This window comes from Dolichospermum heterosporum TAC447 (assembly GCF_024584745.1).
Taxonomy (GTDB): Bacteria; Cyanobacteriota; Cyanobacteriia; order Cyanobacteriales; family Nostocaceae; genus Dolichospermum; species Dolichospermum heterosporum.
This window is the reverse complement of record NZ_CP099464.1, coordinates 2,222,672-2,453,357: the sequence shown is the minus strand read 5'-3', so window position 1 is coordinate 2,453,357 and position 230,686 is coordinate 2,222,672. Positions and strand designations below refer to the sequence as shown.

Here is a 230,686-nt window from a genome sequence, read left to right as displayed (position 1 = left end):
AGTAAATTTTCAGAATCAGGATGTCCAGGATTAAAGGATGAACAGGATGAAACCAGAGATTTTATTACCAATTACCTATTACCTATTACCAATTACCAGCCTCAACGAGATAACTAGCAACTTGAGTTAATAAAGACACAGATTTGCTGTGTCCCTAAAATATTGTTAAATTCCCACCATAGGTAATTTACCTTGTAATTTTTGTAAATTAGCTTGAACACAATTAGTGCAACTACAACCAGTTTGTTCGATTACAGAGTGTGTGATGCTATTTATTTGCGGTGTAACTATATCAAGATTGGCTTGAGTAGATGTCACCACAATCATTTGCACAGCAGGTATAGGTTTGAAATTGGCAGCGTGTGCTGGGTTAACTACTAATAGCAGAGATGCGAAAAACATAGGAAAAGCCAGTAAAATCAGTTTGACTATTTTCATAATTCACACATAAACCATAAACGTCATTAGTCAATTATCAGAGGATTTTCCTACCAGTCAATACTTCTCGCACTTCCAGCATGGCTGAATAGGTGGGGAGAATGTGTAAGGTTTCATTTGCGGGTGTATGCTCTAGAGCAGTAGCGATCGCTTGCTGCAAATTTGGCTCTACAATCAGATTGATGTCACTGTCCAGAGATTCCTGACTATAACGTAGACGTAAAGCCATATCATACACGCGATCGCCACTCACAATCAACGTTCCACCCCGTGCTACCAACTTTTCTGTATCCACATCCCAAATCCATGATACATCAGTACCATCAGGAGTCCTATCATTCAAAACCAATAAAGTAGTTTTATCGGTACTTTGAGTGACGACACGAATAGTTTCATTTGTTCCTACAGGGTTTTTTGATAAAAGAATCCGCACCCGTTTACCGTCAATCACTAAATCTTCCGCACGACCAAAAGCAGCTTGAAAATTATTAATTCCATCCCTAATATTCACCTCATCAACTCCTAATGCTTGCGCTGCTGTAGCTGCTGCCAAAGTATTATATTTGTTATATAAACCCACGAGAATTTGTGGCCATTCCTGACTTAATAAAGCAGGTTTACTTTTAGTAAAACCACAACTAGGACAAGTAAAATCTCCCAAATGGGACAAATAAACCCCTTGATAATCTAAAGCATGACCACATCTAGGACAATAAATAGAATCAACCGCATGAGGAATAGCTTCTAAATAATTCTCAGGCTCATTTAAACCAAAAAATAACACCTTTTGCGGTAACTGTTGACCCAAATAGGATAAAGTCGGATCATCAGCATTGGGAATAACTACCGTTGTTGGTGGTAAAGTAGCAATCACCTGAGTCCACCGCTTACTAATACTATCCACTTCCCCATATCTATCCAACTGGTCACGGAACAGATTCAAACAGAGAATAATTCGCGGTTGTAATGGTTTTAAAACCTTGGGAACTATATTTTCATCAACCTCCAAAATTGCATAATCTACATTCAGATTTCCCAGCAGACTAGCATTGTCTATCAAAGCCGTCGCTAACCCATTTTCGAGATTTGCACCAGTAGAATTATGGGCAACACAGAAACCATTCCGTTCTAAAATAGTGCATAACAGTAATGCCGTAGTAGTTTTCCCATTCGTCCCTGCAATGAGAATTACCCCATTTTTAACCTGCTGACTCAATAACTCCAAAATCCGAGGTTCTATCCGTCGCGCAATCGAACCGGGTAAAACACTAGCAGCACCAAGACGCAATGACCGCACCAAAAACGTCACACTTTTAGCCATTGATACCGCAAAACCCAAGCGGAGTCTATCTATAACCTTTATTTTCTTACCCACAGTCATGATTTATAAATAACCTATAATTGCCAAAAGAATTTTAACCCTTAATCCCAATTTTATGTGAAGTTGCACAGAATCATGAAATCCTTGAAGAAGGAGTCAGGAGGAAGAATTAGAAGAAGAAAAGAATAGTCTTTAATCCAAGTGATAGGTTTTTGCTAATTTCCACCCTTATTCCTTGCACCTGATTCACCTTTTTCAACCCTCAACCTCTTGATATATCTAGGTTTTATCTTTATATGGCTTACGCCACGCTATCAGCAAGCCCTAATTAGAAAAGATATCATCAATTGGAGTGTAGCCTCTCAATACCTTGTCAATTTTTTGTAGGTCGGGTTAAGCGACAGCGCAACCCGACGCATTTGTTGGGTTATGGCTATGGCTCCTACGTCGCCACGCAAGCTATCGCCACACTATGGCTAACGCCTCCCGTTAGGGATACGTGAACGTACCTCAATCCAACCTACAAATCAAGACTTTTTTCGATTTGGACAAGGTATTGCTAACAAATAATTTTTTCTCTAAAAACACCATGTAAAGGTTATCATGAACTACCCCATCTTACTTCGTTGAAGATGGGGTTTCTACATCTCCATCAGTAAGTTGAGATTTTTGACGTTTCACAGGACCTAGTTGCTTCATACTTCCAGCATTCTTGCGTTTGCTAGTGTTTGAAGTAGAGCTAGAATCATCTACGTCTAAGAGGCTAGTTCCTAACCCCTGTAGATTATTTGAGTGCCAAAATAGCATGACTTCTGCGGCGGCGATATCGCGTTGTTGGGTGTACCCGCAGTTATGGCAAACATGAGTTCTTTCGGCTAAGGTTTTTTTCTCTTGATGTCCACATTTTGGGCAGGTTTGAAATGGTTTCACTTTGCGAGTAGGTACTTCTACAAACAAGCCACCAATATCTGATAATTTCGCTTTTAGAGCGGACTTTATCATCCCCATTCCTACATCAAGAATTGATTTATTCAACCCAGCTTTTTGCTTTTTACGGTTACCTTTTTTGGCTTTGGCACTCATGTTTTTGACTTCTAATTTTTCAGTAACTACCGTGCTATTACCGCTGATTATTCGTGTAGTTTCCTGGTGAACAAAGTTTTGTCTTTGGTTAGCAACTTTTCTCGAAAGTTTACTAACTAATTTCTGAACTTTTTTCCACCTTCTAGAAGCCTTGACTTTTTTCTTGAAATTGGGAGCGCGTTTTCTGCGTTTAGCTTTTCCTAATTGTTTATTTTTTTGTTCTGCGTTTCTGAAAAACCGAGGTGCAGGGACTAAACCATTTTCTTCACCGTTTGTCCAAGCAATTGCATCGTTGCAACCTAAGTCAATTGCAATAATCCCATTATCAGTTTTGCGGCTATTTTTTAACAAAGTATCATCAATTTCTAAGACGATGGAAGCGTACCATTTTCCATTACGGTTAACGATATCTAAAGCCTTGGGATGTCCCCAAAGCCTAGCTTTACCCCGCATTTGAATCTGACCAATTTTTGCTAATTCTAAATAACCGTTGTCTCCTGTACTGTGGACTTTCCAGCCCGTAAAAGATGGGTAAGTCCAACCAGAGTAATGACGAATTGACTTGAATTTAGGATACAATGCTAGTCCCTTGAAAAATCTTTGAAAAGCAAAATCAACCCGCTTTAAGGTAGCTTGTAACGCTTGGGAATTAATTACTTTATATTCTATCCATACTTCCTTGAAGTCCGGTAAACAATTCTGCTGCTCGAAGTAAGAAACAGATTTACCAAACTTCTTGTATGAAGTAATGCGGTTGGATACAGCAGCATTGTACAAATCTTTATGAAGTTTGCGGTGGTAGTGCAACATTTCATTGACTTGCTTATTAGGATATAGTCTGAAAGTCGCTCTACGTAACGCCATTGATAATTACCTCTCATTCACTTTCTTAACTTATGCTATACTAGCATTGTAAATTCGCCGACAACCTAATATTTTGTCAAAAACTCAACTGTCCTCAAAATTCTTTTACTGCAAGTAAAAACATTTTTTGAACGTTTTGTTTTTGACTTGCTTACATCCCCACCCTATGAGTACATTGAGGGTGGGGAATTACGCAAAATAGTTAAAAAATAGTGCGTGCGTGTGATTATTATCCAAACCAGTTAACATCAATTCAGCACAAACTCACAAAAAATAGTAGCAAAGACAAGGTTTCTGTTAATGAATAGCATAAAGTGGCTTTTTTCACAAACTCAAATAATTACTAATTGGAAACGGTTAGTGTCGAAATGCTTATTGCTGCTTGTTTGCCTATTCATAATTAGTATGCAGCCAGCATTAGCAGGTATTAAAGATGACCGATATGATGGCAATATTTTTGTAATTTATGCTGGTAATGGTTCTCTCGTTCCCTCCAAAGAAACTCTAGCACAGGCATTAGCAGAACATAAACCAGCCATAGTAACATTCTACATTGATGATAGTAGCGATTGCAAAAAATATGCGCCGGTTGTTTCCGAGATGCAAGCATTCTATGGTCGCGCCACAGAAATCATTCCTGTCAGCGTTGATACTCTTTTAACTAAGAATACCTATCAACCCACAGAAGCGGGATATTACTATGGAGGAAGTGTTCCTCAAGTTGTAGTTTTTGACCAGTCAGGTAAGGTGATCTTGAACAAAAAAGGTCAAGTACCTTTTGAGGAAATAGACGACAAATTGAGAGAAATATTTGATTTATTACCCCGCACTGAGTCAGTCGAGTTAAAACGACGTTCACCTAAAGAATTCAGCAGTCAGTTAGAAGACCAATAGAAAGCATAAGTCATACATCATACCTCGTTCCCAGTCTCTGACTGGGAATGCCATCACAGAGGCTCTGCCTCTATTATTATGGAAGGCAGAGCCTTCTGAATTCATTCCCATACGGAGTATGGGAACGAGAAATACGGAGTATGGGAACGAGAAAAGGAGAAATACATTATTTCACTGAGAAAATTGCCGTTTTAAAGCTGTAAAAACTGGACAAGGGGCTGATGTTTGTAAATTCTCCGGTTTATTCCAAGTAAAAGGTGCTTTTTGAGCCGCAGACATCCATAAGAGTCTTTTGGCTCTAGTCATGGCAACATAAAGTAAACGATATTCTTCAGCAATTTTCAGGTATTTTGATTCTTCCCAGGCTGGGTTAATATCCGGTATGGGTTTTTTGTGAAGTCCGGCACGAATTTGGGCGCGGGCAACTTCTGATAAAGTAAAATCACCTAAAAATTGTCCTTGGGGGGGAATCCAAAATCGTCCAGGAATTAAATTTTCATGGAGAAAAGGCAAAAATACATAATCCCAGTCTAGCCCTTTGGCTTTGTGCATGGTGATAATTGTTAATTGTCCGGCTTTGGTATATTGTGCTTCTACATTTTCTGGTTCTACAGATTCAAATCTTTCGGAATTGACAATTTCACTTAAAGTTGAGATCATTGCCCCCATAGAACTATTACCAAAAATTTGCAGATTTACCCGTTCTGCAAGTTTGTCAGCAGTGGCTAATTCGGCTTGATCATATTTTAAGGTTAAGGCGAAAAAAGAAATTATTTGATAAAATGGTAATTCTAAATAAGCCCTGAGTAAACTCCGACAAAGATGAGCCGCTTTTTGGACTGTTTCTGTTTGGGGTGTGGCTAAAGGACCCGGATATAGAAATTCTTCAGGTAAACTAGCTAAAGTGTTAATATCTTGGGTAGGAATTAATTGTCGTTCTACAAGGACTTCTAAGGTAGCTTTGAGATAATCGGGAGAATGGGGGCGATCGCAAAACTGCAATAATGATAGAATTTCTTGAGGAACATGAGAACGGCGTTCCTTTTCTCCCACATCATAAAGTTTAATTTTATGTTCTTCACATATTGGTTCTAAAGCCGCAGCTAACCATCGTCCTTGGCGATTTTCTCTCACTAATATCGCTGCACAAGCTTGGGGATTTTCCCTAAATAACTCAATTACTCTTTGGGAAAGTAATTCAACTGTATGATGAATATCTCTAGGGGTATGAAGTTCTAAACCCTGTCCCACAGGTTGAGGATTGCCATTTTCTTGCTTAACTGGGTGAATTTTTTGATTTCTAAATGGTGCTTGTCTATGTTGAGTTTTGGCAAAATCTTGATTATTGACCCATTCTAAAGCAAAGTTAGCTGCATCAATAATTATTTGTGTACTGCGCCCAGCTTGATCCATTTGGGCTAGTCTATCTTGAATTTGACAATCTTCGCAAAATTCCCGAAAATAAATCGGGTCAGCAGGTGTAAATGTAGAATTAATGGCTTGATTAGGATCACCAACTCTGATTAAATTCAAAGCTGATTTATCTAATTTATCTGCATATTCTTGACTAGCGAGTATTTCTAATAAATCTGTTTGTAATGGACTAGAATCTTGAGCTTCGTCTTCAAAAACAGCAAAAACTTTATTTTGTTCAATGCGGCAGGTGCTAGGATTTCGCAAAACTTTTAAAGCCCCTAAAATCATATCATCGTAATCAATAAAGTCTTGTAACTGCATGATTTTTTGATATTGTTCATATAATCCAGCGGCTATTCTTAAAATGTCATATTTATTATGAGTTTGTTCACTCCACTTTAATAAATCTGCTGGCGATATTCCCGAACTTTTGGCTTCATGAATCACCGTATAAGCTAAATCTGGTAATATTTCCGTTCGCAGCACCGATTGACGACGGAGTTTTTCGGTTTCTTCTCCATCAAATTGCTTTCCTGCAAGTAAGCGTAGATAAATTTCTGGATAATTAGCAATCCATTGTTCTACTGCTGTGCGAATGAATTTATGACTTTGATTTGGTGTGATTAAAGTCGAATTTTCTAATTGTAAACCCGATAAATGAGGATGACGACTAGCAATAATTAAAGCTAAACCATGCAAAGTATAAACTGCAAATCCTGTTTGTGGTAAAGATAATTTCTTTAAGTTTTCCCGAATTTTAAGTTTAATATTAGCAGTGGCAGAACGGGTAAAAGTAACAACAATTAACTGTTTATAATCCTGATTGCCTGTGTTTAAATAATCCTCATATTGACGAGCAATGGCGATCGCTGCGGCTGCCGCCATCCCCGTAGATTTGCCCGCCCCAGGCACAGCAGACACAGCCAATGGTCCCCATCTCCAATCCGCCATTTGCGTTTGTCCTGGGCGCAGTTGGGCGCGAATGGTGGCGATATTCTCTTTTAACTTAATCAGTGGTGATTGGTCATTAGTCATTAGTTTTTATACAAGCTGTGTAATTTGATTTAAGTTAATATCCTCAATTAGAGGAGTAGGTTCATTACATCATACGGAGCGCTGGGCGATCGCTTTCCCTCCTATTATTGCTAAACTAAAATAAACCTCACACCAGCAGGAGGACATAATGACTTTTACAACTGATGTCCAGGAAGATCAAGACTTACGCCCTTATCCAGAAACCTCTCTTCCAGACCACACTCAACTCCCAGAGTCGGACGGTACATTTGTGTTAGCGAAGCGTACCGTAGGTCAAAATTGGCAAGAACATCCTCAAAGCATCTTACTGACTGACTCCATTACACCCATCCTCAAGAAATTAAATCCTGATGGTCAATATTGTATTGGACAGGATTTAGGTATTTATTGGCGTATTACTGAACCACCAGAAAAAGGTGCAGAAGCGCCAGACTGGTTCTATGTTCCCAATGTACCACCTTCTTTAAATGGTAAAACCCGACGCTCCTATGTCCTTTGGCAAGAATATATTTCGCCGTTAATTGCGTTAGAATTTGTTTCTGGGAATGGTAGTGAAGAAAGAGATAAAACGCCTTGGAAGGGTAAATTATGGATTTATGAACAGGTGATTAAACCTGCTTTTTATGGCATTTATGAAGTGAATAAAGCCAGTATAGAAGTTTATGAATTAATTGGTGGAAAATATCAGTTATTGTCAGCAAATGAAAGGGGACATTATTCAATTACAACTATGGGTGTGGAGTTAGGTTTATGGCAAGGAGAATATCAGAATGCAGAATTACCCTGGTTGCGGTGGTGGGATTTGCAAGGTAATTTGTTGTTAACCGGTGAAGAAAGAGCCGAACAGGAAACACAAAGAGCAAATCGGTTGACTGCACAATTACGGGCTTTGGGAATTGAACCGGAAGCGTAATATTAAATTAAATGTAATGGTGACGGTTTTGGATTTAATGGAAGTAAAAACAAATAGCCCGACTGAGAATGAATTCCCAGTCTAATAGCAAAATTCATCTAAAGATGACTAAATTTGATATTAGGCGTTAAAACTAATTCTCTCATTAATCTTCTGTTAAACTTGCTTGTAATTCAACAATAATACTCTCCATAGATTGAGGTTTTAATTCTCCTCTGTGAAAGGCTGAAATCGCTTTTTTTGCATCTTCAGCAATTTCTTCCCGACGAGATTCAATCATTTGATTTTTAATAATTTCTAATAACATTTCTCTTTGTTCAAAAGGAAGTTGATTAACAGTTAAAATTGCCTGTTCTAATGTCACCATAATCTAGGTTCTCTTGATTTAATGGACTTTATTTAAATAGATTATAACTTATGGAGTAATTCAAACGCAGATAAACGCAGATAAACGCAGATGGTTTTTGGGCTATTTAAGGAAGCTAGGGATCATTTATCTAACGTAACCGTTCACAGGGGGTGAGAATTTATTAAAAAACCTGAAAGCTTTGTCTGTTGGGTTTTTCAGGCAACTTGACATATTAACGAATGGTTCTTAAATTGGCTGGAAAACGATTGCACATTAGTCAGGGAACTGTAGTCAACTCACGCCCCATTCATCCCCCGCTCCTAAGAGTGAGCGGGGGGCTTCTGTCGGGAAAGCTAACTACATTATTCGTCAATCTGCCAAGCATCCTTGGTATATTCTTCATCAAGGACTTTCTTGGGACGGACTAAGACAATCATTTTTCCTAACAGGGGAATTGCTGGTGCGGTTTCAAACCATTGAAAGTCAATACTATCGCCGTTTTCAAACACAAAGTAATTGGAAATATCCCATTCTCTTTGAGCGCGATCTATGACGATCATGATCGGTTCAACTTTGTTTTGATGGGGGTTGGGGAAAATATCGCTATTACCAATGACAACTACAGGATCTTCTGCATTTAGTAGCACTTTCCAGCCCGGTAAGGCTACCCAAGCTTGTTCTCCGGCAAATTTAACAATCCGAAATGGTTGAATTTCGGTAATAAATGGTACAGCTTTTAATTCCTGTGATGTTAATGGTAACTCGCCTACAACTGGTAAAATCCGGGGTAAATCTTCATCAATTTCTAGACGATAAAATGGTAAAATCGGCGGCGCTACTTTAGCCGTAACGCTAAAATCCATTAACAGTTGTTCTAGTTGTTTTCTGGCTGTTTCGGAATGAGCAAAGCGTAAGCCCTTGGCAATTAAGCGCGATCGCTCGGATAAGTCAGATTTTTGTTTAGCATATTTCCAGGATTGATAGGCGATCGCATCTCCTGGATGTTTACTAAAACCTTCAGGTAAACTAGAAAACCAAGAATAGTCTTTCACTGCTTTGGCTATATCCCTGACTACATCAGCATCAAGTTTGTATTGATAGGTCAAATCCGCAGTCGTGGCTCGGTCTTCTTGGGTTAATCCACGCAATTCATATAAGACATCACTACTCTTGGTGCTATAATATGCCAATGTTGCCGATGATGAGCCACATTTTTCCATAGAATTATAAACCTGAGAGCCAACAATTACCTGATTTTGTTGAATTGGTTCAAATCCAGTGGCTTCAAAGATGTCTTGGGGATTGTAACCATTTTTTTGCAGGTAGGCGATCGCCTGTCCCCATTCTACCCAAGTCCCCTGTTTTTGTCTCAGCTTAACTAATAATTCTGTGGCTGTTTCTTGGTCAGGATTTGGCAAATTGGGCTGTATTTCGGTCATAATTAAAGGATGCGTCTTAAAAAGTTAATACTGTCTGATGAGCGTGAAGAAATGTAAAGCTAGAAAACTATCTTCTTCTCTTATGTGTATTTTGACTTATTACTCATGAAAATAGTCAGAAAAAATAAGTGAGATATATAGTTGTAAAATTAGTGTATCAAAGAAATTTGCATCTCATTTGAGTTTTCAGCGCTATTCTTAACATCATACAGATAGAAAATATAACAAAATAGCAGCTAACACGGATATATTTATGGATAAACCCAATTTTGAATCTAACCAAGTTCGCCGTCAACGCCTAACCCCTGAAAGTGCCAAAAAACTTAATGTTCCCTATTCCCTCAACAAATGAGTAACGAAGTCCGCGCTATATTTAATCGTATTGCTCCTGTTTATGACCAACTTAACGATCAGTTAAGCTTGGGACAACACCGCATTTGGAAAGAAATGACAGTCAAATGGAGCGCAGCTAAACCTGGTGATACTGGCTTAGATTTGTGTTGTGGTAGTGGGGATTTAACCTTTCGGTTAGCACGTCATGTAGGGAAAATAGGCAAAGTTTATGGAGTAGACTTTTCCGCTAACTTACTAAATACTGCTCAAGAACGCTGCAAAAATTACTATCCCCAACCTCCTATTAATTGGATAGAAGCAGATGTATTAAATTTACCTTTTGATGATAATTATTTTGACACAGCCACGATGGGGTATGGATTAAGAAATGTTAAAGATATTCCCGGTAGTCTCAAAGAAACACACCGTGTTCTCAAACCAGGTGCGAAAGCCGCAATTTTAGACTTTCATCGTCCCGACAATCAACAGTACCGCGCTGTGCAACAGTGGTACTTGGATAATCTGGTAGTTCCCATAGCTACTAATCTAGGCTTAAAAGACGAATATGCTTATATTAGCCCTAGTTTAGACCGATTTCCCACTGGGAAAGAGCAAATAGAGTTAGCTCTTGAAGCCGGTTTTATGAATGCCACACATTACCCCATTGCTAACGGTATGATGGGAGTATTAGTAGTAAGAAATTAAAAATTAAGGTTCTACTGCTCCCCTTATGGAGAAGAATATTAATTTGATTTTTGTAGCTTGGGTTGAACGAAGTGTATCCCTTACGGGAGCCGAAGGCATAACCCAACATTGGCGGTAAGATAAGTAATTGGACAAAAATATTTACAGTCATTGCGAGCGAAGGGAAGCAATCACAACCCTTGCGATTGATTCATTTCACTTCGTTCCATATGGCTAACGCTACGCTAACGCAATGACATTGTGTAATTAATTCTGTCTCGCTACTTAGTAAGAGTTGTTGGGTTTCCTTGCGTCAACCCAACCTACAATAAATGTCGTTTTACGTAAAGGGAGCGGTAGAACCAAAATTAATAATTCAATAAAACTTCCATCCTTACCCATTACCCATTACCTAATCCAAAAGCCTGTGGATTTGTCTAGAATTCTATTATATATATCTCCCCCTATTCTGGGTGGATTAATTGGCTATTATACCAACGACATAGCCATAAAAATGTTATTTCGTCCCTATAAAGCCGTTTATATTTTTGGACGAAAAGTACCGTTTACTCCTGGTTTAATTCCTAGTAATCAGGAACGGTTAGGACAGAATATTGCTAATGCGATTATGAAATCGCTACTGACTCCAGAAGAAATGCAAAATCTGGCGCGGAAACTCCTACAACCTGAACGATTACAAGGTGGAATTCTCTGGTTATTACGTCTGGTAGTTGATCAAGTTAAAGGTGATAAAAACCCTCGTAGCACTAAAATTTTAGCTGGTATTTTACGGGATTTATTAGGTGAATCTTTACCGCGTCTCTTGAAGGTTTTGGCGAGAAAAGAAACATTTTTAGAAACCCAAGTTAACCAAATATTTGACAAAGTATTACTAGAATTTCAACTCAGTGATGAACAATCTATCCGGTTAGCTGATTGGTTGCTAGAGGTGGTTTTACCTTCAGATAGATTACGACAAGTTATTATTGATTTTTTAACAGATCGGACAATTCAAACTATTGATGAAAGCTTTCGAGAAAAAACCAGTGGTACTTATTGGGTAGTGGCAAATTTGTTTGGGTTGAAAAATACTTTAACTCGATTACGGACATTTTGCTTAGATGAGAAAGAAGCAACTAACAAGCGATTGCAAGAATTAATCAAAGATTTAAGAATGCGCGATCGCATTAAAGAATTATTACAAAATTTATCTTTGCAAAATCTCCCAGTTGGTACAGTGCGTCAACTGCGAAAAACTATTAGAGATAATGTCCGTCAATATCTACAAAATAGTGGTAGTGATTTACTGAAGGAATTAACAGAATCGGCTGACTGGGAAAGGATTTCTATTGTATTACTAAATCGCTTAAGTAGTTCAAGCGTTGTTAACACCTCCTTAGAATTTGTTGCACGGGATTTAGCATCAATTTTAGAAAAGTATCTGGAAAAAGATTTAGAAGTTATTGTATCTCAAGCAATTCCTATTTTATCTATAGATCAGGTAATTGTAGAACGAGTCAAAGGTACATCACCTGCTGAGTTAGAAGATGCAATTGAGGGAATTGTCAGAAATGAATTACAAGCAATTGTCACTTTGGGTGGTGTTTTAGGTTTTGTTGTTGGTTTGTTACAAGTAGGATTTTTATTTTTGAGCCAATCTATGTAATGGGTAATGGGTAATGGGTAATGGGTAATTAATCGCTTCAGAAGTATCTGGCAATCTAAGTAGGTGAACAGAAAAATTTAAAGGTATGTGAAGAAAAGTAAAATCACTCAAAACTCTCTTCCTGTTCCCTTGCCCCAACGACAACTTTTAACGCCCACCTACTTAGTTAAATACCTTCATAATTTGAGATTAAACTAGTATTTAACAATTGTCTTTGTGGAAATTACGGAAATTAAAAAATTTAACTTTTGTAAGAGTTAAAAAAATATCAGCAAATCCTGAATTTCTTGCTGGTCAATAGTTTATTCCGTGTTTTCTATTTTGAGGGGGTAACTATAGCTACATTATTTTATTTATAATAAATCAAGCAAAAATGGTATAATACGTCAATACTATTGCCAATTTTCTAAAATATGTCTGAAACCCAATAAAATCGTGACGATATCAATAGGGTTTCAGGGCTTCGGCAATAGTATTGCTACGTACTTTATGCTTCTCACAGAGGCATAAACACGGCCTTTTTTTAGTCAACCCAATATTTGATATGCAGTTAGAAGAAATTTTATCGGAACTAGAAAACAATACTGGAGTATTTCCTCGTCTAGCTGTGGAGAGAGCTATTGAAGAACAGGAAGCTATTACTCCTTTGTTGTTAGCAACTTTGGAAGAATGCAAAAATAATCTAGAGGAACTATTTGAAGAAGAAGCATATATTTTACATATTTATGCTCTATATTTATTAGCACAATTTAGAGAAGCTAAAGCTTATCCTCTAATTATTGACTTTTTTTCAATTCCGGGTGATATCGCAGTAGATTTTTCTGGAGATGTAGTCACTGAAGATTTAGCAAGAATTCTGGCTTGTGTTTGTCATGGAAATATTGAGCCAATTAAGCAACTAATAGAAAATCAAGAAGCTAATGAATATGTGAGAGATGCGGCTCTACAATCATTAGTTGTTCTCGTTGTGCAAGGAGTTCTTCCTAGAGAGCAGGTTATTCAATATTATGATGAACTTTTTTCAACTAAATTTGCCAATGAACCTGATGATTCGTTTGTTTGGACTCATTTAGTAATTAATAGTACGGATATTTGTCCTATTGAATTAAAGGAACATATTGACAAACTTTATGAACAGGATGTAATTGATAGGTGGTTTATAAGTCAAGAGAATGTACATGATGCTATTGAGATGGGTGTAGAAGCTGCCTTAGCTAAACTGCAAAAGAATCAACGTTATTCTTGGATTGATGATACTGTATCAGAAGTGGAATGTTGGGCTTGTTTTCGGTCTAATACAGATAATAAAAGGGATATTTCTCCCATGTTATTAGAAAACTTTAAGTCATCAAATAAAAGGGATGTTTCTCCCATTGGTTTGGAAAGAATTGATGGTTTCTCAAGAACAAATATAGATAAAGCTAAAGCTGATAAAAAGAAAAAAATGCAGAAAGAATCTCGACGGAAAAATCGTTCTAAGAAAAAATAATTTCCCAAAGGAGTATTTGGGAGATTTAAAATACAAGAACCCCACCCCCAACCCCCTCCTCGCAAGCGAGGAGGGGGCTATAATGTATCCTTATATCTTTAATAGTATGAGCCTGTTTTCCGGTGGTTAATAGCAGTCATAACATCCGGCTTGAGTAATTTACCGTTGTCAACAGTTGCATAAATTACCCAATGATCACCACATTCTAGGCGCTGTTGTACCAAACATTCTAGATATGCACAAGCTTCTGTTAAAATGGTACAACCATTATCGGCTTCCGCTGTGGGGAAGTTAGCAAATCTATCTTCTCCAGGTTTAAAACTTTTGCGGAAATGTTTCATGTATTCCACATGAACACCTTCAGGAAGGATATTCAAGACAAATTTACCACCAGGATATAATAGTGATTCGACTGCCCGCTCTTTGGCGATCGCTACAGTAATTCCCGGTGGATTAAAAGTAGCTTGAGATACCCAAGCACCCATCATCCCTGTCGAAAATTCTCCCTGCTTGGCGGCAATGACACAGACAGAACCAATAATCCGGCCGACAGCTTGTTCTGTGGGGGTTGCAGATTGTTGAGGAACACGCACTTTCTTAGCTTTTCGCAAACTTTGAGCAAAGTCTGTACCGACTTCTTCGCAATATTTGAGAGTGACTTCATCTGGTTTAAATTTGACTTTCAAGGTATCAAAACCGAAACGATAGCCAGCGTCTCGGAGTTTGCATTCTACCAAGTCTAAAGCTTCACCACTCCAACCGTAAGAACCAAATACCCCCGCCGGTTTGGTATTATCACCGCTAGAGAGGACAATTCCTAATGCGGTATGAATGGGAGTAGGTGCGTGTCCACCAATGGTAGGAGTACCAATGATAAAACCATCTGCTTGTTCCAAGCTGGTACGGATTTCGTCAGCGGTTGCAAATTCACAGTTGACAGATTTAACGGCAACGCCACCTTTGGTTAATCCTAATGCCATTGCTTGTGCTAAGGTGGCAGTGTTGCCATAAGCGGAAGCGTAGAGAAGTGCTACGGATATTTCTCGATCTTTTTGAGCGCGACTCCACTCACCGTAGGATTTGGTTAGTTCAATTAAACTGGTGCGTACCAAGGGTCCATGACCGACAGCATACATTCTCACCTGCAAATCGGAGATTTTCTCCAAAGCTGATTCCACATGAGTTGCATGGGGAGCCATGAGGCAGTTAAAGTAATAACGTTGGTCTTCTTTGAAAGTTTCCCAATGATCATCAAATACTTCTTCACCACAGATGTGAGCGCCAAATAGCTTATCTGTAAAAAGAATTTGGGTTTGTTGGTCGTAAGTACAAAGTGCTTCAGGCCAGCGGGGACTAGGAGTAGGTAAGAATTTCAAGACATGACCTTTACCTAAATCTAGGGTTTCTTTCCCCCGCATGACGAGAACTTTGATATCTTGGTCGGTGAAAGCAGCACGTAAATTATTAGCGGCGGGAAGGGAACAAACAAAGGTAATTTGGGGTGCGATCGCTAAAATTGCTTTTAAAGTAGGAATACGATTGGGGTTAAAATGTCCCAAAATTACATAATCCAACTTTTGCACATTAATATTTTTCTGTAATGCTTCCAGATAAATTTCTGTAAATCCTTCGGCGGGAGCGTCTGTTAATGCAGTTTTATCGGCTTCTATTAAATAGCTATTAGAAGTAGTTCCCCGTTCTAGAGCATATTCAATTTCAAACCGCAACCGCGACTTACTGCGCGATCGCATTACTTTTGTGTTGGTAGCAATTGGTAGTATTTGTACGTCCCTTGGTCTAGAATCGCTCATGGATACTTGTTGGGTCGAAAAAACTTGAGAAACCCAATTTTTAGCTGATTCAACAGCGTTAGAAAATGAATCTGGAAGTGTCATAGTTATTATGAAAGATGGTTAGTTAATAATTAGGTAATGGGTAATAGGGAACAGGGAACAGGGAACAGGGAACAGGTAGAGAAGAGGGTAATCACCAATTACCAATTACCTATTACCCATTACCTATTAATAGTAATTTCCGACTTTGCGATGACGAACTGCGGTAATTCCATCGGGTTTAGAAACTTTGCCATCTTCAACTGTGCAGTATAAAATCCAGTGATCACTACATTCCATGTTGCTGATTACTTCACATTCCATGTATGCGAGTGCGTCGGTAAGAATGGGTGAACCATTTTTAGCAGTTTGGATTTTTACGTCTGCAAATCTATCAGCACCGGGATTTAAACGTTTGAGAAAATGCTTTTTCAGATCTTGATAGTTGCCTTCTTCCAGAACATTGAGAACAAAGCGATCGCCTACTTGCATTAAGTCATCGAGAGCGCGATCTTTGGCTACAGCAATGGTAAAACCTAAAGGCTGTAAACTGGCTTGTGTTACCCAAGAAGCGATCATTGCGCCGCTAATATCGCCTTTTTTGGCAGTGACAATATACAAACCATTGCTAATTCTTCCCAACGCTTTTTCCATGTTCACGTCGAGAGATTTGATTTGTTTAATATTGCGTTCTCGCACTAACAATTGTCCCAAAGCATTGCCTGCTTCTATAAATTGTTTATAGGTGGAATCTGTGGGGGTTTCTTTAATCCGAATGGCTGGAAAAGCTTCCTTAATACCTAAATCAATAAATTTGCGTCTGAGAGTATCAATCGGTTCATCATCGCCACCATAGGACTCAAATAAACCCACAACTTGCTTATTTTTAGCAACGGCTAATAAAGAACTAATTGCGGCTTGTGCTTTAATTGCACTAGTAGAAGGCATCCCTACAATTAAACCAGATGCTCTGCCGGCTAATTCTTGAATTTCTTGGCTTTCTGCGGTGTTGAGATCCAATACTTCCACACCAACACCAGCTTTTTGCAAACCATCACCAATTGAGTGTGCCAAGCGATCGCTATGTCCATAACCAGAAACATAAAACAAACCGACAGTAGTTTCTGTTTTTGCTTGTTTTTGACTCCAATTATGATAATATTCTCTGAGAATATCCAGGTTATGATGTAGTAATGGTCCGTGTCCATTGGCAATAATTTTGATTTCACCAAGTTCACCCATTCTCTTCATTGCATTCAGCAAAGAACGAGCATTTGGACCCATTAAGCAATCATAATAAAAGCGAAAATCAGCTTCAATAGCTTCTAAATCTTCGTCGAAAGTGCGATCATCACAGTAGTGCATTCCAAAGGCATCACAAGTGTAGAGAACTTGAGTTTTGCGATCAAAGCTAAAAATAGTATCTGGCCAGTGTAAATTTGGCGCACTGACAAATTCCATTTCGTGATCTTTACCAATTTTTACGCGATCGCCACTTTTAACAATTCGCTTAGAAAAAGGTTCATGTACCAAACCTTCTAAAAATTGCAAAGCCACTTTAGAAGCTAAAACAGTGGCTCTAGGTGCTAACTGTAAAATATCTTCTACTAAGCCACTATGATCAGGTTCAGTATGGCTAACAATTATATAATCAATCGTTTTAGGATTAACTAAACCCTTAAGAGTCTCTAAATAAAGTTCACGAAACTTCTGGTGAGAAGTATCAATTAAAACTGTTTGTTCACCTCTAATTAAATATGAATTATAGGTTGTACCATTTTGTAAACCAAATTCAATATCAAAACGATCCCGATCCCAGTCTAGAGAACGAATCGCAGTGGTATTAGGGGCAATTTCTACAGTTTGTATAGTTAATCGGTTCTGAACGTTCTCTGATATCACTACCATGATTTCACAATAGAAAATAAACAATCATTTCTTCTGCCCCCATTCTCGCTATTATTCTTATTTAAAGCTGTAATGAAAAATATATTTCGGAAAATTAAAGTTGTAGGTACAGATACAGTTTTTACTTTAATTTAGATTAAATTGGACTATGAAATCACAAAATACAGCAGTAATCAATACCCTATTTTTCGTAAGTATTATTTATACTTATGTCCTATTGGTAGAGTATCAATACTGTTCGGTTAAGACTAAAAAACAAAAATACGTAGGTTGAGGAACAAAACCTAACATTTTCAATAATTTGTTGGTTTTATACAATATGTTATTTACGTGGAAATTTTCGTTAACCGAACAGTATTGGGTAGAGTATCCTGGCTGTAACCGTACTCATCATAAAACTAAGTTTACTTTTAAATCTTCATAATTTATGTTTAAACTTTACGATTACTTGATATTTATTTTGTAGCTTTATTTTAAAATAAGAGAGAGACATTATTTATGTCGCTAAAAAGGTATTTTGTACGAAGAGTACATCAGTAAAATTTATTGACATACTATGATTACAACAGCGGTATATTTAAAAATTGGCTCAAAGGAAGCCGTTACAGTAATCAGGGAAGTATTTATTAATTCCAAATATAAAAAAGTATTTGCTCTGATTTTTGAACAAGTACATATAGCGGATTACCAAATTTAGTTACAAATCAATCAGCATCTTTTGTATAGCCATCTACAACATTTAAATAACCTCTATTTAAGAGGCATTTTGAGAACCTTATAGCTTAGGTGAAAAATCTCCAAAACCCTCTTTTTTATTGTCATTTAGTTCCTTAATCATTCATATTTTGTGACTTTTGTGTAAGTCCTAAAATTGTTGTGGGTTTTGCAAATACTTGAAAAACTTTATATTGTATTTCTTCTTGATAATTAATTTGCAATCCCAAAATGCAAATAGAGAAGAAATGCCCGTACAAAAATAGCATAGGAGATTAGTTGAATGACTAAAATTATCGGAGAATCCACTAAAAAGAGACTTCATCTTCCTTATTTAGACGGATTGAGGGGATTAGCGTCTTTATATATTGTCCTCGTACATATTGAACCATCAATTGAAGGACAATTGCCTATAATGTGGTCATTATTTGGAGAAACCATGAAATATGGTGCATTTAGTGTTGTCATTTTCATTGTTCTTTCTGGTTATGTTTTGATGCTGCCAGTAGCGCGTTCTGAAAATGGTCAGTTATCAGGAAGTTTCATGAATTATATTAAGAAGCGATCGCGGCGAATTTTACCACCCTACTATATAATACTGTTAATCTGTTTACTATTAACAGCAATTATCTTGGGTTTAGAAAAATTTACGGATTTTCAATGGAATGCAGAAGCAGGACTAGGAGCATTTTCTCCCAGATTTTCTTTGCTGGATGTCTTGCTTAAACTACTCCTAGTTCATAATCTTGACAGTAACTCATATCTAACTATTAACCCACCCATGTGGACTGTCGCCACAGAATGGCAAATATACTTTTTATTTCCGTTATTATTGTTACCTATATGGCGAAGATTGGGATTATTTGGGATTGTCATTATTACCTTTTTAATTGGTTTAACTCCTCTATATTTGTTGAATGGATTATTTGAATCAGCCAATCCTTGGTTCTTATGTATATTTTGTTTAGGAATGGCAGCAGCAGATATTGGATTTTCCCAAAAACCCAAGTTAGTAGCTATCAGAAATTCCTTACCTTGGGGTTGGTTGGCTATTATCTTTACCTGTCTTGCTGTCATCACTGAATGGCGACGGCTAGGACTGCATATATGGATTAATCAAACTTTCGCCGGTTTAGCATTTGCTTGCCTATTTATTTCCTTAACCAAGTCAATAATAGAGGACAAAAAACCATCTTTAATCCTACGGATCTTACAACATCCTTTAGCGATCGCCCTGGGAACATTTTCCTATAGTCTCTATCTTACTCATGGACCAGTTTTAGTTTTTGTGCGTTACTTCCTGTTTTACCTACCAATCTCACCAGATATGTTTGCAGCAGGATGTTATTTACTAGGAACGGTAATGTCACTCATTATCGCTTACTGGTTTTACTTATTCTTTGAGCGGCCATTTATGTCTAATTTTTTGAAAAAGCGAAAAATCAAAGATGCCGTGATCTCATAAAAGTCTTAGACATAAAGACCCCATGAAAAATCTAGCAGCGGTCAGTAGTAAAACCCTTTTTGTGCATCTAAAATATCTAAGAGACTTCCAAATAAAAAAATGTCCCAAAACTGATGCAGAAATTCTCTCTCTGTGTACTCTGTGCCTCTGTGGTTCGTTTCTTAGGATAATTTATTTCTTGGAAGTCTCTAATCCAGAAGATTTTGGCTTTAAGGCTGACTTATTTCATATTAATACTTATAAATAAAACATCCTCCAGCCGAATAATTAATCATCACCAATTAGCAAACCAGTCCACTTTAACGGTAAACTCATATATTGCAGATCCCCGACTTCTCAAAGAAGTCGGGGATCTAAATCCAAAATGTTTACCCTCATGACTGGAGAATTAAGACTTTGGGCATAGAACTACGCAGTTTCGTATTTCTAGACAATCTGCAACCTCAACACGCCGCATACATGGGAACAGTAGCCCAGGGTTTCTTACCATTACCGGGGGATACATCCCTATGGATTGAAATTTCCCCTGGTATCGAAATCAACAAGATTACCGACGTAGCCCTGAAATCCGCTTCCGTTCGTCCTGGAGTGCAAGTAGTAGAACGGCTATATGGACTATTAGAAGTGCATTCTGGCTCTCAAGGGGAAACACGAGCCGCTGGAGATGCGATTTTGGCATTTTTAGGCGTAAAAAAAGAGGAATGTCTCAAACCTCGTGTAGTTTCTAGCCAAATTATCCGCAATATTGACGCTTACCAAACCCAACTTATTAACCGTACCCGTCGAGGACAACTGCTACTAGCAGGACAAACCCTCTATGTATTGGAAGTTGAACCAGCCGCTTATGCAGCACTAGCAGCTAATGAAGCAGAAAAAGCAGCGCAAATTAATATCCTCGAAGTTCAAGCTGTCGGTAGTTTTGGCAGACTTTATTTAGGTGGCTCAGAACAGGATATTTTAGCAGGAGCAGCGGGCGCTTTAGCCGCAATTGAAAACTCACCTGGAAGGGAAAATCCCCAAGGTAAGCGTAACGAATAAGGAACAAGATTGACGCAACTAACATATTAGTAGGGTGCGTCAGATGTTAAAAATCTGTTTATTCTTACCCCATAATCGAGTCTGACGCACCCTACAAGAAATAGTGTGAAACTTGCATAAGTCCTAAAGGAGCAAAAAATGGCAAATCAACAACATCTCAATGTATTACGTTCAGGAGCAGTTACTTGGATAGAATGGAGAAACAAAAATCCCCAAGTTGAAATTGATCTTAGCGGTGCAAATTTACTAGGAGAAAACCTCCGAGGAGCAAATCTCCAAGGGGTAAATTTGAATAAAGTCAATTTAGCTCATGCTTTATTAGTACGAACTAATTTTAGTCATGCTAATCTCAGTAATGCTATTTTTTATCAAGCCAAGTTAATAGAAGCTAACTTGAGTCAAGCTAATTTGAGTATTGCTAATTTGAGTGGGGCAATTTTAAGCCAGGCTAATTTAAGTTTTGGCAACTTTATTGGTGCTGATTTCAGTGGTGCAAATCTGGAAAATACTATGATTACAGATGCTAATTTAATTGGTACAGATTTCCAAAATGCTAATCTAAAAAATGCTGATTTAGCCGCAGCCCAACTTATTCGCAGTAATTTAAGTTTTGCAACTTTGATGGCAGTTAATTTAATTACTGCTAACTTGAGTGAAGCAAATTTATATGAAGCAGAATTAATGACTGCTCAACTTTATCAAGCCAACCTACATAAAGCTAATTTAACAAAAGCTCATTTAGGAAACGCATTTTTATCTAAAGCAAATTTGAGTGAAGCAAATTTAACAGAAGCTGATTTAAGTTGGGCAAATTTAAAAGGTGCAAACTTAGCAGGAGCAAATTTAAAAGGTGCAAATCTTAGAGGTGCAAATTTTCAGGGAGCAAATTTGAAAGGGACAATTTTAGAAAATAAGTTAGAATTATTAACACCAAAGAAATGCAATTAACGGTAACGAGGTAATATGTTAAAATAAAATCAACTGTAACACACCAGATTGATAATATGAATGCTCATAAAATCGAAACTGCTTTAACTGAAGATGGAACTTTGGTATTAAAAGGTTTGCCTTTCCATGCTGGTGATGTTGTGGAAGTGATTATTTTACAACCTCAAACCCCACAACATCAAATTAAATCTCTAGAAACACAAAATACCAATCTTTATCCTTTACGTGGCAAAGTGATCCGTTATGATGATCCTACCGAACCTGTAGCTTTAGACGAAGATTAGTAATTTTATCAAGAAAAATAAATCAATGCACATTCAAAAAGTTATTATCAAAAACTTCCGCTGCTTCGAGCATTTGGAAGTTAATTTAGATCCCGATATCAATATTTTTGTTGGCAATAATGGATCAGGTAAAAGTGCGTTATTAGATGGTATTGCTGCGGCAATGTATCCGTATGTAGTTCAAATTCAACAAATTGTAGGCAAAAAATATCGAGAAGCTTCACCTGTTTTTCAAAGAGATTTGCCAGTCCAAAAAAAGGATAATGAACGAAGAAATCAGGCAGAGTTCACTGTATCAACTACAGGTTTTCCAGATTGGACAATTGTTTATAAAAAACCACCTGCTGACAATGACAACGAAAGGATAAATGTAAGTGTCTCATCTTCGTCTATTTCACAAGAAGGAACAAAGCAGCTTTATTCTGCAATGCGCTCTAGAATAGATGAATTGTCTGTCCTAGCTTATTATCAAGGCAATCGCCATTTAAACGATATTGCCTATGTTAAAAATATTTCACACCAATCTCTTAATAGGTTTAATTCACTAAATCATGCCCTTGACGCAACAAGTAGTTTCACTGATATGGCTAATTGGTTTTTTGTGCGTGAGTTTCAAGAATTGAGAGAGGCAAAAGAGAAGGGAAATATTAATCTTGAACTTCCTGATTTAAAGCGAGTACGAAATGCTATTTCTAGTATTATTGCACCAAATACTCATGTTTATTTCTCACAGATTGTATCTGCAAAACTGATGGTTGAGTGGACAATGGAAACAGGAGAGAAAAGAGAACTTTTATTAAGTCAATTAAGTGCAGGTTATCGTAATATGTTAGCCTTGGTAATGGACTTTGCGCGACGGTTAGCACAAGCAAATCCAGATATGGAAAACCCGTTAGCAGCAGAAGCAATTTTGATGATTGATGAGTTAGATTTGCATTTACATCCAACTTGGCAACAAAAGATTATTCCTGATTTAAAAAAGGTATTTCCCAACACTCAAATTATCGCCACTACTCACAGTCCTGAAGTTGTGACAACAGTTAAACAAAATCAGGTGAAGATATTAGAAGATTATCAAATCAAGGAATGTCCATCACCTACCAGGGGGATGAAAAGTTCAGATATTGTCAGATATGTTTTAGGGTTGAGTGATTTAAGACCAGATACAGAAGAATCAAGAACACTGACACGCCTTTTTGAAGCAATTGATAATGGTCAATTAGAGGAAGCAAAACGCCTTAAAAAAGAATTACAAGATTGGGAATCTTATGATCCAGATATGACTAGAGCAGATATGCAAATCCGCCGCTTAGAACGGAGGAATGCGGTATGAAAAAAGTGCTGAAATCCCCAGAACCAGAGGAACTTAAAAACTATAGGGAGCAATATTCTTCTCAATTTAGGCGATGGACAGGAAGGAAAAGTAAGAACGGAAAAAAAAAGGAAAAAGGATTAACAAGTGACAGTAAAACTTTTAATGCAATTCGTGATACTTTATTTGCTGATCAAAAAGGACTTTGTGCTTATTGTGAAATGTCTCTTCATAAAAATAATCGCTCTGTAGAACACTTTATTCCTCGTAACCAATCAACAAAAGAAAATAATTATGATCTAGATTGGCAAAATATGCTTGCTATCTGTCTTCCTCCAGGTGGACTAAAAGATGATGATTTGGAAAATCCACAACTGCTGAAAGATTTCCCCTGTTGCGGTAAAAAGAAAGATGGTAAAATCCCTGATAGCAGATTATTAAACCCTCTCAATTTACCAACATCACGTCTATTTAAATTCAGTAGTAAAGATGGTGAAATTAGACCTGATGAAATCACTTGTTTAAAAGCTGGTATTCCTATAGAAAATGTTGAATTTACTATTGATACACTGGAACTTAATGTTCAAAGATTAAAAGATCAACGATTAGCTGTAATTGACGAAATAGAAAAAGAACTTGATGATGAGACAATTGATATAAATGATTTAGAAGAGAAAATTGCAGCCGAATATTTTGGTAATGGTACAGACAATTGGCCTCGGTTTTTCACAACTCTTCGCTGGGTTTTAGGTGCAGGTGCAGAACGACATCTGATTAATATTTCTTATTCAGAACAATAAATAAGATCCCCGACTTCTTAGAGAAGTCGGGGATCTGACTCCTGCGACGAGATGTCAAAAATATGTTAATTGAGCAACATTTGATTAAACAAAATAAAATCTGCCCTTTCATCTATCTAAAGAAATAGATTTTAGTTTGTAATTAATCTAAAATTAACTTATTGATAAAAAGGTGCTTTTTTTTTGAACAAAGTTACAATTTTGGAAAAAAGTCTGATAGATTATAGCCATAGTGTGGCGTATCCCTGCGAACTGCTTGCAGCAGCGCTTCGCGATCGCCGGGTGCATCAGCCATAACTCAATATTATCAGGGATTTTGTTGGGTTGAGCGACAGCGAAACCCAACCTACATTTCCTTGACCGACAAGTATTGTGTCTCATCTGCGAGAATCTTATCAACTCGATTCCCTATTATTAATTCAGTTAGTGCATATTATGGATATCTTATTTGTTCACGGTGAAGAAAGTCAAAACATCATCGGATGTTATGGAAATACAGAAGGAATTGCGGCTGTGGTTGTCACAGTATTTCCAGACAATAGTAAGTATGAAATTATTGATTCCGTTTTCCGTCGTCGTCTGGGATTGAAGCCAACTGCTAATGATTTAATAGAACTGGCTAACACCCATAAAGTTAAATATATTATCGGCAATAAACTCATGGAAAACGTTTACAGTGGGGGAACATTAGAAAAAAATTATGAGTTTCCTATTGAAATTCAATGGGAAACCAATGAAATTAATGTTGAGAAATTACTGTTTCTCACCGAATGTTATCTCAATGAAGGTAGGTTAAATTTAGCTGCTGATGTCGAAAACGTTATAGAAAAAGAATTACGGTCTTTCGACCTGCAAAAATGCCGGGATCATGGTCAAGCCAGCCACAGGATATTTGCATTCTTTCATGCGATCTCTGCTGCGCGTTCATTCATCCCCTCCTGGGCAAAAGCTTAAAAAAACCTAAAGGTTAACTGCACAAAATAATCAAACTTCAAAAAGCTTATATTTTCTTTCTCCACACTTTTTCAGAGTCTCGCTATATTAGCAAGTAATAGGAAAAGTTGAAAAGGAGTTGAGAAAAGATGGAAACTAAGCCCATGAACCCATCTCTAGGACTCGCGGACATTCCCCCCGGTTATTTGAACATTATGGGTTATGTTGACCAATCAGAAGTTAATGGACCCGGTTGTCGGGCTGTTGTCTGGGTACAAGGTTGTAACCGTGAGTGTTCTGGTTGCTTTAATCCCGACTCCTGGGCATTTGAGATTAATGATTTGGTTGCTATTGATACCCTCGCTGAAAGTATTCTCAAAAATCCCCAGAATACGGGTGTAACTTTTTCCGGTGGTGAACCATTTTGGCAAGCACCTGCACTAACAATTTTAGCCAAAAAGTTAAAAGCAGCGGGTTTAAATGTCATGTCTTTTACTGGCTTCACTCTTCAACAATTACAATCTGATTCCGCACCTCCCGGTGCAAAAGAATTATTGGCAGAATTAGATATTTTGATTGATGGTCCTTTTGTCAAATCCCTAGCAATTAATTCTCCTGATTCTCCCGTTTCTTCTAGTAATCAAAAAGTCAATATCTTTAATCCAGAATTCGCCGATAAAATTACTTGGGCTAGTGATCAAATTGAAGTCCACATTCTCAAAGATGGTAATCGTATTGTTACAGGCTATCAAGGTTTATTAGAATTAAGTTAATTTTAGGGAGGCTGAAAAAATCAAGGTACGTTCGTTTTTCAGTCTCTCCAATTTGGAACTGCTAAAATTCTTCATACAACCAACCGTAACGGTTATAAATCAAGCGCAATATCCGGCTTCCACAATGGTTTATACAGGCTTTGACTTATACCAACTTTGATACCATTGCTGCATTTGCTTAATTTCTGCCATTTGAGTTTTAATGATAGACCTAGCTAAATTACGGATTTCTGGTTTGGCAGTTTTTTTAACAATCATCTGTGACATTTTGACAGCCATACGATGATGAGGAATCATTTGACGAATAAATTCTTTATCAAAATCTGGTGCATTTTTTAATGTTTCTAAATCCATATTCATGCAGTGCATTTTACCATTCATCGGCATTTCCATCGTCTCTGGTGGATTCATCTGTTGACACATATTCCCAGAACCTGCCATCATTCCTTGATCAGTCATAGTCATTATAGGTACTTCTTTACCGTACCATTTCTTATACCAGGTTCTCATCTGTTCAATTTCGCGGGTTTGGTCTTTTTTAATAGCAACTGCTAGGTTCTTAATTTCTGGATGTTGTCCGCGAGTTGATGCGATATCAGCCATTTCTACTGCTTGCTGATGGTGCGGAATCATCATTTCGATGAAATGCTGATCTGTTGGCATCATCATTCCTTTTTTTGGGGGATTAGCTTGTTTAGATGAATGATGAGAATTGTGTTCAGAATTGGGACTCTGTGCTTGTGTGTTACTGACGATTAATAATCCACTCATAGCACTACTGCTTACTAACCCAATCAAACCATAAATCAAATTTTTGCTGTTCATAACTTGTTTTTCCTTGAAAATATGAAGATTTAATAGTAAAAGTCATTAAACCTAACTGTTGCAAATATTTGGAACCAGTTATGTGTTTAACTATGATTCTAGCTTTTCATGGGAATATGAAATCCAGATGAAATGTTTTGTGATATTAATCTTTATTAACAAAATAACTGTCTATCAACTTTCAACGTTTAAAAATTATCATTTTATTACCCACAACTGGACTACGGGCAATTATTTTCCCTTGAAAATCAACAACTTCTAAATGGATAAAATTAAGTTCTTGGGAACGTTGTAATATATCCGCTGCTAGTTTATCCTGTTGAGATTTTTCCAGGTTATACCAAATATCACTAATTTTCACAGTTAAATCACTAGTACGGAAGTTAGCTTGAAGAGGTTTTATGAGTTGAGAAATAATATTTTTATCCTGCGTATTTTTAACAGCAATGGTAATATCCGAAAACTGATTTTCAATTGCTGCTAGTAAAGCTTGTTCAGGTGTTAATTCGATAACTGGAGTTGGGGTAGTTTCAGTTTCTATAACCGGAGTTGGTATGACTTCCGGTTCAACAACTGGGGTGGGGGTTGGTATGACTTCAGGTTCTATAACTGGGGTGGGAGTTGGTTCTGGTTCTATAACTGATTTTGGTGGGATAACCGCTTCTACCGGGGGAACAGTTGCGACTTCCACAGATTTAGGAATAAACATAAATGTAGTTATTCCTATTGTCACCACAAAAATTACTGCAAAAATCCCTGTCAGCAGCGTATCTGATACATTGTTAGATATATTTGATGGTAAAAATAAGCGGAATGTCCTTAAAAATCCATCCCAACGCCATAAAAAATTAGTTTTTTTCTGAGTATCAGCGGGTGTTTCTGTCTCCAGTTTAACTACTGTAGTTTCTAAAACACCAATCGTCCCCCGCAAAACTTGGATAATTGCCGTTTTCCAAATTGGTTGATTTTTTTGATAGAGTGTAGGTGCGGGTTCACTTCTTGGTTTTCTACGTTTTTCTCCTGACATGGAACTTTTACCCAAATTAGCGAATCAAAAATATCAATACCTTGTCCAAATTGGAAAAAGCATTGATTTGTAGGTTGGGTTGAGGTACGAAACCCAACAAATGCGTCGGGTTGCGCGATCGCTTAACCCAACAAAGGAGAAAATGGACAAGGTATTGAAATATAGCAATACCTTGTCCAAATCGAAAAAAGTCTTGATTTGTAGGTTGGGTTGAGGTACGAAACCCAACAAATGCGTCGGGTTGCGCGATCGCTTAACCCAACCTACGAAAAATGGACAAGGTATTGAAATATAGAAAGCATATTTTGACTATAATCATCTATTGTGCCATTTAATGAATTATGAATATTAACCGCCGTCAATTTTTGTTTTTAGGTGGAATTAGCACCATAGCATCTGGATTTTTGAGTGGGAAATTGTCAAATTCAAATTCTCTCATACAATCAGCAACAGCAGCTAAACCAGTCAAAAAAGATTTATTATTGCGCTTTGTATCCGTTGCTGATACAGGAACTGGGACTAAGGGACAATATGCTGTAGCAAATGCTATGAATTTTTATCATCAGCAAAATCCTTATAATTTGGTAGTTTTAGCTGGTGATAACATCTACAATAATGGGGAAATTGAGAAAATAAAGGAAGTTTTTGAACGCCCTTATCAACCTTTACTAAAAAATGGTGTCAAGTTTCATGCTTGTTTAGGCAATCATGATATTCGCACGGATAATGGTGTTCCCCAAGTTAAATATCCTGGTTTTAATATGCAGGGACGTTATTACACATTTAGTCAAAATAAAGTTCAGTTTTTTGCCTTAGATACTAATGGTAATGCTGATTGGAAAAATCAATTAATTTGGCTAGATAAAGAATTAAGCCTGAGTAAAGCACCTTGGAAAGTTGTCTTTGGTCATCATCCGATTTATTCGTCTGGTCATTATGGAAATAATACAAGTTTTATTAAAACCTTTACTCCCCTATTTAAAAAATACAATGTTCAACTTTATATCAATGGTCATGAACATAATTATGAACGAACTCGCGCTATTAATGGAACTACCTATTTAATCTGTGGTGCTGGTGCTGGTAATCGTCCAGTTGGTCGTTCTCAATGGACAGAATATTCAACCAGTGATTTGAGTTTTGCTGCCTATGATGTGTATGCAGATAGAATGGAAGTGAGTGCTATTGGTACTAATAATCGCGTTTTTGATCAGGGTGTAATTAAATTAAATAGTGTTTAATGAAAGGAGTCAGGAGTCAGAAGGAAGTAGAAAGTAGAATAATCAATATCAAAGGGCTGCCCCCTGCCCCCTGCCCCCTGCCTCTGACCTGTTCCCTATTATTTAGTAATGGTTGAGGTTGATTCCTGCTTCTTTTGCCATTGCGTCTAAACCTTTAAATTCTAAGGTTTTAATAGCCTTGGTGGAAAGTTTCAATTTTACCCAACGGTTACCAGCAGCCCACCAAACCCGCTTGGTTTGCAGATTAACGTGCTGTAGACGCTTGGTGTGACGGTTGGAGTGGGAAACGGAACAAGCGTTATTGGCTTTTTTACCAGTTAGTTCACAACGACGGGACATAATAAATATCTCCTAGAGTTCTATTTTAAGACAACCTTCCCATTATATCCCAACAAGTTCGGGAAAAAGAATAATTATCTAGTGTCTATGGAATTATGGCAAGTATTACCGACCTTTTGAGAAAATCTTAATCTTTACCATTCGTCACTAATGTTACTATGGTGTATATACAAAATGTATCTACAGGTCTAATGGAATTTGAATGGGACGAACATAAAAATCAACAAAATCAGAAAAAACATGGACTTAGCTTTGAGGAAGCACAAGAAATTTTTCAGGGAATCATTTTTACGTCAATTGATGAACGATTTGACTATGATGAAGAAATTAGAGAAATTACTATTGGTGCAATACAAGGAATTATTGTTGTCACCGTAGCCCATACCGAAAGAAACGGCAAAATTCGTCTGATTTCAGCCCGAAAAGCCACCCCTAAAGAAAGGAGACAATACTATGAATATCTCGCCGAAACGTCTTGAAGAAATCCAAAATATCCCAGATTCTGCTATTGATACTTCTGATATTCCCGAATTAGACGATCATTTTTGGGAAACAGCTAAAATGGTGAAACCAATCACTAAAAAAGCTATTTCCATTCGCTTAGATAGTGACGTTTTGGAATGGTTTAAGCACCAGGGAAAAGGCTATCAATCAATGATTAATACTGTGCTTCGTTCTTATATTAACCATCAAGAAAATCTCTAAAAAAATCAAGTGTTATAACCGACTTCTGCGAGAAGTCGGTTATCTGGCTGTTTATTTGCTGGCTTGTTCTGTTAGCTTGGTGAGTACGTCATTGGAACGTTCGACAAAGGATTTCATCCCATCTGCATCAAAGCCTTTTTGCGATATCAGTGCTAAGTCATAAACGTGCTGACACATCATTGTTACTAATTGACTAGATTGTGACTCCCCATCACCCTGAATAATACTACCTTGACTGAGATTAACCAAGTTTTGAATTAACGGGTGAGCAGTATTTACTAGTAAAATATGTTCTTCGGGGAATTCGACGGTTTGCTGCTGCATCATAGCACTCATTTCTCGCATCCGGCGGAGAAATTCGGGTAATAATACCATTGCCGGTGGTGTTCCTTGAGGGTCGTCTGATTTCAAGGACTCGGTGCGGATGTTGAGTTTTGGCTTGTTGAGGGCTTTCTCAAATAGTTCTTTAATGACTTCTCCTTTGGTTTTGTTGGTGGTGGGGTCAACAATTTCGCCAGTTTTGTCATCGAGGAGGGTATTATCGAGGTCAGAGTCTACCCGTGTAAATTTGACATCTCGATATTCTTGTTCTAGGAAGTTGATGAAGTGGGTATCAATGAAGGAGTCCATATAGAGGACTTCTAAACCTTGATTTTTGTGGAGTTCAATATAAGTGGCTTGACTGGCTGCATCTGTGCTGTAGAATACCTTATTTTCGTGACGTTCTTTGTTCCGTTCTAAGTATTCTTTCAGGGTGGTGTAGGGGATGCTGGTCGCGGTTGCTGGGGTAACATCTTGCCACGCATCACCATCGGTAGATTGGACTTCAACGGATGGGGTGTCGGCTACAGGGGCTTCTAATTTGGCTGTGCTGCGGAAGATGATAATGTCTTCAACTTGTTTTTTGAATTTCTCATCGTTGAGAACGCCAAATTTCACGAATGTTCCTAAGTCTTTCCAGGCTGTTACGTATTGTTCGCGGTCATCACGGTATAACTCTTTGAGTCTATCACCAACTTTTTTGGCTATATAATCGCCAATTCTTCTAATAGTGCGATCGCCTTGCAATGCACTCCGTGATACATTTAAAGGTATATCAGTGCTATCAATCACGCCCCGCATGGGCATTAGAAACTGGGGAATAATTTCCTCACAGTTATCACTGACAAACACCTGATTGCAGAATAACTTAATTTGTCCCTTGGTTACATCCACATCAGGACGCATTTTCGGGAAATACAAAATCCCGTTAATCACAAAGGGATAATCTGTATTCAAATGCACCCACAGCAAAGGTTCTTCTTGGAAAGGATACAAATAGCGGTAAAACTCTAAATAATCTTCCTTGGTGAGATTAGTGGGAGATTCCCGCCATGCAGCTTGTTGTTTATTTAAAACTTCCCCATCCATTTTAATGGGAACTGACATGAAATCGCAGTAAGTCTTGACAAGATTCCTAATTCGTGCTGGTTCGAGAAACTCCTCTTCTTCCCCTTCCAAGGTGAGAATAATTGTAGTTCCACGAGTGGTGCGAGGAGATTCATCTAAAACAAATTTAGGTGAACCATCACAAGTCCAACGCACAGCTTGTGCGCCTTCTTGATAGGAAAGAGTATCAATCTCTACTTGCTTCGCTACCATGAAGGAAGAATAGAAACCTAAACCGAAATGACCGATAATTGGTTGATCTGCTTTACCTTCATACTTGTGAATAAATTCTTCAGCACTAGAGAAAGCAACTTGGTTAATATATTTTTTGACTTCCTCTGCGGTCATTCCAATGCCATTATCAGTAATGGAGAGGATTTTGTTGTCTTTATCAATGCTAATGGTAATTTCTGGTTCGCCAATTTCGCCATTGTATTCCCCAGCGCGGGATACCATGTTTAACTTTTGGATAGCGTCTACTGCGTTGGATACCAGTTCCCGCAAGAAGATTTGATGATCTGAGTAGAGAGACTTCTTGATAATCGGGAAAATATTATCGGTATGAATACTGATATTGCCTTGTTCTAACATAGTTATCCGTCGGTTTTACTTGCAGATATATTTTATGAAAATCAATTTTCCGTGATTTTATCGCTTTTGGGGTCAGGAATACCTCTTCATTATGATTCGGATTACACTACCATCATGCTAGACTGGGGACTGAAGACTAAAGACAGTGGTAAAGCCCAACTGCGTAATATAGTGAATTTTAGCATTAATGTGAGGGTATTAGCAGTATTATCCGATTTGTGGAATAAGAATTATCTATTACACACTCCTATTGATTTTAGATAGATAAAATTGATATAACTGACATAACATAAAAACTGTCAACATATAAGGAGCATAAACAATGGCAACTGATCGGATTGAGGCGTTTCAAAAAGCATTTCGTAATCTGCAATTGCAACCTTTGGTAACAACAGAAGAAACCGCAGATTTTCGAGTTCCTTATGGTGATGATTTCATTGCAGAATTAGAACAGAGAGTTTTGGATGGTAATGATTATACCAATCAACTAATTTTTGCAGGACATCGCGGTTGTGGTAAGTCTACATTGTTGGCAGAATTTGCCAGAGAATTTGACGATAATTATCTGACAATCTTCTTTTCTATATCTGATTTAATTGAAGCTACAGCCATCAATCACATTAATATTCTTTTTGCTATTGCTGTCCAAATTATGGATAAAGCGGAGGAGCAAAAAATTGAGATTGATGCTAACAAAAAACAAAGATTTTTTAATTGGTTTCAAGAACGCACAGAAATTGAAGAAAGTAAAATTGGGGCTGAATTAGAAGTAGGTTTTGATTTTTGGAGTTTTCTGAAAAGCAAGTTAAAGGCTGAAGCAAGTATCCGCGAAGTTATAGAAACTAAATTTAAACGTGATTTTCGAGATTTAATAGATACTCTCAATCTGATTGCTACAGAAGTTTCTTTAGCTTGTAAAAAAGAGATTGTGGTAATTATTGATGATTTAGATAAACTAGATTTAGCAGCTATTGAAAGTATATTTCTCAAAAATATTAAAGCACTATTACAACCTAATTTCTTTGTTATTTATACAATTCCTATTGCCACAATTCGTGATGGTGTTTTAAAAAGACATATCGAAGATGAAACGAGTAATCCGATTTTTGTAATGCCTGTTTTAAAAGTTTATCCTAAAGGTGAAAGTCATAAAAATGAAGCTCAACCTGTAACTGCAACAATAGCTAAATTACAGGAGATTTTGCGGAAACGAATTGACAGCACTTTATTAGCAGATGATATTTTGCTGGAGATTGCTTTATCTAGTGGTGGTGTAATTCGGGAATTGGTTCGCATTGCTCAGAAATGTTGTAGTTTAGTATTAGTAGAGTTAAGAAAAAAAGCCAGAAAGCTAGAACCGATTGATGATGTGCAAATTGATGCGACAATTTTGCAGCAAGCACTTGATATTTTGCGAAATGATATGACAATTACTTTGAGCAAAACTGACCGAGAGATTTTACAACAAACATATACGAATTATCGCCCTGATGATCCTAAACAGCAAGAATTTCTTGATTTGCTCCACAATGTTTATGTGATTGAATATAGAAATGCTGAGAGTTGGTATGATCTTCATCCTCTTGTAATTCAACAGTTAAAGTTAGAAGAATTAATTTAATGAACACCTTAACCAATGAATCCATTATCAACGCAAATGAACAGACTTATATGAGTTTGTTAGTTTCAATTGAAGCTGGCATTGGGATGTTACAGATTTTCATTGCTGTGTGTGATGCAGATCGTCAGCGTGAAAATATTATAGCTAATTATGAAAAGGAATTAGCATATACTGACAATATTTATCGAGTTTATCTTGATAGTCAAGAACCTAGTTTAAAGCAAGCCATCACACAACAAGTTACATTAAAAGAAAATGCCATAGCCACAGTATTAGGTGCAGAAAAATTAGGATCATTCAATCAAGATGAATTGTTGAAAAAGTTTTTTGGTTATTTGCAATGGACGCGAGAAGCATTGCGAGAACTAAAAATGCCGATTATTTTATGGATACCATCACGCATTTATGCTCAAATTGCCAAGCAAGCACCTGATTTCTGGAGTTGGCGTAATGGTGTATTTCATTTTCAGCCTGAACCGTCTTTAGTTACAGGTGAGTTATTAATCAATCGCAATTCTGAGGTAATTCTAGATAATCAAGCAAGTTCGATTTTTTCACCAGAACAATTAGAAGCATCTTTAGTAGAAGCGGTTAACCAATGGGGAGTAAATAGTAGTAAACTAGAAACTCTCTATAGCCAGTTAGGTAATTTATATTCTAAACGAGTGCAATCAGGAAAATCAGCAGATAGAGAAAGGGAATTAGCACTAGCAGAAAAATATTTTAATAGAGCAATAGTTTTGCAAACTCAATTTCAACAACAAGATGCTCTTGCTTCCAGTCTAAATGATTTGGCAGGATTGTATGAATCTCAAGGACGTTACAATGATGCTGAACCTCTTTATTTACAATCTTTAGATATCTGGAAACGCCAATTAGGTGATGATCATCCCTCTGTAGCTACCAGTCTGAATAATTTGGCATTATTGTACAGGTCACAAGGACGTTACAATGATGCTGAACCTCTTTATTTGCAATCTTTAGATATCTGGAAACGCCAATTAGGTGATGATCATCCCTCTGTAGCTACCAGTCTGAATAATTTGGCAGGATTGTATGAATCTCAAGGACGTTACAATGATGCTGAACCTCTTTATTTGCAATCTTTAGATATTTGGAAACGCCAATTAGGTGATGATCATCCCGATGTTGCTTCCAGTCTAAATAATTTGGCATTATTGTACAGGTCACAAGGACGTTACAATGATGCTGAACCTCTTTGTCTACAATCTTTAGAGATATGGAAACGCCAATTAGGTGACGATCATCCCAATGTAGCTACCAGTCTAAATAATTTGGCAGCACTATATATATCTCAAGGACGTTACAACGATGCTGAACCTCTTTGTTTACAATCTTTAGAGATATGGAAACGCCAATTAGGTGATGATCATCCCAATGTAGCTACCAGTCTGAATGATTTGGCATTATTGTACAGGTTGCAAGGACGTTACAACGATGCTGAACCTCTTTGTTTACAATCTTTAGAGATATGGAAACGCCAATTAGGTGATGATCATCCCTATGTAGCTACCAGTCTAAATAATTTGGCAGCACTATATATATCTCAAGGACGTTACAACGATGCTGAACCTCTTTGTTTACAATCTTTAGAGATATGGAAACGCCAATTAGGTGATGATCATCCCAATGTAGCTACCAGTCTGAATGATTTGGCAGTATTGTATGAATCTCAAGGTAAATATTCAGAAGCTGAAAATTTAGCTCAACAAGCATTGGCAATATATCAAACCAGATTAGGTAATGAACATCCTGATACACAAAACGTAGCAGTTGGTGTAAAGTTATTTTATGTAATGGGACTTTTACATTGTAATAAAAAAACTTTGATTGATATTCTCCAAAAACTTGCACAACAAGCAAACTTTCCCGCATTTAATACAGAAACAGCGTTAACCTTACTAGAAAGAATAGAAAATAATCCTGAACTATTGTCATCTATTCGAGAATCTTTGCAACAGCAAACAGACGCATCTGATGACAATACATAAAAACAGGTTTACGATACAATCATAAAATTGTCTGAATCAGGATATCCAGGATTATAGGATTTACAGGATGATAAGTGTCAAAATACTTGATAAATTATTAAAATCCTGAAGAAGATCATGCTTGAGTTAAATAAATATAGTGCAATTTGTGGGAAACCCTCACAAAACTAATTTTGATTCGCGTAATTCATCATCATAGCAGTATGCACCTAAATGAAATATATCTTAAGCCCCCTCCTCGCTTGCGGGGAGGGGGTTGGGGGTGGGGTTCTTATATCTCACTCAACCGAGAACCACTATAACTTATCAAAAACCATTGAGAATAACTACAAAAACCATAAATAGAAAACTACTTAGATAGAAAATGACGCAATAATCAAAGTAAAATCCCTAAATGATCCATAACAATTACTCTTATACATATCATTCTATAAATCCTATAATCCTGGACATCCTGATTCAGACAATTATTCCCAAAGCATCAGATAACAATCCAGAAAAATACTCTCATCATCCATTCATAACCCATCACCAAAAAAAGATAATAAAGCTATTGACTTCTCATTTTAAATATGTTATCATGAACTTGATAAGGAAGAACTGCCTCACAAATAGACAACTTAACTCTCCGCGCCTCTGCGTCTCTGCGTGAGAAAAAATCATAGTGATGCAGCCCAAGCAGTAGGTTTCAAGAAAAAATCAGAATGGAACCGTCCCACCAAAAAGAAAACCGAGTAGATAGACAAGGATATTCTGATGATCTTAGAATGAGCGATCGCATTTATATTTTTTCTAAAATCAAAAAGTAATGATATGGGAAAGTAGGATCAACATATTCTTCCTTCACTATCAAACCAGCTTTAGCGACAGATTCCAAAAACCGCTTTTTGGGATATCCTTTCAATCCCAATTCCCAATAGTGTTGATCACAAAGTGGTGTTGTACTCCAAAATAGGGGAATTTTCCAGAGTAAATGTCTGGCTTTAAGCAAAAAGGAAGTTTTGATTTGTAATGACAGATATTGAGTAGTATTGGGAATAGAAATCACTAAATATTTCTTAGTAACTGCGGCGAGTTTTTGCAATGCTAATTCTGATTTCTCGTAGGGAAAATGTTCTAATACTTGAAACAGAACAATTGCATCAAACTTGTCTTGTGGTAGTGTAAAATCCGCTGTCAAATCCAAGATTATATCTGGCTTGAGATTGGGGTCAATATCCGCCGTAGTGACGTTATAGTTATTTTGTTTGAGTATTTCTGTAAACAAAGAATTAAAAATACCAATTTCTAGAACATTTTTAACTTGACTACCCAAGGAAAACAATAACCGCGACTGATGATGATAACTAATAAATCTTTCCTTGGAAAGATATTGCGAACCTGTAATTCCTAATGAAGAAATAAGTTCCATAGAAAGCCCCCTATTTATTAATGCAAATTCATTTAAAGTTTTTTACTAAAACTTAACCCAGTTTCAGCCTTATCAATGATGATAGTATCACCAGAAACAAAAGTATTTTCCAGTAACTTCGTAGCCAGAGGATTTTCTACCTCGCGCTGAATTGAACGTTTTAATGGACGTGCGCCGTAAACTGGGTCATAACCAGCCTCCACAAGATGATCACAAGCGGCTTGGGATATTTCAAAAGAGATTTTTTGTTCTTTGAGCAGATTTTCCACCCGTTTGAGTTGAATACGGATAATATGCCCCATTTCTGCACGATTAAGGGCGTGGAATAGAATCAGATCATCTATGCGGTTGAGAAATTCGGGGCGGAAGTGACTTCGCAAACCTTCCATCACCTTATTTCGCATCAAATCATACTTGGAATCATCCCCAGCTACATCCAAAATATGTTCACTACCGATGTTGCTAGTCATGACTATGACAGTATTGCGAAAATCTACAGCCCGTCCTTGGGAATCCGTAACTCTACCATCATCTAAAACTTGTAGCAATATATTAAAGACATCGGGATGGGCTTTTTCCACCTCATCTAACAGCACCACCGAGTAAGGATGTCTGCGAATCGCTTCCGAAAGTTGTCCCCCTTCTTCATAACCAACGTATCCGGGAGGCGCACCCACAAGGCGGGAAACTGAGTGTTTTTCCATGTACTCGGACATATCTAAACGCACCAAAGCATCATCCGAATCAAAGAGAAACTGAGCTAAGGCGCGGGCGAGTTCGGTTTTACCCACGCCAGTTGGTCCCATAAACAAAAATGAACCAATAGGTCGCCCAGGGTCTTTCATTCCCGCACGGGCGCGACGAATCGCCGCAGAGACGGCGGAAACGGCTTCTTCTTGACCGATTACCCGTTCGTGTAAATGACTCTCTAATTTCAGTAATTTTTGTCTTTCTGATTCTAAAAGCCGATTTACGGGAATTCCTGTCCATTTTGCCACAATTTCGGCAATATCAGCTTCCGTCACTTGTTCGCGCAACAGAGTTGAACTTTGGGTTTGCATTTCTAAAAGTTTCGCTTCTTTAATTTCTCGTTCTCTTTGCACTCCCTCTAATTTACCATACTTGAGTTGAGCAGCTTTATTTAAATCATAGTCTCGCTCTGCTTGCTCAATTTGCACCCGCATTGCATCTTCTTCTTTTTTTAGCCCGCTAATAGCTTCTAATAACTGCTTTTCACCTTGCCATTGTTCGTTAAATATTTGCTGTTTGACTGTTAAAGTAGCAATTTCTTGTTGAATCCGTTCTAATCGTTCTCTTGTTGGGGAAATACTCTGTTCTTCTCCAGATAATGACAGCTTTTCCATTTCTAGCTGCATTAAACGCCGGTCAATGGTTTCTAATTCCGCAGGTTTGGATGTAATCTCCATTTTTAATTTCGCCGCGGCTTCATCAACTAAGTCTATCGCTTTGTCTGGTAAAAAGCGGTCAGCAATATATCGCGCTGATAAGGTTGCCGCAGCGACTAAAGCGGAATCGGAAATTTTAACATTATGATGCACTTCATAACGTTCTTTCAAACCTCGCAAAATCGAAATTGTATTTTCTACTGTTGGTTGATCTACATATACCTGTTGAAATCTTCTTTCTAATGCTGCATCTTTTTCAATAAATTTGCGATATTCATCTAAGGTAGTTGCCCCAATGCAACGCAATTCACCCCGCGCCAACATTGGCTTAAGTAAGTTTCCGGCATCCATTGAACCTTGTTGATTAGAACCAGCCCCGACAACGGTATGCAGTTCATCAATAAATAAAACTACTTGTCCATTTGATTCCGTAACTTCACGGAGGACATTTTTTAAGCGGTCTTCAAATTCACCTCTATATTTTGCTCCAGCAATCAAACTACCGATATCCAAAGAGATTAATTGGCGGTTCTTCAAAGATTCAGGAACGTCACCATTCACCATTCTTTGGGCTAATGCTTCAGCGATCGCAGTTTTGCCAACTCCCGGCTCACCAATTAACACAGGGTTATTTTTGCTACGTCGAGACAATACCTGAATTACGCGGCGAATTTCATCATCTCTACCAATCACAGGATCTAATTTTCCCGCTTTTGCTTGTTCTGTCAAATCTCGTCCAAATCTTTTTAAAGCTTCATCAGGTGCTTCTGCTTCTACCTTTGGTGATGCTTTAATTTTGGGAGTAGCGCGAACAGATTTAACCCCAAGTTCTACTTGAGCAATATCTATATTTAAGCTTTTAAATAACCGTCTACCAACACGTTCATCATTACCAAACGCTAAAATTATATGCCCTTCTGAGATTTCCTCCTCTCTCATTTTGGCTCTAATTTCATCGGCTTTATCTAAAAGTAAATCTAAATTCCGCCCCAGGTAAAGTTGATCACTTTTACCAACCTTGGGTTGACGTTGGGTAAAAGCCTCTAGTTGTTGTTTGAATCGCACAGAATCAACTTCTGCACGGGTGAGAATGGCTGTAGCTAGGCTTGTGGGTTCTTCTAAAAGGGCGAGAATTAAATGTTCAACTTCTAATTGTTGTTGTTTATAAGCACGAACCACGTCTTGGGATTTTGTTACCGCTTCCCAGGCTGTATCAGTAAATTTATCAGGATCTGTAGGCTGCATTTGTAAAATTTTAGATTTTAGACTTGTAATTTAAGTTTAGGGGGGGAATTGGGTAATGGGTAAAGAAGTTCTCTTCTTACCCTCTACCCTAAATCATTCTGGAGTTTTTAACTGAATCAATTCAACCTTATAACCATCTGGGTCTTCCACAAAAGCAATTACGGTTGAACCATGTTTCATTGGGCCTGGTTCTCGGACTACCTTACCACCCAGTTTCCCAATAGTCTCACAGGTAGCGTAAATATCATGCACACCCAAAGCGATATGACCATAGGCACTACCTAAATCATACTTTTCTACGCCCCAGTTGTGGGTGAGTTCTAAAACGGAATGATCACTTTCTTCTCCATAACCGACAAAAGCCAGGGTAAATTCTCCCGCTGGATAATCTTTACGTCGGAGTAACTTCATTCCCAATACATCACAGTAAAATGTTAAGGACTCTTCTAAATTACCGACGCGAAGCATTGTGTGTAGTAATCGCATATTTAACCTTTATTCAATTCTTATATTTTATATCTGATAGGGAATTTTCATCTCAAAACCCTTATTCCTCTGTGTCCTCTGCGCCTCCGTGGTTCGTTAATCAGGATAATTTATTTCTTGGAAGTCCCTTACTTAAAAAACAGCTTAGGAACGCAAATTTAATAACCTGCAATTCTGACTTAACCTGAAATGGTGCGTTACGCTGTCGCTAACACACCCTACTTTTGCACTTTATTTAATTCATATTTCTTACCTCTCTACAGACAAGTAAAAAGGTACTTTAAATCTTTAAAAAGGCGTAATAGAGAGTGATTTAACTTTTTTAGTTCCTCTTGGTGGTGAAAAGGTGAAAGACTGGGGAGTGACATTAGGATTTGCGATTCTATTGAGGATTTTTTCAGTTAACATGATATCTAATCCTTCACTTTTACCAACTAACTGTACTTGTTTGAGGTTAGCATTGTCTGGTTGCACAAAAGCACTAAATGTAAATCCCTCTTTAGCATCTTTGTAATGATAGACATAGAAAGAATCAGTATCTACAGTAGCTTGATTTCCTTTAATTACTCCATCAATAGCCAAAACAAGATAAGACAAAACATTTTTATCTGATAAACTACTATTAGCAATCTGTTTTCTTTCCTTAGCAGGAATATTTAAAAATGCTGAGGATGATATACTCATAAAAATTCCATCCCCTGATTTATCGAACTTTTGATAAGTAGTGACAGCATATTGCTTTAAATCAGGTCTGTGAATCCAAACCTGTTTACCGTCAGAAACTATTACAGTCAAAGGTTTGATTTCACCTGTAGTTCCTACAGTAGCGATTTCTGAGCGAAACTTTTGATCTGACTGGACAATGGTTTTGGTTTTGAGGTTGATATCAGCATTCACACCTTGACCACCTACTTTGAATTTTAGCTCTGATTCGGTGAGATAGCGATCGCTCTGCAAAAAGCCAGTAATAGCCTTAACCAGCAAGACTAAATCTATTTTTTCTGTAGTCTCATTGGTGGTTTTGACACTCCCCGGTCTAAAGACGCGGGGATTCTTAATCGAATAATTGTCAAGACAACTGCTCGAATAATATCCGCTTTTCAGGTATTACCTTAGATGTACGGTTCTTGCCCTGATCCTGTTTGCCATTACTGGCAGAATCATCTCTGACAAGCGTAACTTTCCGAGAGTCCCCCGGTAGGTTTTTAGTGTCTTTGCTGACAAATTTTAAATTAGCTCTTCGTAAAATTGTCCGAGAAGCCTGAGTATCAGCATGGTCAATATGACCACAATGTTCACAAATGAACTTTTCGCCATCTCTATTAGCTTTACTAATATGATGACAAGCCGAACATTCTTGAGAAGTAAATTTAGGATGAACGGATAATACTGGCTTACCAGACTTCAATGCCAGCCAAGCAATCTTAGAAAATAATTCGCCCCAACTGGCATCAGAAATAGAGCGATTTAATCCACGTTTTGCAGATTGACCATTAGCCATAAATCGTCCTTGCTGCCTTTTGGGTTTGCAGCGGGACTTCATAGCCTTAACATTTAGATGCTCTTGGACAATTGCCTCAGCGGTGTTAACAACTTTATTAGCTGCTTTCCATTGATGATCATTTCGCTTATCTGCAATTTTTTTATGTAGCTTGGCAACTATTTTCCCAGCTTTTTTGCGATTGTTAGAACCCTTGACTTTACGATTAACTCGGCGCTGTCTAATTCTTAATTGACGGCGAATTTTCTTATTAGTTGCCAGATGAGGATTTTCAATAAACGAACCATCAGACAAAGAAATTAATTTATTAATTCCTACATCAATACCTACTGCCGACTTAACGGTTTCAATTCCTGTAACTTCAGGTAAAGATTCAGGCAAGTTGAGCAATACACTCATGTACCAGCCATCAGCTTCTTGAATTACTGTTACCGTTCTAATGTCAGCATCTACTGGAATAGTACGACTATCAAAATAGCGCATAGTCCCCAGTCCAGGAAAGTAGGCATGGGAATAGCATCTTGGCTGATTAGATTCACGATTAACGGTTAATTTTACTTGTCCTGGCTTGAATTGAAAAGTTTTAAAGTTAGCTGCTTTACGAAACGCAGGGAAACCCCTTTTGTGTTGAAAAAATCCGTGATAAGCAATATCTAATTTAGCTAAATTGCCTTGTAAAACATCTGAATTAATTCGGCTATACCATTCAGACTCAGAACGTAATTCAGTTGTTCTTTTACTTTGAATATCAGTCGCGTTACCCCAGATTAAACCATGCTTTTTGCTATTTTTTGTTAACTCAGCATACATGATGCCATGTTTAACAATAGGGCAGGTCAAAGGGCAATAAGAACCATATTCAATTCGACTATCTAAGTCTGAGAATGCACCATAATAGTACATCACGGACTCATCTGATTTCTGGTTATTAGTCTCAAAACCGCGCTGACGTTCTGCCAAACAATAATTTCTGTGTTTCCGCAAAGTAACAAGCCACTCAGACATTAAGGCTTGTTGCCCAATATTCGGTTTTAGCTTGAATCTCCAGCGTATTTGCACAGGTTTATTTTGTTGATGTAATTGATGATATAACTATGTTAATCTCCAATTAAAAGGAAGTCAATAGCTAAAATCTATGAAAAAAAGTTCTTATGAATATCGGCATTATAATCACGCTGTCGGGTTGAGCGTGATTCATCTAGTCTGGATACCTAAACGCCGAAAGAAGGTACTTGTTGGGAAAATCAGAGATAGGATTTTTGAGATATTTTCGGCATTAGCTATTGAAAAAGACTGGAATATTCGTGCGTTAGAAGTTGCGCCAGGTCATATTCATTTATTTGTAGAGATTCATCCAACCGATGCAATATTTCAGGTAGTTAAAGCATTTAAAGGACGCTCATCTAATTATCTAAGAAAAGAGTTTCCAGAATTAAAAAAGCTACCGTCACTTTGGACTAGTAGCTATTTCTTTTCAACTGCGGGGAGTGTTGCCGCCGACACAATAGAAAGATATATTAATGACCCGCATCATAGTTGAGAATATTGGCAGCGGTTAAAACCGCACGGGTAGGCTTTCCCCCGCGCTCTAAAGAGACGCGGCTCCCAGCCTTCCCGCAATCCCCTTGTGGATATAGTCAGTTTCATGAGTAATTTGTGATTAAAAGTTAATCATAAACTAGTATTTTATCCCACATTCCGCACCCCAACTGTCACAGGAGTGGAATTACATAGGCAAGAAATAAAATTGAGAATAAAAAATAACATATTATCGAGAAAATACATTGGCAAAAAAGAAAAACACCAAAAATGGCATCAAAACCCATTGTCAATAAGGAGCAACAAGAATGAACACCACCCAGAGGGAGAAAAAGATAAATAAATGAAGATATTCAAGATACAGATTATAAGTTAGACTAATAAATTGAAGTAAAAAACGAAATTATAGACATAGTAAAATAGAGCAATAAATCAAACAGATTAGCTCCTAAATCTGATATTAATTAAATTAATGGAGAGAAGAATTAAGTGGCTAATTGATAGTAATGAAAACAATCATCTGGTAAAAGATTCAGAATAAAATCCCTATCTTGAGTCCAATTAGAGACGTGTTGTTCGTTGTTATATTCAACTAAATGAATACACTGAAAGCATTGAAAAATCCAGCGTAAAGTAGGACGGTCAGTTGCTTTACCTAATTGATTTTTAATTGTTGATTTAGAATCTTTCAGAGCATTTCTAATTTGACGTTGAGCCAAAGTATAAACCAGTAGACATAAACCCATAATCATTCCCAGAGACTCTATTCTCTCAGGACTTTTGAGAAAAATACTGTCTGCAAAAAATAATGGGTCTTTAAGAAAACCGAACCCCCGCTCACAAGACTGTTGAGCTTTATATTCACTCAGCATGGAATCATTGCTAAGTTCATTTGAATCTAAAACATTCGTAGCAATAATAAAACGTCCTGCACTCAGCAATTCTGTATTAATTTTACTTTCATTTTCGGAAACTGTAGCTGATATTTGGTAAGATATTTCTTCTGAAGAATCTTTTGTCTTAAATTTGATTTGAGTAACCAAAATTTCGTTAATTTGATGATATTTGAATTGTTTTGATAATTTTGATAATGCCTTGATAGCATCAGCCTCACAAGCAAATCTCTCTTGTGATAACTTTTTCAAATCTTTCACAGCTTTTGATTCTGCTTTGGTAATTTTTTGTCTGAGCTTACGCAGGTCTGATTCTCTTCTTTCTTGACTTTGCACTACTAACCATCTTTGTTCTATCCCTGCATAATTTTCGGTTTTTGATGCTAATTTATATCCTGGTATTGTACTATCAATAAATTCTGATTCTGGTAATGTTGATATTAATGATTTTGCTGCTTTTATGCTTAATGGTACTCGACATAACCAACGTAATTCTGACATCATTTTCAGGTTTGATTCTGTATATAAAGCAGCGTCAGCAACGATGAGACTATTAACTTCTAATTGTTTTTGATATTCTACTGCTATTTGACCAAAGCATGATGAATCTGTTTGGTTTCCTGATGCTAGTTTTAAAAATATTGGTATGTCTCCATCTCCTGAACATTTCATTTCTATGATGAATTGTTTTAAATCTGGTCTATGGTCACGGGAATAACCGTAGGTGATGGTTATCTCTTTTGGTGATTTTACTGCTAATTCTTCTAATTCTTGGTTATTTCCTACTTTTTGATTCTCAAATATTACTTCTGGTAAACTTGTATTATATTGCCCATGCACGTGTATTGATGATGAGTCTAAATGCGACGTTGACAGTGATACTCCAAATTTTTGTGCTGCTTTTAAGGCTATGATAAAAAATAGTGTATCCAATCCTTTGATAAATAGTTTATCCATAACTCTCCCCAGTTTATCGTCGTTGAGATATTCTGGTTTTACTCCTGCTCCTATTAGATGTTCACAGGCGATTGTTTCAAAATATTGGGGAAACATATATAAGGGTTTCGATACAAATCCTAACCCGTTTATTATCATGGCTTTTACTACTTGACCTGCACTTACTTTCTCGTCTTTTTCAACTCCTATTAATTCATTTATTATTTCTACTATTCCGATTGAATCTATCATCCCTGCTACTATCCCTAGATGATCTATGTTTTGAATTTCTATTTCTTGGGGTTTTAATTTCACAACAGATTCCTCTACTTGTTCTATTGTGATTCTCTCATTTCTTGCTTTTGTGAACAATTAATTTTTTAATCATATCGAATTTTCTCTTTCTTTCAGTCCCGTTACGAAGTTCCACTTTCTCACTCCATGCCCAGCTTAATGCTACTTACTATCATTAAGCCTCTTACCCTTCGAATGATTTTTAGTTATTATGTACTACTCGCTAGGCTTTTTTGATATGTGACAGTTCAGGGTGCGGAATGTGGGTTTTATACAATTTGCCAATCTTATACCCCACATTCCGCAGGTGTTTTTTGAATTTTCGGAATTATCCATAACCCAATGATAACAAGGCTTTCAGACAATGACACGCAATTCTATATTAGAGCGATGGCTACGCCGCGCCGAAGGCATCGCCGATATATTTAAAGCTCGAATCAAGTTTATTGAGAATAATGTCAATAAATTAGTTGGTTTGAGATTAAATTCATTGAATACCGACCTAGATAGCAAAAAGCATGAACTGGTCATTATGATTGGGTTTTAGCTGTTTTATGAAATTCTTTTTTTGACAAAATAACCTGCTGGGAAAAATATTTTGAGTATATTTACTCATGCTGAATGTGGGTTATACCACATTTTGCCCTAACTCCCCTACTCAACATAAAACAAAGACGCAGAAAAAACTCTCTGCGCCTTGTGCGTCTCCGCGTGAAAATATTACCTTAAACCATCTCAGCAGTTTGCTGCGCTTGAGGCTGGAACATAAACAGAGAATAAACCACATCACGGCGGATATTCACCATCATATCCAAGAACAACTCATAACCCTCACTCTTATACTCAATCAGTGGGTCCTTTTGCCCATAACCACGCAAGCCAACCGACTCACGCAAAGCATCCATTTGTTGCAGATGCTCCCGCCATAAAGTATCTATGCGTTGGAGAATAAAGAACCGTTCCGCTTGACGCATTAAACCTGGTTGAATTTGGTCAATTTGTGATTCCTTCATATCATAGGCAATTCGCGCCTGTTCATGGAGGAAAGCCTTAATTTCCACCACCACCATATCCTCCAACTGACTAGACTGCATATCAGCCAACAGGTAAACAAACTCCTTCACCTTATCCACCAACTTATCCAATTCCCATTCTTCCGAAGGTAAATCAGGGTTGATGTAATAATCAACAATGTCATCCATCGTTTTTTCCGCGTATTTAACCACCTGTTCCTTCAAGTCTTGACCTTCCAATACCCGGCGACGTTCCGCATAGATCGCCCGACGTTGATTATTCATCACCTCATCATACTCAAACACCTGTTTACGGATGTCGTAGTAATAGGTTTCGACCTTTTTCTGTGCGCCCTCTAAGCTGCGGGTTAACATTCCCGACTCAATCGGCATATCTTCTTCCACTTGGAAAGCATTCATCAAGCCGGCAACGCGATCGCCCCCAAAGATTCGTAATAGGTTATCCTCTAAACTGAGGAAAAATCTGGTAGTTCCTGGGTCGCCTTGTCTTCCCGCCCGTCCGCGTAATTGATTATCAATCCGTCGTGATTCGTGTCGTTCCGTTCCAATAACGTGCAAACCGCCACGTTCCACCACTTGATCATGTTCGCGGCTGGTAAACTCTTCATACTCATGCTTAACCTGTTGGTAAGCTTCCCGCAACTTCTGAATTACCACATCATCTGTCGGGGCTTTTTCCGCCGCCACAGCCACCTTATCTTCTGCTTCCAACTCCGGTAAACTCCGTTCACCGTAAGCCTTAACAGCCACCTCTACAGCCGCTTTTAAAAGCTGTTCTGTTTCCTTGGTTAATTGAGTGGGAAAAATTTCTGGAGAAGCCCGCCAAGTTTTCACCTTTTTACCAGGAACAAAGCCTTGTCCACCACCGCTACCACCCATAGGTAGTCCCGAAGCCCTTTGTACGCCAAATTCATCATCTTCAGGGCTGACAATGCGGGGCATAAAGTATTCCCGTAGTTTCAACCGCGCCATATACTCGGAATTACCACCCAGGATAATATCTGTACCCCGTCCTGCCATGTTGGTAGCGATAGTTACAGCCCCACTGCGTCCAGCTTGGGCAATAATTTCCGCTTCCCGTTCCACATTTTCTGGTCTAGCGTTAAGCAACTCATGGGGAATATCCATTTCCTTGAGGAGTCGGCTGAGAAGTTCGGATTTTTCGACACTGGTTGTCCCCACTAACACAGGTCTACCATTTTCGTGCATTTCGGCACATTCTTTAGCGATCGCTCTCCACTTCCCTGGTTCAGTCTTAAACACCATATCAGACAAGTCTTCCCGTCTTCTAATCCGGTTAGTGGGAATAATCGTGACTTCCCGTTTGTAAATCTTTTCAAATTCCACCTCTTCCGTTTTCGCCGTTCCCGTCATTCCCCCCAATTTGGGATACAGCAAAAATAAGTTTTGATAGGTAATAGTCGCCAAAGTTTGGGTTTCTGGCTGAATTTCTACGTGTTCCTTCGCTTCAATTGCCTGATGCAACCCATCACTCCACCGTCTGCCCGGTAATACCCGACCCGTAAACTCATCCACAATCACCACTTCATCATTGCGGACAATATAATTTACATCCTTGAGAAACAATTCCTTGGCTTTAATCGCATTAAACATAAAATGCGCCCAAGGGTCTTCCGGGTCAAATAAATCTGTCACACCCAACTGATTTTCCGATTCAGCAAAACCCTCATCTGTCAAGAGAACGTTACGATCCTTTTCATTAACTTCGTAATGCTCATCTTTTTTGAGACTAAAAGCAATTTCCGCCGCTTGCAGGTATTTTTCTGTCGGTCTTTCCACCTGACCAGAAATAATTAATGGAGTTCGCGCCTCATCAACTAAAATCGAGTCTACCTCGTCAATCACACAGAAATTAAACGGACGTTGCACCACCTCAGCCATAGATGTAGCCATATTATCCCGGAGATAATCAAAGCCAATCTCGCTATTGGTGACATAGGTAATATCACACGCATAATTTTTTTGGCGCTCGCTGGGGGTCATAGTGGACTGAATTAGCCCCACACTTAACCCCAAAAACCTGTGTACCTGACCCATCCATTCCGCGTCCCGACGCGCCAGGTAATCATTCACAGTAATTACGTGGACACCCTTACCAGTCAGGGCATTTAAATAACTTGGTAAGGTAGCTACCAAAGTTTTCCCCTCACCGGTTTTCATTTCGGCAATTTGTCCAGTATGCAGAATTATCCCACCCTGCAACTGTACATCAAAGTGACGTAATCCTAAGACACGCCGCCCCGATTCCCGAACCACAGCAAAGGCTTCCGGTAAAATATCATCTAGAGTTTCGCCTTTAGCCAACCGTTGTTTAAACTCGACGGTTTTAGCTTTTAACTGTTCATCAGACAGCGGCTTAATATCTTCCTCTAAGAGGTTAATTTCTGTAATGTAAGGTTGGTATTTTTTAAGTTTACGAGCGTTGGGATCGCCCAACAAAAGTTTTAGCATGGCAGTTTATAGAATTAAATCAAGAGGAATGGAGATTAAAGCTTTGGTTATTCGATTATAGACACTTAATCTAACCCAGCCCTTTTGCTTAGGGATGGGTGTAAAATGAGAATTTACTCAAAAACCAAATGAAAGCAAACCTGTCGCCTTTATACAATCATAGATTTCAATTAATATCTTAATATTTAAACTGCTTCATTAGTCAGTTGTCATTAGTCATTAGTCAGTTGTCATTAAATTATTTCTCCCTGCCCCCTAACTCTACTCCCATTCTGCACTGAGGCTGCGGAAATTATACTTATCAGCCCCAATAGTTTGGGTAATTTAACACCAGGATGCAAAGCCTTAAAATAACGAGAGTCATTGAGACGATAGGGTGTTGCTTCCTCTTGTAGTTGGACACGGGAAAAGGTGTAAAGATATTTTGATACCAAAAGATGTGAAAACTTATCTAAGGGCTTAATTTGTGCGCCATAGTCCTGGATTTTTCCAGGTTTGACTAGGAGATACAGCAGGTGGTAATGCGATGTGACAAGATGAGCAGTTTTCTAAATACAGTTCTTGTCCTGGTTGATATTGTGCTGGTATGACATCAACAGTCACAATTGAGTCCACCGGGGTTGCACTGTGGGCGCTAGTGACAAATCCCAATATCCAGCCTATAGCCACACTCCAAGCAAAAATCACCAGCATCACCATAAGTAGTTGGCGTTTTAGTCGGCGGTGGGATTTACTTTTAACTAAATTTGGCATAAAGTTCTCAATTTACTTTTGCGTTGAGAAATGGTTTTTATATGAAAAATCTGATAAAAACTTTTAATCAAACCTCTGGACATCCAAGAATATAGCAATCTCCAGAATTGTACTCCTTCTTCTTTCTTCTTTCTCCTGTAATTATGCACAACTATTCATAGACTTTCTAGATAGCTTAAAAGGTCTGCCATTTCTTGGATACTGGGCTGGAATTTGGGCATGGGGGGAGTTTCCCCGCTAGTTACTTGATGAATTAGTCCATAGCGGGATTTATATTTGGAGATTTCATGTAAACTTGGACCAACTAGTCCGGTTGCGTCTAAACCATGACAACCAGCACAGTTGATTTGAAAAATAGCTTTCCCCTGGACTGGGTTGCCTTGACGGGATAGAACACTTTTAACATAAGGATCGGAGGCTTTGACGATCTCAATCCCAAACAGGATCAATGGGAGGGCTATCAGTATCGCTACGATGAAGATAACGATCTGTTGAATGAGGGTTTCAGGTTTGATTAGCTGGTTATCCAAAAGGTTTGCTTTGACAATGTGCAAGTTTTCATTTCCTACACATAGCTTAAAATTTCTTGATTGTGTTCGCAAGTACAAATGATAGTTTTTATCTAGTATTCATATTTAAAGCTACTATGGAACGCGGGATTAATGCAAAATTTGGTAAAATGAAAAACAGGAATCAAATCTTTCAATAATTGCAACAAGGAGCTTTACAGTGGTTGAACCCCTACTATCAGGTATTGTGCTTGGTTTAGTTTTTGTGACTTTAAGCGGTTTATTTTACGCTGCCTATAGACAATATAAGCGTCCTACAGAATTGGGCGGCTGATATTGATTGATGAGTCAGGGAAGAGGCAGGGAGGAGGCAGGGGGGAAATCATTACCAATTACCCATTACCAATTCCCTGTTCCTGATAAAATGTTAAAGCTGTTTTACCATAGCTTTTTTGCCGACAGATTTCCCAGTTGGGGATAGTTAGTGGTGTCCAATCTTGGTGACGATGTTCGACTGCTATTTCTCCCTGGGAATCTAAAAGCTGATATTGAGCGATCGCTTGTAATACTGATTCATATAATCCACTAGTATAAGGTGGGTCAAAATATATTCTGTCAAATTTTTGACCTGATAATTTTTTTAACTGTTGAGTAATATTTCCCCGTAATAGCTGAAATTTCTGTTCTGGTTTGGCTACCTGTTGCCAATTTTCTTGGATGATGGCACAAGCTTGACTTGATTGTTCAATGCCAATCACGACGCTGGCTTCTCTGCACAAAGCCTCCGCACCCATAGAACCACTACCGGCGCACAAATCTAACCAGCGACAACCACTGATTCTCCCCTGCCAAATATTAAACAATGCTTCCCGGACTCGCGCACTGGTAGGTCTGGTATGTTCACCTGGTAAAGTTTTAAGCAGACGATTCCCGTAGATTCTTAGACTCATTATTCAATTTTAGATTTTGGATTTTGGATTTTAGATTGACCCTAGAGAGAAATAGGACCATACCATCAAGATCATCCGATTTTGGATTTTGAGTAAATAAACACCTGAAAATATTGCAAACTTTTGTTAAGCAAAAACTTTTTCACGGACTTGAGCCACAAAATTAGAGAGGATTTGCAATCCCACATTTGATGATTTTTCAGGATGGAATTGGACAGCCATGAGATTTTCATGAGCGATCGCTGCTGTAAAACTTTGATCACCATGAGTCACAGTCGCCGCCTGCACTTGGGGATTTGTCGGTTCAACATAGTAAGAATGGACAAAATAAACCCAAGGATCTATAGGTAAATGCTCCCATAAAAGGTTTTTTGGCTGGTTGAGTTGGAGTTGATTCCAACCCATGTGGGGAATCGTCATCCCCGGTTCAGAACGAAACCGGCGGACTTTTCCTGGCACAATTCCTAATCCTGGTAAAGTTCCTTCGGCGCTGGATTCAAACAAAATTTGTAATCCTAAACAAATACCCAGGAACGGTTTACCAGAGGCGATCGCATCTTTAATCGGTTGTTCCAAACCACGCGATCGTAAATGTTGTACCGCCGGATCAAATGCTCCCACCCCTGGCAAAACTATAGCATCTGCTTTTGCCAACTCTTGAGAACAATAAGTAACCAGAGGAGTCGCCCCAGCTTTTTCTAATCCTTTGCAAACAGAGTGCAAATTTCCCATATCGTAATCAACAACTGCAATCACTGCCATTTAGCTGCTCCTTGTAAATTTATGAGGGAGGGCTTTTAATTATTCTAATTCTAATTATTATTTATAATGCAAAAAAAAATACTATTAACTTCTTTTGACATTTGGTTAAGCCAACAAGAGTCAAATTCATCCGATGACTTGTTACTCGCACTAGCCAAAATGGCTTCACTCCCCCATGATTTAAATTTTTTGCCCCATTTACCTGTAGACGTGCAACTGGCAGGTTCTCGCGTCATTGCCAAAATCAATGAACTCCAACCAGACTACATTATTTGTTGTGGCATGGCGGAAACTCGTTGCCAATTAAGCGTAGAAGTCTTTGCCCGTGGTACAGGCATCTTGCCTGTAAAATCTCCAAATTCTCTCGACATCTTGCCTCAAGAGTCTATAAATTCCCCTGAAAATATTTTCCAAACCAGCGTTGATCTCGAAAAATTATTAGTCGGAACAGCAGCAGTTGAGATTAGCTACGACTGTGGTAAGTTTGTCTGCGAGGGACTTTATTATAAAGTATTGGACTATTTACACCAGTTCCAACTGTCAATTAAGTGTATTTTTGTTCATGTCCCAATTTTAAACCCAGAAAATTCGCCAGAGATAATTGCCGATTTCGTTTTGATCATTAACAACTTGGCACTTCTTTAGAGAGATTAACGTCTGTTTAAACAAATTTACTCAGTATTATGTTGCCATTATTACTTGCTTTCACCCTTGCTCAAGCTGTTCCTGCCGCGCCACCACCAGAAGAAATATTACAAATACAGTCAGTACGTCCTTTACCGGGAAAATTGGATTTATTACCAGTATTTAACAGCAATAGTCCAGAACTGGTATCAGAAGAAGGAATTTTACTTTCTACCTTTCCAGAAACGGGAAAAAAAGTCCCATCAGCCCATTTAGATTTTCCCTTGCGCGGACAGTTTGATATTTTTGCCCATCATATTGCCAAAGCTGACCCACCGGAAAATTTACGTTCTTTGTATTTGGGCATCATCTTACATAACCCTGGTTCTCAACCAGTGACAGTAAATATATTGCAAGGTGCGAGTTATTTAAGTCAACCAGATGCCCCGTTTAAGGAAATAGCATCTTTAATTCCCAATGACTTAGGCACAGTTTTTTCTGGTCCTGGGAGTCGGGTTATGTCTGATATTTTGAGAGGGAAAAGACAAGATATTTTTCCTCCCCAAATTGTTATTCCCCCAGGGGAAAGCCAGATGTTATTAAATTTACCAATTCCCGTCCAAGGATTAACACCCCCTTTAAATGGTCGATCCACATATCTGCGACTGCGAAGTAATGGTAATGTTTATGCTGCTAGTTTAGCGATGTTTGCCCGCATAAATACTGATGGTAGTGAACGTGCGCCGAATTTATCAGAATGGCAAAATTTATTAGATAATGGTGAATTATCCACACCCAGAGATAAAGTCCCCACACCCATCACAGGAAACAACAAACCGACAATTTACGGGCGTGTAGCCGGAGTATCCAAGGGTTCTCGATGGTTAGCAGACATAGTAGATGCCCCAAAAAGCAAGTATTTAACCATTCCCCAACCTGGTGCAGCCTTTTCCTACGGTTTGAGTACCTTACATGGAGGAACATTAGGCACAAATCAAATTCAAACCGCACCCATGTTAGTCCGCTATCCTGACACCGCTTATTACGCTCATGGTAATTATGGGATTCAATATAGTCTCAAGTTACCTTTATACAACAATACTCAAAATCCACAAAATGTGAGTGTTGCGATTCAAACTCCACTCAAAGAAAATCAATTAAGTAAACCTGGACTCCGCTTTTTTAAGTTACCCACTCGTCAAATCTTTTTCCGAGGAACTGTACGCTTACGTTATCAAGATCAGGGAAAATGGCAAAATAAATTTGTACATTTAGTTCAGAAGCGCGGTGAATTAGGAGAACCATTAGTCTCATTAGATATAAAACCAGGAAATACATCTTTAGTTCAAGTTGACTTTCTGTATCCACCAGATGCTTCACCACCACAGGTTTTAACAGTATTAACCCAAGCCAAGTAGTTTAACATAACCAAGTCATATCCCCGACTTCTTTAAAAAGTCGGGGATATTTGTCTTTGGGGATCTTTTTGTTCATAGTGGCATCATCCGACAAGAGATTTTTTGATCAATTAGATATTAAGTAATTGGACAAAAATATTTACAGTCATTGCGAGCGAAGGGAAGCAATCGCCAGGGTTGTGATTGCTTCATTTCACTTCGTTCCATATGGCTAACGCCACGCTGCGCCAATGCAATGACATTGTGTAATTAATTCTGTCTCACCACTTAAGTAGGTGGGCGGAGGAAAATCAAAATATATTTCGTTTTTTGAAATGGCTAAAACTCAACGACAATAACCCATCGAGGTGAATTTACATATCGTTACACATTTTGGTTATTTCACGTCCACCAGGGGATCGCGGGAAGGCTGGGAGCCGCGTCTCTTTAGAGCGCGGGGGAAAGCCTACCCGTGCGGTTTTAACCGCTTCCAATATTCTCGATCATGATGCGGGTCATTAAATCTTTTCAACATTTTATTTCTCTCTAACTAATCTTTTTAAGGCTGACGAAAGACTCATTCCCCAACCTTGGGCGATATCCTCAAGTTTCTTTCTTTCAGTTTCATCTAGGTACACCGCTAGAGGTTTTTTCTTCATATACAATATTGGGTTGACATTACTGTAATACTGCCATATAATAGTTATATCGTCAATCACATCAACAAAATAAACCTGTGCAAATACGCTGGAGATTCAAGCTACAACCGAATATTGGGCAACAAGCCTTAATGTCTGAGTGGCTTGTTACTTTACGGAAACACAGAAATTATTGTTTGGCAGAACGTCAGCGCGGATTTGAAACTAATAACCAGAAATCAGACGAGTCAGTAATTTACCAATATGGTGCATTTTCAGACTTAGATACTCGTATTGAATATGGCTCTTATTGCCCTTTGACCTGCCCCGTCGTTAAGCATGGTGTAATGTCCTCTGGGTTAACAAAAAATAGTAAGAAGCATGGTTTAACCTGGGGTAGTGCGACTGATATTCAAGGCAAGAGAACAACTGAACTACGTTCTGAGTCTGAATGGTATAGCCGAATTAATTCAGATGTTTTACAAGGCAATTTAGCTAAATTAGATATTGCTTATAACGGATTTTTTCAACACAAAAGGGGTTTCCCTGCGTTTCGTAAAGCAGCCAACTTTAAAACATTTCAATTCAAGCCAGGACAAGTAAAATTAACTGTTAATCGTGAATCTAATCAGCCCCGATGCTATTCCCATGCCTACTTTCCTGGACTGGGGACTATGCGCTATTTTGATAGTCGTACTATTCCAATAGATGCTGATATTAGAACGGTGACAGTGATTAAAGAAGCTGACGGCTGGTACATGAGTGTATTACTCGAGTTACCTGAATCCCTACCTGAAGTTACAGAAATTGAAACCGTCAAATCAGCAGTAGGTATTGATGTAGGAATTAATAAATTAATTTCTTTGTCGGATGGTTCGTTTATTGAAAATCCTCAATTTGCAACTAATAAAAAAGTCCGCCGTCAATTAAGAATCAGACAGCGCCGAGTTAACCGCAAAATCAAGGGTTCTAATAATCGCAAAAAAGCCGGGAAAATAGTTGCCAAGCTACATAAAAAAATTGCAGATAAGCGAAATGATCATCAATGGAAAGCAGCTAATAAAGTTGTTAACACCGCTGAGGCAATTGTCCAAGAGCATCTAAATGTTAAGGCTATGAAGTCCCGTTGCCAACCCAAAAAGCAGCAAGGACGATTTATGGCTAATGGTCAGGCTGCAAAACGTGGATTAAATCGCTCTATTTCTGATGCCAGTTGGGGCGAATTATTTTCTAAGATTGCTTGGCTGGCATTGAAGTCTGGTAAGCCAGTATTATCCGTTAATCCTAAATTTACTTCTCAAGAATGTTCGGCTTGTCATCATATTAGTAAAGCTAATAGAGATGGCGAAAAGTTCATTTGTGAACATTGTGGTCATATTGACCATGCTGATACTCAGGCTTCTCGGACAATTTTACGAAGAGCTAATTTGAAATTCGTCAGCAACAGACGTAAAAAGCCGACGCACCAATCGTTAGTGCCTACTCCTGGACTGGGAGAAAGTAACGCCCTTTTATGCAACGATGCCGCCAGAAATGGCAAACGGCATCAGGCGGGGAACCGTACATCTAAGGTAATACCTGAAAAGCGGATATTATTCGAGCAGTTGTGTTTGCAATTATTCGATTAAGAATCCCCGTGTCTTTAGACCGGGGAGTGTCAACTACTTATTACTCCAGGTGTTTGTCATACATTATGGCTCTTGTTACTTTTCGGACATCCTCCCAAGAGGCACTAAAACTACTACAACTACTGAAACTAATAAGTAAAGATTTTATCAAAAATATCATACAAAAAGCCGTAATTATGACAATATCTTTTTGATGAAATTTCGGTTATCGTCATTTGAGCATCCCCGTGTCGCTTCTTGCTTTTTAGGTTTAGAGATTTCCAATTAAAAAAATATCCCAAAATTTCTTGTTGATAGCGTAGTGTGGCGTTAGCCATAGTATGTCCATCGGACAAAATTGGATACCGTTCGCGGAGCGTCCTGGAGGAAACTGGCGCTGCTGCAAGCGGTTCATCTTTTTTGTGGAGTTATCTTAAATCCAGTGTTCAATCTCATACTTCAATTTGGTAACGCTAAAATTCTTTATCGAGAAAATAAACATGAATAAAGACAGGATAGAACTAGCTAAAGAGACTTTAACAACGCATAAAGAAAATATGCGAAAAACGTTAGAACGTCGCTTACAATTAGCCAAAGCACAGAATGACGAAAACTTATCACGTCAGTTAGAAGGGGAAATGAGAGAATATAGCGAAAATCCTGAACCTTCTGGCATTAAAATTGATTCTCTTGGGTTTCTACGCATCTTTAAGACTATTCTTGCTCCAAAGAGGGGAAAATAGTAAATAAGCCATCGCTGCTGCCAATTGCATCATTATCCCTTTGGTCAGCGCGATCATGAATTGTAAAGTTCAGGATATTTTCATAGCAATTGCCAAAAATTACTAATTTAACAAAGTTAAGGATAATTGTCTCAAGTTAATTTTTTTTCACATAAGGCTACAACCAAGTTGTACAGTGATTGCGAAAATTGTTATTGAAGAACTTTGCTTAACTTTGTTAAATTCGCACATACTATCGAGAATTTGAGCAATAATGAGGCTCTTCAGATTAAACTTCAGTGTCTAATCTGATATAAATCTAAAATTCTTTGTTAGGGTAACGAAAATGAGTATAAAAAGAATGGAATTGGCTAAACAAACTGCAAGAAAGCATCAAGAAAATATCCAAAAAATCCTAGAACATCGCTTGCAAGTAGCGAGAACGCAGGATAACGAAAACCTATTGCATCAGTTAGAAGGGGAAATGAGAAAATATAGCGAATACCCTGAACCTTCTGGCATTAAAATTGATTCTCTTGGGTTTCTACGCATCTTTAAGACTATTCTTGCTCCAAACAGGGCAAAGTAGTAAATAAGCTGTCGGGGCTGCTATACTCAAAACGGCTAGAAGCTGGACTTTTTTATCATACAAAGAACAATTTCAAAGCCTCTCCCCGTTGCGGGGAGAGGCTAGGGGTGGGGTTTTATGGCAACCCATAGGTGGCAACCCATAGGTATCAACTTAAGCTCAAATCCCTACTACATCTCGTTCCTAGTCTCTGACTAGGAATGCAGTTGATGAGGCTCTGCCTCTAATAACTCAAGTTGCTAGTTATCTCGTTGAGGCTGGTAATGGGTAATAGGTAATTGGTAATAGGTAATTGGTAATAGGTAATTGGACAAAAATATTTACAGTCATTGCGAGCGAAGGGAAGCAATCATAACCCTTGCGATTGCTTCATTTCACTTCGTTCCCTATGGCTATGGATGCCAGCAAATACTAATCAGTCCCAACAAGGAATTAGGAGCGGTTCTTGAGTTCTTATGTGGGGAGTCAAATAAACTTGCTAATTGTGGGACTTATTATGCCAGACAATTGTTTTTTAAGACGGGTAAAATTCCTGGTAAGTTTGACTTGCATCGTGAGTTAGCAAGTAATTCACATTTTGGGGCAATGTATTCTCAAGCTGCACAGCAATGTTTAACAACTGTGGCGGAATCGTTCAAGTCTTATATTGGACTTTTGAAAGGGATTAAAAATGGTACAGTCACTCAAAAACCTAAGCTACCTGGATACCGAAAACCTGGATTAAATCTCGTAACTTTTCCTGGACAAGCTATTAAACTAAAGGGCGGTAAGCTAAGATTTCCGATGGGTAGTAAGGTGAAAGTTTGGTTTGGGCTTGACGCTTTTTATGTTCCCATGCCTTCTAATTTAGAGCATAAGGACATCAAAGAATACCGCATACTGCCAAGGAATAATGAATTTTATTTGGAGTTAATTTATAAAATAACTTCTCACAAGCCCGACGTAAATATTGAGAATGTTTTATCAATTGATCACGGGTTGAACAACTGGCTAACCTGTATCAGTAACGTTGGTACGTCATTTCTGATTGACGGACGCAAGTTAAAATCAGTGAATCAATGGTACAACAAACGAGTTTCGGTTCTCAAAGAAAATCAATCCTTTTGGTTTTTGGTCTAAGCAATTAGCGTCAATAGCTGAAAAGCGGAATCGTCGGATGAGGGACGCTACTAATAAAGCAGCTAGAATCGTAATCAACCATTGCATTGATCATAAAATTGGGACTGTCGTTTTTGGCTGGAACGTCGGACAAAAAGATTCTATAAATTTAGGTTCTAAAACTAATCAAAAATTTGTCCAAGTTCCTACCGCAAGATTAAAAAACCGCATTGCTCAACTGTGTGAACAATACGGCATTAAGTTCGTTGAAACTGAAGAATCTTATACCTCAAAAACATCGTTCCTAGACAATGATTTTCTACCTAAATTCGGTGCAAAACCTGAAGGGTGGAAAGAGTCAGGAAGAAGAGTTAGCCGGGGTTTGTACCATTCTCAAGATGGTACAAAAATCAATGCAGATTGCAACGGTGCAGCTAATATTTTCAGAAAAGTAGCGGTAAAGCTAGGATTAAATTCTAGTGGAATCAGTAGAGGCGCATTGATATCGCCGTTAAGATTATTTATTTGGTCTTAAGAATCCCCGTCCATTTATGGCGGGGAGTGTCAAATTAATATCATTGAAGGCAGAGCCTTCTAGAATTCATTCCCAGTCAGAGACTGGGAATGAGATGACTTGAGTTGTTTGCGAGATAGATGTTTTCCGTTAAGTTGACACCATTTTACCCATTACTCATTACGTGGCGTTTAAAATCTCATCATCTACAGAAAAATCAACTTCTTTTTTATCTGCACCAGTCGCTAAATAGTCATTTTCTAAAGAGTCTTGCAAACCAGAAATTAAATCATATTTAGGTTGCCAATTTAGTTCTATTTGCGCTTTATTCACCGATGCAAAGAAATGCTGCACCCGCATGGGAAAAGCCTTGCGTTTACCAAAATCAAACTTTTTCGGATCATAATGGACAATTTTAATATCATCAGCAGACTTACCAGCAGCCACAGCACAAGCGCGGGCTAAACCGTCGAAAGTGACAAAGCGATCGCCCGAAATATTATAAATCTGCCCAATTGCCTGATCATTACCAATTATTTGGGTCATCGCTTGAGCTAAATCCCAGACATGACCAAGCTGAGTGATGTGCATACCATTTCCGGGAATACAAATCGGGCGATCGCGCACAACTCTATCAAAAAACCAACTTTCCAAGGGATTATAATTTTGCGGTCCGTAGATATAAGTAGGGCGAATAGAAGTAAAAGGAATTCCTAACTGCTTGAGGTAAGCTTCCGTTTCATGTTTACCCTTGTGACGACTCTTAGGATCAATAGCATCCCCTTCTAAATGGGGCATTTGGTCAGATTTGAGGTAAACACCCGCAGAACTCATATAGACAAAATGTTTGACCCGTCCTTGAAAAATTTCCGCCAGAGGTTGTGTATCCGTTAGTTCCCTACCATTATTGTCAAAAACGACATCAAAACTTTCTGGTGCTAACTTTTCTTGAAGTTGAGTTGAGTTAGTGCGATCGCCGATAATTTGTCCTACCCCCGCAGGTGCAGCATGATTACCACGATTGAACAAAACCACCTCATGTCCAGCCTTCATCAGTAATTCAGTCAAATACACCCCAATAAACCGAGTTCCACCGATAACCAGAATCCGCATAACTTTCTAATTCCTGAATAAAAATCACCCTTATTTGTAGAGGTTATCAGGTTGTAGTATCACTAGAGGAACATCTTTTGGTAGGATTATATCTTCTATTCAATCTAGAGATTTTCTTACTTCTAGATCACAGTGAGGAATATTTAATATAGCGGTATGCAGTTGGATGAGAACATAAACTTGTCATAGAACTTAGGCAGCACAAGACTTTAAACTCTGTCACCTGTCACCTGTCACCTGTCACCTGCTATATCACCTCATTAAAATAGCCTAATTACCTTCCACCCATTCAACTTAACCGTGTCCCTAGAATATGCCTTAGTTCATGAGTGGTTAACCCCTCAAGCCACAGGAGGTTCAGAACTCGTAGTCCAGGAAATATTAAATCACATTGACGCTGATTTATACGCCCTGATAGATTTTGAATCCAGCAATCCAGAAAGTTACCTGTACAAACGTCAAATTGGCACAACGTTTTTACAGAAATTTCCCCAAGCCCGTCAAGGAGTCCAAAAATATTTACCCTTATTACCCTTGGCTATTGAGCAATTGGATTTGCGAGAATATGAAGTTATCTTATCTTCATCTCATGCTGTAGCTAAAGGAGTCTTAACCACCCCTAATCAATTGCATATCTGTTATAGCCATAGCCCCATGCGCTACGCTTGGGATTTAACCTTTGATTATCTCAAGGAAAGCAAACTAGGGCAAGGAGCAGTCGGCTGGATCACCCGCCAAATCCTCCATAATTTGCGGCAATGGGACGTAATTAGTGCCAATCGAGTAGATTACTTCATTGCCAACTCCCAACACACAGCCAGACGGATTTGGCGTTGCTATCGTCGAGAAGCAACCGTCATCTATCCACCAGTCAACCTAGATGAATGTCTCTTTCCCTCGGAAAAAGAGGATTTTTACCTGATAGTTTCTCGATTAGTTGGTTATAAACAAGTTTCCTTAATTATTGAGGCTTTTAATCACCTAAAAAAACCCTTGATCATTATTGGCACAGGTCCGCAAATGAACAAACTACGGGAAATAGCCCAACCACATATTCAAATCTTAGGATGGCAACCCGATCATATCGTCAAAAATTATATGTCTCGTGCCAAAGCCTTTGTTTATGCAGCTTGCGAAGACTTTGGCATTGCCCTAGTTGAAGCCCAAGCTTGTGGAACTCCCGTAATTGCCTATGGTGCAGGTGGTGCATTAGAAACAGTTAGAGATATTCGGACACATCCTGATACAGGAACTGGTATATTATTCAAAACCCAAACAGTAGGAGCTTTAGTAGATGCCGTAGAAAAATTTGTAGATCAGCAACATTTATACAGTTATGAGTATATACAAACACACGCTAATCAATTTTCTCGCCAGGTTTTTGCAGAACGCTATCTCAGTTTTGTGAATGAATGTCGTGAAAAAGGAGTTTACAGACAGTAAACATCAGCCTTTTGTATTTATTTTCTCAGAAGACAGGAAATTTTTCCTCAAAATTACTGCCTTTTAGCTTTAAGATCGGGACTATGTGTGGTGTGGATTATAAAGGAGTATGATGACTGCCCAGAGTTCACTCCTCTCCGGCAAGCGATACCCGCGGAAGGATAACAGTACATCTACGACTGTTTTATCAAAACGTGGTCAAAAAGTTAAACAGCCAAAGGTGAAATCCAGAAGTTTATCTTTTGAGGGTTTATACGGAGAGTTCTTTAAACGACTGTTTGATATAGTTTTTTCATTGTCGGTCTTGATTTTGTTTTCTCCCATTTACATGATATTGGCTTTATTGATAGCCATAAGCTCCAAGGGTCCGATTTTTTATGTTCAAGAACGGGTGGGCAAAAACTACCGCAGCTTTAATTGTATTAAGTTTCGTACTATGGTCAACAATGCCGACGAGATGCTCGTCGAAATGATGGCCACATCACCTAGCTTGCGAGCAGAATTTGAAGACAACTTTAAGCTGAAAACAGACCCAAGAATTACTAAAATTGGCCATTTTTTGCGAATTACTAGCTTAGATGAATTTCCCCAATTTTGGAATGTTCTCAAAGGAGATATGAGTGTAGTTGGTCCAAGACCTTTAGTGGCAGAAGAATTAATCAAATATGGTGATTATATCAATCATGTTTTAACGATTCGTCCTGGAATTACTGGTTTGTGGCAAGTATCTGGACGGAATGATATTCCATATCCTCGCCGGGTGCAAATAGACCTACATTATGTCAATTTTAGGAATTTTTGGCTCGATTTGCGGATTATCCTCAAAACAGTTAATGTTGTCATCATGCCGAAAAATAAAGGAGCTTACTAAGTAAGTACAACAATTCCCTCTTATGGGGCAACATTATGCCCCAAAAACCATTTTTGACAGCAAAGGTATAAAATTCATTTTTTTTATAATATAAGCAATAATTAATACACTAAGAGGGTGTTTGAAAAGTTATGGTTGATGTATCAAATATTTTTTACCCCTCCCTAACCCTCCCCTTTACAAGGGGAGGGTTAGGGATTTTTTTGTTTCCCTTGCCCCAACGACAATTTTTAACGCCCACCTACTTAATTGACATAAACCTATAATTATTTGTTAAATTGTTTTTTAACCAAAATATTTGTTGAACCTGATTTAATAGCGACTAAATATTTGCAGCCTGACTATTGGGCAGTTATATCACTTAAATGCTAATTTATATCAGACTGTTTGTAATCTTCAACTAAAAACAACAAGGCATCACCAAGCATGACACAAAGAAAACGAGCTTTAATTACTGGTATTACTGGTCAAGATGGTTCTTATTTAACCGAACTTTTACTAGAACAAGGTTATGAAGTACACGGAATTATTCGCCGTACTTCCACCTTTAACACAGACAGAATTGATCATATGTATGAAGATCCTCATAACGAGGGCGCAAGGCTATTTCTCCACTATGGTGATTTGACAGACGGAACAACTCTACGGCGGATTTTAGAAGAAGTTAAACCTACAGAAATTTATAACTTAGGCGCTCAATCCCACGTTAGGGTAAGTTTTGACTCACCTGAATATACAGTAGACGCTGTAGGTATGGGGACATTACGGTTATTAGAAGCAATCCGCGACTACCAACATCGGACTGGGATTGAAGTCCGTTTCTATCAAGCTGGTTCTTCGGAAATGTATGGTTTGGTGCAAGCAGTTCCTCAAAGTGAAACCACACCTTTTTATCCCCGCAGTCCCTACGCTTGTGCTAAGGTGTACGCTCACTGGCAAACCATCAATTACCGCGAATCTTACAATTTATTTGCTTGTAACGGTATTCTTTTTAATCATGAATCTCCAAGACGGGGAGAAACATTTGTTACTCGGAAAATTACTAGAGCAGTAGCCCGCATTGTTGCTGGTAAACAAAAAAATATCTACATGGGTAATTTAGACTCCAAGAGAGATTGGGGCTATGCGAAAGATTACGTCAAAGCTATGTGGTTGATGTTGCAGCAAGAGCAACCGGATGATTATGTGGTGGCTACAGGTGAAACCCATTCAGTGAAGGAGTTTCTGGAGTTAGCATTTAGTTATGTTAATCTCGATTGGCAAAAATACGTAGAGTTTGATCAACGCTATTTACGTCCTGCTGAAGTGGATTTACTAATTGGTGATCCCACTAAAGCCCAGCAGAAATTAGGCTGGCAACCATCGGTAACATTTAAAGAACTGGTTGCGTTAATGGTGGAAGCTGATTTACAAGCTGTGGGTTGTACTTCCTCCAATGGGAATGGTGGAAAACAAATTCAAGATATTGCTACTACCCGTCAAGAATTGGGATCTCTGCACTTTTAATTCCGATCAAGGATAATAATATGACAGCCTTAGAATTAGAAAATAAACGAATTCTTGTCACTGGTGGGGCGGGTTTTCTCGGTCGTCAAGTGATAGATCAATTGTATCAGCATGGCGCTAATCGTGAGAAAATTACTGTAACGCGATCGCACGATTGTGATCTACGGGTATGGGAAAATTGTCAACGGGCAGCAGACCAACAGGATATTATCATTCACTTAGCCGCTCATGTGGGGGGGATTGGTTTAAATAGAGAAAAACCCGGTGAGTTATTTTATGATAACTTGATCATGGGGACTCAGTTAATCCATGCAGCTTATCAACAGGGGATAGAAAAGTTTGTCTGTGTAGGAACTATTTGCGCTTATCCTAAATTTACCCCTGTACCATTTAAAGAAGATGACATCTGGAATGGTTATCCAGAAGAAACTAACGCCCCCTATGGAATTGCGAAAAAAGCCCTGTTGGTACAATTGCAATCCTATCGTCACCAGTATGGGTTTAATGGTATTTACCTGTTACCTGTAAACTTGTATGGACCCGAAGACAACTTCAATTCCAGCAGTTCTCATGTAATTCCGGCTTTGATTCGTAAAGTGCAAGAAGCCCAAACTAGGGGAGAAAAGCAACTTCCTGTTTGGGGTGATGGTTCTCCTACCCGTGAGTTTTTGTATTCTACAGACGCAGCACGGGGAATAGTCATGGGAACTCAGTTTTATAATGATGCTGAACCCGTCAATTTAGGAACTGGTTACGAGATATCCATTAAAGACTTAATTACCCTAATTTGCGAATTAATGGAGTATGAGGGTGAACTTGTCTGGGAAACCGACAAACCCAATGGTCAACCCCGACGTTGTTTGGATACGGAAAGAGCAAAACAGGCTTTTGGTTTTACTGCTGAGGTAGAATTTAGAGAAGGCCTGAAAAATACTATTGACTGGTGGCGGAAAACCGCTACATAAGAGTATCTCGTTCCCAGTCTCCGACTGGGAATGCTTCATAGAGTCTCTGACTCTAGTATACATAGAAGGCAGAGTATGGGAACGAGGGAAATCTAAAATCTAAAATCCAAAATTGTCACAACTAACTAAAAAGGAATTGCGACGGGTTTTACTCCAAAAACGTCAGTCTATGACATTATTAGAATGGCGGGGAAAAAGCGATCGCCTTACCACCAACATCCAAAACTCAGTTATATTTAATCAAGCAAATACAATTCTGGCTTTTTTCAGCTTTCGTCAAGAACCTGATATTAGCTCGCTATATACTAACACTAATAAACGTTGGGGTTTTCCCCGTTGTGTTGATAAATCTCTAGTTTGGCATTCTTGGCAACCTGATGACACAATTAATATCGGCGCTTATGGGATTACAGAACCTCACCACGAAGCACCGATAATTGAGATTGAGGAAGTAGATTTAATTATTGTTCCCTGCGTGGGTTGTGATGTCCAAGGATACCGCTTAGGTTATGGTGGGGGATATTACGACCGTTTGTTAAATTCTCCCGGTTGGGAGACGAAAGCGACTATAGGAGTAGTTTTTGATTTTGCTTATTTATCTCAATTACCTGTTGATAGTTGGGATAAGCCTTTAGATAGGGTGATTACAGAAAATGGATATTGAAGATGAATGAACCACAGAGGCACAGAGGTCACAGAGAAATGAGGGTTTGAGAGATATTTTACATAAGTCCTGATTTTATTAAATCGGAAATTTTTGATAAGATAAAAATATCATCTTGTTGGCGGTTTTAATTTACAATTATATTCAATTTATAAATATGCGTATTGAAGAATTACATTTACAAAACTTTCGAGGTTTTCGAGAACTTAAATTAACGCTTCCCTCTGATTTGGCTGTGTTTATTGGAGTCAATGGTTCAGGTAAATCATCTATTTTAGATAGTATTGCTATATTTTTATCTCAATATGTATATCAATTAAGATCAGGGGATAAATTTGATCTAAAAGATGATGATATTAACATCAATTCAAATACAGTTTCAATATCTACTCTTGTTAAAGTTGACTCACAGAATAAGTTGGACTGGAAAATTTGTAAAAAGAGAGATAAAACTCAATTGGAAATATACACGAAAGAAATTGATAATTATGCTAAAGAAACCATTTCAAAATTAACAGATAGTAGTGATGATTTAAGCAATTTTTTGATTGAAAATTCGATCATAGAAACTGATGATAATTATAATCATTGTCCTTTGCCAATTATAGTTTATTATCAAACAAACCGAATATTTATAAAATCTTCAGCCATCAATGAGATAAGTGAAGAAGAGAGAGAAAATACTTACGGAAGTCGGCTTATTGGTTATCAAAAAGCCTTTTCAGGAAATATAAATGATTTTAGAGATTTCCTATATTGGTTTAAAGAAGAAGAAGAATATGAAAATGAAGTTAGATTAACACAAGATACCAACTTTAGAAATCCACGTCTTCAAATCATAAGGAAAGTATTAGAAACATTTTTAGAAAACTTTCCTAATGCGGAATTTTCCGATTTACACATAGTGCGTGCAAATTCTAAAAGAGAAGGTGGTATTCGTCGTTTAAGTAAACCTTCGTTAGTTATTAAAAAAAATGGTGAAAACTTCAAACTAGATCAACTTTCCGACGGGGAAAAAACCTTACTAATGATAGTGGTTGATATCGCAAGACGGTTAGCAATTTTAAATCCTAGTATTAATAATCCTGCCGAACTGCTAGAAAAAGGAACAGGAATAATATTAATTGATGAAATAGATTTACATTTACATCCTCAATGGCAAAGAATTGTCATTCCGAGTTTTAGAAAAACATTTCCCAACTGTCAATTTATTGTTACTACTCATTCTCCTCAAGTTTTGAGTGAAGTCAACCGAGAAAACGTATTTATTTTAGAAGATTCGGAAATTGTAGAATTAACACCCCATACTTTTGGTAGAGACAGTAACTCAATTCTTTCTGAGGTTATGGGTGTGGAAAAAAGACCTGTGAAAATGCAAGAAAGAATAGATAAATGTTTTGAAATGATAGATAATGATAACTTAGAAGAAGCTAAATTAGAACTGCAAAAATTATCTGAATCCTTGGGAAATAATGATCCAGACATGGTTCAAGCTTATACACTTATTGACTTTTTAAACAGGGTAGAATGAAACGCATTATCAAAGGTTCAGAACCTCCATGTCTTTTACAATATCGTCAAATAGATGGTGCAAATTATGACGGATATAGTCCAAAAAAGCCTTTAAAAGAGGCATTATTGACTGAACAAGGTTATATTTGTTGTTATTGTATGCGACGAATATCTGAAGAGAATATGGAAATTGAGCATTGCGAACCACAAAGTAAATATCCAGAATTACAAATAAATTATAAAAATCTCCTTGCTTCTTGTTCAGGTAATCGTGGTAGTAAAAAGGATAATCAGCATTGTAATCCAAGAAAAGGCGATGCAGAAATAACTATTAATCCATGCGATTCTACTAAAAATTGTGAAAATTATATCAAATATAGTTCTACTGGAAAAATTTTTTCTGATGATGAAACTATCAATCATGAACTAAATGAAATTTTAAATCTTAACCTTCAAACTCTCAAGGATAATCGTCAAACCAAATTATTTACTCTAATTAATGCGTTAAATAAAAAATTCCCTAATAAAACTTGGTCAAAAGAAGCTATCAAAAAGAAACTAGAGGAACTTAGTAGCAAAGATGCAGAAGGCAAATATACTGAATATGTCCAATATATTGTTTGGTATTTAAGCAAAAGATTAAATAACCCTTAAACCGTGTAATAAGGTACTCTCACATCATGATCAAATCTGATATCTTCTGTAAAAATTATGTAGAAGTTATCAGGTGGAGTCATGAGTAAAATTAACGGATTTGTAGATCGTCGTAAATTCTTAAAATTCGTAGGTTTAAGTACCTTGAGTATGGGTACTTTGACTGCTTGTAATGAAATCATTACTAACCGTTCAGAAATTACAATTCCTGAAAATAATCCTAATCCTAATCCAGTGAGTGCAGAGGAAGCAAAAAGAAGATTAATAGCAGGAAACAGAAGATTTGTTAATCAAAATCGTCAATATCCCAATCAATCAAAAAGACGGTTGCAATCAGTATCTAAAAAACAATATCCCTATGCAGCAATATTAGGATGTGCAGATTCTCGCGTACCCCCAGAAATAATTTTTGATCAAGGATTAGGAGATTTATTTGTCGTGCGTATAGCTGGTAATATTGCCAGTAATGAAACTATTGGGAGTTTAGAATATGCTACTGCTAATTTAGGAACACAATTAATAGTTGTTTTTGGTCATAAAGGATGTGGTGCAGTATCAGCAGCGATTGACAATCAACCAGATGATGGTAAAATTAACTCTGTAGTTGATGGCATTAAGCCAAGTTTGTCTCAACCTCAAAGAACAAGAAGTAATATTAATGATGATAACAATCCAGTGATTAATAATATTGAATACCAAGCTAGGAAATTGCAGAATAGTTCACAAATTATAGATAGATTAATCCGTGATGACAGATTAAAAATTATCGGTGCTTACTATGATATTAATACTGGTAAAGTTAGATTTTTAACTTGATATTTATTCCTCTTTTTTCTTTATCTGCGTTTATCTGCGTTTATCTGCGTTTACAAGCTACCATGAATCTTCAACTCAAAACAAATCATATAGAAATTATCAAAAATCATGCACAAAAAACCTATCCAGATGAATGTTGTGGGCTAATTTTAGGTTATAAAAGTAGTGAATATAAAATTGTAGTAGAAATCATCCCCACAGAAAACGTCTGGAATACAGAAAAAGGCAATTTTACAGAAGACCAAAAACATAGTACCAGCAGAAGATATGCAATATCGCCCCAAGTCATGTTACACACGCAAAAAGCAGCGAGAAACCGTAGCTTAAACATTATTGGCATCTATCATTCCCATCCCGATTATCCCGCCATCCCCTCAGAATGGGATAGAATATATGCTTGGACAGAATACTCTTATGTGATATTATCCGTACAAAATACTCAAGCTAGTGAACTGCAAAGCTGGACTCTTGACGACAACCACCAGTTTCAAGCCGAGACAATTAAACTGATAAAATTAGCAAATTTAAGTTAACATTAATACTCCGCGCTGATTCATACAACTGCTATGCTAAATCCCAATCTGGATGAAATCCAGTTGACGAAAGACGACTACGAACGCTATTCCCGCCACTTAATTTTGCCAGAAGTGGGCATGGAAGGGCAAAAACGCCTAAAAGCCGCCAGTGTATTGTGTATTGGTACTGGTGGACTAGGTTCACCATTGCTGTTATATCTTGCAGCAGCAGGTATAGGCAGAATTGGTATTGTTGATTTTGATGTGGTGGATACCTCTAACCTGCAACGTCAAGTTATTCACGGGACATCCTGGGTAGGTAAACCCAAAATCGAATCAGCAAAAAACCGGATTCATGAAATTAACCCCCATTGTCAGGTTGATTTGTATGAAACCCGTCTGAGTGCAGAAAACGCTTTAGATATTATCCGTCCTTACGATATCGTTGTTGATGGCACTGATAATTTCCCGACGCGGTATTTAGTCAACGACGCTTGCGTATTGTTAGATAAACCCAACGTCTACGGTTCTATCTTCCGTTTTGAAGGACAAGCAACCGTCTTTAACTATGAGGGTGGTCCTAACTATCGTGACTTGTACCCCGAACCACCACCACCAGGAATGGTTCCTTCTTGTGCAGAAGGTGGAGTGCTGGGGATTTTACCGGGAATGATTGGCATTATCCAAGCTACGGAAACAGTGAAAATTATTCTGGGCAATGGTACTACCTTGAGTGGTAGACTTGTGCTTTATAATGCCTTGGATATGAAATTCCGGGAGTTGAAACTGCGTCCTAACCCCATCCGTCCAGTTATTGACAAGCTAATAGATTACGAACAATTCTGTGGTATTCCCCAAGCCCAAGCTGAAGAAGCGAAACAGCAAATGGAAATTCAAGAAATGACTGTGAAGGAGTTGAAGGCGTTATTAGATGGTGGGGCAAAGGATTTTGTGCTGCTAGACGTGCGTAATCCTCATGAGTATGAAATTGCGAGAATTCCTGGTTCTGTGTTAGTGCCTTTACCAGATATTGAAAATGGTGATGGTGTGGCTAAGGTGAAGGAATTACTCAATGGACACCGTTTAATTGCTCATTGTAAAATGGGTGGACGTTCCGCGAAAGCCTTGGCTATCTTGAAGGAAGCGGGGATTACTGGGACAAATGTTAAAGGGGGAATTAATGCTTGGAGTCAAGAAGTGGATGCTTCTGTTCCTCAGTATTAATCATTTTTTTTCAGGATTGTTGATCATGTTTAGCAAAAACCTATAACCATCTCCAGTCCGATGTTAACAGCAAGATACCCGATATTTTAGATGGTTGGGTATCTTGTGATGATGTATCTAGAAGCATCTATTTTATTTATTGATATAATTTATACAAAAAAATCTTTAAAAAATACCAAAATTGTCCGTTACTTATACTTCTTTTAAAGAGTAAGATGTCTAAAGTTTGCACAAACTTCATGAAAAATTTAGCTTATAACAGTTTCCAGCTAGAAGAGGACATCCCGTAATCATAAAACATGGCTTGAGCAGAATGTGGTACTACCCTTGCTGCTTGATTTAGATACTAAAAGACTTTTCGCTTTCCTGCTATCAATAAACAGGGATTGAGGGTAAATTTACTTTCAAAAACTCAACTTGAGCAGTACCTATGGTCACAGCAACTTGCCGAAACAACAATATATTGCATTATGGATACGCTTTCCACAACTAAGTCTAAGATCCTGATTGTAGATGATGATGCCAGTGTCCGTAACCTGATTCAGCGTTTCTTGAGTCGTAAATATGAGATAGAATCAGCCGCGGACGGTAAAACGGCTCTTGTTGCTTTTGAAAAATTAAATCCGGCTTTAGTAATTCTTGATTGGAATTTACCAGATGCAAATGGATATAAACTGTGTCAAGAGATGCAGAGCCGTAATAATGCTTTGGTAATGATGCTTACTAGTCGCAATGATGAAGCTGATAAGATCAAGGTTTTAGCTGCCGGTGCGGATGATTTTTTAACTAAACCATTTAGTTTGGCTGAGGTGGAAGTTAGGGTGGAAGCACTATTAAGGCGTGTTCGCTATATTCAGCCTAGTGTTTCACAACGTCTCACTTTTAATCAGTTGTCTATTAATTCGGAAGCACGGGAGGTTACACTCAATAATAAGGCTTTGCCTTTGACCGCTTTGGAGTTTAATATTTTACATTTTCTGGCTACCCATCCTAGACAAGCATGGAGTCGTACTCAATTAATTCAAAAGATTTGGGGGTGTGATTATGTAGGCGATGGGCGCGTTGTTGATGTGCATATTGGTCAATTACGCAAGAAAATGGAGGCTGATTCTAGTATGCCGGAGTTTATTAAGACGGTACGGGGTTATGGCTATAAGTTTGATCCACCTGAAAATCCCACAGTTTAAATTTGGCGAAATATGATGGTTGTGATGGCTTAACAATTTGCTCAAATCTGGGCTTGATGAGATGATTTAGGTGATTAATCGGTAGATATTGGGGCTAAAGTCTGTCAGGGAGTCGTATCTACTCAAGCCTCGGATAAAACCTTTAATTTTTTGCTTCTATAGGATATTCTCTAGTTGAGGAAAAACTGCACTGTTAGCTTTAAAAAATATATATGCAAATTACTGTAATGACTTTTAACCTCCGCTATGATAAACCAGATCCTGGGGTGCGTCAGTGGAAAAAGCGTGTAGGGGCGATCGCTTCTTTAATTCAACATTACAAACCGGATTTGCTGGGTACACAGGAGGGTAAATCTCATCAACTGGCGGATTTACAGGCGCTCTTACCTGAATATAACATTATTGGGGGCGATCGCACTGGGACAGGAACGGGTGAACATTGTGCAGTTTTCTACAACCCACAATGTCTGAAACTTCAGGAAACACAGGATTTTTATCTCAGTGATACTCCAGAAATTCCTGGTAGCATTACTTGGGGAACTCGTTTACCACGTATGGCTACTTGGGCTAATTTTGAAGTTGCTAATCCTGGTCTATGTTTAACTATATTAAATACCCATCTAGATCACGAAAATGCCAAATCTAGGGAGTTAAGTGCAGCTTTAATTAGTCAACGGTTGGCAGAATTTCCGTTAAAAAACTACTTACTGCTAACGGGGGATTTTAACGCTAATCCTGATACTCTAGAACGGCAAATTTTTCTATCCCCTTTAGCTAATGGCAAACAATTACAAGATCCTTTAGACACTCTGCCTCTAGAACAACAGAAAACTTTTCATAATTTTACGGGTCAAGCCTGGGATGCTATTGATACTATATATTGCGATCGCTGCGCTGACCAAAGGTATCGCTCTTTCTCAGTAGAACAAGTCATTATTGATCGTCAACAGTGGGAAGGGGTGTGGCCTTCTGACCATTTTCCAGTGATTGTAAAATTAACAATTGAAGTTTTAGCAGATATTGCTGAAAATGCATTGAATCTATGCTTTGACTGATTTTTCAGCAGCATTAATTAGTATTTCATCCATCCAGGAATTGATACTTTTTCCAGCTTTTTTAGCTGCAATAAAAATTTTTCTGTGATGTTCTGGAGTAGTTCTAAAGAGTAATAAAATCCATATTTCTTCTAAACCAATGTCATAACTTTACTATATTCTTCCTGATGACTTTGCAAAGCATCCCAAACATCAACCTTTTGCTGAAGATTTAACCACAATCTCGGTCCATTACCTAAAGCTTTACCCAGACGAATTGCCATATCTACAGTAATTGATTTTTCACCATTAATAATTTCCTGAATGCTTTGATTAGATACTCCTAAAATTTGGGCAAAATCGTGATAATTAATTTCTAAATCATCTAAAATATCTGCAATTACTTCACCTGGATGTATTGGTCTTGCTAATCTAGCATCAGTAATATTTTGCCAATTATTCATAATTAATACTCCTTGATAATTTGGTGAAATTTATTTAACGATGTTCCACTATTTACTACTATATTAACACAACATTAATGGTAATCTTCTAAATTGACATCATAAGCATCACCATCTTCAAATTTAAAAGTTATTCGCCAGTTTCCTGATACCTTAATAGACCAAGTTACTTTTTTATCTCCTTTTAATTCATGTAAATCATAACCGGGTAATCTTATATCATCTACCATTAAAGCTGAGTCTATAACTTCTAATCTAATTCTAATTTTCTTTTCTAGGTTTGCTGGAACTCCTTTATTAAAATTTTCTCTGAATAGATTTTCTAAGGATTTATTTTTAAATGTTTGTATCATTTATCTTTGAATTTTATATCATTGTATGAATTATACAAAATTTCTACTTACAGTTACGAGATCGCACTTCCCCACACCCTCAAACGTGAACTGACAAGTTAGCACTTGCGCTATCGTACCATCCCACACCCCAAACAGCGATATCTTCGGACAGCTATCTCTATTCCTTCGGAACGCTATCACATTAAATATTTGACAAAAATTGACAATATTTGCCATAATTAAATAATCAGAAAAATCAATACTTGTTAGCTATGACTACAGTAAATATTTCTCTTCCCGATTCTATGCGGGACTTTATCAATGAACAAGTTGAAAAAGGTGGTTACAGTACAACTAGCGAATACATTCGATACTTGATTCGTCAAGACTTAGAAAAAGCACGACAATCACAAATAGAAAAATTACTATTAGAAGGATTAGATAGCGGTGAGGCCATTGAGATTACGGATGAATGGTGGGAACAAAAACGTAGCCAACTTCTTGAAAGAATTCGCAAATCATAGCAATGACTAGACGAATTGTAATTAGACCAAAGGCTAGTACCGCAAGGCGGAAGTCAAAAGTCAAAAGTCAAAATGAAGACAGCATAGGCTTTTGGAGGATTTAGAATGGTTGGTTTATTTACGCCGTTTTGTACTAGTGCTGATCTTGATGAACAGTTTGCTTATATCGCAGATAATAATTTTGATGCAGCATTGAGTTTTTTTGATGCTACTAGGCAGACTTTTTCACAAATAGCACAACTACCGGGCATTGGTACGGTTTATAATAATAGGAATCCGCGTCTAGAGGGTTTACGGAAGTGGGCAGTTAAAGGATTTGAAAAGCATCTAATTTTTTATTTGCAAAGGGATGAGTATATTGAAATTGTTCGGTTAATTCATTCTGCACGGGATATTTCACAGATATTAGCAGAAGAAGAATAGTTATATTTATCCAATACGCGATACCTTCGGTAAGCTTCGCTAACGCTCTCCCAACATCCCAAACAGGGAACTGCTTGCAGCAGCGCTAGTTCCCTCCGGGACGCTCCGCGAACGCGATCGCTCTCCCAACATCCCTAAAACAGCGATCTGCTGAAAGCAGCAGCGCTTCGCTATCGCCTCAATTCATCACCAGAATAAAAAATGATAAGATACTAATAAGATTTTAGGCGTTGCTGAATCGAGGTATGAAATTTCCAAATTGAACCTTTAAAAATCTTACCTTTGCGTCTTTGCGCCTTTGCGTGAGACTAAAATTCATACCCTTAATCAGCAACGCCAGATTTTATTCATATTAGAAACTTGTCAACCACCCATCACTTCCCTTCGGGTAAGTGAGGGCTTGTAAAAGCCTAGTTGGACTCAGTTCTTAACCGAACTACGTTAGAGGTAAGAGTTAAAGACCTACCAGGGGATGCGTAGCTAGTTCCCTGCTCTAGAACTTCAAAGTTAAACAGGCTTAAGGGTTAAACCAGTGCTTTTAAGATAGTTACCGACCTCTAACATTGTCAAAGCTAACATTACCCCAGAAATGGGAGGCTCTTCGGAGCAAAATATTATGTCCAAAGTATTTGTTTTAGACACTGAAAAAAGGCCACTAGACTCACAAAAAGGACGGTTACGAATATGGAAAATCAAAGATTTGTTAATTGCTCAACTGTCCCTCTCATTGTTTGTGCTGGCGCACAAAATTACTCAAGGGACGTTTCACAATTAACCCTCCATTCCTCCGATCACCAAACTGAGTACAGTTTTGGTGGGGGTCTCCTGGAGGTTTAGATGAATGTGAGTTTTCCGATACCAAAAGAACTTGAGTCTTATCTTGAGGTTCAGCTTCAATCTGGCAATTATGATACTGTAGCGGACTATTTTTTGATGTTGTTGCAGCAGGATCAACGGCGTAAGGATGCTCAAGCAAAATTAGCTAGTTTGTTGCAAGAAGGTTTGGACTCAGAAGCAGAACCTGTAACTCCTGAATATTGGCAAGATTTGCGCCGATCAATCTTTGGTAAGGCGCAGTAGTGAGTATGGCTTTCCAGGTAATTGTTCGCAATCGTGCTACCCAGGATATTAGACAACAAGCAAATTATATTTTGGTCAATGACAATCGGGAATCAGGGGAGAAGTTTTTGGAGTTTGTTGAGTCTGCTTTTGCTCAATTGGCAATAACCCCCAATATGGGTAAGGTTGTGTTGTCTTTGTCTGATATGGGAACAATTCGTCAGTGGCGGATTAAGAATTTTAAGGACTATTTGATTTTTTATAAAGTCCAAGAGGAACAAGTGGAGGTTCTACGGGTTTTGCATGGAGCGAGAGATTTAGAGGATTTATTGCCATTCTTAGATGAGGAAGTTTAATTTTTTGATTGCACCCTCCCCACATTCTCAAGAAGCGAAATGCTTGCAGCAGTGCTAGTTCCCTCCGGGACGCTCCGCGAACGCTATCGCTCTCCCACATTCCCAAAACAGCTATATCTTCCCTTGACAAAGTATTTTCATATAATTAACATGAAATTATCAAATAATTTATTGAAATTATGATTTTTAGCTTAAGCGATATTTACCCCTTATCAGAGTTTCAGCGAGGAGCAAAGATGTTTCTGGATAAGTTAAAAGAAACTAAATCTCCTATTGTGCTGACTGTGAATGGTAAAGCTGCTGCTGTGGTTCAAGATGCTGAAAGTTATCAAAAAATGATTGATAGACTGGAATTACTGGAATCTGTTGCCAAGATACGTCAAAGTATAAATGAGTTTGAACAAGGTGAGGGTATGCCATTAAATCAAGCATTTGCAGAATTTAAGGAAAAGTATGGCATACCGGATTGAGATTTTACTTAGTGCTATTGCTGATATTGAGAGTATTTTCCTGTGGATAAAAGAGGATTAAAAAATGTATGTCTAATTATCAAGAATTGTTAGAGCAAGCTAAAAATCTGACTCCTGAAGAACAGCTTAAATTAGTTGAAAATTTATCTATCTTAATTCGTCAACAATTGAAAATGACATCAAAACCAAAACGTAATATTTTAGAATTGCGTGGTTTAGGCAAGGAAATTTGGGGAAATATTGACGCTCAGGAATATGTCAATCGGGAGCGTGATTCATGGAATGGTTAAATAAATTACAGGGTAAAATTATAGGTTTAGATACTGCACCGCTAATTTATTTTATAGAAGAAAGTCCTAGTTATTTAGAAGTTACAGATGCTTTTTTTACAGCAATATATAGAGGTGAGTTTAGTGTTGTTACGTCAGTTTTAACTATATCAGAAGTATTAGTTTATCCTTTACGTGCAGGAAATACAATATTGGCTCAACAATATCGTGATATTCTTTTCAATTCTCAAGGTTTAACAACTATTGAAGTTTTACCAGATATTGCTGAAAATGCAGCTAGATTAAGAGCAGATTACAATTTAAGAACACCGGATGCTATTCAAATGTCCACTGCTATTTATGGTGGTGCGTCTTTTTTCTTAACAAATGATATTCGTTTACCTTCTTTACCAGGGTTAACAGTATTGGTTTTAAATCAATTGATAAGTTAAGTGCTTTGAAATACAGCGATTCCTAGGTCGCGCTTCGCTATCGCACCCTCCAAAACCCCAAACAGCGAACTGCTTGCAGCAGCGCTAGTTCCCTCCGGGACGCTCCGCGAACGCTATCGCTCATCCCCACATATCCAAACAGCGAACTGCTTGCAGCAGCGCTTGCGCTATCGCTCTCCCAATATCCCCAAAAAGCGAAATGCTTGCAGCAGCGCTAGTTCTCTCCGGGACGCTCCGCGAACGCTATCGCACTCTCAACACCCCCAAAACTAAAACAGCGATCGCAAGCATCCCCACATCCCAAACAGCGATTGCTTATCTATAGTGTATAGTTAAAGTAATAACATCAGCTAAATTAGCTCATGGTAAAAATTATGTTGCAAGCAATTGAAGGAATTTATAAAGATGGTAAAGTAGAACTTAAAGAATTACCATCTGATATTTCAGAAAGTCTGGTTATTGTCACTTTTTTAAAGTGGGAAAAAAATCACCCAAAAAATAAAATAATGAAGTTTGGTATGTTTTCTGGTAATAACCAGTCAACAGAAGCGGATTTTGAAGTTGCTGAATTTCATGGGGATAGTGAGGACAGTTTAGACTGGTCATAATAAATTATGAAATATGTCCTAGATACTCATGCTTTAATCTGGTTTCTTGAAGGTAATTTAAAGTTAGGTGCAAATGCTAAAGCCATCCTTTGTGATCCTAATTCACAGTTAGTTATTCCTGCGACTACTCTAGCTGAGGCTGTTTGGATTGTAGAAAGAGGTAGAACATCTATTCCTGCTCCTAAAGATGTAATTTTAGCAGTAGAAGCTGATCCTCGTGTGGTAATTTATCCCCTTGATCAAGATGTTATTGAAATGACTATGAGCTTATATTCTATTAATGAAATGCACGATAGACAAATTGCGGCAACTGCATTAGTTTTAGCTAGTAAAGGTGAAGTTGTACGGTTATTGACGTGCGATAAAAATATAACTACGTCGGGTTTAGTTGCTATTGTTTGGTAGTTTGTAAATGAAGTCTATTTTAGCGATCGCACATCCTCTACATCCTCAAAAAGCGAACTGCTTGCAGCAGCGCTTCGCTATCGCATCCCCACATCCCAAAAGCGATTCCTGCGGAGCGCTTCGCTATCGCACTCCCAACATCCTCAAAAAGCGAACTGCTTGCAGCAGCGCTTCGCTATCGCACTCCCACACCCCAACAGTGATCGCACTCCCACACCCCAAAAGCGATTCCTGCGGAGCGCTTCGCTATCGCACCCCCACACCCCCAAACAGCGATTCCTGCGGAGCGCTTCGCTATCGCACTCCCCAAACCTCCAAACAGTGATCGCACCCCACATCCCCAAAAGCGATCGCAATTGCATAGTATTTTTGTACCTATTAAGATTTTACACCAACAATCAAATACAATTTCCGTAGATATGACAGTTTAGGGGGTAATTTTGGGTAATACTAAGAAAGCTCAATAAGTTAAATATAGCTTTGTATGTCTACTGAATTAACTGCTGAAACTTTAATCCCACTTTCTGTCCAAGAACGGAAAGCACTAATTTTGCATCATGCTTCATTAATTGATGTGACTCACATCGCAGATGAAGATTTACACATAGCATATAAATATGGAATAATTATTTCCTCAATAGCACCAGCTTACTTTCAATATCAAATTGCACAAGACAAGCAGAATAGATCTGTTTTAGAATTAGATAGACAATCTCAGTTAATTAGTAGTAAAACTGAAAAATTTGCAGACGATTTTATTGAGTGGTTAAAACTTGACTTTGAAAAGAAAAATTCAATAATTAAGGATCATCCTAACCCATCCAATCTTTTTGAACTCTGTGGAGCTAAATTGCTAGTTACTAGCAACTCAGTGACAAGAAGTCTGAGTACAACAATGGGAAGTCTCTGGGAAAAGATATCTGATATTAGTCCTTATATTATTAACCCAGAATTTGAATTTGGAATTAAAATTACTGGAATTGATATTCTACTCTTTTCGGAAGAAACAGTTAAGTTTGCACAACTAAAAACCCTAAAAGGAACATTGACTGGTTCGCAAGTACCAAGAGCAAAAAAAGAATTAAGCATTCATAAAAACTCTTTGTTTATAGCAGCTTTTGATTTAGGTAAATGGACTTTTTCAAATAGAAGTAACATTCCTCGTATTGCTGGTAAACCATTTTGGAATATGATTTGCATGGATTATGATCTAGTTGAAAATCATATCCGAGATATGTTACAGAAAATTGATCAAGCATTTGCTGAATTAGCCACAAAATAAATAGTTACCAAATCTATAGAGAAAAAAGTGAAAGTTGTTCAGATATCTCTTTACCTTTTGCTTTGTTTCCTTGAATTAAGTTGAAAAGATAACTCCCAAGTTCTTTCGCAAGTAATACCGGAACTGCATTACCAATTTGTTTGTATTTAGAACTGACAGAACCATAAAAAATCCAATCATCGGGAAAAGTTTGAATTCTTGCAGATTCACGGACAGTTAAAGAACGTAATTCTACAGGATGACACATATCTGTAGCTTTTTGGTGTGGACTTGTTGTAATTGTTGGAGAAGGTTTATCCCAAGATAATCTTCTATAAAAACCCACTTTTCCACCTCCCGAATTATAAGCACCTCCCATAGCTTCTTGTTTTAATTCTTCTGGTAAATGCTTCCAGTTTTGTCCAGCTTCCAATAATCTTAAATATTTTAAGCGACTTTCTGGATAAGCCATAAATTCTTGTTCTGTATCAACTAAATCTGTTATAGCATCTTCTAAAGTTCGCCATTTAGGTAAAATTTTACCATCTTTGCAATATTTCGGAATGGGAAATGTAGCAGCTTCACCATCTCTAGAACCAATAAATACTACACGCGATCTATTCTGTGGAACGCCATAATCTGCGGCTTCTAAAAGGTTATAAACGACGTTGTAGCCTATTTCCTTCATTTCTGATAATACTACTTTTAAAGCAGCACCAGCTATTTCATCAACTTCTAAGGGTGGGTAATCTTTTCCTCTTTGGTTAATTGGTCTATGACGAAGTGGAGCAGAAAGCAAACCTTTGACATTTTCCATTAAGAAAAAACGGGGTTGGACTTCTTCAACGATGCGAACAAAGTCCATGAATAAACTACCGCGAGGGTCCATAACTGAACCTCTTTTCCCTGCGGTACTAAATGGCTGACAAGGTGGACCACCAGTTACTAAATCTACTTCTCCTGGTTGTAAAGCACGTCCTAAATTTAAAACCATTCCCCCTTCTTCAAGTAATTCTTGAGAACTGACGTTTTGTATTTCTCTGGGAATAGCACTTTCCTGCAAAAATGGACGATTAAGCGCAATTGTTTTTGTAGCATCACGGTCTTTTTCTACTACACTTACTGTATGAAATCCTGCTTGTTCCATACCCAAATCTAGACCGAAAGCACCTGTAAATAAGGAAATAGAAATAGCTTTACCATCTATCATTCTTGTCGTTCCCCAACAATTACTAAAATCAATAGTTATATAATGAGATGTATAAGGAACTTGCTCATATATGACTAGTTAGATTAAGTGTATCACTTTTTGGAGATAAATAGATTTAATAATTGTAAACATTACCAAATCATCCCCAAATTCAAAACAAAACCCTTTAAAACATCTTCCCCCGAAACCGTAGCAGGAGAATCTAAAACCTCAACCTCCTTACCTGGTCAATTTTCACCTGACAAGATTTACGATTAATTAATATACCCAAACGTACACCATTATCTATATATTCCTTCATCTTTTCCTGTGTAGTTTTCAAACTATCACTAGGAGAAAGTAACTCAATCACAAAATCAGGACATAACGGAGGAAACTTTTCCTTTTCTTCATGAGTTAAATTATTCCATCTTTCCAACTTTATCCAAGCAGCACTAGGAGAACGAATCGCACCATTTGGTAAAATAAAACCGACATCAGAACCAAAAACTACACCTTGTGATTTGTCATCGTTCCAATTTGCTAATTGAGCAGTTAAACCAGAATTAATATTGCCAGTTATACCACCCAATAAAGGCTTTAATATCAGACTACCATCAGCATTACGTTCAATTTTGATTAATTCATTAATTTGACATAATTCAAAAAATTGATCATCAGTTATTTGAATTGATGGAGGTAGATAGAGAGTGATAAAATCCATATTTATTCTACACTAATGTCATAATGTCATAACTTTATTATATTCTTCCTGATGACTTTGCAAAGCATCCCAAACATCAACTTTTTGCTGAAGATTCAACCACAGTCTCGGTCCATTACCTAAAGCTTTACCAAGACGAATAGCAATATCTACAGTAATGGATTTTTCACCATTAATAATTTCTTGAATTGTTTGATGAGATATTCCTAAAACTTCGGCAAAATCGTGATAATTAACTTCTAAATCATCTAAAGTATCTGCAATTACTTCACCTGGATGTATTGGTCTTGCTAATCTCTCATCAGTAATATTTTGCCAATTATTCATAATTAATACTCCTTGAATATTTCAGCCCACAGCATATGCTGACATACATATCTATCATTACTCCCGGTTCGCTCATTTTTTTTGGAGTTCGAGAAATTGCCAAAAAAATAGAAAATCTAGGTTTCGTAATGGTTTTAGCGATTTCCCGAAATTTAGCTTGAACTACCCTCGGTGCTAAAAACTCTATTTTTATGCGAACTGCTTGCAGCAGCGCTTCGCTATCGCCTACGTCATAGTACATTTGAATTACAGGCTAAAACCCCTATTAAATCGTTCAGGTTTTTTCTAACTCAATTTAAAATAGGCGAACCGGGAGTCATTAGACTTCTCCGGTAAAGATTGTAGAGATGTTCCATGGAACGTCTCTACAAGGGGTTCAAACGACGCACATTTAATTTTCGGAGATGTCTATTGTATTGCTTATTCCATAATTACAGTACCAAAAAGCGATTCCTACGGAGCGCTTCGCTATCGCACTTCCCAACATTCCCGAAATAGCGAACTGACAAGTCAGCGCTTGCGCTATCGCACTCCCAACATCCCAAAAGCGATCGCACCCCACATTCCCAAAAGCGAACTGCTTGCAGCAGCGCTTCGCTATCGCTCACAACCCCCTAATTTTAAGTGATCGCAATTTCAACTTACTCCTAAACAGCGATCGCACTCCCACATCCCAAAAGCGATCGCCTTGAGTTATCCCACTATTTTCTCTTAACTGGTATAATCATTCCTATAGTTCACTGTTTAAAGCAACTATGCAAATTAAAGAAATGACGGCGGAACAGTTACAAAACTTAATCCGTAACACAGTAGATGAAATGCTAGATGAATATTTCGGTGATCCTGATGAGGGTAGGGAAATCAAAGAATCATTTAAGCAGAGTTTATTGGAAATCCGGCGTAAACGTCAAGAAGGAAGACCTACTATTCCTCTAGACGAAATTTATAAAAGGTATGGGATAGAAGGTTAAATGAGTTATTCTGTAAGTTTTGAATCAGAGTCTGTCACTGATTTAGATAATTTAGATCAGGTTGTGCGTCTGAGGATTCTGAATAAAATTCAATGGTTAAGTCTCAATTTTGAGCAGATAACTCCTCTATCTCTTACAGGTCAATGGTCAGGTTTTTATAAGTTAAGAGTGGGTGATTATCGAGTTATTTATGAGTTAGATATAGAAGAACAATTAATCATTATCATTAGAATTGGTCATCGTAGGGAAATTTATTAGATCAACATCCCCAAACAGCGAACTGCTTGCAGCAGCGCTAGTTCCCTCCGGGACGCTCCGCGAACGCTATCGCACTCCCAACATCCCCAAACAGCGAACTGCTTGCAGCAGCGCTAGTTCCCTCCGGGACGCTCCGCGAACGCTATCGCACCCCCCACACCCCAAAAGCGAACTGCTTGCAGCAGTGCTTCGCTATCGCATTTCCCACATCCTCAAACAGCGAACTGCTTGCAGCAGCGCTTCGCTATCGCATTCCCACATCCCCAAAAGCGATCGCACTTCCCCTCATTCCCCAACAAGCGATCGCACCCCACACATCACCAAAAGCGATCGCATCCCCACACCCCCAAAAAGCGATCACATCCCCTCATCCCAAAACAGCGATTCCTAGGTCGCGCTTCGCTATCGCACTCCCACATCCCCAAACAGCGATTCCTGCGGAGCGCTTCGCTATCGCACTCCCAACCCCAAAACAGCGAACTGACAAGTCAGCGCTTGCGCTATCGCATTCCCACATCCCCAAAACAGCGATCACATTAGATTAAAGAAAGTTGTGTAATTTCTTCATTGACATTTAATTTACTTTTCGTTACAGACTGAGATGATGTTTTTTGAGTGGTTCTAGGTTTGTTTACTCTAGGTTTTTGAGAAACATATTTATACTTAGAAGGAGAATACAAAATATATCTGACAGGCTTTTCTAATTTTGTAACTTTACCTGATTCTGTTGCTAGTTTAAGCCAATCTTGCAACTGTTTCTTATTAACCGTTTTAAAATGCTCTAAAATATTTTCAAAAGCTAGGGGAGTTTGTAATATTTTTTCTAATTTAGGTAATACCCAATCTTCAAAAATATTATCTTCTTTCTCTTCATCTTCCTTATTTACATTTTTATTTATTTCCGTGTGGCTGGGTAAAATATTTTCATCAATTTCTTTAACAAGATTTACTTCTTGTTGTTTATGTTCTACTATATTTCCATTAGTTTCATCATAAATATTGATTTCTTCTTGTTTATTTTCATAATTTAGCTTTGTATCATCTATAAATGGTAAATCTGAAGTATTTAACTCAAAATTTTCCCTCTTAACTGAATTAATTATATTTTGATTTAATACAATATTTTCAACAGGTTGATTAAAAAGGTAGAAATTAGGAATAGATGGAGTCTTTATAAGTTCTATAAAATTAGCACCTTGTTTTAAATGTTCTCTTAATTCCATTAAAAGACGACCTAAAACATTTGCACCAACTAATTGATTATTTTCAGTTGGTCTTGCACCCCAGAAGTCATCTTTACTAGAGTCTTCTACTATAGATTTATCTCCTGTTTGTAATAATAATTGTCCAAACTTATCCCAATTTTGCACAAGCTTAACTCGTAAACACCAGCGCATGATATTAACTCTTACCTTATCCCAATCTTGTCGAGATTGATCTCGATAAGGTTTACTTTTCATCTTAGCTGTCATGGGACTATTTTGAGCAATAATTAATTTTTGCACTTCAGGAAGATGAGGAAAACGACAAACTTGATATAATGCTTCTGCTGTAAGAATATTGACTCCATTAACTTTTAAATTATAACCTCCAGCCATATTTGACAATCCACCAAAAGCTTCTTTGGTTTTGCGGAAAGTTATACATTCGTTTCTGTTGTAAATTCTTATTTGTGAAGATTGCATGAGTTTACCTCTCAAAACTGGGTAATAGATTAGTTATTAGTAGTACCTGATGATTCATTTCCCTTTCGAGGAAATAAAGGATACCATTTGCTAAAAGGATGACTATGATGATAATTTGTGTCACCCCACCAAAGAACCAAAGGACAGTTATTAGCAATATTTCTGTAGGTAATAAATACTGAACCAAAGCCAAGAGATTCAAAATACTCAAAACCCATAGGTCGCATAGAATCTTTACGTTTCTCTGGTAAAGAAGCTATGTAAGCTCCTTTTCTTAAAAAAGCTGATTCTACAATATTCCTAGCTTCAGGTGTAGAAAATAATGTCTCTTGCTTAGGTACTGTATCAGGACGAAATAATCTTGGATTAACAGATTTTTGGATAGATTTTTCTTTAACTATATCAACAAATTTATTGACTAACTCATCATTCATAAATTCCACTGGCCAGAAAGACTCGTATTTTTCCTTATCCCAAGGTAAATTATTAAATGTCATGTGACTTTTGATTTTTATATGAATATTTTTTTGTGTTGCTTTTGGGATTAGTTTAGTCTCAAGATAACGTCTTGCAGAAGTATGACAACCTAAAAATATTAAATAAACGTAACATGGATTATTCGTATCAGAGATTGAATTATTCAACCAATCTTGCATATCATGCAAAGCTCTATTACCAGAAAATAAACAATCATCTAAATAAATATATAGACGAGATTGTGAAGATGATTGATTAATGCTAATTCCATATTCACGCATGGTTATTTCATTAGCTAATTTCAGTAAATCTTTTTGACTGTCTCCTTTTTTTTGAATATCTAGAAAGTGTCCGTATTGAATAAGTGCTGAAGGATTCTTACCAAAAATTTCCTCAGATGTTAAAATCTCGGTTAGAAAAGATTCAGCCTTAGATTTAGATATATAATATTTACTGAGAAGATGATCCATTTCCGAAAGAATAATTAACTGTTCATCATCATCAAACTGAGATACCCACCTATCAACGTGAGAAGTTGTCATAGGAGGAATTTCACCTAAGCGATAATCACTAATAGTATTAGCTATTGATTCTAGTAAATTTTGCCTATTCATATTTTATGGTTAGATGCTTAAAACTGATTTCGGTAATAATATTTACCACTTTCACCCATTAAAATTGATTAAGGCAGGTATTTTACCTGCCCATGTAATCCTATTCTATACCCTCAATCCGGTTTTCCACCTCCTGATACAACTCTCTCAATCTGTCTAAATTCTCCTCGCTAGTCTCCCAATAACCGCGTCCATTCATTTCCAACAAAGTAGAAACAATCTTGCGGAAAGAATGAGGGTTGAGATTCATCAAACGCTTTTGCATTTCCTCATCTTTGATGAAAGTTTCGTTCGTGTCCTCATAAATCCAATTATCCACAGCGCCAGCAGTCGCACTCCAACCAGTAGTATTTACCAACCGCTTAGAAAGTTCCCGCACACCTTCATAACCGTGAGATAACATCCCCTCATACCATTTGGGATTTAACAACTTCGTCCGCGCATCTAAACGCACAGTTTCCGATAAAGTTCTCACCTGTGCATTCGCTGTAGTTGTATCTGCAATGTAAGAAGATGGTTTCTTCCCATCAGCACGCAGACTTGCAACTAACTTAGTAGGATCAGAGTCAAAATAGTGAGAAACATCTGTTAAACTGATTTCCGAAGAATCGAGATTCTGGAAAGTTGCATCAGCAGTTTTCAAAGTCGTTTCAAAAATCTCCCGCGACTCATCCATAACCCCAGGATTATCAGAATTGAAAGAGAAAGATTTCCGTTTCAAATACATTTCCTGTAACTCAGCTTCACTATCCCAAGTGCTATTCTCCACCGCCAGGTTAATGTTAGAAGAATAAGAACCAGAAGCATTAGAGAAAACGCGAGTTGCAGCTTGACGCAGATTTATGCCCATGTCCTCAGCTTGTTTCAAAGCGTGCTTGCGGACAAAGTTCATTTCCAAAGGTTCATCAGCTTCAGCAGCCATTTTCACACCTTGATCCAGCAAATTCATTTGGTTAATGAACAAGTCACGGAATACACCAGAACAGTTAATGACAACATCAATTCTGGGTCTGCCCAATTCTGACAAAGGTATCAATTCCAACTTGTTCACCCGTCCCAAAGCATCGGCAACCGGACGCACACCAATCATCCACATAATTTGGGCGAGGGATTCACCGTAGGTTTTGATGTTATCTGTACCCCAGAGGACACAGGCGATGGTTTCCGGCCAGTTGCCCTCATTTTCTGATCTGTTCCGTTCCAACAACCTATCAACGACGATTTTTGCAGATTGGACTGCGGCGGAAGTGGGGATAGATTGAGGATCTAAAGCGTGAATATTTTTACCTGTGGGTAATACGTCAGGATTACGGATAGGATCACCACCGGGTCCGGGTAAAATGTATTCACCGGCTAAACCTTGGAGAAGTCCACCCAGTTCGTTATCTGCACAAACTTGTTTTAGACAAAATTCCAAATATTCAAACAGGGGTTTTAACGCAGAGGTGTCAACTTTGGGATAACCTGATTGGTGCAGTGATTCTACCCAAGGTTCTTTTCTGCCCATATTGAAGAAGTTCAACTTGGAAACCGCTATGACTCTACCTTCTGCGTCAATTTGTTCTTGGACTAAAGCTGTGACAGCCGCACGGGTAGCAAGGGTGATATCTTGTAATAGTTGCACATCTGCCAAAATGCCGGCATCGTTGTTTTTGTAGATATCTTCAATGTTGCGTCCCAGACTTCTAGCAATAATTCCGGGTAAACCTAGCAGTTCTTCCTCTTGTCGGTCTAAACTAGCTATATTGACCAAAGTGGCGATCGCTTCTTCGGCACTAGGAGGCTTACCAATCACGTGCAGTCCACAAGGTAACAAGCGCGATTCAATCTCCATCAACCGCCGATAAACGCTACCCACGATGTTATCCCGTTCTTCCGAGGACATATCCTTAGAGTCGGTTTCTGGTAACTCAATATCCTTGTCTAAGTTGACAATGCGGCATTTATCCATGATGGAATTGACAATAGAAACGCCGCGTCCTGTGTCCTTCAAAGTTTGGTAAGAAGCAATTAACTCGCTAAGTTCCTTCAAACCCTTGTATAAACCAGCATTTTCCGCAGGTGGTGTTAGGTAAGAAATAGTTTCTGCATAACTGCGACGTTTGGCAATTGTGGCTTCGCTGGGGTTATTGGCTGCGTAATAATACAGATTCGGAATTGAGCCAATTAGTTGATCTGGGTAACAATCACCAGACATTCCCATTTGCTTACCGGGCATGAATTCCAATGAGCCATGTGTCCCAAAGTGTAACACAGCATCAGCGCCCCAGATCCGTTCTAGATAGGTGTAGTAAGCTGCAAAACCATGATGCGGACTTGCAGAACGGGAGAATAACAACCGCATGGGGTCGCCTTCATAACCAAATGTTGGCTGCACACCAATGAAGACGTTACCAAATTGTTTCCCATAAATCAAGAGATTTTGTCCGTCGCTGTTGAGGTTTCCGGGAGGTGGTCCCCAGTTTTCTTCTAAACGTTGGGAGTAGGGTGTCAGTGCTTCATATTCTGGCACAGACATTTTGTAAGCAACGTTGAGTTCAGGACTGTTGTATTGTGCTTGTGCGTCGTGGATGACTTGTTCTAACAACTCTTGGGGAGTTTCGGGAATGTCCTGCACGTCGTAACCGTTGTTTTTCAGTCCTTTCATGACTTCATGGATAGAACCGAATACATCTAAATATGCGGCTGTACCCACGTTACCTTTGTCGGGAGGGAAGCTGAAAACAGTGATAGCGACTTTTTTGATTAATTTAGGTTTGCGGCGCAGAGTTGCCCATTTTAAGGCGCGTTTGGCGACTATTTCTACCCGGTCTTGGAGGGCGATCGCTTTCCCTGTTGCCCCATCTTTACCTGACAAGATAATAGGCTCAATTGCCCCGTCTAATTCAGGGATAGCAATCTGTAAAGCTACTTGAATGGGATGTAACCCCAAATCGCTATCTAGCCATTCTTCGGTGGTTTGGAAGACCAAAGGCAAAGCCACCATGTAGGGACGATTTAACCGTTTTAAGGCTTCAATAGCTTTCGGATGATCTTGTCTCGCTGGTCCACCCACCAAAGCGAAACCAGTTAAAGAGACTACCGCATCTACTAATTGTAATTTGGTTGTAGGTTCATAGAAGTAAGCTTCTATTGGTTTAGAGAAATCCAAACCACCAGCAAACACAGGCAGAACTTTCGCACCTAATGATTCTAATTCCTGGACAATTGCCACATAATGGGCATCATCACCGGTCACTAGGTGAGTTCTTTGTAAAACCAAACCTACACATGGTGCAAGAGGGTCTTTGAGATTTCGGGAAATATCCCTGCGGACAGAATACCAGTTAAGATATTCTCGCACATCCTCAAACATACTTGGCGCTAAAGGATGCCAAATCCCCATATCGGGATAAACAACTGGTGCTTGGTATTCAGCAGCAGCAAAGCTTTCTTTTTCTGCGCCTTTCAATACGTATTTATCAGCCAGCATCAGTAAAAAGTTTTCCAGGTTTTCCGCTGAACCACCTAGCCAATACTGAAAACTGAGCATGAAGTTTCTCGCGTCTTGTGCTTTTTCCATAGGGAGGAATTTCAGCACTTGGGGAAGAGTCCGCAATAACTTCAACATTCCGTCTTGGAAACCAGCGCCAGATTTTTCTTTGCGCTTTTTCATGAAGTTAGCGATAACGCTCTTGGATTGTCCTAACTGCGCCAAGGAGAAGCTACCCATTTTATTGAGGCGCATAACTTCGGGCATGGAGGGGAAGACAACGGATACATCGAGATTATCACGATGGGGTTCTACTGCGGCAACTACTTTCTGTGCTAAGTCTTCAATAAAAATCAGAGAAGCAATGAATATATTAGCACTGGCTATATCGCGTTGAAATCCTTCAAAGTTTTCAGTTCCCCGCAGTTCTTCAATCAAGTATCCACTGATTTCTATGGCAACGCTGGGATGATTAGCGTTAATTTCCCGTACCGCTTGTGATAATGCACTTTGGTATTGGGATTCTAGCACGACATAGACAACCTTGATTAATTTACGTCCCCGTAAATCATCAGGTGCAATATGTCGAATCGTGGACTTGACTTGGGTAAACATTCAAATAAGCTCCTTTCAAGCGTGTTCTCATGAAGTTCCTCACGGCATAACCGTTTGTAACTTCAATTATTTTCGGCAATAAGAGTTTTTTAGCAGAAAACTCGGATTCTGTGGGGGTTTTGTCCTATATCTGACACAAAATGATATAGAAAACAACATATTTATTCATGAATCTTAACAAAGAATACAGGTTCTCTCACCTGGTTTTAAATTTTGTTTACATACTTGTTTCAGGATCTAGTGCTAGTGGTAGAAAAATAAGTACATACTTCTGTATAATTAAGAGAATATTAAAAATAGTTGTCTTTGTTAGCTTGGTGAGTGCCAAATGAGTGACATCAAGAAAATAGATACCAATGCCTATGTGACAGTACAGGGACAATATGCTGTGGTCAATGAAGGTGCAGGTTACGCAATTATCAACATTCAAACAAAGCAGATAGTTGCTCGTAATATTTCATCTTTCCTTGACTGTGTAAAAACGCTGGAATACATTGTTGGAAAGGGTGAATCCCAAGATCCAATTCAATATTCTACATCTAATGAAAATCAACCTCAGATACAATTAACTAACTTTGGTGTTAAACCAGATGTACAACGACTTATTGAAATCTACGCTCCAGCCACAGTGAGAGTGGAGAAGAAGGTGCATTGGAATCGAAGCCGATACAAGTGCTACGATCTATCTGGTAACTGTCTTGGACGGGTTAAAGGAAAACAAGGAGATCGCTATTGGGAAGACATAAACGGTAATAAACATTACTAAGAGAAACTTTCCTCCCATTTGTCCTGATTTTGTAATTGAGTTACTTTCTCCTAGTGATAGTTTGAAAACTAGACAGGATTTACAGATTAATCAATAATCAAGAAATTGGTTTGTAATCACTTAGGAATGAATTTGTCAGAATCAGGATAACCAGGATTAAAGGATTTACAGGATGTTATTTAATAATTGTTGGTGAAAATTTGGGGATGATTTTGTTTATTCTGATATGGCTAACGCCACACTACGCTATCAGACAATTACAACATTAAACACCAACAAACAAATGAGCAATTATATCCTGGACATCCTCAAATCCTGGACATCCTGATTCAGACAAAAAATCCGCGTTTATCTGCGTTTATCTGCGTTCACCCCTGAATCAAGAAAAATAGGCGATCGTTTAAAATTAGGGTTGTGAGCGATAGCGAAGCGCTCCGTAGGAATCGCTGTTTGGGGATGTTGGGAGAGCTATCGCCCCTGAGTTTAAATAAAATAGAATTATATAACCAAAAAACCGTACTATGACTTCACGACTCGAAAATGCGATCGCTGCTATCCAACAGCTATCATCTACAGAACGTCAACAACTATTGCAAATCTTTACCCAAAGCAATTCATCCTCACAGTCTCAAACCGATCTTAAAAATCTCAGTCATCAGTTTTGGCAAGATACCACACTCAAAGAACTACTCGCCACACAGACCCCTATCACCGTAGATAACCTCAAACATCTTGCTGCTGACTTTTGGCCGGAAGAAGACTCCATCGAAGATTTTCTCATTTTCCTACGACAACAACGCCAAGAAGTGATTTAACCAAACGCCATGAGTTTTTACCTCATTGATACTGATATCGCTTCTTTCATCTTCAAAGGTAGTGATTATGCCGACCCTTACTTACCATATTTAACTAGCTGAACTGTTTCAGTGGGCAATTTTGCGTCAATGGAGCGATCGCTGTTTCACACAACTAGAACAATACCTATCTAACTACTTAATTATTCCAGTTGATCAATCACTTTGTCGAGAATGGGCGTATATTCGTGCCAAGCGACAAAGCGCAGGACGACCAATATCTCCACAAGATGCTTGGATTGCTGCAACAGCTTTACGCTATGACTTACCGCTAGTTACTCACAACATCAAAGACTTTTTGGATATTCCCAATTTACGGCTTATTATCCCTTCATCCCCATTATGAAGGTCATAAATAAGAACGATCGCTTAAAATTAGGGTGGTTGTAAGCGCAAGCGCTGACTTGTCAGTTCGCTGTTTGGGGATGTTGGGAGAGAGATAGCGAAGCGCTGCTGCAAGCAGTTCGTTTAAAATTGGGGTGGTTGTGTGCGTAAGCGTTGCGCGACCTAGGAATCGCTATTTGGGGATGTTGGGGTGCGATAGCGTTCGCGGAGCGTCCCGGAGGGAACTAGCGCTGCTGCAAGCAGTTCGTTTAAAATTAGGGTGGTTGTGAGCGTAAGCGTTGCGCGACCTAGGAATCGCTGTTTGGGGATGTTAGGGTGCGATAGCGAAGCGCGACCTAGGAATCGTTTAAAATTAGGGTTGGGAGCGATCGCTGTTTGGGGTGTTGGGAGTGCGACTTCTAAAATTGGGGTTGGGAGCGATAGCGAAGCGCTGCTGCAAGCAGTTCGCTGTTTTGGGGTGTTGGGGTGCGATAGTTTAAAATTGGTTGTGTGCGATATCTAAATAGCTACTCAATGTGGCCAGATTTAGGAAGATGCTATGATCCAAATCAGATAGCAAAACCTGATGTTTAATATGCCTCTTAGCGAACTTCTACCAACTGTTAGTCAACTAACACATCAAGATAAGCTCAGACTTATACACTTTCTTTTGCTTGCAGTAGCTAAAGAAGAAGGATGTAGCCTAGACACCGCAAGTAATGAGCATCATGAAAATATGCTGATGAATCAACTAACAGTTACTGAGGCAGTTGTATGGTCACCTCAAGTAGATAATGAAGCTGTTCAAGCCTTATCTCAGCTTTTGCTAGAGGCACAGGGAGTATAAAATGCTTGGTGGTCATCGCTTGTTATTTACAGAACGCACTGACAGTTCTGGTCGTTCTAGTATTTTGCCATACTTGCCGCTAATCTTGACTAATGGAAAAAGTTCCATAGAAGTTATGGCTTTATTAGACACTGGCGCTAGTGTTAATGTCTTACCCTACGAAATTGGATTACAGTTAGGAGCAGTCTGGGAAAGTCAAACCGTTCAAATTCCACTTAGTGGAAATCTCGCTCATAGTGACTCACGAGGGCTAGTTTTAACTGGGACAGTAGCCAATTTTGCACCTGTTTTACTTGCCTTTGCGTGGACTCAATCAACAGATGTACCTGTCATTTTAGGTCACATGAACTTTTTTGCAGAATTTAATGTATGTTTTTATCGCCATGAATTGGCTTTTGAGGTTTGTCCGATCCAGAAATAAAGTGTGATAGCGATAGCGTAAGTGCTGACTTGTCAGTTCGCCTAAAATTAGGGGAGTTGTAAGCGATCGCTGTTTGGGGATGTTGGGGTGCGATAGTTTAAAATTGGGGTTGTATGCGATAGCGAAGCGCTGCTGCAAGCAGTTCGCTGTTTGGGGATGTTAGGGTGCGATAGCGAAGCGCGACCTAGGAATCAGGAGACTGTGGTGCAATTCAATGATGTTATTCAGGCATAATAACAGGAATAACCTTATTTTTATATTGACGATAAACCCTAAAATCACTATCTAAAGTGAAAACACTACTTCCTCTAATTAATTCACTCATTCTTACTAAACAAGCATCAGCTAAAGACATAGGAACGGAGTGATATTGTTTCATTAATTGCTTAATTACTGTTACTTCTTCACTTAAATTAAAAGGTATTTTAATTACTTCTGCTTCCAATAAAGATAAAATAGCACTTTCTCCTCCATGAACATTTTGTAATAAAAAACAAGATTCCGCAATAACCGCTTCACAAGTAAATAAAGGGGGACGTAAATTTTTCCATTTTTCTACTGTCCATTTATGAAGATTATCACTTTTATCAATAAAAGCCACTAAAGGCGAAGTATCTATAATAATTTCTGATTTCATTATTTACCAAATCCTTGAAGATACCTTTTATTAGTAGATAAATCACTAATCCCACTTTCTACAGATCCAGCCCATTCCTTAGCTAAATCATAAGCTGAAACCTCTTGATTGTCTTGTGATTTTGTTTTTTTACTGTGCATAAATTCCATAAAATCTAAGATAGTTTGTTGTTGTTCAATAGTTAGATTTCTAAATTTATCTAACAGTGTGTTTTCTTGAATTATAGGTTTATCAGTTGCTTGAGACATAGTTTTTCTGCAAAAATTAAACAGTTTTCATCAACATCATATCAAATTTTTAAACCTTCTACAAATTATTTGTGCGATAGCGAAGCGCTGCTGCAAGCAGTTCGTTTAAAATTAGGGGGTTGTGAGCGATAGCGTTCGCGAGTGCGTCCCGGAGGGAACTAGCGCTGCTGCAAGCAGTTCGCTGATTAGGATGTTGGTTGGGAGTGCGATCGCCTAAAATTAGGGTGGTTGGGGTGCGATCGCCTAAAATGGGTGTAGTTGTGAGCGATAGCGAAGCACAACCTAGTAATCGCGCTTATATATTAACTATTATTTCTTTCAAGGCAAAATCTCAAAACAATCACAATGCTGAGGTCGAAATAATCTAAAATCTCGCTGATCTAAAGTCAATATTCTTTTAATATCAAAACGTTCAGCTATAGCCATAACACTTGCATCTACAAAATCAATCCGACTATCTGCATATTCATCCAAAATTTCCGCAACAAGCACCAAATCTTGATCTGTCAAAGCTACTAAAATAAATCTACTTGCAGATAGTCCTTTTAAGAAAGCTACTAATGTTGCTGAACCTGCATTACGTCCTACTAAATAAGCCACTTCTGCTAATACTGTTTGTGGCAATAAAATTTGTTTTTGTTGTGTGTATACTGGTGTTACACTATTGTGCATTGTATCCAAACGATTCAATAATGCGACAACAAAGCCAGTATCAGCTACTGCTGGGGTTCTTTCCATGTCCAACCTGATTTCTCTGTCACTTCATTTTGGAGAATATCTTCGGAATTAATAGCTAAATCAGGTGTGGCTGCAAATAAGCCAATTAATGGATCAGATACAGCATCATTAACTGTTTCTAGTGATTGGATTTCCAGGTATGATCTGACAGCTTCACTAATAATTGATTCCGGTGATTGACCACGGTTACTAGCCAGATTGATCAGTTTTTCGAGTAAAGTCTGTTCTGGATTCCAGTTAAATGTAGATTTCACAAGATAATTTCTCTCTTATTAACCACAAATAATATTATAACAAATAAGTGCAATTTTATTAACTAATTATTTGCTTAGTGTCTTAATGAAGAAGCGCGACCTAGGAATCGCCGAAAATTAGGGTATTTGTGAGCGATAGCGAAGCGCTGCTGCAAGCAGTTCGTTTAAAATTAGGGGGTTGTGAGCGATAGCGAACGCGAGTGCGTCCCGGAGGGAACTAGCGCTGCTGCAAGCAGTTCGCTGTTTGGGGATGTTGGGGTGCGATATTTCATTATTAGCAAAGCTACAAGAGAAATACTAAAATAAATAAAGTAATTTAGTTGAGAGCATTTATGCAACAAATTAACACATTTGAAGAAGTTCTCAATCTAGTGACTGATCTACCACTTGATCAACAAGAACTACTAATTAGTATCCTACAACGTCGAATAGCTGATATGCGACGAAAAGAATTAGCAAGTTCATCACAGGAAGCACTAGCTGAATTTAGAAATGGTAATCTTAAACCTCAAACCGCAACTGAAGCGATCGCTGAGTTAAGAACTTACTTAAATACTAATGAAACATAATGAGAAAACTGGTTCTTACTTCTCGCTTCAAGCGATCTTTGCGAAAATTAATCAAACATGATCAGAATTTACAAGCACGAATTGAGGAAACATTACAGCAAATGGAAACAGATTTATTTGCTGCTAACCTTGCTACTCATCAGCTAAAAGGTGAGTTTGATGGTTTGCGTGCTTGCTTCTGTGGATATGACTGTCGGATTATTTTCTCTATAGAAAAAGACGATGAAACTGGTGAAGAAATAGTGGTTCTTTTAAATATAGGTTCTCATGATGATGTCTACTAAAAGAGAGCGATCGCTGTTTAGGAATAAGTTGGGAGTGCGATAGCGAAGCGCGACCTAGGAATCGCTTAAAATTGGGGTAGTGGTGAGCGATCGCTATTTAGGCATAAGTTGGGAGTGCGATCGCTGTTTTAAACTGTCCAATCTTCGAGTAATAATCCGGTCACCTTACCAAAATCTTGATGATTGCGAGTTAATAAAACCAATCCACGAAAGATGGCAATTGAAGCAATTCGCGCATCCATCTTGGCCAGTTGAATACGTTGTGATTGTAATTGATTAAGTGCCTGGGCTGCTCCCATGTCAAATGAGACTAAAGGTAATACCTTGAAATCGTTAAGGAGTAGTGTCATCATTTCATACCCTTTGACTACGTCATTAGAATTACGCGCACGATTAATATAAGCATGGCAACCCAACATCTGCTCGTGAAATGTCACTGTTGATACAGCAAAATCTGACAATGGATAGCGATTCATCCGCGTTGAAAGATTGCTGTAATCGTTTCCTGTTTGTCGTTGAAGAATGCTCAGGTGATCTGTATCTAATAAATATTTCATAATTCTTCTGGCGTTTCCAGAATGGATTCATCACCTTGACGAATTACTCTTCCATAAGCAAGCAGTTCTTCAAAAGCTGAGTCATTCTTAAAAGAACCTGTAATTTGTTCTAGCCAATTCATTGGTTGAGGAGCTACAATTTGCTTTTGTAACTGTGCAAGTGCAATTTCTACTGCTGAAAGCCGTTCTTCTATAGATGTATTGATTGTCATTTGAGTTTTCCGTTAATCATTCGTTTCTATCTGAAGCATAATGATTTCAAGAGGATTTGACAACCACTGCTGTTTGGGATGTTGGGGTGCGATAGCGAAGCGCGACCTAGGAATCGTTTAAAATTAAGGGGTTGTGTGCGATAGCGTTCGCGAGTGCGTCCCGGAGGGAACTAGCGCTGCTGCAAGCAGTTCGCTGTTTGGGGATGTTGGGGTGCGATAGTCTAAAATTGGAGTAGTGCGATAGCGAAGCGCTGCTGCAAGCAGTTCGCTGTTTGGGAATGTTGGGAGGGCGATCATTTAGAATTAGGGTAGTTGTGAGCGATAGCGAAGCGCGACCTAGGAATCGCTTAAAATTAGGGTAGTTGTGAGCGATAGCGAAGCGCGACCTAGGAATCGCTGTTTGGAGAATGTTGGGGGGCGATAGCGAAGCGCTGCTGCAAGCAGTTCGTGTAAAATTAGGGTAGTTGTGAGCGATAGCGAAGCGCGACCTAGGAATCGCTGTTTAGGAATAAGTTGGGAGAGCGACCGCCTAAAATTATTGTGGTTGTGAGCGATAGCAAAAATACACTAATTATCTTTTATATGGTTGTATTGTTATTAAACCTGGAATAACAGCATAATGCTTCACATTAAATGTATGTAATGGTAAACCGAAAGCAATTGATGTTTGACCGATTAAAGCATCAATTAACCCAAGATTATGACTGAGATTATAATCTGCAAATGTTTCTAATGCTTGATCACAAGTTTCAGGTGTTGGCCAAATTACTTCAACATTAGCAATAAATTTGCGAATTTCCTGCAATTCCAACTTATTCCTACATCCTTGCATCAATTCCATCGCTACATAACCAGGTAAAGCAATTTCTTCCTCTCCCAAAGAACTTAACCAACTAATAGCAGGTGGATATTTACGAAGAAAGTCAATCATAATATCACTATCTAGGAGAATCATAACCTCTCCTTTGTGACTGTTCACGCAACTGACGAGCGTAAGCAAGGCTATCTGTAATATCGTCGCGTTCTTCCCATAAACCTATCAAGCTCGAATCAAGTAATTCATGAGCAGTTAATACCTTTTTCCTTGTAGGAAGAATGGATAATAAAACAATTACCTCTACCTCTTGTCCTTCTACCACAGGTAAATTTTGAAAAGAGATTTCACCATTTTTCTCTATAGTTTTTTGTAACCTAATTGCTTGCATAATTTTGTCATCCTTACAATAATATAATGCTGCTGTTTAATTAAGTACATTTCTAATTATAGAATATCACAAAAAGAGATCGCTATTTGGGGATGTAGGGAGGGCGATAGCGAACGCGAGTGCGTCCCGGAGGGAACTAGTGCTGCTGCAAGCAGTTCGTTTAAAATTAGGGTGGTTGTGAGCAATAGCGAAGCGCGACCTAGGAATCGCTTAAAATTAGGGTAGTTGTGAGCGATAGCGTTTTGGGGATGTTGGGGTGCGATCGCGTACAGCGCGACCTAGGAATCGCCAATCTTGTAGTGCCAGGATACTACGAAGAACCGTTTGCTATGATTGAGATTAATTCTACAAATATTATAGTAACTATGAAGTGGCGAGTCATACTTGAACCTGATCCAGAAACAAGCGAATGGGCAATTTGGTGTCCAGAACTCCCTGGATGCACCTCTGCCGGTGTTACACAAGAAGAAGCCCTTAATAATATAAGAGAAGCGATCGAGCTTTATTTACAGCCCGATACTATTCAACTTCTTCCTGGAGCAGTAATCCGTGAGGTTATGCTCGGATGACTCGACTCAGGAGAATGAAGGCTGATGATGTTGAACGCATATTACGTAAACATGGCTTTGAACTGATATCTCAGAAAGGTTGCAAGCAGTTCGTTTAAAATTAGGGTGGTTGTGAGGGATAGCGAAGTGATCTAACTAGATCCCCGATTTCTGAACATAACTAATAATTGATTGATATGATCAAAGAAGAAGTCGGGGATCTTAGAGGATGTTTGAAAAGTTTTAAATGTATAAATTGACCCCTCTGGTAAACCTCTCCAGTATTAAATGTTATTCCTTTTCCCTCTCCTTTTAGGAGAGGGTTAGGGAGAGGTGCGGGGAGAGGCTTTAAAAACCCCATTCCAACTAACAAAAGTTTTTCCGCTTCCCTCCCCTACAAGGGGCTACGGTGTACACACATCCTTCCTTACACTAGGTTTTCAGCCATAACAAAGGATGTATTCTCAATCCAGTCCCCCTCCTCGCTTGCGGGGAGGGGCTAGGGGTGGGGTTTTATGGCAACCAACAAACAATTTCTTACTTGTGTGTACACCGTAGCCTACAAGGGGAGGGTCAGGGAGGGGTAGGGAAGGGGGGTAGGGGGGTTAGGTTTTTGGAGATTATGGGTTTTATCTGATACTTTTCAAACAACCTCTTATAACCCAAAGATAATCTTCTTCCTCTGTGTCTGGAGTGGTTCGTTATTTCTTCAAGTAGGAAAATTACAGATAAATCAATAATCAAGAATTGGTTTGTGGTCAGTTATGATTTTTTTGTCTGAATCAGGATAACCAGGATTAAAGGATTTACAGGATGTTATTTAATAATTGTTGGTGAAAATTTGGGGATGATTTTGTTTATTCTGATATGGCTAACGCTACGCTATCAGACAATTACAACATTAACCACCAACAAACAAATGAGCAATTACATCCTGTACATCCTCAAATCCTGGACATCCTGATTCAGACAAAAAATCCGCGTTTATCCCCGTTCATCTGTGTTCACTCCTGAATCAAGGATCAAAAATAGGCGATAGTAAAGAGTAGGTGATCGTTGTTTGGGGATATTGGAGTGCTATCGTTTAAAATTGGGGTAGTTGTGAGCGATAGCGAAGCGCGACCTAGGAATCGCCTGAATAATCTATAACTTGTGGCATAATCATAATGTAAATTTTAGGAATGCAAATTAAAAATTTAGTATAATAATGAATAAGTTGGAATTTACTTGGGATTCACAAAAAGCCGAGAGTAATATTCAAAAACATGGGATTTCTTTTAAAGAAGCAAAATCTGCCTTTATTGATGATAATGCTCGTTTAATTTATGATCCCGATCATTCTCAAGATGAAGATAGATTTATTTTATTAGGAATCAGTGTTTATTATCGCCTTTTAGTTGTTTGTCATTGTTATCGAGAAAATGATACAACAATTCGGATTATTTCAGCAAGAAAAGCAAATAAACTAGAACAAAAACAATATCAGGAGTTCCTATGAGAGAAAATTATGATTTTTCTAAATCTGTTAAAAATCCCTATTCTCAACAGTTAAAAGAACAAATTACAATTGATTTAGAAAAGGATATAATTCAATACTTTGAAGAAATAGCTCAAGAAACAGGTATTTCTTATTTGAATTTAATTAATCTTTATTTGCGTGAATGTATGGAAAATAAACGTAGGTTATCGTTGATAGAAAGCAACAATTAAATCTGTATTTCCATCGGCGATAGCGAAGCGCGACCTAGGAATCGCTGTTTAGGAATAAGTTGGAATTGCGATCATCTAAAATTAGGGTGGTTGTGTGCGATCGCGCAATCGCTATTTGGGGATGTTGGGGTGCGATAGCGTTCACGGAGCGTCCTGGAGGGAACTAGCACTGCTGCAAGCAGTTCGTTTAAAATTCAGGGGGTTGTGTGCGATCGCCCTTGAGTTTAAATAAAATAGAATCATACAACCACAAAACCGCACTATGACTTCACGACTCGAAAATGCGATCGCTGCTATCCAACAGTTATCATCTACAGAACGTCAACAACTATTGCAAATCTTTACCCAAAGCAATTCATCCTCACAGTCTCAAACCGATCTTAAAAATCTCAGTCATCAGTTTTGGCAAGATACCACGCTCAAAGAACTACTCGCCACACAGACCCCTACCACCGTACATAACCTCAAACATCTCGCTGCTGACTTTTGGCCTGAAGAAGACTCCATCGAAGATTTTCTCATTTTCCTACGACAACAACGCCAAGAAGTGATCTAACCAAACACCATGAGTTTTTACCTCATTGATACTGATATCGCTTCTTTCATCTTCAAAGGTAGTGATTATGCCGACCCTTACTTACCATATTTAACTGGTCAACAATTAGCAATGTCATTCATGACCGTAGCTGAACTGTTTCATTGGGCAATTTTGCGTCAATGGGGCGATCGCCGTTTCACACAACTAGAACAATACCTATCTAACTACTTAATTATTCCAGTTGATCAATCACTTTGTCGAGAATGGGCGTATATTCGTGCCAAGCGACAAAGCGCAGGACGACCAATATCTCCACAAGATGCTTGGATTGCTGCAACAGCTTTACGCTATGACTTACCGCTAGTTACTCACAACATCAAAGACTTCTTGGATATTCCCAATTTACGGCTTATTATCCCTTCATCCCCATTATGAAGGTCATAAATAAGAACGATCGCTTAAAATTAGGGTTAATGCGATCGCGCAACCGCTCCGCAGGAATCGCTGTTTGGTAATGAGTATTAAAAAATTAATTTATTGAACAATATAATATAAATAAGAATTAATTAATCGGAAATCTCGTCAAGTGGAGATTTATAGACAAGGAAAGGAGGTTGAGGTTTTGGATTCTCCTGCTACAGTTTCGGGGGAAGATGTTTTAACTAAATGTATAATTACGGAGATTTAATCAAATCATGTATAATCAAATCAGTCTTTGGGATTATTTACCAGATAATAATATGAAAGTAGAAAATCAGGTTAACAAAAAAACAATTATTTCTACTGATGGAGAAGTAATATTATATCTGAATTTTTTTAGCACCAAAGAAAGTAATCAACTTTTTTCAGATTTATATTCCAGTGTTAACTGGAAACAAGAAATAATCCAATTTTTTGGTAAGCAAATGCCTATACCAAGATTGACAGCGTGGCATGGAGATGAAGGAAAATCTTACACTTATTCTGGCATAGAACAACATCCAGAACCTTGGAATCCTACATTAAAATTAATTAAATCTGAAATTGAGAAAATTGCACAAGTTAGTTTTAATAGTGTTCTTATCAATTTATATCGTGATGGTAAAGATAGTGTTTCCTGGCATAGTGATGATGAACCAGAATTAGGGAAAAATCCCATTATTGCTTCTGTTAGTTTTGGTGCAAATCGTCGTTTTTCTTTACGACATAAGCATTTCAAAACTCATAAGATTGATATTGATTTAACCAGTGGTAGCTTGCTATTAATGCAAGGTGAAACTCAGCATTTTTGGCAACACCAAATTGCTAAAACAGTTAAAGAAATTCAACCACGAATCAATTTAACATTTAGAATTATTCACTAATTTAACTCAAGGTGCATCAATTTGATGGAAAAACTATACGAGTATATTTTACGCTGAATAAGTTGTCTGTGAAGGTAGGGAACAGGGAACAGTTTTAGCTATGCACCTATTTTGAGACACCATCAGCCAAAACCTGTAAGAATTGAAAGCACAAAAATAAAATAAAATAAAATCAGTTACTATAAATATAGCTAACTTCATTTTCAATAACTACCATGACGACAAATTCTATTTTTCGCCTATCCCCCATCATTCGCATCACATTATTAACATTATATATAGCTTTAACAGTTCCTTTACCTATTTTGGCTAAAGTTACTTCTGCCTCTGTTTCTCCATCATTGTTAATCGTAGGAATTATCGCCGGTTTTGTGATTTTATATGCTGTACTTTCTGAAAGAGTTATAACAGATGAGGAAAAAATTCAAGTCACTTATCCAGTGTGGATACCACGCTTTTTCCTTCCTGGTTGGTCTTTGCTTTGGTCGGATGTTAAAGATTTGAAACCACGTACTACAGGTCAAGGTGGATTAGTATATTATTTTGTCAGTCATGATGGTAAAGGTTATTTATTACCCATGCGTATAGCTGGTTTATCTCGGTTACTCAAGATTGTTCAAGAAAAAACTAATATTAATACTCACGATGTTAACCCTTTCTCACAACCTTGGATGTATATTATTTTATTTGGTTGTACTTTATTATTGCTTTTAGTGGATATTTGGACTATTACTAATAGTATGACCGCTCTGCCGTAGGTTGGGTTGAAGTATTATCACACACAATGTAACAGGGGTAATTTAATTCTTTTACCATCATTTTTAATCGCTGGTTTCGCCTTAGTTCCTGATTCTAAATAGAAAGAATCGTGTTGTCCTTTTTTCTTGAATCGTGGTTGTTTTGATGTTTTTTTGAACCACCTATGCTTTACGAAAAGCTGTAACCTGTCCGTTATTTGGAATTAATGCGGTTTTGAATGATAAAAGCATTGATTCGACCTTCAATGTTGTGCTATGATATCTAGTATATCAGATATATTAAGATTTGGCAATGCCTCGGATTAAATTTAAACCACAAAATCAAGTAGCCTCCGATAAATCACCCTTGCAATTTAAGGTTTTACCTGGAGTCAGGGAAAAAATTAAAACCGTCCCTGATTGGCAGCAACGGTTGAGGGATTTTGTTGATCAACTTCTTGAAGACTTGGACAAACAGTAATATATGGATAGTTATGGGTAGAAATTATCAAGCTGTTTCTACCCCTTTGGTTTCCACTCTACGAACTCTTCAAAGGTTGCTGCTTTGGTTTTAAATAAGGCTTGAACCATAATTTACCTACCCTATTGAGTTTTCATGGTTCTGCTGTAGTTAAAAGCGTTGCTGGGTAGCAGTTGGTGATAACCGCTCAATATTATACTAGCTAACCACCAACAATTAAGGCAATTCTACAGAATTAGGTTTAGCAATATGCGGTAAACCCCAACCAAGTTTTTCCCTAAGAACACGGAAAAATTCCGGTGACTGGAGACGAATAAATCGGGCGCTATAGGGCGATCGCTCTAAATATACCCGATCCTCACAGCAAATATAACATCCACCATTGCCATCTACCACCATCACCAACCGGGGAATGTTCACAGGATAGATATTAATCGGTTCGCTATCGGGAAACACCAAAGCCCTAGAAGCCAGAGAATGAGGACAAATAGGTACTAACTGCAATACAGGCACACCGGGAGTAATTACTGGACCACCTGCGCTTAAAGAATAAGCCGTTGAACCAGTTGGAGTAGAAACAATAATTCCATCAGCAGCAATATCCACAGGTGAATGTCGTCCCACCGCAATTTCAAAATGGCACATACAAGTTAAAGGTTCTCGATGTAGCACCATTTCATTTAAACAGAGGGCTTCCCACTTCACCGTATCTCCCCGCATAACTTTAACGGTGAGCATAGCTCTATCTTCAACCTGATATGCACCCGCCATTGCCTGTTCTAAGGCTTGGGGCAATTGGTTAAGATAGATTTCCGTCAAAAATCCCATGTGACCAGTATTTACTGTCAGCATGGGGATACCAGAGGGGGCTACCAGGCGTGATGCTGCTAATACAGTTCCATCACCTCCTAACACCACAGCAAATTTCATATCTGAGTCAAAGCCAGGGGGCGTAAGACCTTCAATGGGGGTGTGAAAGACAGGACTATCTGGTTGAGAATAGCCCAATATCCCACCGATACTAGCTGTGATGTAAACATCCCAACCAGCAGCGGTAAGTTTGTCTTTTAGTTCAATAGCGACACTACTCGCTATCGGTTTAACGTCGTTATAGATAATGCCTGCTTTCGGCACACTCAAATATCCAAGTCTAAGGGCTGTTTTTTATGTATCTCATAGTTACACATTTTGGACTAATGAAACCATAAGTCTCATATTTATTGACTATTGGCTTTGGAAGATTCTTTAAAGGGAGCCTTTTTACTTTTGAGCTTTTTGCTTTTAGCTTTCTCGTAATCTAACTGTTTCAGCTTGTTCATAATCCGGCTGAAATATTCTTGTAGATATACTTCCAGTGTGGTGGTTTGCTGTTTGTCTAAACCAAAAATAGTATATACTTCGTCCATATTTTCTGCATTCAGAGCTTTACCACTAGCTAAAACTTCTGTAAAAGCTAGTCTATCAGCAACATTCCATCCCCATTGAAAGCAGCGCAGTAAATTCCGTACAGCCCGTAATAATCCGATGGGCATTCGTGTAACTTTTGCGTCTCTATCAGATAAGCGCTCGCAAAGATTAATAATTTCCTCGGCACTCCAAGCACGAGTTCCCACGACTGGGAAAGCTTGCTTTTCTGTTTCTGGTACTGTCAAAGCCCGCACTGCAAATTTAGCAATATCTTGAGTATCCATGTAGCCAATGGGTGAGGATGTTCCTGTCACCCATACTGGTTGTTTTTCTAAAATAGGTATGCCGTATTGACCAATCAATCCTTGCATAAATCCAGCTAAACGTAAAATTGTGTAGTTTAAACCGGATTCTACCAAGTATGCTTCTGTACATCCCTTAATTTCCATCAGCGGTACATTGGGATATTTATCAGCATCGAGAATTGAAAAGAAGATGAATCTTTCTACACCAGCGGCTTTGGCTGCTTGAATTAATGCTACTTTTCCATCCCAATCTACCTCTTTAATAGTTAGAGAATCTGTAGCGCGGGACGTAGCGGCATCAATAACTGCTGTTACTCCCGTCAATGCTTCCGTCAGGGTTTGCGGATTGCACAAGTTTCCTCGTACCAGTTCTGCACCCCATTCTTTCAAAAAAGCAGCTTTTTTAGGACTCCGAACGAGACAGCGGACTTTGTATCCTTCATCAATTGCGCGACGGGCTACTTGTCTTCCCAGAGTGCCAGTTGCACCAACTATTAATAATGTCATGGGGTTGGTTATATATCTTAATGTTTATGAGAAGAATCTTAACAGAATTAGTTATGTAAATAAAAATTTACATCATTTTAATAAAAAATTAGGAGTCAGGAGTCACCGAGTCAGAAGTCACCGAGTCAGGAGTCACCGAGTCAGGATGAAGAATTAATTTTTCTTCCCCTACTTCCCCTACTTCCCTACTTCTTCCCCTACTTCCCCTACTTCCCCTACTTCCCCTACTTCCCCTACTTCCCCTACTTCCCCTACTTCCCCTACTTCCCCTGTGTCCCCTACTTCCCCTACTTCCCCTGTGTCCCCTACTTCCCCTACTTCCCCTACTTCCCCTACTTCCCCTGTATCCCCTGCTGCTGTTCTACTCTTCTGCGCCTTGAATTTTGAGTAACAAAGCACCGATTGCCCAACCTACGAGGATTAGACCGAAAGATAGCATAGCTGCATTTAATATTTCGCTGCCCATTTGCTGTAATGCTCCTTTGTGGATTGTTGATTTATGTTTCTTGTTTTTCAGACCGCTGAATTTGATTTGAAGGCTCAAATCTTATTTTCAACTTTGAGGATTCAGATAAACTGGGTCTATCAGAATTATTGAGATTAAACCTCTATCAATAATTCTAAACCAATTTAGGGATGATATTCGGGGATAGACGACGATGGGCAGGGATACAAGATCATGATTAATCAAGATAAACGTCCGCGTTTGGTGCTGACAGTGGGAGATCCGGCGGGTATTGGTTCTGAGGTAGTTTTGAAGGCTTTGGCTGATCCTGAAGTTACTCAGAATTGTGATGTGGTGGTGGTGGGGAATAAAATTTTATTAACTCAAGTTTATGAAAATATCAGTAAAAATATTGATAATTCCCTCGCTTTGGTAAATCCTGCTAATTTGTCTGTAGTTGATGTGCCTAGTGCTGGTGAAATTATTATTGGTGTGGGGAATACGGCTAGTGGTGCGGCTAGTTTTGCTTATATGGAATATGCCATATCTCAAACTTTGGCGGGTGAGTTTGATGGAATTGTTACCGGACCTATCGCTAAATCTGCTTGGAAGGCTGCTGGTTACAATTATCCAGGACAAACGGAACTTTTAGCCGCAAGGGCTGGTGTGGAGCGTTTTGGGATGTTGTTTGTGGGGCGATCGCCTTTTACTGGTTGGACTCTTCGCACTTTACTTGCTACCACACATATTCCTTTACGTCAAGTAGCCGAGGCATTAACACCCCAGTTGTTGACACAGAAATTAGATTTGCTAGTGGAGTATTTGGAAAATGATTTGGGGATTAAAAATGGGAGAATTGCGATCGCCGGGTTAAATCCCCACAGCGGTGAAATGGGACAACTAGGAACAGAAGAAATAGATTGGTTAATTCCCTGGCTGGAGTCAGAACGCCAAAAACGCCCCCATTTACAGCTAGAAGGACCCATCCCCCCAGATACAATGTGGGTAAAACCAGGTATGGCTTGGTATGGTAATTCTTCAGTTAAAAATCCCGCTGATGCTTACTTGGCACTTTATCACGACCAAGGATTAATTCCCGTGAAGTTGATGGCTTTTGATCGGGCTGTCAATACTACCATTGGTTTACCGTTTGTGCGGACTTCTCCGGATCATGGTACAGCTTTTGATATTGCAGGCAAAGGCATTGCTGACGCAACAAGTATGAAAGCAGCGATTAATTTGGCGGGAGTGTCAAAGGAAAATAGAAAAGGTGAGCCTATTCAGCCCACCTAACAAAATTAAAAAATATTCCGTGAAGATTAACGTGACATACTCCACACACTCCCTTATGCCTTGCGGCACGCTTGCGCGAATAGGTGAGTGTGGGCTTCTCGGCGACTCTTCTATGAAGACATTAACCGAGCTTTAAAGCCCTATGCCCTAGGGGCAATTCGTCACTTACGCGTATTCATCTCATCACCTCCCTATCGGGTAGGTGAGAGGCTTATACTGTTTAACCTAACAATGCTTTGGCTTTAGCTAAAACATTATCAACAGTGAAGCCAAACTTCTCCAAACAAATACCACCAGGAGCAGAAGCACCAAAAGTATCAATACTTACGGTGTCACCTTCACTACCTGTATATTTGTGCCAGCCGAAGCTACTAGCAGCTTCTACGGATAGACGCTTAGTAACAGCTTTTGGTAGAACAGATTCTTTGTAAGCTGCATCCTGTGTATCGAACAAGGTAGAAGAAGGCATAGAAACTACACGAACCTTCGTACCGACCGCAGTTAATTTTTCTGCTGCACTTACACAGAGGCTGACTTCTGAACCAGTACCAATCAAAATGATATCTGGTGTACCTTGGCAGTCAACAATTGTATATCCACCCTTAGCGACACCTGCAATGGATGTACCTGCCAAGTTAGGAACGTTTTGACGAGTGAACGCCAATAAAGTGGAAGCGTGTGCTTTAGACTTCTCAATTGCGACTTTGTAACCACCTGAGGTTTCATTTCCGTCAGCAGGACGAATTACGGTTAAATCAGGAATGGCACGCAAAGAAGCAAGGGTTTCAATCGGTTGGTGAGTAGGACCATCTTCACCTTGACCAATGGAGTCGTGAGTCATGACCCAAATTGAACCAGCTTCAGAGAGCGCAGCCAAACGAATAGCAGCCCGCATATAATCTGTAAAGATCAGGAAGGTTGCACCGTAAGGAATCAAACCTGAGTTGTGCAACGCCATACCATTACAGATTGCACCCATTGCGTGTTCCCGCACACCAAAGTGGATGTTGCGGTTGGCAAAATGTCCTTTTTGGAAGTCTCCAGCACCTTTGAGTTCGGTGAGGTTGGAGTGGGTTAAGTCAGCAGAACCACCAATTAATTCTGGTAAAACAGCCCCGAGTTTGTTGAGGCAGTTTTCTGAATGTTTGCGGGTGGGTAATGCTTTGTCTTCGGTTGTGTAGGTAGGTAATACTTTGTCCCAACCGTCTGGTAATTTGCCGCTAATGAAACGGTCAAATTCCGCCGCTTCTTGGGGGTATTTAGCTTTGTAACCAGCATAAACTGTGTTCCATTCAGATTCGTAACCGGCACCGCGTTCAACAGCCTTGCGAGCATGATTTAGAGCATCTTCAGGAACTACAAAGGCATCATATTCCCAACCTAAGTTTTTGCGGGTAGCGATGGTTTCTTCAGGACCCAAAGCCGCACCGTGAATACCAGCGGTATCTTGTTTGTTAGGAGAACCATAACCAATGGTGGTTGTCACCTTAATCATGGTGGGTTTATCGGTGACGGCTTTTGCAGCTTCAATCGCTTTGGCAATTCCGGCTAAATCGGTGTTACCGTCTTTAACGTGGAGAACTTGCCAACCGTAGGATTCAAACCGTTTGGAAACGTCTTCAGTGAAAGCTACATCTGTAGAACCATCAATGGAGATGTGGTTGTCGTCATAAAGAGCAATCAGTTTACCTAATCCCCAGTGTCCAGCAATGGAAGCAGCTTCACCGGAAATCCCTTCCATGTTGCAACCATCACCCAGAATTACATAAGTATAATGATCAACTATCTTGGCATCTGGTTTATTGAACTTAGCAGCTAGGTGTGCTTCTGCTACTGCTAAACCCACTGCATTGGCGATTCCTTGACCTAAAGGACCTGTGGTAACTTCTACACCGGCTGTAACAAAATTTTCGGGGTGTCCTGGGGTCTTAGCACCCCATTGACGAAATTGCTTGATGTCGTCTATGGTAACGCTATCGTAGCCGGTTAAGTACAGTAGGGCATACTGCAACATTGAACCATGACCAGCGGATAAAACAAAGCGATCGCGGTTGAACCACTGAGGATTTTTGGGGTTATAGCGCATGAAGCTATCCCAAAGCACAAAAGCCATTGGAGCCGCGCCCATAGGTAGTCCAGGGTGTCCCGATTTAGATTTTTCTATGGCATCTACAGCCAAAAAGCGGATCGAATTAATACAAAGTTCTTGGATGGATTGGGTTGCAACAGCCATAATCTCTTATTGTTAACGACGGGTTAGGACTCTTTTTAGCTTGTTCTGGTTGGGTTCATTATCAAGTGATCCCACTTTTCTCATCATCCCATTCCTAATTGTCAATGGACAAGGGGGATATTGTGAGTTTTTGGTGATGAATAAAGCCAATAATTTGATCTTGCTGTTCCCAAAGCGTGGCATAAGCCATACTAACGGTTCAGCAAAGGATGATCTCTATCATACTTGCCACAGGTTCACTTCTAAAAAGCCAACCAGTAACAAAATTACAGTAGGAGTTCAGGAAGTAGGGGCGCAGGGCCTGCGCCCATTCAGGAGTATGGCTAACGCCACGCTGCGCTATCAGGAGTTCAGAAGGAAGAAATTTCTCCCCAACTCCCCCAACTCCCCCAACTCCCCCAACTCCCCCTACTCCCCCAACTCCCCCTACTCCCCCAACTCCCCCAACTCCCCCAACTCCCCCAACTCCCCCAACTCCCCCAACTCCCCCTGCCCCCTGCCCCTGCCCTAACAGCGATAGGATATTTTTTATTTGCAAATCACTAGAGAGTAAATTTCTTGAATGCCAGGGTAACATTATGACCACCAAAGCCAAAAGAATTAGATAAAGCCACCTCGACTACCTGATCACGGCTAGTATGGGGAACATAATCTAGGTCACATTCAGGATCAAGATTTTCGATATTGATGGTGGGGGGAATTTTGTTATGAGCGATCGCCAAAATTGTCGCTACAGCTTCAATCCCACCAGAACCACCTAACAAATGTCCTGTCATGGATTTAGTCGAACTAATCGCCACCTTATAAGCATACTCCCCCAAAGCTTTCTTAATAGCAGCAGTTTCATTCACATCATTAGCTTGTGTACTAGTTCCATGAGCATTGATATAACTAACCATTTCCGGTGTCAGCGCCCCATCTTTTAAAGCTAATTCAATTGCTCTAGCCGCACCTAAACCACCGGGAACAGGCGAAGTCATGTGATAAGCATCACAGGTCATCCCGTAACCGACAATTTCCCCATAAATCTTTGCACCACGACTAATGGCGTGTTCCAATTCTTCAAGAATTAAAATTCCTGCCCCCTCACCCATAACAAAGCCATCCCGATCCCGATCAAACGGACGACAAGCATGGGCTGGATCATCATTGCGAGTTGATAAAGCGCGAGCAGCCGCAAACCCCGCCACCGACAAAGGTGTAACTGCCGCCTCACAGCCACCGCAAATCATCGCCTGGGCATATCCGCCTTGAATTTGACGAAAAGCATCGCCGATAGAATTAGAACCAGCAGCACAAGCCGTTACAGAACAGGAATTTGGACCTTTTGCACCCGTATGAATTGCCGTTAATCCTGCTGCCATGTTGGCAATCATCATGGGAATCATGAAGGGACTACAACGATCCGGTCCGCGATTCAAGTAAGTGGTTTGTTGGTCTTCTAATACCTTAATTCCACCAATACCCGAACCGATGATCACACCAACTTGTTCTGCATTGAGATCATTAATCACCAAACCCGCATCTGCTACAGCTTGAATAGCTGCCGATACACCCAATTGGGCAAACCGATCCATCCGCTTGGCTTCTTTGCGTTCTAAATAACTCTCTGGATCAAAGTTTTTAACTTCACCCGCAATGCGGCAACTATGTTTAGACGCATCAAAAGCAGTGATATAGTCAATTCCATTGCGTCCGCTTAATAATCCTTCCCAATATTCAGAAGATGTGTTACCAATAGGTGTAACCGCGCCCACACCTGTTACAACAACGCGGTTACGTTTATAGTCTGTCATGATTACATTAAATATGGCGAAAAAGCAGCAGATTGGACAATAAGGAGTGCTGAGTTCCGAGTTAAGTATCCAAAGTCCAAGAGTATACTGTTTGCTCAATATTATGAACTTTTAGTGCTTTTTTTTGAAGTCAAACTTATAGCTTAGACACTCAACACTCATGTACGGGCGGGTTTATCCAGTTAATTAATATACTCTTAAAGTGTCCATTTAAACCCGCCAATACTGAATTAAAATTTGTCTATGCAGATGCAGCAACGTGATTATTTATATAATCTATAACGTGTTGAACAGTGAGAATTTTTTCAGCCGCTTCATCAGGAATTTCGATATCAAATTCTTCTTCCAAAGCCATTACCAATTCAACTGTATCTAGGGAATCAGCCCCTAAATCATCAACAAAACTGGCTTGTAGTGTAACCTTAGCCTCATCTTCTACACTAAGTTGCTCAACGATAATTGCTTTAACCTTTTCAAAAATATCTGCTTGGCTCATAAATAAAAGTCCTTAACAAGTTGCTATGATTTGCTCTAAATGAACAAAGTTTTTTTTGGGCATATACATCTTATCGGAAAGAGTGAACCTGAGTATAGGTTCTATCATTAAAACTGGGGATTAAAGATTAAGGAGATCCTGAAAATCAGAGATAGAGAGTTGAATAACCCAATTAACTCCCAATAAATACCCATCACATCTAAAACATTAAACCTAATATAATTCTATGCTATCTAAAACGCTAAAATACGCTTATTATCCAGGCTGTGTAGCTCAAGGAGCTTGTCGAGAACTGTATATGTCAACCCAATCTCTCACCCAAGCCTTGGGTATTGAACTGGTTGAACTGAAAAAAGCCTCTTGCTGTGGTTCAGGGACATTTAAAGAAGATTCTCAACTCTTAGAAGACACAGTTAACGCCAGAAATATCGCCTTAGCAGAATCATTAAATCTCCCGTTACTCACCCATTGCAGCACTTGCCAGGGTGTAATCGGTCATGTTGATGAACGGTTAAAAGAATGCCAATCAACAAATCCCGACTATCTCCACAAAGTTAATGGTTTATTAGAAAAAGAAGGCTGTTCACCCTATCGGGGGAGTACAGAAGTTAAACATCTTCTTTATGCTTTAGTCGCAGATTATGGTTTAGAAGAAATTACCCAGCGAGTCACCAAAAAATTAAGTGGATTAAAATGTGCAGCTTTCTATGGTTGTTATCTACTCCGCGCTCAAAAATCCATGCCCTATGATGATCCTTTTCAACCCGAAGCAATGGAAAATGTATTTCGGGCTGTAGGGGCTACACCTGTATATTATCGTGGCAGAACTCAATGCTGTGGTTGGCCTTTATCCAGCTACGCGACAACCGAATCTTTCCAAATGGCCGGAAATCATATTCAAGAAGCTTTAGCCAATGGGGCTGATTGTATTGTCACACCATGTCCGCTGTGTCATTTGAATTTAGATTCTCGTCAACCAGAAGTGGAAAAAGTAATTGGTCAAAAATTAGGTTTACCAATCTTACACCTACCCCAATTGATTGCTTTAGCTTTAGGTGTCAGTCCCAAAGAACTTGGTTTAGAACGACATATAGTATCCACAAAACCCATCTTAGAAAAATTAGGATTTTGATGAAATTGTGGGAAGGGAATAATATTTTTCTTCCCATTACCCATTACCCATTACCCATTACCCATTACAGATTTCTGATATTCTTCCTCACTAATTAAATCCTGATTGTTTTCTACCCGATCTAAAAATACTAATCCTTCGAGATGATCATACTCATGTTGAAAAATTCGGGCAATAAAATCAGTTAATTCTTGTTTTTGTAAATTGCCATAACGGTCTGTATATTCAACTTCAATTGTTTGATATCTAGGAACTAAACCCCTAATTCCAGGAACACTTAAACAACCTTCCCAATCTTTAACCACTTCTAAAGAATTGGCAACAATTCGGGGATTGATCACTGCTGTTGGTTGCATTTCTGGCGCATGGGGATATCTAGCATTAGGACGGGAAGCGACGATAAATAAACGGTAGGATGCTGCTATTTGTGGTGCAGCAATTCCCACCCCATTAGCTTGAGCAACTGAGGTAATTAATTCATCAATCAGGGTTTGAATTTCTTGACTTTGAATATTCTCAACCGCAGCAGCTTTTTGTCGTAATATCGGATTACCTAATTTAATGATTGGTGCTAATTCATTCATTTTTACATCTCTATATTTTTCTGTTTCCATCCTGTTCATCCTTTAATTCTGGACATCCTGATATGGCTTGCGCCACGCTTCGCTATCAGACAGTTTTATTTCAATTTAAATAGATCACCGCTTTTTGAAGTGATGGTAATTATACCATTGATAATGTGCGATCGCCCTCCGATTGCGTCGCCTTCTACCTCGCACCGTCATGAATGCCCTATCAGAAAAAATCCCTCCTGGAAATTTTTGCCACCTTAGATGATATTGAAGAAGATTTTCCCAATGTTGATGAAGGATTATTACCCCTAGATGATATTGAACTGTAAAAATGTCTTATTCTTACTTACTCGACACTAATGGAACGACGTGAAATGAAGCAATTCCAAGGGTTGTGATTGCTTCCCTTCGCTCGCAATGACTGTAAATATTTTTGTCCAATTACTTATACTCAACACGGCTTAATTATTTGATTCTGCGGGTAGGGGTAAAGCAAAAGCTTAATGGTGTCAACTTAACGCAAAATCTTCATCCCGCAAGGAACTCAAGTTCCTTGCTAATAGCGAAAGTCATCTAAAAGATGACTAAATACTAGGAAAATTCATTAGTCCGTTTTAACGGACTTGAGCTATGAGACAGGGAATTTATTCCCTGGCGGGTGTGGAAGCCAAACAAATAAGCCATCTGTAACCTAAGTTGACACCAATGAAGCTCTTGCTTTACCCCTACAAATCTAGGTTTTTCGTGATTTTATAAGAGTCCATGTCCTAAAAACCACCGTTTTGAGGATAAAAATTTCGGCATTTCCGCTTCTACCCCTTATAATATGGCGATCGCCATCTGGGCTATTAGCAACGCCAAGTTTTATCAGTTTTGAGAATCTGGGCAGGAAATCCGGGACAACTGACTAAATATCAATTTTCTTTGTTAATTGGTAAAGGTGCAGGTTTAACTAAGAATTCAGAAATTTTGCCATTACGCTCTACTTGCACTTGTAAAGGAATACCAACTTGACTATTTTCTACTATTCTTTGCACCTCATCAACTTTCAAAACGGGTTGATTATTCATACTTTTGATCACATCTCCTGGACGTAATCCAGCAGTGGCTGCGGGTGAGTTAGGAACAATCCTCACTAATAGAATCCCTTGATTTGCAGATAAATTTATTTTCTCTCCAAATCGAGCAATGATTTTTTCCTTAATTTCTGGCGTTAATGTTACCATTTGTATGCCTAAATAGGGATGATCAACTCTACCTTTAGCAATTAGTTCTTCGGCAATTTTTTGGGCGGTATTAATAGGAATAGCAAATCCCAAACCTTGAGCGCCTTGAATAATTGCTGTATTCATCCCAATCACTTCACCACGAGCATTTAGTAATGGTCCACCAGAATTACCAGGATTAATTGCTGCATCAGTTTGCAGATAATCAACACGCTTATCACTAGCGCCAATATCACTACTAGAACGATCTGTGGCACTGATAATTCCAGAGGTAACAGTATTATTTAAACCTAAAGGATTACCAATAGCAATAACTGCTTCTCCTGGTTGTAAAGTATCAGATTTACCTAAAGCTAGACTGGGTAAATTACTGGCATCAATTTGAATTACTGCCACATCTGTTACCGCATCTTCACCTAATACTTTACCTTTAAAAGTTCTGCCGTCTTTGAGGGTAACTGTAACTAAATCAGCACCGTCTACAACATGAGAATTAGTTAAAATTTGCCCAGATGAATTAATGATAAATCCCGAACCGCTACCTCTTTCTACTCGTTCTCTAGGTTGTGTGGGGATTCTATTAAAAAATCCGCGAAAAAAAGGATCGGAGAATTCGTCTGGAGCTTGAGTTGTGACGGTTCTAGTTGAATCAATGCGAACAACTGCATCTCCCACCTTTTGTACTACTTTGACAACAAAGTTAGGATCTCCAGAAGAGGAAAAAATCGCGGGAGGAGCAATTTCTGTGGTGGGTACAGTAGTTTTTTGGGGTTGTGCATTGCTAGGTTCGATTTCTGTGGTGGTTTTCTTGAGATTCGTACAACCTCCCAGCATGAACACGGCTACACCACACACTGCGAGCCATTTTTTACCCTTATTTCCCCAATTTTGCCCTAAAAATCTAGTATTAATATTCTGCGCTGCTAAGTTATGATTATTAATTTTTATCATGTGATTATTGCTCCGTATTCGTTAGTAGGTGCTAGAATATTAGCTACCAGGTTTTTATCAGAATGATTATAGATGACACAGGGGTAATTACAAATTAGGAACGACTAATTACGGATAAAGGTGGTGTGAATGGAAATTCCCATAGATGATTTATGGAATCGTGTATTAGAGCGTCTACAGTTAGAGTTAGCTCCGCCTACCTTTGAAACTTGGATTAAAACAGCTTATGCACAGCAACTAGAAAATAACTGTTTGGTAATATATGCTCCTAATCCTTTTGCTCGCAATTGGCTTCAGAAGTATTACATTAATACTATTGCTAATGTAGTCCACGATATTGTGGGTTATCCAATAGAGATTTATATTACTGTAGTTGAGGATAAGGGAGTTTCTCATGTGGATAAACCGGAAGTGGAGGGGAAATTACCAGCAATAAATCATATTTTGGCAAATGCTCCCATAAATTCGCAAAAGACTTCAGATTTAAATTCTAAATATGTTTTTTCTCGTTTCGTTGTCGGAGCTAATAATCGCATGGCTCATGCGGCTTCTCTAGCTGTGGCAGAATATCCGGGTAGGGAATTTAATCCGTTATTTTTATGTGGTGGCGTGGGTTTGGGGAAAACTCACTTAATGCAAGCTATTGGTAATTATCGCTGGGAAATCTCTCCTCATTCTAAGATATTTTATGTGTCTACGGAGCAGTTTACAAATGATTTGATTACTGCAATTCGTCAAGATAGTATGCAGAGTTTCCGCGAACATTATCGGGCTGCTGATATGCTGCTAGTTGATGATATTCAGTTTTTGGAGGGGAAGGAATATACTCAAGAGGAATTTTTTCATACTTTTAATACTTTACATGAGGCGGGTAAACAAGTTGTAATTGCTTCAGACCGTCCTCCTAATCAAATTCCCAGTTTACAAGAACGGTTGTGTTCACGGTTTTCTATGGGGCTAATTGCTGATGTGCAAATGCCTGATTTAGAGACGAGAATGGCAATTCTGCAAAAAAAAGCTGAGTATGAAAATATTCGTTTACCACGAGAGGTAGTTGAATACATCGCTTCTAATTGTACTTCTAATATCCGTGAGTTGGAGGGGGCGTTAATTCGAGCTTTGGCTTATATTTCTATTTGGGGTTTACCTATGACTGTGGAAAATCTGTCACCGATTTTAGGCACTCCTAGTCAGAAAATAGAAACTACTCCTGAGATAATTTTAAATATAGTTGCAGATGCTTTGAATGTTTCTATTGAGGATTTGAAGGGTAATTCCCGTCGCCGAGAAATAAGTTGGGCTAGGCAAATAGGAATGTATTTAATGCGACAACTTACGAATTTGAGTTTACCCAAGATAGGGGAGGAGTTTGGTGGGAAAGATCATACGACGGTGATGTATAGTTGTGAGAAAATTACCCAGTTAAAGGAGAGTGATCAGAGTTTAATTCAAACTTTACACCAATTGAGCGATCGCATCCAAATGGCTACTACCAAAAATAGAATTAATATCGTTGATGTTTTCCACAACCCAAAAAACTAACTTATCCCATTCAAATCTGCACTATTGAGTCTGAATTTTAAGAAAAATATCATAAATGATGAATTTATATTTAAAATTGCCGCCAAAATCCAATTTTTTGCCGCAAACCTGTGGAAAACTTTAATTTATTACTTATCGGTTTCATGAAGTATGATGATTTTGGGAAAATTTAGGATAGTTTTTCCACAGTTTTTCCACAGGTAACTATCCAGATTATTGGTTTTTTTATATCATGAGTATTGACAAATGGATGAATTTATGAATGCTGCAATTTTCCAGGCTAAACAAGGTAGACAAGAAGGGGTAGAAGATATTGGGAGATAGGAGTCAGGAGGTAGGGGCGCAGGGCCTGCGCCCATTCAGGAGTATGGCTAACGCCACGCTGCGCTATCAGGAGTTCAGGAGGAAGAAGAAATGAATGAAAATTGACACTCTCAGGGAGCCAAGCCACTGAGCTTTACGCTTACCGGATATTCCTGTAAAATTGTCCAAAAACCTATTACCCATTACCCATTTATATTGACCCCACAATTAAAATTGAGAAATTAGTGTCAATTTTCTCCAGTTGCGTTATGATGGCGATCGCAAGCCTAAAAACCTTGTTGGCTGGATATTGCCACGACTGTTCAGCATAAATAGCGATCTAGTAGTGGTAATTACCGTACAAAACCGAATTCCCAAGCAGCTTACTCTTGTTAGTTATGGTATAGTGGAAAAGTTAGAACTAGCTTTACCAAACTATAATTGCTCTACGCGCAGGTAATAATTGCAAGCGGAAGGCTGTTTTGATCAAGAATTTACACACAAAAATCTGAAATACACCGAGTTTATGATTCAGCAAGTAATTCACCCAATGGTGAAATTGCAGCGCAACGTGCAATCACTCGTAGAATCCAATATTATCAAACCCAATGATAGGATTTGGAAGATTGCCTTACTCTATGGCGATGACTGGCAACATTGGAAACAGGAGTTGCTGGACTTTGGATTTAGCACCCAAGATCCAATTGGCGATTTATTAGCGGTAGAAAAGTGGGACGACGATTAAATATCTAAATTAGATTGGCTATATCTAGGATAGATTTGACGTAGATAAGCTGTTGTGCATTTAATTTGTATAAGTGGAACAGGCATCTTGCCTGTTAAACAAGAGTTCAGAATATTAGGATTATACAATTTAGCTGTGTAACAGCTTACACCTACCTCCAGCAATGATAGAACTTTGTCCTTGTTTTATGGTGGGTGCAATTCTTTCGTCACTCGATTTTGGATTGATGATTTTGGACTTCGACTTCGCTCAGTCGAACGATTTTGGATTAACTCCACCCTCAAGTATAGATATGGAAAATTTTGGATTTAGAATTGACGTTAGCGAAGCGTACGCAGCGCAGCGAGTATTTTTACATTAGTAACTGATACCAAATTTTTTAATCTAAAATCTAAAATTCCCCGTCCAAACACACACTCAAGCATTTTTATTAAGGTAGGTAAATTATGGTTCAAACCTTACCTAAAACCCAGTTAGTAACCTTTGAAGAGTTTATTAAATGGAAACCAGAAGGCGGATTTTATGAACTGCATGATGGGGAAATTATTGAGATGAATCCACCATTAGGAAAACACGAAAGCAGAACCGGGTTTTTATCCAGAAAATTGACAGTCGAGTTTGACAGACTTGATCTTCCCTATTTTATTCCCAAACAGGCATTAGTTAAACCACCAACAACGGAATCAGCCTACTGTCCAGATGTTTTGTTGATAAATTCCACAAATCTAGTCAATGAACCGCTTTGGGAAAAAAAAGCAACAGTAACTCAAGGTGATTCTGTGCCATTAATCATCGAAGTGGTGAGTAGCAATTGGCGAGTTGATTACTATAGAAAATATAGTGATTATGAAGAAATGGGAATTAAAGAATATTGGATTGTTGATTATCAACCCTTTGGTGCTGGTAAATTCGTGGGTGAACCAAAACAACCTACCATATCAATTTGTTCTCTAATTGGTGATGAGTATGAAATTAACCATTTTAGAGACAATGAGCCAATAATTTCCCGCACTTTTCCCGAATTGAACCTAACCGCTAACCAGATTTTGCTAACTGCTGATTGATATTAATGCCTGAGCCAACTCCTTTGCAGTATGATAGCGATCGCGTGGTAAAGGTTCTGTCACACAATCAATTACCTGTCTTAATTTATCATTAATTGTTGGTATCCCTTTAACCTCAAAGCGAAAATTACGCCCCCTTTGGCGATAAAATTTTAAAGGATTTTCCCCAGTTAATAAAAAAATTAACGTCGGACCAATAGCATACAAATCAGATTGGGTAAGCGGTTGTCCCCGTTCCTGTTCAGGAGCGCAAAAACCCTCAGCACCGATTCTTGTCCCTGGTTTTGTGCCAATTTCCTTAACAGCACCAAAATCCAATACAACAATACTATTATTACCACTTCGCACCATCAAATTAGCCGGCTTAATATCCCGGTGAATTAATGGTGTATGTTGGTGATGAAGATAATCTAGAATATCACAAGTTTGGATCATCCAAGCGATCGCTTGCTTCGGAGTTACGGGTCCAGTTAAGCGAATCCGTTTGTCTAAATCTTGTCCATGAATTAACTCCATAGCCAAGTATTTTTTACCATCTTCCACAAAGAAATCATAATACTTGGGAACTCCCCCATGATTAAGATGCTTGAGAATACTAGCCTCTCGGATGAATAACTCTTGAGCTTTGGGAATTTTCACCATATCAGCATTCATCTGCTTAATTACCAGTAATTGTGGTAAACCAGTAATTTCACCAACACCATCCCAAGCTAAATAGGTAGTACCCATACCACCCTTTCCCAAAGTCCGTAATACCTGATAATGACGAATAGTTTTTTGCACCAAAATTGGTTGACCACAGTGAACACAAAACACATTTTGAGGATGATTCCCTTCGTGAGTACAACCAGCGCTGGAATATTCTGGAATTATCTTTTGATTAATTTCTCCATTTCCTGAACCTGAAGCTGGGATAAGTAGAGGAGATAATTCCTGAACTTGTACCTTGAGTACAGGACCACCCTGAGCTAATTGCAGCAAAGAATTATCAGCAACGATAGATTTAGTAACCAAAAAGCCATTGAGGAAAGTGCCATTAGTTCCATGACTAATTAACTCCCAATCATCCCCTCCAGCATTAGTAACTAATTTCAGTTCTAAATGATACCGAGAAACTAAATTGTCAGCCAAAACAACGTGATTATCTACCGCCCGACCAATACGAACGACGGTAGAACCCTCAAAGCACCACTGTTTCAGCGGTGTTTTTGTGCTTTTTTCTAATAGGGTCAAAGTAATCACAATACAACCTAAAATTTAAGATCAAAAAACTAATTTTAGAAGCAACTTTGCTAAGATAGTCGGACTTTCACTCGCACTAGTATAGCTGTAATATTGTCATGACCATTGTGTTCATTACCCAATTCAATTAAATTTTGAACCCCTGTGACTAAATTACTAGAAGAACTTAATAAGGGTTGGAGATGGGTTTGCCAATGAGTTTCTAAGCAGTCATTATCTGATAAACCATCTGAAACCAATACCAGAAGCATATCTTCATTGATATCAAATAACATCACATCAGGATGGAGAGCATCTTCGTTGCGTGGACCTAAAGCTTGGGTAAGTTGATAAGCATCTGCACGTCCATAGGCAATACTAGGTTCTATCCCCCTAGCAATTTCTCGTTGACCAACTTCATGGTCTATAGTTATTTGTTCTAGTCCTTGCTTGCGAGTCAGCCAATAAAGACGACTATCTCCCACATGAGCAATTGCCGCTTGATTATCTTGAAGTAGTAGCATGACCAAAGTAGTACCCATGCGACCAATACCAGAACGAGCTTCTTTTTGATTAAGCTCATAAATAGCCTGATTAGCCAGATAAACTGCGTGACGAATAGACTCCTTGCCAGGCAATTCTGTATCTACCCAAGTTTCTTGAAAGTATTGACGGATAGTATTTACCGCTAATTGACTAGCTATTTCACCTCCAGCATGACCACCCATACCATCACAAAGAATATATAAACCTTGTGCTGTAACTTGACTATTTCCTGGTAACTCTATCTTGTGAACTTGACTATCAACACCAAAATAGTCCTCATTATGATTACGTTGACGACCCACATCAGTAGCTGCTGCATATTCCACGCTACTTAGCTGCACGGATAGAACTAGAGTTGGGGCTTCATCACTTTTATTTTTTGTATCATTACCTAGCGCCAAGACAGGTGATGAAGTTGGTTGTTCCTGATGACATTCTTCTGCTATTTCTTGTAAATGCGATAGCAATTGCGCCAGAGTTTGAATATTCCCAGATTCCACATCCTCTAACATCTGCACCACAGAATCCAATGGAGTGTGTTGGGATTCTCTAAACAAAGTTTGCCACATCCGACCCAAACTTTTAAGAGTTAAAGCTTGTTGTCCATTCTCTCGTATTTTCGTCAAATCTAAAACTTCGGGTGGTTGTGGTGTCAGTAACGGTGTCTCTGTATATAGCCTTTGTAATATCAGAGTTTGGTCTTCATCTAAGCGCAAGTTCGACAACTCCAACAAACTTTGGCGACAATTTACAGTTTCTAACAACTCCCAAAGTTGAGTCATTTGATAAAACCAATGTAAAATTTCCAACGGACTTACTGTATCTCGTCGCAAAACATCAAGCAACGTCGGGAAATTGGATCTGTCTTCTAACAAGACTACTTGAAAATGATCTTGCTGCCAAGCATCATGAATATTTGGTATTCCTGGGCGCTTATCTACCTGCAATTTTAGATAAGCTTCCGCCGAACCCGGAATTGTCCTTATATCCATCTTGGTTTCGTGCAAAAGCATTGCCCCAATCAGTGATATTTCGTAAGGTTGACAATCTAGAACTTTGACTTCTATATAATTCGCAAATTCTTGTGGAGATTCTAACAAGCGATAACGTTGCCAAGGATCTAAATAAGCATCTAAAACAAATTTGGATAACAGACCAGAATCTCCGCCATCATCCGCTATATTTTCTATATTTTGGCTTAATTTCGCAGTTTCCGCCACAACAGAAACTACCTTATCCACTGCCTGAGTAATGAGCGCATACCAAACTGTGCTAGATTCTGCACCACATTTATAACAATACTGTGCATCTAAAGCCATATCGGCACTACATTCAGAGCAGATTTTATGAGCTAAGGATATACCACAGCTTTGACAGAACTTATTACTATCACTGTTTTCAAATTTACACTGGGGGCAAATCAGCATAGTCGGACTTCCTTGATTTTCCTTGTAAGGTGCTTTTAGCTACAAATATTCAAACAGTCCACAATTAAATAACTAAAATTAAAATTATGTAACCTAAGAACTAAGTGCTATTGTTGACACTCTTTTTGTATACTGATATTACAGTACCTTAATCTATTTTTCCGGTTAATGATTTAATCTTGCAACTTCTAGGGGAGTCAGTTCTCGCCATTGTCCTGGTGCTAAATCATCTAATTGAATATTACCAATACTTATCCTAATTAACCGCAAAGTCGGAAAACCCACAGCAGCAGTCATGCGACGGACTTGGCGATTTTTACCTTCAGTTAAGGTCATTTCTAGCCAAGCTGTGGGAATACTTTTCCGAAATCGAATGGGGGGAATACGTTGGACTACGGATGGTTCTTCTAACAATAACCTAACTTGAGCAGGACGAGTCCGGTAATCTTGAATTTCTACCCCAGTTTGTAGCTGATGAATTGCATCAATATCAGGAATACGTTCCACCTGCGCCCAATAAGTACGTTGATGATCAAAGCGCGGATGTGCTAGACGATGCTGTAACTGTCCATCATTTGTTAGTAACAGTAACCCCTCACTATCCCAATCTAAACGCCCCACAGCATAAACATCGGGAACATCTATATACTCTTTTAGCGTAATATGTTTGGGACTTTCTTGAGTAAATTGGCTCAAAACCCCATAGGGTTTGTGAAAAATAATATACCGATTATTCATAAAATATAGAAGGAGTCAGGAGGTAGGGGCGCAGGGACTGCGCCCATTCAGGATTCAGGAAAAAGAAGAAAGGATTAATAAACATCAATTATGACAATTAGCAAAATTAGCCGCAGATCCTTTTTATTTCTGGGTGGGGCAACCTTAGCACAAGGATTAACCTTAACATTACCTAGTTATGCTCAACCAGTCCAGGTAAACAAAAGTCAAATTAATGGTATCCCTTTTTATCAAACCATAGTTGATCTCACAGATCCAAAAACCTTGATGACAATGGGTTTAGCCAAAAATGCCAGCTTTGCCAACACCATTCAAAAAACCAGTGGTGATGAAGAATTTAGTAAATTAGTAGCGCGTTATAAGGCTGCTGTAGTTGCTAACGGTACATTCTTCGCCAAAAATCCTCAAAAAACAGTGCTGGGTAACATGGTAGCTGGGGGAAGATTTGTCAAATATAGTCGCTGGGAAAATTTTGGGACTACCTTGGGATTAGGAGTCGGCAATAAACCAGAAATGGTGACAGCCAGAGTAGACGGTAAACCGGAATGGAATAAACATTGGTTTTCCCTAACCTGTGGACCGAGATTATTGCGACAGGGGGAAATATGGATAAATCCCAGTATTGAAGGCTTTAAAGATCCTGTTGTTTTAGGCAATAGCGATCGCACAGCCATTGGTTTTACTCAGGACGGCACAAAACTGATTTTAGCCAATTTTGAAATTAACCTCTCTTTACAGCAGGAAGCAGAGGCAATGAAAGCGATCGGTTGCTATGAAGCCATGAATTTAGATGGTGGAGCATCCAGAGCCTTAGCCAACAAGACTAATATTGTAGTTCCCGCGGGTAGACCTTTAACCAATGTAATCGTCATTTATGATGCCACAAATCCTGCCCCCACAGCCTTAGAACAAGCATGGCTGAAGTTTCAAAAAGGAGAACGTCCCCCCATACCTGCCTCGTAAATAAGGCACGGTTCAGGAATTAGAGGAATAATTACCAATTAGCCAGCCCTTGATTACGGAGTCAGGGGTATAATATTTAATTTTTAATGGGGTTTGACGGCAAATACGACTATAAAGTTACGGTTCACCCCAATTCCTGAAAGTATTAATTCCCATACATTAGTCAATGTGAAAGCACATAAATCCATGAAACCACTAGACATAATTTATAAAATTCACCGTTCCCCTGACGGTTCGGTAAACCACCCTGCATGGAATGGCTACCACTGAGTTTATTTCTATTTCTTGCCCTGGGTAGCCTAGTTTGGGATTGTATTCCCAGCAAAGCCATTAGTTTCTTTTTGGGCAACTGATTGTTATTAGCAGTTAGTTAATGCAATTTTATATTCTCTCTGAGTTCATTTAGTAATTTTATACGGAGCAAACACCCAAAATGGCAAAAGTAGTTGGAATTGATTTAGGAACGACTAACTCCTGTGTGGCAGTAATGGAAGGTGGTAAACCCACCGTTATCGCTAATGCAGAAGGTTTTCGGACAACACCCTCGGTAGTTGCATTTGCCAAAAACGGCGACAATTTAGTTGGTCAAATCGCTAAACGCCAAGCGGTAATGAACCCCGAAAACACTTTTTATTCGGTAAAACGCTTTATTGGTCGTCGCTTCGACGAAATTACCAACGAGGCTACAGAAGTTTCTTACAAAGTTCTCAGCAGTGGCGGTAACGTTAAGGTAGACTCTCCCGGTGCTGGTAAACAATTTGCTCCTGAAGAAATTTCTGCAAAAGTTCTCCGCAAATTGGTTGAAGATGCTAGTAAATACCTGGGTGAAACTGTTACCCAAGCTGTAATTACCGTTCCTGCTTACTTCAACGACTCTCAGCGTCAAGCTACTAAGGACGCGGGAAAAATCGCTGGTATTGACGTTCTCCGCATTATCAACGAACCTACCGCAGCTTCCCTAGCTTATGGCTTTGATAAAAAGAGCAACGAAACTATCCTTGTATTTGACTTGGGTGGTGGTACTTTCGACGTATCCGTTCTAGAAGTAGGCGACGGTGTATTTGAAGTATTATCAACATCCGGTGATACTCACCTGGGTGGTGACGACTTTGATAAAAAAATCGTTGACTTCCTCGCCGAACAGTTCAAAAAAGACGAAGGTATTGACCTCCGTAAGGACAAACAAGCCTTACAACGTTTGACTGAAGCCGCAGAAAAAGCCAAAATTGAACTTTCTAGCGTTACTCAAGCAGAAATTAACCTCCCATTTATCACTGCTACTCAGGACGGTCCAAAGCATTTGGATACAGTTCTTACTCGCGCTAAGTTTGAAGAACTTTGCGCTGATTTAATTGACCGTTGCCGCATTCCTGTGGAAGATGCACTTAAAGGTGCGAAGTTAAATAAGACCAATATTGACGAAGTTGTTCTCGTTGGTGGTTCTACCCGCATTCCCGCAGTTCAAGATGTGGTCAAACGGGTGTTAGGTAAAGATCCTAACCAAAGCGTTAACCCTGATGAAGTTGTAGCTGTTGGTGCTGCTATTCAAGCGGGTGTCTTGGCTGGTGATGTTACGGGTATCTTGTTGTTAGACGTAACACCATTATCTTTGGGTGTAGAAACCTTGGGTGGTGTGATGACTAAAATTATTCCTCGCAATACTACAATTCCTACCAAGAAATCAGAAGTGTTCTCTACTGCTGTAGACGGACAAACTAATGTGGAAATTCACGTTCTCCAAGGTGAGAGAGAATTCGCCAATGATAACAAGAGTCTAGGAACTTTCCGTTTGGATGGTATTCCCCCTGCTCCTCGTGGTGTTCCCCAAATTGAAGTTACTTTTGATATTGACGCTAACGGTATTCTCAATGTTGCGGCTAAGGATAAGGGAACTGGTAAGGAACAATCTATTAGTATCACGGGTGCTTCTACTCTGGATAAGAATGATGTAGAACGCATGGTGAGAGAAGCTGAACAAAATGCTTCTTCTGATAAGGAACGTCGTGAAAAAATTGAACGCAAAAACCAAGCTGATTCTTTAGCTTATCAAGCTGAAAAGCAGTTACAAGAGTTGGGTGATAAAGTCCCTGATGCTGATAAGACTAAGGTTGAAGGTTTAGTTAAGGAAGTACGGGAAGCTGTTGCTAAAGAAGATGATGCTCAAATCCAGAAGTTGATGCCAGAATTGCAACAAGCTCTGTTTGCTATTGGTAGCAATATCTATCAACAAGCTGGTGATGCTGCCGGTGCTGCTGGTACTGAACCTCCAAGCGGTGGTTCTGCTCCTTCTGGTGATGATGTTATTGATGCTGATTTCACTGAAAGCAAGTAGTCATAAATTCTCATCAAGTACACTATTAATACCCATCCAGTTATGGCACTGGGTGGGTATTTTTTATTTTTTGATGGTAGTTAAATTATTTATGGTGAAATAGTGATTATGGTTCTACCGTTCCCCTTGTGATCAAACATCCCTTTTAGGTGTCCAAAACCATTGCTGTACATTGGTTTGATCTAAATTAATGCGATCGCCTATTGTTGAATTTATTAAACCCTCAAACCTAGTTAGGGTAAGGGTTTATGCCATATTCATTCCGAAAAATCATCAAGGGAGCGGTAGAACAGTTTACTAGCGCCCTGAAGCAAGCACCATGCAAATTGCTTCTTAATATCAAATTCACAAAAAAAAGAGGTCTTTTTAGACCCCTTCCAAAATCAAAATAAAATAATGTTTGATTTAGAGAAATTAAGACAAACCAGCATTAGTACCTTGTTTACCGGTTGCTAATTCCACTTTAACAATCTTGCCACCCATTTTTTGAATCCGTTGTTGTTCACGGAACCAATTTTCATAAGGAACTAACTTAGTAAAGTAAGTATTTTGTAATTCGCGTTGGGTGCGAGTCCGAGATAGGCTAGGAACACAAGCAGTTACTTTAAATAAACGAGCCATTTTGTTTTAAATCTCCTGATATTGTTTGGGAAACTTTTTTATCTCAAATGTCTTGAGTGAAAATCTTTAATTTATCTGTAAGGATTTAGCTATCAGTGGTCAGCTTTTCTAAATTCTATGCCAAAAACTATATTTGATTACTTATCAATATATCAAATATTCTGACTCGGTGACTCCTGACTCCTGACAATTATTTTTTCCAAGGCTGGAAATCAACCATCAGCACCAGACTGATAACACTTACAATCAATTAGCAAGAGAACCTTCTAGCAATCATGATTGATCTCCAGACCTTAATAATGCCGCACCTACATCACTAAGTGCAAAGCTAACTCCTAGCTCAAGCCAGAGGAGATATAGTCGAAGTAAACGCCCATTTCTTTACCAGCGTCAGGACCAACCAAACTAGCGGTTACTTCCTTCATAGCACTGATAGCTTGAATTGTAGCTCCTACGGGTACTCCCAAGGAGTTGTAGGTTTCTTTCAAACCATTTAATACACGCTCGTCCAAAATGGAAGCGTCGCCAGCCAACATAGCGTAAGTAGAATAGCGCAAGTAGTAATCCAAGTCACGGATACAAGCTGCGTAACGACGGGTAGTGTACATATTACCACCGGGACGGGTGATGTCAGAGTACAACAAGGATTTAGCTACAGCTTCTTTAACGATCGCAGCAGCATTAGCACTGATGGTTGTAGCTGCACGAACGCGCAGTTCACCAGTAGCGAAGTAGCCTTTTAGCTTTTCGAGAGCAGCGGTATCAAGGTATTTACCTTGAACGTCTGAAGAATTGATAACGGAGGTAATTGCGTCTTGCATTGTTGTTTTTTCCTTATTTCCAACCTTATTGCTACAGTTTTAGTTTGAGCCTAGTTACAGCTAAAACTTACTGCATTGCACCAACAACGTAGTCGAAGTAAGAACCAGCTTCACCAGCGTCTTCAGAAGACAATAGGGTAGCAGCAACGTTCTTCATAGCGGCAACGCCACCAGCAACTGCATCAATGGGAGTACCCAAAGATCTGTACATTTCACGCACACCAACGATACCGATTTCTTCGATGGCTGTAACATCACCAGAAACGATTCCGTAGGTAACGAGACGGAGGTAGTAGTCCAAGTCACGCAAGCAAGTAGCTGTCATTTCTTGACCGTAAGCGTTACCACCGGGGGAAACAACGTCAGGACGCTTTTGGAACAGTTGGTCGCCAGCTTGCTTAACAATGCGCTCGCGGTTTTCGGTCAATACTTGAGCGATGCGGAGACGTTGTGCGCCACCAGCAACAAAACCTTTGATTCTATCTAATTCACCGGGGCTGAGGTAGCGAGCTTCCGCATCAGCATTCACGATGGCTTTCGTGACGATACTCATTAATGGATTCCTCCAAAACTAATGGAACCAGAATTTGATTAAACTGGTACGACTTTATGTGGTTGATAGTGACTTGACAACTTGGTTGACATTTTTAGCCAGATTGTCTGGATTTGGTGTAAACCAGGTGGAAAACTCAATTACCTCCCGCAAAATATTGTCCAGTATTATGTTGAGCATTTATTACTGCTCTTAATATTTTGTAACACTTATTTTCAGATTTGCTCATTCTCAGGGAACAGGGGGCAGGGGGCAGGGGGCAGGGGGCAGGGGGCAGGGGGCAGGGGGGCAGGGGGCAGGGGGCAGGGGGCAGGGGGCAGGGGGCAGGGGGCAGGGGGCAGGGGGCAGGGGGGCAGGGGGCAGGGGGCGGGGGAGCAGGGGGCAGGGGGCAGGGGGCAGGGGGCAGGGGGGCAGGGGGCAGGGGGGCAGGGGGCAGGGGGCAGGGAGAATATTTATTGCCTATTGCCTATTGCCTATTGCCTATTGCCTATTGCCTATTGCCTATTGCCTATTGCCTATTGCCTGTTGCCTTCTTCCTGTCACCTGTCACCTTCTTCCTGTCACCTATCTATTGGGAAGACCACCTGTTAAAACAGAAGGAGATAAGCTAGACCAGGATTGCTTCACCAGGTCGGCTTCAGCTTGAACACTGCCTAAATAGTTACCTGCTGGTAAAGAGGGATAGCGTTTGTAGGGAACAACGTCTTCACCAAAGTAACGAGCATACTCAGGACTGTTAACAATTGCCTCTACTGCTGCCCGTAAACCGCTATCAGCCAATAGTTTGTTGTACTGACGGATTTCGCCCTGAGTAGCGGGTGCGCGTCCCAAGATGTGACGGAATAGGAATTCAATTACCTTGGTGTTGGGATAGGGAGTGTAGAACCGTTTGCGGTAGATTTCGGAACTGGCTAGTTCGAGAACAAATTCCCGCACGGTAATTTCGCCGTTACGCAATTTGCTGTCTAAGTCAGAACGGCGGAAATAAGCAGGTACTTGACCGCTAAATACGTCCATAATTTGGATATAGATAGCATTGATGACCTGATTGGTTTCTGGGGAATTTGTGCCAGTGGTAGCACGGTAAATCCGGGCTGGTTTACGGCGGCTTGTACCGACACCAACTTCTACGGATTGACCACGACCATCGTTGAAAGAACGACCCAACTCAATAAACAAGGGTTTTGTCTTGTCCATTTTCTTGGCTTGGGCTGCTAAATCTGCGATCGCCTTCGCTAGAATTGGCGTATTCTCAGTTTTAATCCGTGGCTTCACAGTTGCAAAACTAGGAACAACCACATCATCATTTTGCTTGGTTAGCTGATTGTAAAGCTTCTCGGTATTGGGGAAATTAGCCGCAGGTAAAGTGGGGAAGCGACGGAAAGGAACGGTATCTTCACCAAACACCTGACCATATTCTACACTTTCAACCATCGCGGTAATAAAGGCACGAATCCCTTGAGTAGCGAGAATCTGGTTGTATTTACGAATTTCTGCTTGGTCAATAGGAGCGCGACCCAAGAAATGCTTAGTACCCAACTCAATTACTTTTGTATTGGGATAAGGTGTGTAGAACTCCTTCAGGTACAAGCTAGAGTAACCCAAACCTTGAATAAATTCCTTAACGCTGATTTCACCATTCACCAACTTACTTTCTAGAACCGTGAACTCGTTCTTAGAGATGTAAGGAGCAATATCTCGCTCGAAAATCTGCCGATAAGCACCGCTAATCACAATCTCAGCCGCAACCTTGTCATTCTTAACTGCTGTCAGTTTAAAGACCTTGGTTTGTTCACGCTGCTTAGTGACACCTTGATTCATGCGGAACTCAATATCTGGTTCAGTCCGCATTTCTGTGACTGCACCCAATTCCACAAAGCGAGGAGTTTCTTCTTTTTCAACATTTGCCACATCTTCGCGGATAGTTCCCACCCGCAATTGACGTAAAGACACACCCGCAGGAGTTAGATAGCGCTCGTAAGGAACAGTATCTTCATTAAATGCTTGGCTGTATTCATCACTATCAAGAATGACATCAACCACCGCATAGAAGCCCTTCTTCGCAGCAATATCAAAATACTTATTGTTTTCTTCCCGACCATAGGTAGGACGACCTAATAAGCGACGGTGAATATATTCAATCGCTTTACAGACATAGAGAGAAGTCCAGTACATCTTGCGGAATAAATCCGACTTCGCCAACATCCGCACAAACTCGCGGACGGTGATATCGCCATTTTCCAGCTTAATTTCTGCAACCTTCAGACGTTGACCTTCGTAAACATCACGACCGAAAACTTGCAGGTAACAAGCCTTAATTACCGCTTGGGTAGAACTTTCGGAGAACTTGACACTTACACCCTTGGCAGCCTTTTTACCAATAGTTCCAGGTAACTGGTCTAACTTGAACACCTTAGCACCCAAAGTACCAGGAGCAACACCACGCGCACCAGGATTACTGAGTTGGTTATTGATACCAGGTCCTTGGTGAATCAAGATCCGACGGGTATCCTTACTAAATGGTGCAGGGCTGCTGCTGGGGTTGCGGGTTTCTTTCGGGAAAATCGCCCCAAATTGGATTTCCAAGGGGTCATTACCAGAACCGTAGGGATGTTGGTCAGGTAATGGTTGTTCGTAAGCAGCAAAAGTTGTAATAAACTGAGGAACTTTCCGGAAAGGCGCACTGTATTTAAACAGATCCTGCTGTTGTCCCCAGTTACGACATTCTTGGGCTTCTTGACCCAGACCCCGAATGTAGGGAACTGTTTCTTCACCAAAGTAATCGCTGTATTCGGTAGAATCTACCAAAGCATCAACTAAACCGGCTAAACCTTTAAGTGAGACAATGGCAAAGTATTTTTGCACTTCTTCCCGGCTACTTGGACCCCGTCCTAAAATGTGACGGAAAGCCAATTCAATCACCCGGCTATTAATAAAAGGCTGGTAAAACTGTTTTTGGTAAAGGGGGGATTTAGCTAAACGGCGAATAAACTCCCGCATGGAGATTTCGCAATTTTTAACTTTAGATTCTAAGTCAGAAATAGACAAGCTATAAGCACGGGTGATATCGCGCTCAAATACTTGACGGTAAGCCGCTTTGATGATTTCAGTTTTCTCGCTAGAAGACAAACCTGGCTTCATGGCGTACTTAGGACGACGTTCTGCGGCAACAGCGTAAATTTGTGGCAGTTGTAACCCTTGTTGGTCGCCGGAAGAACGTTGACGAACTTTAGTAGAAGGTGTTGGTGCTTTAAATTCTGTCAGCAACACATCCATGTACTGAGTCACAATTTCTGTAGCTGCGGCATCTTTACGGAAATAAGACAGGGACGCTGCTTTAATTTCTTGTAAAGCAACGATGGTTGCTTCCCCAGAACAAGCATTTTCAATAATTTCCCGCAAACCTCTGGTATTCACAGAGATGATATTGGGGTCGCCAGCAACAATGGCGTAAGTGGCATAGCGTAAGAACCAGGACAAGTCCCTTAAGCTCTTGGCCATGTTGCTAGGACCATAACGAGCAACGTTAATAGGTCTAAAGCCTGGAGGTGTTGGTCCACCAGCAGAAGTATTAAAGATAGAACGGAGGTTTTCAAAGAAACCACCACTACTTTCAACGTAGGTGACTGTTCCTAGTTTCATGCCCTCTTGGACATTAACACCTGCGCCGACCATTGCTAATTCTCGTTCTTGGGGCTTTTCTAAGAAAGCCATTGGTGAACCACCAATGAAAATCCGGTTAGCCGCACGAGAAACGATAATCTCGGAATTGTCGGTCAAAATCTTGGCAATTTCTAATCGCTTTGCACCGGAGGCAAAATAGCTGCTAAGTTCACTTAGTTCACCTCTTCCCAAAAAGCGGTCTTGTTGTTCCGCTTGGGAAATGGTAGAGACAGGTAAGGTTTGATATAGTTGCGGACGCGCAACTGAGCTTCCACCGCTTGCCTTAACACTCATGGGTTTTTTAAGACTCCTATCATAACTGTTTATGTGTTAAGCCTGAGTTATTTATTTTAAGGCTTGACATTTGTGCGTATCTATGGATTTTACGCCTATAAAACCCAGTAAATTAACTCGGTCAATTTTTAGATTAGAACGTTTTGCGTTTACGCTGTTGGTTTATTAAGAAGTATGTCGAATCTGTAATCTAAATTTTGATATTCAAGAGGATACATACTTGGATTTTCTTGGCTGAACACAGATTTTATCCCAAATTATGCACCAATTTAATTCTTAAACTTATTTAGTAAGAAAACAGGCTAAAAACTAGTGTGTTAATTCTGAATCCCTTATCTCATAAGACTTCATACCCAAAATGTGTCGCATATTTTTATGAGAAAGTGCCTGGAACAGATGCTTTCGGTGTAAACTATGGCAACACCAATAATTTCCCAGGAAATCGCTCCAAAACCTACAAAATTAACATACTAGCTTACTCCTCAAGAGTTTTCTTCTGGTTCTTCCGTTCATGGCAAACCTCGTTTGTCTAAAATTGGCGATTCCCGTTTGCGTCAGGCTCTTTTTATGCCTGCGATTGTTGCTCGTCGCTATAATCCTTTGATTCACTCCTTCTGTGAACGTCTTTTGGCTAAAGGTAAATCTAAAAAGTCTGTCATTGGTGCAGTCATGCACAAGCTTTTACGCCAAGTTTTTGGTGTTCTCAAGTCTCAGACCGCTTTTGACCCTAATTTTCTTTCTCCCACCACTTGACTTTCAAGACAGTATCTACGGGAGAATTATATTCTAAGCAAAGACAAACTGTTTAGAATCTGTCAAATTCAAACTACTGGCTTGAATCCCAGTCAGAGTAGCTAGAGTTTGATTATTGAAGACAATCGCAGTATCAGCATCAACTTGATTTAACTTGAGTGTGGATGTGGTAATACCTAAACTGACAGCACCTTGAATACCAATGACATCAGTACCCAGTTGGAAGTCAAGCACGGTATTAGCCGAAGAGGGTAGTTCAGCATTGACAATCCAGAATTGGTCAGCGCCAGCACCACCGGAAATTAAGTTACCACCACCAAGACTAACTCTGAAGATATCATTACCATCACCACCCAAAGCGCGGTCATTGCTACCTAAGTGGAAGGTATCATCACCGACACCACCAGATATGCGGTTACCACCTTGTCCATCTCTAGCATCAAAGGTGTCATTACCATCACTACCGAAAACGCGATCGCCTTTATTCACAAAGATAGTATCATCACCGCTACCCAGATCAACGATGTTATTACCTGAGTTGGGAAAACCAGATACAGTGGACAGGTCTACCTCGTCTTTACCTGCACCTGTAAATACAATATTGTTTTGACCATCAAATTGACTACCAGGAGTGGCAATTAATTTATCATCTCCTGGAGTTCCTACAGTCGTAGATCGGTTGTCAATGATTTTTTCGACTGCGATCGCAAAAATATCATTAGCAGATGTTCCAGCTTTATCTGTAGCTGTGACTTTAACATTCAAGTTCCCTACATTATCATTAGTGGGAGTTCCGCTAAAGGTGCGAGTTGTAGAATTGAAGGTTAACCAATTTGGTAAAGCATTACCATTTTCTAATGTTGCTGAATAAGTCAGAACATCACCAGCATCAATATCGGTGAAGGTGTTGGTAGGAATTTGGAAGTTGAAAGCGTTACCTTGTTTAGCATTTTGATCTGCAATTGTATTTGCTAATGTCGGTGCATCGTTGACATTTTCAACGGTAATTACAAAGATATCACTAACAGTTGCCCCGGCTTTATCTGTAGCGATCGCCTTAACATTCAAATCCCCTACATTATCATTAGTGGGAGTACCGCTAAAAGTGCGAGTTGTGGGATTAAAGGTTAACCAATTTGGTAAAGCATTACCATTTTCTAATGTTGCTGAATAAGTCAGAACATCACCAGCATCAATATCGGTGAAGGTATTGATGGGAATTTGGAAGTTAAAGAGGTAAGGAACCATGATCGCAGCCAAAGATAACGCCCACCTCACCCCAGAAGAGTATTTCACTTGGGAAGAACAGCAACTAGAAAAACACGAACTGATCGACGGTCAAGTTTATGCCATGACTGGCGGTAGCGTTAATCATAGCCGCATTGCAATTCGATTTACGACTATGGTTGATACCCATTTAGATGCTAGTAGTTGTATAACAGGTAACTCAGGACTGAGAGTTAATATTGTTGGCACAAATAACTACACCTATCCCGATGTCAGCGTCACCTGCGACGATCACGATAAAACCAAAACCCAATATATTACCTACCCCTGCTTAATCGTTGAAGTTCTCTCAAAAACTACCGAAGCCTACGACAGAGGGGGCAAGTTCAGAATGTATCAAAATAACCCCGTCTTGAAAGATTACTTATTGGTTAGTTCCACTGCGATCGAAATAGATTTGTATCACAAAAATGATGCCGGACAATGGATGATTATTAACTATGGAGAAGGTGACACCATTGAACTAAAAAGCATCAATCTCAGCTTCCGTTCTATAAAACTTACCCAAAATCACCAAAGTCTAGACACATCTGGACAGCGATAATCTTAGTGTTTATTTCCTGCTTCATCGCGGTCTTAGAATGACTTCCAATCTTGTTTGCCCGCTCCACAGGCAATCTCGGTAGAACTTACCGTTTCTGACCGTAGTTCCTAAAAAGAACCCCAGAATCTTAATCAATTCGATCATTTCAGACAATCACGAAGCACTGCGTCGAGGGTTTTTGAGTTTGCCATCCTTGTCAGTTTTAGCATCTTTCCACGGCTCTCCACTTGCTCCATTTTTACTGACAAAACAAGTTAATGGACAAGCTTCTGCTTTAGTCCTAATATCACAATTTGCCGTTGCGGCAAAGTTATGGGTAAAGTCACATATATGGACAAAGTATTAATTATAATTTGCATGGAGCTAAGCGGATTCGAACCGCTGACCCCCTCAATGCCATTGAGGTGCGCTACCAACTGCGCTATAACCCCGAAATCCTAATTCAGTAAGCAAAAAGGCTTATTTGTTAGTTTTTTTTAGTTGTCCCTTTCCTGATTATATGTCAATCTAGGTCAATTCAGTCAAGAGAGTTATGTTAAGAAATATTAAGCAGTGAATCAGACAAATCTTCTCACAATAGGGTAAACAGGGCGCAAGTGAATAAACCATCTTCAAGCCTTGTAATCAATAGACATCTGGTGAAAATTAAATATGCGTGACATGAAACCCCTGTAGAGACGTTCCATGGAACGTCTCTACAATCTTTACCGGAGATGTCTAATAGACATCTCCAGAAATTAAAATCGTAACTATTTTATTGGGTTTAGAACCTATATTTGGAAAATTGGCATAGGTATTGCCCAAAATATCGGGGTAGGCACGGGGCGCTACCCCTAGGATAATCGCTATAAGTAGTGAGACAGAATTAATTACACAATGTCATTGCGTTAGCGCAGCGTGGCGTTAGCCATATGGAACGAAGTGAAATGAAGCAATTCCAAGGGTTGTGATTGCTTCCCTTCCCTCGCAATGACTGTAAATATTTTTGTCCAATTACTTATTTACCCTTTACCAAACACAGTGGTTAGAGAACGGGCAATATTTTTCGGTTGCATTGCATCCATCGCTGCTGTCGGTTCATAACCACAATGCACCATACAATCAGCACATTTAGGATTACCACTAGCGCCACCGTATTGACTCCAATCAGTCTTATCTAACAACTCCTGAAAGGTTGTATAGTAACCTTCATTCAATAGATAACAAGGTTTTTGCCAACCTAAAACACTATAACTAGGACTACCCCAAGGGGTGCATTCATAGTCTTTTTCACCAATGAGAAAGTCTAAGAATAAAGGGTTGTGATTAAAGTTCCAGTTCTTTTTTCCAGATGTGTAAGGTGAGAGAATTTCTTTAAATAAAGCGCGGGTTTGTTCTTTTTGCAGAAAATGATCTTGATCTGGTGCCCATTCGTAACTGTAACCAGGAGAGATCATCATCCCGTCAGTACCCAAGGTTTCCAGAAAATCGAAAAACCCCTGCATTTCTTGGATATCGCAACCTTCAAAAATGGTCGTGTTAGTAGCGACACGAAAACCTTTAGCTTTAGCGGCGCGAATTGCTTGGACAGCAGTATCGAAAACGCCTTTTCTGTCTACACATTTATCATGCCATTCTCGCATTCCATCTAAATGGATGCTAAAGGTTAGATAGGGAGAAGGTTTAAATTTATCGAGACTCTTTTCTAGTAATAAACCATTAGTACACAAGTAAATATATTTCTTGCGTTTAATTAAACCTTCAACAATTTCACCTATTTGGGGATGCAGGAGGGGTTCGCCACCGGGAATAGAAACAACCGGTGCGCCGCATTCTTCCACAGCCGCAAAACACTGTTCGGGTGTGAGATTTTGCTTGAGGATCTCTACTGGATGTTGGATTTTACCGCAACCAGTACAAGCTAGGTTACACCGGAACAGCGGTTCTAACATCAATACGAGGGGGAAGCGTTTCCTCCCTAATAAGCGTTGTGTAATTAAATATTTACCTATATCTATTGCTTGTTGTAAATTAATTGCCATGAAACTAACACTCCTCAATTTGGTCATTGGTCATTGGTCATTAGTCATTGGTCATTGGTAATTAATTTCTGTAACCTGTCACCTGTAACCTGTCACCTGTAACCTGTCACCTGTCACCTGTCACCTGTAACCTGTAACCTGTCACCTATTCACATAACCATTAGACACAAACCAATCTACAGCATCCTTGAGGGCTACATTCAGGGGTGACTGAGGTAAACCTAATTCGCGGATAGCCTTAGAAGCATCATAATACATTGGTTGCTGTGCCATGCGGACTCCATCTATGGGAACTGTGGGAGTTTTCCCTAGTGGTGCGAGGATTTTTTCTTCTACCCAAGCTACTGTAAGGGGTATCCAAGCTGGGATGGATGTTTGTGGTGCTGGTAAATTGGTGATTTGGGAGAGTTGTTCTAGGAGTTGTTTGAGGCTAAGATTTTGATGACCGAGAATATAGCGATCGCCTGATTTGCCTTTTTCTAAAGCTAATAGGTGTCCCTTGGCTACATCGCGCACATCAATAAAATTTAACCCCGTATCCACATAAGCGGGCATTTCTCTCCGCAAAAACCGCAGAATAATGTCCCCTGTAGGCGTAGGTTTAATATCTAAGGGTCCAATGGGACTGCTAGGATTAACGATCACAATATCTTGACCTTGGTTCACCGCAGATATTGCCACTTGTTCAGCTAGGAATTTAGATTTTTTATAATCCCCCACTAATTTTTCTACGGGACTTTGGTAAGTTTCATCTACAACTTGTCCCAATTTACCCACACCAATAGCGGCAACGGAACTAGTATAAACTGTACGTTCAATTCCCGCTTTTTCGGCTGCGGCTAAAATATTGCGCGTTCCTTCTACATTGTTAATATAAAGCAAGTCTCGGTCTTTTTGCCACAGGGAATAATGGGCGGCGACATGAAACAGATATTCACAACCCTGCATCTGTTCCCAAATATTCGGGTTATTCAAATCACCTTTGACAATATCTACAGCCAAACCCTGTAAATTACTCAAGTTACTATCAGGACGTACCAAGGCTGTCACTTGGTATCCTTCCTGTAAAAGCGATCGCACCACATGAGAACCAATAAACCCTGTACCACCTGTTACAAATACTCGCATTCTATCACCCCTTACTGCTCAAAATTTAATTATCTATGTATCTGGGTAAGTTACCAAAGTTTTTTGTTTTCGTGTAATCAGTTAATGATAAGATAGTCTTATGTACTAAAGTTTATATCACTTTAAACTATGTCCCTACAAGAAGAAATTGACAAAATAAGGCAAGAGATTCAGACAGATGGTTACTCAATGTCTATTGGCGAATGGATGAGTCTTTATCAGAGTAATGAGATTGATATTAATCCAGATTTTCAAAGATTTTTTCGCTGGTCAAAACATCAAAAATCAGCTTTTATCGAATCAATTTTATTAGGCATACCAATTCCCCCAATCTTTGTTATTCAAAGAAATGATGGTGTTTGGGATGTTGTAGATGGTGTTCAAAGACTATCAACAATATATGAATTTACGGATCTTCTTAAAAAAAATGAACAAGAAGAAAATACAGAGCCAGTCGCTCTACAAAAAACTACATATTTACCTTCTTTAGAAGGTAAAAAATGGGATGACCCAAATGACACTATAAACTCCTTAACTCAAACACAACGTTTATTAATTAGGCGAGCAATAATTCCTGTCAGTATTGTCAAAAAAGAAAGCGATGAAATGATTAAATATGAGCTATTTCAGAGACTCCATACAGGAGGATCTATTGCCACACTTCAAGAAGTAAGAAATCGTATCCTTTTAATGTTAAATAGAAATTTATATGAATTGATGAGATCACTTGCCGACTATGAACCCTTCAAAAACTGTATTTCTTTGAGTGATAGGTTTCAGGAAGAACGGTATGATATGGAGTTAGTATTGCGGTTTATTCTGCTATTTGATCAGGATGTGGAAATTATTAAAAAATTGGGTGATGATGTTAACGTTTTCCTAACAGAGAAAATGCGCGAAATGGCTCTTAATCAAAACTTAGATTATAGCCATATAGAAACAGCATTTAAGACAACATTTGATATTCTTAATCAAACCACAGGGGATAATAGTTTCAAAAGATATAAATCTGAACAAGATAGATTTCTGGGCGGTTTTCTATTATCTGCATTTGAAGTGATAGCATTAGGGATAGGATATAATTATCAAAATATCCCAGCAACAAACACAATATCTGATTCAATCAAAACTATTTGGTCAGATTCAACTTATAAAAAGTGGTCTGGTGCAGGTGTGAATGCTGTCAGACGTTTACCCTATCTTATTCCACTGGGTAGAGAAGTATTTTCTCCTGGTCAAGGAGTATTTTCTCCTTTATGAGCATCCAAACTCCTGAAGACTTAAATAAGACTCTGGCAACTGATATTGCTTGGAGAAAAAAGGAACTTTCAGAAATAAAAACCTTGATAGAATTAAAAAATGTTTCTCCTCAAAGGCATAATGTATGTATTCGTAGTGGAATATGTATTTTGTATGCTCATTGGGAGGGTTTTGTTAAATTAGCAGGAAACTCTTATGTGGAATATATTAGAACCAAAAGACTACGATATGGACAACTTTCTAGTAATTTTTTAGCTTTGGCAATGAAAGAAAAACTCAAACAGGCAAAAGAGACAAATAAAGCATCATTATATATACCTGTTTGTGATTTTTTTCTTTTCCAGTTAGATGAAAGATGTTCTTTACCCAAAAATCCAATTTCTACTGCATCTAATCTGTCTTTGGAAATTCTAAAAGAAATAACTCATACCCTGGGAATAGACTTTTCCCTTGACTCCACTAAATCTAAACTCATAGACGAAAAACTTTTAAAGACAAGAAACGAAATTGCACATGGTGAAGATTCTTTGACAATTGATAGAAAACAATATATAGAATTACAGACAATGGTTATGGAGATGCTAGAAGAATTTCGTAATCGGATAGAAAATGCTGCTATTAATCAAGATTTTCTTTTGAAAAACTAGTACCACAAGGCGTTCGTCAAAAGTCAAAACGAATATACAATGAGCTTTCCAGTAGTTTGGAATGGTCTATTTATTTCCGCCGACCTGTACTAGTAACCCGTTATCCATACACCATTATATGTCATGATCTTGTTTTTATTAATTCATAAGTTAAAGTTATTGATTTTAAACTTTAAATAAGTTTTTTTGAAAAAAATTTTTTATTTTTAGGGTTCGGGTCGCTGCCGGCGTGGTATTATAGATATATAAATATAATGGAGCATAAGCAAAATTTTTATTAAGGCACACATTTCCATTATAAAAATATCATATTTGGCGGGAAAAGTCAACGGGGTTGAACCCCAAAAAACGAATTTTTTTCAAAATTTAATTTTTTTAAATTTTTGATGTCCTGAAAAATTTCAGATCAATCAGATCCCCGACTTCTTCAAGAAGTCGGGGATCTTGATCCTCTCTATATTTCCACATATTGCCAGCGTTTGGTTGATTCTGTTTCTCGACAGATTAAAATCCCAAACCATTCTAATCTTTCTAGATTTTCAGCAATGGCATTTTTGTATTTTCCACCATTTTTGAATTGAGCAGCAATTTGATCCACAGTCCAGTCGCTGGTATTGGTGCGGAGTAAGTCGCGGATAGCTGCAAGTTGCTCTTTTGGTTGTTTGGGAAAAGTTTTTTGTTCGGTGGGAATAATGACAGTTTCTTCTGTTTCCATGACTTCCGTTAGCACCTGTTGGGTAACTTCATTTGGTGCTTGATATTCAGGACGCAACCAGCGAATTGTTCCGTTACGTTCTTCTTCTGCACGTTCAGCATTGAGCGCAACTAAACGTTCTAAAATTATTTCTTCAATTTCGGCTTTTGTTTTTTGATTATCTTTTAAATCTTGCCATTCATAAGCATCAAAAACCGCGTTATCTAATTCATCATGAATTTGTTTGAGGGTGGAAACTAAGGCTTTATTGTTATATGCTTTATCTGCTTCTGTAAATGTTTCACCTTTGCGGAGTTTTTCAAGCAGGTTATACATTCCCGTAATTGTGATTTCAGGATGTTGTGTTTGTACTCGTTTACGGTGGGAGTCTAATTTTTCTCCTAATTCTCGGATTTTCTGTTTTTGTTCTGGTTTAGGATTTGGCAAAGGGAAAGGATCAAAGCAATGAGATTTAATATATCTTGGATCGTTACCAACTCCGAGTCTTGCACCCGCAGCTAAAGCCCAAGTAATGTGTATATGACTGCTAATAATTCCAAGATAATAAGCATCATCCAAAGCAATCACTACAATACTAATCTCTGATCTAATATTAGAATCTAGGAAGATAAAAACACGATGTTTAGAAGTTAAAACTGTGGCTATATAGCGTTTAATTCCCAATATAGAACTTCTAACTTTTTCATTACTTCGTCTTGGTAGCCACCAATATTTTCTTAGCTTTGGATCTGGATTTATTTGCCTCTCAGGATAGACTTTTTCAAAAAGATATTGATATGTTTTAGGGACATCATTTATCAAATATTTTTCAGAAAAATTAAAAGTATCAATTATCCATAGTTTTCTATTTTTATCAGTTAAATCTCTTCCATTTACCACAGGAAAAATGAATAACTTGCTTTTTGGTTCAGTATCAATCAGATATTTATATTCTTTATCATCTAATATAAAACCACGTCCACCAACTGTTAATCCTGTATTTGCGAGTTTTGAATTTGCTTGTAAAGCTATTGTCTTTGTAACTGAAGCTCCTATAGTAAGATTTGACTGAATTTTTCCAGAAATATTCTCCAAAGATAGTTGAATTTCTCTGCCTTCAGATAGTTCAATATACTCTTCATTAATAAGCTTTAGTAGTTTTCCATCATTATTACCCAAAGTTGCTACTGTCATTGAAATACGGACATCAGCACCATCTACAGAATCTAACCAAGGATGATCTGGAATAGCAAAGATAATAGAAATGGGATTTTTACTAGATTCAAGATAAGATTCTGTAACACGACGATTATATGTTTGACGTAATGAGTTAGTTGATATAAAACCAAAGGCTCTAATTTTACTTTGCTGAGTTAACTTAGCCGCTTGATTCCACCAATACATAACCAAATCAGCAGAAGCTGGTATGTCCTTATGAGTATCTCTTATTGCCTGGACATAACCTTCTCCTAAAGACTCAAGCATATTTATTTTACCAATAAAAGGAGGATTAGAAACAATATAATCTGCATCTGGCCATTGAGCAGGACGAGGATTAAGATAACGATAAATAGGAACTTGATCACTCGAATCAGGAACATCTTCACCCGTCACAGGATGCTTGATCATTTTTCCACCCCAGCGAGTTTTTACCTTACCCGTTTTAGCATCAATATCTAACTCCTTGCCATCATAATCTAACACCGCATCACGAAATTCAATATTATGAAAATCCTGTAAAATCGGTTCTGGTGGTGGTGTACTTCCATAGCGTTTAAAATGCCATTGTAAATAACCAATCCAAATTACTAACTCTGCGATCGCCGCCGCTCTAGGATTAATTTCAATCCCTAAAAATTGCGCTGGATTTATCTGTTTTCTTCCTGCTAACCGGGGATCAAATTCCTCTAATAAATTTGTTGTCACCTTACCCAAAACATCCAGCAAGCGCATCTGTACTTCCTGTTCCAATGTTTTCAGCAAATCTAAAGTCACATACAAGAAATTACCCGAACCACAAGCAGGGTCAAGAATCCGAATTTGTTGTAATTTCTCTAAAAATCCCCGAATCTCATTTTCAGCCTTTTCTATTTGTGTCTTTGTCGGTTTTTGCTGTTTTTCCTTCAGAGTTAAAAACCGATCAACTTCCGATTCAACTAATAACCATTCTGATCGTAAAGGTTCTATTACCACCGGACGCACTAACCGCTCAACATAGGATCGGGGTGTGTAATGCGCTCCTAAACTTTTCCGTTCCTTACTATCTAAAGCTCGTTCTAATAAAGTCCCAAAAATCGCCGGTTCTACCTCTGTCCAATCTTTATTTGCAGCTTCCGATAGGACTTCTAACTGTTCTTTGGGTAAATCAAAAGCTGTAGCATCTTTAAAAAAGCTGCCATTAAATTGGGGAATTTCATCAAAGTTAAATTCTCCCCCAGTATTCATAACTTTCCAAAGTTTTTCAATCTGGGTTTTAAATGTTTTCGGTTCAACCAACCAACGTTCTTTTAAAGCTTTAGTAAAAACATCGCCTTTCAATAATTTTACATCTTCTGCAAACATGGTAAAAATGCAGCGCATGAGGAAATTGGCGACTTCTTTAGGTTCGTATCCTTGTTGTTCCAACCACCGCGCTAATTTAGCTAAAGTATCAGCTACTTCTCTTGTTACCCGCGCTCGATATTTTTCCGGGTTGAGACTTTGAGGATCATTAAATATCGCAACAAAGCGATTAAATACTTTCTCATCTAAAAGCTGATCAAGATTAATTTTTTCCCGCGCACCATAACCGCCATAATTACCACTAAAACTCATCCAAATTTCAAAATGTGAACCAATATCACAGGTAATTAAAAAGGGAGGTTTACTTGGTAAAAAAGGCGTATAACTTTGAGCTTGATAAAAAGCTTTTTCCATTGCTATGTCGTAGGTTTTTGTTCCTCGTTTAGCAGTACCACGTTTAGCTGCATTTCCCCCTTGTTTAGCTTCAATTAAAAAATGTCCTTCTTTGTAGAAGTCTGCAAAGTTTGTAGTAACTCCATCTTTGTTAAAAATTTTGATGTCTTTATCAAAACAATAAGGATCATTTGCCATACTACCTTTAGGTAATGGACGTTCTACCGTCAAAGCATCACAAAGTTCTAAAAAGAAACCCTGATAATTTGCTCTCTCATTACCTTGCGAACCTTTCCATTTTTTGAGGAATATTTCTACTCGTTGGCTATCTTCATTTTTCATCAGAATCATGATTTACAACATTTCAGGATTTTACAGGATTTTTGTCTGATAAGTAATTGGACAAAAATATTTACAGTCATTGCGAGGGAAGGGAAGCAATCACAACCCTTGGAATTGCTTGATTTCACTTCGTTCCATATGGCTAACGCCACGTTTACGCAATGACATTGTGTAATTAATTCTGTCTCACTACTTATTTGGTTAAACTATGAACCGTTTGCAGTATAAGGGATCACCAAAAAATAAATTACCCAATTTTGTGGGATGGGCATCCTGCCTGTCCTTGGTAATTAGCGGGCAATTCGTCCCGCACCACAAGAAACTTTTGGGGATTTTTTTAATTGGAAGTCCCTAAGTTTTTCTTCAAAAAAATTCTTTTTTTAGGGGTGGCGATCGCGCTGAATGTGGTAATATAGTTATATTAATATAATTGGATGTGGGCAAAATTTTTATTAATGCACACACTCCCATTATAAAAATATCACGCCGAGCTAAAAAAGTCAATCGGGTTAAACCAAAAAAAAGAAATTTTTTTTAAATTTTTTAAATTTTTTAAATTTTTTTGAATTTGAGAACGTCGAATCAAGATTTAGACAATACTCTGCCATAGCGATCGCCTATTAATGACATTCTCTCCACAAAAATCTGTTAATCTAGCTTTGTCCAGAATTAGCAAAATAGTCAATGGAAATTAGTAACTTATTCAAAGCTGGTGGCGTAGTGATGTGGCCACTGCTATTTTTTTCCGTTTTAGGAATCACTCTTATTCTGGAACGGATTACCTTTTGGATAGGAATTAGCGGTCGTCAAAATCGCGTAGTCAAGGAGGTGTTAGGTTTTTATCGTCAAGGTAATGTAGTTACCTCCTTAGACATCTTACATAAAAACGCTGATTTACCGATCGCCCGAATTTTTTTAGCGGCTTTAGAATTGGAAGAAGCCAACCCAGAAGAATTTCGTTTGGCTTTGGAAAGTGAAGCCCAGGCAGAAATCCCCTTATTAAAAAGGTTTCAAAACATTTTCGATACAATTATTGGTTTAGCACCCTTACTGGGATTGCTAGGGACAGTTTTGGGGTTAATTGGCTCTTTTGCATCCTTAAATATTGGTGATGTGGGGGGGACAAAAACCGCCGGTGTTACCTCTGGAATTAGTGAAGCTTTGGTATCCACAGCATCGGGATTAGTTGTAGCTATTATTACTTTATTTTTTGCGAATAGTTTTCGCGGTATGTATTTGCGGCAAATTGCTTGGATTCAAGAATATGGTGGTCAGCTAGAATTGCTGTATCGTCGTCATTATGAAAGAGGGGATAGATCCTATGCGTCTACCAGATGAACCTGATGTACCAGCCCAGATTAATATTGTGCCGATGATTGATGTCATCTTTGCTATTTTGACATTTTTTATTATGTCTACTTTATTCTTACATCGTTCTGAAGGTCTGCCAGTGAATTTACCTAAAGCAGCCACAGCCAAAGCCCAATCATCAGCCGCACCAATTACCGTTACGGTAGATTCAGCAGGGGATCTGAGTTTAAATCGCCAGCCAGTCACTTTTGAGACTTTACCAGTAAAAGTACAGGAGTTGATGGGCAAAAATACGCAAGTAGTAGTTATTATCAATGCTGATCAAAGTGCTACTCACGGTCAAGTGGTGATGGTTATGGATCGGGTGCGGCAGGTAAAAGGGGCAAAATTAGCGATCGCTACCCAAACACCTTAGAAGAATGAAGAATGAAGAATGAAGAATGAAGAATGAAGAATGAAGAATGAAGAATGAAGAATGAAATTTCTCCCCAACTCCCCCTACTTCCCCTACTTCCCCAACTCCCCCTGCCCCTACCCCCTACCCCCTACCCCCTCTTTTGTAATTTTTTGAGATTTTGATAAATTTCTGGCAAGCGGCTATAAATTGCTGATGCTCTGAGGTAGAGTTTGTGTGGTATGGCTGGACTACCTGAGACAATTTCTCCCGGTGCAACATCCTTGAGAATACCAGTTTGAGCGGAAGCCATTGCCCCATCTCCAATTTTAGCCTGATTGGCAATTCCCACTTGTCCAGCTAAAATTACTCGATTTCCAATCTTTACGCCTCCAGCCATGCCTGTTTGACCTGCTATGGCGCAACCAGAGCCTATTTGACTGCCATGCCCTATCTGCACTAAGTTATCAATTTTGGTGTTTTTACCAATTCTTGTTTCTCCGACTGCGGGACGGTCTATGGCTGTGTTACAACCTACTTCTACTCCATCTTCTAAAACGGTGTAACCCGATTGTTCCATTTTCAACCAACCTGTCCGAATAGGGACAAAGCCAAAGCCTTCTGCACCAATCACAGCACCGCTATGAATAACGCAATCTGCACCGATTTGGGTGCGTTCGTGGATGGTACAGTTAGCGTGTAGGGTGATGCGATCGCCTATTTTTACTTCTGGATAAATAACGACATTAGGATGAATAATGGCATGATTGCCAATTTCTACATCATGAGAAATAACAACATGAGCGCCAATATACACATCATCACCAATTTTGGCACTGGGGTGAATCACGGCACTAGGATGAATTTCGGGAGTAGGACGGTAAGGTTGATAAAATAGGGCGATCGCTTTCGCAAATACCAGTCTGGGTTGAGTTGTTGATAACCAAGCTAGACCCTTTTCTCCGGCTTGATTCTGCAATTTTTCATCTGGGGGCAAAATTACAGCGCTCGCACCAGTAGAATTGAGCAATGCGGAAAATTTAGCTCCTTCTACATAGCTGAGAGTCCCCGATATTGCTTCATCTATGGCTGCAACTCCAGTAATTTCTAAATCAATGTTAGGGCTACTTTCGGTAATATAATCACCAAGTTGATTGAGAATTTCACTAAATTTCATACTGATTTACAAAAGAAGGGAACAGGGAACAGGGAACAGGGAACAGGCAAGAGGCAATAGGCAAGAGGGAACTTAAGAAGAGTTTGATGGTTTATTTTCTAACTTCACTAAAACGATTTATAGATTTTTGTCTCACGCAAAGGCGCAAAGGCGCAAAGGAAGAAATTAATTTCCTGTTGCTTTTGTCATGGACTGACCGGCTAAGTAGGCTGTTGTCCAAGCACTTTGGAAGTTAAAGCCACCTGTGACACCATCAATATCTAATATCTCACCAGCAAAATGCAAGCCGGGGACTATTTTACTTTCCATTGTTTTGAAGTTGACTTCTTTGAGGTTCACTCCTCCACAGGTGACAAATTCTTCTTTAAATGCACCTTTACCTGTGATTAGGTATTCTCCTTGGGAGATTTCTTGGACTAGTTGATTTAAGGTTTTGTTGGATATGGTTGCCCAACGTTCTTCTGTGGGAAGATGGATACGATTGATAATATATTGCCAAAGCCGATGTGGTAAGTCTACACCACGATGTAAGGCGATCGCTTTTTGTCCCCATTCAGCTTTGACGGTTAAAAGTTTTTGTCTCACTTCTTCTTGTGATAAATCTGGCAACCAATTAATCAGTAATTTGTGTTGATAGCGATTTTCATTAAGAATTCTTGCACCCCAAGCCGAAAGTTTCAACACTGCTGGACCACTTATACCCCAATGGGTAATTAATAATGGACCTGTTTGTTGTAATGGGGTTTTCCCTGTACCTGGTAAGCGCAGATTTACAGAACTAATGCTAATTCCCGCTAATTCCCGCAGTTTAGCATCCGCAACGTTAAAGGTGAACAAGGAAGGTACAGGAGTTTGGATCTCATGACCTAATTCCCTAGCAATTTTATAACCAGCTAAACTGCTACCTGTAGCCAATAGTAAGCGATGACACTCTTTAGTTTCTCCCGACTTGAGGAGAATTTCAAAACCTGTATCTTTGCGGGTGACAGCCGTAACAGGTGTACCAATACAAAGTTCTATGTTGGCATCAAAAACCGCCTTAATCAAACATTCAGCAATGGTTTCCGAACGGTCTGTAATCGGGAACATCCTTCCGTCAGCTTCCGTTTTCACATTCACCCCATGCGCCGCAAACCAAGCTATGGTATCTAAAGGTTGAAACCGGGTAAAAGCACCTAATAAAGCCTTACCACCTCTAGGGTAATTCTGGACTAAAATTTTTGGTTCAAAACAAGCATGAGTAACGTTACAACGCCCTCCACCGGAAATCAGCACTTTCGCCAAAGGTTGACGACTCGCTTCAATTAAAGTAACCTGGGCTTGGGGATTAGCTTCAGCACAAGCGATCGCACCAAAGAATCCCGCAGCCCCACCACCAATAACTACAATTTGCAAAGGTAACAACTTCAAAAATTTTTTAATATTTCAGATTTCAGACTTCAGATTTCAGATCCCCGACTTCTCGAAGAAGTCGGGGATCTATCCTATGTCCATATTACTCTTCATATAACTCAAAGTCCGATTTTGCTGCACCACAAACTGGACACACCCAATCATCGGGAATATTTCCAAAAGCCGTTCCTGGCGCTATATCACCATCAGGATCACCTATTTCTGGGTCATAGATATAGCCACAAACCGTACATATATACTTTTGCATCTTTTTTACCTCTGATCAATGACTTGTCAGTTTTTTTGATGTAATAATTATTGGTGGTAAATCTAAAAACGCCACCATCTCCTTGAGCAATAACTGAAGATTGCCAAAGCTATAGCCCCAAAGAACAGTAGAGTAATTACACCACCAGGAAGGAAAGTGATAATACCCAATCCTCTCAGTACGAACAAGGATACGCTCATCCCCAAGAGAATCCCAAAACCTTGGATTAATTTGCCATTTAAAGAAGATTGACTCACGGTGTTTTCCTGTTAACTCCAATTTGCGTTGGATATAAAAATGATGCTTCCATAAGTGAACATAAACTTTAGACTCATTGCGAAAACTCTATGAATTCGACTGTAATTAGAATTGAGCAAGTTAAACTCAATTAAATTATCAAGGTTAATCAGTTAAAACGTTACCAAAATCACTATATCTGCATTATATATGTCAAACTCAAATCTTAAAAATATCGCTTACGCCATGTTACCATTACCAGATAGCCTCTGGAATCAAGATCAGCAAAGACTGCTGATTCAGGGGGAAGTATTAGTACAAACAAGATCCCATACTAACTGGGGTGGTGCTGTTACCGCTTGTATGTATGTACCCCTAATGAGATCCCATGTCTGGCAACAAATTACAGATTACCCCCGTTGGGTACAATATTTTCCCGATATCACCAAAAGTGAAGTCATATCTAAAGGTGATGTTAAACGTCTCTATCAAGCCGCACAAAAAGCCTTTTTATTTTTCACGGCTCAAGTAGAAATTTATTTGAGCGTGGTGGAGGTATTAGGGCAGCAAGTCCAGTTTCGCATGGAAAGAGGCTCATTTGCAGATTTTCATGCCAGTTTAGAACTCAAAGATATGGGTAATGGCACTTTATTAGCTTATACCGTACAAGCCACCCCCAACATTCCCATCCCCTCAATTTTTATTGAACAAGCAATGAATTTGGAGTTACCAGCAAATCTATGTAAAATGCGACAGGTGCTTTGTAATCATCAATAATAGCAATGTCACAGGCAAAAACTATTTTGGATTTTTGGTTTGGTCATCCAAATGACCCAAATTACGGGAAGATTCAACCATTTTGGTTTGAAAAATCGTCAGATTTCGATGCTAAGGTCTGCGACTTTTTTTTGGAAGACTACCAAAAGGCGGTAGCAGGATCTTTACATGATTGGATGAATTCACCAGAAACCTGTCTAGCTTTAATTCTGTTGCTAGATCAATTTCCCCGAAATATGTTTCGTGATACCCCACAAGCCTTTGCAACTGACTGGGAAGCACTATCATTAGCGCAACACGCCACAAACAAAGGCTATGATAGACGATTATTAGCTGTGCAGCGCTGGTTTATATATTTACCCTTTGAACATAGTGAAAACCCTATTGATCAACGGAAGTGTATTAAGCTATTTCAACAACTTAGTCATGATCCCTACAGTGCAAAAGCGATTGAATCGGCTTTTCGACACAAGGAAATAATTGCTCGATTTGGTCGCTTTCCCCATCGTAATGCCATTTTAGGACGGATTTCTACCCCAGAAGAAGAGGAATTTTTGGAAGAACCAGGTTCTTCCTTTTAAGTTGGGAATTGGGTTATTTTCCGTGTCTAGCGACTCCAGAAGCCTTGCGAAAAGCTGTAATCTGTCGGTTATTTGGAATTAGTGCAGTTTTGAATGATAGAAGCATTGATTCGACCTTCAATGTCGTGCTATAATATCTAGTATATCAGACATATTAGGATTTGGCAATGCCTCGGATTAAATTTAAACCACAAAATCAAGTAGCCTCCGATAAATCACCCTTGCAATTTAAGGTTTTACCTGGAGTCAGGGAAAAAATTAAAACCGTCCCTGACACAGAAGATATCGGATTTCTTGTCCTACTATTTCCTTTTCTGGGGCGATCGGACAACGGTGAGGCATGGAAGCAAGAGTATCAATTGCAGCAAGTAATCCATTAAACCAATTAGCCCCATTTACAGGAGAATCTTGAGAAATCCACAAATAAAATTCCTCCGCATCGTCTAGTGCTATTGGAGTAATTCTAACGAGGTATTTCATGCTTTAACCGTAATTCTTCTAATGCTTCTACCGCGTCTTTTGTCTTTCCAGCAGCAGCTTCAGCTATGCCTTGACGAATTTTTGCGGCTGACCTTGCTAGTTCTAACTCATCCAGTAATTCTTGATAAGATGCTGCATCCTGCATGATCACGGATGCTTTACCATTAACAGTGAGAATAATTGGTTTATGACTCGACTGTATTTGTTCAATGAACTGTCTAGCATTGCGCTGAAAGTCTGAAAGGGGGTAAATTTCCCGTGCATCAAGCATTATTATTACTCTCCATGAAATTCTCATGATATTTCATGTTAACTTATTGGTGTAAAAATTTCAAGCACAAAAGAATATTAGGTAACAATCCTTGTCCGCGATGAAGCAGGAAATAAACACTAAGATTATTGCTGTCCAGATGTGTCTAGACTTTGGTAATTTTGGGTAAGTTTTATAAGGAAGAACGCCGAAAACCCTTGAAAATGTGGGTGACTCAGGAAGCCACATTTGGGCTTTAGACAAGGGATGAAGGCTAGAGGCAGGATTTATCCTGCATTGATTTTAATCCATATTCGTGATACAACTAGATTGTCACTAAAGACATAAAAAGCTACCGAGGGACTCTCGGAAAGTTACGCTTGTCAAATATGATTTCGCCCGCCAGGGCCAACGAAATCAGGGCAAGAACCCAAATATTTAAGGCAGTGCCTGAAACTGGGATAACTGAGGGATATAGACTGAAACTCTCTATAGAATCTCCGCGTCTTTAGACCGGAGAGTGTCAAAGAACGGGTTCATTCACTTACGCCGCAGTGTACTAGTACAAAACGGCGTAAATAAACCAACCATTCTAAACCCTCCAAAAGCCTATACTGTCTTCATTTTGACTTTTGACTTTTGACTTTTGACTTTTGACTTCCGCCTTGCGGTACTAGTCATCTTTAGATGACTTTAGCTTTTAGACAGGGAATTTATTCCCTGGCTTGAAGGGACTCTCAAATCTAACCCGTAAACACCTCTGCGGGTAAACGATTAAAGGCAAGACGCTCATTTTGGACATCTACAAAAATGGTGTCACCGTCGCTGAAATCACCGCGTAAAATGGCTTTGGCTATTTGGGTTTCTAGTTCCCGCTGAATTGCTCTTTTTAATGGTCTTGCCCCAAAAACGGGATCATATCCTACCTCTGCCAAAAAGTCAAGAGCAGCACTGGATAATTTCAAAGCCATTTTCCTATCAGTTAATCTTTGTCTGAGTCTATCTACTTGTAATTGAACAATATTCCGCAATTCGGATTTTTGTAAACTGTGGAAAATAATTAATTCATCTAGACGGTTTAAGAACTCTGGACGGAAACTATTTCGCATTGCTTCCATCACCCGATTACGCATTTCATCGTAACGGCTATCGTCTCCAGATATATCCAGGATATATTGAGAACCGATGTTACTGGTCATGATGATAATACTATTTTTAAAGTCTACTGTGCGACCTTGGGCATCTGTCACCCGACCATCATCGAGGATTTGTAAGAAAATATTAAATACGTCGGGGTGGGCTTTTTCGATTTCGTCGAATAAAATCACCGCGTAGGGACGACGACGAATGGCTTCGGTTAATTGTCCTCCTTCTTCATAACCCACATATCCGGGAGGCGCACCAATTAAACGAGAGACGGCGTGCTTTTCCATGTATTCAGACATATCAACCCGCACCAAAGATTCCTCTGTATCGAACATATAGGCGGCTAAGGCTTTCGCTAGTTCGGTTTTACCGACACCGGTTGGACCAAGGAAGACAAAACTGGCTATGGGACGGTTGGGGTCAGAAAGTCCAGCGCGAGAACGTTGAATGGCATCTGCGACAGCGGTAACGGCTTCATGTTGACCGATAACCCGATGATGTAATTCATCTTCTAAATGCAGGAGTTTTTCTTTTTCTGATTCCACTAATTTATTCAGAGGAATTCCTGTCCATTTAGAAATAATTTCCGCAATGTCGGCTTCTGTAACTTCTTCGCGCAATAGTGATTTTCCTGTGCCTTGGGTTTGGGAAAGTTCAGTTTCTACGGCTTGTAATTGGCGATGTAAGTCTGTTAATTTACCATATTTTAATTCCGCAGCCCGGTTAAGATCGTAGTTTCTTTCTGTCTGTTGAATTTCTAGATTAACTCGGTCAATTTCTTCTTTAATTGATTGAATTTTGGTGATAATACCTTTTTCAGATTGCCATTGTGTGCTGAGAGTTCTTTGTTCTTCTTTGAGGTCAGCGAGTTCTTTTTCTAATCTTTCTAAACGTTCACGGGAAGCGAGATCACTTTCTTTTTGTAAGGAAAGTTTTTCCATTTCCAATTGGAGGATTTTTCTGTCTATTTCGTCTAGTTCTTCGGGTTTGGATGTAATCTCCATCTTCAGTCTAGCAGCGGCTTCGTCTACTAAATCAATGGCTTTGTCAGGGAGAAAGCGATCGCTAATATAACGATTTGATAAAGTAGCCGCAGCGACTAAAGAACTATCAGAAATTCTCACCCCATGATGGACTTCATAACGTTCTTTCAAACCGCGTAAGATGGAAATTGTATCTTGAACGTTAGGCTGATCTACATAAACTTGTTGAAAACGTCTTTCTAAAGCGGCATCTTTTTCCAAATATTTGCGATATTCATCCAAAGTTGTCGCCCCAATGCAGCGTAACTCACCCCGTGCTAACATCGGTTTCAATAAATTTCCGGCATCCATCGCCCCTTGACTTGCACCTGCACCGACAACGGTATGAATTTCATCAATAAATAAGACAATATTGCCGCCGGATTCGGTGACTTCTTTTAATACGGCTTTGAGACGTTCTTCAAATTCACCTCGGAATTTTGCTCCCGCAATTAAAGCCCCCATATCTAAACTGATGAGTTTGCGATCTTTGAGAGATTGGGGAACATCACCCGCCACAATGCGCTGTGCCAAACCTTCGGCGATCGCAGTTTTCCCCACACCAGGTTCACCAATTAAAACCGGGTTATTTTTGGTTCTGCGGGAGAGAATTTGTACTGTGCGTCTAATTTCATCATCACGACCGATTACGGGGTCTAGTTGACCTTTGCGGGCGGCTTCTGTGAGATCACGTCCGTACTTCTCCAGTGATTGATATTTACCTTCTGGATTTTGGTCAGTCACTTTTTGTTTCCCCCGAATTTCTTTAATAATATTTTTGAGTTTGTTTTCATCTAAACCGAATTCTTGCAGTAAACTTTTGCCAAACCGATCATCTTTGGCGTAACCTAACAGTAAATGTTCAATAGAAATAAATTCGTCTTTAAATTCTTGACGATATTTTTCTGCCCGATCTAATAATGTATCTAAACTGCGTCCTAAATAAACAGAAGCACTAGTCCCCGATACCTTGGGTTGACGTTGGATAAACTGCTCAGTGCGATCTCGAACTTTTTGCAAACTTGTCCCAGCTTTGGTGAAAATCGCGCTGGCCAGTCCTTCCTGTTCCAGCAACCCTTTCATCAGGTGTTCACTTTCTAGCTGCTGTTGCTGATACTGTTTAGCGACATCGGGGGTATGAGCGATCGCTTCCCAGGCTTTTTCTGTAAATTGATTGGGGTTAGTCGGCTGCATAAGCTTTTAGAATAACAAACTACCGTTTAATAAGATCATTGTAAAAATATTTGGCGTAATTGCTAGATCGGTCTTCACGTCTTTAAAATGTAGTATTATTGCCCAATCTGGAGTAACAAAGCGTATACTACAACCGGGGAATTGCCCCTCCCTCGTTCCCTCGTTCCCTGGCTCTGCCGGGGAATGCCCACAGGAGGCTCTGCCTCCACTATATTCACTGTATTTGAGGCAGAGCCTCAAACTCCCATTCCCAGCCGGAGTCTGGGAACGAGTTCAATTTATCATTGATGAAGATAAAAAATCATCTTCCCTCGTTCCCTGGCTCTGCCGGGGAATGCCCACAGGAGGCTCTGCCTCCACTATATTCACTGTATTTGAGGCAGAGCCTCAAACTCCCATTCCCAGCCGGAGTCTGGGAACGAGTTCAATTTATCATTGATGAAGATAAAAAATCATCTTCCCTCGTTCCCTGGCTCTGCCGGGGAATGCCCACAGGAGGCTCTGCCTCCACTATATTCACTGTATTTGAGGCAGAGCCTCAAACTCCCATTCCCAGCCGGAGTCTGGGAACGAGTTCAATTTATCATTGATGAAGATAAAAAATCATCTTCCCTCGTTCCCTGGCTCTACCGGGGAATGCCCACAGGAGGCTCTGCCTCCACTATATTCACTGTATTTGAGGCAGAGCCTCAAACTCCCATTCCCAGCCGGAGTCTGGGAACGAGTTCAATTTATCAATAATATTTTGTCTGAATCAGGATACCCAGGATTTAAGGATGTGCAGGATGTGATTTTTTGATTGTCTATAAACATTCAGATTTAAGGATAAAAAATCATCTTCACACTATAAAAGAAATTAGATCTGTGACTTCACCAGATCATCAACAAAAATCCTGAAAATCCTCAAATCCTGGACATCCTGATTCAGACAAGGGCAATTCCTCACTCACGCGCATTCATCCCACGCTCCTAAGAGTGAGACGTGGGACTTCTGCTATTCTTGTTAAACTATTAGAAAAATGCAGTCAAAGTGGTGATATGGCAATTCAGTCAACGGCAGAAACTTTATTTCAAACTGCTTATGAAAGTCGTTACACTTGGGATGAGAATTTTCCTGGTTATGCTGCCAATGTGCAACTGCTACAGGAAGGTGAGGTTTATACTGGTAAGATTCAGATTGACCCCAGCCTGAATATACAAGTTACAGAAGTCGCAGATAAACAAATAGCAGCAGGAATTGATATTCAGTTACAGGAAATAGTTACCCGCTGTCAAAAAACCAGTTTTTTAGATTCCTATGGTCAACATGACTTTATTTTAGGTGAAACGGTAGAAAATGACGGTGTAAAGGTTTTTGTCAAGAGTGAAAATATTGATTCTCACTATCAAATCCGTAACCAAAAAATATATCAAGAAGTTCGGGTTATGGGTCGGATGTCCTTGGAGATGAATTATGACGATTTTCTAGCTACAGACTGCGGTTATATCCCTTCTGCTTATCATGTAGTTTTTCGTAATTCGCAAACAGGTGATGTTAATAGCATTCTCAAATTTACGGATACATATCAAAAATTTGGTGATTATTACATTTTGACAAAGCAGATAGTGGCAGAGTATGAAGACGGGAAAACTGAAACTCCGCAATCAATTACTGAGTTTGTTTATTCCAATATTCAGCTACTGGAATAGGCGGGGAGTAGGAGGAGGGGGGAGGGGGGGAGAGGGGGGAAGTGGGGGAGTGGGGGGAGTGGGGGGAGTGGGGGGAGGGGGCGGGGGAGAAAAATATTCTTTTGCAACTGACAACTGACCAATAACCAATGACCAATGACAACTGACAACTAACAACTGACAACTAACAACTGACAACTGACAACTAACAACTAACCAATTAGTCATTCCCAGCCTAAACTAGATCATTAGCAACTTGGATAATTACCAATTTATTTACTGAGCAGGTCTGAAAGCATGGAACTAACGCTAGAAAATGTAGAAACCGTATTAGACGAGATGCGCCCTTATCTGATCTCTGATGGTGGTAACGTGGAAGTTGTAGAATTGGATGGACCAATTGTTAAACTCCGGTTACAAGGTGCTTGTGGTTCTTGTCCTAGTTCTACTATGACTCTGAGAATGGGTATTGAACGCCGTCTCAAGGAAATGATTCCCGAAATCTCCGAGATAGAACAAATCATGTAAATCACTCGTAATGGGGAATGGGGGAAGAGGTAATTGGTAAGATATACTTGTCACCTGTTCCCCGTTCCCTATTTTCCATCACCTACTCTCTTATATATTATATGTCTCATCCTTTGCACGTTGCGTTTATCTGGCATCAACATCAACCGTTGTACAAGTCTCCTGAAAATGGTAGTTCTCTAGTGACTAGCCAGCAGTACCGCTTGCCTTGGGTACGTTTACATGGGACTAAGGATTATTTGGATTTAGTATTATTGTTAGAGAAGTATCCTAAACTGCACCAAACGGTGAATTTAGTTCCCTCGTTAATATTGCAAATAGAAGATTATGTTGCAGGTACGGCTTTTGACCCTTATTTAACTGCTAGTTTGACTCCTGTAGAAAAGTTGACTCGTGAACAAAAAGAGTTTATTGTTCAACATTTCTTTGATGCTAACCATCATACTTTGATTGATCCTCATCCTCGTTATGCCCAGTTGTATTATCAAAGACAGGAACAGGGACAAAATTGGTGTTTAGCAAATTGGCAGTTGTCAGATTATGGGGATTTACTAGCTTGGCATAATTTAGCTTGGATTGATCCTTTGTTTTGGCACGACCCGGAAATTGCAGCTTGGTTAGAACAAGGACGTAATTTTAGTTTAGGCGATCGCCAACGCATTTATTCCAAACAGCGGCAAATTCTCAGTCAGATTATTCCCCAACATCGGAAAATGCAGTCAAGTGGACAACTGGAAGTTACCACTACTCCCTATACTCACCCGATTTTACCCTTATTAGCTGATACTAATTCAGGACGGGTGGCTGTGCCGCAGATGACATTACCCAATCAGCGGTTTCAGTGGGTGGAAGATATCCCCCGGCATTTACAAAAATCCTGGGATTTGTATATAGATAGGTTTGGGCAAGATCCTAGAGGTTTATGGCCTTCTGAACAGTCCGTTAGTCCAGAAATTTTACCGTATATTATTAAACAAGGGTTTAAATGGATTTGCTCAGATGAAGCGGTTTTAGGCTGGTCATTAAAACACTTCTTTCATCGTGACGCTGCGGGAAATGTCCAAGAACCAGAATTGCTCTATCGTCCCTATCGTCTGCAAACTGCCGCTGGTGATGTATCTATAGTTTTTCGGGATCATAGATTATCGGATTTAATTGGTTTTACCTATGGATCTATGCCGGCAAAGAAAGCAGCAGCGGATTTAGTTGGACATTTGCAAGCGATCGCTAAACAACAAAAAGAAAGTAACGATGATCAACCTTGGTTAGTGACAATTGCCCTAGACGGGGAAAATTGTTGGGAATTTTATCCCCACGACGGGAAAGACTTCTTAGAAACATTGTATGAAAGTTTGAGCAATGAACCCCATATCAAACTTGTCACCGTTTCCGAATTCATTGAAAAACACCCACCTACCGCCACTATTCCTGCTGCACAACTCCATAGCGGTTCTTGGGTAGACGGCAATTTTACCACATGGATAGGAGATCCCGTCAAAAACCGCGCCTGGGACTATCTCACCGCAGCTAGACAAGTCTTAGCAAATCATCCCGAAGCCACAGAACAAAGCAACCCAGCAGCCTGGGAAGCCCTATATGCGGCTGAAGGTTCAGACTGGTTTTGGTGGTTTGGAGAGGGACATTCTTCTAATCAAGATGCCATTTTTGACCAATTATTTCGGGAACATCTCTATGGCATTTACAAAGCCTTAAATGAACCCATACCTCCATATCTGCACACCCCCCTAGAAATCCATCAAGCCCGTTCTGACCATAAACCACAAGGCTTTATTCATCCCGTCATAGATGGTAAAGGTGATGAACAAGATTGGGACAAATCTGGGCGCATCGAAGTTGGTGGTGCCAGAGGAACAATGCACAACAGCAGCACTATCCAACGTTTATGGTATGGGGTAGACCATTTGAATTTTTATGTGCGAGTAGATTTTAAAACAGGTGCTGTTCCTGGCAAAGATATACCTCCAGATTTGCACCTATTCTGGTATTATCCAGATAGAACAATGGTGAATAGTTCCATACCTCTAGCGGAAGTACCAGACAGCGCACCTTTGAATTATCTATTTCACCATCATTTGGAAGTTAATTTACTCAGTCAATCGGTGCAGTTTCGAGCCGCAGGAGATAATTATCTATGGTATCCCCGTGCCTCTCGCGCCCAAGTTGCCTTAGATTCTTGTTTAGAAATAGCAGTACCTTGGGCTGATTTGCGAGTCCCTCCAGATTATCCTCTGCGGTTGATTTTGGTGTCTTCTGATGATGGTTGTTTTTCTGGTTATGTTCCAGAAAATGGTCTGATTCCGATTGATGTTCCTTAGAGAACTCCACAAAAAAAATGATCCAATTTTGTGGGATGGGCATCCTTGCCCGTCCTTGATGATTAGCGGGCAATTCGTCCCGTACCACAAGAAATTTTGGGATATTTTTTTGATTGGAAGTCTCTAATAAACCTGTGCTGAATGAGTTGTCATTGCGAGTGAAAGGAAGCAATCTCTTGACAACCGATAAACCACCTAACGCAAAAATCTCTCAAACCCTTATTCCTCTGTGTCCTCTGCGCCTCCGTGGTTCGTTAATCAGGATAATTTATTTCTTGGAAGTCCCTTAGAAACTTCCAAATAAAAAAATGTCCCAAAACTAACGCAAAAACCCTCCCTATTTCTTCTCTCTCTGTGTACTCTGTGCCTCTGTGGTTCGTTTGTTCATTTATTTATTGGGATAATTTATTTCTTGGAAGTCCCTTAGTGATAATTCTCCCGATTTTTATAAGAAAGAACGCCGAAAACCCTTGAAAATGTGGCTGACTCAGGAAGCCACATTTGGGCTTTAGACAAGGGATGAAGGCTAGTACCGCAAGGCGGAAGTCAAAAGTCAACCTCAAGTCGTCTCGTTCCCAGTCTCTGACTGGGAATGAATTCTAGAAGGCTCTGCCTTCAATGATATTTAGAGGCAGAGCCTCATCAATTGCATTTCTAGTCAGAGACTAGGAACGAGATGTGGTAGGGATTTGAGCTTAAGTTGACACATATCAGCTTTTGCTTTACCCCTACTACACATCTGGGTTCTTTGTCATTTGGTAAAAGTTTAAATATTACCCGTGTTTAGTATATATAAGTAAGCTTTTTGATTTACTGATAGCTAATGTACCATCCCTGTATATTAACAAGGATGGTTCATGGCTATATATTAACCTTCAACAATGACTTGACCAACCATGCCAGCACCACGGTGAGGTTCACAGTAGAATGTGTATGTACCAGGAGCAGCATCAACAGGAATAACTGTGGTTTCAGTTTGTCCAGGACTCATTAATAACTTCTTGTGGGACAAAGATTTTGCTAAAGCAGCATCTGCGGTAGGATTCTTCTTAGGATCAAAGACAACGTTGTGGGGGGGAACTTTGTTGTTCTTCCAAACAATTGTGTCACCAGCTTTAACAGTCAATTTCTTGGGTTCAAAGGCTAACATACCTTTATCACTGCCCAGTTTAACTGTATATGTTTCCGCAGATGCAGTAGGAGTGAATACCGCAAAGCTACCAAAAATTACAATAACTGTTAATACAGCTAGGCTCAAGCGTCGCAAAGTTGCTGCGATAGATTTCATGGTTCTGTCCTGTGGAAGTATGTTTATTGTTCTCATTTCATTTTAAATACAATCAATGCCAAATATGACAACCCGTCATATATTTTTTTTGTTAACCACTATCAGCAGCTAGATTTCTGAAATTCCATTGCCACCAAATTTCTGATACAATCAAAAGTCCGACTCCTTTAACGTAGATTAATGTATGAGCAAGGGTACACTATTTGACAAAGTTTGGGACTTACACACCGTTGGTACATTACCATCAGGATTAACACAACTATTTATTGGACTACATCTTATTCATGAAGTTACCAGTCCCCAAGCCTTTGCAATGCTCAAGGAGCGGGATTTAACAGTATTATTTCCACAACGGACAATAGCCACAGTTGATCATATCGTTCCCACAGAAAACCAAGCTCGTCCCTTTCTGGATAGCATGGCTGAAGAAATGATTCAGGCATTAGAAAAGAGTTGTCAAGAAAATGACATAACTTTTTACAATATTGGTTCAGGAAATCAAGGAATAGTTCACGTCATTGCCCCTGAATTGGGACTAACACAACCAGGAATGACCATCGCTTGTGGAGATAGCCACACATCAAGTCATGGTGCATTTGGAGCGATCGCCTTTGGTATCGGTACAAGCCAAGTTAGAGACGTTCTCGCCTCCCAAACCCTATCATTATCAAAACTCAAAGTTCGCAAAATCGAAGTTAACGGCACATTAAAACCCGGAGTTTACGCCAAAGACGTAATATTACATATTATCCGTACTCTAGGCGTTAAAGGTGGAGTAGGCTATGCTTACGAATTTGCTGGTACAACCTTTGCCCAAATGAACATGGAAGAACGAATGACCGTTTGTAACATGGCCATAGAAGGTGGGGCGCGATGCGGATACGTCAACCCCGATCAAATCACCTACGATTATCTACAAAATAGAGATTTTGCTCCCCAAGGTGCAGACTGGGAAAAAGCTATTGCTTGGTGGGAATCCCTCAGTAGTCATGCTGATGCAGAATACGATGATATCGTAGTATTTAATGCCGAAGATATTCCCCCCACAGTCACATGGGGAATTACACCCGGTCAGGGAATTGGCGTAGATGAAAAAGTCCCCACAGCCGCAGAACTCCTAGAAGAAGACCGCTTCATCGCCGAAGAAGCATACCGCTACATGGACTTATATCCCGGTCAACCCATCCAAGGCACAAAAATAGATGTCTGCTTCATTGGTAGCTGCACCAACGGACGCATCAGCGACCTGAGAGAAGCCGCCAAAATTGCCCAAGGTCGCCAAGTTGCAAAAGGTATAAAAGCCTTCGTAGTTCCTGGTTCAGAAAGAGTCAAAAAAGAAGCCGAAGCCGAAGGACTAGATAAAATCTTCCAAGCAGCCGGTTTTGAATGGAGAGAACCAGGATGTTCCATGTGTTTAGCCATGAACCCCGACAAACTCCAAGGCAGACAAATCAGCGCCTCCTCCTCCAACCGCAACTTCAAAGGCAGACAAGGATCATCCTCCGGTCGCACCTTATTAATGAGTCCCGCAATGGTAGCCACAGCCGCCATCAAAGGTGAAATCGCCGATGTGCGTGAACTACTGTAGGTGACAGTGAACAGGTGACAGGTGACAGAAAAGAGTTTTTTCAATTACCAATTACCAATTACCAATTACCAATTACCAATTACCAATTACCAATGGTCAGTGAAGTAAAACAAATATCCGGTAACGCCGTTCCCCTCATTGGTAACGACATAGACACCGACCGAATTATCCCCGCCCGCTACTTAAAAGCCATCACCTTTGACGACTTAGGAGAAGGCGTATTTGTTGACGACAGAAAAGCCTTAAATGGTGAACACCCCTTTGATCAAATCCAATATCAAGGCGCAAAAATTCTCATAGTTAACCGCAACTTTGGCTGTGGTTCATCACGAGAACACGCACCCCAAGCCCTAGCAAAATGGGGAATTAAAGCCCTAATTGGTGAAAGCTTTGCGGAAATCTTCTTTGGTAACTGCGTAGCAATGGGGATACCATGCGTAACTGCTGATGAGAAAGTAGTCAAACATCTACAAGAATTAGTTACTACCAATCCTCAAGCAGTTAAAACCATAGATTTGGAAAAATTGCAAGTGCAACTTGGTGATTTTACTGCCTCAGTTATGATTAGTGAAGGCACAAGAAGCACTTTTATTAGCGGAACTTGGGACGCTTGCGGACAGTTAGTAGCAAATGCCCAACAGGTAAAAGCAACAGCAGCAAAACTACCTTATATTGCTTGGGGTAATTTAGCAGCAAGTTAGTATATATAGAGGCGTTCTCTGTAACGTCTCTACAATTATGGAATTAATTATTAAGTAGGAGAACACAATAAAACCAACCTGTGTAAAGAAACGTAAAATCGCCCAAACCCTCTTCACTTTTGCATGAGTGCCTTTTGCCTTGCCATAACGACAATTTTCAACGCCAACCTACTTAAATGAATACAATTAATTATTGGTTAATGAAGTCAGAACCAGCAGTTTATAGTATTACAAACTTACAACAGCAAGGTGAGACGATTTGGGACGGTATACGTAATTATCAAGCCCGGAATTTCTTGAAGCAAATGCAAATAGGAGATTTAGCATTTTTCTATCACTCCAACACTGAACCACCCGGTATCTTTGGTTTAATGCGGATAGTTGAAACAGGTATTGCAGACCCAACACAATTTGATATAAATAGTAAATATTATGATGCCAAATCAACTCTTGAATCCCCCCGTTGGCAAACTGTAAAAGTGGAATTTGTCGAAATTTTTAATCATCCTCTTTCACTATCAACACTCAAAGTTGAGTTTAATGATGATGAATTATTAGTAGTGAAAAAAGGCAATCGTCTATCAGTAACTCCGGTAATAGAACCAGTCGCCAGTAGAATTTTAGAAATGGGCAAAGATAAGTAGGGCTTGCTGAGTAAAGCTAGAACCGCCTCTCAGTAAGGGTCTCACTGATTTTGAGAACAAAAAAGTGCAAGGTTAAGTAATTGGACAAAAATATTTACAGTCATTGCGAGGGAAGGGAAGCAATCACAACCCTGGAAATCGCTTCATTTCACTTCGTTCCCTATGGCTAACGCCACGCAACGCTTACGCATTTTCAGAGGGGGAATTTTTTTATTTCACATCCTATGAATTATAAATTATCAATAATTTTAGTTTTATGCTCAACTCTGTTAACTGGGTGTTTTGGCTACCCGCGTTTACTCAGTTACCCATTTGATTCCGGGGGAAGGAGTTTAAATAGCTTCTCGTCCGAATTAAATCCGCAAATTTCTGGAAGATATATTGTATTCACAAGCGATCGCCGAGGCAGTCAAGATGTATATATGTTTGATACATTGACTCGTAATTTAGTAGACATACCCGGCTTAAATTCCTTTGATACAATTGCTTCCCATCCTGCGGCTTCTGACAATGGCAAATTTATTGTCTTTACTGCTAGTCGTCAAGGACGAACACAAATTGTTTTTTATGATCGAGATGTGCGTCAATTACGGAATTTAGCAGGTGATGTGCAAGGAGAAGTCCGCAATCCAACAATTAGTGCTGATGGTAGTAGAATCGCCTTTGAGTATAGTAATAATGGACAATGGGATATTTTGGTTTACGACCGATTTGGGCGAAAATTGAACATTCCCCAAGAGCCAAGTTAATCAAGGATGTAGGGGCGCAGGGCCTGCGCCCATTCAGAAGTCAGGAGTCAGAAAGAAGAATTAAGAAATAAGTAGCGCAAGAAAGGGAAACATTCTTTTGCAACTGACTAATCACTATTTTGTACAGATTCGATGAGCGATCGCACTTCCTGAGTTCCTGGGGACGGTTCAAAAGAAAGAGGAAATTTACCCTTAACTAACATTCTCAAGCCCAAAGGTGCAAGACTGAGTAAACCTTGCAAATCGCGGAAATAATTACCAACCACTTGAACCCCAAATTGGCGTTCATCAATCCAACCACCTTGTTTAACTAAATCCACTAAAACCTTACGATGACGAATTGCCCGACTGTCATCAGCTTGTTTACGCTTCAGAATTTCCTGTTTAATTTTCGTAATTTGTTCTAATGGGGCAACTTCCATCGGACAAACCGAATCACAATAAAGACAACGAGTACAACCCCAAACCCCTTGAGTTCCTGTGCTATAGGTTTCTAATCTTTGTTCTGTATTACTATCGCGGGAATCTGCCACCATGCGATATGCCTTAGCCAAAGCATGGGGACCAACAAAATCAGGATTAACTTCCAGAGCATTACATTCAGAATAACAAGCTCCACACATAATACAATTGCCCGTTTGATCAAGAAGCGATCGCTCTTGAGGCGTTTGCAAGAACTCTCTTTCAGGAACTTGTCTAGCAGCGGTACTCACATAGGGAGCAACCGTCTCCAAATTGTGCCAAAAACCATTCATATCCACAACCAAATCTTTAATTACAGGCATATTCCCCAAAGGTGCAACTGTAATTTCTGGAGTAGTTTGAGGCTGATTTGCAGATGATGATATTTTCTCCAGTCTAGCCAGTTCACTGCCCACATTCTCCTTACAAGCCAAAGCAGAACGCCCATTAATCCGCACAGCACAACTACCACAAATTGTATTGCGGCAATTTTTGCGAAATGCTAAAGTTCCATCTTGTTCCCACTTAATCTGATTGAGACAATCCAGGATAGTATTACCTGGTTCTACCTCCAAAACGTAAGACTTGAAAACAGGGTGAGAATTTTCTTCTTGTCGAGTAATCTTAAAAATAACTTCCATGATGATCAATCAATCCAAATCTTGGGTGCAAATCTTCTGTCTTACCTTACCTACCTCAAAAATCATGAAACTAGGGAAGGATGAAGTATGAGGCGTAAAGTATAAAAATAGATTTTCTCTTCCGCTTGAGTTGACGGCAGCCCTCACCCTTGATCCTTTACACTTAATACTTCTTTCGTCAAGCCCTAGCTATAAAAATTCTACATCCTTAAATATATATAAATGTTAAAGCCAGGGAAAATCTCAAAAGAGTGGCTATCAAATATCCCGGAGATATGGTAAATTTATTCTTCCCATAGACAGACGTAGATAATCTGATTCCTGCGAAGCGCTTCGCTATCACAGCTTTGAATCTGATAATGATTAACAGCAGGGATTTTTCACCCCGCCTTTTGTTTATAGTCCCAGATAGCTCCTGGAGTGAAGCCATAGAAACTCTAGAATTTAACTGACTCACTCATAGAAAGCACGTCTAAATTAGATTAACTTTTATAAAAGTCCTGGCATCATCCTCCCGACAGTATTAAGCTTGAGGAAAATCTCGCCTGGATTTTAGCGGCTCAACTCCAGGGATCTAGATCAAAATTTAGTTGTAATATGAATTTTAAATTCAAAAAATATTTTGCTATTATTATTTCATGCTAGTATTTAATAGAAAATTACGAACTAACAAAATCACAATAGCCGCATAAGCACGGCTAACACTTCTTTTGTTTCTTCGTAATGTAGAGACTAGAAAATTTATGTCTCTACTGGCAAAATAAAAGGGTGTATGTCCATCAGACCACACATAAATCCTATGCTGTCTTTATTCCTATAACTCAAAGGCAAGAGAAAAGCAGCGCTGAATGTGAAAAACCTGTAATTTATTGGCTCTACGCGGCAGTTCCTCCATTTGGGGAAACCCCAAGACCGGACTGCTTTATCTTTTTTGGAGTAGAACTAACCTGACTTGTAAAGGTGGCTTGAAGTTACACCCTTACAACAGTGACCAAAGAGAAAATAATTTAATTTCCGATGGCCAATGATGGTTAAAAAAGCCGTAAAATTACTGAAATAAATGTCTGTGGCAACTATGACTTATAAACCTATTATGGACAACTGTAATAGAGTCTTCTGTTGCTGACATATCAGCAGGAATTCACCCATCACCCTCGTGTTTTGTTGACCTATGAAGTCCAGTTGCGCTGATTGCTCAATACTAGACACACAAGAAAATTCTGAAATGGCTAAGTCCATGCTACGCTATCAATTTGAAGAGATTAAGGAAAATTAGAGCATAATGACCGAAACTGCAACTGCCCCATTAACCGGAAAAACATTGCTGGCGAAAGTTAAAGAACTTTCCACCTTGCCACGTCGAGAAAGAGCAAAGCAATGTGGTTATTACACCGTTACTAAAAATAGTCAAGTTCGAGTTAACTTAACAGACTTTTATGATGCTTTATTGTCAGCTAGAGGCATTCCCCTCAGCCCAGAAGCACCAAAAGATGGACGTGGACGCGAACCGACATACCGGGTCAGTGTTCATCAAAATGGTCAAATTGTGATTGGTGCAACCTACACCAAAGCAATGAACCTAAAGCCCGGTGACGAATTTGAAATTAGACTCGGTTACAAACATATTCACTTGATTCAGCTTGGTGAAAGTGATAAACAATTAATCCAGTCTGATGATGCTGATGAATCAGATGCAGAAGAATAAATTTTTTCACCTATCAGGGATAAGTTTAAGGTAAATTCTCATGAATTTATCCCTAGAGCTACCGCTAATTAGTAGCTGTGGTTAAATAATTGCAGTGGGATAAAACATAAAAAACGTTTTGACCTCTTCCATGAGTCACAAATTCTAGTAGAGTCTTGATTATTCGTCAAGAAATCTGTTGTTGCAGGAAGTTAGTCATGTTTTTTATGTCTATTCCACTGTCATTTTTAGACTCATCAGTCCATACTTTACTGGAGTTTCTCAAAGATACGCCAGTATTTTTGGTCATGGCTTTTTTTATTGTTTGGATAGGTTGCTGGTTGCCATTGGTAGCAGTTTTAGCCATTACTTTGAATTGGCAAATACACAAATCTTTACAACCAGAGCAAAAAATTCCTTTATTAGTATCTCTTTATTTATTAGTTCCTCTAATTCTCTGGGGATTTCAAGGGTTGCAATTGGCTTCTTTCCCTGATTATGGATTAGTGGGGAAGGTTTCTATTTTTGGTTCTCTATTACTGGGTTTTAGCTTGGGTGTTTTGGGTCTAGCTATAGTGTTTTTTGGGCAAATTCTCGCCGGTTGGTGCTATTTAGAAAAATCTCAGATCAAGTTAATCCCATCTAGTTTATTAACGATTTCCCTAGTGGCTTTGTTTGTGGGGGGAATAGAGGAACTTGTATTTCGGGGCTTTTTATTCACTCAGTTACAACAAAATTATCCAATTTGGTTAGCTGCAATTATTTCTAGCTTGGTTTTTGCTGTCTTACATTTGGTATGGGAACAAAAAGAAACTCTTCCTCAACTGCCTGGATTATGGCTAATGGGTATGGTTTTAGTATTAGCTAGATTAGCTGATGGCAATAGTTTAGGGATTGCTTGGGGACTTCATGCCGGTTGGGTATGGGCGATCGCTACTATAGATACAGCGGGATTAATTACCTACACAGATCAAGTTCCTACATGGGTGACAGGGATCAATAAAAAACCCCTCGCGGGGTTGACAGGAATTATCTGCGTTTTGGCGACGGGAGGAGTGCTTTTATGGATATCGTAATTACTAAATGATATTTTTCTCACGCAGAGGCGCAGAGACGCAGAGGGGAGAAGTTACTTGGTTGGGGCGATCGCTACTATAGATACGGGGGGATTAATAAAAAACCCCTCGCGGGGTTGACAGGAATTATCTGCGTTTTGGCGACGGGAGGAGTGCTTTTATGGATATCGTAATTACTAGATGATATTTTTCTCACGCAGAGGCGCAGAGGCGCAGAGGCGCAGAGAAGAGAAGTTACTTGGTTGTGGTTAAGAATTGACGTAAGCTAACTAAACTCAGGGTTTGTCCTAAGTTTAGGGGTAACATGGATATGCCTTCTATGCGGGATTGTACCCAGCCTTCGCCCCAGTACCATTCGTGAAAGCCGTCAATGCCTCCACTGAGTAGTAAGCGTAAACAATTGGGTTTTACTACGTCTACTTGGTGATGAATGGAGACTGGTCCTGTCCATGTGGTGAACTCAAATCCTGGGGGTAATTCTGTGGGCATTTCCGGGGGAAAACTTTGCCCCAATAGCCATTTTTTTAGTTTGGCAGGATGCAAAATACTGTCATGAATGGCATCGGCTGATGCTGTAACTTCGATACGAATTTGGCTTTGTTGAAATGTACCTAGCATGGTGATTGGTAATTGGTAATTGGTAATTGGTAATTGGTAATTGGTAATTGGTAATTGGTAATTGGTAATTGGTAATTGGTAATTGGTAATTGGTAATTGGTAATTGGTCAGTTAGAAAAAATTTTCTCCCCTGCCCCCACTTCCCCCACTCCCCCCACTCCCCCCACTTCCCCCACTCCCCCTGCCCCCTGCCCCCCCTCCCCCCCTCCCCCCTCCCCCCCTCCTCTTACCTCCCGACTCGAAACCACTTAAAATAAGAGAGTCATCTTGTAAAGAATTGTCAGGTTTTTCATGGCAGATCAATTAATTCGTGCGACTGCGGCGGATGGTGGGATTAAAGCTATAGGTGTGATTAGTACCCGGTTAACAGAAGAAGCTCGACAACGCCATAAACTATCTTATGTGGCAACAGCAGCATTGGGAAGAACTATGGCTGCTGGTTTGTTGATGGCTGCCAGTATGAAACGGTCAGGTTCTAGGGTGAATGTTCGCGTTAAGGGCGATGGTCCTTTAGGTGGTGTATTGGCAGATGCAGGATTAGATGGTACAGTTAGGGGTTATGTCGGGAATCCGTCTGTGGAATTGCCACCTAATCATAAGGGTAAACTAGATGTGGGTGGGGCAGTAGGTGCAGGCTTTCTATATGTAGTCCGCGATCTCGGTCATGGTTATCCTTACTCTAGTACAGTAGAACTGGTTTCGGGGGAAATAGGTGATGATGTTGCTCACTACTTGGCAAGTTCTGAACAAACTCCTTCGGCTTTAGTTTTGGGTGTATTTGTGGGAGAACAGGGCGTAACGGCAGCGGGAGGAATTTTGATCCAGGTGTTACCCAAAGCTGCTAGGGATGAGGAGCTAGTGGCTACATTAGAATCGCGGATTGAGGCTTTATCTGGGTTTACGCCATTACTGCAAGCAGGTAAAACACTGACGGAAATTTTTAACGATTTGTTAGGAGATATGGGATTGAACATATTTCCTGAAAGTCAGATGTTACGCTTTCATTGTGGCTGCTCTTTTAATCGGGCGCTAGGAGCGCTGAAAATATTGGGAGAGGCGGAACTACAGGACATGATTGTAAAAGATGATGGTGCAGAAGCTACTTGTGACTTTTGCGGTAATATCTATCAAGCAAGTAGTGATGATTTAACTCAGTTAATTGGAGATCTACAAAGAGAATCTTTAATTTCTGATTAATGTCAACAGTCATACTCAACCCAATAAACAGTAATGTTAGGGATGGGTTTTTTAGATAGGAAAGTGAGGATAGCAAACATAAAATTATCTATATTGATCTATCTACTTTCATATCGCTATTCAATTAGTGTGGTGTGAGCAATGACAGAGCGGGATATTCCAGATAATTGGTCTTCAGACCAAGCAGGAGAACCAATTGGGGTTCAGCCTAACTACATACAAAATAATCAAACTGCTGATACCGCTGCTATTGGTTCTCATTCTCAGTCTATGAAGCAAAGAAAAAAGCAAGATGGCGATGTTTTGGCTATAAATGATAATTCAGAACCTACTTTTAATCTCAATATTTTAATTGAGAAAATGCCGCGCTGGACTAAAAATTGGGTAGTTTGGGCAGCAGTATTAACTTTAATTCCTGGAAGTATGGGTTTTCTAGCTTTATCCATGCTGTTTAAGTTACCTACTGCTCCTAATTGTCCACAAATTTTTTGGCCTTTGGCTAGTGCGTCAGTAAGGCTACACTGCGCTCAGTTGGCGGCTTCTAAGCAAACTATTAATGATTTGCTCCAAGCAATTACTCTGGTTAAACAATTACCAGAAAATCATCCTTTGCGGGGCGAAATTAATCGTCTTTTAGAGGAATGGTCACGGGATGTTCTCAGGTTGGCAGATGAGAGTTTCCAAGCGGGGAATTTGGAGGAAGCGATCGCTACAGCCCGAAAAATTCCTACTGACGTGAAGGTTAGTGAACTAGTAGAAGAGCAAATTCAAAAGTGGCAAACGATTTGGTCAAAGGCGGAAGGAATTTACCAAGAAGCGGAAAAAGAATTGCGCCAACGACATTGGCAATCAGCTTTTATGCTCACGGCTAGATTGCTACGGGTTAATAATAAATATTGGGCAAGCACTAAATATGATCAATTAAATAACATTATTGTTACGGCGCGAGAAGATGGGGATAAACTTTACAAAGCAGAAAATTTAGCAAATAATCGCAATTTAGATAGTTTACTTAAAGCTATTAAACTGGCTGAAACGATTAAACCAGATAGTTATCTGTATCAAAAAGCCCAAGAGTTAATATCTGGATTTGCTAGAAAAATGCTCAAATTAGCACAGGCTAAAATGAAGGAGCGAAATGCTGATCAAGCCTTGGAAATTGCCCGACAAATTCCCCCTATTCCTGAATTGCAAGCTGAAGTTGATGATTTTATGGTTTTGGGTGAAGCCCAAAGAAGTGCTTTTATTGGGACTACAGCAGGGTTAGAAACGGCTATTTCTCAAGCTCAACAAATAGATGCTTCTAGGGATATTTATAATGAAGCTCAACAATTAATTGCCCGTTGGCAATTAGAAATTCAAGATGTTTCTCGGTTAGAAAAAGCTCGGAATCTCGCTAGTCAAGGCACTGTTAATGATTTAACAGCAGCGATTTCGGAAGTACAATTAATTCCTGGGAATAATCCCCGGGCTACAGAAGCCCGTCAAGAAATTGGTCGTTGGCGTGGCCAGGTGGAGTCTATTGAAGATAGACCATATTTAGATCGGGCGGAACAAATAGCTATTAACGAGGATGTTATCTCATTACAAACAGCGATCGCTGAACTTAATCAAATTCGCTCTGGACGAGCATTATATCCAGAAGCCAAAAAAAAGATTAGGCTATGGACAGCCAAAATTGAGCGCATTCAAGATCAACCGTACTTAGATCAAGCCAGGGCATTAGCCGACAGTGGTAATTTGACAACGGCTATTAGTGAAGCTCAAAAAATCGCCTCTTCAGGACGCGCTTTATCTAGTGAAGCTCAATCCTCCATAGATACTTGGCAAGACCAAATTCGCGCCAAAGAAAGTTGGCAAAAAGCCAAGCAAGTTGCAGTTACTGGCACACCAGAAGCTTTAATGCAAGCTATTCAGTTAGCAAATCGGGTATCTAGTCGTAACACTTTGCGTTTAGATGTGAATATTGCCATTGACCAATGGAGTCAACAATTGTTGCAAATAGCACGTTCTCAAAGTGAGATTGATGTTGCCAAAGCCATTGATACAGCTAATTTAATTCCTAGTGGTAGTAGTGCTTATACTGATGCTCAAGAACAAATTAGAACTTGGCGGCAATTTATGATTCCCAAATCAGCACCCAGTCCTTCTGTAGAATCTACACCGGAGGAAACGCCAGCAATTCAAAAAACTCAGCCTTTAACAATGCCTAATTAGGGTTTGCTGATAGCAGGAGGTAGGGGCGCAGGGACTGCGCCCATCCAGGGGTTAAGAGGGGCAAGAATAGTCTCTGTATAGCAAAAGTGATAAGTAATTAAAACTCTTACCTTTGCGTCTTTGCGCCTTTGCGTGAGACTAAAATTCATACCCTTAATCTGTCATCCCTTCCCCAATTCCTGAGCGCGTTCCTTCGAGGCTTTAACAGCTTCGATGACAGCGGAACGAAAACCAGCTTTTTCTAAGGCGCTGACACCGGCAATAGTTGTACCACCGGGACTGGTAACTTGATCTTTGAGTTCGGCGGGGTGAATTTTGGTTTCTTGTACCAGTTTTGCTGTTCCTAAAACTGTTTGTACAGCTAGTTGTTTAGCGATCGCCCTTGGTAAACCCACAGCCACACCCCCATCAGCTAAGGCTTCAATCATCAATGCCACATAAGCCGGGCCACTACCGGATAATCCTGTCACCGCATCCATCAGGCTTTCCGGTACTTCCACTACTTCCCCCACAGCGGTAAAAATCTGCTGTGCTGTTTGTTGGTGATGAGGATGAGTATAAGCCCCTAAAGAAATTGCTGTTATTCCTGCACCCACTGTGGCGGGAGTATTCGGCATAGCGCGAATTATGGGAACTTGAGGAAAAGCTGCTTCTAATTGTTTTAAAGTTACCCCCGCTAGTATGGAAATGATCAGGGGTGAATGTTCTGTTGGTAGGATATCTGCTAATTCTTGAGCTACAGCCGTAAATATCTGGGGTTTGATTGCCAACATCACCGCTGTTTTCGCTGCCCCTAACACTAGACTATTATCCGTTGTCACAACTACCCCATATTTCTGTTCTAAATAGCTGCGGCGTTCACCTTGGGGTTCACTGACAATGATTTCTGCGCCTTGATAAATGCTACTTGTAATAAGGCGGGATAATAGAGCTTCTCCCATTACCCCACCGCCAATTAAGCCAAATTTTATATTCATGATTTTGGATTTTGGATTTTGGATTGACTCTAAGTAATTGGACAAAAATATTTACAGTCATTGCGAGGGAAGGGAAGCAATCACAATCCTGGGAATTGCTTCATTTCACTTCGTTCCATATGGCTAACGCAACGCTTACGCAATGACATTGTGTAATTAATTCTGTCTCACTACTTGCCCTAAAGTGTATAAGCTCGAAAATTGGGTTCCCTGTTCCCTATTCCCTTCTTTTGTAATTTAAGTTTTTCGCCTTCTTTGCGAGTAGCTAAAATATCTATGATTTGAGTATTTACCCAGTTGTAAGCGTGTCTAGCGACTCCAGAAGCCTTGCCAAAAGCTGTAATCTGTCGGTTATTTGGAATTAGTGCAGTTTTGAATGATAAAAGCATTGATTCGACCTTCAATGTTGTGCTATAATATCTAGTATATCAGATATATTAGGATTGAACAATGCCTCGGATTAAATTTAAACCACAAAATCAAGTAGCCTACGATAAATCACCCTTGCAATTTAAGGTTTTACCTGGAGTCAGGGAAAAAATTAAAACCGTCCCTGACTGGCAGCAACGGTTGAGGGATTTTGTTGATCAACTTATTGAAGAATTGGACAAACAGTAATATATGGATAGTTATGGGTAGAAATTATCAAGCTGTTTCTACCCCTACTGTGCCATCCGAGTGGGTTCATTTCCCCAAGTAGGAGTTGCTGCTGTAGCTGGGGGACGGGCGGGACGGGCTTGGTTGACAGGTACTTCATGTATCAAACCGCCTTGAGTGCTAACTTGCACGCAACTGGGGGTAAACAAGAAGATACTTTCACCAATTCTTTCTTGATGTCCGTCTAACGCATAAGTACCACCAGCAACAAAGTCAACTGCGCGTTGAGCTTGATCAGGGTCCATAATGGTCAAGTTCAATACTACTGATTTGCGCTCCCGGAGGGCTTGAATCGCCTGGGGCATTTCTTCAAACGTGCGAGGTTCGAGGACTAGGACTTCAGAGATTCCATTAATTGCGCCTGGCATACCAATAACGTTACTCATAGGTTTAGATACTGTTGCAGCTACTTCTTCTGTATTGTTAGGTTGATTTTCTCGCCAACGCCGATTTGGAGGAGTAGTTTCCTGTGGGGCTGGTTGGGGATTTTCCTGTTGATAGATATTCTGATAATTATTGGTTGTATCAGCTTCTTCTTCGTAGTATTCGTATTCTACCTGCTCATTCAACCCTACAAAATCCCTGAGTTTAGAAAATATATTGCTCATGTTGTATGCTCCCAGATTAAAATTCCCCTAATTTTCCTGGCTATAAGTTACATTGAAGTTCCTTCTAGGCAGTAGTCGTAACTATAGTAGATGTTTGACGTAGTAATCGTACTACTGATTTTACCCTTTAGTACAAATTCCCAATTATTAACAGATATTGATGTTAACGCCTGCACATTAACGAATCTGTAACATTGAGTTAAAATTGTAGCCTAACGATCATTAAAAATAAAGGGGGGTATGACCACCTTTGCAATTAAGAATTACTTATGAGAGTATTATATTTTTTGACAATTATCAATACTTGGTAGTAAATTCGCAAACGATTGTTAATCATGCCCTCTGGAAGTATGACTACAGCTATGTCTAAGCTCGTTCACCAAACAAAATTGTACCTAATCGTACCATTGTTGCTCCTGCTTGCACTGCCAATTGGTAATCTCCAGACATACCCATTGATAACTGCTGCATGGTAATATTTGGCCAATTTTGTGATTGGATGGTTTGTGCTAATTCATACGTAGTATTAAATACTGTTAAAATTTCTGCATCCGCCAACCCTTGAGGCGGAATTGTCATCAAACCTTGAATTTGTAGATTTTGACATTGGTTAAGCGCTGCTAAGTCCGCCAATAATTCTGGAACCATCCAACCAGATTTATTTGCGTCGGGGAGAATTTTGACTTGTAAGCATACCTTTGGATTCACTCCCAGTTCTGCCGCTAGGATATTTAACCGTTGTGCCAGTGGCAAGTTATCAACGGAGTGAATCCATGAAAATAGTTCTAAGGCTTTTCTCGCCTTATTGGTTTGGAGATGTCCAATCAAGTGCCAGGTAATATCCCCTAGATCTTGCAATTCGGCTTGTTTACTGGCAGCTTCTTGGATGCGACTTTCAGCAAAATCACGAATTCCTGCGGTGTATGCTTCCCGCATTAATTCAGTAGATACTCTTTTCGTAACAGCAATCAACCTCACTGTAGATGGGAGTGAGGCGTGAATTTGAGCGAAGCGATCGCTAATTAAACTACTCATTGGAATGTGCGCTGAAATACACCTTGAAGTTGCTCGTACTCCTGAGAATTACCACTGCGGCGCAAAGTCCGTAAGCGATTTTCCAGCATCATCCTAGCCTCAGTCCGGCCAATTGGCTGAAATTTCAGGACTTTAAGCTCAGTTGTTACCAAAAAAAATAAACGTTGGGCGTAGAGTGTGGTAAACAGATCCTGGTTCTCATCAACCATACAGATCCTATAGAGTAAACCCCAAGTTGGATGATTTATGTAAGTTTCTGAGTTTTCTGGATTCATTTCCTAGTCAAGGTGGGGAGTATATGTAGCCGAGGACGGGGAACAGGCATTAAAAGTCATGAAGGCAAATCAGTGTGATGATAACTGGATGTTTTCATGCAACTGACAACCGCTATAGCTTGTTCTGCAATTTACTAACATTCAGAGGATAGTATATCCCTTCCGCCAAATTTTTCGTTGACAGTGCGAAACTAACAATCTTCTTGACGGGTTCTTCTGCAAAACAACACCCTTGCAAGTCTGTGATGTTGCACAGGCTTCTTTCCATCCTGCCACAATTCTCCCCCAACGGCGCAAAGATGGACATTTATCTAGCCGGCATATAGTAGTTCAGGGGTAAAAGTCTTGTACTGTATGACTTTTGCGGTAATTTTTAGTCAGATATACTCCGCAAGGAAATAAATTGAGCTTTTGCTTAAAGGTGATATATGGGTGTAAAAACGCAAGTTATTACCTTCTTAAGTATATATAGCTGAAATTATTACTTCAGTTAGCACTCAACATCATTTAAGAGGATGTTTTAAAAGTGGTATCCCGTAATTTTCATCACATTTCTACCCCTCCCCTTAGTCCCCTCTTACAGCTTTCATCCCCGCCTGAAAAGACATTGATTGCTCCTAAGAATTTTGGGGATTTTTAGGGATCAATTCCGGGGTTTTTAGCCTATATTCTTATAAAATAAGCGATCTTAGATGGTCTAGTTTATTTATCACCACATTGGAGCCATTATCACTAGCGATCGCACTTCTGGTGCTTCTGGCATTAATGACCTTTGTAATAATGCTAATCCTAGCCCCACTGGAATGATAACTACTGCTATCAGCCCGGCAGAGGCGAAGGCTTGCACCACCATTATAAAAATGATTACAGTAGGATCTGGTTCTATCCTTTCAGTTGACCACCAGTACACTGCTAAAGCTGGTAGCACGCCTAATAAAAACACAGCTACTAAGGGATAAAACCCTAAACCTTGACCATCTAAGGCTGGTGATTGAGTAAGTTTGTTAGTAGTGAGGAGTAAATCAGCAAGTGGTGTTTTGCTTGCACTACCTCCACCTCTGATAATCAATCCCAGATTCCATCCTTCTAAAGCCACACTCACAAGATTAGCTATTAATACTCTATATACTCCAGGAGCTATTAGAGCATTAGTAGCCGCAGAGAGTGATAAGCCCGGCGTTATCCAGGCTAAACCAAACACATACAATACCAAACTTACTCCAGGCGGTTGGTCTATACCTCTTTCTGCTAGACTCTTACCTGCATAGTGTGGATCTATAAGATTAGGTATTGCTAACCCTGCTAGTAGGGGAAGTATTGGCGTGTTCACTAACCAGAACATCTTGAGTATCCACATTACCAGTGCTGCAACTCCAACACTCATTGCAGTGAGTGTCAAGAAGCCGAGGTAAGTACCTCTATGCCATACATCTTTATTGAGGTATATCAGGGAGCCTACTATTAGCAAGGCTACTACTCCTGTTAAATAACCGGGTGGTTTTGGTATTGGAAGCCAGAGGAATGCGACCAACGTTATCACTCTTGCTACTTTCATCCACCCTGCACCAGATAACTCAACTGCTGACTCCTCCCCGCGTGCTAGTAATTGGTTAACGTCTACATCTTCATTGAGTAGATAAACCAATAAGTAAGCCAGTACCACTGCTATCACTTTCACAGGTGGACTGGCTTGTAAGTAAACACAAATAGTCATGGCTGCCGCTCCTGCTATATAAGGACTGGTTAGCGAGTGTTTTGCTAAGGCAGTTGTTGTCCATAGAAAGAGGAGCAGTGCGATCGCTAAAGTGAGATTCATATAGTGGGGAAAGTGGTACTAATTCTTTACTCTATTCTTTTTTACTAACTGCTTACCAATCAATCTCAATAACGTACTCCCCAGCGGCTAATAATCCTTTCTCATGTAAGTCATTAGCCAGGATCTCTACACTAGGATAAAAGTTCCTGTCCCACCACAGAGCTATATCCCACTCAACATTGCTCACTCTATCAGGTCTTTCATTCTTAAGTGGCTGCTTGGGGTCACGTTCTAACCACGTAGAGAACTTAATCCCCTGGTCTTCATGATTTACAACTTCTGGCAGTTCAGTGTTTTCATAATCTTCAGCATCTTTGCATGGGACTTGAAGGCGGTAAATACCTCTATCTCGACAGCCGTCTTGCTGCTGGAAACTGTAAGGCTTTCCATAGGTTTTGGTTACTAGGTCATCCCATTCCTTAAGGGATATTAATGTTACTTGTTTCATGAGATTCTTTTGTCTTTTATACTTCCTTTTCTCTTTCCTTTTTTCTTATATCCTTTCTACTTAGTTCATATAAGGATTATATTAAAGAGAGATGGGTTTTAGTCACCATGGTGACTAAAACCCATCTCTAAACTCTATTAGGTTTGATTATTCTTCACCCGCAATATCATAAGTTAAGATTCTTTCCACTAGCTGCTTCCTTTAAGCTATTCTCAAAAGCTGCTATAAAACATTTAGCCTTGGCAATTTGCTCTTCTTTCTTATAAGTAGGGAGTCTCCTCTTTAAGAAAGCTAACGCTGCTTCCTTATGAGTTTGTGACATCTTCTTAATAGAGAGTCGCTTGCCTTTCTCAGTTACCCACTTAGGAACAGATTCTTGATAATCACCAAGACTAACCCCACCTTGAGACTCTAAATCAAATATAGTGTGCTTTCCTACCTTTCCATTGCTACACCATTCAGTTACGTCGGTAGTGTATATGAAGGTGTGGTGGGTGGTCAGTAGGACTTCATGAGATTGGTTGGTCAGTAGGACTTCATGAGATTGGTTGGTCATTTACACTCTACAGTTTCATAAGTTCCATTAGGTTTACCATACGCATCAGTAATCTCTTGATTACCTACAATTCTTGCTCCTGAAGAACTAATTCTCACAGACTCTTCACAAGCCCGCGCCACACCTTTATGAAAGCTGCTAGACACTAGCTCGCCTTTAGGGTCAACTACAACGTCAACCCACTCACTACCTATTGCTTTATTGGCTCTTACTTCTACTTCCCCCCTTTCAGTCGTTAGAACGATAGTGTCACTATAACGACCCATGCGAGTCACTACTGCTTCCTTAAACAATCCAGTAGATTCATTTCTCCAAGGTGAGGCTGGTTCTGCTGACATAGGTAAAGAACGATAGGAGTCTAACCCTGCGGCTGCTAATAGTACAAACACTAACATAGGTAGGAAGTTTTTCATTGCTCCCACCCTACAAGTGTTGGTCGGTTATAACCATCTACAGATAGTCTTACTACACCTGTTCCTATTACCTTTACAGCCTGGCGTGGGTTTTCAACCCTCATTCTCTTGCCATCAAACAGCAGAACTACACAGGTAGCACTACAAAAGCCTCGCACCTCAGCCTTGACACTATAAGTCCCTGGAGCAGGATAAACAGAATACTTTAACTTTGGATACTCACCACTTGCAGGACTCACAGCAAGCCCCGCTAACCCTAACCACCCAAGACTGCTGATGAGCAGTCCTAATAACCTCACTCTTTCCATTGGTACTTTTACAGTAATGATTATTAATCATAGGCTGAAAGTGTTTGATAAGTGGGTATGGCGGTTAGACGTAGAGAGCTTCTAGAAGCTTTGCTTGGTGTTGTACTAGGCTGGGGTGGCTTGGTCTTTCACTAGGCACATCAATCCTTATACCTCTAGCTATAGGTTGTTCCAGGATAGATACCAATAGAACCTCACAGGGAGGGGTAAAATATTTAACTCAGCAATCATGACTTTTCAAACACCCTCTTGAAGAAGTCGGGGATCTTGTTAGCGATTTTTCAGAGAAGGGAAATTTTTCCCACCTAATTCAATTTGTCCAGTCACACACCCAGCCTTTAACCTATTTACTAAATACTCCAAATCATTAGCAATAAAATTTGTCCCATGATCTGGTTCTACTAAGCTAATTAAATTGACATCACTGATTATTTGATCACCTAAATCAGCAATTCCTAAAAAATTGAAAACCCCTGATTCATAAGTTCCACAAGGTACAGAAGGATTATTCATCCCCACACAATATTCCTTTTCTTGAAACCAATCAACATCAGGATAACCATGAAAGTGAACAATTGGCGCACCATTAGCAATTAATTCTGGTGTATATAAAGCCGCAGCCAAACTAATAGCTAACATCACATAGATATCATAGGATGGTTTAATATCTGCTTTTTGTGCATTACTTCCTAATGGTAATTGCAGATGTAATTTATCTTGTAAACCAATCCGCAGAATATCAGTATCAATGCTTAAATCTGTCTTATTTGCCCCAGAACGAGAACTAACTAGCCAAATATCAGGTATTTGCTTAAATCTATTTTCGGCGTTGATATTTAGTTTTATATAACGTCTACCTTGTTCATTTTGGCGAAGTTCATAACTACTAAATCCCGCTACAGGTAATAAATTATCCCATTCATCAATAGTGATTTCTGGCTTACCTACATAATGAGGAGGTTCAGCATAAGCCACAAAACCATAAGATACTCCTGTTCTGCCATTCACAATGACATTCACAATATCTCTATGGGATTTTCTTTTAACAACTTCATCTAATTTAAACCCAGCCGGAAATAATCCTGTAGATGCTAAATCTTGCCCTAATTTAATTAATTTTCCAGCATAGCTTGATAAGTGAGGATTATATTCTCCTATTTCAAAACGACTAATTAATAATGGAGTAATCGGCACAAATACTTTAGGAATCAGTGATTTTAAGGCAAAGTTCTCGACTTCATGGGGGGCAAAATTAGAATCAGAAAGATTCATATTCAGAATTGAAAATTTTTCATGAGATACACCAATCACAATTTCTGAAAAAGTCTTAACTAATGTATTTATGCCAATGCGAATTTTTTCTGGATAGGGTGTAATTGGACTAACAAATTCATCATCTATATCAGTTAAAATTATTACTTGTGTATTTGTTGGATCTTCAACATATTTGGCAGCATGATCTTCAGCCCAACTACTTAACTTGGCAATTTGTACAACGGACATTTTTTGTTTTTCTTTCAGCCATGTATAAGATAACTTATACCAAGTTTCAGCGACAAATATTCCTAATTTTCTTAACCATGAATTTGGTCTTTCTACATCTATTACAGCATCAATATCTGCTCTAACACTCTGCATTTTCAAAGATTTATGCCAGTTAATAACGGGAATTTTAATGGTATGTTTCAATTCCGTTGTTGCTTCTTTCCAAGGAATTACCTTCACCCCATGCTTTTGGAGATAAAATATTAATTGTTGGCGAAATCTGACAATAACTTGATTATCATAATTATCCGGTAAGGGTCTAAAAGTCACTTTTAAGTTCTCAGCCATAAACTGAGGATTAATAACTGGAGTTTGATATCCCGTAGGTGACTCTCCAGAAAACCCACCAATTAATTTACCAATAGTTTGTAAACTAATACCTTGCATTAAAGGTTCATGAACATAGTCATTAGTAACATTCATTTCCTGAATTAATGCTAAAATATCTTCTTTATATTTAGCTATTTCTACTTGTATTTCTGGAGTAATTACACCCTTGGGAGAACGAATATTCAGTTTGCTATTTTCTGACCAAAATAATACACCTTGTTGAGTGAGTTTTGCTAAAATTTCCGCTGCGTTCATCACAAAATCTCCCGTGTTGAAAAATAGGAATTTAGAAAAGAGGACACCTGGCTTAATTAGGCTACCCTAATCTAGCAAAGTGTCCCAATAATCAAGGAGGAAAAACTGGTTTGTCAGTAATTAAACAGAATTTGTAGAGGTTATATCTGGATAATTTCTGACTGAGAATTTTCTAATTCTTCAGATAATCTGAGAGAAAGTTCTTCAATGGTGGGATAATACCAAAGGTGGATAAGTGACAATTTGAATCCCAAAAACTTTTCGGCTTTACTAGCGATAACTATGGTTTGTGCTGAGTCTAAACCGTAACTATCTAAAGGTTCACGAATATTTATTTCTTCTGGATTAACTCCCAGTAAAGAGGAAATTTCCGAAACTAACCAAGCTTGTATTTTAGTAGCGTTATCTTGGTTTTCTGAGAGAGAATTAGAGATATTGTTATTCATTTATGTACCTACTGGTATTAAGTAACGCGATGAGACTTTCATGATAGAATCAATGCAATGATCAACAAGTCTTTCCATAGTTTGCTGATTAAGTGAAGGTTGAGAAAAGACAAAATTTAGGGTCATTTTTTCCTGAAAAGTAGCAGCGTGAACAATAAACATTCCTGCATATAAAGCATGAGAACCAACAAAACTGATTTCCTCTAGTTCTAATTCTCCATAAGTATGGGGAATATTGACTTTACCAAGATTGGAAACTGAGACTGTAGGAGATACTTGATTAGGGAATAGTAAAGAAAAATTTATCAAATATTTAGCTAGATATATCATTTGAAAAATTTCTCCTTGGTGAATTTTTTCATTGAGATTATGTTTGACTTTTCGCGCTAATTCCCAAAAAGATGTATTATTGGTAATTCTATAAAATTTCATCAAAGACGCTGCTAAAACCGTCATATTCTCTGTACTAATTTCTGGTTGTAACCGTCTTCTTAAATCAAGATATGATAAACAACTAACTGGAATATTATCTTCATGGTTTTTAGCCAGTTGTTTGGAGACTGTTAACATTAGTGCCGCACATAAAGCACTTTGTACTGTAGTATTTTCTTGTCTGCATTGCTGAATAAACTGCCGTGTTGATTCTTCACTAAGTTGTCTATGAATGATTTCGCAACGACGTTGAGAAATAGGAACATATTTTTCTACTCTTAATGCTTTTGGTTGATTCCAATATTTTTGAAATGCAATATTTAATAATAAAGCAACTCTACCTAGTTTGCTTTTGAAACTATTTGTCCAAGTGGGTAATAGTTTTTCAATGGGTGGAAGTGGTTCTAAAGTAGTAACTATGGGAAGAGATTTACCTTCGGTAATCTTTTGACAGTAGGTTAAAATTTCTGAGTGAAGTTGGACACTTGATAAACCGTCGGTAATAGCATGATGTGTGGTTGTAATCAGATAATTAATATTTTGCTGATTTAATATCTTGACAAGTACGACCCGCAGCAGGTATTTACTACTATCAATTACCTGATTCATTTCTGCATTAACGATCGCTTCCCATTCCTGACTTTCTCTAATATTAACAACTTGCAAAGGAAGTTTTCCTGTACCTTTAGACTGATAATAGTAAGAATTCCGAGAGTTAATAATATGAGAATTAAGCGCAGGATGACGATATTGAATAATATTTAAAGACTGTCTGAGAACTGTTTCTTGAATATTTCCTCGAATCCGGCTAATGGTAACTACATTCCATGTTTTAGCCCGTTGATTCAGGATTTCCATTGTTTCTTCTAGCTGTCCTAACTTTCTATTTATAGCCATATTTATCACAACCTTTGGTAAAATGTAGGTTTGGTTGAGGTACGTTCACGTAAAACCTCTATCCCGCAAAGAACTCAAGTCATCTCATTCCCAGTCCCTGACTGGGAATGAATTCTAGAAGGCTCCGCCTTCAATAATATTAGAGGCAGAGCCTCATCAACTGCATTCCTAGTCAGAGACTAGGAACGAGATGTGGTAGGGATTTGAGCTTAAGTTGACACCAATGGACGAAACCCAACACCCCTTGCTATCCTACCGCTAATGTTGGGTTATGCCTTCGGCACGCTACGCGAACACTCTCGCTCAACCCAACCTACTTTGTGGATGATATTGACTGTATTCTTCTGGCATTTGTAAGCCTTGAATTTTTAAGTTTTGAATCCGATACAAATACGCTGCACCTGTCATGATTTCATCTGCCACATTAACTACTCGGCGATTATTTATATCAGCTAAATAAGAACCACGTACCCAATTATTAAAACTTCCCATTGCTGGTCCACACCAAATTTGATAATCAATTTCTCGACCCTTTTCTCCAGTATTAGACCACCGGGAAGATAATCCTAAATACCAGCGAAATATTAACGCCATTTTTAGTTTAGGATTATTGGCAGCTTTACTTAATTTTTCTGGGTTACGTTGAGATAAATAAGTAGATGTTTCTTGCCAAATTTCAGAAATTGTTTTTCGCAGAATTTGTTTTTCTAACTTTTCTATTTCATCTGGGGGAATTTCTGCAAATGAATTATAGTTTCTGTATAATTCCCATAATTTTTGAGCGCGAAGGGGGAAGAGAGTTCCCCGTTTAAGAACTTGTAATTTGACTCCCATTTCAAACATATCAGCCGCAGGTGCCATCATTACATCAGTCATTTCTGCTTCAGCTAGGAGCTTTTTTGTATATTCTGAAGTCCCAGCTTCAACGCAAGATTGATTAATAGAACCAGTAGCAATATAAGCCGCACCCATCATTAAAGCTGCTAGGGCTGATTGCGGTGTAGAAATTCCCCCAGCCACACCAATTCTTACGGGTTTTTCATAATCATATTTACCTTGAATTTCGTCCCTTAATTCTAAAATAGAAGGTAATAAACAAACCAGTGGACGATTATCTGTATGTCCTCCTGAATCTGCTTCTACGGTAATATCATCAGCCATAGGAATTTTTGCGGCAAGATTAGCTTGCAATTCAGTAATTAACCCTTGTTCAACTAATTGAGTTAAAACTTTTGTGGGTGCAGGTTGGAGGAATTTAGTAGCAACTTCCCGACGAGAAACTTTAGCAATAATTTTGTTTTTGATTTCGATTTCATTGGCTGAATTTAAACTCAGTCCAGCCGCCCGATAGTAGACGATATTATCACTTAAATCTAAGAATGCAGAGGCTTCAATTATTCTGACTTGATGCTGTAAATACAAATCAATTAACCGCCTTTCGATAGCAGGTTCACTAGGACTATGAAGTAAGTTGAATGCATAAGATTTGTTATGCAAAGCTTGTTGAATTTTGTGAATTGCTGCTTCTATCCGGGTAGGAGATAAACCTCCTGCACCAAAGGAGCTTAAAATGTTGGCTTTTCCCAAGGTAATTACCATTTCTTCGGATGCAATACCTTGAGCCATTGCTCCAGTCATATAGGCATATTTGACGCTGTAGAACTCTAGAAAAGCTGGATCACCTAATTGATGAAATCCGATTGGAGGAACAGTTAAAAGCATTTCTAGCTTTTGAGTTTTACCGTTAGCACTATATGATATACTGCCTTCATTGCTAATACCAATTTGTCCTTCTTTATTCAGAATATAACAAGGGCAATCCAAATTCATCAGTTTATTTTTAATATTTTTTGCATCAAAAGATACAGTATTTAAATCGCCTTGCCATCCTTGATAATTGTTATTCATGGAAGGGGAAAATTTGAGTTTTTGATGTTGTTTTAACATAATTTTTGTAGTGAATATTCTATTGAATTGATTTTGATGAAAATGAAGCTGCATAGAATAAGATTTCAAGAATATTTGACCGCAGATAAACGCGGATGAATTAATTGATTTCATGATTATGTGCAGTTTCCAGTATTATTGAGATAATAATTTTTAGGCGTTGCTGATTAAGGGTATGAATTTTAGTCTCACGCAAAGGCGCAATCACGCTTCGTGATCTCGAAGAGTAGGCGCAAAGGTAAGAGTTTTAAAGGTTCAATTTGGGAATTTCATACCTCAATTCAGCAACGCCATTTTTACTTTTCTTTTTTGGCTTGTATCACCATTTTTTTGTACAAGTCTAATTGCTGTTGGAGAAAGAGACTAAGTTGTTGGAGTGATGTTTGCCGGGACTGTAATAAAAAGTTGTGTGCTTTAGCCATACGGGCATTATTTTTATTTAAACTTTGATAATTAGGGATAGGTGTCATTTTGTGTTCATAATCTAATAAAGAAGTATCTTCTGCAAATTTGATATTAGGCAAAGAATATAAAGGTGATAAATCCAACTCAATTCGATGACTAAATAGTTTGGCTAAGGCTTTAATAATCGAGGTATGATCATCTACACCTCTTCTATTTAGGGATACAGCTAGATGTCCTTTGTCTTTGAGAATTTCGCTAATCCAACGACTACAGTTACTACCAACACCAACTTCAATAAAGATTCTGACATTATCATTGTAGGCACGATTAACTAAGCGAGGAAAATCAAGTTGGTGACAAAGGGCTTTAGCAATATTTTTGCCTATTAAATGGCTATCAATTTTCATGGGTGCGTATTCTGCCGCAGAATAGAAAATTGTTTTTGAATTGGTTTGGATAGGTAAGGTATTGACCTTTACTAATTCATCATATTCAGAGTGCATTGGTTCACAATGAATTACATGATTAATTGATGTGGGAAAAGCGTCACATTTTAAAGTTTGAATAACTCTTTCACAAGCTTTAGTTTCACCAGCAATAATGACTTCTTCAGGTGTATTGATTAAAACAGTATAAACCCGACTTTCATTTTTTAGAACCTCTTGCACTAGAGAATAGGAACATATCAAAATGTAGTTACTCCAAAATTCTTCCCTTTTACCTTCATGAATTAAGGGTAATCCCCAATGTTGACGAACTGCGTTTTTAGGACCAGATAGCCGAGTTTTAAATAAAGGAGACGAGTTCAAATAATCGCTCGTACTTTTAAAGCTAGTCCAGACACCTTGCGCTAACATCATACTGGTTTCACCAAGACTATAGCCAAAGCTGTATGGGGATTGAATCTGGAAATAGGTTTTCAGAATTGCTGTCATTAGTCCGGCGACACCAACTTCTGATTCCAGCATAGAAACGGGATCATCTATTAATGTTTGTTCTATGCTTTCTAGTTGTCTTCTTAATAATTTATTGATGCTTCGAGGATAGAGAATTTTTTCAATATTGGCGACTCGGTTATAAACACTTTTGATGACAACATCATTATGTAGTTGAGGAAAAAGACGAAAAATATTTCTTCCTAGTCCTATATAGGAAGTAAAAGAACCAGGATAAACAAAGGCGACATGACCTTTTTTCCCTTGGGGATTAACCGTAAAATAACTACCAAGAGGAGTTTGCCAGTCTTTCCCAGTCGCAAAAGCAATTTTTACTCCTTGAATTGCCCTTTCAATTTCTCGTTTTAATTCTTCTGGATGTCGTGAGAGAATTGCTAAGGCGTAAGTTGATTGTTTATATTGCTGATATTTTTGAAAATAATCATTAGCAAGTTGAGATATGGAAGAACCATTTGTGAGACTTTGTTGAAGTGCGGTAATTTGTGTTAATAAAGAAGAACGATCATCAGCCGCAATAGGAAATAAATAATAAGGCATTTCTGCTAAATATTGACTACTGCGTTCTACTTGGCTGATTTCTTCTGACAAAATTAAATGTCCATAAATATTATTTTCTTCCATCATATTTACCGCAGCCACTCTTTTAGTCGCACCAGGTTCTAAAAACCAAGGTTTTGATTCTACCGCTACATAAAAGGGACTTCCGCGCCAAATTTCTGGCTGTTTAGGATTAGACCATTGGGGAACACCAGGAATATAACGATGATATAGGCAAAGTGCGGTTTTGATGAGGCTAAATATACCAGATGAGGCTTGTGTGTTACCAATATTTGCTTTAACGCTACCCAGTCCACAACTCAGATTTTCTCCCCCTGTATGATAGGCTGATATTAAGCCTTGAATTTCTGCTATATCTGCGTTGGCAATCCCTCTAGCAACCACTTCTAAATAACCAATATCTGCGGCTTTAACATCTGCTATCTGAAACGCCTCCTGACAAGCTTGAGTAATGGTTTCCGGGTGATTGGGAGAATGTTTGACCACACTGAAACCATCCATGATTGCATAGATGCAATGATTTTGTTGCTTGGCTGTTTCATGCAGTTGTAACACTACTGCGGCTGCACCTGCTGTTTTAATTACATTTTCAGCTTTTTCGTCATAACTAAAAGTATATACACCTTCATTAATTTCTATCGGGTAACTCTTGTCTATGCCGACAATTAAAACAGCTTCAACTTGCTGGGTAGTTAATAATTTTTGACTGACATCCAAAGCCGATAAAAGCGAATTTTCCTCGGCAAAAAATGCTAATTCAGCAGAGATATAGTTAGCTAATTTAGCAGAATTTTCTGTAGGAGAAATGATAATTAAAGCTATCTTCGTTTCTGGTTGAATTTTAGCATCTTCTAGAGCAGAATTGATTAATTCTCGACTTAATGGAGTTTGCTGATAATCTTCAGATGTAACTAAATTTTGCTTGCTTTCATAAATCAGACGTTCAAATTTATTTAATGTTGGTGAATTACTAACAAAACAATCCATACCGACAATTGCTAATTTTTGATTTTGTGCAATTGATTTCATTATTATTCTCCGGTTTTTAAAATTGAACCTAATTATGTTTCGCACAAAGACGCAAAGAAGCAAAGGCGCAAAGTTTTAGAGTTTTAATTTTGGCGTTGCTGAATCGAGGTATGAAATTTTCAAATTGAACCTTTAAAAATCTTACCTTTGCGTCTACTCTTCGAGATCACGAAGCGTGATTGCGCCTTTGCGTGAGACTAAAATTCATACCCTTAATCAGCAATGCCTTAAATCCTCTCTGCGCCTCTGCGCCTCTGCGTGAAAAAATCTAATCTTTGGCTATTTGTCGAGGTAGAATTGTTCCTTTAGCACCAATCATGCGATTATAAACTTGTCCTTGACGGTTATAGGTAATCACATCTGTAACTACTGATGATTCTGTTTTTGATTGGACTTCACAAGTAACATAAAATGTTTCACCAAAAGGGACTTTTGCAAACTGTTCAAAATGCTTTATTTCTGATGGTAAACATCCAACTTGATGAAAGTGTTGTGTCCAAATCCAGAGAGAATGAATCTGGACATCTGCTATATAAGGATTGAATGTTTGCACCGGAAATTGTCCCTGTTGCTGTGTAGTTGGTTCTGGTAAACAGCATTCAATGGTTATCTGACTAGGACTGGTATTTAAAACTGATTTTACGCCTTGAAATGTGAATCCATGAAATAGGCTAGAAGCATTTACTTGATATAATTCTTGATTGGTTTTGAGAAAATTTTCATCCTGATTAAAGTTCAAGTTTACATAACTTGGAGGTGTGGGAATTTCTCTTTTGAGAATTAGATTTGTGCTGAAATGATAGCGGATTTTCCCGTCTGGTGTCTGACTACTAATTTTAGCAGCAAATTCTATTTCCTGATTTTCATGTTTCGCAAGTTCTTGAAGTTCTAAAATATATTCACTTGCGAAGTCCTCACCAAAAACTATGCCTTTTAAAACTTTGAAATTGGGAGAACTGAAGGCTGTAAATCCAGGATAGAGTTGTTCACAAGCATTAGTCATCCATAATAACCCACAGGTAGCAGGAAGTACGGGACGACCGGCGATAACATGATCCTGTAAAAATGGGTTTTCTGTTAATGTTAATCGGCGTTTAATCCGATAGGTCTTTAAATCATTTGATAAAGTTGCAGGAACATAAATTAATGGACTACCAATCACTAATTGAACTGTGCCTTGATTAGCCGTTGTTAGTTCATCAACTAATATTTGTGTTCCTGTTTCTACGGGAATAACTTCAATTCCTCTGGCTGCAAAAGCTTTCTTTAATTCTGATGATACCATGCCACTTTCCCAAGGTCCCCAGTTAATAGCCATAACATGACAGTTAGGGTAATTATGTTTAATTAGATGGGCTGATTTGTTGAGAATTTCATTGGCTATGGCATAATCTGATTGTCCTGCATTTCCATAAAATCCCACTACGGAAGAAAACAAAACTAAATATTGCAATTGACTTGCTGGTACACACCGCAGGAGATTTTCTAAACCTTTAACTTTAGCTGCATAAACATTTTCAAAATCTTGAATTGATTTCTTTTCAATGCGCTTATCAGCTAAGTTTCCTGCACCATGAATTATACCTGTTATCGCCCCAAAACGTTCAATTACATCTGCAAGTTTTGATTCTAGTAATACTGTGTCAGTAATATCTACACTCAGATATTCTGCTTCCCCTCCAGCTTCTGCAATAGCTTTCAGAGTATTTTGAATTTCTCGCTGTGAGGAAATACTTTGATACTTTTTCTGTACCATTATCGGTGTTGGTTTTTCCCCTTGGGCTTGAAAATTTTCTAAAATTCGCTGTTTTAATTCTGCTTCATTTTCACAATTTTCTGCCCAAACTGGTTCAACTTCTGTGCTGGAACGCCCTAAAAGAATAAATTTACATTGATATTGTTGGGCGATTTTTATGACACATTGGGCTGTGATTCCTTTTGCACCACCACTCACGAGAAATACTTGATCTTTAGTAATTTCTCTTGCAGAATTGGTAGTTGGTAATGGGCTAAAATCTGCAATTAAAGTAACTCTACCTTTGTTGCTATATCCTACTTCTTGAATTAACAAGTTTGCATCATAAATTTCTGCAAGGATATTTTTTACAGATGTTTCTGGATCTAAGTCTGGATTTAAGTCAAGGGAACGACAAAATACATTTTCCCATTCTTGATTAATACTCTTGCTAAGTCCGAATAATCCTCCAGAAATTGCACTAAAATTATGGCTTTCTCCTAATCCAAATTCACCATCTAAACGCGCAACGCTAATAAAACAACTGCGTCCAAATTTGGCGGCTGCGTTGAGTGGTTCTTTCAGATATTTAGCGATTAAGAAGACATGACGCAGAATAGATTTATCTATGTCTAATGATGTTGCTGGGTGAAGGTGAATAAATGCAGCTACAGTCCCATAATTATCAGCAATTTGTTTTAAATGTTGTTGTAAACTGTCTTCATTCCAATCCGTTAAAACTACTCTATTGATACCCGCATTAACATTTGAATCGACACCGGGGAAACTTAAAACTACAGTTTTCCAACCTTTCGCTATCAAACTTTCTGCTAATTTCTCTGTAGTGGAAGAACCATCATCAGTGATTAATGCAATGTGATTTTCAGAAAGAGAAAATTCTAAACTATCTGGTGTGGGAAGTTGCTGTAATTTAGCAATACTGCGGCGGATATTTGGTACAGATGTGATTGTGATATCTTCTACTATTTCTTCAGTCAATAAATTAGGAATTCTCTGGGCTTGTTGCTGCATATAAGTGGCAATTTCGCCTAAAGTTCTCAATTCTCCAATTTCTTCGGGGTTGGGTTTAGGTAAATCGGGATATAGTTCTAATAAACCTCCTAAAATTTCTACTCGTTTGATAGAATCAATTCCTAAATCTGCTTCCATATCCATTGACAGTTCTAGCATTTCCACAGGATAACCTGTTTTGTCACTGACAACTGTTAGCAGAATATCGCTTAAATCTTGGAAAATTTCTGCTTCTTGTTGCTGTTCTTCAACTATGGGTGTGGCTGGAATTAATTCTGGTTGGGGAATTTCTACTAATACCTCTTTGCTAATAATTGCTGTTGATATTTCTACTTGTTTATTTAAGATATCTGGAACTAAAGTTTGCATATATTCAGCAATTTGTTCCAAGGTTCTTAATTGTCCTAATTCTTCGGGGTTGGGTTTAGGTAAATCGGGATATAGTTCTAATAAACCTCCTAAAATTTCTACCCGTTTAATAGAATCAATTCCCAAATCTGCTTCCATATCCATTGACAGTTCTAACATTTCTACTGGGTAGCCTGTTTTATCACTGACAACGTTTAGTAGAGTTTGACTAAGGGTAGCTTTATCTATATTTGGGATGGTTTTTTCTTCACGCAGAGGCGCAGAGGCGCAGAGAGGAAGAGGTTCAGAAATATTCTGATTCAGTAAGTCTGGTTTTTGATAGGTTTCTAAGTCTTGTTGAATTTGAGGATGATTTACAAAGGTTTTTTCTTCACGCAGAGGCGCAGAGGCGCGGAGAGGAAGAGGTTCAGAAATATTCTGATTCAGTAAGTCTGGTTGTTGATCATTTTCTAAGTCTTGTTGAATTTGAGGATGATTTACAAAGTTGATGACTTTATTTTCTGAGGTCAGTAAATGCAAATGTTTTTGCAGAAGTTGAAAGTAATTTTGGGTATGTTCATGTTGATATTTGAGATATTGTTCATGAATGCGGAGGGTATCACCTTGATGATCATGAAACCGCATCATGTTCTGTTCAGAGTTGGAAATTGCTAGTTGTTGAGTTTGGGATTGATGTTCTGTAGTTTGATTATTTCCCAATAATAAATACTGTTGCTGCATTAATTGGGAAAATGTCTTTGTGTATTCTGTTTGATTGTGTAAAGATTGTTCATGAACGTGGATAATATCTCGTTGTTGCTGGCTAAATTCTGTGATAATTTTTTCTAAGCTGTGAATAACTTTTCCCTGATTATCAGGTTGGATTTCGACTTGTTCTAATTTACCATTGAGTGAAGTTGGGTGGTCGTTGTTACCCTGTGGTTGATGATTCTCATTAAATGCAGTTGGCGGTTTGTTGTTACCCTTTAATTGATGATTCTCATTAAATGAAGCTGGTGGTTTGTTGTCAATTGTTGGTTGGGGAGATACTACTCCCACATGATGACCATTTTCTAAAGCTTTCGCAAATGCTTTTTGAGTTCTTTCGGTAATGTTGGTACTATTTAAGCGGACATTTAAAACTTTTTTAGCGGGAACTTCGGGAATTTTAGTTGCGACTTGATAGGGATCTAAATTTTGCAAATATAATCCAGCTACCTGCAATTGAACTATGGCTTGTCGAAGAGTTTTGTCGCTGTTTTTGGTATGACTTGGATTTACGGCTATAGCTATGTGTGGCTTATCATTTAGAATTTCTTTCACCAAATTGGTAAGGACATTTTTGGGACCAAATTCTACAAAATAATAACCGCCAGCAGCATAAATATTTTCAATTTCCTGCTGAAATAATACCTGATTCAACAGTTGTTCTTTGAGGATTTTTTGAATGGCGTGGGGTTCTTGAGGATAACGGCTACCTGTAACATTAGTATAAACAGGAATTTGGGCTTCGTTGAAATTTACTTTTTCAACGGCTTGGGCAAAAGGTTTTTGAGCATGAGATACTAATGGTGTATGAAATGCTGCGGAAACTCCTAATAAAAAAGTATTAAGACCTTGATTTTTGAGAATATCTTGGACTTGAATAATTTCCTCTTTCTTGCCAGCTAATACTACTTGGTGCTGAGAATTTTTATTAGCAACTGCTACCTGGGGAAACTTTTTAATTACTTCCGTTATTTGATGAATATCTCCTTTGACAGCTAACATTCCTCCGGTATCAAAATTGGGATTGGCAGGTGCAGCCATAGCTTGTCCTCTAGCTTTTACTAGGAACAAATAATCCTCTTCATTTAACACTCCTGCGACCCACAAAGCTGTTAATTCACCAAAGCTATGACCGGCAACAAAATCGGGTTTAAATCCAGCTTGTTGCAAGATTTTATATAAGCCTGCACTAAATACACCAATTGCCGGTTGTGCATATTCAGTTTTTTGCAATGTTGCTAACTGAATTTGCTTTTTTGTTTCATCAAAAACAGGTTGAGGAAATACTACACTTGATAAAGGCTGTAACCCGTCTTCACACAACAGGCTATCCATGTGAGTGTAGGTTTGGCGCAAGCAGGGAAAATTCATTACCAATTCCCGCCCCATTTCTAAGTATTGTGAACCTTGTCCAGAAAACAAAGCCACTACTTTAGCTGTTGTGTCTGTCCCCTTTTGGCGGTAGTAAACCCCTTGCGGATGTTCCCAGGATTTGGCTTCAGGCTTGTTTCTCAGCCCTTCTATGACAATTTGCAGTAATTCCCCAGCTTGCCCTAAATCATCGGCGACAAAGCCCACTCTCGCATAATTAACGGGAATTTTAGCGGTTTGAGAATCAGTAATTAATTGTTGATAGTATTTTTCTTTATTCTCATTCTGTAATTGTTGTTGGATTTGTTGACAACGAGATAACAACTCTGAAGGGGTGGGGGCAAATAGCAGTAAGGATTGTGGAGTATGGTGTAAACGGTAAGGGTGATGATGTTCATGTTCATATTCTTCTAAAACAACGTGATAATTCGTACCACCAAATCCAAAAGCACTGACTCCCGCCCTTCTGGGTTGAGTAGGATGACTTACCCAAGGTCTAGTTTCCGTATTTAAATAAAATGGCGAGTTCTCAATATTCAGTTTAGGATGGGGGGTACTGACATTAATCGTCGGTGGTAAGACTTTGTGATGTAATGCTAAAGCCGCTTTGATGAGACTGGCAGCACCAGCAGCCGCTTTAGTGTGTCCAATTTGAGATTTAACAGTTCCTAAAGCAATATGCTGTTTTTTCGGGTTATTTTCGCCAAAAACACTGGTAATAGATGTAAATTCTGTAGGATCTCCTACCATCGTTCCTGTACCATGTGCTTCAATTAAACCTATACTAGCAGGAGAAACTCCTGAATCTGTATATGCTCGATTTAAAGCACTTATTTGACCTTCGGCGCGAGGTGCATAGATACTTTTATACTTACCATCACTGGAACTGCCAACGCCCTTAATGACTGCATAGATGCGATCGCCATCTCGTTGAGCATCTTCTAGGCGTTTAAGTACCAACATTCCCACACCTTCACCTAATAGCATTCCATCTGCATCAGCATCAAAGGGTCTTACCTTTTCCCCTGGAGAAACAGCAGGAGTTTTACTGAAGCACATATAGGCGAAAATTGAGTTATCAGTATCTACGCCGCCAGTAATCATCATGTCGGCGCGATGTTCTACTAATTCGCTAACAGCCATCCTTAATGCACCCAAGGAACTCGCGCAAGCTGCATCAACTACGCAGTTCATTCCCCCCAAATCCAGACGGTTAGCGATACGTCCAGAAATCACATTTGCTAACATTCCGGGGAAAGCATTTTCTTCCCATTGCACATATCCACTTTTGAGTTTTTCAATAATTTTCTGGGTATCTTCGTCTGATAAACCACTATTTTTGAGAACTTTTTTCCAAAGTGGATCTTGCAATCTTGCACCTAAAGGAACAGCCAATTGTCTACCAATTGCTACTCCCAATACTACTCCTGTTCGTTCATGATTAAATTGTCGAGATGCACCATAACCAGCATCGTCTAACGCCTCTTTTGCTACTACCAAACCGAGTAATTGAGAAATATCTGTCACCTCCAAAATATTGGGAGGTAAGCCAAATTCCATAGGATTAAAATCAATATCTGGTAAGAAACCACCGCGCTTACAATAGGTTTTATCTGGTGTTTTTGGATCAGGATCATAATAGTCATCTATATGCCAACGGGACGCAGGAACATCAGTAATACAATCTACTTTCTGAATAATATTTTCCCAGTATTCTTGCAAACTCTTCGCCTGGGGAAAAATAGAAGCCATACCAATAATTGCGACATCATTTGTTCGCAATTTAGCATTAATTTCATTTTTCATATTTGTAGTCTCAGGCATATTTTTTTTCACTTTTATCATCTTGAGTACAGACTTTTCACAGTTAATAATTTCATCTTTTAACTGTGTGAAAGCAGTTTCAAACTGGGAGATAGCCATGATCATATTTTGCTCTTTTGAGCAGGTAATATGGAGTTAAAGTTTCAAGAGTAATTGACCGCAGATAAATACGGATGAATTCAGATATCTGATGATTCCATACAGCCTTAGATGAAGTTGGTATAGGTAAACATTGACTTTCATCCTTAACAGTATTGAAATCTTTTTTTGCGTTAATTATTGATGAATACTCTGGCGGCTTAATATGGAATCCTCTAATTAATCCTGTAGTCTATAAATTAATTTTCGCCCAAATTAATCTGAGTTTGGTGACAACTCTATTGCAACTCATAAGCAATTTATGTGCAACTTCATAAAAGTCTTGCAAATGTAAAATTGATAGAGTTATCTGCAAAATGTGTTTACTTATCCAATACATAAATTATTATCTAAGTTTTAGCCATTTTGACCAAAGTTGCACATAGATTGCATATCCTTAGTTTTAATTTATTAAAGATTTTATTTTTCCCTGAGAGGATATTTTAAAGGTGGTATCCCATAATTTTCATCACATTGTTACCCCCCTTAATCCCCCCTTATAAAGGGGGGAAATCGGAAAAATTAGTTCCCTCCCCTTTATAAGGGGAGGGTTAGGGTGGGGTAATTTGAGGAATAATGGTGATTCGATAACTTGTGCGTACACCGTAGCCTTTATAAGAAGGGAAACAATAAAAATCCAGTTCCCTCCCCTTTATAAGGGGAGGGTTAGGGTGGGGTAAAAGATTTGAATAGGATTTTGAATATGTAATTATTGTTCATTAGTTTCTAATGCCAAATAGTGAATCTTTGCATCTATCTCCAGAAAGATTTTTTTATATTTTGTAAAATTAGTCACCACCAAATATATCTAAAGAATTAAAAAAATATTTTTCTATCAAATTGATTCTAAAGTTTGAGATAATGAAAGATCAGTAATTCTTAATCTATATAAGGAGTTAATAATTTGATGCTTGCAATTTTTACCAATCCAAGATAGTGCGACAAATAAGGTTTTATGAAACAATTAGTTGCATATAGGTTGAAATTCCCAAAAAATAAGTTTAACCTAAATTATTAAATCAGGGAAGTTTAGACCGTGAATTTAAAGCGGCCTTTGAGCATTAAATTAGTCAATTAAACTTTATTGCATTATTTGGCTTCTGCAATATTGGAATTACAAAACTACAAGGAATTGCTGGCATGAGACTATCTGAATTAGATCCACTCATCCCGCTGAATGAGTTACGAGAAGACCTCCTCAAATTACCAAAAGGTTACTCATTTCATGAAGATGAATTAGTAGATTTTCTATCACGGAGAAGATGGCCTGAAAGCAATCGTCGAATTGATAGAACAACATTTTGGCGGTGGCGTAATGACAACGCTATTGAGCATCAAAAAATATTCAGTCGTTTGGATCTTCTCAAACTTTGTCAAATTTGTGATCACTATCGAGTAGACGGAACACGGAGTGAATACTTGGCAATTATGCGGAAGAAAAAAGAAAAAGAGGTTGTGCTGAATAAATAAACTTTTGATATTGGTAATTGGTAATTGTCAGTAACTGATTACCCATTACCTATCAAAATTTTAGCATTTAAATATTTTGTGTAACTGGTAATTAATCAACTCAGCAAATAATTCTTGATCAATAGTATTTTTTTGGATATTGGATCATATATAAGGTTGTCAAGAGATGTTATCAAGGATAGGGACTTTTCTGGTTCTTATTGAGAATCAGAAATACTGTCATATTTCCTAATTTAAAAGACAAAATCATGGTACACAAAGAAAAGCACTCATTAATAAAACCTGTGAGTTTGTGGCCGATAATGTTAGCAAGTTCTGGAGTTATAGCTACTAGTCTAATATCTCTCTATAGCCTTTCATATTTTCAGAAACATTCTAAATCAACTTCTACAATATCTCCTATTATCCCTATTTCTGCACCTACCATTACTGCTGTTGCTGCTTTAGGACGGTTAGAACCCCAAGGAGAAGTAATTCGTCTTTCCGCACCCAATTCTCAGACAGGGATAAGAGTTAATCAACTTTTGGTGAAAAAAGGAGACAAAATTCGTCAAGGACAAGTAGTAGCAATTCTTGATAGTTATATTCCTAATCTTGCAGCTTTAGAAAAAGCAAAACGACAAGTAGAAGTCAGTCAAGCGAATCTTCAGCAAGTAGAAGCAGGGGCGAAAAGAGGTGATATTTCGGCTCAAAAAGCCGCAATTTCCCGGTTAGAAGTGGAATTACGAGGATCAATTTCTACCCAAAAAGCCACAATTGCTCGTCTAGAAGCTGAACTAAAAAATTCAGAAACCGAAAATAACCGATATCAGAAATTATATGAAGATGGTGCTATTTCTGCTTCTGATGCAGATAATAAAAAATTACGCAGGGATACTGTGCAAGAACAACTTAATGAAGCTAATGCTAACCTGAAACGGACTGTAGAAACTTTGCAAAAACAGTTAAGTGAGTCTGAAGCTAGACTGAATAGTATTGCAGAAATTCGTCCTACAGATGTGCAACTAGCTCAAGCAAATGTAAAAAGTGCGATCGCATCTGTTCAACAAGCTCAAGCGGAGTTAGATTTAAGTTATATTCGTTCACCTATTAATGGTCAAGTCCTAAAAATTAATGCTTGGCCAGGAGAAATAATTGCCAATAAAGGGATATTAGAACTAGGACAAACTCAACAAATGTATGTAGTTGCAGAAGTTTACGAAACTGACATTAAAAAAGTTCGTTTAGGTCAATCAGCAACTATCACGGGTGACGCTTTCGCAGGAAAATTACAAGGGACAGTTACAGATATTGGTTTACAAGTTGGCAGACAAAATATCTTTAACACTAATCCTGGTTCAGATACAGATAATAAAATAGTTGATGTAAAAATTCGCATTGATAAATTAGCAGATAATCAACGAGTTTCTAATTTAACTAATTTACAAGTCCAGGCACTTATTCAGATATAAGCCTGAACTGTAAGTTGTCTAATTAATTTGATGGGGATGATGACTAATGGGTATTTTGAAATCCTATGATGAGATAGGAAAGAGGAGAAAATATGATTTTAAATATACCTTTAGCTTGGCTACAATTAGCAAAGCAAAAAGTACGCTTTTTTGTAGCATTAGCGGGTATTGCTTTTATTTCTGTTTTAATGTTTATGCAAATTGGGTTTCAAGATGCTCTTTATGCCAGTGCGACTCAAGTACATAAACATCTTCGAGGTGATTTGTTTTTAATTAGCTCCCAATATAAATCCTTGACTTCTACTCAAAGTTTTCCTCGCAGTCGTTTATATCAGATATTAGGTTTTAATGGGATTGAATCAGTTGAACCTTTATATGTCCAATTTGCTAAACTGAAAAATCCTCTCAATGGTCGCAAATATCCTATTTATGTCCTGGGATTTGATCCGGTTAAATCCATATTTAGATTACCTGAAATAGATCAAGATTTTCAATCACTCAAAATTCCTGATCAAGTATTTTTTGACCGAGCCGCACGTCCAGAATTTGGACCAATTGCTGAATATTTCCAGAAAAATAAACATATCAGTATGGAAATATTTAGTTATTTAGGAACAGTTGGTTACAAGGTTAAAGTTAGTGGTTTATTTACCCTTGGGCCCTCTTTTGGTGTGGATGGTAATTTAATAGTCAGTTCTTCTACTTTTTTGAAAATATTTCCAGAACGCAGAGCAAATGAACTAGATATAGGCTCAATTAATCTGCAACCTCATGTTAACCCAAAAACAATTTTAGCAACCTTATCTGCTAATTTACCTGATGATGTCACAGTGATGACTCGCCAAGAATTTATTGATTTTGAAAAAAACTATTGGACATTAAGAACACCGATTGGATTTGTGTTTAATTTGATGGTAACGATGGGTTTTGTTGTTGGTGTCATTGTTGTTTATCAAATCCTTTATAGTAATATATCAAGCCATTTTGTCCAATTTGCTACACTCAAGGCCATGGGATTTAGAAATAAATATCTTTTGAATGTTGTTTTTCAGCAAGCTATAATTTTAGCTGTCTTGGGTTATATTCCCGGTTTTGCTATCTCTCTAGGACTATATGATATTGCCAAAGATGCAACTAAATTACCAATTGTGATGGATATAAATAAGGGTTTATTAGTATTTACGTCTGTGATTATTATGTGCTTAACTTCTGGTTTCTTTTCTACTAATAAATTACGTAAGGTAGATCCAGCAGAAATTTTTAATTAACCACCTAAGAGGATGTTTGAAAAGTTTTTAAGTTTTTTACCGTTCACCCACTTATGCGATATTCACATTCTGCTAATATTTTACAAATCACAAATCTTAATCATTACTTTGGTAGTAGTAAATTACGAACTCAAACCTTATTTGATATTAATTTGACGATCAAATCTGGAGAAATTGTCATTATGACTGGACCTTCTGGTTCAGGAAAAACTACTCTATTAACATTAATCGGTGGTTTGCGTTCTGTTCAAGAGGGAAGTTTAAAATTTAGTGGACAAGAATTATTAAATGCTAGTAATGAAGAATTAGTTCAAATACGTAGGCAAATTGGTTATATTTTTCAAGCTCATAATTTACTAGATTTCTTAACTGCTATGCAAAATGTACAAATGTCTTTAGAATTGCAATCTAATATTTCTCAATGGGAATCTTATATTCAGTCTGAAGCAATACTTAATGCTGTGAAATTGGGAGATAGAATTAATTATTATCCCTCTGATCTTTCTGGGGGACAGAAGCAACGAGTGGCGATCGCTCGCGCTTTAGTGAGTCATCCTAAGTTAGTATTAGCCGATGAACCTACGGCTGCTTTAGATAGTAAATCAGGACGAGATGTGGTTAATTTAATGCAGCAATTAGCAAAAGAACAAGATTGCTCAATTTTAATTGTTACCCATGATAACCGCATTTTAGATATTGCTGATAGAATTATCAACATGGAGGACGGTTATTTAATTCAAGATGAAGTTTAGGGTGATCTCCTAGATTTGTACTTAACCAAATTTACTAAGAGAACTCCACAAAAAAAATGATCCAATTTTGTGGGATGGGCATCCTTGCCCGTCCTTGATGATTAGCGGGCAATTCGTCCAATTCGTCCCGCACCACAAGAAATTTTGGGATATTTTTTTGATTGGAAGTCTCTAATAAACCTGTGCTGCATGAGTTGTCATTGCGAGTGAAAGGAAGCAATCTCTTGACAACCGATAAACCACCTAACGAAAAAATCTCTCAAACCCTTATTCCTCTGTGTCCTCTGCGCCTCCGTGGTTCGTTAATCAGGATAATTTATTTCTTGGAAGTCCCTAAGAGGTTGTTTGAAAAGTATCAGATGAAACCCATAATCTCCAAAAACCTAACCCCCCTGCCCCCCTTCCCTACCAGGGAATGGGGTTTTCAAAGCCTCTCCCCGCGTCGGGGAGAGGTTTGGAGAGGGGTCAATTTATACATTCAAAACTTTTCAAACACCCTCTAAAGAATAAAATCACTAACCAAGGTATTGTTAAATCAGGAATTAACCCGGCATAATTTCTTAAAAAAGGTATTTGCCTTGGTAAAATAAACCTCAAAGAACGTAAAGACGCAGAACCACCTAACGAAAAAATCTCTCAAACCCTTATTCCTCTGTGTCCTCTGCGCCTCCGTGGTTCGTTAATCAGGATAATTTATTTCTTGGAAGTCCCTAAGAGGTTGTTTGAAAAGTATCAGATGAAACCCATAATCTCCAAAAACCTAACCCCCCTGCCCCCCTTCCCTACCAGGGAATGGGGTTTTCAAAGCCTCTCCCCGCGTCGGGGAGAGGTTTGGAGAGGGGTCAATTTATACATTCAAAACTTTTCAAACACCCTCTAAAGAATAAAATCACTAACCAAGGTATTGTTAAATCAGGAATTAACCCGGCATAATTTCTTAAAAAAGGTATTTGCCTTGGTAAAATAAACCTCAAAGAACGTAAAGACGCAGAACCACCTAACGAAAAAATCTCTCAAACCCTTATTCCTCTGTGTCCTCTGCGCCTCCGTGGTTCGTTAATCAGGATAATTTATTTCTTGGAAGTCCCTAAGAGGTTGTTTGAAAAGTATCAGATGAAACCCATAATCTCCAAAAACCTAACCCCCCTGCCCCCCTTCCCTACCAGGGAATGGGGTTTTCAAAGCCTCTCCCCGCGTCGGGGAGAGGTTTGGAGAGGGGTCAATTTATACATTCAAAACTTTTCAAACACCCTCTAAAGAATAAAATCACTAACCAAGGTATTGTTAAATCAGGAATTAACCCGGCATAATTTCTTAAAAAAGGTATTTGCCTTGGTAAAATAAACCTCAAAGAACGTAAAGACGCAGAACCACCTAACGAAAAAATCTCTCAAACCCTTATTCCTCTGTGTCCTCTGCGCCTCCGTGGTTCGTTAATCAGGATAATTTATTTCTTGGAAGTCCCTAAGAGGTTGTTTGAAAAGTATCAGATGAAACCCATAATCTCCAAAAACCTAACCCCCCTGCCCCCCTTCCCTACCAGGGAATGGGGTTTTCAAAGCCTCTCCCCGCGTCGGGGAGAGGTTTGGAGAGGGGTCAATTTATACATTCAAAACTTTTCAAACACCCTCTAAAGAATAAAATCACTAACCAAGGTATTGTTAAATCAGGAATTAACCCAGCATAATTTCTTAAAAAAGGTATTTGCCTTGGTAAAATAAACCTCAAAGAACGTAAAGACGCAGGACGATTACCATTTTCATCTACAAATCCATATCTCTTGGCAACTTCAGCGACAATTTGGATTTTACCTGTATATTTGATAATATTAGCATCAGCAGCTAAACTAGCGATCGCCCTCCCAGTGAATAAGGGTGTTTCCCAATTATAACTATCACCAAATGATAGAGATTTACCATCTTCTGAACTCTGTTCTTTAGCAAAACTGGTAATCTGTTCTGTACCGACAATCCCCGGATAAATAGCCAAAGAAGTCACATGATATTTTTTCAATTCTTTAGCCATATCTGCGGCTAATCTATCACAAGCACTTTTGCCCACACCATAGGGAACACTAAAAATATAAGACATTCCGCCCCAAGAAGAAATAGTAAAAATAATTCCCTCCTTGCGCTTTGTCATCATCCTCGCGGCATAAATACTAGCGACATAATGACTTCGTAAACCGACATGATTCGCAGCATCCCAAAAACTCGGTTCTAACTCCCAAAAAGTTTTACCAAAGCCTTCTCTAATAGCTTGTACTCCTGCATAGACATTATTAACTAAAATATCTAATTGACCATTTTGTTCTCTCTCAATCCGGGCAAAAAGTTGGCGAATTTGCTCATCATCACTATGATCAACCTGCACGGGAATACAGACCCCACCAGCTTCTATAACGGCGGTTTCAGTTTCTTGTAAACTCCCACCAAGACCGTCATTATTAGGTTCAAGAGTGCGTCCTGTAATATAGACTGTAGCACCAGCTTCACCTAATCCAATTGCAATTCCTTTCCCAATTCCTCTAGTAGCACCCGTAACTAATGCTATTTTTCCTTGCAGATGTTTAATCATTTTTTATGAGGAAATTTATATTTTTATTATAAAATCATTATATTAATATTCTCAATTTTGTCAATAATCATGAATTCGCTAATCAACGACATCAAACAAATTAAGTAGGTTGGCGTTGAAAATTGTCGTTGTGGGAAGGGAATAGGCAATTTTACCTGTTGGTTAAGAAAACCAGATAATTGGAACAATAACATTATTGATGCCGATTTATTTTGTCCTTTCGGATATCAACAATAACCAGTTAAAAATCCCTAACCCTCCCCTTGTAAAGGGGAGGGTTAGGGAGGGGTAAAACATTTAACACAACTTACACAAGCGTTATTAAACGTATATATTTGTGCTATATTTTACTTAAATATACTAAAACTCGACCGTTAACAAGAAAACTAGCAGCAAGAATTTCTAATTTGCGAATATATCCCGAAAAGACAAGATATTGTTACAATATTTAACAACGTTGATTTAACTGGTGGCTTCTTCATGATGGTTAAGACACTTCCCCCTAGTTCTCGAACAAGTCAGGAGGACAGTCGCGGAGGCGAATTGTCCGTGATTGAGGTAGTAGCAGAACAAAGTACACAGACGGTAGTAATCAAATCGGCGCAGGCTTCTCAACAGCCAAGGCACAAAGTGAGGACAGGATCTGAACCGGAGTCGGTGCTGTATGATCCTGTGGAAATAGCAGCACAGTATAGTGGGCGATTCCTGCAAGTTGTCCGGCGGATTCTGACGGTTTTAAAACCAATTCTTGCCTTTGTCTTCGGGTTATGGTGGGATAAGCAATGGAGAATTTTGGTTAAAAATGAACGTCGTCGCGCTGTTCAACTGAGAGAGTTATTAACAAAGCTAGGACCAGCTTACATTAAAATTGGTCAAGCTTTATCCACTAGACCAGATTTAGTCCCACCAATTTACCTAGAAGAATTAACTAGACTCCAAGATCAATTACCAGCTTTTCCTAATGAAATAGCTTACCAATTTATTCAGGAAGAATTGGGAGCAACACCGTCAGAAATTTACGCAGAATTTTCGTTACAACCGATTGCGGCGGCTTCCTTGGGACAAGTATATAAAGGCAGATTGAAAACTGGGGAAGAAGTAGCGATTAAAGTCCAACGTCCAGATTTACGGGAACGAATTACGATAGATTTGTATATTTTGCGGAAACTGGCTGCTTGGGTACAGCGGAATCTCAAGCGGGTACGTAGTGATTTAGTCGGAATTTTGGATGAGTTAGGCGATCGCATTTTTGAAGAAATGGACTATATTCATGAAGGCGAAAATGCAGAACGCTTTTTTGAATTATATGGTCACATGAAGGATATTTATGTACCAAAAATTTACTGGGAATACACCAACCGTCGCGTTTTAACGATGGAGTGGATTAACGGCATCAAATTAACTCAACCCGAAAAAATCGCCGCTTTAGGAATCAATGCCCGGTATTTAATTGAAGTTGGAGTCCAATGTTCTTTGCGTCAATTATTAGAACATGGATTTTTCCACGCTGACCCCCACCCAGGTAACTTATTAGCGACAATGGATGGTAAATTAGCTTATCTCGATTTTGGCATGATGAGCGAAGTGAAACCAGCCCAACGTTATGGTTTAATTGAAGCAATTGTCCACGTCGTTAATCGGGAATTTGATAGTTTAGCAAAAGACTATGTAAAGCTAGAATTTCTCACTCCCGAAACAGACCTAACTCCCATTATTCCTGCTTTTGCCAAAGTATTTGCTAACGCCCAAGGTGCAAGTGTCGCGGATTTGAATATTAAAAGCATCACCGATGATTTATCGGCTTTAATGTATGAATATCCTTTCCGTGTTCCCCCATATTACGCCTTAATTATTCGTTCGCTTGTGACTTTGGAAGGAATTGCAATCTATATAGATCCCGATTTCAAAGTTCTCAGTGAAGCCTATCCTTATGTTGCTAAAAGGCTGTTAACAGATCCCGCAAACGAGTTAAGAACATCATTACAAGAATTACTGTTTAAAGATGGGAAATTCCGCTGGAATCGTTTAGAAAACCTGCTAAAAAATGCCCGCAGCAACCAAGAATATGATCTGAACTTAGTCGTTAATCAAGGAGTAGAATTTCTCTCCTCTGACCGAGGTGCATTTATTCGTGATAGATTAGTTGATGAATTTTTCAATAGTATAGATGCTGTCAGTAAAAATGCCTTGCATAACTTCACTTATGTACTTCGAGAAAAGGTAGGAATTACCGCAGTTCATCAAATTCCTTCAGCCTCAGTTGAACAACAACAAACCTTAGAATATATTCAACGCATTGGGGGAATTTTACAAGACACTAAAGGCTTTGATGCCACAAAATTTGCTCCTCAATTAGCCCAAATCATTGTTAATCCAGGAGTCCAACTTTTAAGTCAACAAATTGCCACTCGCGTCACCCAGAAAGCCGTAACTCGCGTCATTCGGGAGTTATTAGCATCTGAATAATATCTAAACTGTCTAAACTGTGATTTTTTTGATTTAGATGATTGAGATAATTAATTAATCAGAAAAATCAAATTAATCACACAAATCATAGTTTAGACATTTCTTTGATTGAGACAATTAATTAATCATAAAAATCAAATTAATCACACAAATCATAGTTTAGACGTTTTTTTGATTGAGACAATTAATTAATCAGAAAAATCAAATTAATCACAAAAATCATAGTTTAGACGTTTTTTTGATTGAGACAATTAATTAATCAGAAAAATCAAATTAATCACACAAATCATAGTTTAGACGTTTTTTTGATTGAGACAATTAATTAATCAGAAAAATCAAATTAATCACAAAAATCATAGTTTAGACGATGATTAATTAATCACACAAATCATAGTTTAGACGATGATTAATTAATCAGAAAAATCATAGTTTAGACATTAATTAATCACACAAATCATAGTTTAGACAATCAAATATTCGTTCCTAAACTCTGAGCGTAAATCACCTCAATATTGCTACCAAAATCCAATTTATCCAAGGATTCTGTGAAAAACACAAAACCCTTATACGCAGTTACATACTTATATATTTTCGTAAAATAACCTTCACTGGTGACAATGACAAGCGGCTCTTCACCTTTGGCAAGAATATCCAAAAAAGCATCTAACTTTACACATACACCAGTACCCTGATGAGTGAAAATACTCCCACCAATAGTAGCAGGTTGAGCAGCCGCATCACCACTGTAATAGCTCATTTAGCGCTAACTTTTACTTATGTTATTGACCAGCTAATTTTAAACTTTCGTCTCCACTACCTGCTGTGAAGTTTGTAACGTTTGGGGTAAACTCCAATCGGGACGCAATTTAGCAGCGTGACGTAAATAAACGTGGTGAATTGGCGTAGAAGTTGGTAAATTAGCGTGAATGAGAAAGCGAATACAGCGCGGTAAACTTCCTTCAACGTGCATTTGTTGGACATCTAACATAGCTACACTATCCCACAAAGGACGACTGCGGGCGATCGCTGCTGGAAAAATAGCATCCAAATCCTTTGTCACTGAAAAAGTCACACTAATCATATCGTCCGGTTGGAGTTTATTTCTTTGCTCCAATTCATCTAATAATTCTGTCACTGAATCTCGAATTGCTTCAACACTATTTTCCGCAACAGTTGTTGCACCCCGAATTGCTCGCATTTGCCATTTCACTACCAAAATCCTCCTTTTGTTAGTTGTCAGTTGTAATAATTCTTCCCTGTTCCCTGTTCCCTGTTCCCTGTTCCCTACTTTCTATGGACGATATAACCACATGGGTAAACCACTGGTAGACACTTCAAATTCTAGCCAATCAATCCCCCCACCAATAACCGATTTAGCTTGACGACTTCCGGGTAGAACACGACTCAAAAATGGTTTCTGTTCTTCTAGCGTATAGCAAAGAGTTTTCTCAGGATCAAGTCCTACTAATTCCGCTGTCCATCGTCGTGCATCCTCTTCTGTTCCTAAGCGGTCTATAACACCCAACTCTAAGGCTTGCTGTCCGGTAAAAATTCGGCCGTCAGCGAAACTTTTCACCTTCTCTACGGTTAATGAACGAGCCTTTGCTACCGTTTCCACAAATTGTTGATAGCTGCAATCAATCAAGTCTTGCAGAATAGTTTGTTCCGGTTCTGTTAATTCCCGATCAAAAGCTAATATATCTTTGTACGGTCCTGACTTAATGACCTTAAAGGAAACACCAATTTTTCCCAATAGCACCTCTAAATTATTCCCCCGCAGAATTACCCCAATACTGCCCGTAATCGTGCCTGGATTCGCCATGATATGTTCTGCACCCATACCAATATAAACGCCTCCAGAAGCGGAAATATTCCCAAAACTAGCAACAATCTTGATTTTTTTGGCTAATCTCTTTAGTGCGCTGTAGATTTCTTGAGAATCACCCACTGTACCCCCAGGACTATCAATGCGTAGCAGTAAAGCGGGAAATTTACCTTCCTCTACGGTTTTCAATGCTTCTAGGACGTGCTTACGGGTTGAACCAGCGATCGCACCGCTGACTTCAATCCGCGCAATTTGTTTCCGAAAGTTGGGCTTAAATGGCCAAATCATGGGCAATCAAATAACTTTTTAATCTTCTGAATATCTTTAATATAGAACGCCCAGCGCGAACCTAACGGGTTCTAAACAAGTAGGCAAAATTGATTATATAAACAATACCTTGTCCAAATCGAAAAAAGTCTTGATTTGTAGGGGTAGCGCCCCGTGCCTACCCCGATATTTGGGGCAAGCACTTATGTAGTCTCGTTGAACCAAGAATCCCCGTGTCTTTAGGGACTTCCAAATAAAAAAATACTCAACCACCTAACGCAAAAATCTCTCAAACCCTTATTCCTCTGTGTCCTCTGCGCCTCTGTGGTTCGTTAATCAGGATAATTTATTTCTTGGAAGTCCCTTAGACCAGGGAGTGTCAACTCTAATCCAATTGGGAAAAGTCCCAAAGACAAGGGTAAGAATTTTATTTTTAACCCCTGACTCGGTAACTCTTGCTATATCACCCGAATCATTAGAGACTTCCAAGAAATAAATTATCCTAAGAAACGAACCACAGAGGCACAGAGTACACAGAGAGAGAATTTCTGCATCAGTTTTGGGACATTTTTTTATTTGGAAGTCTCTTATTAAAAAGCTTAAGGAAATTTTTATATTTTATATGTAGTTTTATTTGGTATTTTTAAGGAACAAGAGCCAAGTATTAAAAAATATTAGCCTTCACCACAAATATACCCATCTCAACCCTATTGTGTTGTGTCACTGCACTGCACGAGAATTTGGGAAAATAACGACCTTAAAAAATAGAAATCTCCAGCACAGAGCCAATAGCTTCTAGTAAATATAGAAATACTCAGCTATGGATCGCAATTATTAAGATTACTCGTTGTGGGATTCTTTAAATCATCAACCTGGCTTAAACGCTTTTGCAACATTCAAGAATCAGTATGAAGAATTTGATAACGGTAATGAACATAGATATCAAAGAGCGCCCCAACAAAGCCGCAAGTTAAACTAATCGTAAATAGACCGTTGAGGGAACTACCACTACCGAAAGTAGCGAGAAAACGCAGAATTTGCATAGAGACATCCGAAATTATCCCTTGTAGACCAGGGACATAGCTAAAAAGTGATAAAACCAAGAACAAACCACCAACAAGGAAGACAGGGACAAGAAAACTAAAAATGGTGGTAAGGACTAAAGATCGGAAAAAGTTACTAAATATAGTCATAATCAGACCGAGGTAGTGGGTAACTTGAGAGATAACCGAAAAATTATCTGCCAACTTCTACAATACTGGCGATCGCCCCCAAACATTCATTTCGTCAAGAATCTTAAGTTTTCATTAAATTGCACTGGTAGTAGTTACCCCAAGTGCATTGAGTATTTTTGAGGTTTAAAACCTGTAAAACCTTGAAAAAATCAGGATTTACATCTCAGTATGCAGTTTACTAGAAGTAAAACCACTGTAAAAACTCGCTCAATTTTATGAGACTAGCCGTAAACTAAGTTAATAATTTGCATATTGTCTAGTGTTAATTCTATCCCCCACCACCAGTGACCAATGGCTAAATCCAGTTTAGGAACATGGAGTCAGCGCTTGCTGGCTGCGACCTTTTTAGGTGGACAAGTCATATTTCACCTCCTTCAAGGTAAAATTCACCGTCGTAACACCCTAGAACAATTGGCAATAGTCGGACCCGACTCTTTCTTCATTGCCCTATTAACAGCCATATTTGTGGGTGCAGTATTCACAATTCAGGTAGCACGGGAATTCATCAACTTCGGGGCAGGAAACCTCGTTGGGGGCGTATTAGCAGTAGCATTAACCAGAGAACTTAGCCCCGTATTGACAGCAGTAGTTTTAGCAGGACGGGTAGGTTCAGCTTTCGCAGCAGAAATCGGCACAATGAAAGTTACAGAACAAATAGATGCTCTGTTAATGTTAAAAACAGATCCCATTGATTATCTAGTTATTCCCCGACTTCTGGCTTGCTTCATCATGTTACCCGTCTTAACTTTGCTATCCTTAATCACAGGAATGTCTGGAGGACTGCTCATAGCCACCCATATTTACAACCTTTCCGATACAGTATTTCTAGACTCAGCCCGGGACTTTCTCGATATTTGGGATATTGGTAACGCCATGATTAAAGCCTGTTGCTTTGGTGTACTAATCGCCATTATCGGATGTAGCTGGGGCTTGACTACCACAGGCGGTGCTAAAGGTGTAGGACAATCAACCACAACTGCTGTTGTCACAGCCCTATTAGTTATATTTATTAGCAACTTCTTTTTATCTTGGGTAATGTTCCAAGGTCCCGGTAGTGGATTATCGCCAGGAAAGTGATTTAAAAGGAAAAATTTTACCAAATCAAAACACCCCCCCACTCCCCCCACTCCCCCAACTCCCCCCACTCCCCCCACTCCCCCAACTCCCCCCACCCACTCAACGAGTGAATTCAATTTTGTCCGACCACTTAACTAGGAGAAAAAGATTTTGCATAGTTCATTCACACCTAACACCATATCAACAGTAGAACTCAAGCCAAGTTACAATATTCCTATTGTCTTAGTCTTGGTCGCCATTCCCGTCCTATTAGTACAACATTGGGTGGGAGGAATATTAATGCTCTTGGGTTTGTTTTTGATGTTGCAAGCTGTAACACTGCGCTTTCTATTTACCCCTACTGATTTTGATCTTTATAGAGGCGAAAAGTTAATTAAGCGTTTTCCTTACCAAGAATGGCAAAATTGGCGAATATTCTGGAATCCGGTTCCCATTTTGTTCTATTTTAAAGAAGTGAACAGTATTCACTTTTTGCCAATTTTATTTGACCCCAAAACCTTAAAATCTTGCCTAGAAGAACGTTGTCCACGCATTGATTAGATTTTGTTTCTAGTCAATTGGATATTTCAAGAAAGATATTTTTGTGTTGCTGAGTGAAAGTATGATTTTATTTCACGCAGGGACGCTCCAGGCGCAGAGAGTAAGAGTTTGAGAGATGGAATTTTCAACTTTCATACCCCAATTCACCAACGCCGATATTTTTTGTATCATGGAAAATTTATATAGTTGTTATGAACCCAGAAGAATCTCCAACTCCAGAACCCATAAATGAGTGGTTAGAACAAATAGAAGTGCAACCCCCTACAGATGAACTACCAGAAAAACCGTCCACCGATTTACAATTAGAAACTAAAGCATCTGGTGAATTGGCAACGTCAGAAACAACAGAACTAGAAGCAGAAGATTCACTATATATACAAGCAAAACAAAGATTAGCCCAATTACAGCAAAAGTCATCAGACCTTAGCGCAGAAATTGCTCAATTGGAAACTACTTATGCCACCCTGCGGACGCAAATTAGTGTAACTCAAACCGCACTCTCCCAGGTTGTCCAAGAGTCATTATCACAGTTAGAACAACGCAAACAAGCCTTACAAATTTCTGTCGAACAACTCGAACGTCGTCAAGAACGAATTCGTAATGAAATGCGGACAACCTTTGCAGGGACATCTCAAGATATAGCAATTCGGGTGCAAGGTTTTAAAGACTATCTCACAGGTAGTTTACAGGATTTGGCATCAGCAGCAGAACAAATGCAACTGGTAAAACCTGCACAAGAACGGGAAAAGCCAGCGCCGAAAGAAGCTAAACCTGTGAAAGAACAAATGGCTAACGCCACGCTATCGCTATCGGAAATGCCACAACTTGGTCAACAGCAGTTTCAGGATACCACTAAAAAAATCCGGCGCTTACTTGACCAATACCGCAACCAACCAGATTATTATGGACCTCCCTGGCAATTACGCCGCACCTTTGAACCAATTCATGCAGAAAAAATCTCAAATTGGTTATTTACCCTTGGTGGACGGGGTGCTTTACGGACAATGGGTAGCCGCTTACAGAATATTTTAATTGCTTCATCGGCAATTTCGATATTACATCAATTATATGGCGATGCCTCCGGCGAGGGAAGCTATCGCGTGCGAACCCTAATTTTAGCAAACACTCCAGAACGTTTAGGTGAATGGCGACGCGGTTTACAAGATTGTTTAGGTATCGGTCGTCCCGATTTTGGACCCGACAGAGGAGTAGCATTATTTGAAGCACCGACAGCTTTAGCCCAAAAAGCCGAGAGATTAGTTAAAGCCAATCAAATGCCTTTAATTATCATTGATGATTCTGAGGAACAAATTAGTTTAACATTACTACAATTCCCTCTCTGGTTAGCTTTTGCCCCTGACCCAAAAACCATGAAAGATCGGGTAGAAGCAGCTTGATAATTTCTACCCATAACTATCCATATATTACTGTTTGTCCAAGTCTTCAAGAAGTTGATCAACAAAATCCCTCAACCGTTGCTGCCAATCAGGGACGGTTTTAATTTTTTCCCTGACTCCAGGTAAAACCTTAAATTGCAAGGGTGATTTATCGGAGGCTACTTGATTTTGTGGCTTAAATTTAATCCGAGGCATTGCCAAATCTTAATATATCTGATATACTAGATATCATAACACAACATTGAAGGTCGAATCAATGCTTTTATCATTCAAAACCGCATTAATTCCAAATAACGGACAGGTTACAGCTTTTCGTAAAGCATCTGGAGTAGCTAGACACGCCTATAACTGGGCAAATGCTCAAATCAAGGATATTTTAGCTGCTCAAAAAGAAGGCGAAAAACTTAAATTACCCTCAGCGATTGACTTGCATAAAAAGTTAGTCGCCGAGGTTAAATCTGAACACGCTTGGTATTACGAAGTTAACAAAAATGTCCCACAAAAGGCGTTAACTGACTTACGCCAAGCATGGGATAGGTGTTTTTCCAAAACATCGAAACAACCCCGATTCAAGAAAAAAGGACAGCACGATTCTTTTTATTTAGAGTCAGGGACTAAGGCGAAACCGTTAATTAAAAACGATGGTAAAAGAATTAAATTACCGTCAATCGGCTGGGTAGGTTTAGCAGAACCTTTACCGATTACAGTAACTCATAATTGCGTGATTTCTAGACAGGCTGATAAATGGTTTATTTCTGTTAAATACGAAGTTGAAAAACCTCCTATACTTGCAGACAGACCGACCATTGGCGTTGACATTGGTATCAAAGAATTAGCAGTTTGCAGTAATGGTGAAGTATTCAAAAACCCCAAAGCCTACCGCCGGATGAGTAAACGCATGAAACGTTTACAGCGTAGTGTGAGCAGGAAAATTAAAGGCTCTAATAACCGTAAAAAAGCTGTGAGAAAATTAGCTAAATTACACGCCAAAGTTTCTAATATTCGCAAGGATTCTATTCACAAATTAACCTACTATCTAGCTAAAAACCACAGCATAATTAAGATAGAAGATTTGCACGTTAAGGCATTTTTGAAGAACCACAAATTAGCAGGTGCAATTGCAGATTGTGGGATGTATGAATTTAAAAGGCAATTAGAGTACAAAACTGAGAAGTTTGGCAGTGAATTAATCCTTGTAGATAGATTCTTTCCTAGTTCGCAAATATGCTCTAACTGCGGTAATCATCGTCATAAAATGCCATTAAAAAGCCGCGTTTATGTTTGTCCTAATTGTGGACATAGAGAGGATCGTGACCTCAACGCAGCTAAGAATATTGACCGATGGTTTGTGGATATTTTTATCCCTGTAGCGTAGCGGTTCTTTTTAGGAACTACGGTCAGAAACGGTAAGTTCTACCGAGATTGTCTGTCGAGTGGAAAAACCTCTTAGAAGTCATTCTAAGACCACGATGAAGCAGGAAATAAACACTAAGATTATCGCTGTCCAGATGTGTCTAGACTTTGGTAATTTTGGGTAAGTTTTATAGAACGGATTTTAACGATGATTTTTAATTAGTCATTGGTCATTGGTGATTGGTCATTGGTGATTGGTCATTGGTGATTGGTCATTGGTCATTGGTCATTGGTGATTGGTGATTGGTCATTGGTGATTGGTCATTGGTGATTGGTCATTGGTAAAACAACTGACAACTAACAACTAACAACTGACAACTGACAACTGACAACTGACAACTGACAACTGACAACTGACAAAATTTATGTTTCTTTGGTTAAGTTTGTGTGGAGTGGTGGTTTTATTAGCTTACCTATTTGGTTCTTTCCCCACTGGATATCTAGCAGGTAAGCTATTAAAAGGAATTGATATTCGGGAAGTTGGTTCTGGTTCAACAGGTGCAACTAATGTTTTGAGAACTTTGGGTAAAGTCCCAGGGGGATTTGTGTTATTAATTGATGCTTTAAAAGGAGTATTAGCCATAAATTTAGGTTATGCCTTATTTAACATTGCTTATAGTCAAAACTTAATTCCACCAACTGTAAATCCCGGAATTTGGCAACCTTATTTAGTCACATTAGCTGGTTTAGCCGCCCTTTTAGGACATAGTAAATCAATCTTTCTCGGCTTCACTGGTGGTAAATCTGTAGCTAGTGGTGTGGGAATTTTACTAGCTATAAATTGGCAAATTGGATTATCAACATTAGGAGTATTTGCAGTAGTCATTGCCATTTCTAGAATTGTATCTTTAAGTTCCATTTGTGGAGCGATCGCAGTTTCTATTTTAATGGTAATTTTCCACCAACCTTTAGCCTACATTCTTCTTGGTTTGACTGGCGGTTTATATGTAATTATCCGTCACCGCAGTAATATTGAGCGATTAATTGCGGGTACAGAACCAAAAATTGGTCAAAAGGTAGAAACACAAACAGAACAAATTACTTAGAACTTTTTGCTGGTTCGTTATTTGGGGCAACCACAGGGGGTTTGCCCCTACCTAATGGTGTCAACTTAAGCTTAAATCCCTCCCACACCTCGTTCCTAGTCTCTGACTAGGAATGCAGTTGATGAGGCTCTGCCTCTAATATCATTGATGGCAGAGCCTTCTAGAATTCATTCCCAGTCTCTGACTGGGCGTATGGACTGACTGGGCGCAGGACTTGCGCCCCTACTCCTATTCAACAACTTTTCTTGCCTGAATTACCTGCAAACTTCCACCAGCATATAAACTAGGTTTAGCCACATCAAAACCATAATCACGTAACAAACTAGGTAAATCTGTTTTCAACAATTCCCAAGCCGTCTGGGTTTCAAACAACCAGAAAAATATCGCCAACCCCGGCCAAAATATCGGATTTGTAGGAGGGTGAAAATCCACCAAAGTGAAAACTCCTCCCGGCTTTAATACCCGATAAACCTCTTGAATGATTTTTCGGAGTTGTTCTGGCTGCATTTCGTGTAAAGCTGCGCTAGTATGTACCACATCAAACAAATTATCTGCAAAAGGCATATCCTCAGCAAATGCTTTTATATAAGTGGCATTTGGCACATTTTTCTGGCATCGTTTTATAGACAATGGAGAAGCATCCAAACCGGTGACATTTTCCGAAAAATTTACTAGAAATCTGGTTACTTGACCACTACCACAACATAAATCTAAAATCTGAGTATCTGATTGTAGGTTTAAATTTTGTAAAGCCAGTTGACGAAACCGGGGTTCACCACCCACAGTTACAGCCGCTAACCGAGAGATGCCATCATATAGCCATTGGTATCTATAACTTAAATCTCTAAAAATTGTTGCCATTGTATTTTTCCTGCCGATAAAGCTTTATATTTAATAAAGATATATTGTTAACATTAGTGAAAAATCTGTAAGGATTGGGGGAAAGTAACTGCTATGGGTCGTATAGGGGTATTATTACTTAATCTTGGTGGTCCTGATAAACCAGAAGATGTCAGACCTTTCTTATATAATCTGTTTTCAGATCCCGAAATTATCCGTTTACCGTTTCGCTGGATGCAAAAACCTCTGGCCTGGTTTATTGCTACACGCCGAGAAAAAACATCTCAAGAAAATTATAAGCAAATTGGCGGTGGTTCTCCCTTACGAAGGATTACAGAAGAACAAGGAGAAGCTATCAAGGCGAAGTTAGGTGAATTAGGACAAGAGGCTAATATCTATGTGGGAATGCGTTATTGGCATCCTTATACCGAGGAAGCGATCGCCCAACTTACCCAAGATAACATTGATAAGTTAGTAATTCTCCCACTTTATCCCCAATTTTCCATCAGCACCAGCGGTTCTAGTTTCCGGTTATTAGAACAACTATGGAAAGAAAACCCCAAACTCCAAAGTCTTGAATATACAGTCATTGCCTCTTGGTACAAAGAACCAGGTTATCTACAAGCAATGGCAGAACTCATACTTGGCGAACTTGATAAGTTTTCACATCCTGATGACGTGCATATCTTCTTCAGCGCACATGGTGTACCTAAAAGTTATGTAGAGGAAGCAGGAGATCCCTACCAAGTAGAAATTGAGGAATGCACAACCTTAATTATGCAAACTCTCAATCGTCCCAATCCCCACACCCTCGCCTATCAAAGTCGTGTTGGTCCGGTAGAATGGCTACAACCCTACACAGAAGATGCACTGAACGAACTCGGTGTTAAAGGTGTGAAAGATTTGGTAGTTGTCCCCATTAGTTTTGTTTCTGAACACATCGAAACACTGCAAGAAATTGACATTGAATATCGAGAAATAGCTGAACAAGCAGGAATACACAACTTCGGACGAGTTCCTGCCCCCAACACCAATCCAGTTTTTATCAAAGCTCTATGCGACCTGATAATTGATGTCCTGCAACAACCTAATCTCAAACTCTCTCAAGTTACCCAAATGAAAAAAAGGGTGAAAATGTATCCCCAAGAACGGTGGGAATGGGGAATCACTACCAGCGCAGAAGTTTGGAATGGTCGGATAGCCATGCTAGGTTTTATTGGGTTGATTATTGAATTAATCACTGGTAAAGGCTTACTGCACGTTATCGGACTTTTACATTAGTTGTGGTGATTGGTAATGGGTCATGGGTCATGGGTAATAATTATTTCCCCTGCTTCCTGTCCCCTGCCCCTTGCCCGTAGGTAAAAGATTTATAGGCGCTAGACGAATCAGAATTTTGAAAGAAAAAAGTTTCATATTCCCCAATCACCAATTCCCCAATTCCAGTTCTAAATACCCAATCGTTGATAAACCTGTTCTAAATGCTTGAGATGATGTTGTGGATCAAAACAGGCTTCTATTTCTGCTGGGGATAAGTTTTGAGTGACGCGAGGATCTGTGCTGATTAAATCACGGAAGTTGCCTTCTGGTTTGTTCCAGGCAGTATGGGCGCTTTCTTGGACTATAGTATAGGCTGCTTCTCGATTTAGTCCTTTATCTATTAAGGTTAATAATACCCTTTGACTAAAGACGACTCCACCATAACAGTTAAGATTTCGTGCCATATTTTCGGGATAAACCAACAGGTTATTTACCAATTGGGTGATTTCATGCATCATAAAATGAGTCAAAATGCAAGCATCTGGTAAAACTACCCGTTCTACAGAACTGTGGGAAATATCCCGTTCGTGCCACAAAGCGACGTTTTCTAATACTGCCCCTGCATGACTTCTCACCAATCGTGCCATCCCTGTTAATCGTTCCGAACGGATGGGATTACGCTTGTGAGGCATAGCACTAGAGCCTTTTTGCCCTTTGGCGAAAAATTCTTCAACTTCTAAAACGTCTGTTTTTTGCAGGTTACGAATTTCTACAGCAAAACGTTCTATGGATGCAGCCAGTAATGCTAACTGTTGCACAAAGTCTGCATGAATATCACGGGAAATTACCTGAGTAGAGGCAATATCGGGTTTAAGTCCCAGTTTTGCACAAGCGATCGCTTCTACACGGGGTTCAATGTTGGCGTAAGTCCCCACTGCACCTGATATTTTACCGACAGCGATCGTTTTTTTGAGAATTTGCAACCGTTCTTGGTGTCGCAACACTTCCGCTAACCAACCAGCTAACTTAAAACCAAAGGTAATAGGTTCAGCGTGAATACCATGCGATCGCCCAATCATTACCGTATTGCGATGTGCAGTAGCTTTTTTACGAATAGCATCAATGACATCTTCTAGGCGTTTTAACAACAGATCCAGACTAGCAACTAATTGTAGCGATAAAGCAGTATCCAAAACATCAGAACTAGTTAAACCCAAGTGAATATAGCGTCCTGCATCACCTACATATTCATTAACATTTGTCAAGAAAGCAATCACATCATGACGAACTTCTGCCTCAATTTCCAGCACCCGTTTCGGGTCAAAATTCGCCTTAGCCTTAATTTCCTCTACTGCTGCTGCTGGAATATAACCCAGTTCTGCCTGTGCTTCGCAAACCGCGATCTCTACATCTAGCCAGGTTTTCAGCTTATAGGTTTCACTCCACAAATCGCCCATTTCGGGCAAGGTATAACGCTCAATCACATTCACAGCATCTAATACAACTGTCATATTTTACATTAGACATCTCCAAAATAGTAATACTCTATGGTTAAGGGTGAATTTGGCTCAAAATAAACCGCAACCGATCATAATCATCTTTGAGTAACATACTCAGATGTCTTCCAGCTTTAATCAACCATTCTCGATCAGTTTTTCGTAACTGGTATACTCCTCGAATAGCGGCGGCAGCTAAAGAATCTACAGGCGCACCACTAATAAAAATTAATGTTCGTAAAAAATCTAGTTCTTCCGTAAACTGAATAATTTCTTCTGCCTGACAATGATTAACAGCCTGGTGGATTTGTGGTGGACGGGGTGGTAAGTATTGATATACCCTGCCGTTATTACCTATATTTATAGACTTTTCCTTAAATCCCACAATCGCCGCTCGAAATTCAGTTTTGAGCATAGAAAATATCTGGGGTTGTTCCTCGCGCAAAGCTTCTAAAGATAATCCCAAAGCAACTGCCCGATGTACAGAATCAATAGGCATAGTTGTGGCATGATAAACTACAGCATAAACTTGATTACCAGATTCTTCGTCCACAGCGCAAACCCAACTCCCAAAAGGTGGCATTGGTGGAAAACTCAAGTCTTCTGGTTCTAAACACTGAGCCAAAAATTCCGTACTTGTCGTTTCAATTATCTCTGCAAAGTGATGAGAATGGCGATTTTCAATAGCAAACTGTGGTAAAGGTAGACGCATAAGCAGTTAAGGAACAGGGAACAGGGAACAGGGAACAGGGAACAGGGAACAGGGAACAGGGAACAGGGAACAGGGAACAGGGAACAGCAAAATCATTGTGTAATTAATTCTGTCGCATTACTTATAGGAATTGCAGAATTTTTTTAAAATTGCCATTAGTCAATAGTCTTAGTAAATAACTAATAACTACTGACTAATGACTAAAGACTAAATTACTATTTCCCTTTTTTCGGAACTGTAGTTTCAACAGGTTCTAATTCTGTTAAGCGGAAAGTAATTATTTTATCCCAATTACCACCTTCAAATAATACAGCTACTTTACCATCACTCACTCGTTGGACAAGTCCTTCAGACCGATAATATGTATCTGCGGGATTTTTGACGCGAACAGTTGCTCCAGGCAGGATCATCTTATTTACCTTCAATAGTTTCCTATTAATAGCTTAATGCTTATTAGGGAACGGGGAACGGGGAACGGGGAACAGGGAACAGGGAAATATTTATTATCTTCTTGCCTTATTTTTACTGTCACCTGTCACCTGTCACCTATTCCCTTTAATAGCTTAATGCTTATTAGGGAACGGGGAACGGGGAATGGGGAACAGGGAACAGGGAAATATTTATTATCTTCTTGCCTTATTTTTACTGTCACCTGTCACCTGTCACCTGTCACCTATTCCCTAATAATACTTCTGGCGCTGACGATAATTAGCTACAGATTCTACTATACCGATCGCAATAAAGTTAGTCAGCATTGCTGAACGTCCATAACTCATCCAAGGTAGGGGAATCCCCGCCACTGGTGCCAAACCAACTGTCATACCAACATTCACAATCAGTTGAAACACAATCATAGACAAAACACCTATAGCTAAAAGTGAACCGAAGTTATCTTTGGCTGTTTGAGCTACGTGAAGCAACCGAAAGCAAATCAAGCAAAAAACTGATAGTAAAATTAAGCACCCCACCAGACCAAATTCTTCAGCAACAGCGGAGAAAATAAAATCTGTGTGTTGTTCAGGAACGAAATTGAGTTGAGTCATGGGACCTTTAAACAAACCCCAACCCCAAACTTCACCAGCGCCAATAGCAATGCGAGATTGAATCAGGTGATAACCAGCACCAAGAGGATCATGTTCAGGGTTAATAAATACACTAAGTCGGTTTTTTTGATACTCCTTTAAGATATGATTCCAGGCAAAAATGCCTAATTCGCCACCAAGCAGATTAAGACATAATGATCCAATAGCACCAATACCAAAACGCTTCCAGGGCAGACTAACCCAACCAACTATCCCCATCGCTACTGCCCATATTAAACCCAATACACTCAATGATATTTCTTTAGATAAAACTATGGGTGTTGATAATGGCCAAGACATACTAAATAAGATTGCTGCTATGACCGGAGAAATCATGAGTATTAACCAGCCGGGGTTAGCGTTTGCCCAGTACAGCATTCCTAAAAATATTGCTCCAAATACCAGTGATGTTGCCAAGTCTGGCTGTAAAAATACCAATGCCCAAGGTACAGCCGTAATTGCCAAGACACGGAAAACATTCTCAATAGTAGAAGCAGTTTGCTTATGTAACAACGCAGCTAAGGTAATGATTAGCCCTATTTTGGCAAATTCTGAGGGTTGGACATTAAAACCAGCAATACTAATCCAACGCTGTGCGCCTTTGGCACTAGTACCAGCGAGCATCACAGCTATTAAACTAAAGTTGGTCAGCCCGTAGGTGAACCAATGCCACTGCATTAAGTTTTCATAACGGCAACGAGCTAAAAACAAGGCAATAGTTGAACCAATCGCCGCTATCAGCCAGTGCCACCACCAGTCAGTTACAGGTTGCTTTAATTCTGTACTCAGAATCATTAGCCCCCCGAACATACTAACAGCAACGGGGAGGATAAATAGTAGCCCATCCATTTGTTGCCAGGGTTTAAGCCAGAATTGCCAACGCATTTTCGAGAACGAAGGTTTTAATAACATTGTGTGAGGAGGGAGGAGGGAGGGGGGCAGGGGGCAGGGGGCAGGGGTAGGGGGTAGGGGGAGTTGGGGGAGTGGGGGGAGTGGGGGGAGTTGGGGGAGTTGGGGGAGTGGGGGGGGTTGGGGAGAAATTTTCTTCTTTCTTCTTTCTTCTTTCTTCTTTCTTCTTTCTCCTTTCTTCTTCTGAACTCCTGACTCCTGACTCGGTGACTCCTGACTCGGTGACTCCTGACTCGGTGACTCCTTTTTTACTTATGTCAAAGCATTAACTGAAACTTTACCTGCTACAGTGAGAGCGATCGCCTTTAATGCTTTAGCAGCCGCTGAATTAGGTTCACCAATAACTATCGGCACACCACTATCACCCCCAATTCTGGTAGAAATTTCTAATGGTACACATCCTAACAGAGGAACTCCTAATTCTGCGGCTGTTTTTGAACCACCACCAGAACCAAAAATGTCATATTGCTTATCCGGTTGATCTGGGGGAATAAAATAGCTCATATTTTCCACAATTCCCAAAACTGGAACATTTAACTGCTGGAACATCCGCAACCCCTTCCGGGAATCCAACAAAGCTACCGTTTGTGGTGTAGTCACAATCACTGCCCCTGCCATTGGTACAGATTGGGCTAAAGTTAATTGAGCATCACCAGTCCCTGGGGGCATATCCACAATTAAATAATCCAGTTCTCCCCATTCCACTTGATAAAGAAACTGACGAATCACACCATTGAGCATCGGACCGCGCCAAATTACTGGCTGATCTCGATCAATCAAAAAGCCCATGGAAACAAGCTTGACACCATGATTAAAAGCTGGTTCGAGAATGTCCCCTGCCTCTGTAGACCGGACATTAATTTTAGCATCGCTCAAACCCAACATGGTAGGATCATTAGGCCCATAAATATCTGCATCTAATAAACCAACCTTAGCACCAGTTTGCGCTAAAGCAACGGCAATATTTACAGCCACTGTACTCTTACCAACGCCACCTTTACCGCTAGAAACAGCAATAATATTTTTTATCCCAGGTACACCGTTGCGGTCTGGTAAGCTTTTCTGCTGGGGTGTTTCCGCTGTTACTTCTATACTCACATCTGTAACACCAGGGAGCTTTTTAACAGCTTTTTGACAATCTTCGACAATAAACTCCCGTAAAGGACAAGCCGGAGTGGTTAACACCAAAGTGAAACTAACCTTGCCACCGTCAATTTTGACGTTGCGAATCATATTTAACTCTACCAGGCTTTTGCGAAGTTCTGGATCTTCTACTGGTCGCAACACTTCTAGGACTGCGTGGGAATCTAGGACATCATGCATAGTGTGTTTACCGTTGCCGCTGACTATAAAGCTTAAAAAATTTTCATTCACAGATACTAGAATCTTAACTTTATTAGAGTAAGTAGGTGAACACAATAAAACCAAACTGTGTAAAGCAACGTATAATCGCCCAAACCCTCTTCACTCTTGCCTCTTGCATGAGTGCCTTGCCATAACGACAATTTTCAACACCAACCTACTTATATAATTAATTTTGCCTGTGTACTTAATCAAGGATATCAAAAGTTGCAACTTAGGAAGGGCTGGTAAAATATATATCTATTGATCAGTATTAATCCCCCCCAATTTTTTTTAGGGACTTCCAATTAAAAAAAATCCCCAAAAGTTTCTTGTGGTGCGGGACGAATTGCCCGCTAATTACCAAGGACAGGCAGGATGCCCATCCCACAAAATTGGGTAATTTATTTTTTGGTGATCCCTTAGAGGATGTTTGAAAAGTATCAGAATTAATCGAGATCCCCCAACCCCCCTTACAAAGGGGGGCTAAATTCCTCAAAGTCCCCCTTTTTACGGGGGATTTAGGGGGATCTGCGGGTGTCAGATCCCACACGAAAAAGTTTTCAAACAACCTCTTAGCTGTTGATATTGCATATTCTGAAAAAACGTTATAACTTGTTAAGTTGTAGGGGAATAATTTATTTTGTCATCGCAATAGCCAATTGTTAATTAGGTAGATATACTACATTTAAGTGGTTCTACATACAGAAGAATCCACGTTTCTAGAAATTCAAAAAACTGTTAAATATGATGCAGTTTACAATACCTTTGCCATTTCTTATAAATTGGGTTAAGTGACAGTATAACCCAACGCATTTATTGGATTATGGCTCTCAACGCCACCTACGAATCAAGGCTTTTTTCAGTTTGTCAAAGGTATTGAGTTTAATTTTGGTATTGACTCATATTTAGTATTTTGAATGAATTGATATTTGCTATTTCAAAGTTATGATGAAAATAACATGAAAAATAATTAAAGGTGCATCTATTCCCAACAAGTATACTATCTAAATGGAGTTAGTCTGGTAATGCAACTAAATAAGTTAGAGACAAGTAAAAATATAGAAAATGAAGCTTGGCTTGCATTAGAGAATTCAATTCTCTACTACAAAGGTCAGCCCGTTGGTACTGTAGCGGCTTATGATTCATCCGTCGAAGCATTAAATTATGACCAATGTTTTATCCGGGATTTTGTTTCCTCGGCGTTAATTTTTTTGATTAAAGGCAGAACAGATATTGTCAAGAATTTCCTAGAACAAACATTAAAGTTACAGCCGAAAGAAAAGGCATTAGATGCCTATAAACCCGGTAGAGGATTAATTCCAGCTAGTTTTAAAGTCGTTTCTGCCAATGGGGAAGAGTTTTTAGAAGCTGATTTTGGTGAACACGCGATCGCCAGAGTCACACCTGTAGATTCTTGTTTATGGTGGTTAATTTTATTACGTGCTTATGTAGTTGCTACTCAAGATAATTCCCTGGCTTATCAACCAGAATTCCAAACAGGAATTAGGTTAATTATGGACATCTGTTTAGCTAATCGGTTTGATATGTACCCGACGCTATTAGTTCCTGATGGCGCTTGTATGATAGACAGACGCATGGGAATTTATGGACATCCTTTAGAAATTCAAGTTCTATTTTTTGCCGCTTTACGTGCAGCCAGAGAACTGCTAATTTGTAAAGATAATGAGGATATTGTAGAAGCAATTGATAACCGCTTACCTTTATTATGTGGGCATATTCGTCAGCATTACTGGATAGATATTAATCGTCTGAATGCAATTTATCGCTTTAAGGGTGAGGAATACGGAAAAACGGCGGTTAATCTTTTCAATATTTATGCCGATTCCTTACCTTATTATGAGTTAGATAAATGGCTACCAAAAAAAGGTGGTTATTTTGCCGGAAATGTCGGACCATCACAAATGGATACTCGGTTCTTCACCCTCGGAAATTTGATGGCTGTAATTTCTGATCTTTCTACAGAAGAACAGTCCCAAGCAATTATGAATTTGATTGAAAAACGATGGGATGATTTAGTCGGAGATATGCCCGTTAAAATCTGTTATCCCGCTTTACAAGGTGAAGAATATCGAGTCGTCACAGGATGTGACCCCAAAAATATACCTTGGTCATATCATAATGCTGGTAGCTGGCCTGTCTTAATGTGGATGTTAGCAGCAGCAGCGGTGAAAACCAAAAAACCACAGTTGGCAGAAAAAGCTCTTGAAATTGCTAAAGTCAGATTATCGGAAGATGAATGGCCAGAATATTATGATGGTAAAAAAGGCAGATTAATTGGTAAACAAGCGAGGAAATATCAAACTTGGACAATTGCTGGTTATTTATTAGCGCAGGAACTTATAGATAATCCTGATTATTTACCATTAATTAGTTTTGATAAGTTACCTCCAGATGTGGTTTCTAGAGCCTGTGAGTTTGAAGTTGGTGGGATAGATACCTACATGAATCTTTAAACCTAATTTTATCTGAAAACCGTAGGGTAGGGTGGTTTAGTTATGAAAAACAAGATCCCCGACTTCTTAGAGAAGTCGGGGATCTGACTCTTGCAATGTATCCCTACGGGACACTAAGCTGTTACGCAGCTAAATTTGATAACCATAATTTACTTGAACTTTGTAGTGCGGGCATCTTGCCCGCTAGAATTAGAGACTTCCAAATAAAAAATGTCCCAAAACTGATGCAAAAATTCTCTCTCTGTGTACTCTGTGCCTCTGTGGTTCGTTTCTTAGGATAATTTATTTCTTGGAAGTCTCTTATACAAACTAAATGCACAACAGCTTAGTGTTTGTGTACAGAATCATAGATTATTTATGAGATTTTAACCATTCTTCCAGGTCGGTAATGTCTATAAAGTCTAATAATGCTTCTCCCAGGTCTTCTAGTTGTTCTATTGTGAGGTTGCTGATAGTTTCGATGTAGTTACCACTCAATTTCCCAAATTGCTTGGATAATATACGCACCAATAAGTTTGTTGCTTCTTCCTGCTTTGCTTCTTGATATACCCTAGTTTGCTTAATATCACTAACTAAAAACATCGCTTCAATCTCCTGACGGCTTAGAGGTCGTTTGAAAAGTATTAGATGAAACCGATAATCTCTAGAAACCTAACCCCCTTCCCCCCTTCCCTACAAGGGAATGGGGGTTTCAAAGCCTCTCCCCGCGTCGGGGAGAGGTTTGGAGAGGGGTTTATTTATACATTAAAAACTTTTCAAACATCCTCTTAATTGTGAAAATTTGGACAACAAAACAGTCTCTAACAATTCTATAATACCTTGTTTTTCTCTGTTATTATCAATCTCTGTCTTTGTTCTTGCCATGAGATTTTTGACTAATTCTGGTGCTTGGGTTTCTTTACTGACAATTAATTCAATTAACCCCATACCAATTGAACCAGGTGGTAGTTCATCTAAATAAATGCGTTTGATACGTCCACTATTAATTAATTCTTGTTGGTAATTAGTTAATACTTCTACATCTAAACTCCGTTTAGCAAATAAAGCTACTGCTTGCCAATCTTGTACTGGTTTAAATTGATTGAGATAAATGTTTATTTCTGCTATTAATTCCCAATAAAAATCAAGTTTGGGTTGGAATTGCACTTCGACAAAATAGATGGGTTTTTCCAAACTATCTGGCATGAAAATACCATCAAATCGAAAGGCTTTTTCTTTAACTTCGACGGAAGTAAAATTATAACCTTGAGCATTTTCTATTGGTTGTCCAAGCAATTCAAACAATAGAGTGTGAAAAGTGAGGAAAATTTGATAAAATATTGTATCTGTGTGCATAATTTATAAGGAATCACCAAAAAATAAATTACCCAATTTTGTGGGATGGGCATCCTGCCTGTCCTTGGTAATTAGCGGGCAATTCGTCCCGCACCACAAGAAACTTTTGGGGATTTTTTTAATTGGAAGTCCCTAATATTGAGCCAGTTAAGTCTTCGGTTTCCCTACCAAGCTAACTGGCTCGGTTTTATATTTGGATATAGTCACCCACATCACTGGGTTTGAGTTTGGACTCTCTGGTGTACGCTTGATAGAATCCGTTCTATAAAACTTACCCAAAATTACCAAAGTCTAGACACATCTGGACAGCGATAATCTTAGTGTTTATTTCCTGCTTCATCGTGGTCTTAGAATGACTTCTAAGAGGTTTTTCCACTCGACAGACAATCTCGGTAGAACTTACCGTTTCTGACCGTAGTTCCTAAAAAGAACCCTCCTATCAACTCTGACTGTAGAGAGTGCTGGCGAGGAAGACCCGAACACAACACGAAAACCGAGATTATTGTCTTGATTACGCGCGTTGTTCCTGTTACGATTCGCCGAACGGCAATTGATAGCATTGTTGTACCAAGAACCGCCCCGTTTAATAACTCAACCCCAAGCTATGTGCCATACATACTAAGAAGTATAAGCAAGGATAGCCACCCTCAATTTACAATATCCGAATATTAATCAGCGATATTGTTTACAAGTCTTTAACAAGTGATTTTTGATGATATTAAACCCTTTGTAGAAATGTTTTTGTAGAGACGTTCCATGGAACGTCTCTACAACGCCAAAAAAATTTTTCGCCTAAAGGCGAGAGGGAAGGGTAAAGAAATAAAGAGAAGAGCGCAAAAGCGCAAGAGGGTAAAGGGCTAAGAGAATCCTGGCGAGGAAGACCCGAACACAACACGAAAACCGAGAGAATAGTCTTGCCTACGCGCGCGGAGCCCGTAACGAGCCGCCGAACGGCAATCGAGAGCATAGAGGTACCAAGAACCGCCCCGACAAACATAAGCGCAATTATCTTCTTCACTTACTTTTAATTCTCCCCAAGCTTCATTACCATTAATTTTTAAACGCGCTGGCTTTTCGCTATAACTGTCGTGAAATTCATCCAAACACCATTCCCAGACATTCCCGTGTATTTGATATAAACCCCAGGGGTTAGGGGTGAAACTATCCACATTTACGGTACATTCTCGATATTTGCCCTTGGAAGTATCCGCATAAGGATAATTGCCGTTATAGTTAACTTGATCAGTTGTAATAGTCTTACCAAAGGCAAAGGGTGTAGTTGTTCCAGCCCGACAGGCATATTCCCATTCTGCCTCTGTGGGCAATCTGACAGCCCGCTTTGTTTGTTCAGATAGCTTTTCGCAAAATGCCTGGGCTTCGTGCCAGGAAACGCCAACTACAGGCTGCTTATCACCTTGAAACTTGGGGTCATATTGTTCAGATGGCTTAGTTTTCATGACGGCATACCATTGGGCATTGGTAACAGCATATTTGCCCATTAAAAATTCTTGCAGATACACCTCATGCTGTGGGGTAGACCAATCTAACCATTCTTCAGTATTTTCTCGTTGGTAGCCACATTTCAGGGCATTTTCTAGGGCTATTTGGCGTTCTTCTGGGGGCATTCCCATCATAAACTTCCCTGCTGGTACGCGCACCAGTTCCAGGGTTAAGCCTTGACCTAAATTTACAGTCAACTCCTGGCGTTTTGCTACTGCTATTTTCTGTCCCTGTGCTTCTGCTTCTCGATGCTGTTCCGTTTGAGGCTGAGATTGCTTGTTTGCTAATCGCTCAATTGCATCAAATGCTTGATTATCATCTCCACCTGAAGCGACAAGAACGCGCCTCCATAACTGACGAGCTAGAGGAATATCTCCTACTACTTCGGCATGAAAAGCATCATTTTTTAGAGCATAAATATCTGTGAGATTAGCAGATTTAGGCAATAAAATATAATGCAATTTTGTTGCAGGTTCTATGGCAGCATAGGGAGTTTGAATATAACTTTTATGCTTTTGGGTCAATTGGGGAACTTGATAGCGCAAATAGTTATACAACCGTTCAACCGTCGCGCAGTTGCTTTCACCTTGAATTTGCAACCCATTGAGTAAAACATGAGTAAAAGCACCCTGTTGAATTTCCTCAATTTCGTAGGAAACCTGACTGGGACTACAGGAATAAAAGGTAATTACACCTTGCTGTTTTTCTTCACCAATTCCCAAACCAGCGCTTTTTTGACCAGTGCTGCGACAAGCATCAATAAACAACACTACATTATCCGCACCACTGCGCCGCAAACGTTCTGTGATGTAGGTAATGGGAATTGCTAAATTGGGTACAGTGCGAGGATTTCCATCTATGGGTAGTAAATAATCTCGTCCTTCGTGGGGCATCCCATGACCGCTAAAATAGAACCAGAGAGTATCCCCAGATTCTAAAAAAGGCTGTTCAAAGCGATCATTGAAAAAGCTGTTTAGTGTACCGTAGGTTGGTTGAGTTTTCTTTCCCAGGCTGTTGCGCGGTGAATCATCAGAGAAAAAATATAGATAGTTTGGTTGTACACCTAAACCAGTTGAAAAATAATCGCGCACCCGTTCTGCATCAGTTTTTGCATACTGGAGGCACTGAATTTCGTCATATTCGTTAACGCCAATGACAACAGCGCAATTCTTAGCCATATTGCGGTCAATTTACAGGTGATTGGGGTGATAAACGCTTAAATTTTAGCTCAATTGCGCCCTTACCAGCAGCCTTTACACCCGTACCCAGCAATTTAATTTCACCTTCACTACTAATTTCTACCGTGAGGGTAATTTCATCAAGCTGGAGTTCCCCTTGGGTTTCGACTTGCTTCTGAACATTACTAAACACACCACTGATTACTCCCACAAAGTGCGACATTTGCTTCGCTAAGGTGCCGGCTGTAATGCGACTGTTTTTTATTTCTTCATCCGTAACCGCAGGACTACTGTAAGGATTACCATTACCTCTAACAGCTTTCATCCCTTGTTTTGAAACATCATCAGAACTACTTGCGGTGACAATCCACAGTTCTTCATCTTGCCAGTTTTTGTCTGTCATACTACATCCTCACACCTGCTCTGACAATTTTCGCACATAAGTGAAGTGTAATTTGTGATGAAGTTGTCTGAATCAGGATGTCCAGGATTTAAGGATGAACAGGATTAGGATGGGAATATTTTCAATAGGTGTTTTGATGATTTTGGTACATAAGAGACTTCCAAGAAATAAATTATCCCAAGAAACGAACCACAGAGGCACAGAGTACACAGAGAGAGAATTTTTGCATCAGTTTTGGGACATTTTTTTATTTGGAAGTCTCTAAGTGTAATTTGTGATGAAGTTGTCTGAATCAGGATGTCCAGGATTTAAGGATGAACAGGATTAAGATAGGAACATTCAAAATATGTAAATTAAGTAGTGAGACAGAATTAATTACACAATATCATTGCGTTAGCGTTGCGTGGCGTTAGCCATATGGAACGAAGTGAAATGAAGCAATCGCCAGGGTTGTGATTGCTTCCCTTCCCTCGCAATAACTGTAAATATTTTTGTCCAATTACTTAAGTGTACCAATTTCAACCAAAGTAAACAGGATGATTATCTTTCATGACCAATCCCCGCCAACTCGCCTTTATTGCTCTCAAAGAAGTACACAAAGGAGCTTATGCTGATGTTGCCCTAGACCGAGTGCTACAAAAATTTAAATTACCCGACGCAGATCGCCGATTAATGACAGAATTAGTCTATGGGAGTGTGAGAAGACAACGCACTTTAGACGCTATCATTGACCAACTTGCTACAAAGAAAATTCAGCAACAACCAAAAGACCTTCGCACAATTTTACATCTGGGTTTTTACCAACTGCGTTATCAAGAAAGAATTCCCGTTTCTGCGGCTGTAAATACCACCGTCGAATTAGCAAAAGAAAATGGTTTTCCTGGTTTAACTGGTTTTGTCAATGGTTTATTACGTCAATATCTCCGCCTTGCAGAAAAGTCATCAGAACCGCTAAAGTTACCAGAAAATCCGGTAGAAAGATTGGGAATCTTACACAGTTTCCCTAATTGGATAATTGAGGTTTGGTTAAAAGAATTGGGTTTTGCAGAAACAGAAAAACTTTGTGCTTGGATGAATCAAACCCCAACAATTGATTTACGAGTAAATATCCTGCGTAGTTCTTTAGAAGAAGTAGAATCAGCTTTTGCATCTGCTGGTGTTTTAGTGAAACCTATCCCCCATTTACCCCAAGCTTTACGATTAATTGGTAATAACGGCGCAATTCAAAATTTACCTGGTTTTCATGAAGGTTGGTGGACTGTCCAAGATAGTAGCGCTCAATTAGTTGGTCATTTACTTGACCCTCAACCCGGTAATGTGGTGATTGATGTTTGTGCGGCACCAGGGGGGAAAACCACCCATATTGCTGAGTTAATGGGAGATAAAGGCAAAATTTGGGCTTGTGATAAAACTGCTTCCCGGTTACGGAAATTAAAAGAAAATGCCCAACGTCTAAATTTACAATCTATCGAAATTTGTTCAGGAGACAGCCGCAATTTACCACAATTCTACAATTCGGCTGACTGTGTATTGCTTGATGCTCCTTGTTCGGGTTTGGGAACTATGCACCGTCACGCTGATGCGCGTTGGCGACAAACACCGGCTTCTGTTCAAGAACTTTCCCAATTACAAAAAGAATTGCTATCACATAATGCAACTTTTGTCAAGACTGGCGGCGTTTTAGTTTATGCTACTTGTACACTGCATCCAGTGGAGAATGAACAGGTAATTTCGGAGTTTTTAGCCGCAAATCCCCATTGGCAAATTGAACCTCCTAGCTTTGATTTTGCCGATATTTCTCCCCTGGGGTGGTTGAAAGTTTGGCCTCACCAACAAGATATGGATGGTTTTTTTATGGTGCGCTTAAGAAAAACTAAGGATTCCGAGTGAATACCAATAGTGATTGTAAGATTTAATCAAAGCCCGAATCTACCAGAGGAGGCAGTGATGGTTAATAATTCTCATGTAAAAAACCTAGTAAAAATCCTGATTGGAGCAGCTTGGATTGATGGCAAAATCCAACCAGAAGAACGGCAATATCTGCGAGAAATAGCCCAAGTTAAAGGTTTAGCCAATGATCCAGAAATTAAACCTTGGTTGTATGAATTAGTGCCAGTCAAGCCAAATGAGTGTTACCAATGGGTCAAGGAATATTTAGGCGATCGCCCAACTCAGGAAGATTACGAGGATTTGATTGAAGCTATCAGTGGCTTAATTTACAGTGACGGTGATGTAGCCGTTGAAGAAGCAAGACTCCTCTCTCAATTGGAAGAGTTAAGCAAGTCTAGTGAATCTCACCCCAGTATCCATATAACTTTGCTCAAACAGATTAAAAAACTTTACCGTCGTTGGGTGGATGTACAGAATTAGGTAATGGGTAATGGGTAATGGGTAATGGGTAAAACATTCTTGCCAATGACCAATCACCAATCACCAATTACCGAATCTATTCCTTTTCTACCTTGGGGATAATGTCAGGGCGTTCCTTATTTTCCCAACCGGGGGGACGTTTGGAGTTGTACCAGGCAATTGAACCAATGGTGATAGCAGCGACAAAACCCACTACATACACCAAAGTAAAAGCTAGGGGAAAGTGATTTCCGGTATCTGGTACTTGGACTTCGAGCAATAAATAACTCATGACTGTATTTGTCTAATGTAGGTTACACCTCTTAACAAAGTATAAACTGACTTAATCACCTACATCTACCCCAGGAAAAATCTTTGCTGTTTCTAGGGAGTAGGGGGCAGGGGGCAGGGGGCAGGGGGCAGGGGGTAGGGGGAGTTGGGGGAGTTGGGGGAGTTGGGGGAGTTGGGGGAGTTGGGGGAGTTGGGGGAGTTGGGGGAGTTGGGGGAGTTGGGGGAGTTGGGGGAGTTGGGGGAGTTGGGGGAGTTGGGGGAGTTGGGGAGAAATTTCTTTCTTCTTTGTTCTTGCTTCTTTCTTCTTTCTCCTGATAGCGCAGCGTGGCGTTAGCCATACTCCTGACTGGGCGCAGGGACTGCGCCCCTACCTCCTGATAGCGCAGCGTGGC

The 230,686-nt window shown here is 39.1% G+C and carries 214 protein-coding genes, 1 tRNA gene and 4 pseudogenes; 111 read left to right on the top strand and 108 right to left on the bottom strand.

The window, feature by feature from the left end:
- Positions 1 to 165: 165 nt before the first annotated feature.
- From NG743_RS10980 to NG743_RS10970, 3 genes are all read right to left on the bottom strand, one after another.
- Positions 166 to 438: a hypothetical protein gene (locus tag NG743_RS10980; protein WP_027402842.1), complete on the bottom strand. Its 273-nt coding sequence runs from the start codon at positions 436 to 438 to the stop codon at positions 166 to 168.
- 37 nt (positions 439 to 475) lie between these two features.
- Entirely contained in the window at positions 476 to 1,819 is a 1,344-nt protein-coding gene (locus NG743_RS10975; protein WP_257121984.1) for a Mur ligase family protein, read from the bottom strand.
- Positions 1,820 to 2,377: 558 nt separating this feature from the next.
- Positions 2,378 to 3,706 carry an RNA-guided endonuclease InsQ/TnpB family protein gene (locus tag NG743_RS10970; RefSeq protein ID WP_257121983.1) on the bottom strand — a complete coding sequence of 443 codons (1,329 nt, stop codon included), beginning with the start codon at positions 3,704 to 3,706 and terminating at the stop codon, positions 2,378 to 2,380.
- Positions 3,707 to 4,006: 300 nt separating this feature from the next.
- On the opposite strand from NG743_RS10970, the gene NG743_RS10965 reads away from it, so the two are divergent.
- Complete coding sequence (locus tag NG743_RS10965; RefSeq protein WP_027402840.1) at positions 4,007 to 4,600, top strand: thylakoid membrane photosystem I accumulation factor; 594 nt, start codon at positions 4,007 to 4,009, stop codon at positions 4,598 to 4,600.
- Positions 4,601 to 4,771: 171 nt separating this feature from the next.
- On the opposite strand, the gene NG743_RS10960 is transcribed toward NG743_RS10965, so the two are convergent.
- Positions 4,772 to 7,051 carry an ATP-dependent helicase gene (locus tag NG743_RS10960; RefSeq protein WP_027402839.1) on the bottom strand — a complete coding sequence of 760 codons (2,280 nt, stop codon included), beginning with the start codon at positions 7,049 to 7,051 and terminating at the stop codon, positions 4,772 to 4,774.
- A gap of 148 nt (positions 7,052 to 7,199) precedes the next feature.
- Between NG743_RS10960 and NG743_RS10955 the strand changes: the two genes are divergently transcribed.
- Positions 7,200 to 7,964, top strand: a complete 765-nt coding sequence (locus tag NG743_RS10955) for a Uma2 family endonuclease (RefSeq protein ID WP_257121982.1) — start codon at positions 7,200 to 7,202, stop codon at positions 7,962 to 7,964.
- A 145-nt stretch (positions 7,965 to 8,109) separates the two neighbouring features.
- Here the strand turns inward: NG743_RS10955 and NG743_RS10950 are convergent, their stop codons facing one another.
- The gene (locus tag NG743_RS10950; RefSeq protein WP_257121981.1) at positions 8,110 to 8,331 is read right to left on the bottom strand and encodes a hypothetical protein; all 222 of its coding nucleotides are present in this window, start codon (positions 8,329 to 8,331) and stop codon (positions 8,110 to 8,112) included.
- A 344-nt stretch (positions 8,332 to 8,675) separates the two neighbouring features.
- Complete coding sequence (locus tag NG743_RS10945) at positions 8,676 to 9,752, bottom strand: RuBisCO accumulation factor 1 (RefSeq protein ID WP_027402835.1); 1,077 nt, start codon at positions 9,750 to 9,752, stop codon at positions 8,676 to 8,678.
- Between the two features lie 348 nt (positions 9,753 to 10,100).
- On the opposite strand from NG743_RS10945, the gene ubiE reads away from it, so the two are divergent.
- The 3 genes from ubiE to NG743_RS10930 all read left to right on the top strand — a co-directional run bounded on the left by ubiE (position 10,101) and on the right by NG743_RS10930 (position 13,924).
- Positions 10,101 to 10,790 carry a bifunctional demethylmenaquinone methyltransferase/2-methoxy-6-polyprenyl-1,4-benzoquinol methylase UbiE gene (ubiE, locus tag NG743_RS10940; protein WP_257121980.1) on the top strand — a complete coding sequence of 230 codons (690 nt, stop codon included), beginning with the start codon at positions 10,101 to 10,103 and terminating at the stop codon, positions 10,788 to 10,790.
- A gap of 406 nt (positions 10,791 to 11,196) precedes the next feature.
- The gene (locus NG743_RS10935) at positions 11,197 to 12,435 is read left to right on the top strand and encodes a DUF445 domain-containing protein (protein ID WP_027402833.1); all 1,239 of its coding nucleotides are present in this window, start codon (positions 11,197 to 11,199) and stop codon (positions 12,433 to 12,435) included.
- A 544-nt stretch (positions 12,436 to 12,979) separates the two neighbouring features.
- The gene (locus NG743_RS10930; RefSeq protein WP_257121979.1) at positions 12,980 to 13,924 is read left to right on the top strand and encodes a DUF1186 domain-containing protein; all 945 of its coding nucleotides are present in this window, start codon (positions 12,980 to 12,982) and stop codon (positions 13,922 to 13,924) included.
- Positions 13,925 to 14,022: 98 nt separating this feature from the next.
- Here NG743_RS10930 and NG743_RS10925 read toward each other — a convergent pair whose 3' ends face one another.
- Positions 14,023 to 15,735, bottom strand: a complete 1,713-nt coding sequence (locus NG743_RS10925; protein WP_027402831.1) for a diflavin flavoprotein — start codon at positions 15,733 to 15,735, stop codon at positions 14,023 to 14,025.
- 210 nt (positions 15,736 to 15,945) lie between these two features.
- On the bottom strand, positions 15,946 to 17,664 hold the full coding sequence (locus NG743_RS10920; RefSeq protein ID WP_257121978.1) for a diflavin flavoprotein: 1,719 nt from the start codon (positions 17,662 to 17,664) through the stop codon (positions 15,946 to 15,948).
- Between the two features lie 997 nt (positions 17,665 to 18,661).
- Between NG743_RS10920 and NG743_RS10915 the strand changes: the two genes are divergently transcribed.
- The 8 genes from NG743_RS10915 to NG743_RS10880 all read left to right on the top strand — a co-directional run bounded on the left by NG743_RS10915 (position 18,662) and on the right by NG743_RS10880 (position 25,931).
- Positions 18,662 to 19,843 carry an acyltransferase family protein gene (locus NG743_RS10915; protein WP_027402829.1) on the top strand — a complete coding sequence of 394 codons (1,182 nt, stop codon included), beginning with the start codon at positions 18,662 to 18,664 and terminating at the stop codon, positions 19,841 to 19,843.
- 396 nt (positions 19,844 to 20,239) lie between these two features.
- Positions 20,240 to 20,881: a beta-carboxysome protein CcmP gene (gene ccmP, locus NG743_RS10910; RefSeq protein ID WP_015080173.1), complete on the top strand. Its 642-nt coding sequence runs from the start codon at positions 20,240 to 20,242 to the stop codon at positions 20,879 to 20,881.
- Between the two features lie 138 nt (positions 20,882 to 21,019).
- The gene (locus NG743_RS10905) at positions 21,020 to 21,829 is read left to right on the top strand and encodes a pentapeptide repeat-containing protein (RefSeq protein WP_257121977.1); all 810 of its coding nucleotides are present in this window, start codon (positions 21,020 to 21,022) and stop codon (positions 21,827 to 21,829) included.
- A gap of 56 nt (positions 21,830 to 21,885) precedes the next feature.
- The gene (locus tag NG743_RS10900) at positions 21,886 to 22,113 is read left to right on the top strand and encodes a hypothetical protein (RefSeq protein ID WP_039202833.1); all 228 of its coding nucleotides are present in this window, start codon (positions 21,886 to 21,888) and stop codon (positions 22,111 to 22,113) included.
- 25 nt (positions 22,114 to 22,138) lie between these two features.
- Complete coding sequence (locus NG743_RS10895) at positions 22,139 to 23,446, top strand: AAA family ATPase (protein WP_257121976.1); 1,308 nt, start codon at positions 22,139 to 22,141, stop codon at positions 23,444 to 23,446.
- Positions 23,443 to 24,225, top strand: a complete 783-nt coding sequence (locus NG743_RS10890; protein WP_257121975.1) for a retron system putative HNH endonuclease — start codon at positions 23,443 to 23,445, stop codon at positions 24,223 to 24,225. The genes NG743_RS10895 and NG743_RS10890 overlap by 4 nt, the downstream gene beginning before the upstream one ends.
- 435 nt (positions 24,226 to 24,660) lie before the next feature.
- Positions 24,661 to 25,179 carry a hypothetical protein gene (locus NG743_RS10885; RefSeq protein ID WP_257121974.1) on the top strand — a complete coding sequence of 173 codons (519 nt, stop codon included), beginning with the start codon at positions 24,661 to 24,663 and terminating at the stop codon, positions 25,177 to 25,179.
- Positions 25,180 to 25,307: 128 nt separating this feature from the next.
- A complete protein-coding gene (locus tag NG743_RS10880; RefSeq protein WP_193894067.1) occupies positions 25,308 to 25,931 on the top strand; it encodes a 4Fe-4S single cluster domain-containing protein in 624 nt (207 codons plus the stop codon).
- 129 nt (positions 25,932 to 26,060) lie between these two features.
- On the opposite strand, the gene NG743_RS10875 is transcribed toward NG743_RS10880, so the two are convergent.
- Positions 26,061 to 26,756 carry a DUF305 domain-containing protein gene (locus NG743_RS10875; RefSeq protein ID WP_257121973.1) on the bottom strand — a complete coding sequence of 232 codons (696 nt, stop codon included), beginning with the start codon at positions 26,754 to 26,756 and terminating at the stop codon, positions 26,061 to 26,063.
- A 181-nt stretch (positions 26,757 to 26,937) separates the two neighbouring features.
- Positions 26,938 to 27,783: a hypothetical protein gene (locus tag NG743_RS10870; RefSeq protein WP_027402822.1), complete on the bottom strand. Its 846-nt coding sequence runs from the start codon at positions 27,781 to 27,783 to the stop codon at positions 26,938 to 26,940.
- A gap of 341 nt (positions 27,784 to 28,124) precedes the next feature.
- Between NG743_RS10870 and NG743_RS10865 the strand changes: the two genes are divergently transcribed.
- Positions 28,125 to 29,024: a metallophosphoesterase gene (locus NG743_RS10865; protein ID WP_190383409.1), complete on the top strand. Its 900-nt coding sequence runs from the start codon at positions 28,125 to 28,127 to the stop codon at positions 29,022 to 29,024.
- A gap of 102 nt (positions 29,025 to 29,126) precedes the next feature.
- Here NG743_RS10865 and rpmB read toward each other — a convergent pair whose 3' ends face one another.
- Positions 29,127 to 29,363, bottom strand: a complete 237-nt coding sequence (gene rpmB / locus NG743_RS10860) for a 50S ribosomal protein L28 (RefSeq protein ID WP_027402820.1) — start codon at positions 29,361 to 29,363, stop codon at positions 29,127 to 29,129.
- 158 nt (positions 29,364 to 29,521) lie between these two features.
- Between rpmB and NG743_RS10855 the strand changes: the two genes are divergently transcribed.
- Positions 29,522 to 29,842: a BrnT family toxin gene (locus NG743_RS10855; RefSeq protein WP_257121972.1), complete on the top strand. Its 321-nt coding sequence runs from the start codon at positions 29,522 to 29,524 to the stop codon at positions 29,840 to 29,842.
- Positions 29,817 to 30,068: a BrnA antitoxin family protein gene (locus tag NG743_RS10850; RefSeq protein WP_027402818.1), complete on the top strand. Its 252-nt coding sequence runs from the start codon at positions 29,817 to 29,819 to the stop codon at positions 30,066 to 30,068. Before NG743_RS10855 ends, NG743_RS10850 begins: the two co-directional genes overlap by 26 nt.
- A gap of 51 nt (positions 30,069 to 30,119) precedes the next feature.
- Here NG743_RS10850 and htpG read toward each other — a convergent pair whose 3' ends face one another.
- Positions 30,120 to 32,087 (bottom strand): molecular chaperone HtpG, encoded by a 1,968-nt coding sequence (gene htpG, locus NG743_RS10845; RefSeq protein WP_257121971.1) that lies wholly within the window; start codon positions 32,085 to 32,087, stop codon positions 30,120 to 30,122.
- A 322-nt stretch (positions 32,088 to 32,409) separates the two neighbouring features.
- Between htpG and NG743_RS10840 the strand changes: the two genes are divergently transcribed.
- Complete coding sequence (locus NG743_RS10840) at positions 32,410 to 33,708, top strand: P-loop NTPase fold protein (protein ID WP_257121970.1); 1,299 nt, start codon at positions 32,410 to 32,412, stop codon at positions 33,706 to 33,708.
- Positions 33,708 to 35,720, top strand: coding sequence for a tetratricopeptide repeat protein (locus NG743_RS10835; protein ID WP_257121969.1), 2,013 nt, complete (start codon positions 33,708 to 33,710; stop codon positions 35,718 to 35,720). The genes NG743_RS10840 and NG743_RS10835 overlap by 1 nt, the downstream gene beginning before the upstream one ends.
- Positions 35,721 to 36,501: 781 nt before the next feature.
- Here NG743_RS10835 and NG743_RS10830 read toward each other — a convergent pair.
- From NG743_RS10830 to NG743_RS10810, 5 genes are all read right to left on the bottom strand, one after another.
- The gene (locus NG743_RS10830; protein ID WP_027402813.1) at positions 36,502 to 37,131 is read right to left on the bottom strand and encodes a class I SAM-dependent methyltransferase; all 630 of its coding nucleotides are present in this window, start codon (positions 37,129 to 37,131) and stop codon (positions 36,502 to 36,504) included.
- Positions 37,132 to 37,163: 32 nt separating this feature from the next.
- Positions 37,164 to 39,782 carry an ATP-dependent chaperone ClpB gene (gene clpB / locus NG743_RS10825; RefSeq protein ID WP_257121968.1) on the bottom strand — a complete coding sequence of 873 codons (2,619 nt, stop codon included), beginning with the start codon at positions 39,780 to 39,782 and terminating at the stop codon, positions 37,164 to 37,166.
- Between the two features lie 93 nt (positions 39,783 to 39,875).
- A complete protein-coding gene (gene gloA, locus NG743_RS10820; RefSeq protein WP_027402811.1) occupies positions 39,876 to 40,268 on the bottom strand; it encodes a lactoylglutathione lyase in 393 nt (130 codons plus the stop codon).
- Between the two features lie 288 nt (positions 40,269 to 40,556).
- Positions 40,557 to 41,252 (bottom strand): LolA-like protein, encoded by a 696-nt coding sequence (locus tag NG743_RS10815; protein WP_257121967.1) that lies wholly within the window; start codon positions 41,250 to 41,252, stop codon positions 40,557 to 40,559.
- An 85-nt stretch (positions 41,253 to 41,337) separates the two neighbouring features.
- A complete protein-coding gene (locus NG743_RS10810) occupies positions 41,338 to 42,774 on the bottom strand; it encodes an RNA-guided endonuclease InsQ/TnpB family protein (protein ID WP_257121966.1) in 1,437 nt (478 codons plus the stop codon).
- 130 nt (positions 42,775 to 42,904) lie between these two features.
- Here NG743_RS10810 and tnpA point away from each other — a divergent pair, with 130 nt between their 5' ends.
- Positions 42,905 to 43,309 carry an IS200/IS605 family transposase gene (gene tnpA / locus NG743_RS10805; RefSeq protein WP_193962874.1) on the top strand — a complete coding sequence of 135 codons (405 nt, stop codon included), beginning with the start codon at positions 42,905 to 42,907 and terminating at the stop codon, positions 43,307 to 43,309.
- A 484-nt stretch (positions 43,310 to 43,793) separates the two neighbouring features.
- Here the strand turns inward: tnpA and NG743_RS10800 are convergent, their stop codons facing one another.
- Positions 43,794 to 45,389, bottom strand: a complete 1,596-nt coding sequence (locus NG743_RS10800; RefSeq protein ID WP_257122144.1) for an IS1634 family transposase — start codon at positions 45,387 to 45,389, stop codon at positions 43,794 to 43,796.
- A 406-nt stretch (positions 45,390 to 45,795) separates the two neighbouring features.
- Between NG743_RS10800 and NG743_RS10795 the strand changes: the two genes are divergently transcribed.
- The gene (locus tag NG743_RS10795) at positions 45,796 to 45,978 is read left to right on the top strand and encodes a hypothetical protein (protein ID WP_257121965.1); all 183 of its coding nucleotides are present in this window, start codon (positions 45,796 to 45,798) and stop codon (positions 45,976 to 45,978) included.
- A gap of 178 nt (positions 45,979 to 46,156) precedes the next feature.
- Here the strand turns inward: NG743_RS10795 and secA are convergent, their stop codons facing one another.
- The 3 genes and pseudogenes from secA to NG743_RS10780 form a co-directional block, all read right to left on the bottom strand.
- Positions 46,157 to 48,937 carry a preprotein translocase subunit SecA gene (gene secA / locus NG743_RS10790; protein ID WP_027402809.1) on the bottom strand — a complete coding sequence of 927 codons (2,781 nt, stop codon included), beginning with the start codon at positions 48,935 to 48,937 and terminating at the stop codon, positions 46,157 to 46,159.
- A gap of 261 nt (positions 48,938 to 49,198) precedes the next feature.
- Positions 49,199 to 49,690: pseudogene (locus NG743_RS10785) on the bottom strand (cytochrome C).
- A 155-nt stretch (positions 49,691 to 49,845) separates the two neighbouring features.
- Positions 49,846 to 50,220 carry a c-type cytochrome gene (locus NG743_RS10780; RefSeq protein WP_027402808.1) on the bottom strand — a complete coding sequence of 125 codons (375 nt, stop codon included), beginning with the start codon at positions 50,218 to 50,220 and terminating at the stop codon, positions 49,846 to 49,848.
- 199 nt (positions 50,221 to 50,419) lie between these two features.
- Here NG743_RS10780 and petG point away from each other — a divergent pair, with 199 nt between their 5' ends.
- Positions 50,420 to 50,533: a cytochrome b6-f complex subunit V gene (gene petG, locus NG743_RS10775; protein ID WP_015078754.1), complete on the top strand. Its 114-nt coding sequence runs from the start codon at positions 50,420 to 50,422 to the stop codon at positions 50,531 to 50,533.
- A 58-nt stretch (positions 50,534 to 50,591) separates the two neighbouring features.
- Here petG and rsmD read toward each other — a convergent pair whose 3' ends face one another.
- Together rsmD and hisH are read right to left on the bottom strand one after the other, a co-directional pair.
- The gene (rsmD, locus tag NG743_RS10770; RefSeq protein WP_027402807.1) at positions 50,592 to 51,149 is read right to left on the bottom strand and encodes a 16S rRNA (guanine(966)-N(2))-methyltransferase RsmD; all 558 of its coding nucleotides are present in this window, start codon (positions 51,147 to 51,149) and stop codon (positions 50,592 to 50,594) included.
- A 126-nt stretch (positions 51,150 to 51,275) separates the two neighbouring features.
- A complete protein-coding gene (gene hisH / locus NG743_RS10765) occupies positions 51,276 to 51,911 on the bottom strand; it encodes an imidazole glycerol phosphate synthase subunit HisH (RefSeq protein WP_027402806.1) in 636 nt (211 codons plus the stop codon).
- A gap of 66 nt (positions 51,912 to 51,977) precedes the next feature.
- On the opposite strand from hisH, the gene NG743_RS10760 reads away from it, so the two are divergent.
- The gene (locus NG743_RS10760; RefSeq protein WP_027402805.1) at positions 51,978 to 52,556 is read left to right on the top strand and encodes a pyroglutamyl-peptidase I family protein; all 579 of its coding nucleotides are present in this window, start codon (positions 51,978 to 51,980) and stop codon (positions 52,554 to 52,556) included.
- Between the two features lie 38 nt (positions 52,557 to 52,594).
- Positions 52,595 to 53,953, top strand: coding sequence for a DUF3370 domain-containing protein (locus NG743_RS10755; protein WP_027402804.1), 1,359 nt, complete (start codon positions 52,595 to 52,597; stop codon positions 53,951 to 53,953).
- Between the two features lie 515 nt (positions 53,954 to 54,468).
- Here NG743_RS10755 and NG743_RS10750 read toward each other — a convergent pair.
- Entirely contained in the window at positions 54,469 to 54,591 is a 123-nt protein-coding gene (locus NG743_RS10750; protein ID WP_027400631.1) for a histone H1, read from the bottom strand.
- A gap of 131 nt (positions 54,592 to 54,722) precedes the next feature.
- Here NG743_RS10750 and NG743_RS10745 point away from each other — a divergent pair, with 131 nt between their 5' ends.
- From NG743_RS10745 to NG743_RS26675, 5 genes are all read left to right on the top strand, one after another.
- Entirely contained in the window at positions 54,723 to 56,198 is a 1,476-nt protein-coding gene (locus NG743_RS10745; protein WP_257121964.1) for an RNA-guided endonuclease InsQ/TnpB family protein, read from the top strand.
- A gap of 479 nt (positions 56,199 to 56,677) precedes the next feature.
- Complete coding sequence (pirA, locus tag NG743_RS10740; RefSeq protein WP_035082487.1) at positions 56,678 to 56,920, top strand: arginine synthesis PII-interacting regulator PirA; 243 nt, start codon at positions 56,678 to 56,680, stop codon at positions 56,918 to 56,920.
- A 325-nt stretch (positions 56,921 to 57,245) separates the two neighbouring features.
- Positions 57,246 to 57,488, top strand: a complete 243-nt coding sequence (gene pirA, locus NG743_RS10735; RefSeq protein ID WP_035082485.1) for an arginine synthesis PII-interacting regulator PirA — start codon at positions 57,246 to 57,248, stop codon at positions 57,486 to 57,488.
- Positions 57,489 to 57,794: 306 nt separating this feature from the next.
- Positions 57,795 to 58,607, top strand: a complete 813-nt coding sequence (locus tag NG743_RS26680) for an RNA-guided endonuclease InsQ/TnpB family protein (RefSeq protein WP_306459840.1) — start codon at positions 57,795 to 57,797, stop codon at positions 58,605 to 58,607.
- A 37-nt stretch (positions 58,608 to 58,644) separates the two neighbouring features.
- Entirely contained in the window at positions 58,645 to 59,121 is a 477-nt protein-coding gene (locus NG743_RS26675; RefSeq protein ID WP_306459839.1) for an IS200/IS605 family accessory protein TnpB-related protein, read from the top strand.
- 159 nt (positions 59,122 to 59,280) lie between these two features.
- Here NG743_RS26675 and NG743_RS10725 read toward each other — a convergent pair whose 3' ends face one another.
- Positions 59,281 to 60,213 (bottom strand): NAD-dependent epimerase/dehydratase family protein, encoded by a 933-nt coding sequence (locus NG743_RS10725; protein ID WP_257121963.1) that lies wholly within the window; start codon positions 60,211 to 60,213, stop codon positions 59,281 to 59,283.
- A 300-nt stretch (positions 60,214 to 60,513) separates the two neighbouring features.
- On the opposite strand from NG743_RS10725, the gene NG743_RS10720 reads away from it, so the two are divergent.
- The 12 genes from NG743_RS10720 to NG743_RS10665 all read left to right on the top strand — a co-directional run bounded on the left by NG743_RS10720 (position 60,514) and on the right by NG743_RS10665 (position 72,625).
- Positions 60,514 to 61,656, top strand: coding sequence for a glycosyltransferase (locus NG743_RS10720; protein WP_027402802.1), 1,143 nt, complete (start codon positions 60,514 to 60,516; stop codon positions 61,654 to 61,656).
- Positions 61,657 to 61,768: 112 nt separating this feature from the next.
- Positions 61,769 to 62,527 carry an undecaprenyl-phosphate galactose phosphotransferase family protein gene (locus NG743_RS10715; RefSeq protein WP_027402801.1) on the top strand — a complete coding sequence of 253 codons (759 nt, stop codon included), beginning with the start codon at positions 61,769 to 61,771 and terminating at the stop codon, positions 62,525 to 62,527.
- 426 nt (positions 62,528 to 62,953) lie between these two features.
- Positions 62,954 to 64,033 carry a GDP-mannose 4,6-dehydratase gene (gene gmd, locus NG743_RS10710; protein ID WP_027402800.1) on the top strand — a complete coding sequence of 360 codons (1,080 nt, stop codon included), beginning with the start codon at positions 62,954 to 62,956 and terminating at the stop codon, positions 64,031 to 64,033.
- Between the two features lie 20 nt (positions 64,034 to 64,053).
- On the top strand, positions 64,054 to 64,998 hold the full coding sequence (locus NG743_RS10705) for a GDP-L-fucose synthase family protein (RefSeq protein WP_027402799.1): 945 nt from the start codon (positions 64,054 to 64,056) through the stop codon (positions 64,996 to 64,998).
- Positions 64,999 to 65,167: 169 nt separating this feature from the next.
- The gene (locus NG743_RS10700; RefSeq protein ID WP_257122143.1) at positions 65,168 to 65,662 is read left to right on the top strand and encodes a 5-formyltetrahydrofolate cyclo-ligase; all 495 of its coding nucleotides are present in this window, start codon (positions 65,168 to 65,170) and stop codon (positions 65,660 to 65,662) included.
- Between the two features lie 157 nt (positions 65,663 to 65,819).
- Entirely contained in the window at positions 65,820 to 67,193 is a 1,374-nt protein-coding gene (locus NG743_RS10695) for an AAA family ATPase (protein ID WP_027402797.1), read from the top strand.
- The gene (locus NG743_RS10690) at positions 67,190 to 67,828 is read left to right on the top strand and encodes a retron system putative HNH endonuclease (RefSeq protein WP_027402796.1); all 639 of its coding nucleotides are present in this window, start codon (positions 67,190 to 67,192) and stop codon (positions 67,826 to 67,828) included. The genes NG743_RS10695 and NG743_RS10690 overlap by 4 nt, the downstream gene beginning before the upstream one ends.
- Before the next feature lie 81 nt (positions 67,829 to 67,909).
- A complete protein-coding gene (locus NG743_RS10685; protein WP_027402795.1) occupies positions 67,910 to 68,644 on the top strand; it encodes a carbonic anhydrase in 735 nt (244 codons plus the stop codon).
- Between the two features lie 62 nt (positions 68,645 to 68,706).
- Positions 68,707 to 69,177: a M67 family metallopeptidase gene (locus tag NG743_RS10680; protein WP_257121962.1), complete on the top strand. Its 471-nt coding sequence runs from the start codon at positions 68,707 to 68,709 to the stop codon at positions 69,175 to 69,177.
- A gap of 33 nt (positions 69,178 to 69,210) precedes the next feature.
- Positions 69,211 to 70,383 (top strand): molybdopterin-synthase adenylyltransferase MoeB, encoded by a 1,173-nt coding sequence (gene moeB, locus NG743_RS10675; protein ID WP_027402793.1) that lies wholly within the window; start codon positions 69,211 to 69,213, stop codon positions 70,381 to 70,383.
- A gap of 470 nt (positions 70,384 to 70,853) precedes the next feature.
- Positions 70,854 to 71,570: a response regulator transcription factor gene (locus NG743_RS10670; protein WP_027402792.1), complete on the top strand. Its 717-nt coding sequence runs from the start codon at positions 70,854 to 70,856 to the stop codon at positions 71,568 to 71,570.
- Positions 71,571 to 71,782: 212 nt separating this feature from the next.
- A complete protein-coding gene (locus NG743_RS10665) occupies positions 71,783 to 72,625 on the top strand; it encodes an endonuclease/exonuclease/phosphatase family protein (RefSeq protein WP_193962442.1) in 843 nt (280 codons plus the stop codon).
- On the opposite strand, the pseudogene NG743_RS10660 reads toward NG743_RS10665, so the two are convergent.
- From NG743_RS10660 to NG743_RS10650, 3 genes and pseudogenes are all read right to left on the bottom strand, one after another.
- Positions 72,611 to 72,739, bottom strand: a pseudogene (locus tag NG743_RS10660) (toxin-antitoxin system HicB family antitoxin); the annotation flags it as partial. The gene NG743_RS10665 and the pseudogene NG743_RS10660 sit on opposite strands and share 15 nt — an antisense overlap.
- A 17-nt stretch (positions 72,740 to 72,756) precedes the next feature.
- The gene (locus NG743_RS10655) at positions 72,757 to 73,068 is read right to left on the bottom strand and encodes a HigA family addiction module antitoxin (RefSeq protein WP_193962441.1); all 312 of its coding nucleotides are present in this window, start codon (positions 73,066 to 73,068) and stop codon (positions 72,757 to 72,759) included.
- 74 nt (positions 73,069 to 73,142) lie between these two features.
- Positions 73,143 to 73,421 carry a type II toxin-antitoxin system RelE/ParE family toxin gene (locus NG743_RS10650; RefSeq protein WP_027402790.1) on the bottom strand — a complete coding sequence of 93 codons (279 nt, stop codon included), beginning with the start codon at positions 73,419 to 73,421 and terminating at the stop codon, positions 73,143 to 73,145.
- A gap of 254 nt (positions 73,422 to 73,675) precedes the next feature.
- On the opposite strand from NG743_RS10650, the gene NG743_RS10645 reads away from it, so the two are divergent.
- The 11 genes from NG743_RS10645 (at position 73,676) to NG743_RS10595 (ending at position 79,251) form a co-directional block, all read left to right on the top strand.
- On the top strand, positions 73,676 to 73,927 hold the full coding sequence (locus NG743_RS10645; RefSeq protein ID WP_027402789.1) for a type II toxin-antitoxin system ParD family antitoxin: 252 nt from the start codon (positions 73,676 to 73,678) through the stop codon (positions 73,925 to 73,927).
- A gap of 105 nt (positions 73,928 to 74,032) precedes the next feature.
- Entirely contained in the window at positions 74,033 to 74,350 is a 318-nt protein-coding gene (locus tag NG743_RS10640; protein ID WP_027402788.1) for a type II toxin-antitoxin system RelE/ParE family toxin, read from the top strand.
- An 837-nt stretch (positions 74,351 to 75,187) separates the two neighbouring features.
- Positions 75,188 to 75,430: a ribbon-helix-helix domain-containing protein gene (locus tag NG743_RS10635; RefSeq protein ID WP_027402786.1), complete on the top strand. Its 243-nt coding sequence runs from the start codon at positions 75,188 to 75,190 to the stop codon at positions 75,428 to 75,430.
- Positions 75,431 to 75,435: 5 nt separating this feature from the next.
- Entirely contained in the window at positions 75,436 to 75,765 is a 330-nt protein-coding gene (locus tag NG743_RS10630) for a type II toxin-antitoxin system RelE/ParE family toxin (RefSeq protein ID WP_257121961.1), read from the top strand.
- Between the two features lie 179 nt (positions 75,766 to 75,944).
- Positions 75,945 to 76,235, top strand: coding sequence for a type II toxin-antitoxin system Phd/YefM family antitoxin (locus NG743_RS10625; RefSeq protein WP_035082482.1), 291 nt, complete (start codon positions 75,945 to 75,947; stop codon positions 76,233 to 76,235).
- 68 nt (positions 76,236 to 76,303) lie between these two features.
- Positions 76,304 to 76,525 carry a hypothetical protein gene (locus tag NG743_RS10620; protein ID WP_027402783.1) on the top strand — a complete coding sequence of 74 codons (222 nt, stop codon included), beginning with the start codon at positions 76,304 to 76,306 and terminating at the stop codon, positions 76,523 to 76,525.
- On the top strand, positions 76,513 to 76,956 hold the full coding sequence (locus tag NG743_RS10615) for a type II toxin-antitoxin system VapC family toxin (protein WP_027402782.1): 444 nt from the start codon (positions 76,513 to 76,515) through the stop codon (positions 76,954 to 76,956). The genes NG743_RS10620 and NG743_RS10615 overlap by 13 nt, the downstream gene beginning before the upstream one ends.
- Before the next feature lie 199 nt (positions 76,957 to 77,155).
- Positions 77,156 to 77,281 carry a hypothetical protein gene (locus NG743_RS10610; RefSeq protein ID WP_255549954.1) on the top strand — a complete coding sequence of 42 codons (126 nt, stop codon included), beginning with the start codon at positions 77,156 to 77,158 and terminating at the stop codon, positions 77,279 to 77,281.
- 49 nt (positions 77,282 to 77,330) lie between these two features.
- Positions 77,331 to 77,564 carry a hypothetical protein gene (locus NG743_RS10605; protein ID WP_027402781.1) on the top strand — a complete coding sequence of 78 codons (234 nt, stop codon included), beginning with the start codon at positions 77,331 to 77,333 and terminating at the stop codon, positions 77,562 to 77,564.
- A 6-nt stretch (positions 77,565 to 77,570) separates the two neighbouring features.
- Positions 77,571 to 77,969: a type II toxin-antitoxin system VapC family toxin gene (locus tag NG743_RS10600; protein ID WP_257121960.1), complete on the top strand. Its 399-nt coding sequence runs from the start codon at positions 77,571 to 77,573 to the stop codon at positions 77,967 to 77,969.
- Positions 77,970 to 78,453: 484 nt separating this feature from the next.
- On the top strand, positions 78,454 to 79,251 hold the full coding sequence (locus NG743_RS10595; RefSeq protein WP_257121959.1) for a hypothetical protein: 798 nt from the start codon (positions 78,454 to 78,456) through the stop codon (positions 79,249 to 79,251).
- Between the two features lie 13 nt (positions 79,252 to 79,264).
- On the opposite strand, the gene NG743_RS10590 is transcribed toward NG743_RS10595, so the two are convergent.
- The 4 genes and pseudogenes from NG743_RS10590 to NG743_RS10575 form a co-directional block, all read right to left on the bottom strand.
- The gene (locus NG743_RS10590; protein ID WP_257121958.1) at positions 79,265 to 80,440 is read right to left on the bottom strand and encodes a DNA cytosine methyltransferase; all 1,176 of its coding nucleotides are present in this window, start codon (positions 80,438 to 80,440) and stop codon (positions 79,265 to 79,267) included.
- A gap of 131 nt (positions 80,441 to 80,571) precedes the next feature.
- Positions 80,572 to 81,143: pseudogene (locus NG743_RS10585) on the bottom strand (Uma2 family endonuclease).
- 18 nt (positions 81,144 to 81,161) lie between these two features.
- Positions 81,162 to 81,470 carry a HigA family addiction module antitoxin gene (locus NG743_RS10580; protein ID WP_168695913.1) on the bottom strand — a complete coding sequence of 103 codons (309 nt, stop codon included), beginning with the start codon at positions 81,468 to 81,470 and terminating at the stop codon, positions 81,162 to 81,164.
- The gene (locus NG743_RS10575) at positions 81,463 to 81,711 is read right to left on the bottom strand and encodes a hypothetical protein (RefSeq protein ID WP_168465059.1); all 249 of its coding nucleotides are present in this window, start codon (positions 81,709 to 81,711) and stop codon (positions 81,463 to 81,465) included. The genes NG743_RS10580 and NG743_RS10575 overlap by 8 nt, the downstream gene beginning before the upstream one ends.
- A 514-nt stretch (positions 81,712 to 82,225) precedes the next feature.
- Here NG743_RS10575 and NG743_RS10570 point away from each other — a divergent pair.
- Both NG743_RS10570 and NG743_RS10565 read left to right on the top strand, forming a co-directional pair.
- The gene (locus NG743_RS10570; protein ID WP_027402775.1) at positions 82,226 to 82,441 is read left to right on the top strand and encodes a hypothetical protein; all 216 of its coding nucleotides are present in this window, start codon (positions 82,226 to 82,228) and stop codon (positions 82,439 to 82,441) included.
- Positions 82,442 to 82,699: a type II toxin-antitoxin system RelE family toxin gene (locus tag NG743_RS10565; protein WP_257121957.1), complete on the top strand. Its 258-nt coding sequence runs from the start codon at positions 82,442 to 82,444 to the stop codon at positions 82,697 to 82,699. It begins immediately after the preceding gene.
- 536 nt (positions 82,700 to 83,235) lie between these two features.
- Here the strand turns inward: NG743_RS10565 and NG743_RS10560 are convergent.
- From NG743_RS10560 to NG743_RS10550, 3 genes are all read right to left on the bottom strand, one after another.
- Complete coding sequence (locus NG743_RS10560) at positions 83,236 to 84,384, bottom strand: NADAR family anti-phage protein (RefSeq protein WP_071992804.1); 1,149 nt, start codon at positions 84,382 to 84,384, stop codon at positions 83,236 to 83,238.
- A 29-nt stretch (positions 84,385 to 84,413) separates the two neighbouring features.
- On the bottom strand, positions 84,414 to 85,475 hold the full coding sequence (locus tag NG743_RS10555) for a phosphoribosyltransferase-like anti-phage protein (protein WP_027402772.1): 1,062 nt from the start codon (positions 85,473 to 85,475) through the stop codon (positions 84,414 to 84,416).
- 100 nt (positions 85,476 to 85,575) lie between these two features.
- Positions 85,576 to 89,562 carry a magnesium chelatase subunit H gene (locus tag NG743_RS10550; RefSeq protein WP_193963815.1) on the bottom strand — a complete coding sequence of 1,329 codons (3,987 nt, stop codon included), beginning with the start codon at positions 89,560 to 89,562 and terminating at the stop codon, positions 85,576 to 85,578.
- Between the two features lie 328 nt (positions 89,563 to 89,890).
- Between NG743_RS10550 and NG743_RS10545 the strand changes: the two genes are divergently transcribed.
- The 5 genes from NG743_RS10545 (at position 89,891) to NG743_RS10520 (ending at position 92,774) form a co-directional block, all read left to right on the top strand.
- The gene (locus NG743_RS10545; RefSeq protein ID WP_193963814.1) at positions 89,891 to 90,328 is read left to right on the top strand and encodes a hypothetical protein; all 438 of its coding nucleotides are present in this window, start codon (positions 89,891 to 89,893) and stop codon (positions 90,326 to 90,328) included.
- 521 nt (positions 90,329 to 90,849) lie between these two features.
- On the top strand, positions 90,850 to 91,143 hold the full coding sequence (locus NG743_RS10535) for a hypothetical protein (RefSeq protein ID WP_027402769.1): 294 nt from the start codon (positions 90,850 to 90,852) through the stop codon (positions 91,141 to 91,143).
- A gap of 121 nt (positions 91,144 to 91,264) precedes the next feature.
- A complete protein-coding gene (locus NG743_RS10530; protein ID WP_236630590.1) occupies positions 91,265 to 91,528 on the top strand; it encodes a PIN domain-containing protein in 264 nt (87 codons plus the stop codon).
- 573 nt (positions 91,529 to 92,101) lie between these two features.
- Entirely contained in the window at positions 92,102 to 92,353 is a 252-nt protein-coding gene (locus NG743_RS10525; protein WP_027402767.1) for a hypothetical protein, read from the top strand.
- Between the two features lies 1 nt (position 92,354).
- Complete coding sequence (locus NG743_RS10520; protein WP_027402766.1) at positions 92,355 to 92,774, top strand: pepsin/retropepsin-like aspartic protease family protein; 420 nt, start codon at positions 92,355 to 92,357, stop codon at positions 92,772 to 92,774.
- A gap of 220 nt (positions 92,775 to 92,994) precedes the next feature.
- Here NG743_RS10520 and NG743_RS10515 read toward each other — a convergent pair whose 3' ends face one another.
- The 4 genes from NG743_RS10515 to NG743_RS10500 all read right to left on the bottom strand — a co-directional run bounded on the left by NG743_RS10515 (position 92,995) and on the right by NG743_RS10500 (position 94,651).
- Positions 92,995 to 93,411 carry a type II toxin-antitoxin system VapC family toxin gene (locus tag NG743_RS10515; RefSeq protein ID WP_015078630.1) on the bottom strand — a complete coding sequence of 139 codons (417 nt, stop codon included), beginning with the start codon at positions 93,409 to 93,411 and terminating at the stop codon, positions 92,995 to 92,997.
- Complete coding sequence (locus NG743_RS10510) at positions 93,411 to 93,659, bottom strand: hypothetical protein (protein ID WP_015078629.1); 249 nt, start codon at positions 93,657 to 93,659, stop codon at positions 93,411 to 93,413. The genes NG743_RS10515 and NG743_RS10510 overlap by 1 nt, the downstream gene beginning before the upstream one ends.
- Before the next feature lie 318 nt (positions 93,660 to 93,977).
- Positions 93,978 to 94,397, bottom strand: coding sequence for a type II toxin-antitoxin system VapC family toxin (locus NG743_RS10505; protein WP_027402765.1), 420 nt, complete (start codon positions 94,395 to 94,397; stop codon positions 93,978 to 93,980).
- Positions 94,376 to 94,651, bottom strand: coding sequence for a hypothetical protein (locus NG743_RS10500; protein WP_027402764.1), 276 nt, complete (start codon positions 94,649 to 94,651; stop codon positions 94,376 to 94,378). Before NG743_RS10500 ends, NG743_RS10505 begins: the two co-directional genes overlap by 22 nt.
- A 332-nt stretch (positions 94,652 to 94,983) precedes the next feature.
- Here NG743_RS10500 and NG743_RS10495 point away from each other — a divergent pair, with 332 nt between their 5' ends.
- Complete coding sequence (locus NG743_RS10495; RefSeq protein WP_201769149.1) at positions 94,984 to 95,220, top strand: hypothetical protein; 237 nt, start codon at positions 94,984 to 94,986, stop codon at positions 95,218 to 95,220.
- Positions 95,220 to 95,504 (top strand): type II toxin-antitoxin system RelE/ParE family toxin, encoded by a 285-nt coding sequence (locus NG743_RS10490; RefSeq protein WP_193963319.1) that lies wholly within the window; start codon positions 95,220 to 95,222, stop codon positions 95,502 to 95,504. The genes NG743_RS10495 and NG743_RS10490 overlap by 1 nt, the downstream gene beginning before the upstream one ends.
- A 128-nt stretch (positions 95,505 to 95,632) precedes the next feature.
- Here the strand turns inward: NG743_RS10490 and NG743_RS10485 are convergent, their stop codons facing one another.
- The 4 genes from NG743_RS10485 to NG743_RS10470 all read right to left on the bottom strand — a co-directional run bounded on the left by NG743_RS10485 (position 95,633) and on the right by NG743_RS10470 (position 97,478).
- Complete coding sequence (locus NG743_RS10485) at positions 95,633 to 96,061, bottom strand: type II toxin-antitoxin system VapC family toxin (RefSeq protein ID WP_027402761.1); 429 nt, start codon at positions 96,059 to 96,061, stop codon at positions 95,633 to 95,635.
- The gene (locus NG743_RS10480) at positions 96,058 to 96,273 is read right to left on the bottom strand and encodes a hypothetical protein (RefSeq protein WP_027402760.1); all 216 of its coding nucleotides are present in this window, start codon (positions 96,271 to 96,273) and stop codon (positions 96,058 to 96,060) included. The genes NG743_RS10485 and NG743_RS10480 overlap by 4 nt, the downstream gene beginning before the upstream one ends.
- A gap of 571 nt (positions 96,274 to 96,844) precedes the next feature.
- Entirely contained in the window at positions 96,845 to 97,228 is a 384-nt protein-coding gene (locus NG743_RS10475; protein WP_027402759.1) for a type II toxin-antitoxin system VapC family toxin, read from the bottom strand.
- Positions 97,212 to 97,478 (bottom strand): hypothetical protein, encoded by a 267-nt coding sequence (locus NG743_RS10470; protein WP_035082477.1) that lies wholly within the window; start codon positions 97,476 to 97,478, stop codon positions 97,212 to 97,214. The genes NG743_RS10475 and NG743_RS10470 overlap by 17 nt, the downstream gene beginning before the upstream one ends.
- 365 nt (positions 97,479 to 97,843) lie before the next feature.
- Between NG743_RS10470 and NG743_RS10465 the strand changes: the two genes are divergently transcribed.
- The 9 genes and pseudogenes from NG743_RS10465 (at position 97,844) to NG743_RS10425 (ending at position 102,835) form a co-directional block, all read left to right on the top strand.
- Entirely contained in the window at positions 97,844 to 98,047 is a 204-nt protein-coding gene (locus tag NG743_RS10465; RefSeq protein WP_027402758.1) for a type II toxin-antitoxin system HicB family antitoxin, read from the top strand.
- A gap of 1,186 nt (positions 98,048 to 99,233) precedes the next feature.
- Entirely contained in the window at positions 99,234 to 99,524 is a 291-nt protein-coding gene (locus tag NG743_RS10460; protein ID WP_027402757.1) for a BrnT family toxin, read from the top strand.
- On the top strand, positions 99,521 to 99,736 hold the full coding sequence (locus NG743_RS10455) for a hypothetical protein (protein WP_027402756.1): 216 nt from the start codon (positions 99,521 to 99,523) through the stop codon (positions 99,734 to 99,736). The genes NG743_RS10460 and NG743_RS10455 overlap by 4 nt, the downstream gene beginning before the upstream one ends.
- Positions 99,737 to 99,998: 262 nt before the next feature.
- Positions 99,999 to 100,292, top strand: coding sequence for a hypothetical protein (locus NG743_RS10450; RefSeq protein ID WP_027402755.1), 294 nt, complete (start codon positions 99,999 to 100,001; stop codon positions 100,290 to 100,292).
- A gap of 9 nt (positions 100,293 to 100,301) precedes the next feature.
- Complete coding sequence (locus NG743_RS10445; RefSeq protein WP_257121956.1) at positions 100,302 to 100,709, top strand: type II toxin-antitoxin system VapC family toxin; 408 nt, start codon at positions 100,302 to 100,304, stop codon at positions 100,707 to 100,709.
- Between the two features lie 127 nt (positions 100,710 to 100,836).
- Positions 100,837 to 100,962 (top strand): annotated as a pseudogene (locus tag NG743_RS10440) (Uma2 family endonuclease); the annotation flags it as partial.
- Positions 100,963 to 100,969: 7 nt separating this feature from the next.
- On the top strand, positions 100,970 to 101,617 hold the full coding sequence (locus tag NG743_RS10435; RefSeq protein WP_027402753.1) for an alpha-ketoglutarate-dependent dioxygenase AlkB family protein: 648 nt from the start codon (positions 100,970 to 100,972) through the stop codon (positions 101,615 to 101,617).
- Between the two features lie 215 nt (positions 101,618 to 101,832).
- The gene (locus NG743_RS10430; RefSeq protein WP_027402752.1) at positions 101,833 to 102,375 is read left to right on the top strand and encodes a hypothetical protein; all 543 of its coding nucleotides are present in this window, start codon (positions 101,833 to 101,835) and stop codon (positions 102,373 to 102,375) included.
- Between the two features lie 292 nt (positions 102,376 to 102,667).
- Positions 102,668 to 102,835, top strand: coding sequence for a hypothetical protein (locus NG743_RS10425; protein WP_168465365.1), 168 nt, complete (start codon positions 102,668 to 102,670; stop codon positions 102,833 to 102,835).
- A gap of 216 nt (positions 102,836 to 103,051) precedes the next feature.
- Here the strand turns inward: NG743_RS10425 and NG743_RS10420 are convergent, their stop codons facing one another.
- The 3 genes from NG743_RS10420 to petM all read right to left on the bottom strand — a co-directional run bounded on the left by NG743_RS10420 (position 103,052) and on the right by petM (position 105,520).
- On the bottom strand, positions 103,052 to 103,969 hold the full coding sequence (locus NG743_RS10420; protein WP_257121955.1) for an NAD(+) kinase: 918 nt from the start codon (positions 103,967 to 103,969) through the stop codon (positions 103,052 to 103,054).
- 83 nt (positions 103,970 to 104,052) lie between these two features.
- Positions 104,053 to 105,054 carry an SDR family oxidoreductase gene (locus NG743_RS10415; RefSeq protein WP_027402750.1) on the bottom strand — a complete coding sequence of 334 codons (1,002 nt, stop codon included), beginning with the start codon at positions 105,052 to 105,054 and terminating at the stop codon, positions 104,053 to 104,055.
- A 361-nt stretch (positions 105,055 to 105,415) separates the two neighbouring features.
- The gene (gene petM, locus NG743_RS10410; RefSeq protein ID WP_071992831.1) at positions 105,416 to 105,520 is read right to left on the bottom strand and encodes a cytochrome b6-f complex subunit PetM; all 105 of its coding nucleotides are present in this window, start codon (positions 105,518 to 105,520) and stop codon (positions 105,416 to 105,418) included.
- Between the two features lie 213 nt (positions 105,521 to 105,733).
- On the opposite strand from petM, the gene pdxA reads away from it, so the two are divergent.
- Positions 105,734 to 106,792, top strand: a complete 1,059-nt coding sequence (pdxA, locus tag NG743_RS10405) for a 4-hydroxythreonine-4-phosphate dehydrogenase PdxA (protein WP_027402749.1) — start codon at positions 105,734 to 105,736, stop codon at positions 106,790 to 106,792.
- A 220-nt stretch (positions 106,793 to 107,012) separates the two neighbouring features.
- On the opposite strand, the gene tkt is transcribed toward pdxA, so the two are convergent.
- The 3 genes from tkt to acpP form a co-directional block, all read right to left on the bottom strand.
- Complete coding sequence (gene tkt, locus NG743_RS10400) at positions 107,013 to 109,025, bottom strand: transketolase (RefSeq protein WP_257121954.1); 2,013 nt, start codon at positions 109,023 to 109,025, stop codon at positions 107,013 to 107,015.
- 542 nt (positions 109,026 to 109,567) lie between these two features.
- Positions 109,568 to 110,821, bottom strand: a complete 1,254-nt coding sequence (gene fabF, locus NG743_RS10395; protein ID WP_027402747.1) for a beta-ketoacyl-ACP synthase II — start codon at positions 110,819 to 110,821, stop codon at positions 109,568 to 109,570.
- A gap of 241 nt (positions 110,822 to 111,062) precedes the next feature.
- A complete protein-coding gene (acpP, locus tag NG743_RS10390) occupies positions 111,063 to 111,317 on the bottom strand; it encodes an acyl carrier protein (RefSeq protein WP_257121953.1) in 255 nt (84 codons plus the stop codon).
- Positions 111,318 to 111,543: 226 nt separating this feature from the next.
- Between acpP and NG743_RS10385 the strand changes: the two genes are divergently transcribed.
- Positions 111,544 to 112,449: a CoB--CoM heterodisulfide reductase iron-sulfur subunit B family protein gene (locus NG743_RS10385; RefSeq protein WP_027402745.1), complete on the top strand. Its 906-nt coding sequence runs from the start codon at positions 111,544 to 111,546 to the stop codon at positions 112,447 to 112,449.
- A 50-nt stretch (positions 112,450 to 112,499) separates the two neighbouring features.
- Here NG743_RS10385 and def read toward each other — a convergent pair whose 3' ends face one another.
- Positions 112,500 to 113,033 (bottom strand): peptide deformylase, encoded by a 534-nt coding sequence (def, locus tag NG743_RS10380; protein ID WP_257122142.1) that lies wholly within the window; start codon positions 113,031 to 113,033, stop codon positions 112,500 to 112,502.
- Positions 113,034 to 113,236: 203 nt separating this feature from the next.
- Here def and NG743_RS10375 point away from each other — a divergent pair, with 203 nt between their 5' ends.
- Entirely contained in the window at positions 113,237 to 113,350 is a 114-nt protein-coding gene (locus tag NG743_RS10375; protein ID WP_201769148.1) for a SpoVT/AbrB-like protein, read from the top strand.
- Positions 113,351 to 113,935: 585 nt separating this feature from the next.
- Here NG743_RS10375 and NG743_RS10370 read toward each other — a convergent pair.
- The gene (locus NG743_RS10370) at positions 113,936 to 115,198 is read right to left on the bottom strand and encodes an HhoA/HhoB/HtrA family serine endopeptidase (protein WP_027402743.1); all 1,263 of its coding nucleotides are present in this window, start codon (positions 115,196 to 115,198) and stop codon (positions 113,936 to 113,938) included.
- Between the two features lie 129 nt (positions 115,199 to 115,327).
- Here NG743_RS10370 and dnaA point away from each other — a divergent pair, with 129 nt between their 5' ends.
- The 3 genes from dnaA to NG743_RS10355 all read left to right on the top strand — a co-directional run bounded on the left by dnaA (position 115,328) and on the right by NG743_RS10355 (position 118,852).
- On the top strand, positions 115,328 to 116,740 hold the full coding sequence (dnaA, locus tag NG743_RS10365; protein ID WP_052149998.1) for a chromosomal replication initiator protein DnaA: 1,413 nt from the start codon (positions 115,328 to 115,330) through the stop codon (positions 116,738 to 116,740).
- 829 nt (positions 116,741 to 117,569) lie between these two features.
- Positions 117,570 to 117,788 (top strand): DUF4327 family protein, encoded by a 219-nt coding sequence (locus NG743_RS10360; RefSeq protein ID WP_027402742.1) that lies wholly within the window; start codon positions 117,570 to 117,572, stop codon positions 117,786 to 117,788.
- 446 nt (positions 117,789 to 118,234) lie between these two features.
- Entirely contained in the window at positions 118,235 to 118,852 is a 618-nt protein-coding gene (locus NG743_RS10355) for a Uma2 family endonuclease (RefSeq protein ID WP_193962677.1), read from the top strand.
- Here the strand turns inward: NG743_RS10355 and NG743_RS10350 are convergent.
- From NG743_RS10350 to NG743_RS10340, 3 genes are all read right to left on the bottom strand, one after another.
- Positions 118,838 to 120,094 (bottom strand): protein kinase domain-containing protein, encoded by a 1,257-nt coding sequence (locus NG743_RS10350; protein WP_193962676.1) that lies wholly within the window; start codon positions 120,092 to 120,094, stop codon positions 118,838 to 118,840. The two genes, NG743_RS10355 and NG743_RS10350, sit on opposite strands and share 15 nt — an antisense overlap.
- A gap of 50 nt (positions 120,095 to 120,144) precedes the next feature.
- Positions 120,145 to 122,046: a serine/threonine phosphatase gene (locus tag NG743_RS10345; protein ID WP_257121952.1), complete on the bottom strand. Its 1,902-nt coding sequence runs from the start codon at positions 122,044 to 122,046 to the stop codon at positions 120,145 to 120,147.
- A gap of 165 nt (positions 122,047 to 122,211) precedes the next feature.
- A complete protein-coding gene (locus NG743_RS10340; RefSeq protein WP_257121951.1) occupies positions 122,212 to 122,784 on the bottom strand; it encodes an rRNA large subunit pseudouridine synthase E in 573 nt (190 codons plus the stop codon).
- A gap of 90 nt (positions 122,785 to 122,874) precedes the next feature.
- Here NG743_RS10340 and NG743_RS10335 point away from each other — a divergent pair, with 90 nt between their 5' ends.
- Both NG743_RS10335 and dnaK read left to right on the top strand, forming a co-directional pair.
- A complete protein-coding gene (locus NG743_RS10335) occupies positions 122,875 to 123,747 on the top strand; it encodes a phosphodiester glycosidase family protein (RefSeq protein ID WP_193962674.1) in 873 nt (290 codons plus the stop codon).
- A gap of 433 nt (positions 123,748 to 124,180) precedes the next feature.
- Positions 124,181 to 126,079, top strand: a complete 1,899-nt coding sequence (dnaK, locus tag NG743_RS10330) for a molecular chaperone DnaK (protein WP_027402735.1) — start codon at positions 124,181 to 124,183, stop codon at positions 126,077 to 126,079.
- A gap of 414 nt (positions 126,080 to 126,493) precedes the next feature.
- On the opposite strand, the gene NG743_RS10325 is transcribed toward dnaK, so the two are convergent.
- The 4 genes from NG743_RS10325 to NG743_RS10310 all read right to left on the bottom strand — a co-directional run bounded on the left by NG743_RS10325 (position 126,494) and on the right by NG743_RS10310 (position 132,031).
- Positions 126,494 to 126,700 (bottom strand): phycobilisome linker polypeptide, encoded by a 207-nt coding sequence (locus NG743_RS10325; protein WP_027402734.1) that lies wholly within the window; start codon positions 126,698 to 126,700, stop codon positions 126,494 to 126,496.
- A gap of 335 nt (positions 126,701 to 127,035) precedes the next feature.
- Positions 127,036 to 127,521, bottom strand: a complete 486-nt coding sequence (gene apcB / locus NG743_RS10320) for an allophycocyanin subunit beta (RefSeq protein ID WP_027402733.1) — start codon at positions 127,519 to 127,521, stop codon at positions 127,036 to 127,038.
- 67 nt (positions 127,522 to 127,588) lie between these two features.
- Positions 127,589 to 128,074, bottom strand: coding sequence for an allophycocyanin subunit alpha (apcA, locus tag NG743_RS10315; RefSeq protein WP_027402732.1), 486 nt, complete (start codon positions 128,072 to 128,074; stop codon positions 127,589 to 127,591).
- Positions 128,075 to 128,638: 564 nt separating this feature from the next.
- Positions 128,639 to 132,031: a phycobilisome rod-core linker polypeptide gene (locus NG743_RS10310; RefSeq protein ID WP_027402731.1), complete on the bottom strand. Its 3,393-nt coding sequence runs from the start codon at positions 132,029 to 132,031 to the stop codon at positions 128,639 to 128,641.
- Between the two features lie 525 nt (positions 132,032 to 132,556).
- On the opposite strand from NG743_RS10310, the gene NG743_RS10305 reads away from it, so the two are divergent.
- Entirely contained in the window at positions 132,557 to 132,784 is a 228-nt protein-coding gene (locus NG743_RS10305; RefSeq protein WP_071992802.1) for a transposase, read from the top strand.
- Positions 132,785 to 132,817: 33 nt separating this feature from the next.
- On the opposite strand, the gene NG743_RS26670 is transcribed toward NG743_RS10305, so the two are convergent.
- Positions 132,818 to 134,032 (bottom strand): putative Ig domain-containing protein, encoded by a 1,215-nt coding sequence (locus NG743_RS26670; RefSeq protein ID WP_306459838.1) that lies wholly within the window; start codon positions 134,030 to 134,032, stop codon positions 132,818 to 132,820.
- On the opposite strand from NG743_RS26670, the gene NG743_RS10290 reads away from it, so the two are divergent.
- Positions 134,031 to 134,615: a Uma2 family endonuclease gene (locus NG743_RS10290; protein ID WP_257121950.1), complete on the top strand. Its 585-nt coding sequence runs from the start codon at positions 134,031 to 134,033 to the stop codon at positions 134,613 to 134,615. The two genes, NG743_RS26670 and NG743_RS10290, sit on opposite strands and share 2 nt — an antisense overlap.
- A 358-nt stretch (positions 134,616 to 134,973) precedes the next feature.
- Here NG743_RS10290 and NG743_RS10285 read toward each other — a convergent pair.
- From NG743_RS10285 to hpnA, 3 genes are all read right to left on the bottom strand, one after another.
- Positions 134,974 to 135,046, bottom strand: a tRNA-Ala gene (locus NG743_RS10285).
- 570 nt (positions 135,047 to 135,616) lie between these two features.
- Positions 135,617 to 136,636 (bottom strand): adenosyl-hopene transferase HpnH, encoded by a 1,020-nt coding sequence (gene hpnH / locus NG743_RS10280; protein ID WP_027402728.1) that lies wholly within the window; start codon positions 136,634 to 136,636, stop codon positions 135,617 to 135,619.
- A 141-nt stretch (positions 136,637 to 136,777) separates the two neighbouring features.
- Entirely contained in the window at positions 136,778 to 137,764 is a 987-nt protein-coding gene (gene hpnA, locus NG743_RS10275) for a hopanoid-associated sugar epimerase (protein ID WP_027402727.1), read from the bottom strand.
- 129 nt (positions 137,765 to 137,893) lie between these two features.
- Between hpnA and NG743_RS10270 the strand changes: the two genes are divergently transcribed.
- Together NG743_RS10270 and NG743_RS10265 are read left to right on the top strand one after the other, a co-directional pair.
- Positions 137,894 to 139,024 (top strand): DUF262 domain-containing protein, encoded by a 1,131-nt coding sequence (locus tag NG743_RS10270; RefSeq protein ID WP_257121949.1) that lies wholly within the window; start codon positions 137,894 to 137,896, stop codon positions 139,022 to 139,024.
- Positions 139,021 to 139,671, top strand: coding sequence for an MAE_28990/MAE_18760 family HEPN-like nuclease (locus tag NG743_RS10265; RefSeq protein ID WP_257121948.1), 651 nt, complete (start codon positions 139,021 to 139,023; stop codon positions 139,669 to 139,671). The genes NG743_RS10270 and NG743_RS10265 overlap by 4 nt, the downstream gene beginning before the upstream one ends.
- A 454-nt stretch (positions 139,672 to 140,125) precedes the next feature.
- Here the strand turns inward: NG743_RS10265 and NG743_RS10260 are convergent, their stop codons facing one another.
- On the bottom strand, positions 140,126 to 143,611 hold the full coding sequence (locus tag NG743_RS10260; RefSeq protein ID WP_257121947.1) for a class I SAM-dependent DNA methyltransferase: 3,486 nt from the start codon (positions 143,609 to 143,611) through the stop codon (positions 140,126 to 140,128).
- Between the two features lie 675 nt (positions 143,612 to 144,286).
- On the opposite strand from NG743_RS10260, the gene NG743_RS10255 reads away from it, so the two are divergent.
- Together NG743_RS10255 and NG743_RS10250 are read left to right on the top strand one after the other, a co-directional pair.
- Positions 144,287 to 144,940, top strand: coding sequence for a MotA/TolQ/ExbB proton channel family protein (locus tag NG743_RS10255; protein ID WP_193965026.1), 654 nt, complete (start codon positions 144,287 to 144,289; stop codon positions 144,938 to 144,940).
- Positions 144,924 to 145,328, top strand: a complete 405-nt coding sequence (locus NG743_RS10250) for an ExbD/TolR family protein (RefSeq protein WP_193965024.1) — start codon at positions 144,924 to 144,926, stop codon at positions 145,326 to 145,328. Before NG743_RS10255 ends, NG743_RS10250 begins: the two co-directional genes overlap by 17 nt.
- A 130-nt stretch (positions 145,329 to 145,458) precedes the next feature.
- Here the strand turns inward: NG743_RS10250 and lpxD are convergent, their stop codons facing one another.
- The 3 genes from lpxD to rd all read right to left on the bottom strand — a co-directional run bounded on the left by lpxD (position 145,459) and on the right by rd (position 148,144).
- Positions 145,459 to 146,484 carry a UDP-3-O-(3-hydroxymyristoyl)glucosamine N-acyltransferase gene (gene lpxD / locus NG743_RS10245; RefSeq protein WP_027402721.1) on the bottom strand — a complete coding sequence of 342 codons (1,026 nt, stop codon included), beginning with the start codon at positions 146,482 to 146,484 and terminating at the stop codon, positions 145,459 to 145,461.
- Between the two features lie 165 nt (positions 146,485 to 146,649).
- On the bottom strand, positions 146,650 to 147,888 hold the full coding sequence (locus NG743_RS10240; protein WP_193964430.1) for a BaiN/RdsA family NAD(P)/FAD-dependent oxidoreductase: 1,239 nt from the start codon (positions 147,886 to 147,888) through the stop codon (positions 146,650 to 146,652).
- 91 nt (positions 147,889 to 147,979) lie between these two features.
- Positions 147,980 to 148,144: a rubredoxin gene (rd, locus tag NG743_RS10235; RefSeq protein WP_071992801.1), complete on the bottom strand. Its 165-nt coding sequence runs from the start codon at positions 148,142 to 148,144 to the stop codon at positions 147,980 to 147,982.
- A 447-nt stretch (positions 148,145 to 148,591) separates the two neighbouring features.
- On the opposite strand from rd, the gene NG743_RS10225 reads away from it, so the two are divergent.
- Together NG743_RS10225 and NG743_RS10220 are read left to right on the top strand one after the other, a co-directional pair.
- Positions 148,592 to 149,158 (top strand): SRPBCC family protein, encoded by a 567-nt coding sequence (locus NG743_RS10225; RefSeq protein ID WP_035082469.1) that lies wholly within the window; start codon positions 148,592 to 148,594, stop codon positions 149,156 to 149,158.
- Positions 149,159 to 149,163: 5 nt separating this feature from the next.
- The gene (locus NG743_RS10220; RefSeq protein WP_257121946.1) at positions 149,164 to 149,739 is read left to right on the top strand and encodes a DUF924 family protein; all 576 of its coding nucleotides are present in this window, start codon (positions 149,164 to 149,166) and stop codon (positions 149,737 to 149,739) included.
- Between the two features lie 13 nt (positions 149,740 to 149,752).
- Here the strand turns inward: NG743_RS10220 and NG743_RS10215 are convergent, their stop codons facing one another.
- The 4 genes from NG743_RS10215 to clpB (NG743_RS10200) all read right to left on the bottom strand — a co-directional run bounded on the left by NG743_RS10215 (position 149,753) and on the right by clpB (NG743_RS10200) (position 153,831).
- Positions 149,753 to 149,845 (bottom strand): helix-turn-helix domain-containing protein, encoded by a 93-nt coding sequence (locus tag NG743_RS10215; protein ID WP_233455513.1) that lies wholly within the window; start codon positions 149,843 to 149,845, stop codon positions 149,753 to 149,755.
- Between the two features lie 152 nt (positions 149,846 to 149,997).
- Positions 149,998 to 150,219 carry a type II toxin-antitoxin system RelE/ParE family toxin gene (locus NG743_RS10210; RefSeq protein WP_257121945.1) on the bottom strand — a complete coding sequence of 74 codons (222 nt, stop codon included), beginning with the start codon at positions 150,217 to 150,219 and terminating at the stop codon, positions 149,998 to 150,000.
- Entirely contained in the window at positions 150,203 to 150,490 is a 288-nt protein-coding gene (locus NG743_RS10205; RefSeq protein WP_027402717.1) for a type II toxin-antitoxin system Phd/YefM family antitoxin, read from the bottom strand. Before NG743_RS10205 ends, NG743_RS10210 begins: the two co-directional genes overlap by 17 nt.
- A 722-nt stretch (positions 150,491 to 151,212) precedes the next feature.
- Positions 151,213 to 153,831 carry an ATP-dependent chaperone ClpB gene (gene clpB / locus NG743_RS10200; protein WP_257121944.1) on the bottom strand — a complete coding sequence of 873 codons (2,619 nt, stop codon included), beginning with the start codon at positions 153,829 to 153,831 and terminating at the stop codon, positions 151,213 to 151,215.
- A gap of 1,038 nt (positions 153,832 to 154,869) precedes the next feature.
- Between clpB (NG743_RS10200) and NG743_RS10195 the strand changes: the two genes are divergently transcribed.
- From NG743_RS10195 to NG743_RS10185, 3 genes are all read left to right on the top strand, one after another.
- Entirely contained in the window at positions 154,870 to 155,520 is a 651-nt protein-coding gene (locus NG743_RS10195) for a DUF3386 domain-containing protein (protein WP_027402714.1), read from the top strand.
- Between the two features lie 276 nt (positions 155,521 to 155,796).
- Positions 155,797 to 156,027 (top strand): NifU family protein, encoded by a 231-nt coding sequence (locus NG743_RS10190; RefSeq protein WP_027402712.1) that lies wholly within the window; start codon positions 155,797 to 155,799, stop codon positions 156,025 to 156,027.
- A 101-nt stretch (positions 156,028 to 156,128) separates the two neighbouring features.
- Complete coding sequence (locus tag NG743_RS10185) at positions 156,129 to 158,363, top strand: glycoside hydrolase (RefSeq protein WP_257122141.1); 2,235 nt, start codon at positions 156,129 to 156,131, stop codon at positions 158,361 to 158,363.
- 868 nt (positions 158,364 to 159,231) lie between these two features.
- On the opposite strand, the gene petE is transcribed toward NG743_RS10185, so the two are convergent.
- Complete coding sequence (gene petE, locus NG743_RS10180) at positions 159,232 to 159,651, bottom strand: plastocyanin (protein ID WP_027402710.1); 420 nt, start codon at positions 159,649 to 159,651, stop codon at positions 159,232 to 159,234.
- Positions 159,652 to 159,835: 184 nt separating this feature from the next.
- On the opposite strand from petE, the gene leuC reads away from it, so the two are divergent.
- The 4 genes from leuC to NG743_RS10160 all read left to right on the top strand — a co-directional run bounded on the left by leuC (position 159,836) and on the right by NG743_RS10160 (position 163,333).
- On the top strand, positions 159,836 to 161,239 hold the full coding sequence (gene leuC / locus NG743_RS10175; RefSeq protein WP_027402709.1) for a 3-isopropylmalate dehydratase large subunit: 1,404 nt from the start codon (positions 159,836 to 159,838) through the stop codon (positions 161,237 to 161,239).
- Between the two features lie 92 nt (positions 161,240 to 161,331).
- A complete protein-coding gene (gene leuD / locus NG743_RS10170) occupies positions 161,332 to 161,940 on the top strand; it encodes a 3-isopropylmalate dehydratase small subunit (RefSeq protein ID WP_027402708.1) in 609 nt (202 codons plus the stop codon).
- Positions 161,941 to 162,116: 176 nt separating this feature from the next.
- Entirely contained in the window at positions 162,117 to 162,584 is a 468-nt protein-coding gene (locus tag NG743_RS10165) for an EVE domain-containing protein (protein ID WP_228043778.1), read from the top strand.
- A gap of 224 nt (positions 162,585 to 162,808) precedes the next feature.
- Complete coding sequence (locus tag NG743_RS10160; protein WP_027402706.1) at positions 162,809 to 163,333, top strand: TolB family protein; 525 nt, start codon at positions 162,809 to 162,811, stop codon at positions 163,331 to 163,333.
- A gap of 107 nt (positions 163,334 to 163,440) precedes the next feature.
- Here NG743_RS10160 and NG743_RS10155 read toward each other — a convergent pair whose 3' ends face one another.
- Positions 163,441 to 164,436 (bottom strand): succinate dehydrogenase/fumarate reductase iron-sulfur subunit, encoded by a 996-nt coding sequence (locus NG743_RS10155; protein WP_027402705.1) that lies wholly within the window; start codon positions 164,434 to 164,436, stop codon positions 163,441 to 163,443.
- Positions 164,437 to 165,718: 1,282 nt separating this feature from the next.
- Between NG743_RS10155 and NG743_RS10150 the strand changes: the two genes are divergently transcribed.
- Together NG743_RS10150 and NG743_RS10145 are read left to right on the top strand one after the other, a co-directional pair.
- Positions 165,719 to 166,141 carry an AbrB family transcriptional regulator gene (locus NG743_RS10150; RefSeq protein ID WP_027402704.1) on the top strand — a complete coding sequence of 141 codons (423 nt, stop codon included), beginning with the start codon at positions 165,719 to 165,721 and terminating at the stop codon, positions 166,139 to 166,141.
- 197 nt (positions 166,142 to 166,338) lie between these two features.
- On the top strand, positions 166,339 to 167,196 hold the full coding sequence (locus NG743_RS10145) for a CPBP family intramembrane glutamic endopeptidase (RefSeq protein ID WP_027402703.1): 858 nt from the start codon (positions 166,339 to 166,341) through the stop codon (positions 167,194 to 167,196).
- A 234-nt stretch (positions 167,197 to 167,430) separates the two neighbouring features.
- Here the strand turns inward: NG743_RS10145 and NG743_RS10140 are convergent, their stop codons facing one another.
- Together NG743_RS10140 and NG743_RS26875 are read right to left on the bottom strand one after the other, a co-directional pair.
- Entirely contained in the window at positions 167,431 to 167,814 is a 384-nt protein-coding gene (locus NG743_RS10140) for a hypothetical protein (protein ID WP_027402702.1), read from the bottom strand.
- Positions 167,808 to 167,918 carry a hypothetical protein gene (locus tag NG743_RS26875; protein ID WP_371316538.1) on the bottom strand — a complete coding sequence of 37 codons (111 nt, stop codon included), beginning with the start codon at positions 167,916 to 167,918 and terminating at the stop codon, positions 167,808 to 167,810. Before NG743_RS26875 ends, NG743_RS10140 begins: the two co-directional genes overlap by 7 nt.
- Before the next feature lie 187 nt (positions 167,919 to 168,105).
- Between NG743_RS26875 and hslO the strand changes: the two genes are divergently transcribed.
- Positions 168,106 to 169,011, top strand: coding sequence for an Hsp33 family molecular chaperone HslO (gene hslO, locus NG743_RS10135; protein WP_027402701.1), 906 nt, complete (start codon positions 168,106 to 168,108; stop codon positions 169,009 to 169,011).
- A gap of 141 nt (positions 169,012 to 169,152) precedes the next feature.
- Complete coding sequence (locus NG743_RS10130) at positions 169,153 to 171,228, top strand: hypothetical protein (RefSeq protein WP_027402700.1); 2,076 nt, start codon at positions 169,153 to 169,155, stop codon at positions 171,226 to 171,228.
- Between the two features lie 161 nt (positions 171,229 to 171,389).
- Here NG743_RS10130 and proC read toward each other — a convergent pair whose 3' ends face one another.
- Positions 171,390 to 172,205 (bottom strand): pyrroline-5-carboxylate reductase, encoded by an 816-nt coding sequence (gene proC / locus NG743_RS10125; protein WP_027402698.1) that lies wholly within the window; start codon positions 172,203 to 172,205, stop codon positions 171,390 to 171,392.
- A gap of 179 nt (positions 172,206 to 172,384) precedes the next feature.
- On the bottom strand, positions 172,385 to 172,594 hold the full coding sequence (locus NG743_RS10120; protein WP_027402697.1) for a helix-turn-helix domain-containing protein: 210 nt from the start codon (positions 172,592 to 172,594) through the stop codon (positions 172,385 to 172,387).
- 61 nt (positions 172,595 to 172,655) lie between these two features.
- Between NG743_RS10120 and NG743_RS10115 the strand changes: the two genes are divergently transcribed.
- Positions 172,656 to 172,823 carry a hypothetical protein gene (locus tag NG743_RS10115; RefSeq protein WP_173401712.1) on the top strand — a complete coding sequence of 56 codons (168 nt, stop codon included), beginning with the start codon at positions 172,656 to 172,658 and terminating at the stop codon, positions 172,821 to 172,823.
- 44 nt (positions 172,824 to 172,867) lie between these two features.
- Here the strand turns inward: NG743_RS10115 and NG743_RS10110 are convergent, their stop codons facing one another.
- The 14 genes from NG743_RS10110 to NG743_RS10045 form a co-directional block, all read right to left on the bottom strand.
- A complete protein-coding gene (locus NG743_RS10110; RefSeq protein ID WP_257121943.1) occupies positions 172,868 to 173,470 on the bottom strand; it encodes a cell division protein SepF in 603 nt (200 codons plus the stop codon).
- Positions 173,471 to 173,836: 366 nt separating this feature from the next.
- Positions 173,837 to 174,505 carry a YggS family pyridoxal phosphate-dependent enzyme gene (locus NG743_RS10105; RefSeq protein WP_027402695.1) on the bottom strand — a complete coding sequence of 223 codons (669 nt, stop codon included), beginning with the start codon at positions 174,503 to 174,505 and terminating at the stop codon, positions 173,837 to 173,839.
- Positions 174,502 to 174,780, bottom strand: a complete 279-nt coding sequence (gene pipX, locus NG743_RS10100; RefSeq protein ID WP_027402694.1) for a transcriptional coactivator PipX — start codon at positions 174,778 to 174,780, stop codon at positions 174,502 to 174,504. The genes NG743_RS10105 and pipX overlap by 4 nt, the downstream gene beginning before the upstream one ends.
- Positions 174,781 to 175,489: 709 nt before the next feature.
- Positions 175,490 to 176,596 carry a hypothetical protein gene (locus tag NG743_RS10095; RefSeq protein WP_257121942.1) on the bottom strand — a complete coding sequence of 369 codons (1,107 nt, stop codon included), beginning with the start codon at positions 176,594 to 176,596 and terminating at the stop codon, positions 175,490 to 175,492.
- 52 nt (positions 176,597 to 176,648) lie between these two features.
- Positions 176,649 to 177,044: a hypothetical protein gene (locus NG743_RS10090; RefSeq protein ID WP_257121941.1), complete on the bottom strand. Its 396-nt coding sequence runs from the start codon at positions 177,042 to 177,044 to the stop codon at positions 176,649 to 176,651.
- A gap of 166 nt (positions 177,045 to 177,210) precedes the next feature.
- Positions 177,211 to 177,600, bottom strand: a complete 390-nt coding sequence (locus NG743_RS10085) for a hypothetical protein (protein WP_257121940.1) — start codon at positions 177,598 to 177,600, stop codon at positions 177,211 to 177,213.
- Positions 177,597 to 178,013, bottom strand: a complete 417-nt coding sequence (locus NG743_RS10080) for a hypothetical protein (protein ID WP_257121939.1) — start codon at positions 178,011 to 178,013, stop codon at positions 177,597 to 177,599. Before NG743_RS10080 ends, NG743_RS10085 begins: the two co-directional genes overlap by 4 nt.
- Positions 178,010 to 178,321 (bottom strand): hypothetical protein, encoded by a 312-nt coding sequence (locus NG743_RS10075; protein ID WP_257121938.1) that lies wholly within the window; start codon positions 178,319 to 178,321, stop codon positions 178,010 to 178,012. Before NG743_RS10075 ends, NG743_RS10080 begins: the two co-directional genes overlap by 4 nt.
- 270 nt (positions 178,322 to 178,591) lie before the next feature.
- Positions 178,592 to 180,451, bottom strand: coding sequence for a TubC N-terminal docking domain-related protein (locus NG743_RS10070; protein WP_027402682.1), 1,860 nt, complete (start codon positions 180,449 to 180,451; stop codon positions 178,592 to 178,594).
- A gap of 140 nt (positions 180,452 to 180,591) precedes the next feature.
- Entirely contained in the window at positions 180,592 to 180,897 is a 306-nt protein-coding gene (locus NG743_RS10065) for an acyl carrier protein (protein WP_027402681.1), read from the bottom strand.
- Entirely contained in the window at positions 180,898 to 182,226 is a 1,329-nt protein-coding gene (locus NG743_RS10060) for a phthiocerol/phthiodiolone dimycocerosyl transferase family protein (RefSeq protein ID WP_257121937.1), read from the bottom strand. It abuts the gene before it with no gap.
- 303 nt (positions 182,227 to 182,529) lie between these two features.
- A complete protein-coding gene (locus NG743_RS10055; RefSeq protein ID WP_257121936.1) occupies positions 182,530 to 184,173 on the bottom strand; it encodes a PfaD family polyunsaturated fatty acid/polyketide biosynthesis protein in 1,644 nt (547 codons plus the stop codon).
- Between the two features lie 296 nt (positions 184,174 to 184,469).
- The gene (locus NG743_RS10050; RefSeq protein ID WP_257121935.1) at positions 184,470 to 187,121 is read right to left on the bottom strand and encodes a PfaB family protein; all 2,652 of its coding nucleotides are present in this window, start codon (positions 187,119 to 187,121) and stop codon (positions 184,470 to 184,472) included.
- Between the two features lie 268 nt (positions 187,122 to 187,389).
- Positions 187,390 to 194,298, bottom strand: coding sequence for a type I polyketide synthase (locus NG743_RS10045; protein WP_257121934.1), 6,909 nt, complete (start codon positions 194,296 to 194,298; stop codon positions 187,390 to 187,392).
- Positions 194,299 to 195,477: 1,179 nt separating this feature from the next.
- Here NG743_RS10045 and NG743_RS10040 point away from each other — a divergent pair.
- From NG743_RS10040 to NG743_RS10025, 4 genes are all read left to right on the top strand, one after another.
- Complete coding sequence (locus tag NG743_RS10040; RefSeq protein ID WP_027402676.1) at positions 195,478 to 195,807, top strand: hypothetical protein; 330 nt, start codon at positions 195,478 to 195,480, stop codon at positions 195,805 to 195,807.
- A 248-nt stretch (positions 195,808 to 196,055) separates the two neighbouring features.
- The gene (locus tag NG743_RS10035) at positions 196,056 to 197,258 is read left to right on the top strand and encodes an ABC exporter membrane fusion protein (RefSeq protein WP_027402675.1); all 1,203 of its coding nucleotides are present in this window, start codon (positions 196,056 to 196,058) and stop codon (positions 197,256 to 197,258) included.
- Positions 197,259 to 197,350: 92 nt separating this feature from the next.
- On the top strand, positions 197,351 to 198,526 hold the full coding sequence (gene devC / locus NG743_RS10030) for an ABC transporter permease DevC (RefSeq protein WP_027402674.1): 1,176 nt from the start codon (positions 197,351 to 197,353) through the stop codon (positions 198,524 to 198,526).
- Between the two features lie 53 nt (positions 198,527 to 198,579).
- Positions 198,580 to 199,278 carry a DevA family ABC transporter ATP-binding protein gene (locus tag NG743_RS10025; protein ID WP_193964434.1) on the top strand — a complete coding sequence of 233 codons (699 nt, stop codon included), beginning with the start codon at positions 198,580 to 198,582 and terminating at the stop codon, positions 199,276 to 199,278.
- Between the two features lie 1,596 nt (positions 199,279 to 200,874).
- Here NG743_RS10025 and NG743_RS10020 read toward each other — a convergent pair.
- Positions 200,875 to 201,852, bottom strand: coding sequence for an SDR family NAD(P)-dependent oxidoreductase (locus NG743_RS10020; protein ID WP_193965050.1), 978 nt, complete (start codon positions 201,850 to 201,852; stop codon positions 200,875 to 200,877).
- 483 nt (positions 201,853 to 202,335) lie between these two features.
- Between NG743_RS10020 and NG743_RS10015 the strand changes: the two genes are divergently transcribed.
- Entirely contained in the window at positions 202,336 to 204,321 is a 1,986-nt protein-coding gene (locus NG743_RS10015) for an ABC1 kinase family protein (protein WP_027402671.1), read from the top strand.
- Between the two features lie 469 nt (positions 204,322 to 204,790).
- On the opposite strand, the gene NG743_RS10010 is transcribed toward NG743_RS10015, so the two are convergent.
- The 4 genes from NG743_RS10010 to NG743_RS09995 all read right to left on the bottom strand — a co-directional run bounded on the left by NG743_RS10010 (position 204,791) and on the right by NG743_RS09995 (position 207,606).
- On the bottom strand, positions 204,791 to 205,078 hold the full coding sequence (locus NG743_RS10010) for a hypothetical protein (protein ID WP_027402670.1): 288 nt from the start codon (positions 205,076 to 205,078) through the stop codon (positions 204,791 to 204,793).
- 39 nt (positions 205,079 to 205,117) lie between these two features.
- Complete coding sequence (gene aroH, locus NG743_RS10005) at positions 205,118 to 205,531, bottom strand: chorismate mutase (protein WP_027402669.1); 414 nt, start codon at positions 205,529 to 205,531, stop codon at positions 205,118 to 205,120.
- Positions 205,532 to 205,612: 81 nt separating this feature from the next.
- A complete protein-coding gene (sppA, locus tag NG743_RS10000; protein WP_257121933.1) occupies positions 205,613 to 206,434 on the bottom strand; it encodes a signal peptide peptidase SppA in 822 nt (273 codons plus the stop codon).
- 875 nt (positions 206,435 to 207,309) lie between these two features.
- Positions 207,310 to 207,606, bottom strand: coding sequence for a hypothetical protein (locus NG743_RS09995; RefSeq protein ID WP_257121932.1), 297 nt, complete (start codon positions 207,604 to 207,606; stop codon positions 207,310 to 207,312).
- A 333-nt stretch (positions 207,607 to 207,939) separates the two neighbouring features.
- Here NG743_RS09995 and NG743_RS09990 point away from each other — a divergent pair, with 333 nt between their 5' ends.
- The 3 genes from NG743_RS09990 to NG743_RS09980 all read left to right on the top strand — a co-directional run bounded on the left by NG743_RS09990 (position 207,940) and on the right by NG743_RS09980 (position 210,662).
- Entirely contained in the window at positions 207,940 to 208,725 is a 786-nt protein-coding gene (locus tag NG743_RS09990) for an MlaE family lipid ABC transporter permease subunit (RefSeq protein WP_027402668.1), read from the top strand.
- Positions 208,726 to 208,875: 150 nt separating this feature from the next.
- Positions 208,876 to 209,265, top strand: a complete 390-nt coding sequence (locus NG743_RS09985; protein WP_257121931.1) for a DUF3119 family protein — start codon at positions 208,876 to 208,878, stop codon at positions 209,263 to 209,265.
- Between the two features lie 191 nt (positions 209,266 to 209,456).
- Positions 209,457 to 210,662 (top strand): DUF3086 domain-containing protein, encoded by a 1,206-nt coding sequence (locus NG743_RS09980; RefSeq protein ID WP_257121930.1) that lies wholly within the window; start codon positions 209,457 to 209,459, stop codon positions 210,660 to 210,662.
- 27 nt (positions 210,663 to 210,689) lie between these two features.
- Here the strand turns inward: NG743_RS09980 and NG743_RS09975 are convergent, their stop codons facing one another.
- The gene (locus NG743_RS09975; RefSeq protein ID WP_168465365.1) at positions 210,690 to 210,857 is read right to left on the bottom strand and encodes a hypothetical protein; all 168 of its coding nucleotides are present in this window, start codon (positions 210,855 to 210,857) and stop codon (positions 210,690 to 210,692) included.
- A 61-nt stretch (positions 210,858 to 210,918) separates the two neighbouring features.
- Here NG743_RS09975 and NG743_RS09970 point away from each other — a divergent pair, with 61 nt between their 5' ends.
- Positions 210,919 to 212,037, top strand: coding sequence for an RNA-guided endonuclease InsQ/TnpB family protein (locus tag NG743_RS09970; RefSeq protein ID WP_257121929.1), 1,119 nt, complete (start codon positions 210,919 to 210,921; stop codon positions 212,035 to 212,037).
- A gap of 403 nt (positions 212,038 to 212,440) precedes the next feature.
- Positions 212,441 to 213,121 carry a glycerol-3-phosphate 1-O-acyltransferase PlsY gene (gene plsY, locus NG743_RS09965; protein WP_168465391.1) on the top strand — a complete coding sequence of 227 codons (681 nt, stop codon included), beginning with the start codon at positions 212,441 to 212,443 and terminating at the stop codon, positions 213,119 to 213,121.
- Between the two features lie 228 nt (positions 213,122 to 213,349).
- On the opposite strand, the gene NG743_RS09960 is transcribed toward plsY, so the two are convergent.
- On the bottom strand, positions 213,350 to 213,982 hold the full coding sequence (locus NG743_RS09960; protein WP_257121928.1) for a class I SAM-dependent methyltransferase: 633 nt from the start codon (positions 213,980 to 213,982) through the stop codon (positions 213,350 to 213,352).
- A gap of 93 nt (positions 213,983 to 214,075) precedes the next feature.
- Here NG743_RS09960 and hemH point away from each other — a divergent pair, with 93 nt between their 5' ends.
- Positions 214,076 to 215,242, top strand: coding sequence for a ferrochelatase (gene hemH, locus NG743_RS09955; RefSeq protein WP_027402663.1), 1,167 nt, complete (start codon positions 214,076 to 214,078; stop codon positions 215,240 to 215,242).
- Between the two features lie 167 nt (positions 215,243 to 215,409).
- On the opposite strand, the gene purB is transcribed toward hemH, so the two are convergent.
- The 5 genes from purB to NG743_RS09930 form a co-directional block, all read right to left on the bottom strand.
- Complete coding sequence (gene purB / locus NG743_RS09950; RefSeq protein WP_027402662.1) at positions 215,410 to 216,705, bottom strand: adenylosuccinate lyase; 1,296 nt, start codon at positions 216,703 to 216,705, stop codon at positions 215,410 to 215,412.
- Positions 216,706 to 216,772: 67 nt separating this feature from the next.
- Positions 216,773 to 217,429, bottom strand: coding sequence for a hypothetical protein (locus NG743_RS09945; protein ID WP_027402661.1), 657 nt, complete (start codon positions 217,427 to 217,429; stop codon positions 216,773 to 216,775).
- Between the two features lie 215 nt (positions 217,430 to 217,644).
- On the bottom strand, positions 217,645 to 217,839 hold the full coding sequence (locus NG743_RS09940) for an NAD(P)H dehydrogenase subunit NdhS (protein WP_027402660.1): 195 nt from the start codon (positions 217,837 to 217,839) through the stop codon (positions 217,645 to 217,647).
- Positions 217,840 to 218,109: 270 nt separating this feature from the next.
- A complete protein-coding gene (gene rodA, locus NG743_RS09935) occupies positions 218,110 to 219,423 on the bottom strand; it encodes a rod shape-determining protein RodA (RefSeq protein WP_257121927.1) in 1,314 nt (437 codons plus the stop codon).
- Between the two features lie 249 nt (positions 219,424 to 219,672).
- A complete protein-coding gene (locus NG743_RS09930) occupies positions 219,673 to 220,743 on the bottom strand; it encodes an Mrp/NBP35 family ATP-binding protein (protein WP_027402657.1) in 1,071 nt (356 codons plus the stop codon).
- Positions 220,744 to 221,789: 1,046 nt separating this feature from the next.
- Between NG743_RS09930 and NG743_RS09925 the strand changes: the two genes are divergently transcribed.
- Positions 221,790 to 223,238: a glycoside hydrolase 100 family protein gene (locus tag NG743_RS09925; RefSeq protein WP_027402656.1), complete on the top strand. Its 1,449-nt coding sequence runs from the start codon at positions 221,790 to 221,792 to the stop codon at positions 223,236 to 223,238.
- 351 nt (positions 223,239 to 223,589) lie between these two features.
- On the opposite strand, the gene NG743_RS09920 is transcribed toward NG743_RS09925, so the two are convergent.
- The 5 genes from NG743_RS09920 to NG743_RS09905 form a co-directional block, all read right to left on the bottom strand.
- Complete coding sequence (locus tag NG743_RS09920) at positions 223,590 to 223,820, bottom strand: DUF4351 domain-containing protein (RefSeq protein WP_071992796.1); 231 nt, start codon at positions 223,818 to 223,820, stop codon at positions 223,590 to 223,592.
- A gap of 162 nt (positions 223,821 to 223,982) precedes the next feature.
- Positions 223,983 to 224,573: a DUF2887 domain-containing protein gene (locus tag NG743_RS09915; protein WP_236630583.1), complete on the bottom strand. Its 591-nt coding sequence runs from the start codon at positions 224,571 to 224,573 to the stop codon at positions 223,983 to 223,985.
- A 399-nt stretch (positions 224,574 to 224,972) separates the two neighbouring features.
- Complete coding sequence (locus NG743_RS27075) at positions 224,973 to 225,128, bottom strand: hypothetical protein (RefSeq protein ID WP_503366675.1); 156 nt, start codon at positions 225,126 to 225,128, stop codon at positions 224,973 to 224,975.
- 302 nt (positions 225,129 to 225,430) lie between these two features.
- Entirely contained in the window at positions 225,431 to 227,251 is a 1,821-nt protein-coding gene (locus NG743_RS09910; RefSeq protein ID WP_257121926.1) for an SUMF1/EgtB/PvdO family nonheme iron enzyme, read from the bottom strand.
- A gap of 7 nt (positions 227,252 to 227,258) precedes the next feature.
- A complete protein-coding gene (locus tag NG743_RS09905) occupies positions 227,259 to 227,654 on the bottom strand; it encodes a Pepco domain-containing protein (RefSeq protein WP_027402654.1) in 396 nt (131 codons plus the stop codon).
- A 549-nt stretch (positions 227,655 to 228,203) separates the two neighbouring features.
- Between NG743_RS09905 and NG743_RS09900 the strand changes: the two genes are divergently transcribed.
- Both NG743_RS09900 and NG743_RS09895 read left to right on the top strand, forming a co-directional pair.
- On the top strand, positions 228,204 to 229,544 hold the full coding sequence (locus NG743_RS09900; RefSeq protein ID WP_027402653.1) for a 16S rRNA (cytosine(967)-C(5))-methyltransferase: 1,341 nt from the start codon (positions 228,204 to 228,206) through the stop codon (positions 229,542 to 229,544).
- A gap of 57 nt (positions 229,545 to 229,601) precedes the next feature.
- Positions 229,602 to 230,024 (top strand): tellurite resistance TerB family protein, encoded by a 423-nt coding sequence (locus NG743_RS09895; protein WP_027402652.1) that lies wholly within the window; start codon positions 229,602 to 229,604, stop codon positions 230,022 to 230,024.
- Positions 230,025 to 230,100: 76 nt separating this feature from the next.
- On the opposite strand, the gene psb35 is transcribed toward NG743_RS09895, so the two are convergent.
- On the bottom strand, positions 230,101 to 230,295 hold the full coding sequence (psb35, locus tag NG743_RS09890) for a photosystem II assembly protein Psb35 (protein WP_027402651.1): 195 nt from the start codon (positions 230,293 to 230,295) through the stop codon (positions 230,101 to 230,103).
- Between the last annotated feature and the right edge of the window lie 391 nt (positions 230,296 to 230,686).

What these genes read in the sequence shown, in the direction of transcription:
- NG743_RS10070 (WP_027402682.1), bottom strand. Translation starts at nt 180,451, where the DNA reads ATGAACGCAGCGGAAATTTTAGCAAAACTCACTCAACAAGGTGTATTA.
- NG743_RS10550 (WP_193963815.1), bottom strand. Translation starts at nt 89,562, where the DNA reads ATGTTTACCCAAGTCAAGTCCACGATTCGACATATTGCACCTGATGAT.
- NG743_RS10220 (WP_257121946.1), top strand. Translation starts at nt 149,164, where the DNA reads ATGTCACAGGCAAAAACTATTTTGGATTTTTGGTTTGGTCATCCAAAT.
- dnaK (WP_027402735.1), top strand. Translation starts at nt 124,181, where the DNA reads ATGGCAAAAGTAGTTGGAATTGATTTAGGAACGACTAACTCCTGTGTG.
- NG743_RS10040 (WP_027402676.1), top strand. Translation starts at nt 195,478, where the DNA reads ATGAGACTATCTGAATTAGATCCACTCATCCCGCTGAATGAGTTACGA.
- NG743_RS10055 (WP_257121936.1), bottom strand. Translation starts at nt 184,173, where the DNA reads ATGTTAAAACAACATCAAAAACTCAAATTTTCCCCTTCCATGAATAAC.
- hpnA (WP_027402727.1), bottom strand. Translation starts at nt 137,764, where the DNA reads ATGCGAGTATTTGTAACAGGTGGTACAGGGTTTATTGGTTCTCATGTG.
- gloA (WP_027402811.1), bottom strand. Translation starts at nt 40,268, where the DNA reads ATGCGATTACTACACACAATGCTTCGCGTCGGTAATTTAGAAGAGTCC.
- lpxD (WP_027402721.1), bottom strand. Translation starts at nt 146,484, where the DNA reads ATGAAATTTAGTGAAATTCTCAATCAACTTGGTGATTATATTACCGAA.
- NG743_RS10215 (WP_233455513.1), bottom strand. Translation starts at nt 149,845, where the DNA reads ATGCTTCTATCATTCAAAACTGCACTAATTCCAAATAACCGACAGATT.
- NG743_RS09940 (WP_027402660.1), bottom strand. Translation starts at nt 217,839, where the DNA reads ATGATCCTGCCTGGAGCAACTGTTCGCGTCAAAAATCCCGCAGATACA.
- NG743_RS10645 (WP_027402789.1), top strand. Translation starts at nt 73,676, where the DNA reads ATGACTACAGTAAATATTTCTCTTCCCGATTCTATGCGGGACTTTATC.
- NG743_RS10060 (WP_257121937.1), bottom strand. Translation starts at nt 182,226, where the DNA reads ATGGCTATAAATAGAAAGTTAGGACAGCTAGAAGAAACAATGGAAATC.
- NG743_RS10840 (WP_257121970.1), top strand. Translation starts at nt 32,410, where the DNA reads ATGGCAACTGATCGGATTGAGGCGTTTCAAAAAGCATTTCGTAATCTG.
- NG743_RS10755 (WP_027402804.1), top strand. Translation starts at nt 52,595, where the DNA reads ATGTTGCCATTATTACTTGCTTTCACCCTTGCTCAAGCTGTTCCTGCC.
- NG743_RS10435 (WP_027402753.1), top strand. Translation starts at nt 100,970, where the DNA reads ATGTATAATCAAATCAGTCTTTGGGATTATTTACCAGATAATAATATG.
- NG743_RS10110 (WP_257121943.1), bottom strand. Translation starts at nt 173,470, where the DNA reads ATGAGCAATATATTTTCTAAACTCAGGGATTTTGTAGGGTTGAATGAG.
- NG743_RS10890 (WP_257121975.1), top strand. Translation starts at nt 23,443, where the DNA reads ATGAAAAAAGTGCTGAAATCCCCAGAACCAGAGGAACTTAAAAACTAT.
- ubiE (WP_257121980.1), top strand. Translation starts at nt 10,101, where the DNA reads ATGAGTAACGAAGTCCGCGCTATATTTAATCGTATTGCTCCTGTTTAT.
- NG743_RS10010 (WP_027402670.1), bottom strand. Translation starts at nt 205,078, where the DNA reads ATGAGCTATTACAGTGGTGATGCGGCTGCTCAACCTGCTACTATTGGT.
- NG743_RS10025 (WP_193964434.1), top strand. Translation starts at nt 198,580, where the DNA reads ATGCGATATTCACATTCTGCTAATATTTTACAAATCACAAATCTTAAT.
- hpnH (WP_027402728.1), bottom strand. Translation starts at nt 136,636, where the DNA reads ATGGCAATTAATTTACAACAAGCAATAGATATAGGTAAATATTTAATT.
- NG743_RS09995 (WP_257121932.1), bottom strand. Translation starts at nt 207,606, where the DNA reads ATGACTATATTTAGTAACTTTTTCCGATCTTTAGTCCTTACCACCATT.
- NG743_RS10615 (WP_027402782.1), top strand. Translation starts at nt 76,513, where the DNA reads ATGGAATGGTTAAATAAATTACAGGGTAAAATTATAGGTTTAGATACT.
- rsmD (WP_027402807.1), bottom strand. Translation starts at nt 51,149, where the DNA reads ATGAGTCTAAGAATCTACGGGAATCGTCTGCTTAAAACTTTACCAGGT.
- NG743_RS10085 (WP_257121940.1), bottom strand. Translation starts at nt 177,600, where the DNA reads ATGACCAACCAATCTCATGAAGTCCTACTGACCAACCAATCTCATGAA.
- tnpA (WP_193962874.1), top strand. Translation starts at nt 42,905, where the DNA reads ATGAAAAAAAGTTCTTATGAATATCGGCATTATAATCACGCTGTCGGG.
- apcB (WP_027402733.1), bottom strand. Translation starts at nt 127,521, where the DNA reads ATGCAAGACGCAATTACCTCCGTTATCAATTCTTCAGACGTTCAAGGT.
- NG743_RS10830 (WP_027402813.1), bottom strand. Translation starts at nt 37,131, where the DNA reads ATGGAACTTATTTCTTCATTAGGAATTACAGGTTCGCAATATCTTTCC.
- NG743_RS10570 (WP_027402775.1), top strand. Translation starts at nt 82,226, where the DNA reads ATGCAAATTAAAGAAATGACGGCGGAACAGTTACAAAACTTAATCCGT.
- NG743_RS10575 (WP_168465059.1), bottom strand. Translation starts at nt 81,711, where the DNA reads ATGTACTATGACGTAGGCGATAGCGAAGCGCTGCTGCAAGCAGTTCGC.
- NG743_RS10665 (WP_193962442.1), top strand. Translation starts at nt 71,783, where the DNA reads ATGCAAATTACTGTAATGACTTTTAACCTCCGCTATGATAAACCAGAT.
- NG743_RS10800 (WP_257122144.1), bottom strand. Translation starts at nt 45,389, where the DNA reads ATGATAGATTCAATCGGAATAGTAGAAATAATAAATGAATTAATAGGA.
- NG743_RS10555 (WP_027402772.1), bottom strand. Translation starts at nt 85,475, where the DNA reads ATGAATAGGCAAAATTTACTAGAATCAATAGCTAATACTATTAGTGAT.
- NG743_RS10635 (WP_027402786.1), top strand. Translation starts at nt 75,188, where the DNA reads ATGAATGTGAGTTTTCCGATACCAAAAGAACTTGAGTCTTATCTTGAG.
- NG743_RS10265 (WP_257121948.1), top strand. Translation starts at nt 139,021, where the DNA reads ATGAGCATCCAAACTCCTGAAGACTTAAATAAGACTCTGGCAACTGAT.
- NG743_RS10595 (WP_257121959.1), top strand. Translation starts at nt 78,454, where the DNA reads ATGTCTACTGAATTAACTGCTGAAACTTTAATCCCACTTTCTGTCCAA.
- clpB (WP_257121944.1), bottom strand. Translation starts at nt 153,831, where the DNA reads ATGCAGCCGACTAACCCCAATCAATTTACAGAAAAAGCCTGGGAAGCG.
- NG743_RS10185 (WP_257122141.1), top strand. Translation starts at nt 156,129, where the DNA reads ATGTCTCATCCTTTGCACGTTGCGTTTATCTGGCATCAACATCAACCG.
- NG743_RS10685 (WP_027402795.1), top strand. Translation starts at nt 67,910, where the DNA reads ATGAGTAAAATTAACGGATTTGTAGATCGTCGTAAATTCTTAAAATTC.
- NG743_RS10605 (WP_027402781.1), top strand. Translation starts at nt 77,331, where the DNA reads ATGTTGCAAGCAATTGAAGGAATTTATAAAGATGGTAAAGTAGAACTT.
- NG743_RS10360 (WP_027402742.1), top strand. Translation starts at nt 117,570, where the DNA reads ATGATTCAGCAAGTAATTCACCCAATGGTGAAATTGCAGCGCAACGTG.
- moeB (WP_027402793.1), top strand. Translation starts at nt 69,211, where the DNA reads ATGCTAAATCCCAATCTGGATGAAATCCAGTTGACGAAAGACGACTAC.
- NG743_RS10425 (WP_168465365.1), top strand. Translation starts at nt 102,668, where the DNA reads ATGCCTCGGATTAAATTTAAACCACAAAATCAAGTAGCCTCCGATAAA.
- devC (WP_027402674.1), top strand. Translation starts at nt 197,351, where the DNA reads ATGATTTTAAATATACCTTTAGCTTGGCTACAATTAGCAAAGCAAAAA.
- NG743_RS10090 (WP_257121941.1), bottom strand. Translation starts at nt 177,044, where the DNA reads ATGAAACAAGTAACATTAATATCCCTTAAGGAATGGGATGACCTAGTA.
- NG743_RS10855 (WP_257121972.1), top strand. Translation starts at nt 29,522, where the DNA reads ATGGTGTATATACAAAATGTATCTACAGGTCTAATGGAATTTGAATGG.
- plsY (WP_168465391.1), top strand. Translation starts at nt 212,441, where the DNA reads ATGTTTCTTTGGTTAAGTTTGTGTGGAGTGGTGGTTTTATTAGCTTAC.
- NG743_RS10650 (WP_027402790.1), bottom strand. Translation starts at nt 73,421, where the DNA reads ATGATACAAACATTTAAAAATAAATCCTTAGAAAATCTATTCAGAGAA.
- NG743_RS09915 (WP_236630583.1), bottom strand. Translation starts at nt 224,573, where the DNA reads ATGCACACAGATACAATATTTTATCAAATTTTCCTCACTTTTCACACT.
- NG743_RS10050 (WP_257121935.1), bottom strand. Translation starts at nt 187,121, where the DNA reads ATGAAATCAATTGCACAAAATCAAAAATTAGCAATTGTCGGTATGGAT.
- apcA (WP_027402732.1), bottom strand. Translation starts at nt 128,074, where the DNA reads ATGAGTATCGTCACGAAAGCCATCGTGAATGCTGATGCGGAAGCTCGC.
- secA (WP_027402809.1), bottom strand. Translation starts at nt 48,937, where the DNA reads ATGCTAAAACTTTTGTTGGGCGATCCCAACGCTCGTAAACTTAAAAAA.
- NG743_RS10870 (WP_027402822.1), bottom strand. Translation starts at nt 27,783, where the DNA reads ATGTCAGGAGAAAAACGTAGAAAACCAAGAAGTGAACCCGCACCTACA.
- NG743_RS10545 (WP_193963814.1), top strand. Translation starts at nt 89,891, where the DNA reads ATGAGTGACATCAAGAAAATAGATACCAATGCCTATGTGACAGTACAG.
- pirA (WP_035082487.1), top strand. Translation starts at nt 56,678, where the DNA reads ATGAATAAAGACAGGATAGAACTAGCTAAAGAGACTTTAACAACGCAT.
- NG743_RS10950 (WP_257121981.1), bottom strand. Translation starts at nt 8,331, where the DNA reads ATGGTGACATTAGAACAGGCAATTTTAACTGTTAATCAACTTCCTTTT.
- NG743_RS10165 (WP_228043778.1), top strand. Translation starts at nt 162,117, where the DNA reads ATGAATACAATTAATTATTGGTTAATGAAGTCAGAACCAGCAGTTTAT.
- NG743_RS10105 (WP_027402695.1), bottom strand. Translation starts at nt 174,505, where the DNA reads ATGAGTAGTTTAATTAGCGATCGCTTCGCTCAAATTCACGCCTCACTC.
- NG743_RS09900 (WP_027402653.1), top strand. Translation starts at nt 228,204, where the DNA reads ATGACCAATCCCCGCCAACTCGCCTTTATTGCTCTCAAAGAAGTACAC.
- NG743_RS09925 (WP_027402656.1), top strand. Translation starts at nt 221,790, where the DNA reads ATGCAACTAAATAAGTTAGAGACAAGTAAAAATATAGAAAATGAAGCT.
- NG743_RS10375 (WP_201769148.1), top strand. Translation starts at nt 113,237, where the DNA reads ATGCCCTATCAGAAAAAATCCCTCCTGGAAATTTTTGCCACCTTAGAT.
- NG743_RS10515 (WP_015078630.1), bottom strand. Translation starts at nt 93,411, where the DNA reads ATGAAATCAGAAATTATTATAGATACTTCGCCTTTAGTGGCTTTTATT.
- NG743_RS10960 (WP_027402839.1), bottom strand. Translation starts at nt 7,051, where the DNA reads ATGACTAATGACCAATCACCACTGATTAAGTTAAAAGAGAATATCGCC.
- NG743_RS10470 (WP_035082477.1), bottom strand. Translation starts at nt 97,478, where the DNA reads ATGCAAGCAATTAGGTTACAAAAAACTATAGAGAAAAATGGTGAAATC.
- rodA (WP_257121927.1), bottom strand. Translation starts at nt 219,423, where the DNA reads ATGTTATTAAAACCTTCGTTCTCGAAAATGCGTTGGCAATTCTGGCTT.
- NG743_RS10625 (WP_035082482.1), top strand. Translation starts at nt 75,945, where the DNA reads ATGATTTTTAGCTTAAGCGATATTTACCCCTTATCAGAGTTTCAGCGA.
- NG743_RS10930 (WP_257121979.1), top strand. Translation starts at nt 12,980, where the DNA reads ATGCAGTTAGAAGAAATTTTATCGGAACTAGAAAACAATACTGGAGTA.
- NG743_RS26670 (WP_306459838.1), bottom strand. Translation starts at nt 134,032, where the DNA reads ATGGTTCCTTACCTCTTTAACTTCCAAATTCCCATCAATACCTTCACC.
- NG743_RS10465 (WP_027402758.1), top strand. Translation starts at nt 97,844, where the DNA reads ATGAAGTGGCGAGTCATACTTGAACCTGATCCAGAAACAAGCGAATGG.
- NG743_RS10905 (WP_257121977.1), top strand. Translation starts at nt 21,020, where the DNA reads ATGGCAAATCAACAACATCTCAATGTATTACGTTCAGGAGCAGTTACT.
- NG743_RS10510 (WP_015078629.1), bottom strand. Translation starts at nt 93,659, where the DNA reads ATGTCTCAAGCAACTGATAAACCTATAATTCAAGAAAACACACTGTTA.
- htpG (WP_257121971.1), bottom strand. Translation starts at nt 32,087, where the DNA reads ATGTTAGAACAAGGCAATATCAGTATTCATACCGATAATATTTTCCCG.
- NG743_RS10490 (WP_193963319.1), top strand. Translation starts at nt 95,220, where the DNA reads ATGAGAAAACTGGTTCTTACTTCTCGCTTCAAGCGATCTTTGCGAAAA.
- NG743_RS10630 (WP_257121961.1), top strand. Translation starts at nt 75,436, where the DNA reads ATGGCTTTCCAGGTAATTGTTCGCAATCGTGCTACCCAGGATATTAGA.
- NG743_RS10520 (WP_027402766.1), top strand. Translation starts at nt 92,355, where the DNA reads ATGCTTGGTGGTCATCGCTTGTTATTTACAGAACGCACTGACAGTTCT.
- NG743_RS10450 (WP_027402755.1), top strand. Translation starts at nt 99,999, where the DNA reads ATGACTTCACGACTCGAAAATGCGATCGCTGCTATCCAACAGTTATCA.
- NG743_RS09920 (WP_071992796.1), bottom strand. Translation starts at nt 223,820, where the DNA reads ATGTTTTTAGTTAGTGATATTAAGCAAACTAGGGTATATCAAGAAGCA.
- NG743_RS10980 (WP_027402842.1), bottom strand. Translation starts at nt 438, where the DNA reads ATGAAAATAGTCAAACTGATTTTACTGGCTTTTCCTATGTTTTTCGCA.
- hisH (WP_027402806.1), bottom strand. Translation starts at nt 51,911, where the DNA reads ATGGCAGTGATTGCAGTTGTTGATTACGATATGGGAAATTTGCACTCT.
- NG743_RS10370 (WP_027402743.1), bottom strand. Translation starts at nt 115,198, where the DNA reads ATGATAAAAATTAATAATCATAACTTAGCAGCGCAGAATATTAATACT.
- NG743_RS10460 (WP_027402757.1), top strand. Translation starts at nt 99,234, where the DNA reads ATGAATAAGTTGGAATTTACTTGGGATTCACAAAAAGCCGAGAGTAAT.
- NG743_RS09960 (WP_257121928.1), bottom strand. Translation starts at nt 213,982, where the DNA reads ATGGCAACAATTTTTAGAGATTTAAGTTATAGATACCAATGGCTATAT.
- NG743_RS10140 (WP_027402702.1), bottom strand. Translation starts at nt 167,814, where the DNA reads ATGCTAGGTACATTTCAACAAAGCCAAATTCGTATCGAAGTTACAGCA.
- NG743_RS10600 (WP_257121960.1), top strand. Translation starts at nt 77,571, where the DNA reads ATGAAATATGTCCTAGATACTCATGCTTTAATCTGGTTTCTTGAAGGT.
- NG743_RS10865 (WP_190383409.1), top strand. Translation starts at nt 28,125, where the DNA reads ATGAATATTAACCGCCGTCAATTTTTGTTTTTAGGTGGAATTAGCACC.
- NG743_RS10205 (WP_027402717.1), bottom strand. Translation starts at nt 150,490, where the DNA reads ATGCTTGATGCACGGGAAATTTACCCCCTTTCAGACTTTCAGCGCAAT.
- NG743_RS10475 (WP_027402759.1), bottom strand. Translation starts at nt 97,228, where the DNA reads ATGATTCTCCTAGATAGTGATATTATGATTGACTTTCTTCGTAAATAT.
- fabF (WP_027402747.1), bottom strand. Translation starts at nt 110,821, where the DNA reads ATGACAGACTATAAACGTAACCGCGTTGTTGTAACAGGTGTGGGCGCG.
- NG743_RS10835 (WP_257121969.1), top strand. Translation starts at nt 33,708, where the DNA reads ATGAACACCTTAACCAATGAATCCATTATCAACGCAAATGAACAGACT.
- NG743_RS10210 (WP_257121945.1), bottom strand. Translation starts at nt 150,219, where the DNA reads ATGAAATACCTCGTTAGAATTACTCCAATAGCACTAGACGATGCGGAG.
- NG743_RS10655 (WP_193962441.1), bottom strand. Translation starts at nt 73,068, where the DNA reads ATGAATAATTGGCAAAATATTACTGATGCTAGATTAGCAAGACCAATA.
- NG743_RS10430 (WP_027402752.1), top strand. Translation starts at nt 101,833, where the DNA reads ATGACGACAAATTCTATTTTTCGCCTATCCCCCATCATTCGCATCACA.
- NG743_RS10445 (WP_257121956.1), top strand. Translation starts at nt 100,302, where the DNA reads ATGAGTTTTTACCTCATTGATACTGATATCGCTTCTTTCATCTTCAAA.
- NG743_RS10120 (WP_027402697.1), bottom strand. Translation starts at nt 172,594, where the DNA reads ATGCTTTTATCATTCAAAACTGCACTAATTCCAAATAACCGACAGATT.
- NG743_RS10955 (WP_257121982.1), top strand. Translation starts at nt 7,200, where the DNA reads ATGACTTTTACAACTGATGTCCAGGAAGATCAAGACTTACGCCCTTAT.
- tkt (WP_257121954.1), bottom strand. Translation starts at nt 109,025, where the DNA reads ATGGCTGTTGCAACCCAATCCATCCAAGAACTTTGTATTAATTCGATC.
- NG743_RS10590 (WP_257121958.1), bottom strand. Translation starts at nt 80,440, where the DNA reads ATGATAGATGGTAAAGCTATTTCTATTTCCTTATTTACAGGTGCTTTC.
- NG743_RS10745 (WP_257121964.1), top strand. Translation starts at nt 54,723, where the DNA reads ATGTCTGAGTGGCTTGTTACTTTACGGAAACACAGAAATTATTGTTTG.
- NG743_RS10310 (WP_027402731.1), bottom strand. Translation starts at nt 132,031, where the DNA reads ATGAGTGTTAAGGCAAGCGGTGGAAGCTCAGTTGCGCGTCCGCAACTA.
- NG743_RS10875 (WP_257121973.1), bottom strand. Translation starts at nt 26,756, where the DNA reads ATGAACAGCAAAAATTTGATTTATGGTTTGATTGGGTTAGTAAGCAGT.
- NG743_RS10810 (WP_257121966.1), bottom strand. Translation starts at nt 42,774, where the DNA reads ATGTCTGAGTGGCTTGTTACTTTGCGGAAACACAGAAATTATTGTTTG.
- NG743_RS09905 (WP_027402654.1), bottom strand. Translation starts at nt 227,654, where the DNA reads ATGACAGACAAAAACTGGCAAGATGAAGAACTGTGGATTGTCACCGCA.
- petE (WP_027402710.1), bottom strand. Translation starts at nt 159,651, where the DNA reads ATGAAATCTATCGCAGCAACTTTGCGACGCTTGAGCCTAGCTGTATTA.
- NG743_RS10255 (WP_193965026.1), top strand. Translation starts at nt 144,287, where the DNA reads ATGGAAATTAGTAACTTATTCAAAGCTGGTGGCGTAGTGATGTGGCCA.
- pdxA (WP_027402749.1), top strand. Translation starts at nt 105,734, where the DNA reads ATGATTAATCAAGATAAACGTCCGCGTTTGGTGCTGACAGTGGGAGAT.
- NG743_RS10670 (WP_027402792.1), top strand. Translation starts at nt 70,854, where the DNA reads ATGGATACGCTTTCCACAACTAAGTCTAAGATCCTGATTGTAGATGAT.
- NG743_RS09975 (WP_168465365.1), bottom strand. Translation starts at nt 210,857, where the DNA reads ATGCCTCGGATTAAATTTAAGCCACAAAATCAAGTAGCCTCCGATAAA.
- acpP (WP_257121953.1), bottom strand. Translation starts at nt 111,317, where the DNA reads ATGAGCCAAGCAGATATTTTTGAAAAGGTTAAAGCAATTATCGTTGAG.
- NG743_RS10795 (WP_257121965.1), top strand. Translation starts at nt 45,796, where the DNA reads ATGACACGCAATTCTATATTAGAGCGATGGCTACGCCGCGCCGAAGGC.
- NG743_RS10045 (WP_257121934.1), bottom strand. Translation starts at nt 194,298, where the DNA reads ATGGCTATCTCCCAGTTTGAAACTGCTTTCACACAGTTAAAAGATGAA.
- NG743_RS09945 (WP_027402661.1), bottom strand. Translation starts at nt 217,429, where the DNA reads ATGCGTCTACCTTTACCACAGTTTGCTATTGAAAATCGCCATTCTCAT.
- leuC (WP_027402709.1), top strand. Translation starts at nt 159,836, where the DNA reads ATGAGCAAGGGTACACTATTTGACAAAGTTTGGGACTTACACACCGTT.
- NG743_RS10525 (WP_027402767.1), top strand. Translation starts at nt 92,102, where the DNA reads ATGCCTCTTAGCGAACTTCTACCAACTGTTAGTCAACTAACACATCAA.
- leuD (WP_027402708.1), top strand. Translation starts at nt 161,332, where the DNA reads ATGGTCAGTGAAGTAAAACAAATATCCGGTAACGCCGTTCCCCTCATT.
- NG743_RS10975 (WP_257121984.1), bottom strand. Translation starts at nt 1,819, where the DNA reads ATGACTGTGGGTAAGAAAATAAAGGTTATAGATAGACTCCGCTTGGGT.
- NG743_RS10485 (WP_027402761.1), bottom strand. Translation starts at nt 96,061, where the DNA reads ATGAAATATTTATTAGATACAGATCACCTGAGCATTCTTCAACGACAA.
- dnaA (WP_052149998.1), top strand. Translation starts at nt 115,328, where the DNA reads ATGGAAATTCCCATAGATGATTTATGGAATCGTGTATTAGAGCGTCTA.
- NG743_RS10620 (WP_027402783.1), top strand. Translation starts at nt 76,304, where the DNA reads ATGTCTAATTATCAAGAATTGTTAGAGCAAGCTAAAAATCTGACTCCT.
- NG743_RS26675 (WP_306459839.1), top strand. Translation starts at nt 58,645, where the DNA reads ATGAGGGACGCTACTAATAAAGCAGCTAGAATCGTAATCAACCATTGC.
- NG743_RS10190 (WP_027402712.1), top strand. Translation starts at nt 155,797, where the DNA reads ATGGAACTAACGCTAGAAAATGTAGAAACCGTATTAGACGAGATGCGC.
- NG743_RS10565 (WP_257121957.1), top strand. Translation starts at nt 82,442, where the DNA reads ATGAGTTATTCTGTAAGTTTTGAATCAGAGTCTGTCACTGATTTAGAT.
- NG743_RS10725 (WP_257121963.1), bottom strand. Translation starts at nt 60,213, where the DNA reads ATGCGGATTCTGGTTATCGGTGGAACTCGGTTTATTGGGGTGTATTTG.
- def (WP_257122142.1), bottom strand. Translation starts at nt 113,033, where the DNA reads ATGAATGAATTAGCACCAATCATTAAATTAGGTAATCCGATATTACGA.
- NG743_RS10065 (WP_027402681.1), bottom strand. Translation starts at nt 180,897, where the DNA reads ATGAATAACAATATCTCTAATTCTCTCTCAGAAAACCAAGATAACGCT.
- NG743_RS10690 (WP_027402796.1), top strand. Translation starts at nt 67,190, where the DNA reads ATGAAACGCATTATCAAAGGTTCAGAACCTCCATGTCTTTTACAATAT.
- clpB (WP_257121968.1), bottom strand. Translation starts at nt 39,782, where the DNA reads ATGCAGCCTACAGATCCTGATAAATTTACTGATACAGCCTGGGAAGCG.
- NG743_RS10015 (WP_027402671.1), top strand. Translation starts at nt 202,336, where the DNA reads ATGATGGTTAAGACACTTCCCCCTAGTTCTCGAACAAGTCAGGAGGAC.
- NG743_RS09980 (WP_257121930.1), top strand. Translation starts at nt 209,457, where the DNA reads ATGAACCCAGAAGAATCTCCAACTCCAGAACCCATAAATGAGTGGTTA.
- NG743_RS10760 (WP_027402805.1), top strand. Translation starts at nt 51,978, where the DNA reads ATGCAAAAAAAAATACTATTAACTTCTTTTGACATTTGGTTAAGCCAA.
- NG743_RS09970 (WP_257121929.1), top strand. Translation starts at nt 210,919, where the DNA reads ATGCTTTTATCATTCAAAACCGCATTAATTCCAAATAACGGACAGGTT.
- gmd (WP_027402800.1), top strand. Translation starts at nt 62,954, where the DNA reads ATGACACAAAGAAAACGAGCTTTAATTACTGGTATTACTGGTCAAGAT.
- NG743_RS10080 (WP_257121939.1), bottom strand. Translation starts at nt 178,013, where the DNA reads ATGAAAAACTTCCTACCTATGTTAGTGTTTGTACTATTAGCAGCCGCA.
- NG743_RS10925 (WP_027402831.1), bottom strand. Translation starts at nt 15,735, where the DNA reads ATGAGCGATTCTAGACCAAGGGACGTACAAATACTACCAATTGCTACC.
- NG743_RS10535 (WP_027402769.1), top strand. Translation starts at nt 90,850, where the DNA reads ATGACTTCACGACTCGAAAATGCGATCGCTGCTATCCAACAGCTATCA.
- NG743_RS10260 (WP_257121947.1), bottom strand. Translation starts at nt 143,611, where the DNA reads ATGATTCTGATGAAAAATGAAGATAGCCAACGAGTAGAAATATTCCTC.
- NG743_RS10250 (WP_193965024.1), top strand. Translation starts at nt 144,924, where the DNA reads ATGCGTCTACCAGATGAACCTGATGTACCAGCCCAGATTAATATTGTG.
- NG743_RS10340 (WP_257121951.1), bottom strand. Translation starts at nt 122,784, where the DNA reads ATGAATAATCGGTATATTATTTTTCACAAACCCTATGGGGTTTTGAGC.
- NG743_RS09895 (WP_027402652.1), top strand. Translation starts at nt 229,602, where the DNA reads ATGGTTAATAATTCTCATGTAAAAAACCTAGTAAAAATCCTGATTGGA.
- hslO (WP_027402701.1), top strand. Translation starts at nt 168,106, where the DNA reads ATGGCAGATCAATTAATTCGTGCGACTGCGGCGGATGGTGGGATTAAA.
- NG743_RS10715 (WP_027402801.1), top strand. Translation starts at nt 61,769, where the DNA reads ATGACTGCCCAGAGTTCACTCCTCTCCGGCAAGCGATACCCGCGGAAG.
- NG743_RS10680 (WP_257121962.1), top strand. Translation starts at nt 68,707, where the DNA reads ATGAATCTTCAACTCAAAACAAATCATATAGAAATTATCAAAAATCAT.
- NG743_RS10035 (WP_027402675.1), top strand. Translation starts at nt 196,056, where the DNA reads ATGGTACACAAAGAAAAGCACTCATTAATAAAACCTGTGAGTTTGTGG.
- NG743_RS10700 (WP_257122143.1), top strand. Translation starts at nt 65,168, where the DNA reads ATGACATTATTAGAATGGCGGGGAAAAAGCGATCGCCTTACCACCAAC.
- NG743_RS10270 (WP_257121949.1), top strand. Translation starts at nt 137,894, where the DNA reads ATGTCCCTACAAGAAGAAATTGACAAAATAAGGCAAGAGATTCAGACA.
- NG743_RS10160 (WP_027402706.1), top strand. Translation starts at nt 162,809, where the DNA reads ATGAATTATAAATTATCAATAATTTTAGTTTTATGCTCAACTCTGTTA.
- NG743_RS10965 (WP_027402840.1), top strand. Translation starts at nt 4,007, where the DNA reads ATGAATAGCATAAAGTGGCTTTTTTCACAAACTCAAATAATTACTAAT.
- psb35 (WP_027402651.1), bottom strand. Translation starts at nt 230,295, where the DNA reads ATGAGTTATTTATTGCTCGAAGTCCAAGTACCAGATACCGGAAATCAC.
- NG743_RS10900 (WP_039202833.1), top strand. Translation starts at nt 21,886, where the DNA reads ATGAATGCTCATAAAATCGAAACTGCTTTAACTGAAGATGGAACTTTG.
- NG743_RS10095 (WP_257121942.1), bottom strand. Translation starts at nt 176,596, where the DNA reads ATGAATCTCACTTTAGCGATCGCACTGCTCCTCTTTCTATGGACAACA.
- NG743_RS09910 (WP_257121926.1), bottom strand. Translation starts at nt 227,251, where the DNA reads ATGGCTAAGAATTGCGCTGTTGTCATTGGCGTTAACGAATATGACGAA.
- NG743_RS10130 (WP_027402700.1), top strand. Translation starts at nt 169,153, where the DNA reads ATGACAGAGCGGGATATTCCAGATAATTGGTCTTCAGACCAAGCAGGA.
- NG743_RS10145 (WP_027402703.1), top strand. Translation starts at nt 166,339, where the DNA reads ATGTTTTTTATGTCTATTCCACTGTCATTTTTAGACTCATCAGTCCAT.
- NG743_RS10580 (WP_168695913.1), bottom strand. Translation starts at nt 81,470, where the DNA reads ATGAATAATTGGCAAAATATTACTGATGAGAGATTAGCAAGACCAATA.
- NG743_RS10705 (WP_027402799.1), top strand. Translation starts at nt 64,054, where the DNA reads ATGACAGCCTTAGAATTAGAAAATAAACGAATTCTTGTCACTGGTGGG.
- NG743_RS10415 (WP_027402750.1), bottom strand. Translation starts at nt 105,054, where the DNA reads ATGACATTATTAATAGTTGGTGCAACTGGCACTCTGGGAAGACAAGTA.
- pipX (WP_027402694.1), bottom strand. Translation starts at nt 174,780, where the DNA reads ATGAATCCAGAAAACTCAGAAACTTACATAAATCATCCAACTTGGGGT.
- NG743_RS10495 (WP_201769149.1), top strand. Translation starts at nt 94,984, where the DNA reads ATGCAACAAATTAACACATTTGAAGAAGTTCTCAATCTAGTGACTGAT.
- NG743_RS10610 (WP_255549954.1), top strand. Translation starts at nt 77,156, where the DNA reads ATGCTTGCAGCAGCGCTAGTTCTCTCCGGGACGCTCCGCGAACGCTAT.
- NG743_RS10945 (WP_027402835.1), bottom strand. Translation starts at nt 9,752, where the DNA reads ATGACCGAAATACAGCCCAATTTGCCAAATCCTGACCAAGAAACAGCC.
- NG743_RS10560 (WP_071992804.1), bottom strand. Translation starts at nt 84,384, where the DNA reads ATGCAATCTTCACAAATAAGAATTTACAACAGAAACGAATGTATAACT.
- NG743_RS10385 (WP_027402745.1), top strand. Translation starts at nt 111,544, where the DNA reads ATGCTATCTAAAACGCTAAAATACGCTTATTATCCAGGCTGTGTAGCT.
- NG743_RS10895 (WP_257121976.1), top strand. Translation starts at nt 22,139, where the DNA reads ATGCACATTCAAAAAGTTATTATCAAAAACTTCCGCTGCTTCGAGCAT.
- NG743_RS10505 (WP_027402765.1), bottom strand. Translation starts at nt 94,397, where the DNA reads ATGGAAAGAACCCCAGCAGTAGCTGATACTGGCTTTGTTGTCGCATTA.
- rd (WP_071992801.1), bottom strand. Translation starts at nt 148,144, where the DNA reads ATGCAAAAGTATATATGTACGGTTTGTGGCTATATCTATGACCCAGAA.
- NG743_RS10155 (WP_027402705.1), bottom strand. Translation starts at nt 164,436, where the DNA reads ATGGAAGTTATTTTTAAGATTACTCGACAAGAAGAAAATTCTCACCCT.
- NG743_RS10695 (WP_027402797.1), top strand. Translation starts at nt 65,820, where the DNA reads ATGCGTATTGAAGAATTACATTTACAAAACTTTCGAGGTTTTCGAGAA.
- NG743_RS10355 (WP_193962677.1), top strand. Translation starts at nt 118,235, where the DNA reads ATGGTTCAAACCTTACCTAAAACCCAGTTAGTAACCTTTGAAGAGTTT.
- NG743_RS10455 (WP_027402756.1), top strand. Translation starts at nt 99,521, where the DNA reads ATGAGAGAAAATTATGATTTTTCTAAATCTGTTAAAAATCCCTATTCT.
- NG743_RS09990 (WP_027402668.1), top strand. Translation starts at nt 207,940, where the DNA reads ATGGCTAAATCCAGTTTAGGAACATGGAGTCAGCGCTTGCTGGCTGCG.
- NG743_RS10640 (WP_027402788.1), top strand. Translation starts at nt 74,033, where the DNA reads ATGGTTGGTTTATTTACGCCGTTTTGTACTAGTGCTGATCTTGATGAA.
- NG743_RS10075 (WP_257121938.1), bottom strand. Translation starts at nt 178,321, where the DNA reads ATGGAAAGAGTGAGGTTATTAGGACTGCTCATCAGCAGTCTTGGGTGG.
- petM (WP_071992831.1), bottom strand. Translation starts at nt 105,520, where the DNA reads ATGGGCAGCGAAATATTAAATGCAGCTATGCTATCTTTCGGTCTAATC.
- NG743_RS10115 (WP_173401712.1), top strand. Translation starts at nt 172,656, where the DNA reads ATGCCTCGGATTAAATTTAAACCACAAAATCAAGTAGCCTACGATAAA.
- NG743_RS10850 (WP_027402818.1), top strand. Translation starts at nt 29,817, where the DNA reads ATGAATATCTCGCCGAAACGTCTTGAAGAAATCCAAAATATCCCAGAT.
- NG743_RS10480 (WP_027402760.1), bottom strand. Translation starts at nt 96,273, where the DNA reads ATGACAATCAATACATCTATAGAAGAACGGCTTTCAGCAGTAGAAATT.
- NG743_RS10195 (WP_027402714.1), top strand. Translation starts at nt 154,870, where the DNA reads ATGGCAATTCAGTCAACGGCAGAAACTTTATTTCAAACTGCTTATGAA.
- NG743_RS10225 (WP_035082469.1), top strand. Translation starts at nt 148,592, where the DNA reads ATGTCAAACTCAAATCTTAAAAATATCGCTTACGCCATGTTACCATTA.
- NG743_RS10150 (WP_027402704.1), top strand. Translation starts at nt 165,719, where the DNA reads ATGACCGAAACTGCAACTGCCCCATTAACCGGAAAAACATTGCTGGCG.
- NG743_RS10335 (WP_193962674.1), top strand. Translation starts at nt 122,875, where the DNA reads ATGACAATTAGCAAAATTAGCCGCAGATCCTTTTTATTTCTGGGTGGG.
- NG743_RS10970 (WP_257121983.1), bottom strand. Translation starts at nt 3,706, where the DNA reads ATGGCGTTACGTAGAGCGACTTTCAGACTATATCCTAATAAGCAAGTC.
- NG743_RS10345 (WP_257121952.1), bottom strand. Translation starts at nt 122,046, where the DNA reads ATGCTGATTTGCCCCCAGTGTAAATTTGAAAACAGTGATAGTAATAAG.
- NG743_RS10750 (WP_027400631.1), bottom strand. Translation starts at nt 54,591, where the DNA reads ATGAAGAAAAAACCTCTAGCGGTGTACCTAGATGAAACTGAAAGAAAG.
- NG743_RS10325 (WP_027402734.1), bottom strand. Translation starts at nt 126,700, where the DNA reads ATGGCTCGTTTATTTAAAGTAACTGCTTGTGTTCCTAGCCTATCTCGG.
- hemH (WP_027402663.1), top strand. Translation starts at nt 214,076, where the DNA reads ATGGGTCGTATAGGGGTATTATTACTTAATCTTGGTGGTCCTGATAAA.
- proC (WP_027402698.1), bottom strand. Translation starts at nt 172,205, where the DNA reads ATGAATATAAAATTTGGCTTAATTGGCGGTGGGGTAATGGGAGAAGCT.
- pirA (WP_035082485.1), top strand. Translation starts at nt 57,246, where the DNA reads ATGAGTATAAAAAGAATGGAATTGGCTAAACAAACTGCAAGAAAGCAT.
- rpmB (WP_027402820.1), bottom strand. Translation starts at nt 29,363, where the DNA reads ATGTCCCGTCGTTGTGAACTAACTGGTAAAAAAGCCAATAACGCTTGT.
- NG743_RS10915 (WP_027402829.1), top strand. Translation starts at nt 18,662, where the DNA reads ATGACTAAAATTATCGGAGAATCCACTAAAAAGAGACTTCATCTTCCT.
- NG743_RS10880 (WP_193894067.1), top strand. Translation starts at nt 25,308, where the DNA reads ATGGAAACTAAGCCCATGAACCCATCTCTAGGACTCGCGGACATTCCC.
- NG743_RS10920 (WP_257121978.1), bottom strand. Translation starts at nt 17,664, where the DNA reads ATGGTAGTGATATCAGAGAACGTTCAGAACCGATTAACTATACAAACT.
- NG743_RS10885 (WP_257121974.1), top strand. Translation starts at nt 24,661, where the DNA reads ATGGATATCTTATTTGTTCACGGTGAAGAAAGTCAAAACATCATCGGA.
- NG743_RS10290 (WP_257121950.1), top strand. Translation starts at nt 134,031, where the DNA reads ATGATCGCAGCCAAAGATAACGCCCACCTCACCCCAGAAGAGTATTTC.
- NG743_RS09930 (WP_027402657.1), bottom strand. Translation starts at nt 220,743, where the DNA reads ATGCATGATGTCCTAGATTCCCACGCAGTCCTAGAAGTGTTGCGACCA.
- sppA (WP_257121933.1), bottom strand. Translation starts at nt 206,434, where the DNA reads ATGATTTGGCCATTTAAGCCCAACTTTCGGAAACAAATTGCGCGGATT.